We start from the raw sequence: 174,991 nt of genomic DNA, 5'->3' as shown, positions 1-174,991 counted from the left end.
GACATTGCTGCCCCTTCGCCTTGCATGTATTAAGCCTGCCGCTAGCGTTCATCCTGAGCCAGGATCAAACTCTCCATTGTAAATTTTGTTGCAGTCTGGTCTCCGAAGAAACCGACCAAATGTTTCTAACGAACCTATCTTCTTGCTCTCTTCATCATGTCAAAGAACTTTGCTCTGAATCTTCTCAGAACTAGTGGTACCGATCGTTTTCGTTACCGTTATTCCCGATTGGGAGTGCAAAAGTGCAGGGTTTATTTTTAACATGCAAGTGCCGATAGCGAAAAATTGTAAATAATCTTTTTCACTTTTCATCAACTGGTTGATAACCAGAAATTACCGATTCGTAATTTTTTCACAAATTTTTGAAGTACTCGATCACATGCATCTTCAAAAGCGCTTCCTGCTTCAAAACATCGCCCGGAGGCAGGGCGCGTTCCAGCTTGTAATGCGGCCAGCCATCCTGATCAATGTATTCAAGACTATAATAGGAAGACATGCTCAGCACGCTACATATACCTATATGCATAAGGTCTTGCTTCTGCTCCTTGGTGAACCGCTTCGCCCCCTGCCCCAATTCCTGCACACCTATCAGGAACAGGACGCCATTTAAATCGCCAGGGCGCTTGCCTAACAGTTCTTCCAGCTGCCCGAGCAGGTGTTCCCATTGTACTTCCAGCGGTTGATCTTCGATATTCATTGTACTCATTTGCTGTGTTCGCGTGCGGGCGGTGCCCTATATATATGATGAAATTCCAAATTGTTGCTATTTAACCAACAATGCACACCTTATGTTCTGATCGCGGAATAATATTTATAGGATCGCTCTGGCTTACAGCTCCAGAGATTCGGAATGCTTTTGACGGTTTTTCCTAACTTTGGCTTTTGCTATATATCATAAGTAATTGGAAAAGCATACAACTTTGAACCACAACGATTATCTCTCGACCTTGAATGAGCCCCAACGGGAGGCTGTGCTGCACGGAAATGGACCTTTGATGATCATTGCGGGTGCGGGTTCGGGAAAAACCAGGGTACTTACCTATCGGATTGCGCGGCTGATCGAGACCGGTGTTGATCCGTTCCGCATATTGTCCCTCACATTTACCAATAAGGCTTCGGGTGAAATGCGCAGCCGGATCGAAGGCGCAGTCGGTACAGAGGCGCGGAACATCTGGATGGGTACCTTCCACTCCGTTTTTGCCAAAATACTCCGCATCGAGGCCCGGTATCTGGGCTACACCAGCGATTTCTCTATATATGATACCGACGATTCGAAATCATTATTAAGAAGTATCATTAAAGAATATAACCTCGACGACAAGGTTTACAAGGCCAATGTGGTTTTCAACCGGATCTCCGGGGCGAAGAACCGGCTTATTTCGGCGGACGACTACATTAATAATGCGGTGATCCAGGCCGACGACGATGCGGCGAAAATGAAGGAGATCGGCAGGCTGTACAAAACATATGTGACGCGCTGCTTCCAGGCCAATGCGATGGATTTCGACGATCTGCTTTTCAATACCAACGTCCTTTTCCGCGATTTTCCCGACGTGTTATATAAGTATCAGCACAAGTTCCAGCACGTGATGGTCGATGAGTTTCAGGATACGAACGTTTCCCAGTACCTCATTACCAGAAAGTTGTCGGCGGTGCACCGCAATATCGTAGTTGTGGGTGACGATGCACAGAGTATTTACGCATTCCGTGGCGCGAACATCGAGAACATTCTCAATTTTGAAAAGGACTTCCCGGATGTGCGGGTGATCAAGCTGGAACAGAACTACCGTTCGACAAGTACGATCGTCAATGCGGCCAATTCGGTGATCGCACGGAACAAGTCGCAGCTCGAAAAGACGACATTTACTTCCAATGAAGAAGGTTCGCTGATCGACGTAATCAAGGCTGGCTCGGATAATGAAGAGGGCCGGTTGATAGCGACTGCGATTTTTGAAGAAAAAATGCAGAAGTCGCTGCGGAATGAAAACTTCGCGATCCTTTATCGTACCAATGCGCAATCCCGCTCATTTGAAGAAGCGCTCCGGAAGCTAGGCATTAAGTACCGCATTGTAGGCGGTCAGTCTTTTTATCAAAGGAAAGAAATCAAGGATTTGCTGGCTTACCTGCGGTTTACAGTGAACCAGCGGGACGAAGAAGCTTTCAAACGGATCATTAATTTACCCAAAAGAGGGATTGGCGACACCACGGTGGCCAAAATTGCTGTAACCGCGTCTGAAAATAATGTGGCGATCTGGGATGTGGTGGCTAATATCAACCAATTTGGTACAGGGCGTACCATCGCCCCTATCGAAGGATTTGGAACGCTGATCAAGAGTTTCAAGATTTTGGTAGAAGAAGGAAAGGACGCCTATGAAATTTCTTCACACATTGCCAAAGCATCCGGAATCCTGCGCGAATTATATGAAGACAAGACGGTGGAAGGCCTTTCGCGCTACGAAAACGTCCAGGAATTGCTGAATGGTATCAAGGAATTTGTTGATAGCGACGAGAGTGAGGACAAAACGCTGAGCGCGTTCCTTCAATCGGTTTCGCTATTGACGAATGCCGATGAACCGGACGATAACAATGATCACGACCGCGTGACGATGATGACCATTCACTCTGCTAAGGGGCTGGAATTCAGGAATGTATTTATTGTAGGGTTGGAAGAAGACCTTTTTCCGAGCCAGATGATGCTGGAAAGCCGGCAAGATTTGGAAGAAGAAAGAAGGCTTTTCTATGTGGCGATCACGCGTGCGGAAAAGAAGTTGTCATTCTCTTATGCCGAAAGCCGCTACCAATGGGGCCGCCTCAAAATGTGCGAACCGAGCCGGTTCCTGCTGGAAGTCGACCAGCGCTTTTTGAATGTGAACAGAATGGTGCAAAGCGCCCTGGAACGTGATACTACGCCTCCTGTGACGACGTTCGCGCGTAATCTGGTACAACGCAAAACCGAAGCCAGACCGGTTGCGACGGCTGCTACGAGCCATGTTCCGTCAACCGATTTCGTGCCGACAGACACATTCGACCTCGCGGAAGGCGACAAGGTGGAGCATTTGAAATTCGGTTTCGGGGTGGTGACCAAAATGGACGTCAATGGTACCGATAGGAAAGCAACCGTCAAGTTTGACCTGGTGGGTGAAAAAACACTGCTCCTCAGTTTCGCCAAGTTGCGTGTGCTGAAATAAATGCGGGACAAATTGATGAAGTTGTTAAAATTCCAAGCTTTTTTGTAATAAATCTTACCCTAAACTTCACTGATCAAAACCATACATTATGTTTATTGAAAACGATATTCAACAAATAAAGGAGAGAGGAAGCGATTTAAGCGTCGTGGAAGAGCAAGTCCGCTATTTTGAAAAGGGCTTTCCGTTTTTGCAATTGTCGAAGGCCGCCACGGTGGGCGACGGCATTATCAGGCTTACGGACGAAGAGATCGCACAGGTTGTCAGTGAGTTCGATAAAAGTGCCGCCGATGGTGAAATTGCACTTTTGAAATTTGTACCGGCTTCGGGCGCGGCTACGCGAATGTTCAAATCGCTTTTCAGCTATTTACAGGAAGATAAGAAGGATAAATCAGTAGACGAGTTCTTCGCAAAACTGAAAGATTTCGCATTTTATGAAGATCTGAATACTTCTCTGGCGGCGGATGGTCATGAAATAGAATCGGCCGACGAAAAGACGATAGCTTCTTATTTCCTGACAGCCAAAGGATTAGGTTACGGAGAGCTGCCCAAAGGACTTTTGAAATTCCACAATTATGCAGAACGCTCGCGTACGCCGTTGGAAGAGCACCTGGTAGAGGGTGCCAAATATGCGAATGCAGGCAGCAATGTGCAGATACATTTTACAGTATCACCGGAGCACCGCGATAAGTTTGAAAAACTGGTAGTGGAAGTGGTTCCAAGCTACCAAACGCAATATGGCGTTCGCTATATCGTCTCTTTCTCCGAGCAAAAGAGCTCGACTGACACCATTGCGGTGAATCTCGATAACACGCCTTTCCGCGAGAAGGACGATTCGTTATTGTTCCGCCCGGCCGGCCACGGCGCATTGCTCGAAAACCTCGGGCAGCTGGATGCAGACATCATTTTTATCAAAAACATCGATAATGTCGTCCCAGACCGAATTAAAGGGGACACGATCACCTACAAAAAGGCACTCGCAGGCATTGTATTGAGATATCAAAAGCGCGTTTTCGCTTACCTCGATAAACTCGCATCAAATTCCGACGCTGCATTGCTGGAAGAACTCGACGGGTTTTTCCGCAATGAGCTTTGTGTGATCCCGCCAGCCGGTTTTGAATCGTGGAGTGACGAAAAGAAGAAAGAATATTTTGTAGGAAAACTGGATCGCCCCTTGCGGGCATGCGGGATGGTGAAAAACCAGGGCGAGCCGGGCGGTGGACCTTTCTGGGCAGAGAATGCCGATGGGTCATCGTCGTTGCAAATCGTGGAATCGGCGCAGGTGGACGTCGACAATGCGGATCAGAATAGCATTTTCAAGAATTCGACCCACTTCAATCCGGTCGATCTGGTATGTGCGGTGAAGAACAAAAAAGGTGAATTATACGACCTGAAAAGATTCCGTGACCCGCTAACTGGTTTTATCACAGGTAAATCCAAAGACGGCAAGGAGCTGAAAGCGCAAGAGTTACCAGGGTTATGGAATGGCTCGATGGCCGACTGGAACACGCTTTTCGTGGAAGTACCGCTGATCACCTTCAATCCTGTGAAGACGGTAAATGACCTGCTCCGCGAGCAGCACCAATAGGTTGAAATACAAACCAAATAAAAAATGGTCGGAAGTAATTCCGACCATTTTTTATTTCAAATGACTTTATCAAATCAAGGTATCGGTAATACTTTGCTTTCTTTGAAAGTTGACAGGATTACCATTGTTTGCGTGCTGGCAACCTCTTCGATCTCGTTGATTTTTTCCAGCATCAGCTTCTGGTAAGTGCTGATATCTTTGGAAATAACCCGTAAAAGAAAATCTCCTGTTCCTGTAATATGGTGGCACTCAATGACTTCCGGTATTGCGTGAATTTTCTCAACAAATGATTCCGTAACAGCCTTGCGGTGCCCTACCAGCGAAATCTGAACAAAAGTGCTTACGCCCAATCCTACCTTTTCAGGTTCCAGCTGCGCGTGGTAGCTTTTAATAATACCCGATTGTTCGAGTTTCTTTACACGTTCCAACGTTGGTGCGGGAGAAAGCCCTATTTCTTTGGATAATTGAGCGTTGGTTATTTTCGCGTTCGTTTGTAAAATCTCCAGTACTTTGCGGTCTATCTGATCTAACTTAATAATGGCCGACATGTCTCTATGACTAAGGTTTATATGACGTGCCCATTTAATGGACGCCGCAAAACTAATTAGTTTCCCGAAGATTCTTGTAATATTATACTGAAATTTTGTCTAAAAGTAGAATTATCGTGGGTAAAATATGATTTTAGTATTGAAATATTAGGCCATACTAAATGTAACCCGTTGTGGCGGTCCGGGTTACACGGCGTAAGTTTCTATTTTTTCGAGGAAATCCTGGTAAGTCCGGGTAATACCCTCTTCAAGGTCGATAGTGTGCTTCCAGCCCAATGCGTGCAGCTTGCTGACATCCATCAGTTTTCGTGGTGTACCGTCTGGTTTATCGGTATTCCATTTGATTTCGCCTTCGAACCCCACCACTTTCCGGATCATCTCAGCCAGGTGTTTGATGGTCACGTCGGAGCCAACGCCGACATTCAGGAAGCCCGCTTCGTTGTAATTTTGCATTAAGAAATAGCAAGCGGCAGCGAGGTCGTCGGCATGCAGAAACTCTCGTAACGGCGATCCCGTACCCCAGAGCTCTACAAACGGCTTTCCCTCCTCTTTTGCCTCGTGAAACTTGCGGATCATCGCCGGGAGAACGTGCGAATTATTCAGGTCATAATTATCATTCGGTCCGTACAAGTTGGTGGGCATGACCGAAATGAAATTGCTGCCATATTGCGAGCGGTAAGCTTCGCACATCTTAATACCTGCGATTTTCGCGATTGCGTAAGGTTCGTTAGTCGGTTCGAGCAGGCCGGTGAGCAGCGAATCTTCCCGCAAGGGCTGCGGGGCAAGTTTGGGATAAATACAGCTCGACCCGAGGAACATTAGTTTCTTAGCGTCGGTACGGTAGGCACTGTCGATGACATTGTTCTGGATCAACAGGTTGTCGTTCAGGAACTCGGCGCGGTAAATATTGTTTGCCATAATGCCGCCGACTTTGGCAGCGGCAAGAAAAATATACTCGGGACGTTCTGCGTCAAAAAAAGCCCGAACTTCCGCCTGATTGCGAAGGTCGAGCTCAGAAGAGGTTCTGGTGACGATATTATTAAATCCCTCACTTTCCAATTTTCTGAGAATAGCAGATCCAACCATTCCCCTGTGCCCGGCAATATAAATTTTAGCGCTTTTTTCCACGGTGTTTTTTTAAATTTGTCTTGGAAATCAATATAGAAAAAACCAATTCGTTACAAAAGTAACAATCTTGCCCTGAAGAAAAATCCTACATACATGCAAAGAGTAGCACTGGCCTGTGGCTTTTTTTCGATCTGTTTATCGGTTTCCGTCTCTGCTCAGAGTGGTCAGAAAGGCGCGTCGACCCCCTCGTGGCTACCCAAAGAGCAGGTGAAAAAGGATACCGCAACGCGTTCCAACGATCTGAAATCATTCGTTTCGGGCCTGGATCCGGTGGTTGGCGCTTCGGTGCCCGGTGGCAAAGGTAAATCGACTAACCTATCCACATTATTCGGAGAAACAATTCCCGACCTTGGCCTTCGCGTAAAAGAGTACAAAAGCCAGAAGAAAGACCGGAAGGCACGGAAGGAAAAGGCACGACTTGCCAAAGTACAATATGAAGGCATTCCAATGCAGAGTATGTCGGTCAAATATGGCAGCGGCGACCGGGCAACGACGGAGAATTTCCACGTTTTGAAAGAATATAAGCCCATCGATCAGTATGCCCGTGCGACCGAAACGCGCTGGTACGATAAGAAATCGAGGAAATTAAGTTCCTCTGTCGTGAAGGACAAAGACCAGTCGTTGCCATTGCACGGCTCGTACAAAAAATATAGCGGAGAAAACCTCATCGAGGAAGGGTTCTATTATATGGGGGTGAAGGACGGCCGTTGGGTGAAGTATGACACCAAATACAACCTCATTGACAAGGCGATTTGGAACCGCGGATTCCCGGCGGAATCGCGTGTTACCTATTATGATTCCGCGCACACCCAAGTGAAGGAAGTAATACCTGTCGCATTTGGCGAAGTGGAGGGCGAATATCTGCAATTTTATAAAGAAGGCCAGCTGGCTGTCGGTGGTAAATACGATTCCGGCAAGAAAGTAGGCCGCTGGGTTGAGTATTACCAGTTCCGTCGTCAGCGCAAGAAAGAAATCCAATACCCGAAAACGGCCTGGGACGACGAATTCGAGCCATTTATTCTACGGGAATGGGATGATAAAGGCAAGCTCCTTTACGATTATACCAAAGATCCCCGAGCCTCCGCTGAAGAGGAGGAAACTGAAAATTAGGCGGTGTATGGTTGAAAATCACGCCTCACCTGCTTAATTAGCACGCATGTTTTCATCTTTACTCCGTTTCGTCAGAGAAAAAAGCTGGCTTGCATGGGTGCTGTGCCTGGTACCCGTTCTGATCTATATTTGGGTATTCAAAGTCATCGCATTGAATGTTAATTATGTAGCGTTTGACGATATCCTTATCCTTGGCATTATCCCCGAATTTTCAAAAGCCGATCTGGCGGGCAAATGGAAGCTCCTGACGACCCTTTTTCCTGAACACCGGCTGGTATTTTCCCGCTCGGTGATTCTGCTGCTCGAAAGCACATTCGGTACGGTCAATTTAGTATGGCCGATGATTATTGCAAACATTTGTTGGGCGCTTTGCGCGGTGGTTTTCTACCGCGCCTACCGGCATTTGCGACTTTCCGTCTGGTATTTTGTGCCGGTAATGTGGTTATGGTTTAATATCCAGTCATTTGAAAATATCTTCTGGGGCGTAAGTTCTCTTTGCAACTTTGGGGTGATCCTTTTTGTGCTTTGCGCGCTGTATTTTGCAGTTTATAAACCCGGAAAACCAGCTATTTCGTTGCTTTTTGCCGTCGCGGCAACATTTACCTACGGCAATGGACTGATGGTATTCCCGGTAATCGGGCTGTTGTTTCTGCTGGGAGGTTATCGGAAGCAGTTCTTCATTACGGTAGCGACAATGCTAGCCGTAGCGATCATCTACTTCATTGATTTTACGCCCATTACCCAAAATCTGGACATCACCAATCCGCAGCAGTTGAAAGAAGGCTTCTTCGGTTTCTTTGGTTTTATCGGCTCATGGGCGACGCTTACGGCTTATAGCACGCCGACGCCGGGGCTGTATGTGGCCGTAGCAATGGGAATGCTAATGATTGCCACGCTGCTCGTTTTATACTGGAAGCAATATATCCCGCTCTGGAATTCGATCTGGTTGAAGGGGCGCTATACCAACCAAACCGCCCTGTTTGCACTTGCAATAGGCATATTTACGGGCATCACCGCGCTCGCGCTCACATACAAGCGCATCCCGACCGATACTTTTGAAGGCATGTTCAAAGGGCGTTACCGGATGTACTCTACGCTTTGGTGTATCGCGCTGTATTTCGGTTTTCTGGCTATTGTCCAAGATGCTGCGCGTCGACGGTTGGCTCCCGGAATACTCCTTGCCACTATTACAATGAACCTTGTTCTCTTGCACGGCAACTTCGCCGAGGCCGTCAACAACAGGCGGGCGGCCATTGCGCAGGAGTTCAATGCCCGTTACAATTCCGACTGGCTTGGTATTCGCATGTTTTCAATGGATCAGCAGCATTACGAAAAGGTCCGCTCCTATTACCGTTCGGACGACCCATTGGCTGAGAGCTGGGATCCGCGGGCTGATTCGGTTTCTTGCGATAGCGTTTATCCGCCGGACAGAATCGGGTTGTTGGGAGACCATATTGTGATAAGCTTTCATCAGGAATTTTTCAAACCGGAAAAGGACTATTCCGACGGCGCTTATGTGATTTTGAAATCGACGGGGCATGTATACGCATCGCAGCCGAACCAGGCGGCTGTACCATTGAAAACGACTTTAAGACGCGGAATGTATTTCAGCAAAGGGCTGAATGCGAGTTTTCATTCCGCCAATGTCGAGCCTGGGACTTATGATATTTACCTTCTGGTTCGCAAAAACGGGCGCAATACCATTTACTGTACCGGCAAAACCTGGGAAGAAAAGAAGTAATCAGTATTTGTTTCGGACGCCCGTCAGAATGCGCTCCACTTCCTTTCGGACATCGGCCGTAGGTTTGGTGAAATTGTTATTCATAAAGCTGAACGCCAGTACTTTCCCTCTTTTTGTAATCAAATAGCCGCTCAAATTGTATACGTTGCTTAAACTGCCAGTTTTCGCAAAAATAAATGGCTGCTCACTCTTGAAAAGGTTTTTCAGGGTCCCGCTTTTCCCTCCTGCCGGCAATATCTTAAACAGCCTTTCCTGCGGCACTTTTGCATAAATTTTTTGTAACAATGCGACGATCGTTCTCGGGGTGAAGAGGTTGTAGCGGCTCAGGCCCGAGCCGTCTTTCCAAATTGGCTTATCAGGTAAATCGGCCAAATGATGCTCTATGGCGTGCGCAATGGCCTTTTCGGAGCTCAACGGAAGTTTGTTGGCCGTAGCATAGAGAAGCACCAGCTGTTCAGCCAGCATATTGTCGCTCACCTGCATCATGCGTGTGTAAAGCGAGTCGGACGGAATACTGTTCACGGTCTGCAAATCAATTTCGAGGGGGATATTGATTAGCTTGATCTCCTTTTTTAGGGTATCGCTCAGCAACTGCAATGTGAGCAGGTCGGTCATGTGAACCGGAATGTCCTTCGTAATACCTTGTGAATCTGCCAGTTTGGGATAATGAAAAACATTCTGTAATTCCTCTCTTTCAATCCCGGAAACTGTGGTATCCTGCACCATCGATTTTTGCCAGAAACGCGGATTAGCCTGGTATTGCCCCGCCGGCGAACCCTTGAAACGCGCAATATTGCCATAAATAGGCATGGCGGTCACTTCCGCCTGGTAGTAATCATTGTAATCGCTCCACGCCCAACCCGGACCGAAACGTTTGTTTTCGAAATGGTAAGGCGTGAAAAATATCTGGTCTTTACGGTTTTTCAGGAAGTCGAAAACCTTGCTGTGTGGCAAATCGGAATGCAATAACGAAGGGTCGCCCGTACCGCGGATGATCAGCAATTCGCCCCATTCGAGGTATTCGAGGCCGGGGATCGAATCGCCAAGAGCGGACAGGCCTGCATAAAAGCTGAATAGTTTGGTATTTGATGCCGGTATGAAGTACTTGTCGCCCTGGTAGGATGCCAGCACTTTCTTTTCATTGATTTTCGCGATGGAAACGCCTGTATGTTGTTGGCTAAGGACCGCCGAACGGTCAATTTCGCGTTTCAGATAATGGGAAGCCGAACAGCCGGATAATGCAATGATACTAATGAAGAAAAGCAGCGTGCGCATGGAAACGGTTTATAATGAACTTTAAACAAAGATAATATTTTCACTGTATTGGCAAACCGCACTGAAAGCTGTCGCCGTGAATTTTGTAATGTACAGTTTCTGAGGGCTAATGGTGACCCTGCGCTGCGCTTCGGATGACCAGGAAGTAGCCTCCGTTGAGTGCCACCAGACTATCGTGCGTCGAATCGAACTGTGGCAAGCACGTCGAATCTCCCAGGACGTAGTGCACGGAATCGATTTGTGTGGTTAGAGATAAACGGTGGTAGCGCTGTAAATTGGCATGAATATCGGCGCGCTGGAATAAATCATGACAAACCCCGATGGTGGATGCTGACGGTACCAGTGTACGTAGCTGTTTTGCATTGGCGGAGTAGATATCAGGCTGGATAGTGGTCAGTTTCTGGAAAGTTGCTCCCCAGCAAGCGAGCGTTGCAATGCTTAATCCAATGATCGTGAGCTGTTTTTTCCATGCCATTAGCAGAGCAAAGCGTTGTACCAGCAGGAAGGCAAAGAATAATGCGACAAATGGCAGCGCGGGTAGCAGATAATGGGGATATTGTTTGATACTCACCAGCATAGGAATGATGCCAGACGCTGCAACAAGCAATGTCAGCACCGTATTTTCGGAGATCATCTTTGACGGGGAGATTTTCCATTTTAAACCGAAGGATAATCCGTGCAGGGCAGCGCACGCGATAAAATGCGGATACAGGCTTCGCAGAAGTTCCGGCACGAGCGTGAGGTGGGCGATCCAACCTGTTCCCGCTTTTTCGCGTTTTTGCAATAATGCTTGCATGACCTGGCCATAAAAATAATTAGTCATGAATTTGCGTGCAGGTGTGTAAGCGAGGATGCCCGCAATGCTTAATATGATGATAACCAGCATGATGATCGTAGGCCTGAATGCATTTGAAAATCTGGCTGAATGCGCTGAAATGGCGTAAATCCCCGAAAAGGCCAGCGGGTAAAGCCCTACGGGACCTTTTGTTAAAAACGCCAGTACAAGGCAAACGCCTGCTAATAGCGGCCACACAACGGTGCTTTTGCGGTCAATTTCCTTCTTTAAATAAATCAATTGAAAATAGCAGGAGGCCAGGCAAAACAACCCCATGGTACTGTCGAGGAAGTTGTTCGGAATGCTGTAATAGACAATTGCGATGCCGTACCAGCACAAAACCGGCAACCAGCCGAACGTGCGAAATTCGCTGCCGGGGCCGACCAATTTTTGCCAGATCTTAGTGATGAGGATGATGTAGCCAATCAGGACCAGCAGATTATAGCCATTCTCAACCGCCGGCGTGTCGCCGAAAACGCTGAAAAGCAATGACTGCAACCCGAATTGCAATGGCGGGTGGCCGGAAAAATAATCGCCATTATCATAAGGCAGCCAGAATGAATGTGCAAAGAACGGCCGCCAGAACGAGCCAATTCCTTGTGCCATGTTGCGGGCAATGGCTGCATAGGTGACGCCATCCATAAACATCGTGTCGTCGATCGAACGCGGCAGAAATGTGATCAGAATGAAGCTAAGGGTAAAAAGCCAGGGCAGCCACCATGGGTGATATTCCCTTTTGCCAAAACTTGAAATCATGATGCGGAGTGAAATTTGACGGTTAAATAACGAGTTTTCTACTTTCGATAACGCCCCTAATGCAATTACTTTGTGAAAATCCGATCACCACACCGAGTTCTGATGACTGATATCCGGTCTGTTCTGAAACAATATTGGGGCTACGACGCTTTCAGGCCGTTCCAGGAAGATGCCATTAAGGCGGTCCTGAATGGAATGGATACGCTGGTACTGCTTCCGACAGGCGGAGGGAAGTCCATCTGTTTCCAGGTGCCCGTAATGGCTTCCGAGGGCGTTTGCATTGTGGTGACACCGCTCATCGCGTTGATGAAGGACCAGGTGGAGCAACTCAAACGCAGGCAAATTCCCGCAGCGGCGATCCACTCCGGGATGAGCAAGACGGAGATCGATATTACGTTGGATAACTGCATTCATGGTAATACGAAGTTTCTCTATGTCTCGCCCGAGCGCCTCCGGACAGACATTATGATCGTGCGCGCCAAGCTGATGAACGTGTGCCTGCTCGCCATCGACGAGGCGCATTGTATCTCGGCCTGGGGTTATGATTTCCGGCCTTCCTACCTGCTTATCGCGGAATTCAGAAAGCTTTTGCCCAAAGTGCCGGTCATGGCGCTCACCGCGACGGCTACCGAGGAAGTAAGGGCGGATATTCTCGACAAGCTCGAAATGCGCAATGCGAGGGTATTCAAACAGTCTTTCGCGCGGGCGAACCTCTCCTATTCGGCATTCGCGGAAGAAAGCAAAGAGCGAAAATTATTACAGATTTTGCGTAATGTGTCGGGAACGGCTATTGTATACGTTCGTACCAGAAAGCGCACAAAAGACCTGGCCGACTGGTTGAACCGACAAGGTATTTCTGCCACGAGCTACCATGCCGGCCTGCTTTTTAAAGACCGCTCCGACCGGCAAACTGCCTGGATCCAGAACCGCGTCCGGACGGTCGTGGCGACGAATGCATTCGGAATGGGAATCGACAAGCCGGATGTGCGCGCGGTGATCCATTTCGACCTCCCGGATAACCTCGAAGCCTATTATCAGGAGGCAGGACGCGCCGGAAGGGATGAGAAGAAGGCCTACGCAGTCGCGCTTTTCAATAAAATCGACCTGGAAGAGCTCACAGACAGTATCGAGCGGAAATATCCGCCCATAGAAATGCTTCGTCGGGTGTACCAGGCTTTGGCCAACTATTACAAAATAGCGGTCGGTGCGGGTGAATTATCGGGATATGATTTTGATATACAGGAATTCGCGGGAATATTCGGCTTGCCGGTCAATGAAACGCATTATGCATTAAAATTGCTTGAAGAAGAGGGTTTTGTTCAGCTGAGCGAGAATTTCAGCGATGCTTCGAAAATCCATTTTCTCGTCGACAACCGACAATTGTACGACTTCCAGATACGCTACCAGGAGCTGGATTCGTTTATCAAACTACTCCTGAGAATGTACGGCGGGGAGCTTTTTACGGAGTATGTACGCATTTCAGAAACAGAACTTGCACAGATCCATTTTGCTACCGTTCCCGAGATTCTGAGGAAGCTGAGATTCCTGGCCGAACGCGATGTTATCGACTACGAGCCCAGAAAAGACAAACCGCAGCTTACATTCCTGACACCGCGCTATGACTCCTCTTTACTGCCACTGAATGTTTTTGAAATACAAAAAAGAAAGGACCGCGACCTTGGAAAGGCCCAGGCGGTAATCCGTTACGCGTCGCATACCCGAATCTGCCGGACCTTGCTTTTGCTTGAATATTTTCATGAATTCGATGCGCAGGAATGTGGTGTATGCGACATATGTATTCAAAACAAAAAGAATGAAACGATCCCGGACGCCGGCCTGGCCCTGCAAATCACCGATTTTTTGACCCGTGAGGGTCCGATGTTGCCTGCGGACCTCAGTCGTGCATTCGAGTACCTGCCAGGCGACGAGTTTCTGAAAACATTACAAGAACTAATCCAGGAGGAATCAATCCATTACAACGAACAAGGAATGTTGACCCCGACTAACAAAACTCAACTTTGAAAACCTCATTACTTACCACAGCACTATTCGTCCTGACGACCCTTCAATGCGTTGTCGCCCAGCAGATTCCCGGTATGCAATTCAGTAACTACGGCGGCTTGTACCGGGCCAGCTACAATCCGTCGGTGCTCGGCGGGCCGCGTCATAAGTTTCAGATTAATGTCCTCACACTCGGCGGAAGTATCAAATACCGCTACTTCCGCTTTATCGGGGAAAATTCGTTTTTATACCCCGTCCTCGCGCCGCATTCCACGAAAGAGCTTTATGGCCGCTCGCGTACCATGGGCTCGCTGACTTACAAAGACCCCATATTTCTGACAGGCGAAATTCGCTGGCCATCGGCTTCTTTTGCCTTGGGGAAGTACCACGGCGTAGCGGTGCAGCTGCGTACGCGTGGGTTTGTGCTCGGACGAAACATTCCCGCCGCGATCGATAATTTGTATATGAAAAGGCTGGATACCGGCAGTACGCCACCACTTGCCAACGAGGCCTGGGGCGATTTCAGTCTTGTACAGCAGAGCTTTTCGGATCTGAGCTTTTCCTACGGAGCGCAATTACTCGATATCGAGGGCCATAAATTCCGTGTTGGCGTTACTGTAAAGCGGGTTTTCGGGGCGCGGGTAGCTTATTTAAAGGGGAATGCCGATCGTTACAGCATTAACCCGGTCAAAGCCAGCGATCCGGAAATCAGTCAGCTGGAAATCGATAACCTTACCTATGAAAGCGGTTATAGCACGCCGAATCGCAAAATGGGTCTTGGTAATTTATTCGATTCCGGTAAGTATGGTTCGGGTTGGGGTTATGACCTGGGCTTTTCTTACGAAATCGGCTCGGTTTGGAAAGGCCGCAAGGAAGTTTACAACGACAGTCCTGACTACCTGTTGCGTCTGGCGGGTTCATTGACCGACGTTGGTTCTGTCAAATACAATACATCGGATTCGAGGGTGGTGCGCGGAACGCATCATGACGTGGTGGTAGGTCAAAAAGAGCTTGAAACGATCAGCGACCGCGGGCCGGAGGGATTTATGAGTCTATTCCCCGGTGATTCCAGCGCTGCATTTGCCCAAAAAGCGAAATTACCTCAGGCTCTCAACCTGGAAGCTGACTTGCAGGTTTTCCACGGATTTTTTCTGAATCTTTCGCATACCAGCCGTTTGAAAAGCAGTGGTACTAACTCATTAGATATGTATGTGCCTAATACTTTTATCATTACGCCGCGCTTTGAGGATGAGGATTCGGGCCTATCGTTCCCGATCTCGTTCATTCAGGGAAATAACCGGCCGTCGATCGGCCTTGCAGGGCATTTTGGTCCGGTATTCCTCGGTTTCAGCAATGTAAACGGTCTCATGAAAAGCGGTGGCGCACGTGGAAGCATGATGTACATCGGTTTCACGGCGTGGAAAGCATCTCGAAAAAAAGACAAGGATTGATATGAAAACATCGTCTGCCCTACTCCTTTTTGCAGTTTTCTTCCCATTGATGCTGCAAGGGCAGCACGATCAACACGCCAATCAAGCCGTGGTGGGTGATGTGGAGCCACAGCCTTTGCTGGCGCAGGCCATGCGTTTGCAGGAAGCGCTTTCTTTTTCGGGCAATGCATTGCAGGCGGCCGACGCTGTGAAGCTGAAAGCGCTGGAACGCGGGCCACTGTCGAAGGAAACGGCTGTGCAAATTCAGTCGATTCTCGACCCTTATTGCCTGAATGTGGTGCATATCAACCCGGAAGGGAGGGTAAAAGTGGACCGTGGGGCGGCAAAAGCAGTACTGGTCCAGGGTGGTTGGACGGCGTTTCTGGTTAAAATCCACAATGAGGCAGGTATCACCGCCAAATTTGAAGCGACAAGCCCAAATGCGTTAAAACCCTATCACTCTCCTTCCTTCGAACACCGGGTCAAAAAAGAGCACGAGCTTACCGAAGGGCAGGTTGCAAACCGGTTTCTGGATATTCAGATTTATGCAGGAAGGCCATTACAGGCGAACTTGTCGGGTCTGAAACTCGAATATGCGGTGGTTCAGGTCTATTGCAAAGATGCGGGCAAGCGGGAAGCTGAGATCGCTTACAACGTTGGTCAGGGCTCGCAGGATATTGGTTTCAGGAATTCCACTTCTATTTTATTTGATGTAAAACCTGCGGTTAAGGTCAATTTTGACGTAAGAGACGACGATGGGACCGCCACTATGGCGTCTTTCCTCATTACCGACGGCCAGGAGCACGCTTCCGGCAAATTCAAAGGCATTTACCCGTTGCCATCGCGCCGCGTCGCGGCATTCGACGAATACCCCGATTTCTTTTTCCAGCCACAGATCTACCGCAAAAGCGGCGAACATGTGACATTGCCGCCGGGCAAATATAAGATCACTTACACCCGCGGACCCGAATACATTCCGCAAACGAAAGAAATCACTGTTCCCGAAGGAAAAGAATCGATAAACATCTCATTCCAGCTGAAAAGGTGGATACAACTTGCAAAGCTCGGCTGGTTCAGTGCCGATCACCACATTCACGCGGCGGGTTGCAGCCATTATGATAGTCCTACCGAAGGCGTTGATCCGAAAGAGATGTTCAGGCAGGTCCTGGGTGAGGATTTGAATATGGCGGCCAATTTGGCCTGGGGACCGAGCTGGTACCACCAGAAAACATTTTTTACCGCAAAAGATCACCCACTGTCAGGTAAGAAAACGGTCATGCGCAATGATGTCGAGGTTTCGGGCTTTCCGTCGTCGCATGCGGGGCACATTGTTTTGTTGAGGATTAAGGAAGACGATTACCCTGGTACCACCACCATTGAACAATGGCCCAGCTGGACGGCTCCCGTGCTTTCCTGGGCCAAATCTCAGGGCGGTGTGGTGGGTTATGCACATTCTGGCTGGGGTTTGGAGCCAATGGAGGCTACGAATAAGCTACCGAATTACATTACCCCGAAAATGGACGGTATCGGAGCCAACGAGTATGTGGTAACAGTCACCGACGGCCTGGTCGATTTTTTCAGCGCTGGCGACACGCCCGCGCCCTGGGAGCTCAATATGTATTACCACACGCTCAATTGCGGTTTCAAGACGAGGCTAAGCGGCGAAACGGACTTCCCTTGCATTACCGACGCGCGCGTGGGCCAGGCGCGGAGCTATTTTAAACCCCAGAACGCCATGGATTATGATGGCTACGTGGACGCTATCCGGCTCGGCCGAAGCTATGTATCCGACGGGAAATCGCACATTATGGATTTCAAGGTAAACGGTGTGGAGGCAGGAACGGGCGAAAGTGAAGTTGTTCTGAAATCAGCGGGTGATGTAAAAGTGACGGCAAAACTGGCCGCTTACCTGCCGGAAAAGCAGGATAGTGTCGGCGGGAAAATTGCAAAAGCACCTATTACTGACAAGCCTTATTGGGATATCGAACGGTCAAGGGTCAAACAATCCCGGACGGTGCGTGCGGAGCTGATTTTCAACGGCGTGCCGGTGGATACCGTAACGATACAGGCAGACGGGAAGTTGAATGACATAGATTTTTCAACCAAAATTACCAGATCGGGCTGGCTGGCGGTACGCATTTATCCCAGTTCGCATTCGAACCCGGTATTTGTAAAAATCAATAATCGGCCGATCGCCGAAAAGCAAAGTGCAGAATGGTGCCTTGCGGCTTTGGAACAATGCTGGAAAATGAAAGGGCCGAATATCCGTGCCGAGGAACGAAACGCGGCCGCTGCGGCTTATGAAAAAGCGCGGAAAGTATATCGTGAGCTGATAGCCGCGGCAGGTAGGTAGGCTTATTCAGGTGTGGTTTCGGCCTTTTTGGCGCGGAAGAGCCCTCCCATCCGGCTGAACATCCGTTTTTCAAACTCCCAGAAGAATGTGAATTTGCCCCAAATCCAACCCCAGGCAAGCAAAATAACCTGGTATAACGGCAGGATGATGAGGATATTGACGCCCCACCGGAGCCAGGCAGGTGAGTCGCCGGTCAGGCCGATTAATTCGAAAAGCCATCGTTTGACATAAAGGACCGAAAAACCGGTACAGGCAAAAACGACCAGAATAATGAGTACATCCCACCCATTCCGGACGTTCCAGCGCTGTTTCAGTTTTTCGATCATCGGATGTTATTCGTGGAAGAAATCCAGGTGTTCGGGTTTGATCACCTCTTTATCCAAAGTTAAGAATTCTTCCCAAAAAGGATCGTTCGGAACACCGGCCCGGCAGATAACCGGCTCTTTTTTAACCGGATGCTCGAAATACAGTCGGCGTGCGTGCAAATTGATGCTGCCATCCGGATTGCCTTTGGGGTAACCATATTTGACATCCCCGCGGATGGGGCAGTTCATCGATGCCAGCTGAACGCGGATTTGGTGCGGCCTGCCGGTTACGGGCATCACTTCCAGCAAATGAAACTTGTTGATCTCTCCTATCCAGCGGTATGAAAGCTCGGCACGTTGCGATCCCGGAACCTCCTCGTCGTGGGCGGTGGTCACGTTGCGGGCTTCATTTTTGGTAAGCCAATGCACGAGTTTTCCTTTCTTTTCGGCAGGTTTGTTTTTTACAACTGCCCAATAAGTTTTCTGTACGTCGCGCTTGCGGAAGATCTCGTTCATGCGTTCGAGCGCCTTCGACGTGCGCGCAAATACGACGAGCCCGCTCACGGGGCGGTCGAGACGGTGTACGGTGCCAAGGAAGACGGCACCGGGCTTGTTATATGCCTCTTTCACATAGTCCTTGACCATATCGAGCAGGCAAGTATCGCCGGTAACATCGGCCTGGACCAGGATGCCCGGTTCCTTATTGACGACGATCAGGTGATTATCTTCGTAAACAACCCGAAAAGGTTTTTTAGCCATACTATTAGTTTAATACTTTTTAAAAGGTCAGTATGATTCCGATTCGTTCGGGAATGATCTTCCTTTTACATCTGAAATATAATTGGTAATAGCGCTTGTCATGACGCCATTTAAATCGGCATAATGGCGCAAGAAGCGCGGTTTGAATTCCTTGTTAATGCCCAGTAAGTCGTGGATTACGAGCACCTGGCCATCTGCGTGAGGCCCGGCACCGATCCCGATTGTCGGGATTTGAATGCTTTCGGAAACCTGTTTCGTCAGCTTTGAAGGGATTTTTTCGAGTACTACTGAGAAGCAACCCACTTCTTCCAGTATTTTCGCGTCTTCGAGCAATTTCTGCGCCTCTGCTTCCTGTTTCGCACGGACAGTGTAAGTACCGAATTTGTAAATAGACTGCGGCGTAAGTCCCAAATGGCCCATTACAGGGACGCCTGCGCTCAAAATCCGCGTAATGGAGTCCTTTATTTCAAGCCCTCCTTCGAGCTTCACAGCATGCGCACCTGATTCTTTCATGATCCGGATCGCGGAGTTCAATGCCTCGCGGGAATTGCCCTGGTAGGAGCCGAACGGCAAATCCACGACAACCAGCGCCCGTTTCACCGCCCGCACCACCGAGGATGCGTGGTAGATCATCTGGTCAATCGTGATTGGCAGGGTCGTTTCGTGCCCGGCCATTACATTGGATGCTGAATCTCCCACCAGGATCAGCTCGACACCGGCAGCATCCACGATTCCCGCCATCGAATAGTCGTAGGCGGTAAGGCAGGTTATTTTTTCGCCACGGTTTTTCATTTCCTGAATCACGTGGGTTGTAATGCGCTTAATATCAGCAGTATGTACAGACATGGTGGTTATCGGTAATGGTAATCGAAATTCGTCAATTTGACCGGTTTGGTCGAGTATTGTCAAGTGTGGTCAGGTATTGCCAGGGGTCGTCATGTTTTGTCGCGCTTTGCTGGTAGGAGAACTTATGGGTATAATGCAAAACCCGCTGACTATAAATGACTATTTCTGACATTCCTGGTTTCTCTCCCCAGCGTTACCGGTGTATCAGCCAGTTTTCGGGGTTTAGCCTGGACGTATTTTTCCAGACCTGGAATTGCAGTTCGGAGGTGCCGTCGCTGTCGGTGGCAACCCGGCCGATATTTTCGCGTGCTTTAACCTTTTGCCCTGCGCGCACCGCCACGCCGGTCATTTTTGCGTAAATCGTCATATAATTACCGTGCTGGATCGCCACCACACTGCCCATTCCGGGCAATTCGGTCACGTCGAGCACCGTACCGTCATACACCGACCGAACCGGCTCCCCGGCGGTCGTCTGAATGTCAATCCCCAGGTTATCCACCATCACACCTTTCAAAACGGCGTGCGGACGCTGCCCGAAATGGCTGGAAACAAAGCCTTTTACAGGCCATGGGAGGCGGTTTTGCGATGCTGTGAACGATGAGGCCAATGTGGTCTCCTCCTCACTCATACCACTTGATACCGCCGGCTCTTCCTCTACTTCTTTCGGGGCTTCAACCGCAGCCTCTCCTTTTTTCTCACGCTCGGCATTTTCCCGTGCGAGTCGCTCGCGTTCGGCTTTCCGACGCGCTTCCCGTTCTTCACGCTCACGACGTTCCCTTTCGAGGCGTTCGCGGCGCTCGCGCTCGGCAATGCGGCGGATACTTGATTCCAAAAGATCGGTAGCGCGCTTGTTTTCAGCTATTTGCTGCCTCAATTCAACTTCCTTTTGAGAAAGCTCCTTAATGACCTCGTTCTGCTTTACTTTCAGGCCTTCCAGCTTGGTATTCTCTGAAAGGCGTGTGTCGAGAACGGTTTTTTGCTGATTCTTTTTGGAAGTAATCCGCTGGCGTTCAGCAACTACCTGCTTTTGTAAAACATCGATCTCCTTGGCTCTTCCCTGCCGCGCCTCGGTATATTGTTTCAAATATTTGTAGCGAAGCACAAACTGGTTGAATGTACCCGCCGAAAAAAGGAAAACAAGCTGATTGAAATAGGCGTTCCGCTTGGAAGCCTCGTAAATCATGTGGCCGTACTCTTCTTTCAATACGGCAAGACTGCTATCCAGCGCCTGGCGACGCTTTTCGAGCACTTTCAATTCACGATCCAGGATTTCGAGGTCGTCGGAAAGAAGGTCTATTTGCCTTTTATAGGTATTGATCTGCTGATTCAGTGCTTTCAGCTGGCCGAGGTTGACGTTCTTTTGGGAAGAAGTCTGCTTGAGAATGTTCTGGATCTCTTTGATCTTTCCCTGGTTCTCAGCCTTTTCACGTTCCAGCTGCTCGCGGGTCTTCTGCGCAAATGCACCTGCGCATGCGCAGAGCACGAAAGTAAGCACTAACCAAAAACGACGGCTACCAGGGGTACGAAAGGGCATAATATTGATTCTTGCGGCCAAAAATACATCTCACGGCGGGCAAAGTTAAGCAGACTTTCTGTATTTTACCTTTTACGCTTGTAGCTCGAAGGAACATTAAACGGAAAACCGGGACTTTGTTTTACCAATTCCACCTTGCTGTGTTTGAGGCGCATGGTTGTTTCGAGCTTTTGCTGCTCTTTTGAAAGCACGTTCAGGCTGATATGGCTCATAAACGGAAAGAGAAAGCCCCCTGTTTCCCTGAAATCCTCATAGTCCAGGGTAAAAGTGTTCTGCGTTGGTACTTCCGTCGCTTTCAGGCGTGAAAGTTTCTGGTTCTTTTCGGCGACGTAGTTATCGACTTCCAGTCTGTCGACGAGCTGTTTGAGCACATAAAAGTCGTTTTCCTTTATAAAATGGCCCTCTTCCTGCATTTCGAAAGGCATATTTCCAATGATCACCGATTGCAGAAGATCAAAATTCAGGTCGAAGTTGTATTGTTTGCTGAGCTGCTCGTAGTTGAAAACGAAGTAATCGCGATGGATTTTGTCCATAAAAACAATGGAATCCCGCGTGATAATGCCCCGCGCCACTTCCAGCCCTACACCCGTTACCGAAAGCCAGATAATGCTGTCCTTCTTCATCCGGATATTGACATTGGTATTATCAAAATCCTGCTTCGCGCTTTTGAAAGAAAACTTGGATTTGGCTGTCAGATAATCAAAATCTACTTCGTTGACCTTTACCTCGGGCATCGGTTCCCGCGTGTCGGGTGCGATTGCAACGGTGTCCACCGCGGCGGTATCTGTCTTAATGGAATCTCTTGATGCTGGTCCCCTGGTGATCAGGGTCGTATCTTTAGCCGGATTTTGGGAAGTACTTTTGGAAGAACGTGGTTTGTGACAAGCCGTGAACCATATCAGAGACATGGCTACCAGCCCGACCGTAATTTTACTGCTCATGTAATGCACCTGTTGCTATTTTTTTGTCAAGAAGTTCGGTGGTCTCTCCCATTCTTTTGGCTTTTTTCCATTGGGCCACCGCATTGTCCCGTTCCCCTAGTTTGAACAGGACATCCCCGTAATGCTCAACAATTGTGCCACTCACACCGCTGCTGTCGAGCATTGCCTTTTCGAGGAACTCCTTTGCTTTTTTGTAGTCTTTGCGAATGTATAATACCCAGGCATAGGTATCGAGGTAAGTCGGGTTGTTCTGATGCTGCTGCACCAGTTTTTCCGACATTTTGAGTGCGAGATCGAGTTTTTCCTTTCTCAGGGACAGAAAATAACTGTAATTATTGAGGACATGATCATTATCCGGGTCCGCCTTCAGTGCCAGATCATAGGCCGCATCGGATTTATCATGGTCTCCCACGCCATTGAACGCGTCGCCAAGCTGGGCGTGGATTAATGGGACCAGCTGGGGATTTTCTCCAATCATTTTCAGGCTCTCTTCCAGTGAGGAAGTGGCTTCCTTATAATTTTTCTTCATCAAATGCGCTGTTCCGTTGAAATACCAGAACATGCCCTGATTCGGGAACAATTCCAAAGCCTTCTCCGAATGTACCAGCATGCTGTCGGGCTGGTTGAGCTGGCCGTCGAGCTGCATAATAGCACCCCAAACCTGAAAAACATTGGGATCGGAAGTGACAGCTTTGACATACAGCTGCCGGGCCTCTGCAAATTTGCCCTGGCGCGTCAGCAGGTCGGCATAAATGACGGTAGCTTTTGCTTCGTTCGGATGCGTTTCCGAGAGCTGGCGGGCTAGTGAAACGGCCTCAGTAACCTCGTTTTCGGTTTTCAACATTGTCAAATAGCCCGAAAGCACGCGGATTTTAGGGTCGGCGTCGAGGTTAGGATTGGCGAAAACCTGTTTCAGCTCCTGGTTGCATTTCTGTACATCACCATTGCGGCGGTAAATATCAGCCAGCAAGACGTGCGCCTGCGCCTCGTCCGGATTGATTTTCAATGCTTCTTCCAACGGCGCCACCGCTTCTACGATACGGTCGTTGGCGATCAGCATTTCGGCCAACTCCACGCGGTAACTTACTTCACCCGGCTCGGCGTCGATCAGTTTTTTACCTTCTGCAAGGGCTTTGTCGAGATTGTTCTGGCGGAGATACAGCTGCTGTTTCTGGTGGGTGATCTCTTCGGTCACGCCCATCGATTTTTCCAGCTTATTGTAAGTCTCGATCGCCTTGTCGAACTGGTCGGCAAAGACGTAAACGGCAGCCAGTTCTATTCCATACTCGATATTTTCCGGGTTTTTGGCCACCAACTTTTCATAAATCTGGGCGGCCTCAGCGTATTTGCGGCGTTTCGCATACAGCTCCGCGAGCTGCTGGGAATAGAAAATATTTTCTTTATCCAGGTCATGCGCCTTTTTGGAAGCATTGATCGCATCGTCGTATTTTTCAAGCTTGATAAGCGCCGTAGCCACGAGGTAATGCGTGGTAGCATCCTGCGGACTGAGGAGCGCGAGCTTTTCGAATACCGGTAATGCGCGGTCAGGCTCGTCCTTCATCATGAATTTCATCCCCTCGGCCGCCATCGACTCGCCTTCGAGTCTTGTAAGGACGCCTTCTTCCTTTACTTCCTGTTTATCACGATCCTTACGACGCTGCGCGTGGACCGGTGTCATCAGCCAGGAAGCCGATACGAGGCAAATAAGAAGGGTTATTTTCAAATATTCGGTCCTCATATTTAAATCGTGCGCCATCAGATCGTGCGACATGACCGGCTATTTCTGTGTAAATAACAAAGTTACCAAATTTTGTCAGTATGCTCTGCCCAAAAGTCTTGGCAAATAAGTATACTAACGTGGAAATATATATAATCTTATGCCAGGATACCGGGCTATCGCATCGCTTACCGCACCGAGTAAGCCGATTTTCCAAAACCTGGCAGGCCGGTCGGGCTGAGGACCTCCGCGCGGATATCGGCCGGGCTTGCGGCATCGGAGTGATAATAGCTTACGCGGACCTTGCCGTCGCTACCGGTTTTGAGCATAGGTGCCCAGAAAACCGTGGAGCGGAAATCGGGGTTCGGGTTAATTGGGCCCGTCGGGCCGTATTGTGGCGAGTAAAACTCCCGTGGAGTATGAAAACCGGCGATTTTGGTTACCAATACACCCGGTACAATGTCCTGCGAATAGTCGTAATTCTCATTCCCGCGCTTGGTAAGTACGGCTATGACGCCATTTCCCCCCCTGCTGCCGTATATCGCCGCAGACGCCCCTTTCAGCACGTCGATCGACTCCACATCGAAAACGTTCAGCGAAGTGATCAGCGCTTTATCCACCGGCATGCCATCCAATACGAAAAGCGGCTCGCCTCTGTTGCCCCGTATCGATACGACCGCATTCATCCCCGATCCCATTACCGACACGCCCGCGACGCGCCCTTGGAGCATGTCGAGTATGCTCATATAGCCGGAAGCCATCTGAGGCGTCACTTTCAGGGTCGCATCTGCCGAATTATAAAGTTTACGCGAGTCGCGGGGTACTTCCTTTTTGGCTTTAATGGTGACTTCCCGCAGAAGCCGCTCGCGGCTTTCGCGAATTTTTCTGGAAATGTCCTGGTCTTGGGCGGCATTTTTGAGGAAATCGGCCATCCGTTGCCCATCGACGGTCACAGGCTTGAAAGGAATTTTGACAACCGAAGCACGCGGCGCGTCGAATGGATTAAGCGTGAACGACAAACTCTGGTTTCCCTTTTTGTTCATACCCTGAATGCGGAGTTGCAGAGAATCACTGAAAGCCAGGTTGTAGACGGTAAAATGGCCATATTCATCCGTTTCTGAGGTCATGAAGTTGCTAAGGCTGTCGTTGCTGAGGAAGAGCGACATGGCCGTTTTTTCGGTTAACTTTTTATTGTTCCGTTTTACGTCGCCTTCGAGCGTAATGCCTTGCTCGACATATCGTTTTGCCGGTGGAATGGTGTCGCGGAGTACATCTTCCCATTTAAAACGGGTCCAGCCGTGGGTCATCATCACGTAATCGAGATGAATTTTGCGTTCGGTTTTCTCAGGGTCAAAATAGTAGGCGGGTTGTTCTATAATGCCTTTTAAATCAGAAGATAATAGTAAATATGAAGCAATATTCTGCTCGTAAGGCTGCTGCAATATCTGGCCCGCATCGGTAACCGACAGTGAGAGATTAGCTTCCACCGGCTTGCCCGACGAGTCGGTAACGGTCACTTCCAAATCCACTTTCTCGCGTGGTTTGTATTCGGGTTTGGAAGGCTTAATATCCACCCGCAGACCTCTGGAATGATTGATAAATACCAGCCGCTCGCAAACAGGTTTGCCTGATTCGTCGAAAAGGGTCAGATGGGTAATGCCGTCGGGCAATTCGGTGGTCGGCAGCTGCATCATCAGTCCCCGGTTACCTATTTTCCCCTTCGCCACAAATGCCACGATGCCCCGGGCATGGCCTACGACATGAACGGGCATTTCAGTTTTTCCGGGCACCTTAGCATAGGCTATTACCCTCATTTTAAGTGGATTTGAAAGATTGTCGACCACCATGGTAAATCCGGTGTCATATACTTTTGGAAATGGAAACGGCGTCACTTTTCCGTCACTTTCCTTTACAAATGCACGATAGGTCTCACCTGTTTTCGGTGCAAATTGAAACCGCCCCATACCCAGGTGTTCACTCCTGAATGAGGCTACGGTATCACCGCCCTGTGCCAGTACAAAGCCGGTTACCTCCTGCGCCAGACCGGCCTCGTTCACGGCTTTGAACGCCACGCGCGTGTTGATATCGGCAACCAGTTGTCCGCCCTCTGGGAAAAATTGCAGGTCGATCTTACCCATCGCGGTGTTGGTAGCAGTATTCTCTTCATAATTAAATACATACACATTTTTTTGGAAGAAGAAATCTTCGGAAGCGTTGCGCATCCAGTTGGTGTACGCGCGGATGGTGTATGCGCCCGGGGCGAGCGAATCGGTGAGCACGAACTCCCCATGACCGGTTCCCCCGTTCAATTGTACGCGTTTTAGAGCGGCATTCCTGCCCGAACGCTGCTCGATCAGATCGACGTAGAGGAGATTGCTGGCGCTGTCGGCCAAGTGCAGCGATCCTTCGGTAAGGTATGCTTTAAACCATAGCGTGTCGCCCGTCACGTAGTAGGGTTTGTCGAGATGCAGGTAAGCTTTTTCGACCGGCAATGTGCCGCGATATTTATTTAATTTGTTGGAAATGAATTGGATAAAATCGTCTTCCGACCATTGAAATGCTGTAATAAGTAGTGTAATGGCGGCGAGCAGGGCATAGTTGATGAAGTTCTTCTTCCACGGCATAATTGTCAAGGAGATTTGTTATATATGCAATTTACCTAAAATAAACTTGCTAAATGATTCTACTGATTAAGCTTACGAACCAGTAAATAGACAGGGTAGCTTATCACAAGGAACAGCAATGCATACTGGCTGCTCGGTAAGTCCTGGACAATCGCACCTGCCAGGAAAGCGATGGATAAAATTAGCATTAGAACGGGCAGGAAAGGGTAGGCCGGCACCTTCCAGGGACGGGGTAAGTTCGGTTCTTTCTTCCGCAGTGCCAGTAAGGAAGCAAATCCGGACGTATAACCTAATACGAAAAAGAATGTCGCAATGTCCGACAGCTTTTCCGTGGCATCTTTTCCGATGAGGATCAATGTGATAGCGACGGCGGAAGTGACCAGCATCGCCACCGCCGGCGTGCCGCCCTGGTTGACTGTCACGCCGGATTTCAAAAATAACCCGTCGCGGCTCATCGAGTAAAGCACGCGCGGATTGAATAATAGCTGCGCGTTGACGATACCGAGAATCGATATCATCAGAAAAAGGGTCACGATTTTGCCGGAACCTTCGCCAAAAATCAATGTAATCGCATCAGCGGCGGCCAGTTTGGATTGCGCGAGGTCGTTCATCGGCAGGACGTGAAGAATCGCCATGTTACAAAGCAAGTAAATAGCGATGATGACCAAAACACCGCCGATCATCGATTTGGGCAGGTTTTTGGAAGGGTCGCGGTCTTCTTCGGAAAAATAGGCGGCGGTATGCCAGCCATCGTAGGTGTAAAATATCGCTTGCAAAGAGAAAATCACCGGCGCTATCCATGAGCCGGTTTTGATGATTTGGCTGGTAGTAACCTGCGCTTCTTCCAGAGTCACCTCATTGCCATAGATATAACAAACCGCGACAAATGCAAAAAGGCCGATGCCTTTCAGCAAGCTCATGATATTCTGAAAACTACTCGCCAAGGCGAGCCCGATCCAGTGAATGACCGTGAGCGAGAGCAGGATCGCGGCGGCCACATAAGGCTCGTTTCCGGCCAGTGAGGGGATAAGCAACGCCAGGTATTCGCTCATGGTGTACACGCCGAAGCCGAGCGCCGAGCAGGTGCCCAGCCAGCTATTGATCCCCACGACAAAACCGGCGTAATTCCCGAACGCACGCTGTGCATACACATACCATGCGCCCGCACGAGGGACAGAGGTGCCGAGCTCAATCGTGCACAGGGTCCCGAGAAACGCGTAGAGGCTCACCCCGACCCACAAAGCCATAATCAGGCCCGGATCGCCAAGTTGCGCGGCGATGGGTCCGGGTTTCCGCAGAATGCCGGTTCCGATGGTGCCGCCGACGGTCACCGCGACGCCAAACCCGACGCCCAGGATCTTGAAAAGTTCGTTTCGGGTACGAGGTTGCTGCATGGGTGGAGTGAAAATGTGCTTTTCGAAAATAGGAAACTTTTTCTGAATGTAACTCCTATCTTCGTCAGCAAATACCAGCGTGGCCACCAAATTCCGTCGTAACCGCTATGTTTCGGGCTAAGAACCTTTGGATCATTCACTTGCTGGGGTGGGTACTGTTCATGAGCCTGCCCCTGACGATCGTCTCTCGGGAGCCCGATGCGAATTTCCCGATGCTGGTACTCAAATCGGGCTGGTTCTGGTCATTTTTTCTCGTATACGCTGTATTGTTTTATGGCAATTTGCTGGTACTTACGCCAAAATTGTACTTAAAGCAGCATTATGCAGCCTATGCAGCAGTTTTTGTGGGTTTATTGATTCTGATTTACGTTTCGCAACCATTTGAAAAACTCATTTTCAGGAAGTTCCGGCAGGAGCAGGGCAGGGAAGCAAGGCCAGAAATGCCTCGTGGCGGATTTCGGAATGGTCCGCCGCCGGGCCCGCCTCCTGGTGAAGAACCGCGTCCGATGCCCGAGCGGGGCAGAGCCGTCGACTTTGTAAGTCTCACGCTGTTTATCGTCGCCTGGGCGGTGGCGATGGCAATACGCATTTCGCGTGAATGGCGGCAATCCGAGCGTAGAGCGATCCTTTCCGAGGCAGAGAAAGCGCATGCCGAGCTGTCGTTTTTCAAGGCTCAGATCAACCCGCATTTTCTGTTTAATACACTCAATAATATATATGCGCTGGCCGTCAGTAGCAGTGCACATACCGCACCGAGCATTCTCAAACTGTCGCAAATGATGCGCTACATTACGGAAGAGGCAACCGAGCATTACGTTCCGCTGGAAGACGAGCTGGCTTGTCTTGAAAACTATGTAGAACTGCAAAAATTGCGGTTGAATGCCAAAACAAAACTGGATTTCAACGTGCAGGGCCAGCCCGACGGCGTCAAAATCGCGCCGTTGATCCTGATGACGTTCGTGGAGAATGCATTTAAATACGGCGTTAGCAATCACCGCGAATCGGTCATACGCATTGCAGTGGAGGTGACAGGAAGCCATATTCAGTTTTTTTGTCAAAACCGTATTATTGAGCGGAGAGAGGATGTGGAGCGCACCGGCGTGGGGATTTTAAATACCCAAAAACGACTGGATTTGCTCTATGGCGGATCGTATGACCTTGATATCCGTAATGCAGAGGAGGTTTTTACAGTGAACCTAAAACTTTCGGGACGATGAAATGCGTGGTCATTGACGACGAGCCGCTTGCGTTGAGCATTATCGAAAAATACATGGTCGCGTTTCCGGTGCTTGAACTCGTCGGAACGTTCGACGATGCGATCGAAGGCGGGCGATTTTTGAAAACCAATCCGGTCGATCTGCTTTTTATCGATATCAATATGCCCGATTTGTCGGGCCTGGAACTGGTTGCGAGGCTGGAAATACGGCCAATGGTCATTTTTACGACGGCCTACAAGAAGTTCGCCTATGAAGGTTTTGAACTGGAAGCAGTGGACTACCTTTTGAAACCTATTACCATTGAACGTTTTGAAAAGGCAGTCCAGAAGGCGGCCGAGCGTTTCGAGCTTGGGAAATCGAGGCAAGGCGATGAGTCTATTGTGGTCCGTTCGGAATATAAGGCGATCAGAATTGCATTGAACGATATCGCTTACATCGAAGGAATGGAGGATTATATCAAAATCCATTTGCTGAGTTCGCGGCACCCGGTCACGACGCTCATGTCATTGAAGGGGATTCTCGGAAATTTGCCTGAAAGCGGGTTCAGCAGAATACATCGGAGCTATATTGTGACTAATCTGCAAGTAAAATCTATTCAGAATAAAAGAGTTAAGCTACTTTCCGGCATTGAATTACCTGTAAGCGACAGCTATACCGATTTTATTGAAAAGTGGAAAAATCGGTGAGCCGATTTTAGCCAATCGGCCGATTCACCGGTAAAATCGGGCCGTTGACCGACACATTGCACCTGTTCCGCAACAAAGCGTGAACTGAATACGATAATGTATTTAAACTCACAGAACTGCTGCAATTATGGAACGCAAAGAATTTTTGAAAAGAGGATTTTCAGCATTGGGCTTCGCCGCTATCATTCCGGTGATCAGCTGCTCGAACGATACCGTCGACCCCGTAGAAACCTCAACCGACACAACGGGTACCACATCGGGCTCCACTTCGGGAACCTGCACGCTGACCGTCACCGAAACGGAAGGGCCGTTCCCGACCAAAACGCCGACCAGCCTGGTTACCAACGACATTACCTCAGATCGCTCGGGGACAAAGTTGACGGTTAAAATCACCATCCAGAACAAGAATAGTAGCTGCGAAGGGCTCGAAGGTGCATTGGTGGATATCTGGCATTGTGACGCCGCCGGAAACTACTCGGAATATGGCGGGACTGGCATGCAGTCGACTAATTACACCAGCGTACACTTCCTTCGCGGCCGCCAAACGACCGATTCCGATGGCCTCGTGACTTTCACCAGCATTTACCCGGGCTGGTATTCGGGCCGCGCGGTTCACATTCACGTACACGTATATAATGCGAGCGGGAAATCGTTATTGGTGACGCAAATCGCATTTCCGGAAGAGATCAGCAAGGTTGTGTTCGCGCAAGGCGTATACGCGAGCCACGGGCAGGCGGATACGACGAATGCGAGGGATAATGTATTTGGCGACGGTGTAAGCACCGAAATGTCGACTGTCACCGGCAGTGTTTCCGCCGGATATGTGCTGACGCATGCGATTGTGGTGAGTGCTTGATGATGTTACCAACAACCGATGCTCAAATATACCTGGAAAGCCTTCGCGGGCGGTTTCAAGCGAACGGTTTCCAGAGTTTCAGGACTTTCAATTTTGAAGAATACCGGGCCGTCGACCGAGAGGCATTCGGCACGCTGGAAGTCCTGAACGACGAGATGCTGATGCCGGAATGCAGTCACGAGTTGAAGGTGGAGCGGTTTTGCCAGGTCATTCTGCTGCCGATTGTCGGAGCTATTGAAGTCGGGGAAAAAGGTAGGGAGCCGACATTCGTTAATTCCGGCGAAGCGCTGTTCCTGCCTGCGGCAGAGGATAAGCATTATACCATTACCAATCCATATCCCGACGAGGCGATCAACTATTTGCAGGCCAGGATCAATGACGGCCAGTTTTTAAGCACCCCGATGTCATTGTCAGGCATCACCACTCAGTTTGATTTACGTGAGACGAATGTCCTTCACTCGGTCCGAGGCTACAATGGAAGCTCCGCCCATTTGTTTATCGGCCAGTACGACGGCCGGGTGGAAGGTGTTTTTACCAGCGGGAACCCGAGGCACAACGCGTTCATTTTCGTGATCGAAGGCGCGTTTGAAGTGCAAAACCGGCTCCTCGAACGGCGGGACGGGCTGGCATTGGGCAATGCGGAGGAGATTGAGTTTGAGGCGTTGTCGAACGGGGCGATTATTCTTGTTATCGATGTTGGAGTTTAGGATTGATAGAATATAAAAATCAATTCTTTGACCCTTTCGAAATAATCGTTCGCGGACAACAGTGGAACTCCCAGGAAAATGGAAGTAGCAGCGATAATGGCGTCGGGAAGCTTTAAGTTGTATTGACGGCGAATGTAAGTCGTAATTTCCTTGATTCCCGAATTAATATCAATGATTGTACATTCGTCCAGGAAAATTTCAACAAAGGATTCTTCTTCAATGGTTATTTCTTGATATCCAAGTAATTCCAATTCCACTATAAAGGAAATGTATGCTTCCGTATCCTGCAAAAGGAGAGCCAGGTGATTATCTCCCTTAAAAAGGTTGATGGCAATGTTAGTGTCAATCAGGATCTTCGTTCCACTCATTACGCATACCTCTCTGGATTTCCAGAGCATTGTCGGTTAGTTTGATTATTCCCAAAAATTTTCGAGCGTCGAGTTTTTTGCTTTTTGAAGTTGATCCAACAGTCGGAAAAACTTTGGACCGGGCGGCAATTGGGAAAACGTCTTCTAGCATTTGCCCTTCTTTTAACACAAATTTCATGATTCGGTTGTGTTTGGTCAATATATTAAAGATAGGCAGAAAAAATTGAAGAAAATTATCCGATGAGTGAACAACCAGGCTCGATTATCAAGAGGAATTTATAAACAAAAAAGCGCGGATGCCGTTTTCACAGCACCCGCGCTTTCGCATTAAATGTATATTCCTTAAAGAACTGCCTCAGCGAGAACCAATACTTTGTTATTCAGCACTTCCACAACACCACCGTCGATGACGAAGTTTTGCTTTGCAGCGCCGGTATCGACTACCACATCACCTTTGCCCAGCGTGCTGACCAACGGCGCGTGACGGTTCAGAACCTGAAACTGCCCTTCGGTACCCGGTAATGTAACGGCAGTTGCCTCGCCGGCAAACACCTTTTTATCTGGGGTAATGATTTCTAAATGCATGATTCGAAAGTTTATCCTTATCTGCTTGCTTCCGCCAGCATTTTTTCTCCCTTGGCCTGAGCGTCTTCGATGGTTCCAACGAGGTTGAAAGCCATTTCAGGAAGGTGATCGTACGCACCGTCCATGATCAGGTTGAAGCCTTTGATGGTATCGTTGATATCAACCAAAGTTCCTTTCAAACCTGTGAACTGCTCAGCAACGAAGAATGGCTGTGAAAGGAAGCGCTCTACGCGGCGTGCACGTGATACAACCAGTTTGTCCTCTTCGGAAAGTTCTTCCATACCAAGGATCGCGATGATATCCTGCAATTCTTTGTAACGCTGAAGAATGTTTTTCACACGTTGCGCGCAGTCGTAGTGGGCTGCACCGAGTGTTTCGGCATTCAGGATACGTGAAGCGGAGTCAAGCGGATCCACCGCAGGGTAGATACCTTTCTCAGATACTTTACGGCTCAATACGGTCGTAGCATCCAAGTGGGCAAATGTGGTTGCCGGAGCCGGGTCAGTCAAGTCATCCGCAGGTACGTAAACCGCCTGTACGGAAGTGATTGAACCACGTTTTGTAGATGTGATACGTTCCTGCATCTGGCCCATTTCAGTAGCAAGCGTTGGCTGGTAACCTACCGCCGATGGCATACGTCCCAAAAGAGCGGATACCTCAGAACCTGCCTGGGTGAAACGGAAAATGTTATCGATAAAGAAAAGAATATCGCGGCCCTGACCTTCGCCTTCTCCGTCACGGAAATACTCAGCCATTGTAAGACCTGACAAAGCTACACGTGCACGTGCGCCAGGAGGCTCGTTCATCTGGCCGAACACGAATGTCGCCTGCGAATCTTTCAGTGTATTGTAATCAACTTTGGAGATATCCCAGCCGCCTTCTTCCATGCTGTGCTTGAATTCCTCGCCGTATTTGATGATACCCGCTTCGATCATCTCACGCATCAGGTCATTACCTTCACGTGTACGCTCACCCACACCGGCGAATACCGAAAGACCGGCATAAGCTTTCGCGATGTTGTTGATCAGCTCCTGGATCAATACGGTTTTACCTACACCCGCACCACCGAACAAACCGATCTTACCACCCTTTACGTAAGGAGCAAGAAGGTCGATTACCTTAATACCTGTGAAAAGTACCTCGGTAGCGGTTGCCAGTTCTTCGAATTTCGGAGCTGAGCGGTGAATGGAAATACCATTCGAAGTATCAAGGGGTTTAAGACCGTCGATCGCTTCACCGATTACGTTGAAGAGACGTCCTTTGATACCTTCGCCGATTGGCATTTTAATAGGTGCGCCAAGAGGCTTAACCTGCATGCCACGTTGCATACCTTCTGTACTATCCATCGCGATAGTACGGATACGGTCTTCACCAAGGTGCTGCTGGCACTCGAGAACTACTTTCTGACCATTTGGTTTGATGACTTCCAACGCATCAAGGATCGCAGGGATAAGTCCGCTGTCCTCAAATGATACGTCTACAACCGGGCCAATTACCTGCGTAATTTTTCCTACGTTTGCTGCGTTTGCCATTATATAATTTTGATTATCTCGGATGAGGTTTTTTTCAGACCGCAAAAGTAGGAGATAATTTGGTCAGTACCAATAGCAGACAAAGCGAAAATTTGGATATTTTTTAGAAAATCACCCGTTTTTCCCGAAAACTGTGTTTAATATTTCCGGAAAGTGGGTTTGAGAGGGGTGGAGCGGGAACTTTTTGGAGCATGTTCCCAACCGCTTCAAGGTTTGAGATAGTTATTAAAATCGCCTAAATTTGATTTGGACACCGCAAAATGCAGATGAACACGCAACTTCTGGAACGTATTACTTTCAATCCGAAACAATGTGGCGGTAAGCCTTGTAGGAGGAACATGCGTATCCGCGTGACCGATGTTATTGAGTTGCTGGCAGCCGGGCTTACTCCCGAACAGATTGTGACGGAAGAGTTACCTGACCTGGAACCGGAAGATATTACCGCATGTCTTCTCTACGCAGCTGCGAAGCTTAACCACCCCGTCCTGCAAGCGGCCTGATGATCATACTGGACGCCCAACTGCCTCCGGCACTAGCTGTCTGGATTACCGAAACTTTCGAAATCCCATGTTTTTCGGCCCAATTTCTGAACCTCCGTCACGCCGGAGATGAGGAGATATTTGTTTTTTCCAAAACAAAAAATGCTAATGTAATAACTAAGGACGACGACTTCGTTTCATTATTAAACCGCTTTGGCAGTTCACCGAAAGTCACTTGGCTTACTTGTTGCAATACATCCAAAAATAGATTGAAAGAGATTTTTGAGGCAATTTTGGCATCGGCCCCGGCTTTGCTTGAAACGAACGATTTGGTGGAGATAACCGGTCTTTAACTGATTGCCGGTTTAAATAATACAATATGAACGATTTACTTTTCTGGAAGGTATGGTCTCCATCCGAACGGCGGATGGCTGTTGCTGCTTTCCTGGTGCTGCTTTTAGGGCTTACTTTCCTGGTTTGGCAATGCATGGATCCGCTGGGGAATGTGGTGCGGTGGAATGTGGTGAGCGAATTGTCGGAAACGACGGCCGTAGTAGATGTGCTGCAACTCGGGCAATGGCGATATGGTATTTCGACGCCGACGCATCTGGTAACCGAGCGTTTTATGTCGTCGGTGATGGAGGTTAATGCGGTGACGGTCTATCTGTTCTGGATCGGCGCGCTGACCGGCCTTTCGCTCGTGCTGGCCGCGCTGACGACCATGTCGCGGTTCTGGTACCTGGCCGGAACGATCGTTTTCATTATGTTCCTGGCATTCGCCCGATTGGAAACACTGGGTGTTTTTGGAACGGAAAACCGGCTTTTGTTTCTCATAGCCACCATCTTATACGGAGGTGTTTCGTACTATTTTCACGCATTCCGGCCCGATTTGGGCATTAGCACGCGCATCGCCGGGATCGCGGGCGTATCGATCACCTTGGCTGCGTTGGTTGCATTCGGTTCGGCATCGCCGGTCCCGGCCTTGACAGCCGCAGTGTACTCGTTTCCGCTGTGGCTCGTAGCGACGATGCTTTTCCTGCTCGTTTCCGCTACCGAAATCATGGCAGGGCTCGTCTGGCTCAGTACGAGCGGACAAGCAGGAAAAGGGCGATCCGGACTGGTGCAGTTTATCGTCATCAGTGTGCTCTATTTGGTTCTTTTATTATTGATATACCTCCAAAATACCCGCCAGATAGATTGGAACGTTACTTTGATCAATCCATTCTACCTCGCATTGGCGTCGGGCATACTAGGGATCTGGGGGTTCAGAAGACGGGCGGATTCTACCCAGGGCGTGATACCGTTTCGAAGCACAGGTTTCTGGCTTTATATAGGACTATTTATTGTCGCCTCATCTTTTGCCGGCTTAATGGCCGGTATGGCAAACGACCCGGTGCTTGAAACGTTGGAAGATGCAACCGTTCAGGGCCAACTGGCAATGGGCGTGCTCTTCCTGTTTTATGTATTGGTCAATTTTTACGAGGTTTTTCAGCAGAGACTGGCCGTTTATAAAGTTTTGTACAAACCACTCCGCTTCGGACTGACGCAGACACGGCTTTTCGGTTTCGCAGGGGTAGTAGTATTGTTTTCAATACAAAGACTTCTTCCCGTTAATCAGGCAATTGCGGGTTATTTCAATGGATTGGGCGATTTGCATTCCACCACGGAGGAGTATACGCTGGCCGAACAGTATTACAAGCTAGCATTGCAGCAGGAATTTCAAAACCATAAATCCAATTACGCGCTGGCTTCCATAGCATTGAAACAGGGCGATCGCAATGCAGCCGCTTACTATTTCAGGCAGGCATTGTTGAAAAATCCCTCGCCGGAGGCCTACGCGGGCCTGAGTGGGATTCTTGTTCAGGAAAACCTGTTTTTTGACGCCGTATACAGCTTACAGGAAGGCCTCCGCCGTTTCCCGGCCAATGGCGAACTGTTGAATAACCTCGGAATGCTCTATTCCCAAACCAATGTAGCGGATTCGGCCTACTATTACCTGGACCTGGCCGAAACCCATGCGGCACGGCCCGAAATACCGGCCACCAACCTGCTGGCAATCCTTGCAAAAAATACCGGTTCCGGCTTGCTCGATTCACTAGCAACAAGCACGGACAAGTACGATTACCTTTCCTGGCAGGCCAACTGGCTGGCAGTGCAGAATATGAGGCAACAGTTTCATCAAGAGGGTTTTAATAAGAGGTCTGTTCCAAACGATTCGCTTTTGAGTGCTTCTTCGCTGGCATATTTACTTAACTATGCCCAAAACCAGGCTGCATTTGATTCTCTACCGGCCGCATTGCTGCCTAAACTGGCCGCGAAGAATCCGGTACTGTCGCAGGATCTGTCGCTTGCTGCATTGTACTCCGAATTTTACAGCGGAAGTAAGCTGAAAGCACTGGAAACGCTCTCTGGCTGGGCGGAAGAGGAGGGGGAAAAGAGCGATTTGTACCATAAAATACTAGGACACTGGCTGCTGCAACTCGGGTTGTATGACCAAGCAATTGAAGCGCTTTCGGGCGTGGAAGGTGTTGAGGGAACAATCGGGATGGCGGTGGCTAATGCGTTGTCGGGGAAAAAGGAGGTCGCCGTGATATTACTGGATAAGATGCAGGATACGGAACAAAATGCGGCGGTGGAGCAATTGAAGCAGAGCCTGTTCTCGGGTGTTAAGCCTAAATCGGTAACGGATTCTCTTTTTGCGGTTGTTGCCAAATCGCCTTCTGAGCAAAATATTCGGAAAGCTGTGCGGGCCAACCCTTTCGATGCACGCATTGTTTCGGCGGCATCAGAATTTTACAGGAGCAAAAAGCAGGTGAAACAAGCGTATCAGTTGGTACTGAATGCATTGCGATATAATGAATATGCCCCGGAACTTTGGGAGCAATATGCCCTCCTGAGCCTTGACCAGGGCTTGCTCGGACAGGCGGCGGAAGGCCAGCAAAAGGTTGAGCAATATGCACTGCCCGCCGGTTATCAGCGATTTTTGGCGCGCTATCAGCCGATGCGGGCACTTATCGAAAAACAAAGAGCGGAGTTTTGATGATTTAATATTTTAGCCATCTCAAAATTACACTTCACCAATGACAGCTTTGTCCTGGAAATCCAATTTCACTGAAACGGAATGCCGGATTTTCCGGGGCAAGGTCATAGCCGGGATACTGAAAACGACCCTTTGGAAATACGACGGCCGCGGCGAACTCGATGGCCATATGCTCACATTCAGGTCCAAAGGTTTTTTCCAATCTCACACCGAAATACTGGACATCGAAGGACAGCGGGTATTGGGCGGCATCGATTACAACTTGTTCGGAAGCAAGGCGTCAATCACCTTTGAGGGAATGCGTTACGAATGGCGGTTAGAATCGTGGCTGCGCGGGAAATGGGTCGTAGCAAATGGCGAATCCGAAGCACGTTTTGAGTCTGCCGGGTTCTGGAAGAGGGAGGGAAACGTAAGCAACGACAACATCCCGCCGCCGGTAATCCTGGCTTCTTTCTTTGTGCAATCTTTCTTTCATAAAATTTCGGCTGCATCGTGACTCATAACTGCTATATTCCAACTGAAAAATCGTCTTCATGAAAATCATAGAAACCAGCGAAATAGCGAAACGTTACATCATGGGTAGCGAGGTCATCCAGGCGCTCAAATCCGTTACAATTTCGGTTAATAAGGGTGAATATGTGGCGTTTATGGGGCCTTCGGGCTCGGGTAAGTCGACGTTGATGAACATTATCGGCTGCCTCGATACGCCTACAACCGGAAAATATATCCTGAACAACAAGGACGTGAGCGACATGACTGAAAACGAACTGGCCGAGATCCGGAACAAGGAAATTGGATTCGTGTTTCAGACCTTTAACCTGCTTCCCAGGATGTCGTCGCTCGATAATGTGGCTCTGCCGCTCATTTATGCGGGATTGAGCAAAGCCGACAGAACGGAAAAAGCAATGCTGTCCCTGAAAAACGTTGGCCTTGAAAACCGTGCGGGACACAAGCCGAATGAACTCTCGGGCGGTCAGCGCCAGCGTGTTGCCATTGCCCGCGCGCTCGTCAACGATCCGAGTATCCTGCTCGCGGATGAGCCTACCGGTAACCTCGACAGCAAAACTTCCTACGAGATCATGGACCTTTTCGACCAGCTTTACAGCAAAGGAAATACGATCGTGATGGTAACGCACGAAGAGGACATCGCGCACTACGCGCACCGCGTTGTTCGCCTGCGCGATGGGCTCGTCGAGTCGGATACCATCAATCCGAACCCTACGAAGGTGAGCGCGTTGGTTTGAAGTCCCAAAGAAGTTTACAGAAACAAATAGTATAAGTATCTTTGTATCGGATAAAGGCCAATGGCCGAGAGAATCCGGATGAATGGCCCGACTGAGGCGCATCATCCGGATTATTTTTATAACAATATCATGAAGATCAATTTCAAAGACATTATCATATTCGAGGACGAGGATTTTTTAGTGGTGAATAAACCGCCGCACCTGGCTACGCTCGATGAGCGTACGGCCGACCGCGGAGGCAGCGTACTTCGTCTTGCCAAAGAATATAACCCCGATTTGCAAGCCGCCCATCGCCTCGATAAGGAAACTTCCGGCGCATTGGCATTCGCTAAAAATCCCGCTGCTTATCGCCATTTGGCCATGCAATTCGAGCACCGGGAGGTGACAAAACGTTACCACGCAGTCGTTAACGGCATTCATGATCTGGAAGGTGTGTCAGTTTACCTGCCGATCCTGCCATTGAAAAACGGAACGGCGGTGAAAATCGACCGTGCGGAAGGGAAGGAGGCAGAGACCATATTCAACACTTTACAGGTTTACCGCGGCTACACTTTAGTGGAATGTATCCCCATTACAGGGCGTATGCACCAGATCCGCGTACATTTGTCATGCCTGAAAGCCCCGATCGTCAACGACCCGCAATACGGCGGCGAACCGATTTTCCTTTCAAGCCTGAAAAGGAAGTTCAATTTGAAAAAAGATACAGAGGAACAGTCTCTTATTCAGCGTGTTGCGTTGCATGCGCGGTCGCTTTCGTTTGCGGTTATGAACGGTGATCCTATACGTGTGGAGGCGCCTTACCCGAAAGATTTCGAAGTGCTTGTGAAACAGCTCAATAAATTCGGCGTGTAATAGCATGGTTTTTGTTGGATGTTAAAAGTTGCGTACGTTTAAATCATCTTTTTCCATTCAAAAACCTAAAACTATGCGGGCACACACGTTACGAAGTACTTCTTTCCTGCCACTGATGCTGTTGTTTGCATTGGTGAGCATGGCTGCCAGCGCGCAGACCGGCCGAAAAAACGACGTGATTATCAAGCGCGACAGTTCGCGTATCCATGCGCTCATTACACAAATGAGCTACGAAAAGATCAATTATCGCGACCTTGGCAAGGCCGATAGCGCCGCTACCTACATTTATCTGGATCAGGTAGCCCGGGTGTTGCTGAAAAACGGCAAGATCATCAACGTAAAGGACTCGATTCCGCCGGGGCGCATTCCGCCCGACAGCGTCGGCCAGTATGCGGATTTGAACAATCTACCGACTGATCCGTTCGAGAAAAGTGTAGTAATGGCTAATTCCGACCAGTTGCGCGATAAGTATGAATATCATCATAACCGCGCGATAGACGGCAAGCAGGGTGCCATCGTCTTCACATCAGTAGCTGTGGCGACACTGGTATCAGGCATTATTGTGGCAAGCACAGGCGATAGTCCCGATAACAAAACCATCGGAGCTTCCCTCGCGATCGCGGGACCGGCTGTGGGGGTTGTTTTTGGGTTAATCGGTTTTAAAAACTATAAAATTCATAGTAAGAAGGCCGAAAAGGTCAAGAATGAATTGCAGCGCAGGAACCAGCCGCTGACCACTTTCAGGATTACACCATACGTCGATCCGTTCAATAAATCGGCAAGGCTGGGGCTGAGGTTGTCTTTCTGATTGCGGTAAATTGATTACTTTCATAGGGTTAAAACAGTTACAAAAAGTCCTTCCCTCATGAAAGTAATTTTACCAAAGCTGAAAAATCAGCTTTTAGCCATGTTAATGCTATTATTTGTCGTTCAGGCAAATGCACAAACACCGCGTAAAGCGGATGTGATTAAGCTGCGCGACGAGTCCAAACTGGAAGTATTTATCCAGGAAGTGGATGACCAAGTAGTGAAATACAAAAAAATCAGCGACCCGGAAGGGCCGCTTTTTTCAGTTAAAAAGTCGGATATCGCTTCAATCCGCTACGGGAACGGTGAGGAGGAAACGTTTGAGGCGACGCTTGAAGTGCAGAACTACTATTCTCCCACGAAGCCTGCTCCCGCCGCCCGGCAGCACGAGCCTGGCCCTGCTGCGCGAAAGGTTGCCAACGGACCGGTAAAGCCCTCGGTTCAGTTCGCCGAGGATGTCAGAAGTGCTTCGCCCGACCATTTACGGAGCATGTACACCTATTATAAAACGCGCTCGAAAGGCGGGATGGTCATGGGGATTGCAGGGACTTCCGTGGGCGTGATTGTGGCGGCAATCGGCACGGGCATTGTGGCCAGCGCAATGGACGACAACGGCAATTACAAGAGTTATCAGGACGAGCTGCGGGCGCGTAAAGGTGCCTACATGATGCTGGGAGGATTTGCCGGCGCAATAACGTTCGGTACTGTGGGCTTTGTGAAAGGAGGCAAGAACGGTGCCAAGGCCAGCCGCATCCGTCGGGAGCTGATCCGTCGCGGAGAACCTCTGACGATTAGAATCAGGCCGTCGTTCAACCCGTCGCAACGGGCAGGAAGCCTGACATTGGCATTGAATTTCTGATCAATAGGTCACAAAAAAGCGGGCTCCGAAATGCTTCGGAGCCCGCTTTTTTGTGACTTAAATTTCTTAGAATTTGAATGCGATACCCGCTTTCAATGGAGATGCGTTGTAACCAACTTCCGCAAATACGCCCATGTTAGGCTTGAAGTAGTAACGTGCTCCTGCGAATACGCCGAAGAAAACACCGCTTCCGTAGCCGTCATCGTAAACGCCTGACCAGCCATCAGGATCGCTGAAAGAAGAAACACGGTAACCGAGTGAAGGTCCTGCGTACAAATCAAGGTTGTCCAGTTTCAGGAAGTGCTTTCCGTAGTGGTAAGAGCCCCTCGCCGCAATGGTGAAGAAGTTGTATCTCCACTTGTACCCAACGTAGCCGTAGTTCCAGGTCGTAAAGTCAGCCTGGCCACCAACGCTGATAAAGTCATGGATACCACCTTCGAATGAAGCACCTACACCGACGCCACCGCCGCCATATGTACCGCCGAGGTTAATACCAGCATTCAATAATTTATCTCCTTTTTCAAATTGGGCGAACGCCTTCTCGGAAGCTGCGCTGAAAAGGGCTGCAACTACCAGCATGAATAGAGTCTTTTTCATCGTAATAGATTAGTTATTGTTAAAGAATAATGGCACAAATTAAAGCCTTTATTTCAATGCTTCAAAACTTGTGCCATTTATAGTTATTAACCGGAGTTTCCTACTTTATAAGTGGTTTTGGTATCTTTCTTTAATCCAAAATCAGATGTGTTTGCGGAGCTTATCCTTAAAGACCTTTTTGAATTTGTCCAGTTTTGGTGCAATCACGAAGGCGCAGTAGCCCTGGTCGGGATTGTTGGCAAAATAATTCTGGTGGTAGTCTTCGGCAGGATAAAACTTCTGGAATTTAGTGATTTCGGTTACAATCGGATTCGCATAAGCGCCCGATTTGTCCAATTCCGCTTTGGCCGTTTCCGCCAGCTGTTTCTGCTCGTCGGTATGGTAAAAAACGACTGAACGGTATTGCGTACCCACATCATTTCCCTGGCGGTTCAGCGAAGTAGGGTCGTGGCTGCGGAAGAACGCTTCCAGCAGGTCGGCGTAACTGATCACCTTGGGATCGTACGTCACTTCCACGCACTCCGCGTGACCGGTATTACCTGTGCATACTGCCTTATAATTGGGATTGGGGTCGTGCCCGCCCGAGTAGCCCGAAACCACCTTCTTAACGCCTTCGAGTGATTCCATTACGGCCTCGGTACACCAGAAACATCCCGTACCAAATGTTGCGACTTGTGTGTTCGCGGTATCGACGTTGCTTTCGTCGAGTGCGGTTGAGGCTGCTTCTTTGTCCATTTTGCTCTTGTGTTTTTTGTCTGTCTGCGCACACGACACGAGGGCCATGCAACACAAAAATATAAACGTGAAAATCGGGATGGTGGTTCTCATCATAACAATACGGGTTATCACTGTTTCGGTAACGATTACGGGGCCAATAAAGTTTTATGACCGTAATCGTATAATATTTACGAAATTTGAACGCCAAAAGATCGGGATAGCATCCTATTCCGTCGACATCAAATCTCCGGTAGTTTATGACCTATCTTCATTTCAAAGCACTTCATATCATATTTGTAGTCAGCTGGTTTGCAGGACTTTTTTACATGCCCCGCCTGTTTGTGTACCACACCGAGGCCAACGACAAGCCGAGTCCCGAACGCGAAATCCTTTTGGCACAATTTACGAAAATGGAGAAGCTGTTGTTCAATGCAATCATGACACCCGCATGCTGGCTTGCATTGCTATGCGGAACAGCGATGCTCTACATTACCCCCGCCTGGCTTGACCAGGGTTGGATGAAGCTGAAACTGGTTTTTGTGCTGGGCCTATTGGCTTACCATTCCATTACCCGTAAAATATTACTGGAACTCCGGCAGGGAAAATTCCGGTATAGTTCCTTTCAATTGCGTCTTTTCAACGAAGTAGCGACGATATTCCTGTTTTCCATCGTCTTTTTGGTAGTATTAAAAAACACCGTCGACTGGCTGTGGGGCGTGCTAGGTCTGATCGCTTTCGCGATTGTGATCATGACCGCCGTGCGGGTCGTCAAGAGAATGCGGGAAAAGAAGGCAGGAGTTTAGCGTATTTCAAAAAATAGCAAAGCCCTTTGAACATGTCGTCCGAAGGGCTTTTTACTTGAATAATCCCACCTGGCATTACTTGTATTTCGTTTTATAACTAAAATTTAGTTATAAAGACTAAAAAATTTTAGAGTTTTTTGTATTCGTAAAATACGTGACCTGCTGAAAGCTTTTCGTCAGCGGAATAATGCTGCCAGGCGGCAATACTTCCGTCGCCGTCGCCTTCGAGCTCCAAGGCAATGACCGACGTTCCTGTTTTTTCATTGTCGCAGAAAAGCTGAACGGCATTGCCAGCACTATTGCTTTGCCAGGTGCCGGTGAGCTTGCTGGCATTGTCGGCATCGCGCATTTCGAAGCGACCGTCGGCCCGGAGTTCCAGTTTTGACAAACATACTTTTACATCACCCGATCGCTCAGGAAAATCGCGCGGCGTTTTGCCGTCGTTGTCGTTGATCGTAATGCGGTTCATATTTTCCCACATTCCTACGAGGTCTTTATTGAGATATTCTGAAATGTTGTTCGCTTCGCCGCCCGGTATTTCGCAGGAAAAGAAGAGCAGCATTAATGCCGCCAATGGCACGGCTGCCAGGAAGCGCAGTCGGCTCACGGCCCTGGATGGAGTTTGATGTAGCATGATAATTCGTGATTTGATTTGACCATAATATGAAAAGTAATGCAGGGGTGAGATTTGCGTAGATGACGACAGGTTCAGGAGCAGATGCGTGTAACGAAATCTCCCGGCCTGGCGTGCGGCCTGTGCGTCGGCGATGAATTCATGATTGACCGTGATCGCTTCCCGCCAGAAACGCATCAGCGGATTGAACCAGCAGCACGCGCTAAGCAGCCGGACAGCCAGCCAGTCGCCCGAATGCCCTTGCCTGCAATGCACGAGCTCGTGCGCGATGCATGTACGCAAGGACGCATTATCAGGCAGGTTTTGGTTGATAAAAATGTAGTTGAAAAAAGAGGAGGCAGGTATTTCACTGTCCACCAACACGAGCCGCACAGTTCCCAGTTTCCGGGAAGGGTATTTCCGGATCAGCCGGGCGACGGCGAAAATGTCTGCGAACAATTTATACAAATGCCAGGCTGCAATGCAACCATAAATTATCCAGAGGGTTTGTGAAAAACCGGACCCGTATGTTTGCGGGGAATCGCCGGCAATGCCTTCAACCAATGCATATTCCGGGATGAAACGCGCTGCCACTCCCGAAGGCTGCTCCCATTGGCCCGGCCAAAGCGGCAGTCTCAATGCAGGGGCTATGATACTGAACACCATCCCGAAAAGCAGGTATAGCCGGTTGGCTGCAAAGAAGGTAAGCCTTCGAAAAGCGGCCCTGTAAAGCAGGATCACAAGCGCCAGGCAAAGGTTCACTTCCAACAGATAGGTACCGGCCATGGCGTTTACGATTTGGGAGGATAGTACGAATCGATCAGTTGTTTCAATTCATTTACTTCATCCGGTTTCAAGGCGTTTTCCTGGACTATAAACGATACAATGTTCTTGGGAGAACCTTCAAAATAGTGCTTCATAAGGTCGGAAAACGATCTCCGGGCGTATTGATCCCGGGAAATGGCCGGGAAATAGACATGCGTTTTGCCATACGCCTTGTGATCGACAAAGGCCTTTTTTTCCAAGAGCCTTACGATAGACGAAACAGTCGTGTAAGGCGGCTTCGGCTCGGGTAATTTATCAAGAATGTCGTGAATCACGCCTTCTCCCAGCTCCCAGAGAATGCGCATGATGTTTTCTTCCGAATGACTAAGCGGTTCCATGATTCAAAGGTATAACTAAAATTTAGTTATCAAACTTATATTTAGTTGAAATCTTTAAAACAAGATATTTCTGATGTTCATGGAGAATGCTCAAAATGTAAATCCAAGCGCAAGCCTGGCAGAATAACGCCGGTGAAGGGCGTCATAAGGGTAGGGCACGTCTGCCGGCAACACATGATAACCGACATTCGTATCCACATAAATATGTTTAAACAGTCGTTGCTGAAAACCTATCGACGGTGAAATTGACCAGTACCTTTCATTTATATTAGGGAAGTAGCCGGTGGTTCCGTATTTGGTATGAAGCATCGCGATTTCGAAGGCTGTATAAAAACCGGAAAGATTATTGCCCGATTTGCCGCGACGGATCTGCATGCGCTGCAGAAAGTAATATCGCGGCTGCAGGCCCACTTTAATCGAAGATCCGCGCACAGAGTCCCATTTCCTATCGTAAAATTCAGCATTAGCACTCATGTCGAGCGAAAAGGGGCTTTTGCCGAATTTAGCTTCGCGCGCAATGCCTGTGCGCAACGACTGCTGGTCCAGACCTATGCTGAATTCCGGAAAGCGTAGTTTCCATTGATTGTGAATTTCCTCATCGCATAGCAGTACTTCGCATAACTGAGAAGGCAGGGAGCGCTTCCAGTCTCCCAGCGCAATTCCGACGGTCATTTGCGTTGAAAAAATAATATTTCGTTTGAAGTCGACGGGACTTTTGTTGGAATAAAGAGGATGCCACGATGCTTCCCTCGGCCTTGGCTCCGTGTAGTAGGCTCCGAATGAAATATCGACATGTCCCCAATTCAGGAAGCGGCTCTGAAAGCCGGACGCAACTCCTACGATCCGCTTGTATGGGCTGCTATTGTACCGGTCTATCGATTTTAATGGGAGCTCGTAAGACATTGCCAGGTAAGCCCCGCTGAAATTGTTTGCATTCAGCCCTTTTCGGATCCTCGCGGGCATGGCATAGTACCAACGCGCCTTCGCGCCCAGCCAAGTGTTACCGCGCCAGGGTTTGACAAATGTGCGGCTATAAATGGCATCGCTTGCTGCGTTTGTCTGGCCGCGCAAAGTTGCTTCTACCGACAGGAAGGGTAGCAACTTATACTCGTAGCTGATATCGACTCCAATACCGATCCCCCTGAGGTCGGAAGTCCGATATCCAGCCTTGACAATATGTTTCGTAGGCACACGCGTCATAAACACATTGTCGTACCGGTCGATAAACTTCTGCCGGACGCTCAGTGTATCGGGTTCTTCGCTGTAAGTCACGCGAATAGTGTCCTGCGCAGCGACAGTCAACGATTTCAAAAGGATCAATAGCAGCGGTAAGAAGTATTTCATGCAAACAGAAGTAAATGCGGCCCCGGCCTGATGAAAGAGGTGTGTTTTAATAGAAATGGTTGTATGGAAATGCCGATGATTTTAAAAATAGCTCGTTTGATAAGTTGTTAAAAATTCTTAAACCTGAATTAATTGGAAGGCTGGTTGCTATTTTAGCAAATATCAATAGTTAAGGTGTTCTGAATGAAGACAAAACTGCATCTGTCAGCCATCTTTTACCGTTCGTTCGGATTTTATTTGTGGGCCATTCCGATGGCGGCCTGGCGCGCATTGGGCTGCCCGACGGCCCGGAATCTTTATGTGCTGATACCCGCGCTGGTCCTTTTCAAATTCTTTTTGCAAGGCATCACCATTTACATTTTCCGGCGCAGGTATGCACATTTGTTTTTCTTTTATGCCAATGCGAACCTATCTCAGCGGCAGCTTTTCACCGCGGCATTCGTAGCGGATTTCGTACTCTTCTCTTTATCAATGAGTATTATCCAGTTAGCAAGTGAATGGATAAGATGAAAGGGCATGTGCTCGAAGCCGATAGCATGTGGCTGGAATATGAGGGATGCAAAATCCTGCAAAATATTTACCTTCAAATGCAGACAGGCCATGTGACAGGGCTGCTCGGGCGTAACGGGACGGGGAAGTCCAGCCTGATGCAAATGATTTTCGGAACGCTCCGGGGGCAAAACCAATCGGTAAGGTTCAATGGTGACTATGTATCACATCCCTATCAGCATCCGGGACTGATCAGCTACCTGCCACAGCACGCTTTTATCCCCTCAAACCTGCGCGTGAGCGAGGTATGCAGGTTGTATAAAGTCGATTTTACGGATCTGTGCCGCCATTTTCAAGATTTGGAGCAGTACAATCTTACCCGTGTTAAAGACCTGTCGACCGGTAACCGACGGCTGCTGGGAACGTTGCTCGTGCTGCTGATGCCCGTGGCATTTACCTTGCTCGATGAGCCATTTGCCGCGCTTTCGCCCGTTAGTATCGAGCAAATGAGAAGAGTGATTACTGAGCAAAAGGCCCGGAAAGGTATTCTGATTTCAGATCATGCGTATGAAGACGTCCTGGGCCTCGCGGATGCAACATACCTGATCGTGCCCGTAGGACGCAGTATCTTGCTTAAAGATGTTTATTCTGAACTGGAAGAGTTTGGATATTTATAAGACATTCATTAAAAAGCTACTTTTCAAAAATCAATGCTTCCGCGCTGGCGCCTAGCTCTTCCAATGTTTTCAAAATCGATTCCGTGAATGCATCCGGCCCGCAGACGTAAAAAGGCTGGTCGAAATTCGTGATGTGTTTTTGCAGAAAAGCCTTGTCGATACGGCCGTGATGGTAACCGCCTGCATTTTCGCCCGAAATGAGGTTGAAGAAATGCTCGCCGAGGATTTGTTCGAGCTCTTCTTTAAGGATAATGTCGGCCGTGGTGCGGTTGGAGAAGAACAGCTGGTTTGCCCCGACCTGACCTTTGGAATACAAATCCCTGAAAATGGCCAGAAATGGCGTAATACCGGCGCCTCCGGCCAGGAATACGCCCTCGCCTTTGTATTCGATGGCGCCCCAGGCGTCGCTGATCTCGAAACTGTCGCCCGGCTGCACGTGCGTCAGTGCATTGGTTACGCCCTCGTGGTCGGTGTAGGATTTGATCGTGAATTCGAGCGTATCCGACGTGGGCAGCGACGTGAATGTGAACGGCCGCTTTTCTGCAGCCCATTGATCTTTCAGGATCGAAAAATCGGTAGCCTGGCCGGGAGTGTACGTGAAACCCGCCGGTTTCTCTACGGTATAGGCATTTACGTTATGCGTAACAGGCTTTTTAGCGAGCAGTTTGACGGAATAGTCGGCCATGACGGTAGGTTTCGAATGCGTTGTGGATACAAACTTGATGCAAAATACGCACTCCCAGGGCCGCTGTCAAGAACGGTTTTTGTCGAATGGCATGGTTTAAGGCAACGACTGAAAGTAGCGGGTGTAGTGCCGAGGTAGGTGGCAATGTAATGATCGGGAATGCGACGGAAAAGCGACGATGGCTGACGGATATCGTATTTATGGAATTAGGCTATGGTTATAAAGGCGTTTTCAATGGTGGATTGAGCATGCGGTTTTGAGATCCTTGGCCCGGTGAGGTCACAGCGGCTGACATGAAGATTGATTCCGGATTCAAATGCTGTTTTTTAGCAGATCGGAAATCAGTTTTCCATTAATCGTCAATCCTTCAATATTGCATCCGGATATTTCGATACCGCTCAGATCGCAATGGACGAACCTGCTCTTATGCAAATCACAATGTTCGAAAAGGAGCGGCCGCTGTTCTGCCTCCGGGTCGTACATCGGGTGATCGGGCGGGCACATACCTATGTTCTGAAACACCGCCCCGCCCAGCTGTGCGCCTTCGATTTTGAGGTCGCTCAAATTCGCATCCGTAATCGATATATTACTCATGTTCACGTCGTTGAATGTCGAGTCGGACAGCATAACGCAGTGGGCAGTGATGACGGCACATTCGCTGTCGAGCGCAATTTGTTTGATGGTTTCCATGATGGTCGTTTGGTTTTGGCTAATGTAAAGTTAGCTTCCTAACAGCCAGTGTAAAAGGGCCAAATGCGACGAAATTGCGGTGCAATTGTGCCAAAAATCAGGCTTCTATCGTGTGTGATTTTTTTTGTCCCGCTATTTGTCCCGAAAAGCAAAAACGCCGTTCCTGATAACAGAAACAGCGTTTTGTGCCGAAGGCGGGACTCGAACCCGCACAGGATTGCTCCCTCACGCCCCTGAAACGTGCGTGTCTACCAGTTTCACCACTTCGGCTTGAATTGGGTGGGCAAAGATAGCAATCTTGTTTTGGACTTTACAAGCGTTTCGAGTTTCAGACGGTGAAAAAATCTTAAAAATTTAAATTTTGACCCCTTCATACAGCGCCGGAATGTGGATTTTGCGGTATCCGGCCTTTTCCAGCTTCAATTTGAATGCGATTTGCGTCTCGTATTCACCATGCACAAGGAATACCTCCTTTACGCGCTCGGGTTTCTGGCACGAGAGAAATTCCAGCATTTCGTTGTAATCGCCGTGACCGGAGAAGGAATCCATCGTTTCGACGCGGCATTTGACCTCGAACTTCTCGCCGAAGATGTTTACATGCGTGTCCCCACGCTTCAACGCACCTGCGAGGGTGTTCGCAGACGCATAGCCCACGAGCAGGATCGTCGAGTTCGGGTCTCCGATGTTATTTTTGATATGGTGCTTGATGCGCCCCGCTTCGGCCATCCCGGAGGCGGAAATGATGATGCAGGGTTCTTTGTGGTCGTTAAGGGCGATGGATTGCTGCACATCTGAAATATAATTGAGGTACGGAAATGCAAATGCGTCGCCGTCTTTCTCGATGTAATCCAGGATTTCGGGGTTGAAGCATTCGTCGTGTTCCTTCATAATGGCCGTGGCGCGGATCGCGAGCGGACTGTCGATGTAGACGGGGATTTGCGGTAGCTGGCCTGAACTCGAAAGCTGGTCAAGAGCATAAATGAGCTCCTGCGTGCGGTCGATCGCAAAGGCGGGAATAATGAGTTTGCCGCGGCGACGGACGCACGTTTCTTGTACAATGCGCAGCAAATGCGCATGCATATCAATCTCTTTTTCGTGCAGCCGGTCGCCGTAAGTAGATTCGCAGATAATGTAATCGGCTTGTGGGAATTCCTCGGGCTTGCGGAGAATGCGGTCTTCGGGGCGGCCGATGTCGCCGGTAAACGTTACCTGCTTAAAAGTCCCTCCATCTGGAATGCTCAAATGCACGGCGGCGCTGCCGAGCAAATGCGCGGCGTCGGTCAGGATTACCGATACTTCATTGTCTTCACCCAAAAAAAACGTCTGTCCGTAACGCACAGTTTTGAATAGGCTCAATGCATGGGCGGCGTCTTCGGCATTGTAAAGTTCTTCAAGGAGCGGGCGCCCTTGCTTTTTGCGGCGTTTATTGATGCGTTCGAGGTCTTTTTCCTGGATATGGGCGCTGTCGAGCAGCATTACGCGACAAAGATCGGCAGTGGCAGCGGTGCAATAGATTGGCCCTTTGAAACCCTTGCGTACGAGGCGTGGGAGCAGGCCTGAGTGGTCGATGTGCGCGTGGGAAAGGACTACGTAATCGACATCGGCAGGTTTGAAACCGAATTCCTGGTTGAACTCGTCGGTTTGAATGCCCTGAAAAAGCCCGCAGTCAAGTAATATTTTGGTTCCTTTTTCGGTGGTAATGAGGTGCTTGCTTCCGGTAACGGTGCGTGCGGCGCCAAAAAATTGGATCAGCATAAAGGTTTGGATTTAGAACGTTGGTGAAAAGAAGGAGGTCATGCCAGGACGTAGATCGCGTCGAGGTTGCGCCCAATGCCGTCGTAGTCGAGCCCGTAGCCGACTACGAATTTATTTTCGATCTCAAAGCCGACATAGCGCATATCCACGGGGGTTTTCAACGCTTCCGGCTTGTGCAGCAAAGTAGCGATTTCAACGGATTTTGGCGACATCGCCTTCACTTTTGTGATCAGCTGCGACATGGTAAGCCCGGTATCCACAATATCTTCAATAATGATCACATCTCGTCCGGCAATGTTGGCATCCATCCCGATAATCTCCCGCACCATGCCGGACGAGGTCGTTTGAGAATAGGAGGAAAGCCGAATAAAATTGATCTCGCACGCCAGCGAAATGCTCTTGACGAGCTCACTGGCAAAAAGAAATGCGCCGTTCAGTACGATGATGAATACCGGGCACGAATCCGCATAATCGGAATTGATGCCGGCAGCTAACTCAGAAATACGGTTTTCGATCGTTTCGCGCGAAATAAAAGGGACAAATGTTTTATCCAGAATGTTAATCATAATTTTGAAGTACGGATCAAGTTCCAAAAGACGACAAAGCGTTTTCTGGAAACTGGCTGCCGAATGCCGGCAGTCGGTTCGTGGCAAATACTCTGAGGATCAATATTAACTCTTTTTTTAAAAACCGGGCCGCTGACAAACGCAAAATATAAATCCGGCGTTAATAGGACAGATTTACCCTTGCTATGAAAAGCTTAGTTGCTAACACAATCATTTTCTGCTGCTTAACTGTAATTACAAGCCACATTGCAACCGCGCAATTGTATTCTTCGGCCGAACTGGACAAGAAGTATGCGATGGTTCTCCAAAATCCCGGAGTTCAGATCGAGTCGACCGAGGCGATCAATAAGTTGTATAATTACCAGTTTTACGAGGCAGACGCGGAGTTCCGGTGGCTCAAATACCGGTACCCGAAGCACCCTATGCCCCATTTTCTGATGGGTCTGGCCGAATGGTGGAAAATTGTACCGAACACGGAAAACGAAGCCTATGACAAAACCTTCCTTGCGCAAATGGATTCGACCATTACGCTGGCTGAGGAGCTGTATGACGACCAGGAAAATAAAATAGAACCGGCATTCTTTCTCGCTGCCGCATACGCATTCAAAGGCAGGCTCTACGCCGAGCGCGAAAGCTGGGCGAAAGCGGCATTTGCGGGGAAAAAGTCATTGAAGTATTTCGAACAATGCAAGGGTAATGGTGACCTCTCGCCTGAGTTGCTGTTTGGCGACGGGCTGTATAACTATTACGCCGAATGGGTCCCGAAAGAATATCCGATCCTGAAACCGGTCCTGGCACTCTTCCCAAAAGGAAACAAAAGGCTCGGCGAGCAGCAGCTGGAAAAGGTGGGGAACAATGCATTTTACACGCGTGTGGAGGCCCGCTATTTTCTCTTGCAGATTTACAGCATGGAAAACGAGTACAGCAAGGCTTACGAAATGGCTAAATATATGTGGCAAACCTATCCGAACAATCCGTATTTCGAGCGGTATTTTTGCCGGACGGCCTTTGTTACCGGAAAAATGGCGGAAGCGGAGCAAGCGGCACAGAATATTATTACAAAAATTAGTCAGGGAATGCCTGGTTATGAAGGAGTAAGCGGCCGTAATGCCGCTTATGTGCTGGCCTACTACAATATGAACTACCACCGCAATTATGACGCGGCGAGCGAGTATTATAAGAAAGCGATCGATTATTCAACGCAAACCAATTCGATGAATGCCGGCTATTATGTTTCCTCGCTGATCGGATTAGGAAAAATTGCGGAGCAAAAAAAGGATTATGACGAGGCGCTGCGCTACTACAAACTCGCCGATGACCGCGCGGATAAAAAATCCAGCCAGGACAAAGAGGCAAAGGCGGCGATCACGAATTTGAAGAAGATGAAGCGTGAGCAACGAAGAAGGCGGTAGGAGGCGCGTACTTGCTTGATGCTTCGACTTCGCTCAACATGACACTAGTGTCACCCTGAGCGAAGTCGAAGGGCTTTGTGAGATGTTCCTTATTTCTTCAATTCCGCATAATGTTTGAAAAACAACGGAATCGTTTCGATCCCTTTATAGTAATTGAACAACCCGTAGCTCTCGTTCGGCGAATGCAGGGCATCGATATCGAGGCCGAAACCCATCAGGATGCTCTTGCAGCCTAGTTCCTGCTCGAAAAGTGCTACGATCGGGATGCTTCCTCCGCCGCGGGTCGGAATCGGCTTTTTGCCAAATGATTCTTCCATTGCCAGCTCCGCCGCACGGTATTCCACCGAATCTGTTGGCGTCACGTAGGGCAAACCGCCGTGGTGGGGTACTACTTTCACTTTCACAGAAGCCGGTGCGATGGATTCGAAATGCTTTGTGAAGATTTCGCATATTTCGTCGTCGTTCTGGTCGGGTACGAGGCGCATGGAGATTTTGGCGCTTGCTTTGGACGGGAGTACTGTCTTGGCCCCTTCGCCTATGTAGCCGCCCCAGATTCCATTTACGTCCAATGTCGGGCGAACGGATGTTCTTTCGATGGTGGTATAGCCTCTTTCGCCGGCTACGTCGTCGATAGCGAGATCCTTTTTATATTCTTCCAGATCAAACGGCGCGGCATTCAGAGCAGCACGCTCGGAGGTGCTCAGGTCCTGAACTTTGTCGTAGAACCCTGGAATGGTAATGTGGCCGTTTTCGTCTTTTAGTGAGGCGATCATTTCGCATAGCACATTGATAGGGTTGGCGACGCCGCCGCCGTACACGCCGGAATGTAAATCGCGGTTGGCTCCGACTACTTCCACTTCAACATATGTCAGTCCGCGAAGGCCGGTTTCGATCGACGGAACGTCATTTGCAATAATACTCGTGTCGGAAATAAGGATCGTATCGCATCGCAGCATTTCCTTGTGTTTCCGGACAAATGTCCCAAGGTTGGAGGACCCTATTTCTTCTTCCCCTTCAATCATCACCTTCACATTACACGCGAGCGTGCCTGTTGCAAGCATGATTTCGAGGGCTTTAATATGCATATAAAACTGCCCCTTGTCGTCGCAGGCGCCGCGTGCGTAAATGCGGTCGTTTTTGATGATTGGTTCAAACGGGGGAGAGTTCCATAGTTCGTAAGGATCGGCCGGCTGGACATCGTAATGGCCATACACGAGCACGGTAGGCAGGGCAGGATCAACGATCTTTTCGCCGTAGACAACCGGATGGCCCTCGGTTTCATAGATTTCAGCACGGTCGGCACCGGCTTCGGCGATGCGGTCGCGCACATATTCCGCGGCTTTGAGCATGTCGGGCTTGAACTTCGAATCGGCGCTTACCGACGGAATGCGGAGCAGGTCGAGCAGTTCATTTAAAAACCGGTCGCGGTTTTTTTCAATATATTCTTGCATTGAATGGTTGTTTTTAGTCTTAACTGAATCGGCGGTCAAGTTAAAAAAATAACCCCTAAGGTTGTGCCTCAGGGGTTGGGATTAACAGGGTTAGATTACGAATATCAGCTCCGGGCTTTCGATTTAGCGAAGATGTTCACTCGGTTTTCGTTGCCTTTGAGCAATCGGCCAATGTTTTTCTGGTGTGTAAAAACAACGAGGATAAACATCGTAAAGCCAAAAACAACAAGTAGCGGCTCGGGATGCCCGAAGACGCCCATCCACGAAAGTACCGGGAATGCCAACGTCGCGAGGATCGAGCTCAGTGATACGTATTGAGATGCAATTAGTGTCAGAATAAATATAGTAATGCAGACGGACGCAAGCTCGGGGTGAATGGCCAATACCATTCCGAGCAGTGTGGCAATGCCTTTGCCGCCTTTGAAATTCACAAAAATGGGGAAGATGTGACCGATAATAGCGATAATCCCGAAGATGATCTTGTACATCAGGAGTTCGGTCTCACCGATTTCGTTCATGTAGAAAAGCATGGAAGCGAGACAAGTGGCCGTCCAGCCTTTCAGTACGTCGATGAGCATTACAACAGTCCCTGCGCGTTTGCCCAATACCCGAAACGTGTTGGTGGCACCCGCGTTACCGCTGCCGTGTTTCCTGACATCGATTCCAAAGTACCCAATACCGTACCAGACTGAACTTGGGATGGAACCCAGCAAATAAGCAGCAACAATCGCAACTATTAATAAGGCAATACTCATTTTGTACTATTCAATGATAAATTTAAACTACAAAAAGCTTTTCTCAAAAATACGATAGTTGGAGGATTATGCAAGCTATTGTAGTGCAAAACTAGCAGGATCGATACTATTTTTCAAAAATTAGCAGAAACTATTGCAAATACTGGCAATCACATCAGAATCCTTCTGTGGGTTCTGCTTTTTTCTTCTTTTCTTCTGCTTGGGAGGGAGCCGCCTTCTTCTTCGCAGTTTTCACGAGCTTCGCTTTTTTCAGGGCAGGCTGGTAGAAATCGTCGAAGCGGTTAACAAACATTTCCTTCTCTTCAGTTCCAATGCTTACCAGTGTCATGTCCTTGGATTTCACATTTTTAGACTTCGCAACGATCTCATCATTGAAATCGAGTTGTGATGAAACAACGCCCAGCTCACCCGCCTTGTAGTCGAAATAATACCACACATCGGGCGATGCTTCAACATACAGACTAAACTCATCGCCTTCCACACCGCGGCGGAGTTCCAGCACGCCGGTCATTTGTGCATTGATGTTGTTCCTCCCCAAATGCGACACGCCGATGGGCCCCTGCGAGTAGTACGCGTTATGCACGGGCGACCAGTGCAGGTTCACATTCGAAAGCACCATGGGCACATCCAGGGCAGGCGAGGCTTCGAAAATCGGTTTGTAGCCTGCAGCCGTCAGTTTAATGTATGCGTCCGTCGCTTTCGGGCCGATCAGGGCGGATAGCTTTCTGTTCAGTTGATCGGCATCATCGTCGGCGGCAGTGCTGTTTGATTCTGCAAGGTTCGTTTCTACGATTTTTGCCGCTAATGCCGGAGCAATCGGTTCCAATGCCGGCATTTTCATGAGTAGCATTGTGTTGAAACGGAATTTGGAACTATCGACCTGTACTTCCGCGCTGCCGACGGTTTGGAGCCAGTTGGCTTGTATGAGTTTAAATGGTCCTGCGAATGTGGCTAAGCCGGTTTTATCGTCGAAAGACAATGCACTGCCCTCGTCGATAAGGCCGTCGGCGCCTGGCGGCGGGTTCACGCGGAATGCCTTTTTGTCCTCATCGTAGCTGAGGTTGCCCTGGGCCTGGTAAATGTCCTCGTCGCCGTCCGAATCCTTGGGTGACAAGAAGCTCATGTACATGCCTTTGGCTTCATTGTAATGCAAGCCCACAGAAAGCGGGATCTCGTGTTCGTTTTTAAGGTCTTTATTAATCTTAATGGAAACCGATTCGCCCGGAGAATCCTGATACACGATCCACGAACTCTGGAAATCCTTCCGGAACTTGATCACCGGTTTCACGAAACCGTCCAATTTCAGTGACGGCTCGTAAGCTACGAGGTTAATGGCGCCCTTATATTGAATGCGGGGCGATAGGAACAGGTTCTCCGCTTCCTTAATGTCTGCACGGGCAGTCGTGTAATATTTGATGCCCGCCGCAGCCGGTTTATCCTTCGCCTTACGCTTGCCTTCCTCGCCCGCGCCCACTTCCACGAGCTCGAAATTCTGCATTTTAATATTAAATGTGTCCTTCCGCGCGGTAATGTACTGGTAGGTGGCCGAGCCTTCGAAATGGTTGCGGGAATCGATGCGGATGTCGGCGTCGCGCATGCGGTGCGACACGTTCAGGGTGTCGATTTCGATGCGTGCCTTTTTCAACGGAACGATTTTCCCCTTGCTGTCTACGGCTACCATCCCGCCGTCGGGGATGATTTTTACGTCGGCAGTCTGAATGAAAGGTACACCCTTGATGTTCAAAGTCACTTTTGCAATGTCATAAATTGCCTCGGAACCATTGAAAGTCAGTCCTTCCTGATCCGGATCTGTCGAAGTATAGGAAGATGTTTCACCTAAACCCTTCATCAGGATCGTCTTTTTGGCCATGTCCCATTTGGCGCTTCCAATAAGCGTCTGGTACGAAGCGGTAGGGATTTGCATACCAGAAGAATCACTGCCAAAGCCCGATTCGTCGGTCACGAAATTGGCAATGCCGGTTTTAAAGTTGAAATCAACATTGACATTATTACCCGTCAGCAGCTTTTTGGTAGACTTTATATCCCCACTATTGATTGCAAAAGCCGATTTATTGGCCAGGAATCCGTCTTTGTTGAACTTGATATCGGGTGAGGTAAGCTCCGAGTCAGCCCTTTTCAGCTTGCCATTGCCATACAAACCGGTCGAGCGCAACAGCAAACTTCCTTCTAGATTCGTCGTACCCTGGTGGAAGGCGAACGACTTGCCGGTGGTGCTGATAAACATACTATCCGCATTGGGATACCATTTCAACTCATAGTCTTTCAACGCAACGGCTGGAAAATAGCCTTTGCCTATGGTGGCCTCCTTGATGCTCGCCACATCGCCGGTGGCCATGAGTGAGTCGGATGTGAGCAAGATATTTTTGGCATTCATCGATGCCGACAGGTATTTCAATATCGCCTTGGAATGCAAGCCGGTATTGTCCATCGTCAGCGTGTCGGTGAACTTGGCCAATGCTTTTCCTTCATACAGTTTCATGTCGGTAACCGGCGGTTTGTAGTCGAAACCGAGCGAGTTATCGGGCATGCTTTTCAGGATCGTCTGAATGGGTGGGAGAATGCCGTTGGAATTAAATGTGCCATCAAAAATCACGTCTCGCTGATCCAAACCGTCCATATCGATCTTGGGAATCTTGAAAAACACTTCTCGCGGGTAAAGCACCGTTCCTCGTTCAGGCTGGTCGAAGTAGACGATCATACCATCCGGCACGACGAGCCTGGGCGATTTTTTAATGCCTTTCTGAATCCCCGATTTGTTTTTCGGGTCGCTGAGGTAGAAAGTCCCGCCTTTTTCGTACTTCACGTGCCCGCCGACTTCGCCTTTCTGTCCTTTGGCAAACTTATCGCGCGGCGTAAACGTGATCGAATCGGACGGTGCCACGTTCACGAAGAACTGGTTATAATCGAATTTGATGTTCTGGCCCCGGAACTGGTAGTTGGATGCCACCATCTGCCCGTTCAGGGTAAAATTGCGGTTTTTGCCGATAATCACCTTTTTGTCGGATGGAACGGCATATATTTTCAGCGAATCGCTGACGACGAACCTCGAAACGCCGAGTACCGTAAGCAAAGTATCAGGCATGTAAATCGTAGCATTTGCCACCTCATCGTTAGCCGCAAACTGGCCGCTTACCTGGAAATTGTCGTAATCGGCTTTATCCAGGTTGGCGAGCACGTACATGACGCCCTTTTTACTCAGCCCATATTCATCCGTTTCCTTGTTGTAGATGAAATAATCATCCAGGGCGAGCCTTCGTAACGCATTACGGATGATCGTCGGGTTTTGCTTGAACTTCGTAGCCAACTCTTCGGCCAGGAAAGAAGTCTTTTTGGTGGTCTGGACATAATTGGTGGCCATAATCAGCGGCTGGAAGCCAAACTCCTTGTTGATTTCCCTGAAACGTTCTTTTTTGAAATAATCGAACGATTCCAGTCGCACGGGGACTTCTGTTTTGCCGTTGATACGCAAAAACTCTACTTTATCGGTCGGGAAGCGCCAGCGCATGGCTTGCGACCAGATATTCATTTTGTGGTAGGAATCACGGTAAGGGAGCGGGCCGTAATCGGTTTTATCCATCCGGCCGAGCCTTACCAGCCCTTCGTCATCATTATATTTAAATGTAATACCCGGGTGGATCAACGAGTCGGCGCCCAGCGGCATCGAATACAGCGCAAAATTGGCCGTAAAAACAGAATCCTTCAACGCAAAACGCTTACTGCGCGCTGTAAATGCAGGTTTTTCCTGGTATTTAACCTTGATCGTCGAATACTTATCGTTCAAAGCCGAGCTATACCGGTCCAAACCGATGAGCGAATAGCCGCCATTGTAGTCGATATTTTTACGGGTTTCTTTCAGTTTGGCATCAATATCGTTCGAAACAAATCTGGGATACTGTGCAGGCTGGCCCTTAATGCGTTTGACACCCCGGTATTCCACCGTTCCTTTCACCGGCGCCGCCAGATAATTATCCGAATGCAGGGTACTGTTTTCAGCGACCAGTTTGGGATAGTTTATATTAAAAGAATAGGCGTCGAGATCCGCATAAATGCTTGAATCGCCAGCGGTTTGCCAGGTAAGCTTGCCGTTTTTACCCACAAACACACCGTCACGCAACGATACGCTGCCATTCGCGGGCCCAAAAACGACGGAATCACCCCCTGCTACCATAGCAAATGTGGCATTTTCAAGGTCCATCAGTGGCCCGGCTATCACGGGTAGGGGATTGGATTTTGGTGCGATCACGAAATTGGAATCCACTGGCGTATCCCAACCGTCGTTGGCAGCCTGGTTTTCTTTGGCTACGGAAGTGTCGGCCTTTGTATCGAACCTGTATTTGAAATTTCCGCCAAGCAAATAGAGCGTGTTGTAATTGCTCGCGTACAATTTGTTGCTTTCGGTGATCGGCAAGCTGGTTTGAAGGATCTTTTGGAAGGTCTTGGCGTCGTATTTATCACCGGCATCAGCCGCTACGTCCAGGAAACCGTCGAGCTTGTCCGGGGATTTCTTCGCTATTGCCTGCGTGTTCCGGATCAACAGCGCCAGCAATGGGCCTGCTTTCTGCCCTTTTGAAACCTGCGTTTTAACAATCCCGATAAATTTCGCCTGCTGCTGCGCATTAATCCCCGACATCCAGACGCTATCCAGCTGGGCCGTAGCACGGATGAATTGCGGGTTACGGCTGCCATCCATCATCTTGCGGAGCTGCGGCATGAACTGCGCGGGGTCGTCCGATAGTTTGACGCCCTGTGCCGCAGCATTTTTTCCGATAAAAGTCAGCAGGTAAAGCAGTATAACAAAGCGAAATATCTTCATGTTTGGTAGCTTTCAGCTTTCAGCAATAGCTAATGGACTATTTGATTTTTTCAAAAACAACGGTTGCCCACTGGTTGCGCGTATTAGACCTGAGCTTTTTCAGGCCGTTTTCCGCGGCGCATTTTTCAATATCGGCCTGGTCGGTCTCATAAAAGCCGCTGGTCACAAGCCAGCCACCCGGTTCCAGGTGTGCAACGTATGCGGGGATTTCAGCCAGCAGGATATTCCGGTTGATATTCGCCAGAACTCCTCCGAAAATTTTCCCCTCCGGCACATCCTGAATTGTTCCCTGAAACACTTCCGAACTGGCCGGTAGCTCATTCATCGCGAAATTTTCGCGGGTGTTCTCTACGGCCCATTCGTCGATATCGAAGCCCAGCAGATGCGATGCGCCCAATTTGTAGGCCAGAATTGCCAGAATTCCCGTCCCGCAACCCACATCCATGATCGAAAGACGTTCATGGGGCAGGTTAAGTTGCTCGTTCATTACCAACCATGTCGTTTCGTGATGGCCTGTGCCGAAAGACATTTTGGGCTGTATCAGCAAATCATATTTAAAAGAGGGATCGGGCTCATGAAACGTCGCCCGCACGCGCACCTGGCCATTCACCTCGATGGGCTCATAGCTTTTTTCCCATTCCTCGTTCCAGTTTCTTCTTTCTAACGATTTCCAGGTTGCCGCTATTGTCGTTAAATCCAGGTATTTGGCTGTAATTGCGGCGATGGCCTCCTCCTTAAATTCCTCTTCCTGAATGTAGGCGAGCAATCCTTCGTCTGTCTCTACAAACGATTCAAATCCCGCCTCTCCCAGTTCCGCCATCAATATCTCCGAAAATTCGGGATCCACTTTCAAGTCCAGTTCGATGTAATTCATTGTAATTGGTTATTAGTAAAAATTGGAAGTGAAGGTGTTGAAAATTTTCAGGAATGCAAGGACGATTAAGCCCGGTATTTTAAATTTGAATTTAAAATTACCGGTATTAATTGAAGTGAAGAGCAATAAAAATGCCCATTAACGTTGGTCAATGGGCCTGAACTATAAAAAAATGTCCTCTTACGGCTTCCTGCGCTTCGCAGCCAGGTCGTGCGCCGTATCATAATACGAGCGCAAATTCATCCAGTCAAAAACATCTGAGATATTCTCGACGCGGTTGCGCTGCATGATGCGGTCGCGGCGTTGCATGCGAACGAATTTGAAAAGGATATCGGCTAGTTGGTCGGCCGCTTGCGAGAAGGTCTGGGATTTGCGGTTGATGACGTAAATGCCCCTGTTTTCATAATCCCGCATGATTTGCATGATATAGTCGCCGAAGCCCGAAAGGTCGCTGGTGACGGTAGGAACGCCCCGTACTACGCATTCAAGCGGCGTGTAGCCCCAGGGTTCGTAATAGCTCGGGAAGACGCCCAAATGGCAGCCTCGTACGAACTGCCCGTAGTCCAGGCCGAACAGCGGGTTGGTCGATGCGATGAAATCGGGGTGGTAAACGATTTTGACACGGTCGCGCTCGTTGTTGACCAGGTTTGCGCGTTTGCAGAAGTCGGTAATGCCGTCTTCCTGTTTGAGATCGTGCGTTACAAATGCGGGAAGGTTATCGGTTTTCCAGCTCTGGATGGTCCTTCTGAGACGGAGCCGCCAGTACTCATCCACAAATTGGTTCAGGTCGGGCATTTTGTGATCGGCGCCGGATGCGGTGGCGAGGAAAAGCTTTTCGCCGACTTCTTTCTCAATGGCGGTACAAGTTTCCTGCAACTCATTTAGCACCGCACGCGATTGCAAAACATCCGGGTTTACCGATGTATATGGTTGTTTGGTGACGATAAACATCACCACGGTCATATCCATATTTGCCTGCACCATTTTCCAGTTCAGGCGGGCAAGGGCTTCCAGCGTGAGGTCGTAACCCTTGTTGCTGTATTCGTAACGACCCGATGTGAAGAAATAGAGTGTTTTATCCAGATCGAAGGAATAGCTGGGAAAGAAATGCCCCATTACAAACTCGTGGATACGTTCCTTATGCTTCAAATGCAGGTTCTGAAACTCATGCACTGCCTGGAAGCGCACTACATTGAGCCCGTTCGGCGTAACGAGGTCGGGCATGCGGCCGAGGAACACCTCGCATTCGCGGGCGGTCACATCACTCACGGTCGTGAGCACATGCGCGCTGAGCGCGGCCTGGCGCTCGATGGAGCACTGTGCCAGGATACCATAGTTCTTGGCCTCCTGTTCCCAGTCGAAGAATGGGAGTTTGTTATAAAAACCAGAGACATTCTGTGCCAGGTAACGACCGAGCATGGTGGCGTGGGTAGTAAACGTCGTCGCGATCTTGACGTTCTCGCGTTTCAGCTCCGGCAGCCCGCTGCTGGCCATCCATTCGTGGAACTGCGCGAAAATCTCTTCGCGTTTGGCATTCTCATCGGCATATTCTTTCAGGAACATACGTACCAGCTCGCCAAAACAAAGTGTTTGATTGACAAGATGTTCGACGTTGATCGTCGGAATGCGGTTCTTTTCCCAGAGGTTAAATTTGATGGCATCGAGCTGCCCCATAATGCTGTCGACATCGAACAGCACGACCCGGGGCTTGCCAGTTACAAGCCAATAGCCGTAATAAACCGTGAAGCCCATTTCCCGCATTCGTTTAACGATCCGGCCCGCGGGCGAATCGTCAAGGTCGTGAATCTGCTCAAATTCGGAAGACGCTTTCTTTTCGAAATAAGGTCCCAGCAAAAAGTAGTTCTCCTCCCATTTCTCGACCATGGCAGGCACTTTGGTCCTTATTACAGTATATATCCCTCCAACTTGATTACAAACCTCCCATGCAACTTCGAACAGGACGTTTTTCTTAGTGGTTTTGACAAATGGTTCCAATCAGGGTACAGTTTAAGCGTTACTAGGGTATTTAAAGGGATTATGCTTCCGGTTATGTCACAAAAATCCTTGTTATTACACAATAAATATGCAGAAAAATAATTCAGAATAACAATACTTGAATTTTTGTTTACTTAGCCGAAAAGCCGGTTTAAAACATCATTCCAGCGATAAAATATAACTAAGTCAAGAAAAGGCCCGTGCTGCCAATTTTCATATGCCGATCCAAATCAAAGCGTTATTGCTCGAAATTAAGACGGTTGTCGGCTAACTTTGTTCCAAAATACGTTACTTTGGTTGGATTAACATTTTGCATTGGTTAGATAGTGAAAAAAATTAAAATTGTTGCGCTTTCCTTTATTGTTATCATGTTTTTACTGGAAAGTTGCATGGCTCAGAGCGCGGAAACGGAGAATAATCTGCCCCCGAAGCGAGAATTTAGAGCGGTCTGGATTGCCACTGTCGACAATATTGATTGGCCAAGCAGCAAAAACCTCCTTCCGGAAGAGCAACAGGAGGAGTTCTCCAGTCTGCTCGATTTTCACAAACGTGTTGGGATGAATGCGGTGTTCGTGCAGGTGCGCGCGGCGGGAGATGCATTCTATGCCAAAAGCCCCGAACCGTGGTCGGAGTGGCTTACAGGCGTGCAGGGCCGGAAACCCGACCCGATGTGGGACCCGCTCGATTTCATGATTGCCGAGGCGCACAAGCGTGGACTCGAATTTCATGCGTGGCTGAACCTCAACCGCCTGGTGCATAAATCTTCCAAAAGCGTTTCCGCCGAGAATATAAGCAGGCTTCATCCGGAGTGGATTTTAACTTATGATGGTTATAAACTCTTCGATTTCGGTATTCCAGAAGTCCGGAAGTTTATTACCGATATGACGGTCAATGTCGCAAAGAACTATGATGTCGATGGTATCCATTTCGACGACTATTTTTACCCTTATGCTACGCCCGGCCAGGTGATCCAGGATGATGCGACATTCCGTAAGTATTCCGACGGCTACACGAATAAAGCCGACTGGCGCCGTCATAATGTGGATTTATTGGTAAAGCAGATCCACGAAGCACTCGAAGCACTGAATCCGCGGCTTAAATTCGGGATCAGCCCGTTCGGGGTATGGCGTAATAAGGATCGCGATGCGGAAGGTTCCAAGACATTCGGAGCGCTGGCATCCTACGACGATCTTTTTGCAGACAGCCGCCGCTGGGTGAAGGAAGGCTGGATCGATTACATTGCGCCGCAGGTTTATTTCTCCTCCGGTTTCAACAGGGTTCCTTACAAGAATCTGGTCGATTGGTGGACCGAGAATCGTTTTGACAGACATTTATATATAGGTATGGGCGCTTACCGCGTCGGGTATAAGGACAAGGACTCGCATTGGTCGAATCCTGCTGAAATACCTAACCAGGTCCGCTATTTCCGTGACAGCGAGGCAGATGGCTCTATTTTTTTTAGTTCAAGATCGTTAAGGGCCAATAGTCTGGGTTTTGTGGATTCGTTGAGAAGGGATCTTTTCAAGTATCCTGCATTGATCCCCACTATGCCGTGGAAGGACCGCGTTCCACCCTTGTCTCCCAAAAGCCTCAAGGCGACATTGCTTTCCCGCGGGATAGAGCTGACCTGGGAGCAGCCGGACGCTGCCGCCGACGGCGACAAAGCGTGGTATTACGTCATTTACCGCTTCCCTCCCGAGGAGAAGGCCACCGCCCACGACCCGCGCCGTATTCTGGGAATGTGCTACGAAGGCGAAAAATTCGTGGATATGACCGCTGAGTCGGGCAAAAGATATGTATATTATGTTACGGCTGTGGATCGCCTGCACAATGAGAGTCGTCCTATCGGGCCGTTGCGCGTGGAAGTACACGATCAGAAGCTAGTCAGGTTTTAGGTATGAGCAACGCTATTCAATACGAATATAAACCCGGGCATTTCATTGCCTCGGCGCCTACGAAATACAACTCCGAAGATCTTCGTACTGAGGAAATGGTGCTCAATATGGGCCCGCAACACCCGTCGACGCACGGCGTATTGCGCCTCGAAGTGGTGACCGATGGCGAGGTGGTGATCGATGTGGTGCCGCATCTGGGGTATCTGCACCGCTGTTTCGAGAAACATGCGGAATCGTTGCCATTCAACCAGATCATCCCTTATGTAGATCGCATGGATTACGTGGCGGCGATGAACTCGGAGCATGCCTATGTGATGGGTGTAGAAAGAATGCTGGGCATTGAAAACGAAATTCCCAAACGAATCGAATACATCCGTGTCGTGGTTGCGGAGCTTAACAGGCTCGCTTCCCACTTCGTCGCGCTGGGTACATACGCAATGGACATAGGTGCATATACGCCGTTCCTGTGGATGATGCGCGACCGCGAGCAAATCCTACGCCTGCTCGAATGGACCTGCGGCGCGCGGATGTTGTACAATTACATTTGGATCGGAGGTTTGTTCTACGACCTGCCGGTTGGTTTTGAAGAGCGGTGCGGCGAGTTTATGAAATACCTGAAACCAAAGCTCGTCGAATTGCAGCAATTGGTGGTGGATAACAAGATATTTATTCAAAGAACCGCGAATGTGGGCGTGCTGCCATTGGACGTTGCCATTAACTATGGCTGCACGGGACCAATGCTCCGTGGTTCGGGTTTGAGATATGATTTAAGAAAAGTGGATGGCTACTCGGTTTATCCTGAACTGGATTTTGAAGTACCTATCGGCGAAGGAAAACTTGGGAAAACAGGTGATTGCTGGGACCGTACCTGGGTACGCGTAGTGGAATGCTGGGAATCGGTGAAAATGATCGAGCAATGCCTGGTGCAGTTGCAGGGAGACCATAAAAGGACCCGCGATTTTGACCCGCAGGCCGTTGTTCCGAAGAAAATCCGGCCGAAAGCGATGGATTTCTATGTGCGTGCTGAAAACCCTAAAGGAGAACTGGGCTTCTATTTCCGTACCGACGGCCGCTCGGATATTCCTGTTCGCTGCAAGGCGCGTGCTTGTTCTTTTAATAACCTTTCGGTAATCGGGGAAATTTCAAAAGGGGCATTACTCGCTGATTTGGTTGCTGTTATTGGTTCCATCGATGTGGTAATGGGAGAGGTCGACAGATAACATAGAGTAGTATATAAATGAAAAGAGCCGCTCGAAGCGGCTCTTTTCATTTTATCAAACTTTTTAAGCTTCCGCAGCTACACCTACCAGGTCGTGTTTCGCCAAAAACTCAGCGATCTGAACTGCATTGGTGGCAGCGCCTTTACGCAAGTTGTCGGCTACGATCCACAGGTTCAGTGTTTTTGGCTGAGATTCATCGCGACGGATGCGGCCTACGAAAGTTTCGTCTTTGCCGTGCGCTGTCAAAGGCATTGGGTACAATGCATTTTTCGGATCGTCCTGCACGATTACGCCTTCGGTTTCAGCCAGGATCTGACGCACTTCGTCGAGGTCGTATTCATTTTCGAATTCGATGTTAACAGCCTCGGAGTGACCACCGATCGTCGGGATACGAACGGTGGTTGCGGTTACCGCAATGCTGTCGTCGCTCATGATCTTCTTCGTCTCGTTTGTCATCTTCATTTCCTCTTTGGTATAACCATTATCGAGGAATACGTCGATGTGCGGAAGCACGTTCAGGTCGATCTGGTGCGGGTACACTTTGCCTTTGCTGTGGTCGCCGGCGCGCTCCGAGAACAATTGGTCCACGGCAGCCTTACCGGTCCCTGTTACCGATTGGTAAGTGGAAACAACCACACGCTTAATTTTATATTTTTTGTGCAGGGGGTTCAGCACTACCACCATTTGAATGGTAGAGCAGTTCGGGTTTGCAATGATTTTGTCTTCTTTCGTCAATTCGACCGCATTGATTTCGGGAACAACCAGCTTTTTGGTGGGGTCCATACGCCAAGCAGAAGAGTTATCTACCACGGTAATGCCTGCTTCCGCAAATTTAGGTGCAAGGGCAAGAGAAGTGCTACCACCAGCCGAGAAGATCGCAATCTCAGGCTTGGCAGCAATCGCATCCTCGAAGCCGATCACCTTTATCTGTTTACCCTTGAATGTAACTTCCTTACCAACAGACCTTTCAGATGCGACGGCTAATAGCTCCGTCACCGGGAAATTACGCTCTTCGAGCACTTTAAGGATTTCGCCGCCCACCAGACCGGTAGCGCCTACTACTGCGATTTTCATTCTTGCATTAAGATTAAAAATGGATAGAATATGATTTACTCTTTGCAAATGGCGCACGCCGCCCCGCGAAAAGTGCCGCAAATTTACGCAGTTTTTTAGAATGATAGGAAAATTTGCCTGTTTAATGCATTAAAATTCAGGAAGGAACGTCCATAGCCCACATTTCAGACTAGTTTACTAGGCTTTTAAACTTTTGAAATCATACAGCCTTTCGGGAGTAATACACATGTCGAGCGGAATATCAAATTCATTGGTATCCTCTATTTCATACACTTCTTCGAATAGCGAAAGGCCCATTTTGATACAATCGGGCCGGGTTTGGGGCAAAAAACGGTCATAATAGCCTCCACCGTAGCCCACACGGTAACCTTTGCGGTCGAACGCAAGAAGCGGGACGAGCACGATGTCAATTTCTTCCGTTGAAATTTTCTCTGAGGTCAGTGGGTCAGGCTCGGGGATTCGCCATTGATTTATGACCAGATGGGTGAAGGGAGTTATCAGGAAATGCTCCATTTCGCGTGTACCGGGTACGATGTAAGGAGCGGCAATTCGCATTGTCGGGAATGAAATCCGGAATGACTCGATAATGTAGGACGTGTGGATTTCCCGTGACCCGAGTTGCGGAAGAAAGGTATGAAGGGTCTTAAAATGATTGATCAGAACAAATTTTTCAAGATTCTGCGCGATCAGGGCATTTTTTTCGATCAGCCAGCGCTCGTCAGCCTCTTTTCTTTTTTGTAAAAATTCCTTTCGCAACGCAGCCTTTTTCATCGGGTACTCTGGTCTTTTTGGGGATGTAATCGGAGGAAATTTCGCCTTTTTATTCTATTGTTCGTACTTTCACGGTCTGATTTCAAAATCTTTAACTATTGTATAGAATTTAAGACATGAGCAAAATTAAAGTTGACAATCCCGTTGTAGAACTGGATGGCGATGAAATGACCCGCATCATCTGGAAGTTTATCAAGGAAAAACTGATCCTCCCTTATATCGATGTAGATATCAAATACTACGATTTGGGCATCGAGTACCGCGACGAGACGAATGACCAGGTTACCATTGATGCAGCGAACGCTATCAAAGAATACGGCGTGGGTATCAAATGTGCAACGATCACTCCTGATGAAGATCGCGTAAAAGAATTCAACCTGAAACAAATGTGGAAATCGCCTAACGGAACGATCCGTAACATCCTCGATGGTACTGTGTTCCGTGAGCCGATCGTCATGCAGAACGTGCCTCGCCTGGTTACCAACTGGACGGCACCGATTATCGTAGGACGTCACGCATTTGGTGACCAATACCGTGCTACCGATTTCGTTGTGCCTGGAAAAGGTAAGCTGACGATCAAATTCGAAGGCGAGGACGGACAAGTGATCGAGCACGAAGTGTACCAATATAAAGGTGCTGGTGTAGCGATGGCTATGTACAACATCGACGAGTCGATCCGCGGCTTTGCGCGCTCTTGCTTCAACGTGGCTTTGGACAAAGGATGGCCTTTGTACCTTTCTACCAAAAACACCATCCTTAAAAAATACGACGGCCGCTTCAAGGATATCTTCCAGGAAGTGTACGAGACTGAATACAAAGGAAAAGTACATTACGAGCACCGTCTGATCGACGACATGGTGGCTTCCGCATTGAAATGGGAAGGTAACTTCGTATGGGCTTGTAAAAACTACGACGGTGACGTTCAGTCGGATACCGTTGCACAAGGTTTCGGTTCACTGGGCCTGATGACCTCAACGCTGGTTACGCCGGATGGCAAAATCATGGAAGCTGAGGCTGCACACGGAACGGTAACCCGCCACTACCGCGAGCACCAGAAAGGCAAACCCACTTCTACAAACCCGATCGCTTCCATCTTCGCATGGACCCGCGGTTTGGCATTCCGTGGTAAGCTGGACAACAACCAACCATTGATTGATTTCGCTAACGCTTTGGAAAAAGTATGTATCCAAACTGTTGAAGGTGGACAAATGACCAAGGATTTGGCAATCGGACTGCACGGAAACGATGTGAAACATGGTGAGCACTACCTGTACACAGAAGAGTTCCTGGAAGCTATCGACACCAACTTGAAGGCTGCATTAGCATAATACTTACATTTAGTGGTACAAAGCCATCGGTTTCGCAAGAAGCCGGTGGCTTTTTTTGTGGCAGGTATTATTTTATTATATATTACTTGGAACGCGCTTAACAAACCCGACCTGGTGATCAAGATTTTAACCATAGCAGCCTCACTTATCGTGCTGACCATGAGTGGTTTGCAGGCAGGGCGCTATGTAACCACGAGTCAGATTACAAGCCAGGACACCGTAGCCATCGCCGACTCCGCCCAAAAGGTGATGCAAAAAGACCTGATCGATGTTCTCAGAAAGTGGAAATCCAAGGACAAGTCGGACTCGGTACGTGTTCCGAAGATCAAATCGGGCAAGCCGATATTTTCTCTCGTACCCGCGGGTGGGTACACGCTCTCGTCCGGGCTTACGGGCTCGCTCAATGCGAATATTGCATTTTATACCAGCAGTCCCAAAACGACCAATATTTCGAGCATTACCACCAATTTCATTTACACTGAGTACAAGCAAATGACCATCCCCGTCCAGGCCAACATCTGGACGCGGCATAATAACTACAACTTTGTGGTAGACTGGCGGTTTTTCAAATATCCGCAGGATACGTACGGGTTGGGTATGGATTCCAAGATCCGAGATGCTACTGGATTGAAATATAAGCATTTAAGGTTGCACCAGACAGTGTTGAAAAGGATTGGTAAATCGTTTTTTGTAGGGCTGGGTTTTGCCTATGATAAGAGATGGCAGATCATGCAGTCGGACAAGGAAGAGAAGCTGAACCAGGATATCAAAGAGTATGGATTAGGGAATAAATCGTCGTCGACCGGGCCGCTTTTTACGCTTGCCTACGACAGTCGCACAAATTCGATCAATCCATTAAAAGGGTTTTATACCAATATGCAATTCCGGCCGAACATGAAAGCGTTGGGCAGCACGAACACCTGGCAGGCGGTCGTGATCGATGTCCGCCGCTATTTCAACCTGCCGCGCGGTAGTCAGAACACCCTCGCATTCTGGAATTACAACTGGCTCACCGTCGGCAAGCCGCCGTATCTGGATCTTCCCGCCACCGGCTGGGACCCAACCAATAATATCGGCCGTGGTTACATTCAGGGCCGCTTCCGCAGTACCAATCTGCTCTATTTTGAATCGGAATATCGCTTCGCATTCACTAAGAACGGCCTCTTTGGCGGCGTTATCTTTGCTAATGCACAGAGCGTGTCAGATTGGCCCTCCAAAAGCTTCCGCAAAATCGCTCCTGCGGGAGGGCTGGGTATTCGCATTAAGGTGAATAAGACTTCCGGCGCCAATATTGCGATTGATTATGGGTTCGGACTAGATGGGTCGCGGGGGTTGTTTGTGAATTTGGGGGAGGTGTTTTAGTCTTCTCGCCCTTCCTTCCTATTAGCATCCGCCATCCTGACAATCTTCGGAGAAAATTTCGCCAGTACCGTCACAAGCTCGGACTGCGCCGCAATCACATCCTCGATATTCTTGTAAACCATCGGTGATTCGTCGAGGTCTCCGCCAATGAGTTGAATACCATTGTCTTGTAAAATCTTATTCATCTGGCTGCGAGTCGTGGTAGTGAATGCTTTTGTACGCGACATGACGCGGCCGGCGCCGTGGGAGGCCGAGCTCAGCGATTCAGGATTGGCTTTGCCTCGGATGACGTATCCCGGCTGGCTCATCGAGCCGGGGATAATGCCGAGTTCGTCGGAGCCGGCGGGGGTGGCGCCTTTGCGGTGGACGATTACCCGACGTGCCGAGCTGCCGGTATGCCTTGTCTTTCAACGAGCGGATCACCTTGGTGGCTTCCCATTCGGGCTGGTCCATGACGCTTTCGTCGTATTTTCGCGCTGTTTCGCCGCCCATGCCGAATTTGGTATTTTCGGTCAGTATCTTTTTCAGGAAATGCGGCTCGCGTCTGAGGTAGTTGGTCGGAATGTCGAAGACCGACATGCACATGCGGCAGGCAATGTCGACGCCTACGGCGTAAGGGATCACCTTGTCGGGTTCGGTGGCGAGGACGCCGCCGATGGGTAATCCGTAACCCTGGTGCGCGTCTGGCATTAATGCGCCAGCGACTGAAATGGGTAAACTAACGGCAGTCTCCATTTGCGCCAATGCGCCTTCTTCAATATGCTCTTTCCCGAAAACTGCATAATCCAGCTTGTTTTCCCGAAGACTGAATGCAGCCCTGGCCTGTGCCGTTTTGTCTTCCGGCACGAGTACCGCTTCCTCGCTTTTCAATACTTCTTTCCCGGCTTCCGTCAGCGCAATTTCAGTACCGGCTTTTCGCAGATCATAGACCGTTTTGGCCAGGTTAGTGACCTTATTCTTCGAAAAAGCATACTTTTTAGGGTCGTTCAGCATTTTGACGAGCATCAGAAAGACCTTCTCTTTCGGATATTTCGCCCGCTCGTGCAGGCCGTTCACGACGCGCAGGAAGGCAGTATGCAGGTTGTCCGGCACATTGGCCAGCAAAATGATTTCTTCTATTGTAATGGGTGTGTCCATGAACAAATATCGTTGAATGTGCCGCTATCTCAAGCCGATCGGGTTTACCGCTTGCTCATTGGTATATCTCCATTAAATCTTTCTTGACATAATACAATACAACTTCTAAAAAAGCAGTACCTTTGCGGGCAATTTGTTGATACAGTTCGCAGTACCTTCTTTAACTTAATTAAAACGTTGCAATGTCCGCAGTAGCAGAGCAAACACGGTTGTTGGCCGACCGCATCAACGCCCTCGAAGAGTCTTCGACGCTGGCGATGACCAAAATGGCCCGTGAACTGGCCGCCCAAGGCCATAAAGTGATCAGTCTGAGCGTTGGTGAGCCAGACTTCAAGACGCCCGCACACATTTGCGAGGCCGCTAAAAAAGCCATCGACGATGGTTTTCACGGTTACTCACCCGTAGCAGGTTACCCTGATCTGCGAAAGGCCATTGCTGACAAGTTAAAGCGCGACAATAATATAGATTGGAAACCGGAAAATATCGTGGTTTCAACCGGTGCGAAACATTCACTGGCGAACGTGATTCAGGTTTTGGTGAACCCGGGTGATGAGGTGGTAATTTTTGCGCCTTATTGGGTGAGCTATTCCGAAATGGTGAAACTCGCGGAAGGCAAGTCGGTGATTGTCGACGGTGCTTTTGAGAACGATTTCAAAGTAACTGCCGCACAATTGGAGGCAGCCATCACGCCCCGCACGAAAGTGGTGATGTACGCTTCGCCGAACAACCCGACAGGCGCTGTTTATTCAGAAAAAGAATTGAGAGAAATCGCAGCGGTGCTCGAAAAACACGAAGGTGTGTACGTGCTGGCCGACGAGATCTACGAATACATCAACTTTACCGAGGAAGGCCATTTCAGCATCGGTTCTATCCCTGCACTGAAAGACCGTGTGATCACCGTGAATGGTGTGGCGAAAGGCTATGCTATGACAGGCTGGCGGATCGGTTTCATCGCGGCGGCGAAATGGATCGCCGACGGTGTTGAAAAACTGCAAGGTCAGGTTACATCAGGGACCAACTCTATCGCACAGAAAGCGGCTACGGCTGCATTCAATGGCCCGAAAGAGCCTTCTATCGAAATGGCGAAGGCATACCACCGTCGCCGCGACCTGGTGGTAGGTTTGCTGAAAGACATTCCAGGCTTCAAGGTGAACGTACCGCAAGGAGCGTTCTACGCATTCCCGGATGTGAGCTATTATTTCGGAAAATCGGATGGCGAGACGCTCATCAAAGATTCGGATGATTTTGCGAACTGGATTTTGAACAAATCTTTTGTTTCGACCGTAGCAGGTTCAGGTTTCGGGGCTCCTAATTGCATCCGCATCTCGACAGCAGCTGCCGACGAGGCGCTGGAAGAAGCAGTAAAACGTATCAAGGACGCCGTAGCAACTTTGAAATAGTATTAAAATGAAATCTTAAAAGCCTCATGGGTGTTACCTATGAGGCTTTTGTGTTGTTTTATTTCGCATTAGCACACCTTTTTTTGAACAAATAAGCATAGAGCCCACGGCTTAAAGCTTACAGCCAAACAATGAGCAAATATTATTTTCTGAAAGTTAAAGAAGTAGAAAAGGAAACGGACGAAGCTGCTACCATTCATTTCTGGCATCCGATCAGCGAAGTTGTTCAATATCGCCCGGGTCAGTTCCTGACGTTGTTGCTGCCTTTTGAGGATAAAAAAATCAGAAGATCGTACTCCATGTCGAGTTCTCCCTATACGGACGTCTCGCTGGCGATTACGATCAAGCGGGTGCCTGGCGGTTATGCTTCGAACCTGCTGCTCGACACACTGAAGGAAGGCGATGTACTGGAAACATTGGAGCCAATGGGCCATTTCTTTCCTAAACAGGCGGACGATCAGACGCGACAGGTGGTATTTATCGGTGCCGGAAGTGGCATTACCCCACTGTTTTCTATCTTGAAGTCCGTTCTGATGGTGGAGCCGGAAAGCGAAGTTTTTCTGATCTACGGAAGCCGGAAGGAGGAGAGCATTATTTTCAAAGACAAAATCGTGGCTTTGGAGGCTAAATACGGCAAACGCTTGACAGTTGTGCACACATTAAGTCAGCCAAATGAAGGCTGGGAGGGCGAAACCGGGCGATTGAATAAGAGCCACGTGCTGAAAATCATTGAAAAACTCCCTACGCTGAATAAAAAAGAAGCGGAATACTTTCTGTGCGGGCCCGAGGATATGATGGAAGAAGCGCATCGTGCACTTTCGATACTCGCCGTGCCGGAGAACAAAATCCGGAAAGAGAGTTTTGTCACAGCGACTTCTGCTAAACCAGGAGACGTAACAGTGGAACCTGAAGCGGAAGATGACGATTCGCCTAAAACGCGCGAAATCACATTGTTTTACGAGGGCACGGAATATAAGCTGCCCGTAAAACCACACGAAACGGTGCTCGAAGCAGCGCTGAATATGGATATCGACCTGCCGTATTCCTGCCAAGCCGGGATGTGTACTGCGTGTATGGGCCGGTGCACGTCCGGAAAAGTGCAAATGGACGAGGAGGATGCGCTTTCTGAGGCCGAGGTTAATGAAGGGTTTATCCTCACCTGCGTAACGCACCCGATGAGCGACGATGTGGTGATTGAGGTGGAATAACGCTTTGAATAAATAGACAAAAAAGGGCAGCGGATGAATCGCTGCCCTTTTCATTTATTTATCCTTGGGGTCTTTCTTCGGTGGAAGTGGCGGCTTGGGCGCTGGTGCGGGTTTCGCAGGGAGCGCGGGAACCACTTTTGCTGGCGCGGCCACCGGGGCTGGTGGTGGGGGAGGAGGGGTTCCTGCGCGTCGCATGCGTCCCGACCGGGCTACTCGCACCGGACGCGGAGGCTCATCGATACTCCGCATTTTCCGATAGCTCAGCGTTTCTAATCCGATGTCCTTCCCGAGCTCGCTGATCTTGTAATTTACCTCCTCGATTTCCCGCTGTATTTTTCTCTCCGGTTCTTCGGCTTTCATTGCCTCTTTTGTCGTATTGGAAATCTGATTGTTGAGTTCAGAAATAACCTGCTCCTGGGCTTTGATCTGTTGTTCAAAATCGACCAACTGCTTGTCCAGCTCTGTATCGCTGAGCTTGGATTCCTTGCCATCCTGGTTAAACAGGACAGACCTCTTTTCCATCAAATCGGATCTTAGTTCTTCTGCACGATGCTTTTTCCATTCAATTTTCTCGATTTCGCGTTCAAATCGTTCGGTTTCAAACCGGTATTTCTCGCGTTCTCGGTGCAATTCCTGCAATCGTATATGATATGGTTTTAATTCTTCATGCATCGCCCGGATTTTTTGGTTGATTTCCCACATCTTCCGATCCAGGGTATCATTGCTCGAATGTTCGAAATCCATTTCAGGCGCTTCCATATCGAGCTCTACATGGGCCATTTCAGCTTCGATATTTTCATGAATCTGCTCGTCAATAGCTATTTCGGCCATTTCCTCCATTTCATGTTCCTTGCGGGTTTCTATTTTCACCGGTTTCCGCTTTTTGATGGTCATGTGTTTGGCGGCTTTCTTTTCTTTGTCTTTTTCAACCTTTTGGGCAACGGCATAAGCGGAAATACCAATCACTAGGCCGATCGCGAAAATCATGGCGGGCAGGCTTGACAGTGTGCGGACAGGTTTAGGATTTAATCCCAAAACACGCTGCACACGGTGCATTAACAGCGGTTTTTTGGATGCGAAAGCCATTGCCAATCCGGGTGTAGCCTGCCATTCGGCTACTTTCACAAGCGCATGCGCCAGGGACATTTTATCGCCGCAAATGGCCAGTGCAATATCGTCGCAGCAATGCTCGCGTTCGGCCCGGACTTTTTCCGACAACCACCAGATGGCCGGATGGAAGAAAAAGATCACTTCCACGAACGATTGCAGCATATTGATCAGGTAGTCGTTCCTGCGAATGTGTGCCAGCTCATGCGCGAGAATAGCTTCGACCTGTGCAGTTGAAAATCCTGAAAGCAAGCCAATCGGGATCAATACGACCGGACTCAATGTGCCGATCACCATGGGTGTTAGTACTTTGGCCGTTTCACGGAACTCGACGGCCTTGGAAATATTCATTTTCGCAGTAATCACCCCGAATCTCGCCCGCCATTCTTTGTCCATCACGATTTTGGCATTAATGCGAAGCCTTTCCGTGAAAATCCAGCCCCCGGCGAAGCGAACGAGGAGAATGCCGGAGCCGATGAGCCAGCAGATAACGAGCTCGTGTAAATGCGCGGTAAGCCACATTTGTACTTTAAATGTAATGGGCAGGTCCCGCGAGACTTCCGCCCATGTGCGGGATGTGGACAATGCGGTATAGCGCGCCAAAGTCTTTACATCGGTAACCGCGCTGGTGGTTTTAGGATAATAGTAAATGAATGTTCCGACAGAGGCAATGACCTGTGTGAAAAGAAAGCCAACGCCTGTCAGGTAACGCGTGTTGGCTGATTTTTTTCTCAAATAATAGAATGCGGCAACAGCAATCAGCATCAGCAGCGTTCCCTGCCAGATGGAGTGGATGAGCGTCCAGCCAAATGCGGAAACGGCCGGATTAGGTAACAGATTTGAGAAGAATTCCATGGCTAATGATTGTTTTCCAGGTTATTTAATAACTCACGAATTTCATTCAGTTCTTCCTTGGAGGTGGTGTGATTCCCCAGTGCCTGCATCACCATCTGAGCCGCAGAGCCTTGAAAGAGGGTTTCAACCATTTTACCTACAAAATTTTGTTGCGTTTCTTCCTTGCCGAGAAGCGCTACGTAAATGTGCGATCGTCCTTGCTCGGTGCGGTATAGCAGCCCTTTGTCATGCATGATCTGCATAAGCTTCAAGGTGGTGGTGTAGCCAACGTCCTTGGTTTCGGAAAGGGCATCATGCACGGAACGGACGGTACTGGGACCTGCCTGCCAGAGGTAGTTCAGAATTTCCAGTTCAGAGTCGGTGGGCTTGATATACATGCGGTTATTTAATTACGATGATCTTCGTACCAAATGTCTACGAAAAAAATCGTACATGCAAGCGTTAACTACGATTTTTTTCGTAATTAACGCTTGGAGCTAGGTAACATATTGTATTTGAGTGGATTAAACACAAAAAAAGTCCGGCGGGTAGCCGGACTTTGCAATATTGGTCTTACTATTTTCTAAACGTAAGTGTTAAGCATTACCGGCATTACCAGCATGAGGATGTCTTCGTTTTCTTCCTGATCCACCGGAATGATGAGTCCGGCGCGGTTGGGAGCGGAAAGCTCGAACGTGATGGTTTTGCTCGAAAGGTTACCGAGCACTTCGATCAGGAATTTTGCATTGAAACCGATCTCCATATCGTCGCCATTATATTCGCACATCAGGCGCTCGTTGGCTTCGTTCGAATAATCGAGGTCTTCCGCAGAGATTACCAGGTCATTCAGCGCCATTTTCATGCGTACCTGGTGGGTGGTCCGGTTGGAGTAGATTGAAATACGTCGCAGCGAGCTGAGGATCTCCAATCTGCTAATGGTAAGTGTATTCGGATTGTTGGTAGGAATTGCGTTTTCGTAATCCGGGAAACGCTCGTCGATCAGCCGGCAGATCATGCGAATGTTACCAAAGCTGAAAAACGCGTTCGAAGAAGTGAACTCCGCTTTTACCGGAACATCGTCAGACGGCAGACAGCTTTTCAGCAGGTTTAGTGCTTTCCGCTGGATGATCATCGACGTATCGACGTCCGATTTGATGTCGGTACGGCGGTAGCGCACGAGGCGATGACCGTCGGTAGCCACGAAAGTTGCGCTTTCGGCACCCATTTGAACGAAAACCCCCGTCATGGCCGGGCGAAGATCGTCGGTGCTCGTAGCGAACAGTGTATTGGCAATGGCCGATCCCAAGGCAGTGGAAGAGAAATCTACGGACTGGCCGCGGTTCACAACCGGAGTTTTTGGGAAATCGATCGGGTTTTCGCCCGATAGCTTGTAGCGACCATTATCGGAAATAATCTCGGTTCCAAATGTTTCACCATTCACCTGCAAGGTGATCGGTTGCTCGGGTAGGCCGCGGAGGGTGTCGAGCAGCAACTTTGCTGGAATGGCAATGGCGCCTTTTTCGGACGACTCTACTTCAATTTCCGTGATCATTACGGTTTGAAGGTCGGATGCCGTCACGGTCAGGGAATTTCCTTCGAGTGTAAGCAGGAAATTTTCAAGGATTGGCACAATTGGGTTCGTTGAAACGACACCGTTTATAGCGGATAGCTGTTTGAGCAGAACTGATGACGAAACGACAAACTTCATAATTCGTGACGTAAGTGTTTAGTTGATAGATTTATATGCGGAAGATTCCGGAAAAACTTTTTTGTAGGGAACAAAAGTATAAAAAATTACGAAAGTGCCAGCCGCGTTGTCACCCAAATTTTCGGATTCTAAGATAATATCTGATTGCCCCGAAAAGACCGATTAGTATCACAGGTAGCAATAAGTTCAGCGCCTGCCAGAACTTCCTGTCCTCCTGTATCTGTATTTTGTCCAAAGCGCGGATTGCGATTTGTTTGCCGCGGGCATTGATCAAACCATTCGCGTCGGTCATGTAATCAAGTGCGTGAAGCACGAAATCCTTGTTGCCGAATGTCTGCTTGGTTACGCGGTCATAGCCGAGTGGCAACGGGGCATTCCTTTTATAGTCATAATCGTTGACAATCAGGTCGCCGTCTGAACAGATGATCACCTTCCCGGCACTACCGCTTGCTTTAAACTTTGCGGCTCGCGGATCACCGGACAGAATGCGGTTTTGAAAGAGCGAATTGAATGATCCTTCGAGCAATACGCCGGCTAGTTTGATGCCCGAGCGGTATTCCGATGGCTGCGGGTCCTTGCGAGCCTCGTTGTAGCCCACGAGCGCAGGCGCATTCACGAGCTGCGTGTAAGGCGAGGTCATCAGCAAAGGTGTTTTGGCAATGTCATTCGCGCCGCCGACAGTGTCGATCGAACTGAGAAATCTTGTGTATACGGCGTTCAGGTTGCGGGTAACAGTATGTTTTCCAAAATTATTCAACAGCGGAAAGAAGCGCCAAGGCACCGGACGGATCTCAGGGTTGTCGCCCACATTACCCACATTCAGCAGAATTTGCGCACAGTTCAGGTCTTTGACAAGATTGGTATTCAATCTGACTCCCCATTTAAAAAACAGATCGCCGAGGTTCAAATCCAAGGGCTGGGCATAATTGCCGTCGAGGCTCACACTGTCCACGCGCGTGCCGTCCACGAAAAACAATGCCTTACCACCTCCAACCACATATTGGTCCAGCTTGTATTTTTCGTCGTCCGAGAAAGCGCTATCGGGTTTCATAATGATCAATGCATCGAGGCCTTCGTAGGATTCCGGATTGTTCATGTCCAGAAATACATCGTAGCTCTGCTGAATTGTAGCAATAATATCGCTCAAACGGGCTGGGGAAATTTTCGTGTGGCTCACCACAAACCCAACTTTCTTGCGTTGCGGATTCGCCAGCACGCGTATCGCGGATGCCAATTCAAACTCGACGCCTTCATAGGACTGGTTCAATTGTTCCTCCGGCGTGCTTGCTTTATTCCCTTTTAATAATTGAACCGGCACGGAAAGCGTATCTGCCTGCACGATCACACCCGGGAAAATGATTTTCTCCGTCCGTTTACCGTCCTCGTTCGCGAACACATTGGTAGGGTTCAAGCCACGGTCGATCAGGTTCATGTATTGTTTCTGGCGTTGCTCTTCGCTGGTGGCGTTAGTGGGGTCGGAATAATTGACGATCAAATGGCCGTTGGCGTACGTTTTAAACTCCTCCAAGGTCTCCCGCGTGGCGCTTTCTAGTCGTTCGAAGCCCGCGGGAAAGTCACCATTAAGATACACATTCACGATTACATCCTTTTCCAGGCTTCCCAAAAGCTGCTTGGTAGCGTCGGAAATGCTGTACCGCTTATCCTCGGTAAGGTCCCACCTGAAAAAAAACGACGAAGCCAGCCAGTTGATCCCGGCCAGGACAACCACAAGCAGTACAAACCGGGTAAGAATTTTTTTCATTAGCACAAAGGCTGATTTCTAAACAAAAATGGACGATTCAGACGAACCGTCCATTCCTGCAAAAATATAAAAAACCGAAAATCAATCGGGTTTTATTGCCCGCACGATCCAGGTTATTTCTTTTTATAGGTACAAGTCGAATTCTCGGCCGCGACGTAATACGATTTATAATTCGTCGCCTTAGGGTCCATACAGCCTTTTAGATTGAGTAATTCGATATTCCGGAAATCGATCGGATGACTTTCCGCCTGCAATGCAATGTAGCCGCTGCCCAGCTTGGTATTATCTTTTTTGATCCATTCGGCCTCGTTGCCAACTTTTCCATCCTTAAAAGTATGGTTTTTGCCGACATAACCCCCTCCGATACGCGGATTGGTGTAAACGAGCACCGTATCGCCTCCTATCAAGTGGTAAACGATCGAATCGCCGAGTACAATCGCTTCGGCATCTACCCATTGATCTCCATTGTAGGTTTTGGAAGTAGAGTTAATGCAATGTGCTTCGGCAAGCTTTCCGTCGATATCCACGATGGTTCCGGGTGTGCAGAGGTTACCCGTATTACGCTCGCCTGCATTGAGGCCGCCAAGGTATTGCATTTCGAGTGAAATCGGGAAATCCTGGTCGAGCCCAAGGCTTGCCGCTGATTGCGAATGCAGCATAATGCCGCTATTCCGTACATTCCAGGACGCCCCGCCCGGAACCTGGTTGCCCGTGAAGCGGTATTGAAGCCTTATTTTATAGTGGGAATAGGGCTTGTTGTAATACATATGGCCATACTCTGTGGTGAACTTGTCATACTCCTTGTAGTTCACGCGGATCATATTGTCTTCGACCAGAAAGGTATTTTTGTAATTGTCATTCACCTTGTGGCCCGCAATTTTCACGTCCCAGCCGGTAAGGTCCTTGCCGTTGAAGAGGGATTGCCATTCTTCTTTGTCTTTATTGCTTTTCTGAGCGAATGAGGTGAGTGGTATCAATGAGACAAGAAGGCACAGTAAAGTTTTCGAGGTCATAGATTTTGCAGATAAAACCATTTAATCAGCCAAATGGGGTGTTTGTACATCAAATGGAAGGTAAGCGGAGCCGTTTTCTACCTTCGCGGCTAAGCTTTAATTGCTTTTTATTGGTTAAATTTATGTCTGATGCTGAGAGAAACGAACTAGAAGAAGAAGATCGACTATTAAAAATTCTAATCGACTTTCACAACACTCGGCAAAGAGAACTCAGCATGAGCGATGAAGAAAGAGAACAACACATTGACGCTATACTTGAACGAATATGGCAAATCAAACAACGTTTGAAAAACTGAACCCGGAATCCTTGGTACATCCGATATTTCTCCCTTATTTCAGAGAATATATGTCCTTGGAATCAGAGGAAGAACGCAAGAATTTCTGGAAGACCAGAAGAATTGACGCAGATTCGGAAACTTTAACAGCCGCTTGGCTTCATGGAGTAAACTTAATCGCCGAACGGGTCAAAAACCTCGAACGGCGAGTAAACGCATTGGTGGCAGAAGAGCAGTAACTACCTTCTCCGCCGCTTCACCTTAGCCGAGCTTCCACCCCCAGTTCCCCCGGCACCCCGCTTCACGCGTCCTGAACCTCTTGCCTCCTTAGGCTTCCGTTCCCGAGGCCCGCGATCACGTTCCCGGTCAAAGCCAGGGCGGCTGAATTCGCTTCTGCGGCCGGGTTTGGTTCCAGCAAGATACAAATCCATACTCCTGCGCGCGAGGTTGGTTTCTTTTACCTTCACCTTTACCGCATCACCAAACGCATATATTTTCTTGGTACGCTGGCCGATAATGCGGTAGTTATCCTTTTCGAGCTCGTAATAATCGTCGCCAAGGTCGGTCATGCGGATGAGGCCTTCGGAAGCAGTCTCCGTGATTTCCACGAAAATACCGAACTCGGTCACGCCGGTGATGATGCCGTCGAATTCCTTCTCGGGATCCATCATGCTCATGTACTCGACTTGCTTGTATTTGATCGATGCGCGCTCCGCCTCGGCAGCAAGCCGCTCGCGTTCGGAGGAATGCTTCGATGCAAGTTCATATTGCTCACTATCCACATTCGCACCGCCGTCGAGGTAATGCTGCAACAGCCTGTGAGCCATCACGTCGGGATAGCGGCGAATGGGTGATGTGAAGTGTGAATACCGAGTGAATGCCAGCCCGAAGTGACCAAGGTCCGCGGTGCTGTACCGGGCTTTGGCCATCGTGCGAACGGCCAGCGATTCGATCAGGTTTTGCTCGGGCTTACCTTCCACTTTCGCCAGCATAGCATTCATCGACTTAGCAATTTTGCCTTCCTCTTCGACTTCCAGTTTCAGGCCCAGTTTGGCCACAAAGTTCGCGAACGTCTGCAAACGATCCGGATCGGGGGCTTCGTGGATACGGTACACCATCGTATTCTTGTTTTCGCCTTTCGACAGCGAGTAAACGTATTCCGCCACACGCTTGTTGGCCAGCAGCATGAACTCCTCGATCAGCTTGTTCGAATCGTGGCGTTCTTTGGTGTAAATGCCCAATGGACGACCTTCCGGATCGAGTCGAAAGCGTACTTCCGGTGTTTCGAAATTGATAGCGCCTTTTTTGAAGCGTTCTTTCCGGAAAAGCTTCGCCAATTTGTTCAGCGTATCCAGCTCTTTTGGGAAATCGCCTTCGCCCGAATCGAGCACAGCTTGTGCCTCTTCGTAGCTGAAACGCCGGTCGGAATGGATTATCGTTCTTCCAAACCACTCTTTCAGCAACTTCCCTTTGGAGGTAATCTCAAAAATTGCCGAAAATGCCAGCCTGTCTTCATGTGGCCGGAGGGAGCAGAGGTTATTCGAAAGCTTTTCCGGAAGCATAGGCACCGTTCTGTCAACCAGGTAAACGGACGTTGCACGACGAAATGCCTCTTTTTCAAGCTCGGTTCCGGGCAGCACGTAATGCGAAACGTCGGCAATATGCACGCCCACTTCTACGACATCCTCATCAAGATACCTTACCGACAATGCGTCGTCAAAGTCTTTGGCGTCGACAGGGTCGATGGTGAAAGTCAGCACGTCGCGAATATCACGACGTTTGGCAATATCCTTTTTGGCAATTTTATCCGGAATTTTCTGTGCCTCCGCTTCCACGATTTCCGGGAAATGGTAGGGTAAGCCAAACTCGGCGAGGATCGCATGCATTTCCACATCGTTATTACCCGCCTTTCCGAGCACGGAAACAATTTCTCCCTCTGCCTGGCTTCGGCGTGTAGGCCATTCTTTGACCTTCACGATTACTTTATCGCCATGGCGCGCCTCTCCAACCTCGTCGGGTTCGAGGAAAATCGGGTCGTAAAGTTTTTTGCTATCGGGCTGTACGACTGCAAAACGTGGATTAATTTCAATAACACCGACAATTTCCGCATTGGACCGCTCTACAATTTCTGTAACGCGGCCTTCTGTACGGTTACGGCCGGAATCGCCACGCGACCTCAAATTGCGCGTATTCTTCGAAAGTGGTTGAATCTGCACAATATCGCCGTCCCAGGCGCCATTCAGCAATTCCAGGTCTACATAAATATCGTCTTCGCGGCCTTCGATGATTACAAAAGCAAACCCTTTGTTGACGCGATCTACGCGGCCGGTCAGCCCGTGCGGCTTAGCTTTCTCAGGCACAGAGGCATAAGTGCCGTTTTTGTTATAAATCAGCCTGCCATCCTGTTCCAGTTCATGCAGGATTTCGTTGAAAAGCACCCGCACTTTTTTGTCGTGCACCCCGAAATGGTCGTGCACGTCGAAAGGCCTGAAAGCATGCTCGGCGTTCAGATCAAAGAACGCGGCAATGTCCGCCTTTAAATTATCTATGTAAGAAACAATGTGATGAGGGGCCGAAGCCTCTCTTTTCTCCGGTTGGAGGTTCTTTACAATCTTTTTTTCTCTCATGTATTCAATATTATTCAACCCTCAGGATATTTCCTTCGGGGATTTGGTCAAAGCAATGTAGCCGAAGATACAATTGTGCCAGCACTACCACGTCCTCTCTGCAATATCGGGAAATTTTAGCCAGATCATTTTCCTCGTAGTAAACCTTTGTCACCTGGTCGCCGCTCATTTCGTTTTTGCTTCCGGGGATATCAAAAACAGCAGCCAGCAAATCGAGTGAGGTGTAGTTTTTGTAATCACCGAATTTCCACAGATCCATCGTATCCTGGTGGAGAAGCTCCCAGGGTTTTTTACCCGTGATATGCAATGCTTTTGGGATTTCGATGCGGTGGATCAGCATCCGTCGGCAAATGAACGGGAAGTCGAATTCTTTGCCGTTGTGGGCGCAGAGGATAAGCTGTTCGGCGGGGTATTTTTCAATCAGCGCCTTGAATTGCAGCAGCAACTGAACTTCGTCGTTTCCGGCGAAGCTACTCACCTTAAACGCAATCTCATCTTTTTCGTTCCAATAGTAAGCGCCGAACGCAATGCAAATGATTTTTCCAAACTCCGCATAAATGGCGCCGCGGTCGTAAAAGCAATCGGCATTGGAGATCGAATCGTCACCTTTTTTGAGCGTCAGGGCCTTTTTGTCCCAAAGCTTCTGCATCCGTTCGGGGAGTTCATCGTAGCTCGCGTGGGAACAGACTGTTTCAATGTCGAGGAGCAGGAAATTTTTGGCGCGGCGTTTGAAATCTTCTGTCATAGTGTGTAGGGTTTTAATGATGATTTTCAATATTATGCAAAATATCGAAATGATAATACATCCTGTTTAAAACCCTGCACGAAAGAACACTACTCGTGCAAAACACCTTCCAGCCCCAGCGGATCGATCGTCATCATGTTTTCCTCCACGATGCTATCCGGGACGAAAATGAATTTTTTGTCAAAAATCTGGCTCCCAATGAAATAGCTCACCCAAAACTCATTATTCAAATGAAAGACGTCCGGCATAATAGGTTCCACCACCACGTGTTCGCCAGAGGGTATTTCGGGGAAAAAATGCCTTAATGTCGATGTCCGCTGATCGGTATTCACCCCTGATTCGCTGTTGCTATACCCTTTCGAGGTCACAAAGACGCCGGTAACCGGCTCGTCGTTGCGGTTGATCACGATCACGTTCCATTCTTCCGCATTCAAGTCGTTGGTCCTCCGCACAATGGCGACTTGTATTCCCTTCACAGGGTGAAAAATAATATCCTTCTTCATTACGCTACTAGCAATTCCATGCTGAACAACTGTGCCAGATGGGTTTTTAATTTAACTGAAACTTCTTCCAAATCCACTTCCCTGCCCAGCTCCGCCGCCAGCGACGTAACGGCCTTGTCATCAATCCCACAGGGTACAATATTCCCGAAATAGGACAGATCGGTATTCACATTCAATGCAAAGCCGTGCATGGTCACCCAGCGGCTCGCCTTCACACCCAATGCGCAGATCTTCCTGGGATTTTTTTGCTCCTGAAAATCAATCCAGACGCCAGTTAGTCCGGCAATGCGGCCCGCTTGCACACCGTATTCGGCTAATGTAAGAATAATAGACTCTTCGAGCGTACGCATGTACACATGTATGTCCGTGAAGAAATTATCGAGGTCTAGGATTGGATAGCCCACAATTTGTCCCGGCCCATGGTAGGTAATATCCCCGCCGCGGTTGATCCGATAATACTTGGCCTGTTTAGCCGCTAAATCCTTCTCCGCCAGCAGCAAATGGTCGGGCTTTCCACTCTTACCAAGCGTATATACATGTGGGTGCTGGCAGAAAAGCACGAAATTTGGTGTCAGTTGCTGATTTTCTGCATCCAGACCCCGATTTTGCGTCTTAATTGCCAACGTCTCCGCAAAAATTTTCTCCTGGTAATCCCACGCCTCCTGGTAGTCGATCAGACCAAGGTTCTGGAACTGTACTTTTTTATTGATTATGGTATTCATTTCAATGTAAAAAAAATTTTGGGCCAGGGCGTTACCAATTTGTAGAAGTGACGTCTAAATGTCAGAGCCGGATGCTTCCGGTTCATGAAACAGATTGTACACACATGTCCCGGTTTTACAACGCTAATTTATTAGCTAAATGTTCGTTAAATTTGTTAGTGCAACTAAAATCTGTGACTATGAAGGTTTTACTCGATATCAAAGACGAAAAGGCCCAGTTCGTTTTAGGCTTACTGAGACGGCTTCCGTATGTCAAAGTAAAGCCTTTTACGCCCTTTCAGTTTGAGGTGATTGATAGCACGAGAACTGCATTGGAAGAATTGCAACTGATCAAAGAAGGCAAACTCGAAGCCCGGGACGCAGAAGAGTTGCTAAATGAGATACTTTGTAAAGACGACGCCGGAGTTTGATTCCAGACTTAAAAGACTTTTAAAGAAATATCCTTCATTATCTGGCGAATTCAGGGAACTGGTATTACTGCTTGCCGGGGATCCGGGAAATGGAATTTCATTAGGGCAAGGTTGTTACAAGAGAAGGCTTTCCATTGCCTCCAAAGGTAGGGGGAAGTCTGGCGGCGCCCGTGTGATCTATTATGTCCACGTTTCAGAGACCACCATTTATTTGCTTACAATCTTTGATAAAAGCGAGCGGAAATCTTTGTCGCCGATAGAGTTGAAGGAATTGTTATCTTCTCTTGGTCGTAGTTAGAATCTTTTAACCACACACATTATGGCACAACACAATGACCTCGGCCGCTGGGGCGAAACTACCGCGGCATCCTTCCTGCTCGAAAAGGGCTTCAAAATAATCGCTAAAAACTACCGCAACTGGCAGTCGGAAATCGATCTGATCGTCACGAAAGATGAAATGCTCGTCTTCGTGGAAGTAAAAACGCGCACCGGTACAGCATTTGGCATGCCGGAAGAATTCGTGAATGCAACCAAGGCGAAGCTCATCATGCGCGCCGCAGAGCAGTACATTTTCGACGCCGATTGGGATCAGGACGTCCGTTTCGACATTGTTTCGATTGTCATATTACCCGACGGAACCACCGATGTCCGGCATATTGAGGACGCATTCAGCCGGTAACGTTACCCATCGGCATAAGTAGAAACCAAATCACGGCATATTTTGAAGATATTCTTTAAGTATTCAAAATCTGACTGTAGTGAAAGATGGTTTGGTACTGAACCGGCGGGGAATGCTCAAAAGCAGCGCAATGCTGCTGGCCTCGACGGTATTTGACGGGGACGACGCATTAAATGCAGACAGTTTAGCTGCTCCCAAATACCAGATCGGCGCTTGTGACTGGTCGGTAGGACGGCAGCTGAACCCGGAGGCATTCGAACGGGCGAAACAGATCGGATTGCACGGCATTCAGGTGAGCTATAACACCGGAAAGGACGAAAAAGGCCTTTCGGCGCCCGAAACCTTACAGGTGATCCGCGACGCGTCCGCCCGCACGGGAGTGAAGGTATCAAGCCTGGCAATCGGCGAGCTGAACCGCGTGCCGTATAAATCTCAGCCGAAAACGGAAGAATGGGTCTGGAACAGCGTGGATGCGGCCAAAGCGTTGGGAGTGAAGGTGATTTTGCTTGCATTCTTTTCGGAGGGCGATTTGCGTAATGACGACGCCGGTAAAAAAGCGGTAATAGAACGTTTGAAAAAAGTAGCCCCGCACGCCGAGAAGCAGGGTATTACTTTGGGTATCGAATCATGGCTGAGTGGGCAGGAGCATTTGGACATTATCCATGCGGTTGGTTCGAAGGCGGTGAAGGTTTATTACGATTTCCGGAATTCAACTGATGCCGGCCATGATATTTTCAGGGAAATACCGATGCTCGGCAAAGACCTGATTTGCGAAATACATATGAAAGAAAACGGCCAACGTCTCGGCGAAGGCCCCCTGGACTGGCCGCGGGTGGCGAAAGCCGTGAAAGACATCGGTTACGAAGGCTGGATGCAGATCGAAGGCGCCACGCCGCAGGGTGCGGAGATTATCCCATGCTACCAACATAACCTCCATTATCTCAAAGGATTATTTGCAACGTGAGTGATTGGGAAGAGAGGAGGAAAGGGAGGAAGGGGAGAAGAAAAAATCCATCCTCCTTCCTCCTTTTCCTCCCTTTCCTCCATCCTCCCTTTTCTCCCTTTTTAACAACCCGCGATGAACATTACCAGCGCATTACCGCTCCGTAAAACCGGTATTTTAGCAGGAAGTATTTTACTGGCTTCCGCTTTCGGTATTATTTCAATTCAAAATCATCAGGAGCCACCAAAACAATCGTCTGCACCGGTCTCTGCCGCCGGCGACTCCTCACGCTTGTACGTGCCCGACGACCTCGAAGCCACATTATGGGCCGAAGCGCCCATGTTTTATAACCCGACCAACATGGATATCGATGCCAAAGGCCGGGTTTGGATCACAGAAGCGGTCAATTACCGCGATTTCAATACGAAACCTGCCGAGCGCCTCAGTCACAAGCAGAAGGGTGATCGGGTGATGATCCTGGAAGACAAAGATGGCGATGGCAGGGCCGAATCTTCGAAGGTATATGTGGAGGATTCGCTGCTGACAGCCCCGCTCGGCATTGCGGTAATCGGGAATAAAACGATCGTTTCCTGCGCACCTAACCTGCTTGTGTACACGGACACGAATGGCGACGATAAACCCGATCGACGTGAAGTTTTTCTGACCGGCTTCGGCGGTTTCGACCACGACCATTCGTTGCATTCGTTGATCGTCGGGCCGGATGGGAAATATTATTTCAATACCGGCAACGCAGGTCCGCATAACGTCACCGACAAAAGCGGCTGGACATTGCGGAGCGGCAGCCTTTACACCGGCGGCACGCCTTATAACAAGAAAAACGAAGGGAACCAGAAGTCCGACGACGGCCGGATTTGGGTCGGCGGGCTTGCATTGCGTATTAACCCCGACGGTACCGGGCTGAAAGTGCTTGGCCATAACTTTCGCAACAGCTACGAGGTTTGCCTCGACAGCTACGGCAATATGTGGCAGAACGACAACGACGATCAGGTAATCACGTGCCGCGTTTCGTTCTTGCAGGAAAATGGGAATGCAGGCTACTTCTCGGCCGACGGGACCCGCTACTGGCAAGCGGATCGCCGCCCTGGGCAGGACATTTTCACCACCCACTGGCATCAGGAAGACCCGGGCGTAATGCCGGCTGGCGACAATTCCGGCGCGGGGTCGCCGACGGGAATTGTGTTTTATGAAGGAGATGAATTAGGTAAAAGTTACCGCGGTACATTGCTAAGCTGCGAAGCGGGCCGGAATGTGGTCTTCGCCTACCAGCCTCAGCCGCAGGAAGCCGGTTTTGTATTGAACCGCCGCGATTTGATCAGCTCATTTCCCAAAGTTTCCGAGCGGTATGAATGGTACGAAACCGACCAGGATTACCGCAAATGGTTCCGGCCGTCGGACGTGGCCGTGGGGCCCGATGGAGCCATTTACGTGGCCGACTGGTACGATCCGGTCGTCGGCGGGCATGCGATGAAGGACAAAAAGGGCTACGGCCGCATTTACCGCATAACACCCAAAGATAGGAAACTAACGACGCCAAAGCTGGATTTCACGACCACTGCGGGACTTATCGATGCATTGAAAAACCCGGCTATTAATGTCCGTGCTTTGGCTTTTGAAGGGTTAAGGGCGAAAGGAGCGAGCGCGACAGAAGAAGTAAAACAATTACTTACAGCTGAAAATCCCTATCATCAGGCACGTGCTATCTGGCTTTTGGCACAATTGGGTGACAAGGGCAATGCGGAAGTGGTGAAATTACTGTCGTCGCCGAATGCAAAACACAGGCTCACGGCTTTTCGAGCACTCAAATCTACGGGTAAGGCTAATGCTTATTTCGAACAAATGTCCAAAGACGCCGAACCGTCTGTAAGGCGGGAAGTGGGCATTGCATTGCGGGATGTTCCTTACGATCAGGCATCTAGTAGCATTTCAAATCTTATTAAAAACTACGACGGCAAAGACCCATGGATGCTGGAAGCGATCGGGACGGCGGCTGACGGAAAGGAGGCCCAGGTGTACGCATTCGTACGCGAGGCATTCAAGGCTGATCCGCCTAACTGGAAACCCCAGCGTGCGGGTCTGGCATGGCGATTGCACCCGGTGATGGCGGTAGAGGAGTTGAAAGTGAGAGCCGGATCGGCCAAAGTTTCGGAGCCCGAGCGCCGTAAGGCATTGACAGCCATTGGTTTTATCAAAGATAAAAAAGCGGCCGAAGCGATGATCGTTTTGTCGAAATCCTCCTTGCCGGATGTGGCTTCGCAGGCTTCCTACTGGATCAACTTCCGCAAAAGTAACGATTGGGCCGACTTAATGAACTGGGAAGAAGCCACCGCCCAGGTAATGACGCCCGCCTTCAAACGCATGCTTGACCTTAAAAAGACCGTCGCCGACAAAGCGCAGCCGATGCCGCAGCGCATTGAAACCGCGCGGCGAATGGCGTCGGACATGAATGGCGGCAATATCCTCGTGGACATGCGCGTGCAAGGCCAGCTGCCGGACACGATTGCCAGAGCCGTCAGTGAAATCATTTTCAAAAATCCGGATCAGAATGTACGTGTGGTCGCGAGTCAGTTTTTTCCAAGAAACGGCAAAGTTTTGAAAACCGATTTTATCTCAAGAATGACTGCGGACCCGGCACACGGGAAGACAATCTTCTCGACAACCTGCGCCGCCTGCCATAAGCATGGCAAAACCGGTGCCGAAATCGGGCCGGATCTGACTACGATCCATAAGAAATTCGATAAAGCAGGGCTGCTCGACGCCATCGTGAACCCGTCGGCCAGCATGGTTTTCGGCTACGAAAGCTACACGATCGTGACCAAAAAGGGCGATACCTATTTCGGCTTCCTGATGAGCGACGGCGCGAATGTGGTCCTGAAAGACGCCGCCGGCCAGCAGCATACAATCAAAGCCGATCAGATCAAAACCCGCGAGAAAATGCCCTCGTCATTAATGCCTGAGCCGACAGCATTGGGCCTTAATGAGCAGGATCTGGCCGATTTGACGGGATATTTGTTGAATTTCAAGTGAAAGTGCAATACAGGATTAATAAAGTGAAAACGCATTTACTGGATAATAGAAACAAATAATTATAACTTTGCCAGAATCCTGTTTCCCATACGAAATATAACCAGCCAAAATGGTGGATAACGACAAAGCCGGCCACCTGCTTCTCGCATTGCAAAATGGGGATGCGGAAGCATTTACGACGGTTTACAAGGCCTATTGGTACGATATGTTCCTGGTTGCATATCGCAAGTTGCATAACAAGGAGGCGGCCGAGGAGATTGTGCAGGATATTTTTCTGCGTCTTTGGCGGGAACGGGATACCCTGCGTGTCGAAAATTTGAACTACTATCTTTTTTCCGCTGTCCGCTACGAGGTCATCGACTATATCCGCACCAAGGGCCGCACCTTCGAGTACGTTGATTACTACGGGTCATTCCACGATATTCAGGACTTAAATACTGAAAATCAGCTTGCACTGGACGATTTGCTGCGCGTGATCGACGAATGCCTGCACATCCTCCCCGAGAAAACGCGCGAAATTTTTCGCTTGCACAAGCTGGAATACTGGCCCATTTCCCGCATTGCTACCCGCTTCGGGCTGTCGGAGAAGGCGGTTGAATACCATCTTACCAAATCCGTGCGCCTGGTACGGACGCATTTGAAAGAGGTGATGGTCCTCCTCATGACTGCTGCCGGGTTGTTCTAGCCTGTTCCTCTCACCCTCCCCTTCCTCCATCCTCCCTTTCCTCCTTCCTCCCTTCTACCTGATTATCTTTTTCAAGGAACTTTCACCCCAAAAGGGCAGTTTAATTGCACTATTCAAATATTTTCTAAATCTATTTAGGGAATAGCGCTGTTTCTTCGGCTTATCATTCAAAGGCCTGATTTTATCCGATACACATCAATGAACAATAAGGAATGGCAGGCCCTGCTCCTGAAATACCGGGAAGGGCAATGTACCAAAGAGGAAATGCTGAAAATCCATTTGTGGTATGAAAGCCTCAATGCCGATGGGCTGGAAGTGCTCAACGACCAGGAAAAGCGCGAGATGGAGGAAAGAATGTTAGGCAGACTGGCCAATGAAACCCCCGTTGCAGAATTCGCTGAGCCGGGTATTGTCCGGACCTGGTGGAGCAGGGCGGCGGTGTACCTTTCAGCTGCTGCGGCCGTGCTGATCGTGGTTGGTTTCTGGGTATTCTTTGGAAATCGGGGAGCCAAGCAGGGAGTGATGCGGGAAAAAATGTTCGTACAGGCACCGGACGGCCGGCTGATTACCGAAGAGAACAACACGAATGTGCCGAAGCGGCTAACGCTCAGCGATCGAAGCACGGTTATCCTCGAACCGGGCGCCAGCATTGTTTTTCCGGCCACATTCTCGGGCGATAAGCGAACGGTACAGCTGTCGGGCAATGCATTCTTCGAAATAACCCGCAATCCCGACCAGCCTTTCCTCGTGTACAGCGGTAAAATTATTACCCGCGTACTCGGGACTAGTTTCAGAATTAAAACAAATACAAAGGATAAGGCGCTGGAAGTGGAAGTTGTGACCGGAAAAGTTTCCGTTTTTGAAAACCGGGAAGCATTCAGTGAAAGTGATTCGATCGATAATCAGGATAACGGCGTAGTGCTCACACCCAACCAGCGGGTCACCTATTTCTCCGAAAGCCGCCACCTCATGACCGGCCTGGTGCCGGAGCCGGTGAAAGCATCGCAGGCCGCACAGGAAATGAAAATGATTTTTAATGATGAAAAGCTGGAAAAAATAGCGGAAGCGTTGCAGGAAGCTTACGGGATCGAGATCGTTTTTGAGAACGACCGCATCGCGCATTGCAGCTTCACCGGCGACCTCAGTGACATGCAGCTTTACGACAAGCTGGCGCTCGTTTGCAAATCCAACGGTGCCGATTACGAAGTGAAAGGTACACGCATTCTGATCAACGGTCGCGGCTGCGACTGAGTTTTATCGAAACCTAAACCCTTAACTATGGCACTATAACTACCGTGTTACCCAAAAACAAAGAAACCGATAGTGTACCACCACTACCGGCTTCGAAAAATGCCCGCTTACAAGTCCTGGAAAGATGGTAAGCCGGCGGATGTCCTGTTTTTCACAAATAGAACCTTCAAAAATATGCAAAAAACCCAACAGTTAAAATGGTGTGCATCACTATGCATGGTCATGAAAATAACATTTGCCCAAATCCTTTTTGCAGTGGTTTTCACGACACTCACCCATGCAGCGAGCGAGGGGCGCGCGCAGGAAATCATGGAGAGAATGGTGACGATCCATGCACAAAATGCGGAACTGAGAAATGTCCTGCGTGACATCGAAGGGCAGGCCGACGTGAAGTTTGCGTACAGCCAGAAGAATATCCGCGCCGAGCGGACGATCGATGTTCATATCAACCGGCAGAAGCTGTCGACGGCGTTGAGTTCCCTGCTTGATCCGCTGCACATTGCCTATGAACTAACGGCAGGCCGTATTTTGCTGACGGCAGAAACGGGTGCTGTTACCGAGCCGCAACAGCCCGAAGCGACGGAAACTATTGTTAATCCAGCCGTCGCGCAAATCAAAGGGAAGGTGGTAGATGAAAACAATTCGGGCCTGCCCGGCGTGAGCGTGATCATCAAAGGGACTCAAAAAGGTACTACTACCGATCAGGAAGGTGCATTTGGCCTCGACGTGGCCGAACAGAATGCAGTGCTGGTTTTCAGTTTTGTAGGCTATAAACCCCAGGAGGTGACTATCGGCGGGCAGACGAATTTGTCGGTCGTAATGCAGCCGGATAACCAGGCGCTTGAAGAAGTGGTGGTGGTGGGTTACGGTTCGGTACGGAAGAGTGATCTGACGGGATCGGTGGCGAGTATTAAAGGCGACGCGATCCGCGAAATGCCGGTGACTTCGGTAGACCAGGCGATACAGTCGCGGGCGCCGGGCGTGCAGGTGACACAAACCTCGGGCGCGCCGGGTGGAGGGATTTCGATTCGTGTGCGTGGCGCCAACTCCATTAATAGCGGCAGCGAGCCGCTGTACGTGATCGACGGCTTTCCTATTTACCCCGACAATGGCGCATTGGGTACCAGCGGCAACCGCCAGCCTACCAATGCAATGGCGACCATTAATCCCAACGAAATCGAATCCATTGAAATACTGAAAGATGCTTCGGCGACCTCCATTTACGGTTCCCGCGGTGCGAATGGCGTGATCCTGATCACCACCAAACGCGGAAAAGAAGGCCAGAGCCGCGTGGACTACGACGGTTCGTACTCGTTCCAAACCATCGCACGCGAGGTGAAGGTCCTTAACGGCTCCGATTATGCCCGTTACATTAATATGCTGGAACGCAGCCAGGGAGGAAACCCGCGCTATACCGACGCGCAAATCTCGCAGATTGGAGCGGGTACCGACTGGTGGGACGTGATTTCACGCACTGGCGGGCTTTCCAATCACCAGCTATCGTTTACAGGCGGGAACAAGGGAATGCGCTATGCATTTGTAGGTAATTATCTGAATAACAAGGGGATTATCAAAAATACGGATTTCAACCGTTACGGTTTCCGGATGAACCTGGACAACGATTTCCTCAAAGGTAAGGCTACGCTCACAAATAGCTGGTCGTTCAACCGCTCGGGGAGCAGCAATGTGCCTACCGACCGCGGCGGACCGGGTGGCATTGTAATCTCCGCATTGGGCCTTGACCCGACCGGCCCGGTTTATGATCAGAACGGCGCGTACCAATATGCAAGTTACGATCAGCGCTTTCTCACCAACCCACTGGCAGAGGCCACCGAGGGCTATGACAAGGATTATACCAACCGCCTTTTCGGTACTTCGGCGCTGAGTGTGAACATCCTGGAAGGCCTGAAATTCCGCACCAGTCTAGGTCTCGACATTGTGAATGCACGCCGGACTACATTCTACAACAACTTCACTTACATCGGCCGCCAGAATGGCCGCGAGTTGCAGAAAGCGAACCGTAATTCGAATAATATCCTGAATGAGAACATTTTAACCTACAACAAAGAGGTTGCCAAAGGGCATTACCTCGACGTTACACTCGGCTATACCTATCAAAAGGAGATCAATTATTTCGAATCCAATGCTACCCGCGGACTTCCATCCGACGATATCGACGCGGTGAATATGCAAAATGGCAGCCGACCGTTGGTACCTAATTCCGGACGCATTGAATGGGAGCTGATGTCGATGCTGGGGCGGGTCAATTACAACTTCAAAGATCGCTACCTGCTTACTGTGACGCTTCGCCGTGACGGTTCTTCGAAATTCGGGCCGAATAACAAATGGGCGACTTTCCCTTCGGCCGCAATCGGCTGGCGCGTTGTGAATGAGGATTTTTTCAAAAATGCTGGTCTTGGCAAGGTGTTCGACGATTTCAAGATTCGTGCAAGCTATGGGCTTACCGGTAATTCGCAAATTCCGGTGTACCGCTCGGTTGCTGGCCTGGTACCTTATAATTATGTTTTCGGGGGAGTGCCGTCACTGGTTTCAGGCTATGCGCCTAACCGCATCCCGAACTCGGATTTGAAATGGGAAAGTACTTCGATGCTGAATGTCGGTCTCGATTTCGCATTGCTGAACAATCGTTTGAGCTTGACAATCGACGCATTTAAAAACAAAACCACGGACCTGCTGCTAGATGTTTCCATCCCGCAAAGCACCGGTTTCAGCACTATTATGCTTAACTCCGGCTCGCTGAGTAACAAGGGTCTCGAATTCTCGGCTAGTTATAAGTTGATCAGTACCAGTGCATTGGCCTGGGATGTGAGTGGCAATGTGTCCGTTTTGCGTAATAAAATCCTCGACCTCGGTATGAGTACGCCATTCTTTTCCAACAGTACCAGCGGTCACCTCGGCGTGCTGGGCAGCTGGGTACAGGGCGGCAATCCGATCGGCGTCTGGAGCGGGTATAACTACATTGGCTTGTTTCAATCCGACGAAGAAGGTAAAAGTTATTCAGCAAGAGCAGGTTACCCCAAATATGAGGACGTGAACGGCGACGGCAAATATACGACGGACGATTTCAAGATCATCGGCGACCCGAACCCGAAACTGACCTGGGGCTTCAACACCAGTTTGAAATACAAAGGCTTCGACCTTTCGGTGTTTTTCCGGGGCGTGCATGGCAACAAGATCCGCAACCTGCAACAATCCGAAATGGGTGACGGCGTGCAAAAGATCAATCAAATCGCCAATATCCTGACAGACTCGTGGACGCCGGAAAATCCGAATGCTCCCCGTCCGGTAATTGATGGCCGCCGCGATTTCATTTCGTTCCGCCGGTCGTCATTTTTCATCCAGGACGGCTCGTTCGTACGCCTTCAGAACCTCTCACTCGGGTACACACTCCCGATCAAGAGCGCCTACATCCGCAACGCGCGCGTGTATGTGAGCGGGCAGAACCTCTTTCTGATCACCAAATACAAAGGTTTCGACCCCGAAGTGAACAACCAGGGCCAGAACAACCTCAACCGCGGCGACGATTACGACGCTTACCCGCGGTCGCGCATGTTCACAGTGGGCGTTAATCTTGGTATTTAATATTTCAAATTGAAAATCAGTTTTTTATGAAAAAGTCATTTTTATATAAAATCAGATTGACGGGCCTTTCGGCATTGCTGTTTGCTGTTGCAGGCTGCTCGGATTTGAAGGAGAAACCCGATTTTATCAACCCTGACACCTTTTACAAAACGGCGACGGAACTCGCGCTGGGTGTGAATGCGGTTTACGACGATCTCAATTCGCAATACTCGGGCTACTTCTACGATCGTTATGTATTTGAATGTCTGATAGGTTACCAGGTAGGATGGGAGAAAGGGCCGCTGCAATACAACCTGGGCAATGTGAACCCGGCCGATGAATACATCGAGGCTTACTGGGGAATTTGCTACCGATCGATCAACCGGGCGAATGCGATCATCGAAACTGCCGAAGCTATGAAAGATCCTGCGAACGACGCTTTGATCAAACGGGTAAAAGGGGAAGCGCTGTTTTTGCGAGCGTTCTATTATTACAGCCTGATAAGCTATTTCGATAATGTGCCGCTGACGACCAAATCGACGCAGAATATTTCTGAGCTTCCGTCCAACAGCGGTGGAAAAGCGGCGGTGATCGGGCAAATTTATGCCGATACCAAAGCGGCGGCTGAATTGCTGCCGGCCAGCTATACCGGTGCGGATATTGGCCGTGCGACGAAATGGGCAGCGAAATCTATTTTGATGAAAACCCAGCTCTGGGATGAAAAATGGGCAGAAGCGAAGGCCACAGGAGAGGATATTATTAACAATAGTGGCATTACGCTGTTCGCCGATTTTTCCCACAATTTTGACCTTGCCCATGAAAACCAGGGCGAAAGGATCTTTGAAGCGCAGGTTTCGGCCACGGCCAACCCGAATGAGTTCAATGTGCATTCGATGCACTTCAATCCCGAGGATTTCCCAAGCGAACTGGGTGGATCGGGATGGAGCTGGCTGAGCGCCACCCAGGAATTCCGCGCGAGTTATGATCCCAAAGACAAGCGCATTGAGGGAACGTTCATCGAGAGCTATCCAACGGGCCGTTTTGGGAAGATCAACGGCACTTACCCGATCGTGCATTGGAGCGAAAAGGCGGATTATAACCTCTCGCGTTTCGGTGGCGTCGTGAAATCGGATGCGAACCCGAAGGACCCGGCGCAGATGATTTTCGGAAAAGCATGGGCGGCTAAGATCGTAGAGCTCGATAAAAGCAATGCGGCTACGGAGAAAAACACGATTTACATCCGCCTCGCCGACATTCTGCTGAGCCATTCCGAGGCCTGTAACGAAAGCGGGCAGGGCGATGCATTCGCGTCGATCAATAAGGTCCGCGCCCGCGCCGGTCTGGCGGCTTTAAAAGGCCTCAGTCAGGCGGCATTGCGTGATGCGATCATCCACGAGCGCATGCAGGAGTTTGTTTTTGAACAGGTAATGTACCCTGAGCTGCGCCGGAAAAGCAAGCTGGGCGGGCCGCAGGATTACCTCGGAAAGGAGATCAAACACTTTGCCGAAAAGTACAAGCTCGACCGCGCACCCAAGGAGCGTGATTATGTGCTGCCGCTGCCGCAAAAGGAGCTGCTGGGCAATCCGAATGTAAAGCAGAACGCCATTTGGCAGTAACGAAATGCCCCGTCGCTGACCGGATTTAGTGGGTAATTTTGTTTAAATTCAGTCTTTTAGTAATGAAAACAGCAGGATAAGCCAAGTGTGCTGCTTGTTCATTGGGTCGCGTCGCGACGGGGCGTTACGATTACATTTAGAGTTTTTCGCGGGATATTAATAGTTTTCGGAGTTTGTATAAACATTTTACTGCTTTGTATAAACAATTGTTTCGTATTGATAGACCTCTTGGTATTTTTGTAATTCTTAAAGAAATAATTATTTAAAATTAAATCAATGCAGACCAGATTTTTGATCGGTTTAGTGGTGGTGGCAGTACCGGTAATGTACTTTTCATGGGCTGGGTGGCAGAAGAAGGTGGATTACAATGCCGACGTCAAACCGATCCTCAACAAGCATTGCATGGGCTGCCATGGCGGCGTGAAAAAGGCCGGTGACGTGAGCTTCCTGTTCGAGCACGAAATGCTGGAACCAGGTAAATCGGGCAAAATACCCGTTGTGCGCGGCGATGCCCACGCCAGCGAGATGATCCGGCGTATTCTTTCTGATGATCCCGACGAGAAGATGCCCAAAAACGGCACGCCGCTCAACGATAAGGAAATCGGTATCCTGAAAGACTGGATCAACGAGGGCGCCGAATGGGAAACGCATTGGTCCTACAAAAAAATAGAAAGGCCGGATGTGCCTTCGCTGAACAGTTTCAGTAATCTGTTCGGCCTTCTAAATACCGGCGACAAAGCCTGGGCGAAAAATGAAATCGACCATTTCGTAGTAGCAAAGCTGAAAGAAAAGGGGCTGTCAACTTCCCCGGAGGCTGATCGCGCCACTTTGCTAAGGCGGGTGAGCCTGGATATTACCGGTTTGCCGCCAACCGAAAAGGAAGTGCTGGATTTCGAAAATGACAAATCGACCGATGCTTACGAAAAAGTGGTCGACAGACTGCTCAAATCTCCGGCCTACGGGGAAAGGTGGACCTCGATGTGGATGGACCTGGCGCGCTATGCCGATACCAAAGGTTATGAAAGCGATGGCGGCCGCACGATGTGGCGTTACCGCGATTATGTCGTAAAATCTTTCAACGAGGATAAGCCTTTCGACCGTTTTACGATCGAACAGCTGGCCGGCGATCTGCTGCCTGAAAAGAGAGACGGTTTTCCGCAGGAAGAAAACATGATAGCCACTGGTTTTCACCGGAATACGATGACTAACAATGAAGGCGGAACCGACGACGAAGAGTTTCGTAATGCCGCATTGATCGACCGTGTGAATACAACCTGGGAGGTTTGGCAGGGTACTACATTTGGTTGCATTCAATGTCACAGCCACCCGTACGATCCGATTCCGCATGAAGATTATTACAAATATGCCGCGTTTTTTAACAACTCCCGTGACGAAGATGTGTGGGATGAATGGCCAAAATTAAGGCTGTACAAGGGCGAAGACTCGGCCCGGGTGGAGCGTGTCAAAGGCTGGATTAATAAATACAAACCGGAGGAACTCGAAGCCAAAGTGAAGTTCATGAAGGTAATGGAGCCGAAGATCAATGCACATAACTTTGTGAAGGGCGACCAGTCTACCGTCCTGCAGATCTCCTACTATGGTGTAAAAGACAAAGGCAATGCACGAATTCCGCAGGTTAACCTAACCGGTGTGGATAATGTGTTGATGAATGTTTCGACCAAAGCTGAAAACGCGGTATTGACATTACATCTGGATAAACTCGATGGGCCCGTACTGTCGACGATCAAGGTCCCGACCCGCGATACTGTCATCATTGCTCCGGTAAATCAGGCAACCGGGAAGCATGACATTTACTTATCATTAAATAGTCCGAAAGCTCCCACCGAATGGCTTCGTATTACCTGGGTATCTTTTCAAAAAGGAATACCAGGTGCAGGTCAGCCTGGTTATGAGCAAATTGTCTCTGATTATGCCACAGTACTGACCCGGCCAGTAGAAGGGATGCCTGTAATCTGGGAGGGAAAAGATGATTTTGCGAGAAAAACCAATGTTTTCGTGCGCGGCAACTGGATGGTCAAAGGAGCGGAAGTAAAGCCGGATGTCCCCAAGCTGCTGGCTCCGATGCCGAAAGAATATTCCCGCGACCGTCTCGGCCTGGCCAAATGGATTGTGAGCCGTGACAATGCGCTGACTGGAAGAGTGATTGTAAACCGTTTCTGGGAACAGCTTTTTGGTAAGGGGATCGTGGAAACGGTGGAAGATTTCGGATCGCAGGGCGCGGAGCCGAGCCATCCGGAACTATTGGACTGGCTGGCAGCGGATTTTATCGAAACCGATCACTGGAGTGTCAAAAAACTGCTGAAAACCATTGTGATGTCGGCTACCTACCGGCAGAGTTCGAAAACGGATCATGATAAACTCGAAAAAGACCCTTACAATGTCTATATCTCACGTGGCCCTCGGGTAAGGCTGAGCGCAGAACAGGTGCGCGATCAGGCACTTGCATGCAGCGGATTGATTTCAAACAAAATGTACGGCCCGGGCGTAATGCCTCCTCAGCCCGATAAGATTTGGCAATCGCCGTATAGCGGTGAGAAATGGGTATTGAGCGAAGGTGAAGACCGGTACAGAAGAGGTGTTTACACGTATTGGAAACGCACCGCACCGTATCCGTCGATGGTCACATTTGACGCGCCCAGCCGTGAATTTTGTCAATCCAGAAGGATATTGACTAATACACCTTTGCAGGCGCTGGTGATTTTAAATGATCCGGTGTACCTGGAAGCGGCCGAAAAACTGGCTACTAAAATGCAGAAAAGAGGGAAAACGCCGGAGCAGCAATTGGCCGAGGGATACCGAATGCTGACATTTCAGACCATTGAAAAAAAGAACCTGAATGTACTGGTGAAGGTATACAAGGATGCGCTGGACGTTTATCGGAAAAAACCGGTCGACGCTGACAGCATTCTGGCATACGGCAAGGAAAGATCGCCCGAACTGGCCGCCCTCACCGTATCAGCCAACGTAATGCTAAACCTGGACAACGTAGTAACAAAAGAATAACCCCCAACCCCAGGCTTCAGCCTGGGGCTAGAGAGCAAAACAAATGGAAAAGCTACTGAAAGAACTTCAATATGCAGACCTGCACCGGCAAACCCGCAGGCACTTTCTGCAGTCGGCAGGATTTGGGTTGGGCGCGTTGGGGCTGGGTTCTTTGCTGGGTTCTTGCGGCGCTTCCAATGCCGGAACGAATGTGTCCGGAAATGCAGCCGCAGCCAAAATCCCGCAGTTTGCCCCGAAGGCCAAACGCGTAATTTACATTCATATGGCCGGTGCGCCTTCGCAACTGGAATTGTTCGACTATAAACCAGAACTGGTGAAATACCACGGTCAGGATTGTCCGGCCGAGTTTCTGGAAGGGAAAAAATTCGCATTCATCCAGGGAGTGCCCAAAATGTTGGGCCCGCAGGGAAAATTTGCGCAGTATGGCCAGTCGGGCGCGTGGATGTCTGACTATGTTCCTTATTTGCAGACAGTTGCCGATGAGATCACATTTCTGAAAGCAATGCATACGGACCAGTTTAATCACGCACCTGCGCAGCTGCTGATGCATACGGGAAGCGCGCGGCTGGGGCGGCCGAGTCTGGGAGCCTGGTCGGTATATGGGCTGGGATCTGAAAATCAGAATTTGCCGGGTTTCATTGTATTGGCGTCGGGAGGGCAACAGCCTGATGCCGGAAAGAGCGTCTACGGAAGCGGCTTTCTGCCTTCGGTATACCAGGGTGTGCAATGCCGTACAGGCGGCGATCCCGTTTTGTATGTGAGCGACCCAAGCGGCATGAACCGCGATATGCGCAAGCAGACCATTGAGGCGATCAATGAAATAAACCGCCAGACTTACGAAGATGTAAAAGACCCCGAGATATTGACCCGCATCAGCCAGTACGAAATGGCTTTCCGGATGCAAATGTCGGTTCCCGAGGTGATGGATGTTTCGAAAGAACCTCAGTTTATATTGGATATGTATGGTGTGAAACCAGGAGAGGGCACTTTTGCAATGAACTGTCTTCTGGCAAGAAAACTAGTCGAGAATGATGTGCGTTTTGTGCAGTTATTCGACTGGGGCTGGGATGGGCATGGGACATCGAAAGACCATAATGTGGAAGGTGGTTTGCGCCAGAAATGCCGGGAATCGGATCAGCCGATTGCCGCATTGATCAAGGATTTGAAAATGCGCGGGCTTTTAGAAGAAACGCTCATCATTTGGGGAGCGGAATTCGGAAGGACTCCCATGCAGGAAAACAGGAATGGATTGGTTATGCCATTCATGGGCCGCGATCATCATTTGGACGCATTCACGATGTGGATGGCCGGTGGCGGTGTGAAACAAGGTTACAGCCATGGCGAAACCGACGAACTGGGCTATTACGGCGCGAAAGACCGGGTACACGTTCATGATTTGCAGGCCACGATCCTGCATTTAATGGGTTTTGACCATGAGAAATTCACCTATCCTTTCCAGGGCAGGAATTTCAGGCTGACGGACACCGAAGGCAAAGTAGTAAAACAGGTGATCGCATAAATAGCAGCATTTAATCCAAATTATGGCGCAGGAAACAGTTAAGGCATTCCGGATGCAGCTCAAACCCGGATTTGAAGCGGAATACAAAAAGAGGCACGACGAAATATGGCCGGAACTGAGCCAGCTTTTAAAGGAAGCCGGAGTTACCGAGTACTATATTTTTCTCGATGAGGCAACGCTCGCGCTTTTCGCATTTCAAAAACTTGGCGAGAACGATACTACCGCCAGCCTTCCTGCTCTTCCCATTATGAAAAGATGGTGGGACTATATGGCCGACATTATGGACGTGAACTCTGACAATTCCCCGGTGGCCATTCCGTGCCCGGAGGTTTTCAGATTGTAACGCATTGAAATTTAAATACATCCTAATCCCTAAATATTGATTTCCGGTATGCTCATTCCTCTTCTTCAGGCATCACCCTGGGCGCTTTTTATCGGGCGTTTCCACCCGGTACTGGTGCATTTACCTATTGGTTTTCTGTTGATTGCAGCCCTTATTGAGATTGGTCGTAGAACCGGCAAGATTTCGGTGAGTGAATCAACTGTGGTTTTTGTGCTGTTTTGGTCTGCCGTGAGCGCCACTTTTGCCTGCATTGCAGGGTACCTGCTGTCGTTAGGAGGCGGTTATGACGAAGATTTGCTGGGCGCGCATATGTGGAAAGGCATCGGCGTGGCCGTATTTGCCTGGGTTGCATGGATTGTAAAATCGGAAAGACTTGCCGGGAAAATCACTTTTGGCAAAGCTGTTTATCTACCCGCATTCGCTGTGGCCGTCGTATTGACCATGACAGCAGGCCACGACGGGGGCTCGCTCACCCATGGCGACGGCTACCTCACCCAATACACGCCCGAGCCGTTCCGCAGCCTTGCCGGGATGGATCCTATTCAGGAAAAAGCCAAGGAAATCAAGCCTATTACCGATGTGCAGCAGGCTGTTGTTTATAAGGATATTGTACAGCCGATCCTCGAAGCACGTTGTACGCAATGCCATAACGCAAGCAAGAAAAAAGGAGATTTGCGTATGGACGAGCTGGCATTGCTCATGAAAGGAGGAGAAAACGGCCCGGTCCTGGTACCTGGGAAAGGTGCCGAAAGTGATATGATTAAACGCTGCCTGCTAGACGAGAGCGACGATAACCATATGCCTCCCAAAGGCAAACCGCAGCTAAGTACCGAGCAAATCGCGTTGCTCTCCTGGTGGATCGATCAGGGAGCTCCTGTTGATAAAAAGGTGGCAGAACTTACCGTGTCCGATCAGGTAAAACCGGCTCTGGCATCCTTGGGCGGCGGTTCGGCAACTGGCGGCGCGGGTAGCGCAAAGCAAAAAGAATCTGCGATAGCCACGTTGAAAGTTTCACCGGCGAAAGAAGCCGATATCCAGGCAATGCGCGAGGCGGGACTGATCGTCAATACATTATCGCAAGACCAGAACCTGATAGAAGTAAGTGCTGTAAATGCGCCGAAATTCAGCGACAAGGACATCGCGTTGCTTTTGCCCGTCGCTGAACAGATAACCTGGCTGAAACTGGGCGGTACCCAAATCACCGACAGCGGATTGAAAGAAATTGCTAAACTGAAAAACCTTACGAAACTTCACCTGGAACACACTGGTGTAACCGACCAGGGCATTGCGCAGATCAAAAGTTTGCCGCATCTGGAGTACCTGAATGTGATCGACACCAAAATTGGCGACGCAGGATTGAAAAATATCGCGACGATAAAAGGCTTGCGTTCGATTTACGTGTGGCAATCGGCTGTAACGGATAGCGCCGTGGCCCAAACCGCCCGCCAAAACAAAGGCTTGCAGATCGTGAACGGTTTTAGCGCGGCCGAAGTTGCGCAATTCCTGAAAGCGGGGGACAGTACGGTAACCAAGCCGGTAGCGACGACGAAAAAATAGCATAGGAAATGAACCGTAGAAATTTTATTGGCTCCGCTGCGGCTGCCGCGGGCGCTCTAACCACGTTCGAAACCATCGCGGATGCGAACAAAGCTGCTGTGCAGTTTGAAAATAAATTATCATTGAAGGTCCTCGGGACCAACTGGGGCTATCAGGGTACTACCGACCAATTTTGTGCGGCCGTCAAAAAAGAAGGTTACGACGGGATTGAAATGTGGTGGCAGGGCTCGAAAGACAAGCAGAAGGAGCTGTTTGACGCATTGACAAAGCACAACCTCGAAGTAGGCTTTCTTTGCGGATCGGGCGAGCGGGATTACAAAACGCATTTGAATGCATTCAAATCGCAGATCGATGCGGCTACGACACAATGGCCCGTGAAACCGCTTTATATCAATTGTCATAGCGGCCGCGACCATTTTACTTACGAGCAAAACAAGGCATTTATAGACCATACCACCGAGGCTTCGACCAAAAGCGGCATCCCTATTTACCATGAAACCCACCGCGGACGGATGCTCTTTGCGGCGCATATAGCTCGTAATTTCATAGAGAAAAATCCCGCTTTGCGGCTAACGCTCGATATTTCGCACTGGTGCAATGTGCATGAAAGCCTTTTGCAGGACCAAGAAGAAACCATTCAGCTGGCGCTCGCACGTGTGGGTCACATACACTCGCGTGTAGGCCATGAGGAGGGCCCGCAGGTGAACGACCCCCGTGCGCCGGAATGGGAGGCGGCTGTGAAAGCCCATTTAGCGTGGTGGGACAAAGTGGTGGAATACAAGGTTAAAAGCAAAGAAACACTGACCGTGCTGACCGAATTCGGACCGCCGAATTACCAGCCGACGGTGCCCTTTACTCACCAGCCACTCTCGGATCAGTGGGGTATTAATGTGCATATGATGCATTTGTTAAGAAAGCGTTATTTGAAATAAAACACTACTGAAAGGCTGGACTTGCACGTCCATTTTTCTCTAACTTGCAGTGTTTTAAATCAACGACTCTATGAAAAACACACACTTCCTGCTGGCCCGGGAAGAATCCGATGTCCGTAAAACGTTTCTGGGCGCATTTGTAGCCCATATTGATGGAGGCACAGCGACTTCCGTCAAAGATTTCCACGAGGCGATTTCTACCGCCATGCATTTCCCCGATTATTCAGGCAAAAACCTGGACGCGCTCGACGAAATGCTCAACGATCTCGAGTGGATCGATGAAAAGAAGGTAATCATTTACATCGACCGTTCCGCGGAATGGCTGTCGAAGGAAAAATCGGAAGATAAACTACTGACGATCATCGATATTTTCGACGCTACCGCCGAAGACTGGAAATGGCTCGACGAGGAAGAGGAAGGCGTTGCCAAGAAAGAATTGCAGATCGTTTTCCAGGATTCGCCACGCATCCGCACATTGCTCGAAGATCAGGAAATTCCGTTCGATACGCTCGACTGACGAACAACGTCTTTCCGCCACTGCACATACCCGATCACAGCGAGCACGAGAAACACTGCGTACAAAATCGCAGTCAGATGCAGGTCTTTGTAGAAATACACAACTACATATGCCGCATCGGCGACGATCCAGATAATCCAGTTTTCGAGGTATTTGCGGGCCATCATCCATTGGCCGATCAGGCTGGCGATCGTGAGAGCGGAATCGGCGTAAGTCAGGCTGGCGTTGGTGAACCGGCCTAGCAGAAAGCCCCAGGAGAGAGTTACCGCGATAAAAATCAATCCGAAAACCGGGTAGAGCTTCGCGGGCGTATGGGTAACGCGCACGCCGTCGTGGTTTTGTCCGCCGAATTTCCACATCCACCAGCCGTAGATGCTCGTCAGGAAGTAATAGCCCTGCAAACCCATATCGGCGTATAACCTTACCTGCCAGAAAACCACTCCGTAAAGTACCGCATTGATAATTCCGAAAAACCAGCCGAGCACATTCTGGCGGGTGTTGAGATAAACGCAGATAGCTCCGGTGATGAAGCCCAGGATTTCCAGCACTGTCGTGGGTAGGCCTGCCAGAGAAACGGGTTGATTGAGCCAGTCGATCATAAGGGAGTAATGGTGTGAAAGGTAAAAATAAAATGATATTCCGGATTTTCGAGCTGGGGCATTTCGGACTATTTTTGCAATTCGAACAGCGTAGCAACAAAACTGGTACGACTGTTGTTATAAATGCTGGCCGGTCGGGAAATTCCCCGAAACGGCTTTTTGCGTTTACATTTCACTGCGGCGAAGGCCGCTAAGCATTTGATATAATTGGAAGTTAAAGACTTATTAACACTATACGGAGGCGATAGCTACCTGGATGTGCTGAGCACGCAGATCACCTCCAAAGACGCTGAGGCGGCGCACGTGCAGATCAAGGGATTGGTAGGAAGCCTCGATGCAGTAGTTGCGGCTTCTTTGCAGCATAAAAAGAAATCGCCGGCAGTATACATCCTCAGTGACCGTGAGGAAGCAGCCTATTTTCAGAACGACCTGCAAAACCTGCTGGGCTCTACCGAGGTACTTTTTTATCCTACGTCCTATAAGAGGCCTTACCACTACGAAGAAGTAGACAATGCCAATGTGCTTATGCGCGGCGAGATCCTGAACAAGCTCAGCGCGGGGCGCAGCACTCCGGTACAGATCGTCACCTATCCCGAGGCATTGTTCGAGAAAGTGATCAACAAACGTTCGCTAAAGGCAAATACCTTTTCGGTTAAAGTAGGAGAAAAACTCGATCCTGCATTTCTGACTGAGTTTCTGAACAGCTATGGCTTCGAGATCACCGATTTTGTGTTTGAAGCTGGCCAGTTTTCGGTGCGCGGAGGTATTCTCGATGTATTTTCCTTCGCTAACGAGCACCCGTTCCGGATCGAGCTTTTCGGGGATGAAGTGGAGAGCATCCGCTCCTTCGACCCGGATACGCAGCTTTCGCTCGAAAGTGCGAAGCAGATCAATATCGTGCCGGACATCCAACAGAAGCTCTCGCACGAAACGCGTGAATCTTTCCTGAGTTTCTTCGCCGATGAAACCGCTATTTGGTTTAAAGATGCGGAACTGACATTGGAAATGATTGAAAAGTGCTTTGAAAAGGCTGAAAAGGCACTGGAAGAAGTAACCGGCGGCGGTGTGCAGATCGTTTCGAACCCCCAGGAGCTTTTCGAAACACGGCGGGGCTTCCTGAATCAGGTCAAAAAATTTAAAACGGTCGAGTTTGGGAAGAAATCCTATTTCAAAACTGAATTGAAGCTGCCTTATTCTTCGAAACCGCAGCCTTCATTTAATAAGGATTTCAAAAGGCTTTTGGATGATTTGTCTGACAATCAGAACAAAGGTTACGTCAATATCATCGTCGCCGAGCAGCCCAAGCAGCTCGACAGGTTGGAAAGAATCTTCGAAGACCTCGATCCGTTCGTGAAGTTCAGGCCGATGCATATTTCACTTCGGGAAGGTTTTGTGGACGATAACCTGAAAGTGGCTTGCTATACCGATCACCAGATTTTCGCCCGTTTTCATAAATACCGGTTAAAGGAGAAGTTCAGCAAATCCAAGGCTATGACCTTGAAAGAGCTGAAATCATTACAGGTAGGCGATTTTGTGACGCACGTCGATTATGGCATTGGCCGTTTTGCCGGAATGGAGCGCAAAGATGTGAATGGCAAGGAGCAGGAAGCGGTGCGGCTGATTTACCGTGACAATGATTTGCTGTATGTCAGCGTGCATAACCTGCACAAAATCGCCAAATATACCGGTAAGGAAGGAACTCCACCGGCTATGAGTAAGCTGGGTTCGGGTGAATGGGAGGCTAAAAAGTCGAAGGTTAAAAAGCAGCTGAAAGACATTGCGCACGAGTTGATCGCACTATATGCCAAACGCCGTCAGGCACCCGGATTTCCATTCTCAAAAGACAATTACCTGCAAGTGGAGCTGGAATCGTCCTTTCTATATGAAGATACGCCCGACCAGGCTACGGCTACGGCCAATGTGAAGGATGATATGGAGAAAGGCCACCCAATGGATAGGCTGGTGTGTGGTGATGTGGGTTTTGGTAAAACCGAAATCGCGATTCGTGCTGCGTTCAAGGCGGTTTGTGATAGCAAGCAAGTGGCGGTACTTGTGCCTACGACCATCCTGGCCATGCAGCACTTCAAGACATTCAGCGACCGCCTTGCCGATTTTCCTGCAAAAGTGGGTTATATCAACCGTTTCAAATCCGCGAAAGAGATCAAGGATACATTGAAGCAGGCCGAGGAGGGTAAGATCGATATTCTGATCGGTACGCACCGGATTTTGAATAAAGATGTGAAATTCAAGGACCTGGGCCTGCTGGTTGTCGATGAGGAGCAGAAGTTCGGGGTAAAAGCGAAAGACCGCTTGAAAGAAATGCGCGTGAATGTGGACGTGCTTACACTTACCGCAACGCCTATCCCGCGTACACTGCATTTCTCGCTGATGGGCGCCCGTGATCTTTCGGTGATCGCGACCCCGCCGCCGAACCGCCAGCCGGTTACGACGGAAGTGCATACATTCAGTGAGGAGTTTATCCGTGATGCGATCAGCTTCGAAGTGCAGCGGGGCGGTCAGGTTTTCTTTGTCCACAACCGCGTGAATGACATTGAATCGATCGCAAATATCATCCTGCGCCTCGTGCCCGACGTGCACATAGGCGTCGCGCATGGGCAAATGGAAGGCGACAAGCTGGAAAAGGTGATGTTGAACTTCATCGACGGCGAGTACGACGTCCTTGTTTCGACCAATATCATCGAATCGGGGATCGATATTGCCAATGCAAACACCATTATTATCAACTCCGCCCATATGTTCGGGCTCTCGGACCTGCACCAGATGCGTGGCCGCGTAGGGCGTTCGAACAGAAAGGCATTCTGCTACCTGCTCACGCCCTCGGTATCGACGCTGGCCAGCGATTCGCGCAAACGTTTACAGACCCTGGAAGAGTTTTCCGACCTTGGCGACGGGTTCAAGGTAGCCATGCGTGACCTCGACATCCGTGGCGCGGGTAATCTGCTGGGTGCCGAGCAAAGCGGTTTTGTGAATGACCTGGGATATGAATTGTACCACAAAATGCTCGACGAGGCTGTTCAGGAACTGAAAAGCAACGAGTTTAAGGACCTGTTCGACGGGGTATTCAGCCTGCCGAAAAAACTGGTGCCGGACACGCAGATTGAAACCGATTTTGCGACTTTGATACCGGATGATTACGTAAAGAATATTTCTGAGAGACTATCGTTATATACCCGCCTCGACAATATTGAAACTGAGGAAGAATTAGGAAAATTTGAAAAGGAAATTCTCGACCGTTTCGGGCCGGTGCCGCATGAAGTGCAGGATTTATTAAAAACGGTCCGTTTGCGCTGGGAAGCAGAGGCCTTGCAGTTGGAAAAACTGACCTTGAAAAGCAATACGATGAAAGGCTACTTCGTTACTTCGCAGAATGACGAATTCTTTCAGTCGGCGAAGTTCGGACAGGTGATCGATTACATTAAGAAACACCCCAAACAAATTTCGCTTAAAGATCAGAAAGGCAAGCTGATACTGATTTGCGACGACGTCAAAAGCATTGATCAGGCACGTCAGGTGCTCATGGAAATGACGCAGTAGCAAGCAGGCCTCCGTTACCTGATAATTGATTTTTAAAAATAATATCGATTGATTTCATACATTTGCGGTTTCGCATACTATAAAATACCAAACACTTAAGTCACTTTAAAGCAATGATTTGCATGCAAAAGATGGGTACCCGGTCGATCGCGCTGATTCTGATTGTGTTATTAGCGGCAACTGCGTGTAGTAAAAAGAAGCCAACCAGCTTGAAGCCTGGCAAGACCAGCTCCAAAACAGGCTTGGCTTACAACGGAAAAGACGGGTTTGAAGTAAAGCAATACAAAGCTTTGCCAGCCGGTCCTGACCTTGTGTACATTGAAGGTGGCCGTTTTACGATGGGTTCGCTGGAAGAGGATGTGATGGCGCGGCGGGACAACCCGAAGAGAACCGTTAGTATCCAGTCGTTCTACATGGACCAGACGGAAGTGGCGAACGTCCACTACCTCGAATACTTGAATGCGATTCAGAGAGATTCTTCGGAAGAGTTTTACGCAAAGGCGCTTCCCGATACAAACGTTTGGTATAACGAACTGTCATTCAACGACTCTTACGTAACCATGTACCTGCGTCACCCAGGCTTCCGCTTATACCCTGTGGTAGGCGTTTCATGGGTTCAGGCTAACGACTACTGCGCATGGCGTACCGCTGCTGTAAGCCAGGCCAACAATCAGAAAGGCGCCGCCGCCGCAAGTGGTGGTAAGAAGAAAAGAGGATTCTCTTTCGGCAAGAAGAAAAAAGCAGAAGGCGAAGCTGTTGCAGCTGCTGACGCTCCCGCGCCACAACTACGCATCGAAAGCGGTTACGTAATGCCTCCATACCGCCTTCCGACAGAAGCCGAGTTCGAATATGCGGCTATGGCAATGATCGGAACGCAATATTCGGACGAAAATCAGGCCAACTCGAGAATTTATCCATGGGATGGTTCTACTATGCGCCAGCCACGGGGTCGTAAGCAGGGAACAATGCTTGCGAACTTCAAACGCGGTCCTGGTGACTATGCGGGTATTGCAGGTAAATCTAATGACGGTGCGATCATCACACAAGAAATTCGTTCGTATCCGGCAAACGACAACGGTCTTTATGACATGGCCGGTAACGTGAGCGAATGGGTTTATGACGTGTACCGTCCGCTTTCCAATTCTGATGTAAACGACTTGAACTCGTTCCGTCGCGACGGTTATCAGGATGAAGCCAAAAACTACGATACCAAGAACAGCAACTCGATGGTTGACGATAAGCTGAGAGTTTATAAAGGTGGTTCATGGTCTGACGTTGCTTACTGGTTGTCGCCAGGAACACGCCGCTACATGGATCAGGACTCTGCTACTGCAATGGTAGGTTTTCGCTGCGCGATGATCGCAACCGGAACTCACAAAGAGTAATGCATTGAATAATATCAATCGAAAAGCCGCTGTTCTCCGAATGGCGGCTTTTTGATGTTAATGCTGTGCCAATGCGATGGTCAGAATGTAAAAACGCTTGCACCCGGTGGAAAGGAGTGTTCTGGCACATTCTTCGAGTGTAGCGCCGGTGGTAAGAACATCATCGATCAGGATTGCGCTTTGCGGGTAAAAACCTTGTTTGACGGCAAATACCCCTTGCACATTCTCCCGTCTTTCCAGTTTGCTTTTGCCGGTCTGCGTTGCCGTGTATTTAACCCGTTCCAGCATTGCCCCGGACCATGGGATATTTGTAGCGCTGGAAAAGCCTTCGGCGAGCAGATCGCTTTGATTATAGCCTCGTTGCTTCCGCTTTTTAGGATGAAGCGGAATGCTCAAGATGATTTCGGCTTCCGGTAAATGTCCTGATGCCTTCAACTCCTGACCAAACATCTGCCCTAGCAATATCCCTACGTCCTTGTTGCCTTTGTATTTCAATGCATGCAAGAGCTTTTGCACTTTACTTCTTTTTGTGAATAATAGAAATGAATGCGTAGCGTGCACTTCCGGAAGGTTCACAAACTTGAATTGGAGCGACTCGCTATTCAGACCGGCGGAACCGATGCGCGGCAGCGTAATGCGGCAAAGCGTACAAATAGTGGCTTCATTGCCTTGCAGTATCTGGTCGCAGCTCTCGCAGCAGCGCGGAAAAAGCAGATCGGCGAAATCTCTGAGAAGTTGTTTCAGGTTCATTTTTGTGTGATTCAATGAGTGAATTTCAACCTGTCTGAATACCTTTGCACGACATCAATCAATCGCCGCCGCCCATGACAACGCTGATCTTAAATGCCCAGGTAGTAAATGAAAACCAGGTTCAGTATTTAGACGTAATAATTGAAAATGGTCACATTAAAAAAATCGAACGGGACTTACAGCATGTGCAAGCGGACAGAATAATTGATGCAAAGGGGCTTTTTCTAATGCCGGGTGTGATCGACGACCAGGTACACTTCCGCGAGCCGGGACTTACGCATAAGGCGAATATTCATACAGAATCGAAAGCGGCTGTTGCCGGCGGGGTTACTTCATTCATGGAAATGCCTAACACCGTCCCCAATACACTGACTCAGCAGTTGCTGGAAGACAAATACCAGATCGGCGCCAACACGTCCCTTGCCAATTACTCTTTCTTCATGGGTGCGTCGAACGACAACTATGATGAAGTGATGCGTACCGACCCTACCCAAGTGTGCGGTATCAAGATATTCATGGGCTCCTCAACGGGAAATATGCTAGTAGATGCGCCCGAAGTGCTCGAAAGACTCTTTGCGAATGCACCTTGCATAATCGCGACGCATTGCGAAGACGAGCCGACCGTGAAGGCCAGAATGGCATTCTTCAAAGAGAAGTATGGCGATAATGTGCCTTACGATATTCATGCATTGATCCGGAACGAAGAGGCTTGCCTGAAATCTTCCACTTTTGCGAGCTCGCTTGCCCATAAGCATGGTACGCGCCTGCATATCCTGCATATTTCTACCGGCGACGAGGTGCATTTATTCGAACCAGGAACCCGCAAAAATGGCAAAATACTACTCGCGAACGGCCAACCGAAGCTCGTGACTGCCGAGGCCTGCGTTCACCATCTGTGGTTCGATGCGGAAGACTACCGGACATTAGGCAACGAAATCAAGTGTAATCCGGCCATTAAGGCGCCGCATCATAAAGAAGCGATCCTGCAAGCGGTGCTGGATAACCGTATTGATGTGATCGCAACGGATCATGCGCCGCACACGATCGAAGAAAAGGCGCAGCATTACTGGCAAGCGCCGTCAGGCTTGCCGCTGGTACAGCATACCTTGAACGTAATGCTCGAACTAAGCAAGGCAGGAAAAATTTCTATCGATCGTGTTGCCGAGAAAATGAGTCACGCCGTGGCCGATCTTTTCAATATCAAAGACCGCGGCTACATTCGCGAAGGATATTGGGCAGATCTGATCCTCGTCGATCCAAATGCGACGACACAGGTCGATCCTTCGACCATTTACGCTAAATGCGGCTGGTCGCCGTTTAACGGCACGGAGTTTCATTCACGCATTACCCATACATTCGTGTCGGGGCACCTGGCTTACGAGAACGGGAAGTTTGATGAAACGGTGAGAGGAAAGCGGTTAGCTTTTAGCCGTTAGGTAATCGTAATAATTCTGGATCACGTTCAGATCGGCCTCCGTCCAGTCGAGGCTGGGCAGGTCCTCAGGGTCGAGCCAGAGGATTTGCTCATGCTCCGTGAGGATAAAATCCGTTGTATTCACCTTGCAGATGAAGGGTACCAGCACGATTTCGCGCCAACCCTGGTCTTTGGAGGTTTCGGGAAGTTTATCGATAATCTGAACGGCCACATTGAGTTCTTCCATGATCTCACGGAAGAGAGCCTGCTCGTCTGTTTCGCCTTTTTCGAGTTTTCCGCCGGGAAATTCCCATTGAAGGGGGAAGGACAATGCCGCGCTACGCTGTCCGGCGAGTACTTTTCCATTATGTTCAATCACCGCACAAGGCACTCTCACCACTAACTTTTCGGAAACCAGTACTTCGATCATAGGAGGCGGTTACGCTAATTCACCGCAAAATTACTATTTCTAAACTTAACTTGTATGTGATTGTTAGAACTTCTTAAAAAGTTAACGCTCAGAACAATTCGCCGGAACGATGCCGTGGCAATATGCCAAGGTGCTTGAATGCCTTTTCAGTCACTTCCCGTCCGCGGGAAGTCCGCTTCATATAACCCTCCTGGATCAGGAATGGTTCGTAAACTTCCTCGATCGTTTCGGCCTCTTCCCCACAGGCAGTAGCAATGGTCGACAACCCTACCGGCCCGCCTTTGAATTTTTGAATAATCGTGCTAAGAATGCGGTTATCCATCTCATCGAGGCCGTTCTGATCTACATCCAATGCCTGCAAAGCCATTTCGGCAATGGCCACGGTAATGCGGCCATTGCCTTTCACCTGCGCAAAATCGCGTGTTCTGCGCAATAAATTGTTGGCAATACGGGGCGTACCGCGGCTGCGCCGCGCGATTTCATAGGCTGCATCATCTTCCAGCGGCGTTCCCAAAATGGCAGCCGAACGTTTGAGAATGGACGTCAGCAGCTGTGCATCGTAATATTCCAGCCGTGCATTGATCCCGAACCGCGCACGCAGGGGCGATGTAAGCATGCCGGCGCGCGTGGTGGCGCCTATGAGCGTGAAAGGGTTGAGGCCGATCTGGATGCTGCGGGCATTGGGGCCGCTGTCGAGCATGATGTCGATCTTGTAGTCCTCCATGGCGGAATAGAGATATTCTTCCACAACAGGATTCAAACGATGGATTTCGTCGATAAAAAGGACGTCGTGCTCCTGTAAGTTGGTAAGCAGGCCGGCAAGATCACTAGGCTTGTCAAGTACGGGACCCGAAGTTATTTTGATCCCCGAACCGAGCTCATTGGCAATGATATTCGATAAGGTGGTTTTACCCAAACCCGGAGGGCCGTGTAATAAGACGTGATCGAGGGCATCGCCACGCTGGCGGGCCGCCTGCACGAATATTTTCAGGTTTTCAAGAATCTTGTCCTGCCCGGTAAAATCCTCAAAAGACAGCGGCCGCAATGCGCGTTCGATGTCTTTATCGGTATTTGAAAGGTTTTCTTTATCTCCGGACAGATAATCCTGGCGCATAGTCGGTTGAATAGGCAGTGAAAACCAGCCGTCCGGTTCAGCGGCGGCTGGTTTGTTATTGGTTAACCAAAAATAACTGTTTTAATCTGCAAAAGGAAAGCCTAGCGGATCACCATCACCGAACCGCGCTTGACGATCGGGTTGCGTTCGGGATAATAGAGGGCTTCATAGGAAAGCACATAAGGATAGCTTCCCGGTTGGACTTTCAGGCCCTTATAAGTTCCATCCCAGCGCGCTTCGATATCCGTGGTGGCATAAATAACCTCACCCCAGCGGTTGTAGATGCGTATGGAGAAATTGGTGTAATAGGCCCCGAATATTTCAAGGATCTCGTTATGTCCTTCCCCATCGGGCGTGAATGCGTCGGGAATAAAAAATCGCGGCTCGCATTTATCGATCACTTCGGCGGTTTGCTCGGTTACGCAGCCTTCCTTGTTGGTGGCGCGTACAATGTATTTGCCTTCCTGATTCACCGTAATGGTTTGCGTTGTCGCGCCCGAATGCGGCCAGAGATATTCATATGGCTCTCGTCCGTTGGCGTCGAGTGTTACGGATTGGCCGTCGGGGATACAAATGTAGTTTTCAGGCGCCAGGCCGAGGATTGGGGAAGGCAGCTCGCCTACCTTGATCGTGTCGGAGTTGTAGCAGTCGTTTCTGTCTTTAACCACCACGATATATTGTCCTGGCTGACCGATCGTCACCTCCCGGGTACCTTCACCGGTACTCCATTTGTATTCGATCCAGCGGTCGCTTTGTACCCGGAGCACAATGGAACTGTCGCGGCATAATGTAGTGTCGGGGCCGATGGAGAACGCCGGTGGCTTGCGTAACGTAATCTCGATCGTATCGGCAGCGTAGCAATCGCCCTGCGGCCCGTTGAACGCGATAGCGATATAACGGCCGGTAGAAGTGGCATTATAAGTACGGCCACGGCCAACAACACGTCCGCGGTTGATCCACGCATAAACTTCCGCATTAACCTTCATATCCAGCGGAACGTAGGCGCCGCAGGTATCTTTGTCGGGCCCCAAATTGATGTTCGAAGGTGTTTCATAAATGGTAACCTCCTGGACGATCGTGGTGTCGGTGCATTTGTTGGTGGCGCGCATGGCTACCATGTAGGTGCCTGGCTTTGTGTAAGTGTAAGTCGCTTGCTGCTGCTTGGAAGGTGTTGTGAACGAGCCGTCTCCAAGGAAGTCCCACGAATACGTGTCCTCGATCGGGTCGCACATCGGGCTGGCTTGGAAAGTCGTAGGCTCGTTCGTACAGAATCCGTCCGCCTCAAATCCCGGCCCCTGCGATTCCTGCGTGAAATCCTGGACCATATTCGGCAGCCCCAGCTGGCTTTTTTTACCGCCGAGGTTCGCGCCATCACGTTCGTAGTCGACGCCCGTTAATGAATTTCCTTCCGGTTCGCCGATCACCGCGAGGTATTCGCTCCCCTGAATAGCCATGTAAATCCGCCCATCCGGGCCGAACTGCAGTGCGCCGTATTTCTGGGTAGCAGAACTGTCGATCGTGATAGCCGTCTCAATAACGAGGCTGTCGGGCAGCGAGAGGTCATATTGTTTCAACAGGGATTTCGTGCCGTTTTCGCCCTGGAACGAGACATACATTTTTTCACCGCTCGGCGAGAATTCGATACCATAGGCAATGGGCGGCGCGGGGCCGAGGTCCATGGTTTTTTTGTAGGTTAATGTCCCCGTTGAATCATTGAAACTATACAACTCGACATAGTTTCGCGCAGGTCCCGGGATTACCACTGCCAGCTGGCGTTCGCCGGTGGTACTGTCGGGCGATGAAAATTTCATATAACCTTCGGCCTTGTTGAGGCTGTCGTGCGCCATACCGAGCTCGGGTGCGCTTACTTCCACGAGCCCTCCCGTAGTCGCGTGGAAAATGCGGAACTTATTGGTGCCGTAATCGTGCGAAACGACCCAATAAGTGCTGTCCCGGTCGTTGCGGACGGAGGCAATGCGCTCGGTGGTGGGAGTTTGGAGTGTTGTATTTTGTTCAATAATCTGACCAAGACCATGGTTGCGGCGCATATCTACGACACTCACTGTCAGCAGCTTTTCACCATTGATATCCGATGTCGTGAATACATTATACAGGTACTCGCAGCCTCTGCAAGTTGGCTGGGGCACAATGAGGACCGATTGTGTGGAATTCGGGCTACCCTTCATCGGCGCGCATGCCCCGAACGTACAGGTCATTTCATCCCCGTTCTTATTCCATACCTTGATACCATCGGAGTAAAAGAGCAGCTGTCCTTTCGAGTTGGCGATCGAAGAGGTCCCTTCGGGCGTATTCAGCTTGCCGTCGGTTAATGGGGAAGGAGGGGTATTGGAAAAATCGAGACCTGCATTACCGCCGAAGTACCATTTGGAGCCTTCCTGCGCCTGCGGTTCCATACATATCTTGACATTGATACGGTTCTGAATTTTACAACCGTTGGGCATGATCACCTCTACCGAGTAACAGCCTGAACTATCGACTTTCAAGGTCTGCGTCGTATCGCCTTTGGGATACCATATATATTTGGCGCCAGCCGGTGCCCCGTTGGGATAAGGATCGAGGATCAGCGTATCGCCTTTACAGATGGTGGTATCGATTTTCCATTCCTGGAATTCGGGGGGCAACTCGCCGATTTGTACGACCTTGGAAACCGTTTCGGAAGCTCCGCTTTTCAATGTACGGACAAGGGTAACCGTATAAGAACCCGGTGCCATGTAGGAATGCTGCGGGTTGCGTCTGGTATCGGTTGCACCGCCTTCGCCGAAGCTCCATTGCCACTTTGTGGCCACGCTGACGGTGTCCCGGAATGAAGTCGAATCGGCTTCACAATCAGGATTTTGCATGCATTGTCCTTGTACCAGAAAGGGCGTCTGCGCCATGGCATTTGCGCCGACGAGGAGCATAAGCAGGCAGAAGGCATAAAAAAATCGGTGATATCTATTATAAAATCGCCCCATGTTTCGTTACTTGTTCAAACACCCCTAGCCGCCTCATAGAATATTCAGGTTACCCGACATTACTAACGAAAATAAAATGTTAAAATTTTGTGCGGTAATGTCGTAAAAACCACTCTATTTTGAATATTAATACGCAATTTGAGGATAATTTGTGAATTTAATCAGGTAATTTTTTTGAGCCCGGAACGGGGCCGTTTTTAGGTAAGCGGCAAGCCAACACATCTATGACCAAGCGTTTACTTCCTCTCTTTCTACTGACACTGCTTTGCCTGAAAGGTTGGAGCCAGGATCCGCAATTCTCGCAGTTCTATGCGAACCCGTTATACCTTAACCCCGCATTGGCCGGAGGGGCGCTGGCACCGCGCGCGACCATTAATTATCGTAACCAGTGGCCTTCATTGTCGGCCAACTTTGTGACGACGTCCATCGGTGCAGATATGTTCCTACCCAACCTTAACAGTGGCGTCGGCGTGCTTGTAACAATGGACAGCCAGGGGTTGGGGAATTTAAAATCGACCGAGGCGGCACTACAATATTCGTATCAGATCCAGTTCAATGAGCTTACTTCACTACGCCTGGGAATCCAGGGCGGTGTAGCTTCCCGTACCCTCGATTATTTCGGGCTGACGTTCGGCGATCAATACAACAATGGCGGATTAACGGGACAGCCTTCGGAGGATCCATTTGCGAAGGGCGGGCCCAATGTGTTCTACGCTGATTTTGGTGCCGGTGCGATGCTCTATTCCGACTGGTACTGGGCCGGTGTTTCGGCACATCACCTCAACCGTCCCGATCAGGCATTTTCCAGCCTGACCCAGGCGCGGCTGCCGGTAAAAGCCAGTTTGCAGGCCGGGTTGCGCATTCCGTTTGCAGGATATACATTTCTGGGAGATGAAATCGACAAAGAAAAAACGATTTCACCGGCGATCATGTACAAAAAACAGGGCAAGTACGACCAGTTTGATGCAGGGATGTACGTAACCATCGAGCCTCTGGTGATTGGGGCCTGGTATCGTGGCATTCCCTTCAAAAAATACGAGCAAAATATCAACAACCACGAGTCGCTGATATTCCTCGCCGGGTTCCGTCAGGATAAATTTTCTATCGGTTACAGCTACGATTTGACGATTTCGACATTGGGTGCGGGCAGCGGCGGTGCACATGAGATCTCGCTTTCTTATGTTTTTGCTCCGCTTGAATCAAAACCGAAGCGTCCCAAAGCCCGCAAGCGTCAGCTTTCTTGTCCAAAGTTCTGATTTGCTTCGAAAATAATTAGTGGTAAAGTAAATAGGGTAAACTCGGTTTGGCGAGGTCTTTTCAGGTGGTTATCCACTAACAAAAAGATGCTTAAATACCATGCATAACTACCGAAACTTCAATTTCCTTTTCACTCTTTTGCTGCTTGCCGTTACATTGAGCACCGTGGCGGCGCCTCCCAGGCGGGAATTTTACGAAATCAAAATCTACCATCTTAAAAATGCAGACCAGGAAGCGCGCGTTGAAGCATTCCTGAAAGACGCGTATGTTCCTGCTGCGCACCGTGCCGGGATTGAGAATGTGGGCGTGTTCAAGCCAGTGGCTACCGATACCATGGCGGGAAAGTTGATTTACGTGCTCACGCCGTTAAAATCCCTCGACCAGCTCTTGGCATTGCCTAAAACTTTGGATAAGGACGCTGCCTATGTCTCGTCGGGAAAAGATTACATCGACGCGAATTACAAAACGCCGCCTTACGCACGGTTTGAGTCGATTGTCTTGCAAGCCTTTACCAGTGCGCCGGTACTTACAAAACCGAACCTTACCGGGCCTAAAAGCGAGCGTGTCTATGAACTGCGCAGCTACGAAGGACATACCGAGAAGATTTACCAGAATAAGGTGAAGATGTTCAATGACGGAGGTGAAGTGCCATTATTCAAACGCCTCGGTTTTAATGGAGTATTCTATGGCGAGGTTATCGTTGGGAGCCACATGCCGAACCTGATGTACATGACTACCTTTGAGAACAAGGCTTCCCGCGACGCACACTGGAAATCGTTCACTGAAGATGCAGAGTGGAACAAGCTCAAAGTAAACCCCGAGTATCAGAACAACGTCTCAAAAAACACCAGCTTCTTCTTGTATCCCACCGAATATTCGGATATCTAGCATCTGAAAACGGTTCAAGTCATTTTGAAATGATGAACCAGGGCCGTTCCGTTTTCGGGAAGGCCGGTTCATCATTTTTTGTTTTAAAACCCAACAGTATGAAAGCCGCTATTTTAAAGAACCTTCACGAGCCGCTGGTTATTGAAACAACTCAAAAACCTAACCCGGGGCCGGGAGAAGTGCTCGTCGAAGTGAAAGCCGCATCGATCAACCACCGCGATGTATGGATACAAAAAGGCCTTTATCCACGGATCACAACCCCTATAATTCCAGGCTCCGACGGTGCGGGCATCGTAACTGAGGTGGGCGATGGCGTGGCCAAAAGCTGGATTGGAAAAGAAGTGATCATCAATCCATCTCAAAACTGGGGCGATAATCCTGATTTTTACGGCGAAGATCATAAAATCCTCGGCCTTCCGGATAATGGCACGCTTGCGGGATATGTGAAGACCGACGTTAAGTATCTGGAAGAAAAACCGGCGCATTTGTCATTTGAAGAAGCAGCCGCATTGCCGATGGGCGGACTCACTGCGTGGCGTTCGCTTATGACGCGTTGCCGGTTCAAAGAAGGGGATCGCGTATTGGTGACGGGCGCGGGCGGAGGTGTAGCACTATTTGCAGTTCAGTTTGCCATCGCTGCGGGTGCGGAAGTGTGGGTAACGTCCGGTTCCGACCAGAAAATACAGAAAGCCATCGAGATGGGTGCCAAAGGAGGGATTAACTATAAAAATCCGACCTGGTTCCGCGATCTGCTCGTGAAAGCGCGCGGACCAAAGACGGGGTATTTCGATGTGATCATCGATAGCGCCGGCGGTCCCGGTTTTGCAAAACTGATCGATATCGCCGCGCCCGGCGCCCGCATTTGCTTCTATGGAGGCGGAACAGGCAACATTACCGATATTGTCCCTGCGAAAGTGTTCTTTAAGCAGCTCAATATCTATGGCAGCACCATGGGTACGGAGCAGGAGTTTGCCGATATGGTACAGTTCGTAAACGAAAAGCAGATTGTGCCGGTTATCGACAAGATATTTTCGCTGGATGAGGCCGAACAGGCACTCCGTTACATGGATTCCGGTCAGCAGTTCGGTAAGATCGTCCTTTCAATATAGGATCATTTTCTAACGGCGTCAATCGCCGCGCGGACGCTTCCGTGCTCGTCGAGCAGCGATTGCGCCTCGTCGGGAGAGATATTCAGCTCGTCAATGATCATGTGCAACGCCCTGTTGACCAGTTTTTCGTTGGTGAGCTGCATATCGACCATTTTATTGCCTTTCACTTTGCCCAGGCGTATCATTACCGACGTTGAAATCATGTTCAGCGCCAATTTTTGGGCGGTACCGGATTTCATTCTCGTGCTTCCCGTCAAAAATTCGGGCCCAACCACTATTTCCACCGGGTATTCGCAGGCTTTGGCTACCGCGGAACCGTCATTACACACCACGCAGCCCGTCAGCAAACCTGCATTGCGGGCTTCATTTAAACCACCGATTACATAAGGTGTGCGGCCCGAAGCGGCTATTCCTATTAATGTATCATTTGCATTCGGCTCGTAAATCGCCATGTCTTTCCACGCCTGATTCCAGTCGTCTTCCGCATTTTCGACTGCTTTGCGAATCGCAGTGTCACCACCGGCGATGATTCCTACTACCAAATCGAAAGGCACACCGAATGTCGGCGGGCATTCCGACGCATCCACAACGCCCAATCGTCCGCTGGTTCCGGCGCCAATATAGAACAGCCGCCCCCCCTTTTGCATTCTCGGAACGATCTGTTCTACCAGGGCTTCGATCTGCGGGAGCGATTTCTGAACGGCATGCGGTACGGTCTGATCCTCGCGGTTGATGGAGGTGAGTATCTCGCGTACACTCATTTTTTCGAGATCATTATAGTTCGAAGACGATTCGGTAGTCATCATAGCGTTCGTGTTTTTTGAAATCCAAAATTAAATGTTTTCCGATAACGATGTTGCACCGGGAGGAAATTTGGTATTTATCATAGATTAATAACAAAAAAAGCTTTGAATGTTTGGAAAATAAAAAGATTGGCTCCTAATTTGTAACACCAAGTTAAAAACAGCGAAATTTCGCTAGACTTAAATGTTACGCTAATGAAATCAACAATTATCGTCCCGGTCCTACTTATTGTCACGCGTTAAGCGTGAGTGGGATGATAGCACATATCTGGCACCTCACTCACCCAATGAGTGAGGTGTTTTTATTTTAAATACAATCATTCACCAATGGCGACAGAATTAAACAGATTTTCGAAGACCCTAACCCAGGAAGTAACCAATCCGGCCGCACAGGCAATGCTTTATGGAATTGGTTTGAAAGAAGAAGACTTTGTTAAACCGCAGATCGGGATTGCCAGCACAGGTTATGAAGGTAACCCATGCAACATGCACCTCAACGGCTTGTCGGTGTATGTGAAGCAAGGCGTGACGGCCAATGATATGGTCGGCCTGATCTTCAATACCATTGGTGTTTCTGATGGTATGACCAACGGAAACGACGGTATGCGCTACTCGCTGCCTAGCCGTGACATCATCGCGGATTCGATCGAAACCGTGGTGGCTGCGCAATGGTACGATGGTGTGATCGCGGTGGTGGGTTGTGATAAAAACATGCCCGGCGCCATTATGGCGATGGCGCGCCTCGACCGCCCTGCTATTATGGTGTACGGCGGAACGATCCGTTCGGGACACTATAAAGGACAGAAACTGGACATCGTTTCGGCATTCGAAGCATTGGGCAAGAAGTTCGCCAACAATATTTCTGACGAAGATTATAAAGGAGTAATCCAGAATTCGATTCCTGGCCAAGGTGCTTGCGGCGGTATGTATACTGCCAATACGATGGCATCTTCGATCGAAGCAATGGGATTGAGCTTGCCGTTCAGCAGCTCGTATCCGGCTACGCACGAAGGCAAGCAGGAAGAATGCAAGAAGATCGGTGCGGCGATGAAGAAGCTGCTCGAGCTGAACATTACCCCGAAGGATATTATTACCAAAAAGTCACTTGAAAACGCATTGACAGTGGTAATGGCGCTGGGAGGTTCTACCAACGCGGCATTGCATTACCTGGCAATCGCTCGCGCTGCCGACATTCCTTTGACTTTGGATGACATTCAGGTGATTTCTGATCGCACGCCGTTTATCGCTGATTTGAAACCCAGTGGTAAATACTTCATGGAAGATATCCTGGCAATCGGTGGTGTTCCTGCGGTGACCAAGTATTTGTATTCCAAAGGCCTGATCCACGGAGATTGCATTACTGTAACTGGTAAAACAGTTGCTGAAAACCTTGCAGAAGCGCCTGACTTGAATTTTGAAACACAAAAAATGGTGTTCCCGATCGAAACACCGATCAAGCAGACAGGCCACATTCAGGTGCTTTACGGTAACCTTGCTCCCGAAGGTTCGGTTGCGAAGATTACAGGTAAGGAGGGTCTTACATTCGATGGCGAAGCGAAAGTCTGCGAGCACGAATCGGAGATTATTGAAATGCTTGCCAAAGGTGAAATTAAGGCCGGCCACGTGGTGGTGATCCGTAATGCAGGTCCGAAAGGTGGGCCGGGCATGTCGGAAATGCTGAAACCTACTTCTGCGGTAATGGGAGCAGGCCTTGGCGACAAGATCGCATTGATCACCGACGGTCGTTTCTCAGGCGGTACGCACGGTTTCGTAGTAGGCCACATTACACCGGAAGCATTCGACGGCGGCCCGATCGCATTGGTTAAAGACGGCGACCGCATTAGCATCGATGCCAACACCCGCGTACTGACTTTGCATATTTCCGATGAAGAAATGGCAGCCCGCAAAGCAGCCTGGGTACAACCAGCGCCACGCTTTACAAAGGGTATGCTGGGAAGATATATCAGAACCGTGAAATCAGCCAGCGAAGGTTGCGTGACTGACGAAGCGTAAAATTCACGACAGAAATTCATCCGACTAAACAATACAGAGGTCATGGGATTTAATGAAAATCAAACTGCAACAATTCAGGGCTCGGAACCGGTGGTTTCGGTGGCCAAGCCGGAGCTGATCAATGGCTCGCATGCGGTCATCCAGTCGCTGATCGCCGAAGGTGTTACAACCATTTTCGGGTATCCGGGCGGGGCGATTATGCCGGTGTATGATGCGATTTATGACTATCAGGATCAGATCCACCATATTCTCGTGCGCCACGAGCAGGGCGCTGCACACGCAGCTGAGGGCTATGCGCGTATTACGGGTGAAGTGGGGGTTTGTCTGGTAACTTCGGGACCAGGCGCTACCAACCTGGTAACGGGTATTGCCGACGCGATCATCGATTCAACACCCATGGTCTGCATTATCGGCCAGGTTGCGTCGCATTTGCTCGGTACCGACGCATTCCAGGAAACGGACGTAATGGGAATCACCATTCCGATCACGAAATGGAACTACCAGGTCACCAATGCGGATGAAATCCCTGAAATTATCGCCAAAGCATTTTATATAGCTAAATCAGGCCGTCCCGGACCGGTTTTGATCGATATTACCAAAGATGCGCAGCAAAAGTTGATGACGAAGCCTTTTGTTCACAAAAAGACGGAGGCTTTGCTAAGCTATCACCCGCGTATCGCTCCGAAAGACGAGCAATTGACTGCGGCTGCAAAGCTGATCAACCAGGCAAAACGTCCGTTCCTTTTCGTAGGTCATGGCGTACGGATTGCCGGTGCGGAACAGGAATTGATCCAATTCATTGAAAAAACAGATATTCCCGCTGCTTCGACGCTCCTTGGGCTTTCGTCTATGTCGGTTGACCACCCCAATTACATGGGCTGGCTCGGAATGCACGGAAACTACGGTACCAACGTCCTGACCAACCAATGCGACCTCATTATCGCTGTCGGAATGCGTTTCGACGACCGCGTAACCGGCGATTTGAGCCGCTATGCGAAACAGGCGAAAGTAGTTCATATTGAAATCGACCCGGCGGAGATCGACAAGATTGTGAAGGCAGATGCTCCGGTAGTAGGTGATGCTAAAGTCGCGCTGGAATTGCTGCTTCCTCTGGTAAATGAGAACAATCACGAAGTCTGGAAAGCGGAATTCAAAAAGTACGATGCGATTGAAGATCAGAAAATTACACAGCCGGAACTAGCACCGACTACAGAGAAGATCAAAATGGCGGAAGTGATCCGCACGCTTTCTGATAAAACCAAAGGCGAAGCGGTGATTGTGGCGGACGTGGGCCAGCACCAGATGATGACTGCGCGTTACTACCAGTTCAAAAAACCTAGCTCTTTCATCACATCGGGCGGTTTGGGAACGATGGGCTACGCATTACCGGCCTCATTCGGAGCGAAAGTAGGCGCCCCCGATCGCGAAGTAGTGGCGATCATCGGTGATGGTTGTTTCCAGATGACCATCCAGGAGCTGGGTACCATCGCACAAAGCGGGCTGCCCGTGAAGATTATCATTCTGAATAACAATTTCCTCGGAATGGTACGCCAGTGGCAGCAGCTTTTCCACCAGAAACGCTATTCGTTCGTGGAGCTGCAAAACCCTGATTTTATTACCATTGCAAGAGGTTTTGGCATCGATGGTCATACCTGCGGCGCACGGGAGGATTTGAATGCTTCTCTCGACAAGATGCTGGCATCCGACAAGCCTTACCTGCTGGAAGTTTTGGTGGAGAAAGAAGAGAACGTATTCCCGATGGTACCAACCGGAGCTTGCGTAGCGGATATTCGTTTGGAATAATATAAAAGCCGAAGAAATTATGACATCATACACCATTTGTGTTTTCACTGAAAACACGATAGGCATCCTTAACAAGATCACGACGATTTTTACCCGGAGACGGATCAATATCGATAGCCTGACCGTTTCTGAAACCGAACGTAAGGGTATTTCCCGCTTTACGATCGTCATCCGTCATGAGTCGCGTGACGCGGTGGAGAAACTCGTCCGCCAGATTCGCAAGATTATCGAGGTGCTGGCTGTTTTCGGATATCTCAATGAGGACATCGCTTATAACGAGATCGCATTGTTCAAGGTTTCGACGCCAATTGGTGCCAAACCGCTCGATATCGAGACGATCAACAAGACTTACAAAGCCTGGGTCGTGTATTGGCACCTCACCTATGTGATCATCCAGAAGACCGGTACGGAAGAAGAGATCTTTGAATTTTTCGACTATATCAAACCCCACGAGATCCTCGAATTCGTTCGTTCGGGCCGCGTGGCGGTGAGCAAATCGCCTCAGACACTGGTAGATTATCTGCCGGAAGCTGAGTGGGAATATTACCAATAGTCGGTCAACTTTTAGTAGTATTGCTTTTTAATTCGTAGTAAATCAATAATCCAATCAATAATCAATGGCAAAATTAAATTTCGGCGGGGTCGAAGAAGAAGTAGTAACCCGTGAAGAATTTCCACTCGAAAAAGCACGTGAAGTACTTTCTACTGAAACTATCGCTGTAATTGGTTACGGCGTACAAGGCCCAGGCCAAAGCTTGAACATGCGTGACAACGGATTCAATGTAATCGTTGGTCAGCGTAAAGGTGGTAAGTCTTGGGACAAAGCCGTTGCTGACGGATGGGTACCGGGCGAAACGCTTTTCGAATTGGAAGAAGCATTGGCGAAAGGAACCATCATTTGCTATTTGCTTTCAGATGCTGCTCAGATCGAGCTATGGCCAACTGTTAAGGCAAACCTTACTGCTGGAAAATCACTGTATTTCTCACACGGTTTCGGTGTAACTTATAAAGATCAGACTGGCATCGTTCCTCCTGCTGACGTGGATGTTTACCTGGTTGCTCCAAAAGGATCCGGAACATCGCTTCGCCGCTTGTTCGTAGAAGGAAAAGGCTTGAACTCTTCTTTCGCGGTATTCCAGGATGCTACCGGCAAAGCACGTGAAAAATGTATTGCAATGGGTATCGGAGTAGGTTCAGGTTACCTGTTCGAAACTGATTTTTACCGTGAAGTAACTTCCGACCTAACCGGCGAGCGTGGTACTTTGATGGGTGCTATCCAGGGTATTTTCGCTGCACAATATGAAGTGTTGCGTTCAAATGGCCACACGCCGTCAGAAGCATTCAACGAAACTGTTGAAGAATTGACTCAGTCGTTGATGCCATTGGTTGCTGAAAACGGTATGGACTGGATGTATGCTAACTGCTCTACAACTGCACAGCGTGGTGCTTTGGACTGGTGGAAACCTTTCCGTGACGCTACCAAGCCTGTTTTTGAGCAACTTTACAACTCTGTAAAAAGCGGCGAACAAGCTACGATCTCGATCACCCGCAACTCACAACCTGACTACCGTGTGAAACTGGAAGCTGAGCTTGCAGAATTGCGCGAATCAGAAATGTGGCAAGCAGGTACGACTGTACGCGGATTGCGTCCAGAGCGCAACTAATCCCGGACTTAAGTCCGGGGTTAGCCCGGGCTATCGGTCCACATAGACATAGACAGAGCTTTGCAAACTGCAAAGCTCTTTTCATTGATGATCATGAGCACTTCACATTCCGTTCCGACTCTCGATAACATATTCCTCGCTGCCGAACGCCTGCGCGGGGTTATTAACCACACACCGATATTCTATAATGCGCATCTTTCGGAGCAGTACGGGGCTAATATCTACCTCAAAAGGGAAGACCTTCAAACTGTCCGCTCCTACAAAATCCGCGGCGCATATAATAAAATGGCGAGCCTCACACCCGAAGCCCTCGCAGGCGGGGTAGTGTGCGCGAGCGCGGGCAACCACGCGCAAGGCGTAGCGTACGCGTGCCGGAAAATGGAGGTAAAAGGCGCCATTTTCATGCCTACTACCACACCGGCGCAGAAAGTGAAGCAAGTGCGGCTGTTTGGCCAGGAATGGATTGAAATACATTTGGTAGGCGACACTTACGACGATGCTTATCATGCCTCAATGGCCTACCGCGACAGTACCAATGCCGTTTTCGTGCATCCATTCGATGATTTGCAGGTAATTGAAGGCCAGGGAACGGTGGGCCTTGAAATTTTCAAAGATGCGGATTTCAAAATCGATTACCTGCTGATGGCGATCGGTGGTGGTGGTTTGGCGTCGGGTATTTCCACTGTTTTCAAACAGCTTTCTCCCAAAACACAGCTTATCGGCGTGGAACCGGAAGGCTCGCCTACCATGCATCGATCCATCCAGGAGGGGCATGTGGTGACGCTGGACAATATTGACAAGTTTGTGGATGGCGCGGCCGTGCGGCGTGCGGGCGACATTACATTTGATATTTGCAGCAAGAGTTTAAATCAAATCCTGCTCGTGCCTGAGGGCAAAGTTTGCTCTTCGATTTTGCAACTATATAATGAAGAAGCAATCGTAGCCGAACCTGCCGGCGCATTGACAGTGGCAGCATTGGACCTGATCCGGGAAGATATCAAAGGCAAAAACGTTGTCGTATTGATTAGCGGTGGTAACAACGACATTACCCGTACGGAGGAGATCAAGGAGCGCTCGTTGCTTTATGAGGGATTGAAGCATTATTTTATCATCCGCTTCCCACAGCGCTCCGGCGCATTCCGCGAGTTCTTGAATGTGTTGGGACCGAACGATGATATTGCCCGTTTCGAATACGTGAAAAAAACCAACCGCGAGCAGGGGCCTGCATTAGTCGGCATTGAATTAAAAAGCAGGGAGGACTTTGCACCGCTGATCGAGCGAATGGATGCGAACCGCGTGGTTTATGAGTATCTGAACGATCAACCGGATTTGTTTCAGTTTATGGTTTAAAATTTAAGGATATAGTTTATGGGTCTACGTTTGCGAGGAAACTTGTATAGTTTGATTATCGGTGTAATAGTTGTTGTAATGGCCTTTTCGGATGTATCCGGTCAGGGAAAGCCGTTAGATGGGTACATCGTTTCTGTGAAAGGCGATACCGCCAGGGGTTTTATCCGTTATGACGGCTGGGGTACCAGTCCGATGACTGTTGACTTTGCGAACGAAAGGAATGGGCAGTTTGAAAAGGTCGGCCCGGATGAAGCATCACAATTTTTCCTCGCACCGCTTAATGAGCGCTACGTCAGTAAGAGGATTGGAATACTGAATATCGATCTGAGCAAAACTTATCAGATTGCTCCGTCTTTTGAAGCAAAAGATTCGGTCACCGTGTATTTGCGTGAGATAACGACAGGCCCGAAAGTGACTTTACTGGAATATCTGGACCCGACCGAGAAGCCGCACTTCTTTCTTGAAAAGGACGGAAAACTGACAGAACTGCTCTACTATTCGTTTTACCGCGAAGTTCGGGGGAGAAAGTACCTAATCGAATATGAAGAATATGAGCGGCAACTTCCGGTATTGTTGGGTAATGGTACTGATAATAGCCATCTACCTGACTACTCAGCAAAGGCTCTCGGGCGGTATATCGATCGCTACAATGGATTAACTGATCAGGCAAAGCACACCAGGGCAGCTTCCATAGAATCAGAAATGCAGATCGATGCCTATGTAATGGGCGGTGTGGAAGGTTGGGAGGAGGAAGGAGTTAATCTGGGAACAAGGCCGACATTTGGTGCTGGTTTGAGGATTGATCTTCCGAGGAGGTTTCACAATCGTTATTTCAAGATTTTGTTTTCAACGATAAGAGGTGTTTCCGAAAATGAAGTGTACAATTATACGTCAAAGAAGAAAGTCAATTTGAATACCCTGGAGATAGGAATGGGAACCTACATCGGTTCCGGCAACATTCGCCCTAACCTGGGGCTGGAATATAGTTTTCCAATGGATAGCTGGCGGAGTTCTATTTTTGGTCCGCACATTGGTATTTCTTACAAAAGACTCCTGAGCCTGGAAGTCTCACATTTTGCTAACTTCTCATCGGTCTTGACGAATATCATGTTTTTCAACCGCCCACGCATCAGTTTGAACTACTACCTAAACCTGAACAAATTTTTCAAAAACCGGAATTAGCAATTTGCCCGACAATGCTCCGCGTACCATCCGACATCAGCTCCCAGGAATTTGAATCCCTGAAAATTCAGGATATGACCTTCGTGGCCTATCGGAATGAAGTGTATCCTTCTAAGTATGATGTGTTTTTTGAGGAACATGCGGTGATTGTGGTGTTGGAAGGAGAAAAAAAATTCACCAGCCCTACGCAGGAAGTACATGTTGAGAAGGGGGATATTCTCTTCATTCAGAGGGGCTTTTACCTGATGTCGGAATCCATTCATGAGGCTTACAAAAGCCTGGTTTTCTTTTTTGATGAAAAGCTTCTGAAAGAATTCGTAGGGCTGCATCCCGAGCTTTTCGACGCGCAGCAACCTTCCGAAACCGTTGAGTATCCGATTCTGCTTTTGAAATCCGATGATAACTTTGAGAAGTTCATCCAATCGGTATTCCCTTATTTCCGCTCACGTACGGAGTTGAAGAACCACTTTCTGAGGCTGAAATTCCAGGAACTGCTGCTGCATTTGATGGAGCTGGATAATTCAAACCAGCTTCGGGGTATTTTGTATAGTCTCTACAAAGGCGAAAAGGTCGATCTTTCTTTTTTGATGAACAGCTACTATTTGAAACCGCTTACATTGAATGAGCTGGCGCGGCTATCCGGGCGGAGCCTTTCGGCATTCAAACGTGACTTTCAGGATGAATTCAACACTTCCCCTGCATTGTGGCTGAAAAACAAGCGGCTGGATTATGCGGATTTCTTGCTGAGGAATAGTACGAAGAACGTTTCGGAGATTAGCACGGAGATCGGGTACGAGAGCGTTTCGCATTTTATCAAGACTTATAAAGAGAAGTACGGGACTACGCCGAAGCGGCAGGGGTAAATTAAAACAGTCCGTGAACAATATCCGGAAATCGAATGGATGAGAATTATCCGGTCGCGGCACATTCTGGTACATGATTACGCAGGGATTGATTATGAGATAGTTTGGCGAATTATCGAAGTGCATTTACCTCCATTAAGAAACGCACTGCGTGATATTTTGAACGACTCCAAATAAAGATTTCCGCTCAAACTGCTGCCCCAAACCAAAATCACTATTTTTTGAACCTTTACCGTTATACATATTCGTTTGAATTTGCGGTAATTTGTAATGTCGGTTCTCCTTTTGAGAAAGGCGTTGATTATCAGCTCTTTCTTTGAAGCCTGAACGACGAGGCGAAATTCTAATTTTAATCAAAATGAGTAATCAAGCGAGTACCCTTTTCGACAAAGTGTGGGATGCCCACGTTGTCCGTAAAATCGAGGACGGTCCCGATGTTTTCTTCATCGACCGCCATTTTATTCACGAAGTAACAAGCCCTGTTGCTTTCCTAGGACTCGAAACCAGAGGCATTGGCGTGATGTACCCAGAGCGCACGTTCGCAACGGCCGATCACAACACTCCGACCATTAACCAACACCTTCCGGTAGCCGATCCGCTTTCTGCGAACCAGCTGAAAGCCCTTGAATCAAATGCTGCGAAATATGGCATTTCACACTGGGGACTGGGTCACGCTCGTAATGGTATTGTGCACGTGGTAGGACCTGAAAACGGTATTACGCTTCCTGGTATGACCATCGTTTGCGGTGATTCCCACACTTCTACCCACGGTGCATTCGGCGCGATCGCGTTCGGTATCGGTACTTCGGAGGTGGAAATGGTGCTTTCTTCGCAATGCATTATGCAGCCTAAGCCTAAGAAGATGCGTGTAAACGTGAATGGCCAGCTGGGTAAAGGTGTAACTCCGAAAGACGTAACGCTTTATATCATCTCGAAACTGACTACTGCCGGTGCAACGGGTTATTTCGTTGAATATGCAGGTGATGTGTTCGAAAATATGTCGATGGAAGGTCGTATGACCGTCTGCAATATGAGCATCGAGATGGGTGCACGTGGCGGTATGATCGCTCCCGACGAAACAACATTCGCCTACATCAATGGCCGCGAGCAAGCTCCGAAAGGCGAGAAGTGGGACAAGGCACTGGCTTACTGGAAAACTTTGAAAACAGATGAAGATGCTGTTTTTGACAAAGAATACAATTTCGATGCTGCCGACATCGAACCGATGATCACTTACGGTACCAACCCGGGAATGGGCCAGGGTATCAGCAAAGCGATCCCTACTTCGGATCAGGTGGAAGGGGGTAAAGCTACTTATGACAAGTCGCTAAATTACATGGGCTTCCATGAGAATGAGAGTATGCTGGGCAAGAAAATCGACTACGTTTTCATCGGTAGCTGTACCAATGGCCGTATCGAGGACTTCCGTGCATTCGCTTCTATCGTGAAAGGCCGCAAAAAGGCGGATAATGTAACAGCGTGGATCGTTCCGGGCTCGCACATTGTGGAAGCGCAGATCAAGGAAGAGGGTATTTTGGATATTCTTACAGAGGCAGGTTTCGAATTGCGTCAGCCAGGCTGCTCGGCTTGTCTTGCGATGAACGACGACAAGATCCCGGCCGGCAAATATGCGGTAAGTACTTCCAACCGTAACTTCGAAGGTCGGCAGGGCCCAGGCGCGCGTACCTTGCTCGCGAGCCCGCTCGTGGCAGCTGCCGCAGCCGTAACCGGCGTAGTAACCGACCCAAGAACGCTTTTATAATCAGCACCAAAACAATGGCTTACGATAAATTCACCATACTGAAAAGCTCGGCAGTTCCTTTGCCGATTGAAAACGTAGATACCGACCAGATCATCCCGGCGCGCTTCCTGAAAGCGACCAAGCGGGAAGGTTTTGGCGACAACCTGTTCCGCGACTGGCGGTATAACGGCGACGATACGCCGAAGCAGGATTTCGTTTTGAACAACCCTATTTATTCCGGCAAAATTCTAGTAGGAGGCCACAACTTCGGTAGTGGTTCCAGCCGCGAGCACGCTGCCTGGGCAATCTACGATTACGGTTTCCGCTGCGTGGTTTCCAGCTTCTTTGCAGATATTTTTAAAGGGAACTCATTGAATATCGGTATTTTACCGGTACAAGTGAGCCCGGAGTTTCTGAACAAGATATTCGAAGCGATCGAAGCCGATCCTAATGCGGAACTGGAAGTAAACCTGCCCGAGCAGAAAATCACGATCCTCGCGACCGGCGAAAGTGAGTCTTTCGATATCAATGGTTATAAAAAACATAACCTGACGAACGGCTTCGACGATATCGATTATCTGCAAGCTATGAAGGGGGAGATCAAGGAATTTGAAGCAGAGAGAATATTTTAACGGGCTGTCGGCGATCGGCAGTCGGCTGTCGATTTTTCTGACCGCCGACTGCTCGTTGCCGACGGCTGACCGCCTATGAACAGCCGCTATATTGAAATAATGGATACGACACTTCGCGATGGTGAGCAAACCAGCGGGGTGTCGTTTTCCGCATCAGAAAAACTGACCATAGCCCAGATCCTCTTGCAGGAAGTGAAGGTCGACCGCATTGAAGTAGCCTCGGCACGTGTGTCGGAGGGCGAATTTCAGGCGGTTAAGAAAATCACGGATTGGGCCGGTGCGAATGGTTTTTTGGATAAAATAGAAGTACTCACATTCGTCGACGGCGACGCGTCCATCAACTGGATGGTGCAGTCCGGCGCGAAAGTGATGAACCTCCTCACGAAAGGGTCTCTTAACCATTTGACCCACCAGCTTAAAAAATCGCCGCAAGAACATTTCGAAGACATTCGTAATGTGATCGAGCTTGCGGAGACGAAGGGCATTCAATGCAATGTGTACCTGGAAGATTGGAGCAATGGCATGCGCAGTTCGCATGATTATGTATTTCAGTCGCTTGATTTCCTTACCACATTGCCGGTAAAGCGCATACTTCTTCCCGATACGTTGGGTATTCTGACGCCGTCGGAATCATATTCCTTTGTGAAGGAGATAGTAGACCGCTATCCGAACCACCATTTCGAATTCCACGCACACAATGATTACGATCTGAGCGTAGCGAACGTCATGGAAGCGCTTCGCGCGGGTGCGCACGGGCTGCACCTGACCGTGAACGGCATGGGTGAGCGTACGGGCAATGCGCCGCTCGCGAGCACGATTGCCGTCCTGAATGACTTGATGCCCGAATGCACGACGGCCGTGAATGAGAAGTCGCTGTACTCGATCAGCAAGCTCGTGGAGACTTTCTCGGGTATTCGCATTCCTGCCAACAAGCCCATTGTAGGGGAAAGTGTTTTTACGCAAACAGCTGGTATCCACGCCGATGGCGATAAGAAGCACAACCTCTATTTCAGTAAATTGATGCCCGAGCGCTTTGGTCGTCAGCGCTTGTATGCATTGGGTAAAACTTCTGGGAAGGCCAATATTGAAAATAACCTACGCGACCTGGGTATTACGCTTTCGGACGCCGACCTTAAAAAGGTAACGCAGCGGATTATCGAGCTCGGCGATCGCAAAGAAGCGGTTACACCCGAAGACCTTCCCTACATTATCTCCGACATTCTCGACAGCGATGCTATCGAGGAAAAGGTGGTAATTACCAATTACGTGCTCACGCATTCCAAAAACCTGAAACCTTCCGCCACATTGCAGATTTGTTTTGGCGAAGAGGTTTTTGAGGAAAATGCACAGGGCGACGGGCAGTACGATGCGTTTATGAATGCATTGAAAAAGATTTACATTAAAAAAGGGATCAGCCTGCCTATGCTGACCGACTATACCGTTCGCATTCCTCCGGGCGGTAAAACGGATGCATTGTGCGAAACCATCATTACCTGGGAAATTAATGGGAAAGACGTTAAAACGCGCGGCCTCGATTCGGACCAAACGTTCTCGGCGATCATGGCCACGCAGAAAATGCTGAACCTGATCGGTATTCCGGAAGAAAAGGTCACTCCCGAACCATTAGCTGATGTATTGCCGTAATGTGATGCGTCTATTTGTTTATAATTTATTGATTATCAATTAAATCACTTGATGAAAAAGCATATCCTTATCGTTCCGGGCGACGGAATCGGACAAGAAGTTACAGAGGTAGGAAAGGCAGTGTTGGTAAAAATCGCCGAGAAGTTCGGCCATGAATTCACTTACGACGAGGCATTAATGGGCCACGTAGCGATCGAAGCTACCGGTAACCCGCTTCCGGACGAGACATTGGAAAAGATGCGCAATTCCGACGCGATTCTTTTCGGTGCGGTAGGCCACCCGAAATATGACAATGATCCTACTGCCAAAGTTCGTCCCGAGCAAGGCTTGCTGAAAATGCGCAAGGAGCTGGGCTTGTACGCCAACCTTCGTCCTATCAAGTTGTTCGATGAATTGCTAGGGGCATCTTCTATCCGTCCTGAAATCCTGAAAGGCTCGGATATCCTTTTCTTCCGCGAACTTACCGGAGACATTTATTTTGGAGAAAAAGGCCGTAAAAACGATAATAACACTGCTTACGACATCGCTGAATACAGCCGTTACGAAGTAGAACGCATAGCCCGCAAGGCTTTCGAAGCTGCTCGTACGCGCGGAAAGCGCCTTTGCTCTGTGGATAAGGCAAACGTACTGGAAACCAGCCGTCTGTGGCGCGAGGTGATCCAGGCTTTGGCTCCTGAATATCCCGACATCACCGTTGAGCACCAGTTTGTAGATGCGGCAGCGATGATGCTCATTAAGGATCCTAAGCGTTTCGACGTAGTTGTGACCGCTAACCTCTTCGGAGATATTCTTACGGACGAGGCGAGCCAGATCGCCGGATCGATGGGAATGCTCGCTTCGGCGTCGGTCGGCGACAGCACAGGCGTTTATGAACCGATTCACGGCTCGGCGCACGACATCACCGGTAAAGGTGTTGCAAATCCGCTGGCATCAGTGCTTTCGGCGGCATTGCTTCTCGATATTTCATTTGGTTTGAAAGAAGAATCGGAAGCGATTATTTCGGCTGTCGACAAGTTGCTGAAAGATGGTTTCAGAACGCGCGACATTGCCGATGCCACCACGCCGGCCGACAAGGTTCTGAACACGCAACAGGCTGGTGAAGAGCTTTTGAAAAGAATATAAAAAATATCAAAGTTTTGCCAAACAATATTTGTTGCAATCAAAACTTATGCTTTCTTTGCAGAAGAAACTCGCGGCCAGCGAAATTTCGCAACAAAAGGATGAACCAGAAAAATAGCCTTAATCTTAATCTCCAACAACTACCGTGAGACCGGGAAAGGTTATGTTTTGATAAGTTTCAAACCCTTTCCCTCACACGGAAAGGGTTTTATATTGCCTGAAATATTGTTAAATTCGTGTCCCATAAAAAAATTAATACCCACCAATGAGTAATCGAGTTCAGATCTTCGACACTACTTTACGAGACGGCGAGCAGGTACCGGGCAGCCAATTGACCACTGAGGAAAAGATTGTTGTTGCCACACAACTCGAAAAACTGGGGGTAGATATTATCGAAGCCGGTTTTCCGGTGTCAAGTCCTGGGGATTTCCGTTCTGTGGTAGAGATTTCCAAAGCTGTTCGCGAACCCATCATCTGTGCGCTGTCACGTGCGGTGCAAGGCGATATCGACGCTGCGGCCGAAGCATTGCAGTACGCCCAGCGGGCACGGATTCACACGGGCATCGGTTCATCGGACATTCACATCCAGCATAAGTTCAACACAACACGCGAAAAGATTATCGAAAGGGCGATTGCGGCTACGAAATATGCCAAATCGAAGGTAGAGGACGTTGAGTTTTATTGCGAAGACGCGGGTCGTGCAGACCTCGTTTTCCTTTCACAGCTTGTAGAAGCGGTGATCGGCGCAGGTGCGACGGTGGTGAATATCCCGGATACAACAGGCTATTGCTTGCCCGACGAGTACGGAAACAAAATCAAATACATTTTCGAACACGTTTCGAATATCCACAAAGCGACTATCTCGATCCACTGCCACAACGATCTGGGCCTTGCTACGGCGAACTCCATCGCAGGTATTAACCAGGGTGCGCGCCAGGTAGAGGTAACAATCAATGGTATCGGCGAGCGCGCCGGTAACACTTCGCTGGAAGAGGTGGTAATGGCATTGAAAGTACACCAGGAGCTGGGTCTTGAAACAGGTATTAACACGCAGCACATTTACCCGACGAGCCAGCTTGTCTCGAAAATGATGCGTATGCCCGTGCAGGCGAACAAGGCGATCGTTGGTCGCAATGCATTCGCGCATTCATCGGGTATCCACCAGGACGGCTTCCTGAAAAACAACCTGAATTACGAAATTATGAACCCGCAGGATGTGGGTGTAGATAAATCCGATATCGTTCTGACTGCCCGCAGCGGACGCCACGCATTGAAACACCGCCTGGAATTGCTTGGGTTCTCCTTCGAAAAAGCTGCCCTGGACGAACTGTATACAAGGTTCCTTGAAGTAGCCGATATCAAGAAAGAAGTAAACGACGGAGATCTGGTTGAACTGGTGCGTACAGCCGAAGCAGTTTAATTAGAATATCCTTAGAATTAGTTAACAGCTTGAACCTGAATTTGATGTTTTAAAGAATTTTTTGTAAGATTACATATTCAATAACATCCATCAGATTGCAAAAAGCCCTCGGTGATTCTGACTAAGGGCTTTTTCTTTGTTTTACAGAATAATGGTGCGGTTGTGGTGGATGAAAACACGGTCGTTAAAAACCAATTTCAACGCCTTCGACAGAACTGCTTTTTCGGTATCTTTTCCCAAAGTTGCCATATCCGAAGCGGTCAGTTTGTGATCCACCTCCTTAACATCCTGCGCGATGATCGGGCCTTCATCCAGGTCATTATTCACAAAATGCGCGGTTGCCCCAATAATCTTCACACCGCGCTCGTAAGCTTGCCGGTAAGGGTTTGCCCCGATAAATGCGGGTAGGAATGAATGATGAATATTCACGATCCGGTTCGGGAAACGCTCCACAAATTGCGGCGTGATGATGCGCATATATTTCGCCAGCACAACGTAATCGGGCCTGTAAATATTCAGAGTTCTTAATATCGCCTCCTCATGCTCCTCGCGTGTTTTGTTTTCATGCGAAACAAAATGAAAAGGAATTCCAAACTTACTTACCAGCGGCTGCAACGAGTTATAATTGCTTACTACCGCCAGAATCGTAGCGTCCAACTCGTTGAATGCATACCGGATAAGCAACTCGCCCAGGCAATGATGTTCTTTGGTGACCATCAGCACAATATCCTTGTTCTTTTTAGGATTAATGCGAAGGTTCAGGCCTGCCGGCAATTCGGATTGAAGAGCCTTTAACAGCTCGGGAATATCGGTGTCGCCCTCGAATTCAGTACGCATAAAGAAATAGCGCGATGGGCTTACGTACTCGTCGTTACTGATAATGTTCTGATTGTGGGCAAAAAGAATGCGGGTAACATGGTAGATCAAACCCTTGTGATCGGGGCCGTCCATTAATAAGATATGTCGTTGACTCATGAAGGGGCTTGCTTGTAGCGCTTATCGAACTTCAAATATACAACAGAAGCGGTGGTAGTAGCGGCCCGGACCGGGCGCATTTGAATATTTTTGTAACTATTCAAAAGGCATCTGTGTTTACCAAAAATCTAGCAGTATTTAAAGTTATGGCAGAGACATTATTTATACCAACTGATACCAGCAGAGCTGAGATTTATAAAGCACTTTTTCCACAAATCGAAGCGCTTATCATTGACGAAAGTGACCTTACTGCCAACCTCGCGAATATAGCAGCAGTTTTAAAGGAAGCATTCGGCTTCTTTTGGGTAGGTTTTTATTTGGTAAAGGAAGGGCAGCTCGTACTTGGCCCGTTTCAGGGGCCGATCGCCTGCACGCGGATACCCTTCCACAAGGGCGTGTGCGGCGCGAGTTACACGCGCGCTGAAACGATTATCGTGCCGGATGTAGAGCAATTTCCGGGACACATTGCATGCAGCTCGGCATCGCGCTCTGAGATCGTAGTGCCTGTTTTCCATAGAAATGGAACAGTAGCAATGGTGCTGGACGTGGATAGCGATCAACTCGACGATTTCAGTGAAACCGACCGGTTCGAGTTAGAAAAGATTGCAGCCCTGATAACCAGAAAACTCTAACTATCAATAAAAAGCCTCGCACAAACATTGTGCGAGGCCGCTTGGGCGATGGTACTTTGCCCTGCCACGGAATGTTTTCAATTAGTGTCAGTTCAATGAGAACATGGGCAAGCGAAGGGCTACCACATTATTGAACATAAGCTTGGTTATTTTGGGATCCATATAATCGATCAGCGGAAATTCCGAGACGAGTGACATTACTTCAAATTCTGTTTCTGCTCTTACCACGCACCAGAGCCGGGAGTAATCGTCGGACAAAGCATAAGACATCAGCCTTCCTTGCTCCATCAGTTCATTTATCTTTTTTCTCTGAGCAGGTATTTTTGCTGTGAAATCTTCCGACATGACAGCCGGCAGCTGGATTTCAACCATATATTGGCTCATGGGCGATAGATTTTAGGTTGTACTTATTAAATGATATGCGCCACTGAATAGTTCCTTGGCGTAAAGTAGCCAACATTTGGCAATAGTTTTACGAAGTGTTCCAACCATTTTAATAATGAGGGTGTCAGACAATTTACGACGGGCTCGTGAAAGCAAGTCGGATCATAACGCAACAGTAATCGGCTATCTTATGGGTAGAGGTGCTGAATTTTTTTACAAACCGAACGAAGCACCCCTAACCTTCGGATGACGTTTAACGAACAGGAACTGGTGAAAGGCTGCAAGCAGCGCAACCGCATCGCCCAGAAACAGCTATACGATGTTTTTGGGGGTAAGTTGTTTGCTATTTGTATGCGCTACACGAAAAACCGCGCCGACGCGGAAGACGTGTTGCAGGATGCCTTCATCAAGATTTACGAGAATATAGATTCTTTCAGGGCCGACAGCCCGCTGGAATATTGGCTCAGATCGGTGGTAGTGAACACAGCGCTGAACCATTTGCGGCAACAGAAATACCTGAAAGAGCTGGATGACATAGATATACATCATAATGGTTTGTCCGACAGGGAGTTTACCCTCGGAAATTTTCAGATGCAGCAGTTGATGGAAATGATCCGGGAACTACCGCCCGGTTGTCAGACGATCTTCAATCTGTATGCGATTGAAGGTTACCAGCACAATGAGATCGCCCAGATGTTGGGTATCTCCGAAGGAACGTCCAAGTCGCAGTACTCGCGTGCAAGGATGTTGCTTCAACAAAAATTGAACAAAGAAAAAAGATTTGATGATGGATCCGTCCAACATAAACAATTTTGAGGAACAGTGGAGAAAGGCCTTGAAAGAGGCCTCCGAAGCTCCCCCGCCGTCGGTGTGGGAGGGTATCGAGGCGCGTCTTGACGGGGAACAGGAAAAAGTAACTCCTCTTTGGTGGCAGTCGCCGAAAATGTGGTATGCAGCCGCGTCCATTGCGGCATTGCTGCTGGTAGGCGGCGGGCTCTGGTATTCAGGCGGCCAGAAAGACAAGGTAGAAGTGGCAGTGAGCACAAAACCGGTTCAAAAAGCTGAAATGGAGCCTGCTAGATCCGTGGAAGAGCAGCCAAATGCGGTTCAAGGCCAGGATAAGGAAGAGCTCGCAGCAACTGTTGAACAAGGCCCAATTGCCGCAACAGGCAGTGAGCCAACCCGGAGTAATCTGAAAGGTGGTATCGCCGGAAACTTAAATACTGGTATCGCAGCAGCAGCCCGGACAAATGCGCGTGGCAAACAGAATGAGCAGCATGCGGATAACATTTCTTCCGCGGCAAGCATCATCCAGGAAAGGCCGGCAAGCAACAATCAGGATGTTATTGCGAGTAAAACAGAGCCTGCTAATGGAACCGTTGAGGTTTCTGTTGAGAATAGCAACGCCGCAGTGGCTGCGGTGCAAAACCAGGCGACCTCTGCGGAAATGCTGGCGTCTTTGCCCTATAACGACCTGGATGTTTATGTTCAGAAGCGTCATGTTTTTTTTCGGCCCGAGGTCAGAATAGAAGAGGCGGTTAAAACCACAAAACCTAAGGAGTATTATGCAGGAATAGGCATTATGCCCGCCTCGTTTAATCCTAATGTGAAATTGAGAGAAGCCCCGCAGGCTTTCATGGCGCAGTCGGTAAGCCAGAAGCGGTCGGTTTCCGGAACCAGCGAGGCGCGTGCTTCGTATGCCGTGCAGACGCAGGGTGGGGTGCGCTTGTCGAAACACTGGTCTGTGGAGACGGGTGTAAGCTATCTCCGGGGGAATTCGGCCTACGAGGGTGGCGGATATGTACTGAATGCATATAACAGTGCGGCGTCCAACGTGCTGGAAAATGCATTGGCAGCCAATAATCCTGCTTTGAGCGATAAGGCGGCCGGCTTTAACAATGGTGCATTGTATATTGATGTGGCCAAGAAGGTCAGCAATAATTACCAGTATTTGCAATTGCCGGTTCAGGCGGGCTTTACTTTAAACCCCGATAAGAAATTCAGCTATTCGGTATTGGGCGGGATGATGGCGAACTTCTTTTTAGTCAACGAACTGGAATCTGCGTCGGGAGATATTATTAGAACAACCGCCAGTGATGAAATATACCGTGGCACAAACTGGGCCGCAACAACAGGATTGCGGTTGAATTACAAGCTTTCTGCCAACTGGGGCGCTAACCTGACGGGCTCGTACCAGAAAGCGGTTTCATCGAGCTTTAAATCCAATCAAAGCCTCGATTCCAGACCGTATTTGTATGGCGTTTCGTGGTCGCTCCGCTATTCTTTTTGAGATAATTTTAAATAGTTTCCAACCAATGCCGGTTGATTTGAATCTATTGATTTGTGGGTTGATTGTGGAGAAAGAAGATATTCTTGCATCTGTTAGCCATGAAAATTTTAAAGAAGTCGATCACCGTTCCGATGCTGGCAGCCGTAATGCTGTTTGGCTGTACAAACGATAATGTTGGTCCGGATAACGAGGTGAATCCGGTTGAAATACCGGCCTCGGTTTCGAACGGGACCACTTCTTTCGCATTTGATTTTATTCACGCGTTACAAAAAACGCAACCGGCGGACGATAATTTCTTCGTATCGCCGCTCAGCCTGCACATGGCTTTGGGAATGCTTTTAAATGGAGCCGAAGAAGAAACTGCCGGCGAAATTCAAAAAGCACTAAATATGGATGCCGTCGCATTGGCTGATTTGAATGCGGCATATAAAACATTGATCAACGATTTGCCCGTCGCCGATTCGAAAGTGAGTTTAGGATTAGCGAATTCGGTTTGGTATAGAAATGACTTTTCCGTTGAAAATGATTTTCAATCTGTTCTGAAAGACTCGTTTGAATCGGAGGTAACAGGTTTGCCATTTGATGATGCCGCAAAAGATCGCATTAACAAATGGGCAAGCGACAAGACCAACGGTAAGATCAAGAATGTTCTTGACAAGATTCAGCCACAACACGTAATGTTCCTTTTGAATGCATTGTATTTCAAAGGCGATTGGCAAACCAGGTTTGATCCCAAGAAAACGCAGGACGCACCGTTCAAGCTGGAAAACGGACAAAGCAAGAACGTCAAAATGATGTATGCCGAATCCGATTTCAAAGTAGGCTCAGGAAGCAATTACAACGCTGTTCGCCTTCCATACGCCAATGGGCAATTCAATATGACCTTGCTCATTCCGAAAGGTCAAAGTACAGTCGATGAAGTGCTGAAAGGAATCACCGGCGAAGGATGGTCGGGTCTGAATAGCGGGATGGCAGAGCGGGGTATTACAGTAGGTTTACCCAAGTTTACAGTCGACTATTCAGCTCAATTGAAGGAGACATTGCAGGGAATGGGTATCAAACGCGCATTTGAAGATAGCGCACAGCTGGGCAAGATCAATAAAGCTGCCGAACTCTATGTCGATTTTGTGAAGCAGGATGCCTACCTGGGTATCGACGAGCAGGGAACAGAGGCAGCAGCAGTGACGACAATCGGTGTCGGCCTTACTTCCGCCGGGCCCGAGTCACCAAGGTTCATTTGTGACCGCCCATTTGGATTGGTGATCAGTGAAAATACTTCCAATACCATTCTTTTCGTAGGCAGGATCAAAAATCCGGAATCGAAATAACAGTGCTGAAAAGCATTTAAAAATATCAAAGATAAAAAATACCGGTTCGCCGGTATTTTCGGGGTGCGTTATCGTCCGAAGGCCTTGCTTTCGGACGATTTTGTTTTGTATTCCAACTAATTACAAAAAAACAGTGTCCTGCATTTGTCGAAGTCATAATATAATTTTTACAAGCCTCTAATATCTAACCGTATGAAACCTAAACTTTTACTGTTATGCGCCGTGGCATGGCTTTGCTGGTCATGCAACGATCAATGCAAGGAGACACGCGTAGTGCGTCGGTTTAGTAACGTGACACATTCTTTGATGGAGCTCAGGACGCAGGTAAAGGCCGAATCGCCGCGTACCTTAGAGCAGCCTGGAAAGATGTATGTGAAAGGCAAGTATTTATTTGTCAATGAAATAAAAAAAGGGATTCATATTATTGACAACGGCAACCCTGCCAACCCCAAATTTGTGACATTCATTAATATTCCGGGGAATGGCGATATCGCCGTTCGCGATAATATTCTCTATGCCGATAGCTTTTCAGACCTCGTTTCAATCGATATTACCGATCCCGCTGCCCCGAAAGAAGTAGGTAGGGTTAAAAATGTATTCAAGACAGGCCTTTTCGACGGAGGCGGCTGGTCGCTGAACGAATCAGTCGGCTCTATTACCGATCAGAATGTTGAATGGGTCACCGAAACGGTAACCGTTAATTGCGAAGACAATGTTCCGCCCATGACGTGGTGGGGCGGCATCTGGATGCTGGCCGATAGGGTGTCTTTCAATAGCTCATCGTCGGCTTCGCCGCAATCCTCTGGTGGTACCAGTGGTCAGGCAGGCTCGATGGCGCGTTTTGCATTGGACCGCAATTTTCTCTACGCGGTCAGCCAAAGTGACTTGCATCTTTTTAAGATCGACAAACCCGCGCAGCCGGCCGACTTCGCCACGGTGAATCTGGGCTGGGGCATTGAAACCATTTTTCCCTACGACAATAAACTCTTTATAGGGTCTTCCACCGGGATGTTTATTTATGACAATACCAATCCGGCAGAGCCGAAACAGCTCTCGAACTTTCAGCACGGCCGCGCATGCGACCCCGTGGTAGTGCACGAAAACATTGCGTATGTGACGCTGCGTACAGGTACCGCATGCGGAGGTGGGCAGAACCAGCTGGATCTCGTCGATGTAAGCAATCCGGCGGCTCCACAGCTTATTAAAAGCTATCAAATGGAGAGTCCACACGGCCTGAGTATCGATTTCCCGACGCTTTTCCTTTGTGAAGGCGAACATGGTTTGAAGGTCTTCGACGTGACCGACAAGTTTTCAGTGGACCGCAACCAGCTGGCACATTTCAAGGATATGCATGCCTATGATGTGATTTCACTAGGCAAAACATTGATGCTCATCGGCGAAGACGGATTTTACCAATATGATTCGTCAAATCCGAAAGAGTTGAAAATGCTGAGTAAAATTCCGGTTGGAAAAGCGATTTGATATGAAAAAGATCGCATACTTTCTGCTATTGCTGGTCAGTTCGGTGTCTTACGGGCAGACGGCCAGGGGCGTGAGATTTGTCAACCACACCGAGTTCGGTGGATTGTTCGGGAGGGTCAAATACCAGAATCCTTATGCCGGAAATGGCGATCAGGTCGATAGCAAAACCAGCCTCACGGTTCAGACCTTTAATGGAGTCCAAATCAACAGGAAGTTGTCGGCTGGGGTAACGCTTGGGATGGATTGGTACAAGACGGCCTTGCTGAGCCCGATCGCCGGCGGTGTTCGATACGATCTCCTCGGTCGTAAAAACGTGCAACTGTTTGGAACAGTCGATGCCGGTTATGCATTCGCTTGGTTTCACGACGATCCCGACGGCGCCGATACGAAAGGCGGACTGATGGTAAACCCAGGCGTAGGGATGAAGGTAGGAAAACCGGGAGTCGCTGCATTTACGATTGCATTAACCTACAAAAGACAAGAGGCGCACGTTACCAAAGTGCCTTTGTGGGACCAAAAAGAGCGGTTTGAAGACCGGGTTTACAACAGGCTGGCATTGCGGTTAGGGATCAGTTTTTAAAATAGATGAGCCATGAAAAGGATCGCGTTTTTATTTCTCTGCGTCTGTTTTCTTGCATTATCTGCATTCGAATGCGGGGGTGGCAAGGATTGTTGTGCATTTCCGCCATGTTCGGAAATCGCTTCATTGAAAGGAGCCTGGCGCCTGGATTACTTCCAGAATACCGCGACGGGTGCAGTGGACAAAGACCCGGAGATCAGTGGCAAAAGTGTCGTTTTCAGCTTTTCCGATGATCAAAGGAGCGGAACGATTGAGGGCCACACTTTTGTAAATACGATCAGCGGGGCTTATACGCTGGGAGCGAATTGTACCTTCAGAATAACCAGCTTTGGCGGAAGCAAAGTAGGTGAGCCGGAATGGAGCCGGAAGGCCTGGCTTCCATCTGATTCAACAGGCGGTAAGGGGAATTATCACGTATCGGGCGATAAGTTGATCCTCAAATTCGATCAAAACCCCGAACAGCTTGTTTTCAAGAAAGATAAGTAAGGTATCCGGCGGAAAGTATCAGATCTCCGATTGTATTTTCCGCCTGATATCAATTGATTTTTCAAATTCCGCGATTTCCCGTACAAACATTTGATGCCCGCGATGGTACCAGTCCCTGAATTTCTCCGACTGGTCAATATGCTTCGGCAGGTAATCAAAAATCACTGAGAGATCGAACGATCTGGACATTACTCCTGCGCCCGATATAACCCCATCTATCGCATTGCATTCCTGCTCGAAGTGGTTAGGGACAGGCACCATCATCACAGGTTTCCCGAGATACATGGCCTCGCAAACAGATTCGAAACCGGCCGTGGTAACCAATGCGCGGCAATTTGCGAGCATTCGCAGGTATTTTTCGCTGTTGATCTGGTGAAAAGTAAGTGTACTGTCAAAAACAAATTCCTCCGATGCATCCGGGTTGTCCCAAAAGCAGTACAACTGCACATCCTTATGCTTCCGATGCCAGTCGATGACCTGCGTGCTCAGGCTGTGATGCGTCATGTACACGAGTATAAATGAGCCCTTTTGCGGAATGAGGCGTGTAACTTCCTTGCGGAGCAATGGAGGTACGACCGTGATTTTAAGATTGGGGGCCGAGGGCATTTCCCGAAAAGATAATGCAAGCCGGTTCGCCGAAAGCCACGACGTCGACTTGGAGTTGAGGTTAATCAGGAACTGGTTGACCCGGCTGTGTTCCGGAAATATAAACTTCGGATGAAGCAAAAGGTATTGATGCGCAATGCAGACCATCGGTATGCCGGAGCGGTAGATCATGTTATAGAGCCCGCCGTAGGTATCGTAGAAGCTCACGATCAGGTCGGGGTTGATCCGCCGAACCGTTTCGTGGATGCGGTGAAGGCTTTTGAGGTATTTGGGCAAATGTGCCAGGTGTGTGGCAATCGTGCGGCCTACATTCATGCCGCCGCCCTGGGCTTTGTAAATGATATTGGGCGCAGCGAAATGATGTACCGGCGCAAAGATCTGCTCCTGGAAGAATGAAGGGATATTCCGACCCGGAGACGTCCCTACCATCGCGCCCACAACCTTGTGTCCCGCACTACGTAATACCTGGCCGAGCGAAATGGCTTGCGTCAAATGCCCCCGGCCCTCTCCCTGAACCAGAAAAAGGATTCTCATAATTATAGATAGCGCTGATTCCGCCCCGTTAGAAAACCGGTGAACGCCACCTGCTTTTCCATGCCGGGGAAGTTTTCAACGACTTTTTTGGTACTCGTTTTTTTTACAGGCTTCTCGACGATCTCTTGCTGGTCGTAATAGAGCAGGCTCCAGTTACCGTCGAAATCCTCTACCAGCGCGCTCAGGGTTTCGACCCAGTCGCCGGAGTTCATGTACTTGATACCGTCGATTTCTCGGATCGCCGGATGGTGAATATGCCCGCAGATCACGCCGTCACAGCTGCGAGAGCGGGCCAGCTCGGTTAGTTTCTCTTCAAAGTCGGTCATGTAGTTCACAGCCATTTTTACCGATTGCTTCACACGTTGCGACAAAGAGTAATAGGAGAGGCCGCGCCATGCGCGGTATTTGTTGTAAAATTTATTGACCCACAGGAGGAACGTATAACCGATATCGCCCAGGTAGGCCAGCCATTTCAAATGCGTGGTAATGGAGTCGAAAACATCGCCATGGGTAACATAGAACCGCTGTGTACCGGAAGTGAGTATGTAGTCTTTCCGGATCTGGAAATGCTTGCCAAGGCGCAGGGGGATAATCTGGTCGAGGAAATCATCGTGGTTTCCGCGGATGTAAATCACTTTCGTTTTGTTGTCTTCTATCATTTTCAGCACGCGCTTGAAGAAAAGCGTGTGCTTCCGTTTCCAGACACCATATTTTTTCAGCTGCCAGGCATCGATAATATCACCATTCAGGATAAGCTTTTTGCAAGAATAGTTTTTCAGAAAATTGGTGACTTCTTCTGCCTTCGAGCCTCCGGCGCCGAGGTGAATGTCGGAAATGATGATCGTGCGAAAGTGAGTTGTATCTCCCATGATACAAATTTTCTCATTTTATATTAACTGCATATTACTGGCAGGTTATCAGTTGGTTAAGTTTATATTCAAAACTAGTTCTACGAATCAATTTTGAAATATTTGCAGAGTAACTATAAGTTTCTTTAAAAGAAAAACATCATTTTTACTATTGGTATAACTCATCAACCCTAATGAAAAAACTGTTTACGTTTCTATTGTTTTTAGGCACGCCCGCGTTCGCGCAGCAAGTTTATTTGCCGCATGAGGTAGAAAACAAGGCCGAGCCGGCGGGGGGCCTTGCTGCACTCAATCAGTTTGTCAATTCCAACCTTCAGGTACCTTTTTCTTCATCTGTGAAGGGCGTGAATGGCCGGGTTTATCTCAAAGGTGTTGTACAGCCAGACGGGAGTATGAGCGACATCGAGGTAACGCGCGGGATCGACACGCTGTGCAATGCGGCGGCTGTGAATGTGCTCCGCATGTATCGTGCCTGGCGACCCGCAACGCTGGGAGGGCAGAAAGTGCGGCAGACGGTATTTTTCCCCGTGACATTCAAAGCGGACGCCAAACCGACCTACGACACGGCAAGGCGGGCATTTGTGGACTATTTCAGCGAGAACTTCGCGCCAATCGATTCCGCACGGGCCAAATACCGCCGGACAATGCCTGTCGATGAACGGGGATTTGTATCCGGGGATGTGGCTTACGAAGAAGCCATGAGGAGAAAATGGAAGCGGCTCGGCGAGGCGAAATTTGCCCAAACGCCAATCCGCTACAAATCGCGTTTTGTAAACCCGGAAAGGGACTCAATACCTGCTTACCGCATTTCGGCCCGAGATTACAATGAGGCCAGCCATGCTACCGAGGTCACATTCGATTCCGACGGGCATATGCTTTCTTACGTAGAATATGGTGTGGATGGAAAAGCATCGCTTATCAAGGATTATGACCTAACCGGCATGGTAAGGCATCAGCAACTCCTGACCGATTCGCTAGCTACGGAGGTCTACTGGGACTCCAACGGGCAAATAAGGGCTCACAGAGATTTTCCCATCAACAAAATGGGCGTAAAGGACGAACCGTTTCTGATGAATTCGTGGGGGTCGGATGGCACACAGTATGTAAAAAACGGCGAAGGATATTGGCGGGCGGTTGGTGAAACGCCACACGGGAAATGGCTTTTTGAGCAAGGAAAAGTTGTGAATGGGATCAAGGACGGCAAGTGGAGCGGAAAATTGGCCGATAGCACCCAATACTACGAGGAGATTTACGATCTCGGACAATTTAAAAGCGGTATTTCCTGGGTGAATGGCGAAAAGACAGAATATACCAAACCGCAGGTGCAACCTGAATTCAAAGGTGGGATCAAAGAATTCTATAAGTTTCTGGGCATGAATATTCGCTATCCTTCCGCAGCGGCAAGGAGCGGTGTTGCAGGGCGTGTGATGCTTTCATTTGTGGTATGCGAAGACGGGTCTATGTGCGAGTATAAAGTGGAGAACCGGGTCGGCTACGGCCTCGATGAGGAGGCATTGAGGGTTGTGAAGCTCATGAACGGGAAGTGGAACCCAGGGGAGCTGAGGGGCCAAAAGGTAAGGGTTAAATACAATGTCCCGATCAATTTCCAGATAGAAACCAGTCACCAGATGATCATCAATAGGTAGAAGCATATATTTAGCCATTCATCCCTTCCCGGAGCCGGTCACAGGCCCCGGGAATTTTTTGTACCAAATAGCTTAGGAAATTATAGGGAGTTTGATAATATTGTGATATCAATTTAATATCAATTTAAACCAGCTATGATCGAAAAGGAATTACGCTCAATCTCTGGCTATCTGCTGTTTGTGATAGGCCTGGCGCTGCTTTTTGGTGGCTTTGTGTATTTTATAACCACCGGTAGTCCGGTTACGGGGATCGTTGTTGCGGTAACCGGATTTATCATCCTGATCGGACTCACGGTCATTAACCCGAACGAGGCAGTGGTAACCACTTTTTTTGGCGACTACATGGGTACTATGAAGAAAAATGGGTTGCGCTGGGTAAACCCGCTGTTCCGCAGAAAAAAGATCAGCCTCCGTGCCCGCAACCTGAACGGCCAAAAGTTGAAAGTGAACGATAAGCTGGGTAACCCGATCGAAATCGCGGCGGTGGTCGTGTGGCGCGTGGGAGATACGGCCAAATCCTCGTTTGAAGTGGACGACTATGTGAAATACGTCGAAATCCAGTCGGAAGCGGCCGTGCGGCATTTGGCGGGGATATATGCTTATGATTCGATGGAAGACGAAGAGGCGAGCACCCAGGAGGTGACGCTGCGCGATGGCAGCGGGAAGATCAACGAAATGCTCGAAGCCGAGCTGACCGAACGTTTGAGTCGTGCGGGGATCGATGTCCTCGAATCGCGGATAAGTCACCTGGCGTATGCGCCCGAGATCGCGGGTGCGATGCTGCAACGCCAGCAAGCGTCGGCAGTAGTGGCGGCACGGCGCCAGATCGTGAATGGGGCAGTTGGGATGGTGGATATGGCTTTGGCCATGCTTTCGGAGAAGGGTATTGTCCAGCTCGACGAGGAGCGTAAGGCGGCGATGGTGAGTAATTTGCTGGTAGTTTTGTGCGGTGAGAAAGCGGCGACACCGATTCTGAACGCCGGAACTTTGTATCCATGATATGGCGGAGAAAAAAGCATTTGTTTTGCGGATCAATCCTGATGTGCTACGGGAACTCGAGACCTGGGCACAGCAGGATTTCCGCAGTTTGAACGGCCAGATCGAGTTTTTGCTGAGTGAGGCATTGAAAAAACAAAGGCGCTCAAAATCAAAGGGACACGATGAGGACGGTGCAAAAGATTAATTAAAATGTTAAAATTGCACTTATATAGTTGTCGTACTAATTTTTTTAAGCTCACATGAAGCAAATAATCAGGACACTTTCATTAACAATCCTCTCCTTTCAGCTTTTTGCGCAGATTCCCGACACATTTCAATGGCTGCCCGACGGTAGCGGCTACCGCGATGCCGGCGATGGCCAGATCGTGGAGGTAACATTGCCCGCCAATCAGGAAAAAGTCATTGTTTCATCAGCGGAGCTCACGCCGCAAGGGGGCGCGCCGTTGACTATCCGCAGCTATTCCATCAGCAAAGCCGGGGATAAGGTTTTGGTTTATACCAATACCAAACGGGTGTGGCGCTATGACACCCGCGGCGATTACTGGGTGTACGATATGACAGCCAAGACCCTGAAACAACTCGGGAAAGGCTTGCCGGAGTCGTCGCTGATGTTTGCTAAATTTTCGCCCGATGGCAAAAAGGTCGCGTATGTGAGCAAGCATAATGTATATGCTGAAGACCTGACAAGCAATTCGATCAAGCAATTGACGACCGACGGTACCGACCGCGTGATCAATGGTACATTCGATTGGGTATATGAAGAGGAATTCGACTGCCGCGATGGTTTCCGTTGGAGCGACGACAGTAAATCCATCGCCTACTGGCAGCTCGATGCCCGCAAGATCCGTAACTTTTTGATGATCAATACCACGGATTCCATTTATTCATTCAATGTGCCTGTGGAATATCCGAAAGTAGGTGAAACACCTTCTCCGTATAAAATCGGTGTGGTGGACATCGCTTCGGCCCAGACCAAATGGATGAACATCCCCGGTGACCCACAGAATACCTACGTTCCACGCATGGAATGGTCGGGAATGCCGAACGAGCTCGTGATCCAGCAATTGAACCGCAAGCAGAACGAGAGCACATTGATGTACATCAATACCACCGACGGGAGTGCCAAACCATTTTATAGTGAAAAGGACGAAGCCTGGATTGATATCAAAAGCCGTTGGGAAAGTGATCCGATGGGCTGGGACTGGATCAATGGCGGTAAGGAGTTTTTGTGGGTAAGCGAGAAGGACGGCTGGCGCCATACTTACCGCGTGAGCCGAGACGGAAAGAAGGAAACGCTCATTACTGCGGGCAATTTTGACATGATCAACCCCGTCCGCATCGACGAGAAGAACAATACTTATTATTTCATGGCCTCGCCTGACAATGCGACGCAGAGCTATTTGTACAAAACCACGCTGGACGGCAAAGGAACGCCTGTACGCATAACCCCGGCCGATCAGGCAGGAACGCATGCTTACGACATCTCGCCACTTGCCAAATTTGGTCGCCACCAGTTCTCAAATGCCAAAACATCACCTTTGGTAGAATGGATTTCGTTCCCTAAGCACGTTTCGATAGACCCAAACAGTTCCATTGCGCAATCAAAAGACAAAATCAATTCCTCAAAAGCGAATATTGAGTTTTTCAAAGTAAAGACCGACGAAGGCGTGGAAATCGACGCATGGATGGTGAAACCTACGAATTTCGATGCCGGCAAAAAATACCCGATCGTGTTCATGGTGTATGGCGAAGCAGCCGGAAGTACTGTGAAGGACGTTTGGGGGACCGGCCGCAACCGCTTGTACGCGGGCAGTATGGCCGATGACGGGTACATCTACGCTTCCATCGACAACCGGGGCACGCCGTCGCCCAAAGGTGCCAAATGGCGCAAGGCCATTTACCGTAACATCGGCCGCATCAATATCAAAGACATGGACGGTGCTGCTACTGCCATGTTCAAACAATTTGCATTCATTGATACCAGCCGCGTGGCAGTACACGGATGGAGCGGTGGCGGTTCGTCGACTTTGAACCTGCTATTTCAATATCCGCAGCATTTCAAGACCGGGATTGCGGTAGCTGCTGTGGCTAATCAGCTCACTTACGATAACATTTACCAGGAGCGCTACATGGGCATTCCGCAGGAGAACCGCGAGGATTTTGTAAAGGGATCACCGATTACCTACGCTAAAAATCTGCGTGGCAACCTGCTGTATATTCACGGGACCGGCGATGATAATGTGCATTACCAGAATGCAGAAATGCTTGTTAACGAGTTGATCCGGGCTAACAAGGTCTTCCAGTTTATGCCTTATCCCAACCGGACGCACAGCATTTCGGAAGGTGAAGGTACCTCGCGGCATTTACAGTCATTGTTTACAGATTATTTGAGAAAGAACTGCCCTCCGGGAGCGAGATAATGCTGGGAAAGATATTCTGCGTAGTAGGCCTGGCGGGAATACTCCCGCTTGGCTGCCTCGCGCAGCTGAGCGAAGGTACGAAGGTCGGGATTAATACAGGCACCGGGCTGGATGCTCCGAGGTCGGGCGTTTTTTGGACGTCGCCGGCGGGACAGCCTGGGGTGGTCGGCGATTTTTATATTGATTCACTTTGGCATGATGGAGATGTAAAACTGATGAAGCCGGTCGGGCAAATTGGCGGGCATGAATCGGACTCGATTGCGGGGATCAGCATTCGTTACAATGTTCTCAACGAGGAACTGGAAGTACTGGCCGATAAAGCGAAGAAGGACATTCGTGTGATCCGCGGGAGCCAGATCAAAAGTTTCACGATTCGTCATGAGCTCGGAGATGTCAGGTATCTAAACCTGGCAAGTAATGATCCGAAAGGAGAATCAAAGGGCTTTGGAGCAGTGCTTGCCTCAGGCAGGGTTACGCTTGTGAAAGTGTATAAGCCAAAAATCACCCGACCGAACTATAACCCCAGTTTTGGCACAGGTGAAAAGAACACGGTTGTTCGGCTTTCGACAGCTTATTACCTGCTTTCAGGTTCAGGAGTGCAAAAGGTTAATTTGAATAAAAAGAGCCTTCTGCCGCTGTTGGCAGACAGGAAGCCGGAAATGGACCGGTATTTGAAAGAACACGATCCGGACCTCAAAGATGAAACGCAGGCAGCAAGCCTTATTCAATATTACAATTCCAAATAGAAAAAGCCTTCCGGAACTACTCCGGAAGGCTTTTTACTTCTGTTAAACTTATTACTTTCCGTATAACTTTTTAGCCGCCGGTTCATATTTGTCGCCCGCGCTCCATTGCGGAGCCGTTTTGCGGTCGGCGATCAGGCGTGTAGCATAAGTGTATGCCTGGCTGAATTTCAGGAGGTAGTTGAAATCCACGGTTTCGGGATGGTCGCTCACCTGGTGGTAGTTCTTCATAATATCGCCATTGAACTCTTTGAAACCAGGCGTGAAAGTCGGTGCGGGAACACCTTCTTTGGCGAAACTCACATTATCCGACCGGTCGAAAAGACCTTGTTCCGGCGAAGGGTCAGCATAAACGCCCAGTCCGAATGCCTTGCAAGCGGTTTCGATCTCCGCACGTGCGCCGGTACGGTCGAGGCCCATAACCGAAACGATGGTGGTATCGTTATACCCTGCCCCGTCGGAATTCATATTGAAAATGCATTTGTTCAAAGGCATGATCGGATGTGACGCGTAATATTTGCTGCCTAGCAAGCCTACCTCTTCGCCAGTCAGCGCCACAATCACAATCGATCGTTTCGGTGGGTTTTTGGCCAATGCTTCTGCCGCGGTGAGCAATGCTGTTACGCCAAACGCATTGTCGCGTGCGCCGTTGAAAATGCTGTCCTCGGGCGTGTATGTCTGCCCGCCTTGCTTGCCCACGCCCACGTGGTCATAGTGCGCGGAGAGCAGGATGTATTCTTCTTTCAATTTAGCGTCGGTACCGGGAATGTAGCCGGCCACATTATAGCTGTAAACAGGCTTGGCGACTCTTCCGGAAGTTTTAAAAGTAACCTCTTTTACGGCGCGCAATGCACGAGCGAATTTGGCTTCCTTGCCGTTCACCCAGGCATGGGGGATCGATTTGGCAGCTGAACCCTCCGCCAGGGATATTTTTTCTCCTGCAAAAAACTTGCTTACGGTATTCCAGGGAATAGGCGCGTTGAAAAGCTCTATAACGGCAATAGCGCCCTTGTCCTGGGCGATTTTGCGCTTTTCGGTCGAAGTAGCGATGATTTCGGAGGGCGTCTGCGTTTCCGGTGTTCCGCTTTCTACCAATACAATTTTTCCTTTTACATCCAGCCCCTTATAATCGTCCCAGCTTTTGGCCGCGTTTTCCAGCCCAAAACTGGCATAAACGAGCGGCGCTTTCAAATCCACAGCGTCACCCGCCATCAATATCCAGTCCGTGCCGCTTTTCATAATTTCCGCATCCGCGGCGATCTCACCGGCGCCATTAGCACCCATTTTTTCGAATGGTACCCGCTGGAAATAGCTGGAAGTACCGGTTTCTGCATTGCCCGGAACAGGTACAACTCCCAGTTTGCGAAATTGCTCGGCAATGTAGCGGGCCGCTACGAAGTTGCCTTGCTCTCCCGTACGCCTGCCCATGAGCTCGTCTCCCGCGAGGAAACGGATATGCGCTTCGGTTTCGGATTTTTTGATTTGAAATTCAGGTAATGAAGAAGTCTTTTTCTGCGCATCGGCGGGGAGCGTGAGGGCCAGTCCGAGCGGTAGCAGGAGGAAAGGTAGTTTCATGACTGTTTTGTGATGATTTTAAAAAGAAAATGTGAAGATGTAAGATAATCAGACATCTTCACATTGTATGTTACAGCAATCGGAATTCGCTACCGTTTGTTCAATAGCACGGCCGCTTCTTTCGCGAAATAGGTAAGGATGCATTTGGCGCCTGCGCGGCGGATGCTCGTGAGCACTTCCATCATCGCGCGCTCGCCATCGAGCCAGCCGTTTTGCGCGGCGGCTTTCACCATCGCATATTCACCGGAAACGTTATAGGCAGCGATCGGAATATCGAAGTTCTCGTCGAGCAGGCGGATAATATCCAGGTACGACAATGCAGGCTTCACCATCAGCATATCGGCACCTTCTTCAAAATCCAGCTGCGCTTCGAGCAATGCCTCCCGCTTGTTGGCAGGGTTCATTTGGTAAGTCTTTTTATCCCCAAACTTAGGTGCCGATTCCAATGCATCGCGGAACGGGCCGTAAAATGCGCTGGCATATTTGGCAGAATACGACATGATGCTCACATCCGTAAAGCCATGCGCATCGAGATGCCGGCGGATGTAACCCACGCGGCCGTCCATCATATCGCTCGGGCCAAGGATGTCGGCGCCGGCTTTGGCCTGTGCGAGCGACATATTGGCGAGGATTTCCAGTGTGGCGTCGTTCAATATCCTGCCGTTTTCTACAAGGCCGTCGTGGCCGTCGGAGCTGTACGGGTCCATGGCCACGTCGGTCATGATCACGAGTTCGGGAAACTGCTCCTTAACTGCTGTAATGGCTTTCAGGTAAAAAGTATCTTCTTGATGGCTTTCCGTTGCGAAACGGTCCTTTTTGCTTTCAGGATAATTGGGGAAAAGGTCTATGGCTCTGATACCCAGGTCGGTCACTTCTTTGAGCTCTTCGAGCAGGTTGTCCAGTGAATAGCGATAAATACCGGGCATCGACTTCACCTCCGACTTCTGCCGTGTTCCATCCACGACAAACATGGGAAAAATAAAATCGGACACCTGCAGATTGGTTTCCTGCACAAGGTCACGCACACCTGCGGATTTTCTATTGCGTCGGGGACGACGGGATAATTGGATCATGATATTGGGCAGTCGGCGATCGGCTTTCGGCCGTCGGCTTTTTATAGAAGCTTATTGAAACACTTTAAGAAAAACCACGCAAAGAAACGCAGAGTTTCCCAAACTGCCCCTTTTTCATCGCCTTTTAACCCGCTCCCATTCCTCCCTCCTCCCTTTCGTCCCTTTTACCCAACCATCAACTTAAAACCCTCGCCGTGCAAATTCATGATCTGGATCGAAGGGTCTTCACGGAGGTATTTGCGCAGTTTGGTAATGTAAACATCCATGCTTCTCGCATTGAAATAGGAGTCGTCTCCCCAAATGGTTTTCAATGCGAAGCTGCGGCTGATAGGCTGATTGAGATTTTGGCAAAACAACCGGAGCAACTCCGACTCTTTGCTCGTGAGGCGGGCGGAATGGTCGCCGATTGCTAATTGCTGGTGATTATAGTCAAAGGTGTATTGGCCAATCCGAAATACTTTTACCTCTTCCTGCTGATCGGATTGCCGTGTGTAGCGCCTTAAAATAGCCTGTATACGCATGAGCAATTCTTCGCGGTCGAAAGGCTTGGTAACGTAATCGTCCGCCCCGACACGAAATCCCTGCATTGTGTCCTCCTTCATCGACTTCGCCGTTAGAAAAATAATAGGCACATCCCGCCCGCTCATCCGCACCTCTTTCGCCAGCGAAAAGCCATCTTTTTTGGGCATCATCACGTCGAAAATGCACAAATCGTATTCTTTATCCACAAAATGCTGCCATCCCTTTTGTCCATCAGTAGCAAGGTCGGTAGGGAAGCCTTTATCGGTCAGATATTCCTGAAGAAGCATTCCCAGGTTGGCGTCATCTTCAACGAGTAAGAGATTGGGCATTTAGAAAAAGGTAAATCGGTTAGGTGTGCAAGATACAATATCTGACCAAGGTGTGAATTGGCCAATGAATAACAGAATTCAGGAAAAATTGCTGAATGGTTACATCCTGCGTAAATTAACCCGATAAAACTAGCGATCTTTCGTATCTGTGAAACCTTCATAACTCATAAAAAATGTTAAAATTCATCCTATGGGTCGCTGCGATCCTCGTGATCCTCGGTGTGGTTTACCTATCCGGGCCAAAAGTGCCGGAAGCACGCCTTACGCCGGTTTTGCCCACCGTTACCAGCGACCTTGTGAAGCTGGAAGAAGAGGTGAACCGCACCGAAAAAGCTACGCCGCTCCTGAAACCGGACAATGAGGCACGCATTGTATGGGCTAATGATAGTTTGAAGCAGAAAACAACTTACAGCATCGTATACATTCACGGTTTCGGCGCAAGCTGGGCCGAGGGGGATCCGGTACACAAAGACCTCGCAAAAAAATATGGGGCCAACCTTTACCTTTCGCGTATGCACGATGCCGGTATAGCCGACACCAATGCATTCGACGATCTGACGCCTCAGAACTTCCTGGCCGGAGCCAAGAGGGCATTGGCGATCGGTAAGGTGCTGGGCGACAGTGTGATCGTGATCGGAACTTCCGCGGGAGGGCTAATGTCGGTGTACCTGGCGGCTACCCATCCGGAAATAAAGGGGCTGATCCTTTATTCGCCTTGCATGGCCATTGCAAACCCTGCGATGAAACTCGTAACCGGTCCGTGGGGCCAGCAGATTTTGCATAAGGCAATGGGTACCCATAATATGGGCAGGGATTCCATTCCGGCGCAGGCGCAGTTCTGGTTACAGGGGTATCATACCAATGGGCTCACGACATTGCAGCAGATGATCGACGCCATTGCACGGCCGGAGGTTTATGCGGAGGTGAAAATGCCGGTTTTTGTGGGGTATTATTATAAAAATGAAGAGGAGCAGGATAAGGTGGTGTCCGTGAAGGCAATCCGGAAAATGTTTGAAGGGCTGGGAACGTCTGCGGAGCTGAAAGAGGAAAAGGCATTTCCCGAGACTGGCGACCACGTGATCGGCTCTCGCCTGCGATCGAAAGACGTAAAGAGCGTGTACGAGGCCACAGATCGGTTTTTTCAGGAAAAGCTGCATCTGAAACCAGTAGAAAAGCCTGTCGCTCAGCCTTGAACGAGTATCCAAAAGGCATCCTGGCACGGCATATTGTGGTTTAAGCCGCTAAAAATGCTTTACTTTGCCGCTTTGAACGGACATCCGAATTAATTAACAATAAAAGGAAACATGGCTTACGGTTTATTAAAAGGAAAAAGAGGAATCATATCGGGAGCATTGGACGAAAACTCCATTGCCTGGAAAGTAGCGCTGAAAGCGAAGGAAGAAGGTGCCACGTTTGTCCTTACCAACGCGCCTATCGCGATGCGTATGGGTGCTATCAATGATCTGGCGAAGCAATGCGACGCCGAGATTATCCCTGCCGATGCTACCTCCCTGGAAGATATCGAAAACCTTTTTACCAAATCGACCGAGATCCTCGGCGGCAAGATCGACTTCGTATTGCACTCGATCGGCATGTCGCTGAACGTGCGCAAGGGTAAGTCCTACGGCGATCTGAATTACGACTGGTTCCAGAAAGGCGTGGATATTTCGGCACTTTCGCTGCACAAATTTTTGCAGGTGGCGGAAAAACTCGACGCGATCAACGATTGGGGATCGGTTGTGGCATTATCCTACATTGCGGCGCAACGTACCTACTCGTTCTATAATGATATGGCCGAAGCGAAAGCCATGCTCGAAAGCATTGCGCGCAGCTATGGTTATCGTTACGGAAAGGCCAAAAATGTGCGGGTGAACACAATCTCGCAGTCGCCTACTAAAACAAAGGCCGGCTCGGGAATCGAAGGATTCGACGCATTCTATGATTTCGCAGAAAAAATGAGCCCGCTGGGCAATGCTTCGGCAGATGATTGCGCCAATTACGCGATCACACTCTTCTCCGACCTGACCCGTTTCGTGACCATGCAGAACCTGTACCACGACGGCGGTTATTCTTCTACCGGTATTTCCGAAGAGCTCGTAACGATGATCCAGCAGCAGGCACAGGCGCAGCAATAAACATTGGTTAAGCATTTAAGGAAACCCTTCAAGGCACGCGTTTTGAAGGGTTTCCTTTTTGTATTAAAATAAATGCGTATACACACCGTTTGGCGTTGTGTAATGTTTGAAGAACCAATTAGTTTAGCCAAATAAATTCCATTTATGAATCAGCAGACTCATCACCCCTTTTTCAGCAAACTCGGGGAGCAGGCAAGTCGCCTGTTGTTCGCAGCCATGTTCCTCACTTTACTTTCATGCGGAGGCGAAAAAGAAGCAACCCAGCAACAAGCCGTACCCGACGCGCCGGTCTACACACTGGTGTTTCTGGATAAAACACAAAGCGTGCATGTCGATAAGCGCTATGTGAACGACAAGTACCGGCAGGCGCTGACGGACATTGTAGAACAGAATATGAAGAATAAGGGCGATAAACTGGAAGTGTATTTCATCCATGAAAACACCTCGAAAGCCCGTGCATTATCCCTCACTGTTCGCAGCGAACGCGATAACCTCGAAGGCGCGAATGCAACCGACCGCGAAGGCATCGAAACGGCATTCCAGCTGACATTACAAAAGGAAAAGAGCATTTACCTGCGCCAGCTGCTCGCCAAGCTCAATCAGCAAAATACAGGCGCATCCAACCTCTCGACCGATATTTGGGCAAGCTTGCCTGTAATCGCGAAAGCCGGCGAGAGCGGCTCCGAAGTAAAAGTGTATTATTTCAGTGATATGGTCGAAAGCGTCAAAGGCGCCGACCGCCGCGATTTCCACACCAATCCACCGAAAAGCGACGCGGAAGCCGAAACGGATGCCAAAGCAGATACGAAAAAGCTGGACCGTTACGCAATCGGCTCACCGCAGGTTACGATCGTGTCGCCATTTGAACCAACTGCTTCAAGCAAAGAGAATAACCCGCACGTGACGCATTACTGGCAGACGCTGTTTCAGGAACTGGGCGGGGTGAGTGTAGAGGAACTTTGAGTAGGATATTATAGATTTTGAATGGCTTTCAGGTTCTCGGTATCGTCGAAGATGGCACGGATGGGGATCTGGAAGCCTGCTACTGTGAAACTTGATACGTCAATGTTTGGAGCCTTAAGAATCAACTTATACTCTTCATCGATGAGGTGATACTGTTCAAGTGTTTCGTTCTCCGGATCAATGATCCAATATTCCTCAATTCCGTGTGCCTGGTAATCATCAAACTTTACGCCACGGTCGCGGGCTTCAGTTGATGTTGAGAGCACTTCCACAACCAGATCAGGTGTGGGGAAAAGAGTCTGGTCAGCTGTGAACATCATGGACTTCTCTTTGCGAAAAAAGCAAATGTCAGGTTCATAATCATTTCTGGTCAGTGTGATCATAATCTTTTCTATTCCGACAAAACCCAGATTATGTTTGCAAACGTAAATGTTAATAAGCTGGGCAAGACGTAGCGAAGCTTTGTTATGTTTCATCTTCACCGGGGAGTGGATCACAATCGTGCCATTGATAAACTCGGTTTTCTCCTGTTCCGTAATGTCGTTGTAAAATTTTAACCGACGTTCACGTTCTTGATCGAGCGCCTTGTGCACCGCATCCAGGACCAGATATGCATCCGGCACATTCATAATCTCCGAAAAAATGCGGCTACTCATCTCTTTTGTCAATTGTAGTGTTTCTAAATTTAACAAAGTTTAGGGTGAAAAGATAGATTTTGGGCACTTCATCCGGCCCAATTCTCCCGGTCCAGGCTCCGGTATTGAATCGCTTCCGCCAGATGTTCGACCTTAATATCATCGCTATCGGCCAGGTCGGCGATGGTGCGGGATACTTTGAGGATGCGGTCGTATGCGCGGGCGGAGAGGCCCAGGCGTTCCATCGCTTTGCGGAGGAGTATTTTGCCGGAATCTTCGATAATGCAGATCTGCTTTACCATTTCGGGTGTCATCATCGCATTAGAGTATATTTCCTTGTGGTTTTTAAAGCGCTCGGTCTGGCGCTCGCGGGCGAGTATTACGCGCTCGCGGATTTGCCCGCTACTTTCTGACTTGCGGGTGGAGGAGATTTGGTCGAAGGAAACAGGTGTCACTTCTACGTGCAGGTCGAGGCGGTCGAGGAGCGGGCCGCTGATTTTGTTGAGGTATTTCTGAACCACGCCCGGGCCACAAACACAATCTTTGTCGGGATGGTTATAATAGCCGCATGGGCAAGGGTTCATGCTGGCAATCAGCATAAAGTTGGCGGGGAACTCAACTGCCATTTTCGCCCTTGAAATACCCACTTTCCGATCTTCCAATGGCTGCCGCATTACTTCCAGCACCGATCTTTTGAACTCCGGCAGCTCGTCCAGGAACAGCACGCCATTATGCGCCAGAGATATTTCACCGGGCTGTGGATAGCTTCCGCCACCAACCAATGCGACGTCGCTGATAGAATGGTGCGGCGAGCGGAACGGACGGCGTGATACCAATGTAGCCTCCTTTCCCAATTTGCCTGCTACTGAATGGATTTTGGTCGTTTCCAATGCTTCCGGAAGGGTCAGCGGCGGCAATATGCCTGGAATGCGCTTGGCGAGCATGGTTTTGCCTGACCCCGGCGGGCCGATCATGATGGCGTTGTGCCCTCCCGCAGCACTGATTTCCAGCGCACGTTTGATGTTTTCCTGTCCCTGCACATGCTCGAAATCGGCTTCGTAGTCGTTCTGGGACGTGAAAAAGAGGTCACGGGTATCTACGATAAGCGGCTCAATATCTTTGGTACCTTTGAAAAATCCGATCGCATCCGCTAATGTTTCGACGGCGATCACGTCGAGGTTATTGACAATGGCAGCTTCGGACGCATTTTCGGCAGGCAATACAATTCCCTTGAAGCCCTGTTTGCGCGCTTCAATCGCAATCGGAAGGACGCCTTTGATCGGTCGGAGGATACCGTCGAGGGAAAGTTCGCCCAGAATGATATAGTCTTCGGTATTGCGCACGCAGGCCAGCTGATCGGAGCATTGCAATGTGCAAATGGCAATGGGCAGGTCATAAGCCGAGCCTTCCTTACGAATATCAGCAGGTGCAAGGTTGACGACCAGTTTCTGGCGCGGCATTTTGTAGCCGAAGTGTTTCAACGAGGCTTCTACCCGCTGCTGGCTTTCTTTGACAGCGCTGTCCGCCAAGCCGACCATGTAGAATCCCAGGCCCTGGCCCACATTGACTTCAATGGTAATGATCGTTGCATCGACACCGAAAACGGCGCTTCCGAAGGTTTTAGCAAGCATAAGTGTGTGCTTTGAGTAAGTAGAAAGATTTTTGTAAAAATAGCAGGAAAAAGGGTAAAGCAGGGAAACCGTCGGGAAGGCTTGCGTAACCGCCTGATCATTCCTAATTTATGAATCCATTATATAAAACCCCATGAACCGCATTCTCCTGACCCTGTTTTTTTTCGTAGGTATCGTTTCAATTACCGTAGCGCAGTCCAGGCGCAAGCCGTTGAAAAGGAAGATTATTTGCATCGATCCCGGTCACGGAGGTACGGCTGCTACGGATAGTTATCGTGTCGGCCCCGGAGGTGAGCGGGAGGAATGGATCAACCTCCGTGTTGGGTTGTTGTTGCAAAAAATGCTGGAAAAAAAAGGGGCGAGGGTGATAATGACACGGGTCGAAGATGTCGAGGTACCATTGATCGACCGCTCGAAACTTGCCAAAGACCGTAAGGCGGACCTTTTTGTATCGATCCATCATAATGCGACTGCTGATTCGTCAGTTAATTTTCCAATCATTTATTTTCACGGTAATATGTCGGAGAATGTTGCGAGCGTGGATTTTGGAAAGGAGCTGGCAGCCAGTTTACTTAAACATCTACATAAACCGAATACCCCTGTTTCACTGGTTTCGGACTTTACAATTTTCGCGGACGCCGGGGCATCGGTGCTCAGAAATACCTACGGAATACCGGCACTTTTGGCAGAAGCATCATTCTTCACAAATCCCTCCGAAGAGCAACGTCTGAAACAACCTGGAAATAACGAGAAAGAAGCCCTTGCCTATGCCGAGGCGATAGTCGCATTCTTCGCAAAGCCCCTCGCTCCGATTGCCGCGAAAAATTCAAAAGTACCCGTCATTCCTGCATTCAAGGTTTTTCAGGAAGCCGAGCGCATGACGCCTATCGCGAAGCGCTGGCGGCAGGATTTCGAAGAAGGCAAAGTATTTATGACTAAAAAAGATACCGCGTTGCTCAGGGAATCATATGAACTTTTCACACGGTCGGCCCGGTCGTTTCCTGACTCGTATGTGGCTGGCCAATGCCATCAGAACCGTGCAGTGTTGTTAAGAAAGCTCGGCAAGGCTGTCGAAGCGGGGCAGGAAGACCAGCGTTTTCGGGAGTATTATGTGCCTGTTTTGGCCGTAACGGCTGTTCGTTAACGGATTACGGTCGTCCGGTTGCGGACAAAAAAATTGTTTTATATTATATGTAATTAATTGATATATAAGTATCTTTCAAATTGGCATGATTATTTTATCTACAAAAGTGAAATATATAAGTAATGAAACGGACTTACCTGGGAGAATTTGAAGAACTGGTGCTGCTCACGGTGGCTGTGCTTAAAGAGAAAGCCTACGGTGTAGCCATTGCCGACGAGCTGCAAAACCAGACGGGCCGCTCGGCCAACATCAGCGCTGTGCATGCCGCATTGCACCGGTTGGAAGAAAAAGGAATGCTTGCATCGCACCTGGGAGAAGCCACGGCTGAGCGTGGCGGCAGGCGCAAGCGGCTGTTTGTCGTGACCGCGCTGGGTAGCGCGACATTATCGGAGATCAAGGAAATGCGTAACCGGCTTTGGAATGCAATCGGACCAGACACTTTAATACCCACCACGATATGAATCCTCCTCGTCCTCCCCGCTGGGCCGATGCCCTGCTTAGGTTACTATGCACACCTCATTTGCTGGAAGAAGTACAGGGCGACCTCTATGAGCGGTTTCTAGCCGATTACCTGGCTTTTGGCCGGAAAGAGGCGAGCAGGCGCTATTCCCTGAATGTAATAGGCTTCCTCCGCCTGCGGTTCGGGTTCGAGCGGGCAGGCTGGTCGAAAGCTTTAAGAACCCGGACTAATTCGAACCATCAGACCCCATACCCGGCCATGTTCAACAACTACTTCAAAATCGCCCTGCGGAACCTTTGGCGCAATCGTACGACCAGCATTGTCAGCATTCTGGGCCTTTCGGTAGGGCTTGCGAGTGGACTGGTGATCTTTTTGCTGGTCGGTTATCTGTTTAGTTTTAACCGGTATCACGCCAAATCGGAGCGTACCTACTGGGTCGTAACCGACATTGTGAACGATAAGCCGCAGCCGACGGATGTGACACCGAGGCCGCTCGGGCAGGTTCTTCGCGATGAATATCCGTTTGTTGAAAGTGCCGTGCGACTGAACAATGTATTCGGGGCGTTGGTGAGTGTCCCGGATGGGAAGGGTGGCATGTCAAAGAAATTTGAGGAATCCCGGAATATATGTTTTACCGAACCGGAGTATTTCAAAGTCTTCGATTCTGAATGGGCAGCGGGTGACCAGCGTGCGGCATTAAGCGCTCCAAACACCGTGGTGCTATCGAGGGAATATGCGGAAAAGTATTTCGCCACCGATCAGGCCATTGGCAAAATATTGCGGCTGGATAACAAAACGGACCTTACGGTAACTGGTATTATCGAAAATCCGCCTTCGAATACTCAGCTGCGGTACGATGTGCTCATTTCCTACTCCACGCTGCCAGGCTTGTGGAACGAACCGGGCATGATGCAAACCTGGGGTGAGCCCATTACCATGTGCTGGGTGGCGTTGAAAGAAGGTGCCGGAGTTGCCCAGCTGGATCAGACTCTGGCGGAAATCACACGGAAGCGATACAATGCAAAAGACGCAGGAACATACAAAATGCGGACAATTCCGCTGCACGAAATGTTCCATATGCCCGGCTTTGGCCCGGCGCCACGCCCTATTTTATATGCATTGATCGTCGTCGGCTTATTTCTGGTGATTGCGGCCTGTGTGAATTTCATCAACCTCGCCACTGCCCAGGCGATCAGGCGGTCGAAAGAAGTGGGGGTGCGTAAAACAATGGGCAGTTCGCGGGCGCAGCTGATCGGGCAGTTTATGCTGGAAACGGCGATACTGTGCGGGGCGGCGTTTGTTATAGCATTGCTGCTTACCCAGCTGAACTTACCGATGCTGAATGGTGCATTGTGGATGCTGCGAGCAGATATTTCCGTGCTGAATTTATTGAATTACAATGCATTGTGGTGGTTTGGGAGCCTGGTAGTGCTGGTGATCGTGCTGGCGGGGCTTTATCCATCGGCCGTGCTGGCCCGCTTCAATCCGGTCGCCGCTTTGAAAGGCAAGCCGGGAGCTCAGCGTGGTGGAAGGTTTTCGGTAAGGAGGAGCCTGGTGGTCGTGCAGTTTTTCATCACGCAGCTTTTCATCATAGGTGTGATCGTGATGTCGGCGCAGGTAAAGCATTTGAAAACGGCGGATCCCGGGTTTGATCGGGAAGCCATTCTGATGGTGGGCATTCCGGGAGGTAATGCGGCGAGAAACGATGCCTGGGCCAATCAGCTCGGTACAATACCGGGTGTGCGGGCTGTGGCGCGGGGTGCGGAGCCGCCTATGTCACAAATGGATGCCGACGAGCCGTTCACATTCGATCACCGCACGGAAAAAGAGAAATTCCAGGTGCGCGTGCGGATCGGGGACGACCATTATGTGCCTGTTTTTGGATTAAAAATGCTGGCAGGGCGGAACCTGGAATCCGGGGATACTTCACGGCGGGAGGCATTGGTAAACCAGGCGATGTTGAAACAGCTGGGCGTTGGCAAGCCGACGGATATTTTGAATAAGGACATCCGGCTTTGGGACCGTGGACGCACGGTTGTCGGAGTCATCAAGGACTTTAACCTGGACCCGCTGAGAAATTCCGTACAGCCTGCGGTCGTGATCAACGAGCCTGCGGCTTATACCATGACAGCCATTAAGCTTCAAACCGGTACGATGGATGCGACTTTACCCCGCATTGAAAAGGCCTGGAATGCATTGTTTCCCGAGAACGTTTACCATTCCGGTTTCCTGGAAGACAAAATCAACGATTTTTATTCTACCGAACAAATACTGTTGGATCTAATCCGCGTATTTTCCGCCATAGCGATCCTGATCGGCTGCCTCGGACTGTACGGTCTCGTCACTTTCATGGCTGAATCCCGGTCGAAAGAGATCGGTGTGCGAAAAGTGCTCGGCGCGACCGAAAACCAGGTTCTCTGGACGTTCGGAAGGGATTTTGGGCGGTTACTGGTAATAGGTTTTGTACCCGCGGCGGCATTAGGCTGGTTTCTGATGTCCAACTGGCTCCAAAGATATACCTACCGCATCGATGTCGGCTGGTGGATCTTCGCATTGACCATCGGGGTAACAGCCCTGATCACGATCCTGACCATTTCCGTTCAATCCATGCGGGCGGCGAGGACCAACCCGGTTTTAAGTTTGCGGAGCGAATAACGCTATTCAACTACTGCTGATACGCAAATGTAAGTCGGAATGATACCGGTAGCGCGGATACGTACCTCTGCATCTTCCGCTTGCGTGTTACCTGTGAGCACCAGCGCGGTGTCGAGACCGAATTTGTTGCCGCCGAGAATGTCGGTATTCAAAGTATCGCCAACCATGAGAATGTCCGTTTTGCTCACATTCGGGTGATTTTTGATGTGTTGGTAGGCAAAAATAAACATTTGCGGGTCGGGCTTACCGAAGCGGATGAACTGCCGGCCGATCGTATCCTCTATCATCTTGGCTAATGCCCCGATGGCGAACGAAACGCGACTTTTGGAAGCCGGGTAAGTCCTATCCGTATTGGCGACGATTACGGGTATGTTGCGTTTACGGAGGAGGTTGAGCGTTTTAGTCAAATCTGTATTCCAGTCGAAACCTTCGTCGTCCAGGAACACCAATGCATTGATATCACTCACATTTCCCAGGTCCAGTTCCCGGATGGAGAGCGTTTTCAGATCCGAAGTTTCGATATAATGTGCCGAGTTCTCAGTGCCGAGGTAAGCGACCGTCCCTTTTCTCACTTTCAGGTCCAGGTACTCGCGTGCGAGCATGCCCGACGAAATGATCCGGTCCGGCGTCACGTCGTTGATACCCAGGTTTACATAGCTCTGAGCAAGTTGCTCCGGACTCCGTGAGGCGTCGTTGGTAACTACATAAAAATCCTTTTCGTGTTCGCGCAGGTAGGCAAACGTGTTCTCGATGCCCGGTATCAGTCCGTTATAGGTTTTTAACACGCCAAATGCATCGAAGAAAATTACATCGTATTTCGAAATGACGGATTTGAAGTTATCGAGGATCATACAGTCGCGGTGTCTTGGAGTGAAGTTGAATAAAGGAGGAGTACTAGATTTTCAGGGCACGCAAAATTTTGTCGGCGTCGAAGCCGTCGATGGACGGGAAATACAACTCGTAAGCTTCACGCTGCAACTTGGTGCAATAGGAGCGGTGGAAGAAGTATTTGCCGTATTTAATCACATAATTCAATATAAAAAACCGGTAGGCCTCTTTCATAAAGCGCACCTCATTTTCTGTAAGCGGATATACTTTGTGATATTCCTGAAGAAACATGATAAACCGGTCTTCCATCAATGGTCCGATAAGATAGCTGAAAACCGTGCGGTCGCCAACATTGGAGCATACCCGGCTGAAAAAATAGAAATCCATCACGCGAGACGAGACACGGAACCAGTCGTAATCCCATCTTGAAAAGAACTTCAAATCGTCGGTTACAGAGAAGTTCCCGATGTTCCAATCCACAAAAACGGGCATAAGGTCGAACGAGCTGACATTCAGGCGCTGGATATTTTTCATGAAAATATCGCATTGCTTTTTGAGAATATTGATATATCCCCGGTGCTCGTACTGACCCGTGTCGGTTTCCAGTATTTCCAGCAAATGGTGGATGTCCGTTCTGAGGTTTTTGGAAGATTTTGGAATAGACCTGCTCGCCCGGAAACATGCCTGATGGAATTTCGCCGTCTCGGTGCCCAATTTGCGAATGTGCTCTTCTTCCAGGCGCCGTGGCAGACGGTTCATGGCGCGGATAGGATTGTAAAAAACGACCCACGTATCGACAAAATCCTCCTGATAGCGATAAGTATAAACCTGGTTGTTCTTTACGAGCGACTTTGCAAGGACATTCTCGAACGGATAAAGCAAATTGTTGGAAAGAGCCTGGATGATCCGGTGGTCCTCTTTAAAATGTTCATATTTCCCAAAATAGGAAAGTTTCGCAACCACGATATCGTCATTGTCGAGCGTGACCCGGAAAACGTGGTTGGTCGAAACTTTGGCACTGATATCCTCTACAAACTTGACCCCGATGGAATTATCAAACCCTGCCCAGGCTTTTCGGATAATTTCGGGATAATCTTTTAAACGCATTCCTGATCTCGCAATTAGCTTTATAGATGTCGATACAACGCTCCGGAGCGTTCATAAGTGGCACCAAAGGTAGCAAACTAGCCGGAGCAGAATACCCTGGCTGTAAGGATTGAATAAAAAAATAATCGCATAATTTTGCAAAAACTTACTACTGATACCTTGTTTTACTATTTCTCTCGCTTTCTGGTTCGTCTGGCATTGCCTATTTATCTCAGAAAACTTTGCGTCTCCAATTTCGATAAATTGCCCAAGGGTGCGCCGTTGCTGCTCGCGTCCAATCATCCCGATTCTTTTTTTGACGCTGTTGTGATCGGTTCGGTACTCGAACAGCCGATCCATACGCTCACGCGCGGGGACGTTTTCCGGAAGAAGGCGGCCGCTTTCTGGCTGAGGCAAATCAACCTGATACCGGTTTTCCGTGGCTCGGAAGGTCGTCAATATGTTAAAAACCATGATGTTACGGCCCAGGAAAGTCACGATGCCCTGAAACAGGGTGATGCGGTGGTCGTATTTTCAGAGGGGATTTGTGTAAATGAATGGCGGTTGCGCCCGCTCGGCAAAGGCACTGCGCGGATGGCCTATAAAATCTGGTACGGCGACGACGCACTCCAAAGCATGAAAGTAATCCCCACCGGCCTGAACTACGAAAACTTCCACGGCCCCGGGAAACGCGTTTTGCTCAATTTCGGCGAAGCCATTGCCGCGGACGACATTGAAACCAGCCCGCTGGAATACGAAAAATGGCTCCGGGAATTTAACGATATTCTCGACCGTAAAATGAACGCGGAAATCCTCACGATCCCGGCCGACTTACCTAAAGCCGAGCAGCAGCGACAACTGAACGCGTTTTTCGACAAATGCGCAACACCAAAAGCGAAAAGTAACCCGTTACTTGGAGCATTAGGCTGGATCGGTCGCGTGATTCACCTGCCGCTATATTCCTTCTTCGAAAAAAAGGCCGCGAAACTGACCGCCAGATCTGTTTTCTATGATTCGGTACTATTTGGAATGTTGCTGTATTTGTATCCGGTGATTGTTGCGCTGCTTTCGATTATTGTTGCTGTGTTTGCTGGTTGGCAGGTTGGACTGGGGCTGTTTGTAGGGTTGCCGTTACTGGCCTGGGTGGGGAGCAAGTGCTAGATTTTGAGTCGACCTAAAAGGAATTAACCATGCAAATTTGCAAGTCAAGTGCAAAATTGCATGGTTAATTCCTTTAAAATAGCATTTAATAAGGAAGCAAATGGTACTATTTGTCTTTTACCTTCCCTAGTCCCATTGCCTTCAACATCCAGTTCGGCAAAGGTTTCCTCAGCCCGCGTTTCTGTAAATCCATAAACCAGCCAAGCTTTTTCAGAATAGGCACTTTATGGGTTTCCACGAGTTCGATCAATGTTCCGTCAGGATCCTCGAGGTAGGCGAAACGGCCGGCAGCATTTTCCATACCGAACGAGCTCTCGCTATCGATCGTGAATGGGTAACCTTGCGCTTGCAGCTTGGTTTTTAATGTGTCCATATCCAGCGTGTCGAAGCACAGGTGAATGTAGCCGCAATCACCCCAGTAACGGTTTTCGAATATTTTTTTAGGCGTGCGGTCGAGCGCTTGCACGAGCTCGATTTGCACGTCGCCAAGCAGGCGGCTGAATGCGCCGTCGGGGGTGAAATTTTTGCGAAGCAGCATTCTGCGGAAGCGCTGGCCGGGAATGGAGGTCGGCAGGTCCTCGAAAACACCGGTTTTATCGTAAACCACATTCAGGGGTTGGAGCAGCTTTTGGTAGAAAGCTACTGCCCTATCGATGTCCGACACGCCGATCACGACGCCGGCAACGCCGCCTACATTTTTGCCCTTGGTCTGAAACCAGGTGGCATCGCTGGTGATTTGGAAGGTATTGCCGTAAGGATCGGTTCCCCAGAAACCTTCACCTTCGGGTAGCTTCACGAGCGGGCCGGTGGCTTCTTTGGAATGGCTTTTCACCCAATCGTGCGCCTTTTGTACATCCGGAGCTTTAAAACGGATCGCATTAATGCCGAGGTCACCGATTTCGACTTTGAAATTAGCCGGTTGTGATTGGCGGCTGGTGAATGACCATATTTCCAGCCCACCGCCGCCAGCCATATTGATCGCCAGGGCAGCCTGCCGGGAATGGACTTTGCCGCCGGTATAGGGCGTCATGAGCGGAGCTTCCGCTTTTTCATCGAAAACAGGTACGTCGAAACCCAGCACCTGCCGGTACCATTTCCAGGTGTCGGGTACGTTCTGGCAACCAATTCCTACCTGTTGAATTCCAGAGATCAGCGGAGCACTCATTTGTTGAGATTATATGAGGATAAGGTGGATAATCTTTAAGAAGCGGCAATTTTACAAAATAAAAAGCAAACGAACCGTGACACAAACATTTGAACTGGGAATGCGACCTGTGGAAAAATTTCTCGGGATACAAAAACTAAATGATTATTTGATAAGCATAATAATTGCTATCTTTAAAATGGTTTTCCAAAATTTTATTTTAAAATACTGGAAATCAACGCATCCATTTGGTTGCACTCATCGTATCTGTGATGAGCCCGTCTCAATGATAGTCTAGAATGAACCAGTCAGTAATAATTGCACCGATAGGCGAGAGCTTACCGGACTTTTTGAGTTTAAAACAGTATTCAAAAATCGTAGTAATAGCCGATAACAACACCAAAAGGCATTGTTACCCCATATTGAAGGCATTTCTGCCGAAGCATAGTGTTATAACCGTTCCCAGCGGCGAGGCGCATAAGACGTTGGCGACTTGCGGAATAATCTGGGAAGCCATGACAAAGGAGGAGCTCGACAGGCATGCATTGGTGATCAATGTAGGCGGCGGGGTGATCGGCGACATGGGTGGTTTTTGCGCTGCGGTGTACAAGCGTGGAATAGATTTTATTCAGGTGCCTACGACTTTGCTTTCACAGGTGGATGCAAGTGTGGGTGGGAAGTTGGGAATTGATTTTCAGGGTTTCAAAAACCATTTGGGCGTTTTCAACATCCCGAAAAGCGTGCTGATCGACCCGGTGTTTTTGAAAACATTGCCGGAACGGGAAATACGGTCGGGGTTTGCGGAAATCATCAAGCATTGCCTGATCGCCGACGGTGCCAAATGGAATGAAATCCGGGAAAGGGACTTTGAACAGCAGAACTGGCCGGATCTGATCGCGCATTCGGTGAAGATTAAGCAGCAGGTCGTGGATCAGGATCCGACGGAAAAGGGTTTGCGGAAGATATTGAATTTCGGGCATACACTTGGACACGCGGTCGAGACATGCTTTTTAAATAAGCCGGCCAATCAGCGCCTCTTCCACGGAGAGGCGATAGCGGTGGGCATGATCATGGAAGCGTATCTGTCGTTCAAGCGGAAGATGATCGACCAGCAGACGCTGACGGACATTGAAGAGTTCCTGTTTGCAACCTATGGGAAAGTGAGGATCAAACCGGACGATATTGAAGAAATTATCGCGCTCACGCGCCAGGACAAGAAGAATAAGGGAAAGGAAATCAGGTTTTCATTGCTGAGTGGAGCCGGGCAATGCGCCTTCGATATTGTAGTAACGGCGGCAGAAATGCGCAGATCAATAGCTTATTATTTGGGATAGATTTACAGGTCGGCATAAGCTATTGGTAGTGTAAAAGGAGTATTTGAAATACATTCTTGATATATCTTAATTCACAACCTGACAAATTTAAATGCTTATGCTGAGGTCTATTTTTACTTATGCCGCTTTACTGCTAGTAGTCGTGATTGCAGGGTGTTCCAGTGGCCGGAAAGTGTTTGTGGAGCATGATTACAGCTACGAAACCAATTTTAAAGATTACTCTTCCTATACGTTTCTGGAATGTGAGAGGGATACCAACAATCTTTGCACCGAAATTTACGAGGCGATCCGTCGCCAGATGCAGGTAAGGGGCTACAAGCTCACCGCCGAGAAACCCACGCTGCTGGTGAACTACGGTATTTTCTATGATAACCTGCGTTACCAGGGCTATATGCAGCCGGTAATCAAAAACTGGGTGGATACGGAGAATGAAGGGTTCCGCTACGAGCCGATCAAATACGCGCTCGATAAGGGCACATTGATCGTTTCATTGATTGATGCGGAAAGTGACCAGGTGGTTTGGAGGGGCTATGCTTCCGGGATATTCAAAGGAACGGAAAGTTCCAACAACCATTACCGGAGCGTTGTAAGGCGTATTTTTGACCAATATCCGCTGTTTGCGAAAGGTTACGACCCCCGGCGATACAGCGAGCAGGTTGGTCGATAACGATATTGTAAGGCCGATCAAGAGATCGGCGACATAGGTTTTGCCAGCCCGGAGGTTGGCAAGATCGTACGAAACCTAGCCGATCTCGCGTGCTCTTTGTCAGGGACACGCGGGATCGGCATTTTTAATGCTACCTGGTCAAACCGGCATCGTCGGAAGCTCCCAGCGCCAAAGCGCCCCAGTCGAGGTTTTCGCGGCCTTTGGCGAGGCCCGAAATGAAGCGGTTTTTGATGATATCGGCAAAAGGCATGGGCGCATTTACGTCCGAAGCGGTTTGGAGTGTCAGGTTAATGTCTTTCAAACCAAGCGGAAAGCGGAATGCGACGGGCTCATACGCGTGCTGTGCGACGATCTTTCCGTAATTCTGAAAAATAGGTGCCGCGAACAAGGTCGATGTCAGCATCTCGTAAATGCTTTGGCGGGAAATGCCATTCTTTTCGGCCATTGTGAATGCTTCGCCCATCATTTCAAGGCTGCACGCGATCATGAAGTTACCTGCGAGCTTGATCACGTTGGCGGCTCCCGGATCATCTCCGAAATCGAACACGCCTTTTACGAAACTCTGCACAATAGGCTTAATGCGCTCTTTTGCAGCTGCATTGCCGGAAAGACAGATGTTTCCCACTTTCGCACGTACGGCTTCCGGGCGGGCGAATATGGGCGCGGCCACATAATGTGCGCCGTACCAGTCGTGCACCTGCGCAAGCTGGCGGGAGGTTTCCGGTGAAATGGTGCTCATGGAAATGTGTACACCGTCTTTCCCTAGCTTTTCGACGAGCTCCATCGAAAACAGTTCTTCGACAGCCGCATCGTCGGCGAGTACCGAGAATACCAGCCCGCCTGTTGTAATGGCCTCTATCGGATCTTCCACAACTGTGGCGCCCAGTTTGATCAAAGGTTCTGCTTTGGAGGCCGTGCGGTTCCAAACAACCAGTTCATAACCGGCCTCGAGCAGGCTTTCAGCGATAGGAGTACCAAGGTTCCCGAGACCGAGAAACGCTATTTTTTCAGACATAATAATGGTTTGGATAGTGAAAATCAAACTTGAATGACACCCACATTGAATGGTTTCTCAATGGGTGCCTGGTCGGCGGCCCTAATGCCGGCCGAGATAATGCCCCGCGTTTCCACGGGATCGATAATACCATCGACCCAAAGGCGCGCAGCGGCGTAGTAGGGGGATAATTCTTCGTTGTAGCGGTCTGTGATTTGTTTTAATAAGTCTTTTTCTGCCTCGGGCGTGATCGTTTGGCCTTTGGCTTTCAGTGTTGCAGTTTGCACTTGCAGCAAAGTTCGTGCCGCGGTAGCACCGCTCATCACTGCCATTTGCGCCGTCGGCCATGCAAATATCAATCTCGGATCATAAGCTTTGCCGCACATGGCATAGTTGCCGGCACCGTAAGAATTTCCGACAATGAACGTAAACTTTGGTACCACCGAATTGGCAACTGCATTCACCATTTTGGCGCCATCTTTGATGATTCCGCCCTGTTCGGCCCGGCTGCCTACCATGAAACCGGTGACATCGTGAAAAAATACGAGCGGGATTTTCTTTTGGTTGCAGTTCATAATAAACCGGGCTGCCTTGTCGGCTGATTCGGCGTAGATAACGCCGCCCATTTGCATTTCCCCCTTGCCCGACTTGACCATTTTGCGCTGGTTGGCGACAATGCCTACCGCCCAGCCGTCCACACGCGCGTACGCGCATATGAGGGTTTTACCATAGTCGGGTTTGTATTCATCCAGCTCCGAGTTATCCACAATGCATTCCAGAATAGGCAGTACGTCGTAGGGTTTCAGTCTGTCGGTTGGGAGGAGGTTGTAGATTTCCTCCGGCTGCCTGGCGGGTTTTTGCGCGGGTTTCCGGTCGAAACCGGCGGATAGTGGTCTGCCAATTTTATCAATATGCCTTTTAATCGCATCGAGGCAGGACTTGTCGTCAGGAAATTTGTTGTCGGTCACACCGGAGATTTCGCAATGCATTGAGGCTCCGCCAAGCGATTCGGCATCGATATCTTCTCCGATGGACGATTTGACGAGGTAAGGCCCGGCCAGAAACACCGAACCGGTGCCTTCCACAATGAATGCTTCATCCGACATGATTGGTAAATATGCCCCACCTGCCACGCAAGCGCCCATAATGGCCGAAATCTGCACAATCCCCATCGCGGACATCTGGGCATTGTTCCTGAAAATGCGGCCGAAATGCTCCTTATCTGCAAATACTTCCGCCTGCATGGGAAGGAACACGCCCGCACTGTCGACCAGATATATCACCGGCAACCGGTTTTCCATAGCGATTTCCTGGGCACGAAGGTTTTTCTTGGCCGCGATCGGGAACCAGGCACCGGCTTTCACGGTGGCATCGTTCGCGACGATCACGCATTGCTTCCCGGAAACGTAGCCGATACCTGCTACCACGCCGCCCGACGGACAGCCGCCTTCTTCT

148 protein-coding genes, 1 tRNA gene, 1 rRNA gene and 1 pseudogene (1 of these 151 only partly in view) are annotated in these 174,991 nt (G+C 49.3%); 86 read left to right on the top strand and 65 right to left on the bottom strand.

Annotation, left to right across the window (positions count from 1 at the left end; all coding sequences use genetic code 11):
• Together ACTJJJ_RS28265 and ACTJJJ_RS28260 are read right to left on the bottom strand one after the other, a co-directional pair.
• Nucleotides 1-80 (bottom strand): 16S ribosomal RNA (locus tag ACTJJJ_RS28265); the annotation flags it as partial.
• A 272-nt stretch (nucleotides 81-352) separates the two neighbouring features.
• Nucleotides 353-697: a hypothetical protein gene (locus tag ACTJJJ_RS28260; protein WP_188938803.1), complete on the bottom strand. Its 345-nt coding sequence runs from the start codon at nucleotides 695-697 to the stop codon at nucleotides 353-355.
• A 205-nt stretch (nucleotides 698-902) separates the two neighbouring features.
• On the opposite strand from ACTJJJ_RS28260, the gene ACTJJJ_RS28255 reads away from it, so the two are divergent.
• Complete coding sequence (locus ACTJJJ_RS28255) at nucleotides 903-3,188, top strand: ATP-dependent helicase (protein WP_229223326.1); 2,286 nt, start codon at nucleotides 903-905, stop codon at nucleotides 3,186-3,188.
• Between the two features lie 88 nt (nucleotides 3,189-3,276).
• Entirely contained in the window at nucleotides 3,277-4,773 is a 1,497-nt protein-coding gene (locus ACTJJJ_RS28250; RefSeq protein ID WP_188938802.1) for a DUF4301 family protein, read from the top strand.
• Between the two features lie 74 nt (nucleotides 4,774-4,847).
• Here the strand turns inward: ACTJJJ_RS28250 and ACTJJJ_RS28245 are convergent, their stop codons facing one another.
• Nucleotides 4,848-5,321: an Lrp/AsnC family transcriptional regulator gene (locus ACTJJJ_RS28245; RefSeq protein ID WP_015813234.1), complete on the bottom strand. Its 474-nt coding sequence runs from the start codon at nucleotides 5,319-5,321 to the stop codon at nucleotides 4,848-4,850.
• A gap of 186 nt (nucleotides 5,322-5,507) precedes the next feature.
• Nucleotides 5,508-6,449, bottom strand: coding sequence for a GDP-L-fucose synthase (fcl, locus tag ACTJJJ_RS28240; protein ID WP_188938801.1), 942 nt, complete (start codon nucleotides 6,447-6,449; stop codon nucleotides 5,508-5,510).
• A gap of 93 nt (nucleotides 6,450-6,542) precedes the next feature.
• Between fcl and ACTJJJ_RS28235 the strand changes: the two genes are divergently transcribed.
• Both ACTJJJ_RS28235 and ACTJJJ_RS28230 read left to right on the top strand, forming a co-directional pair.
• Nucleotides 6,543-7,559 carry a toxin-antitoxin system YwqK family antitoxin gene (locus ACTJJJ_RS28235; RefSeq protein ID WP_440703707.1) on the top strand — a complete coding sequence of 339 codons (1,017 nt, stop codon included), beginning with the start codon at nucleotides 6,543-6,545 and terminating at the stop codon, nucleotides 7,557-7,559.
• Between the two features lie 46 nt (nucleotides 7,560-7,605).
• Nucleotides 7,606-9,300, top strand: coding sequence for a hypothetical protein (locus ACTJJJ_RS28230; protein WP_440703706.1), 1,695 nt, complete (start codon nucleotides 7,606-7,608; stop codon nucleotides 9,298-9,300).
• On the opposite strand, the gene dacB is transcribed toward ACTJJJ_RS28230, so the two are convergent.
• On the bottom strand, nucleotides 9,301-10,575 hold the full coding sequence (gene dacB / locus ACTJJJ_RS28225; protein WP_440703705.1) for a D-alanyl-D-alanine carboxypeptidase/D-alanyl-D-alanine endopeptidase: 1,275 nt from the start codon (nucleotides 10,573-10,575) through the stop codon (nucleotides 9,301-9,303).
• A gap of 106 nt (nucleotides 10,576-10,681) precedes the next feature.
• A complete protein-coding gene (locus ACTJJJ_RS28220) occupies nucleotides 10,682-12,166 on the bottom strand; it encodes an ArnT family glycosyltransferase (protein WP_440703704.1) in 1,485 nt (494 codons plus the stop codon).
• 102 nt (nucleotides 12,167-12,268) lie between these two features.
• On the opposite strand from ACTJJJ_RS28220, the gene ACTJJJ_RS28215 reads away from it, so the two are divergent.
• The 3 genes and pseudogenes from ACTJJJ_RS28215 to ACTJJJ_RS28205 all read left to right on the top strand — a co-directional run.
• Nucleotides 12,269-14,188, top strand: a complete 1,920-nt coding sequence (locus tag ACTJJJ_RS28215; RefSeq protein ID WP_440703703.1) for a RecQ family ATP-dependent DNA helicase — start codon at nucleotides 12,269-12,271, stop codon at nucleotides 14,186-14,188.
• Nucleotides 14,185-15,618, top strand: coding sequence for a DUF5723 family protein (locus tag ACTJJJ_RS28210; RefSeq protein WP_426292415.1), 1,434 nt, complete (start codon nucleotides 14,185-14,187; stop codon nucleotides 15,616-15,618). Before ACTJJJ_RS28215 ends, ACTJJJ_RS28210 begins: the two co-directional genes overlap by 4 nt.
• Nucleotide 15,619: 1 nt before the next feature.
• Nucleotides 15,620-17,713: pseudogene (locus ACTJJJ_RS28205) on the top strand (CehA/McbA family metallohydrolase); the annotation flags it as partial.
• A gap of 239 nt (nucleotides 17,714-17,952) precedes the next feature.
• On the opposite strand, the gene ACTJJJ_RS28200 reads toward ACTJJJ_RS28205, so the two are convergent.
• The 8 genes from ACTJJJ_RS28200 to ACTJJJ_RS28165 form a co-directional block, all read right to left on the bottom strand.
• Entirely contained in the window at nucleotides 17,953-18,276 is a 324-nt protein-coding gene (locus ACTJJJ_RS28200; protein WP_440703702.1) for a DUF6787 family protein, read from the bottom strand.
• 6 nt (nucleotides 18,277-18,282) lie between these two features.
• Nucleotides 18,283-19,014, bottom strand: coding sequence for an RluA family pseudouridine synthase (locus ACTJJJ_RS28195; RefSeq protein ID WP_188938793.1), 732 nt, complete (start codon nucleotides 19,012-19,014; stop codon nucleotides 18,283-18,285).
• 27 nt (nucleotides 19,015-19,041) lie between these two features.
• Nucleotides 19,042-19,860, bottom strand: a complete 819-nt coding sequence (panB, locus tag ACTJJJ_RS28190; RefSeq protein WP_188938792.1) for a 3-methyl-2-oxobutanoate hydroxymethyltransferase — start codon at nucleotides 19,858-19,860, stop codon at nucleotides 19,042-19,044.
• 193 nt (nucleotides 19,861-20,053) lie between these two features.
• On the bottom strand, nucleotides 20,054-21,394 hold the full coding sequence (locus ACTJJJ_RS28185) for a murein hydrolase activator EnvC family protein (protein WP_188938791.1): 1,341 nt from the start codon (nucleotides 21,392-21,394) through the stop codon (nucleotides 20,054-20,056).
• A 65-nt stretch (nucleotides 21,395-21,459) separates the two neighbouring features.
• Nucleotides 21,460-22,335, bottom strand: a complete 876-nt coding sequence (locus tag ACTJJJ_RS28180) for a DUF4292 domain-containing protein (protein WP_440703701.1) — start codon at nucleotides 22,333-22,335, stop codon at nucleotides 21,460-21,462.
• Nucleotides 22,325-24,073 carry a tetratricopeptide repeat protein gene (locus tag ACTJJJ_RS28175; protein WP_440703700.1) on the bottom strand — a complete coding sequence of 583 codons (1,749 nt, stop codon included), beginning with the start codon at nucleotides 24,071-24,073 and terminating at the stop codon, nucleotides 22,325-22,327. The genes ACTJJJ_RS28180 and ACTJJJ_RS28175 overlap by 11 nt, the downstream gene beginning before the upstream one ends.
• A 167-nt stretch (nucleotides 24,074-24,240) precedes the next feature.
• A complete protein-coding gene (locus ACTJJJ_RS28170) occupies nucleotides 24,241-26,676 on the bottom strand; it encodes a TonB-dependent receptor plug domain-containing protein (protein ID WP_440703699.1) in 2,436 nt (811 codons plus the stop codon).
• A 59-nt stretch (nucleotides 26,677-26,735) separates the two neighbouring features.
• The gene (locus ACTJJJ_RS28165) at nucleotides 26,736-28,070 is read right to left on the bottom strand and encodes an APC family permease (RefSeq protein WP_440703698.1); all 1,335 of its coding nucleotides are present in this window, start codon (nucleotides 28,068-28,070) and stop codon (nucleotides 26,736-26,738) included.
• Between the two features lie 107 nt (nucleotides 28,071-28,177).
• On the opposite strand from ACTJJJ_RS28165, the gene ACTJJJ_RS28160 reads away from it, so the two are divergent.
• From ACTJJJ_RS28160 to ACTJJJ_RS28145, 4 genes are all read left to right on the top strand, one after another.
• Nucleotides 28,178-29,287 (top strand): sensor histidine kinase, encoded by a 1,110-nt coding sequence (locus ACTJJJ_RS28160; RefSeq protein WP_440703697.1) that lies wholly within the window; start codon nucleotides 28,178-28,180, stop codon nucleotides 29,285-29,287.
• Nucleotides 29,284-29,973, top strand: a complete 690-nt coding sequence (locus ACTJJJ_RS28155) for a LytR/AlgR family response regulator transcription factor (RefSeq protein WP_440703696.1) — start codon at nucleotides 29,284-29,286, stop codon at nucleotides 29,971-29,973. Before ACTJJJ_RS28160 ends, ACTJJJ_RS28155 begins: the two co-directional genes overlap by 4 nt.
• A gap of 127 nt (nucleotides 29,974-30,100) precedes the next feature.
• Nucleotides 30,101-30,829 (top strand): dioxygenase family protein, encoded by a 729-nt coding sequence (locus ACTJJJ_RS28150; protein WP_440703695.1) that lies wholly within the window; start codon nucleotides 30,101-30,103, stop codon nucleotides 30,827-30,829.
• Entirely contained in the window at nucleotides 30,829-31,536 is a 708-nt protein-coding gene (locus tag ACTJJJ_RS28145; RefSeq protein ID WP_440703694.1) for a hypothetical protein, read from the top strand. Before ACTJJJ_RS28150 ends, ACTJJJ_RS28145 begins: the two co-directional genes overlap by 1 nt.
• On the opposite strand, the gene ACTJJJ_RS28140 is transcribed toward ACTJJJ_RS28145, so the two are convergent.
• From ACTJJJ_RS28140 to atpD, 3 genes are all read right to left on the bottom strand, one after another.
• Complete coding sequence (locus ACTJJJ_RS28140; RefSeq protein ID WP_440703693.1) at nucleotides 31,533-31,934, bottom strand: type II toxin-antitoxin system VapC family toxin; 402 nt, start codon at nucleotides 31,932-31,934, stop codon at nucleotides 31,533-31,535. The two genes, ACTJJJ_RS28145 and ACTJJJ_RS28140, sit on opposite strands and share 4 nt — an antisense overlap.
• Nucleotides 31,935-32,246: 312 nt before the next feature.
• Entirely contained in the window at nucleotides 32,247-32,489 is a 243-nt protein-coding gene (atpC, locus tag ACTJJJ_RS28135; protein WP_090387034.1) for an ATP synthase F1 subunit epsilon, read from the bottom strand.
• A 17-nt stretch (nucleotides 32,490-32,506) separates the two neighbouring features.
• Complete coding sequence (atpD, locus tag ACTJJJ_RS28130; protein ID WP_440703692.1) at nucleotides 32,507-34,021, bottom strand: F0F1 ATP synthase subunit beta; 1,515 nt, start codon at nucleotides 34,019-34,021, stop codon at nucleotides 32,507-32,509.
• Between the two features lie 266 nt (nucleotides 34,022-34,287).
• On the opposite strand from atpD, the gene ACTJJJ_RS28125 reads away from it, so the two are divergent.
• From ACTJJJ_RS28125 to ACTJJJ_RS28090, 8 genes are all read left to right on the top strand, one after another.
• Nucleotides 34,288-34,521, top strand: a complete 234-nt coding sequence (locus ACTJJJ_RS28125; protein WP_440703691.1) for a DUF433 domain-containing protein — start codon at nucleotides 34,288-34,290, stop codon at nucleotides 34,519-34,521.
• On the top strand, nucleotides 34,521-34,853 hold the full coding sequence (locus tag ACTJJJ_RS28120; protein ID WP_440703690.1) for a DUF5615 family PIN-like protein: 333 nt from the start codon (nucleotides 34,521-34,523) through the stop codon (nucleotides 34,851-34,853). Before ACTJJJ_RS28125 ends, ACTJJJ_RS28120 begins: the two co-directional genes overlap by 1 nt.
• A 26-nt stretch (nucleotides 34,854-34,879) precedes the next feature.
• Nucleotides 34,880-37,540 carry a hypothetical protein gene (locus tag ACTJJJ_RS28115; protein ID WP_440703689.1) on the top strand — a complete coding sequence of 887 codons (2,661 nt, stop codon included), beginning with the start codon at nucleotides 34,880-34,882 and terminating at the stop codon, nucleotides 37,538-37,540.
• Nucleotides 37,541-37,580: 40 nt separating this feature from the next.
• Nucleotides 37,581-38,036 (top strand): hypothetical protein, encoded by a 456-nt coding sequence (locus ACTJJJ_RS28110; RefSeq protein WP_188938778.1) that lies wholly within the window; start codon nucleotides 37,581-37,583, stop codon nucleotides 38,034-38,036.
• A gap of 37 nt (nucleotides 38,037-38,073) precedes the next feature.
• Nucleotides 38,074-38,784, top strand: coding sequence for an ABC transporter ATP-binding protein (locus tag ACTJJJ_RS28105; protein ID WP_188938777.1), 711 nt, complete (start codon nucleotides 38,074-38,076; stop codon nucleotides 38,782-38,784).
• A 129-nt stretch (nucleotides 38,785-38,913) separates the two neighbouring features.
• On the top strand, nucleotides 38,914-39,636 hold the full coding sequence (locus tag ACTJJJ_RS28100; RefSeq protein ID WP_188938838.1) for an RluA family pseudouridine synthase: 723 nt from the start codon (nucleotides 38,914-38,916) through the stop codon (nucleotides 39,634-39,636).
• Between the two features lie 73 nt (nucleotides 39,637-39,709).
• Nucleotides 39,710-40,444 (top strand): hypothetical protein, encoded by a 735-nt coding sequence (locus ACTJJJ_RS28095; RefSeq protein ID WP_440703688.1) that lies wholly within the window; start codon nucleotides 39,710-39,712, stop codon nucleotides 40,442-40,444.
• A 57-nt stretch (nucleotides 40,445-40,501) separates the two neighbouring features.
• Nucleotides 40,502-41,302, top strand: coding sequence for a hypothetical protein (locus ACTJJJ_RS28090; protein ID WP_440703687.1), 801 nt, complete (start codon nucleotides 40,502-40,504; stop codon nucleotides 41,300-41,302).
• A gap of 66 nt (nucleotides 41,303-41,368) precedes the next feature.
• On the opposite strand, the gene ACTJJJ_RS28085 is transcribed toward ACTJJJ_RS28090, so the two are convergent.
• Together ACTJJJ_RS28085 and msrA are read right to left on the bottom strand one after the other, a co-directional pair.
• Nucleotides 41,369-41,899, bottom strand: coding sequence for a hypothetical protein (locus ACTJJJ_RS28085; protein WP_106599476.1), 531 nt, complete (start codon nucleotides 41,897-41,899; stop codon nucleotides 41,369-41,371).
• A gap of 141 nt (nucleotides 41,900-42,040) precedes the next feature.
• Nucleotides 42,041-42,727 (bottom strand): peptide-methionine (S)-S-oxide reductase MsrA, encoded by a 687-nt coding sequence (msrA, locus tag ACTJJJ_RS28080; RefSeq protein WP_188938837.1) that lies wholly within the window; start codon nucleotides 42,725-42,727, stop codon nucleotides 42,041-42,043.
• A gap of 146 nt (nucleotides 42,728-42,873) precedes the next feature.
• Between msrA and ACTJJJ_RS28075 the strand changes: the two genes are divergently transcribed.
• Complete coding sequence (locus ACTJJJ_RS28075; protein WP_188938774.1) at nucleotides 42,874-43,419, top strand: CopD family protein; 546 nt, start codon at nucleotides 42,874-42,876, stop codon at nucleotides 43,417-43,419.
• Between the two features lie 127 nt (nucleotides 43,420-43,546).
• Here ACTJJJ_RS28075 and ACTJJJ_RS28070 read toward each other — a convergent pair whose 3' ends face one another.
• The 3 genes from ACTJJJ_RS28070 to ACTJJJ_RS28060 form a co-directional block, all read right to left on the bottom strand.
• Nucleotides 43,547-44,818: a M56 family metallopeptidase gene (locus tag ACTJJJ_RS28070; RefSeq protein WP_440703686.1), complete on the bottom strand. Its 1,272-nt coding sequence runs from the start codon at nucleotides 44,816-44,818 to the stop codon at nucleotides 43,547-43,549.
• 5 nt (nucleotides 44,819-44,823) lie between these two features.
• On the bottom strand, nucleotides 44,824-45,195 hold the full coding sequence (locus ACTJJJ_RS28065; RefSeq protein WP_426292399.1) for a BlaI/MecI/CopY family transcriptional regulator: 372 nt from the start codon (nucleotides 45,193-45,195) through the stop codon (nucleotides 44,824-44,826).
• 90 nt (nucleotides 45,196-45,285) lie between these two features.
• Nucleotides 45,286-46,539: a hypothetical protein gene (locus ACTJJJ_RS28060; RefSeq protein ID WP_440703685.1), complete on the bottom strand. Its 1,254-nt coding sequence runs from the start codon at nucleotides 46,537-46,539 to the stop codon at nucleotides 45,286-45,288.
• 183 nt (nucleotides 46,540-46,722) lie between these two features.
• Between ACTJJJ_RS28060 and ACTJJJ_RS28055 the strand changes: the two genes are divergently transcribed.
• Nucleotides 46,723-47,049: a hypothetical protein gene (locus ACTJJJ_RS28055; RefSeq protein ID WP_440703684.1), complete on the top strand. Its 327-nt coding sequence runs from the start codon at nucleotides 46,723-46,725 to the stop codon at nucleotides 47,047-47,049.
• Entirely contained in the window at nucleotides 47,037-47,705 is a 669-nt protein-coding gene (locus ACTJJJ_RS28050) for an ATP-binding cassette domain-containing protein (RefSeq protein ID WP_440703683.1), read from the top strand. The genes ACTJJJ_RS28055 and ACTJJJ_RS28050 overlap by 13 nt, the downstream gene beginning before the upstream one ends.
• Before the next feature lie 16 nt (nucleotides 47,706-47,721).
• Here ACTJJJ_RS28050 and ACTJJJ_RS28045 read toward each other — a convergent pair whose 3' ends face one another.
• Entirely contained in the window at nucleotides 47,722-48,390 is a 669-nt protein-coding gene (locus ACTJJJ_RS28045) for a flavodoxin reductase (protein ID WP_440703682.1), read from the bottom strand.
• Nucleotides 48,391-48,476: 86 nt separating this feature from the next.
• Between ACTJJJ_RS28045 and ACTJJJ_RS28040 the strand changes: the two genes are divergently transcribed.
• Nucleotides 48,477-48,650 carry a hypothetical protein gene (locus ACTJJJ_RS28040; RefSeq protein WP_188938768.1) on the top strand — a complete coding sequence of 58 codons (174 nt, stop codon included), beginning with the start codon at nucleotides 48,477-48,479 and terminating at the stop codon, nucleotides 48,648-48,650.
• Between the two features lie 52 nt (nucleotides 48,651-48,702).
• Here ACTJJJ_RS28040 and ACTJJJ_RS28035 read toward each other — a convergent pair whose 3' ends face one another.
• The 4 genes from ACTJJJ_RS28035 to hpt form a co-directional block, all read right to left on the bottom strand.
• A complete protein-coding gene (locus tag ACTJJJ_RS28035) occupies nucleotides 48,703-49,080 on the bottom strand; it encodes a pentapeptide repeat-containing protein (protein WP_188938767.1) in 378 nt (125 codons plus the stop codon).
• Between the two features lie 186 nt (nucleotides 49,081-49,266).
• Nucleotides 49,267-49,350, bottom strand: a tRNA-Leu gene (locus ACTJJJ_RS28030).
• An 84-nt stretch (nucleotides 49,351-49,434) separates the two neighbouring features.
• Nucleotides 49,435-50,835, bottom strand: a complete 1,401-nt coding sequence (locus ACTJJJ_RS28025; RefSeq protein ID WP_188938766.1) for an MBL fold metallo-hydrolase RNA specificity domain-containing protein — start codon at nucleotides 50,833-50,835, stop codon at nucleotides 49,435-49,437.
• Nucleotides 50,836-50,873: 38 nt separating this feature from the next.
• Nucleotides 50,874-51,401, bottom strand: coding sequence for a hypoxanthine phosphoribosyltransferase (gene hpt, locus ACTJJJ_RS28020; RefSeq protein ID WP_188938765.1), 528 nt, complete (start codon nucleotides 51,399-51,401; stop codon nucleotides 50,874-50,876).
• 185 nt (nucleotides 51,402-51,586) lie between these two features.
• Between hpt and ACTJJJ_RS28015 the strand changes: the two genes are divergently transcribed.
• A complete protein-coding gene (locus ACTJJJ_RS28015; protein WP_440703681.1) occupies nucleotides 51,587-52,813 on the top strand; it encodes a tetratricopeptide repeat protein in 1,227 nt (408 codons plus the stop codon).
• An 89-nt stretch (nucleotides 52,814-52,902) separates the two neighbouring features.
• Here the strand turns inward: ACTJJJ_RS28015 and ACTJJJ_RS28010 are convergent, their stop codons facing one another.
• The 5 genes from ACTJJJ_RS28010 to ACTJJJ_RS27990 form a co-directional block, all read right to left on the bottom strand.
• Nucleotides 52,903-54,303: a dipeptidase gene (locus ACTJJJ_RS28010; RefSeq protein WP_440703680.1), complete on the bottom strand. Its 1,401-nt coding sequence runs from the start codon at nucleotides 54,301-54,303 to the stop codon at nucleotides 52,903-52,905.
• Nucleotides 54,304-54,368: 65 nt separating this feature from the next.
• The gene (gene plsY, locus ACTJJJ_RS28005; protein ID WP_188938762.1) at nucleotides 54,369-55,019 is read right to left on the bottom strand and encodes a glycerol-3-phosphate 1-O-acyltransferase PlsY; all 651 of its coding nucleotides are present in this window, start codon (nucleotides 55,017-55,019) and stop codon (nucleotides 54,369-54,371) included.
• 154 nt (nucleotides 55,020-55,173) lie between these two features.
• On the bottom strand, nucleotides 55,174-59,853 hold the full coding sequence (locus tag ACTJJJ_RS28000; RefSeq protein WP_440703679.1) for a hypothetical protein: 4,680 nt from the start codon (nucleotides 59,851-59,853) through the stop codon (nucleotides 55,174-55,176).
• Between the two features lie 37 nt (nucleotides 59,854-59,890).
• Nucleotides 59,891-60,727: a 50S ribosomal protein L11 methyltransferase gene (gene prmA / locus ACTJJJ_RS27995; RefSeq protein ID WP_188938760.1), complete on the bottom strand. Its 837-nt coding sequence runs from the start codon at nucleotides 60,725-60,727 to the stop codon at nucleotides 59,891-59,893.
• 180 nt (nucleotides 60,728-60,907) lie between these two features.
• Nucleotides 60,908-62,722 carry a glycosyltransferase gene (locus ACTJJJ_RS27990; protein WP_188938759.1) on the bottom strand — a complete coding sequence of 605 codons (1,815 nt, stop codon included), beginning with the start codon at nucleotides 62,720-62,722 and terminating at the stop codon, nucleotides 60,908-60,910.
• A 389-nt stretch (nucleotides 62,723-63,111) separates the two neighbouring features.
• Between ACTJJJ_RS27990 and ACTJJJ_RS27985 the strand changes: the two genes are divergently transcribed.
• Together ACTJJJ_RS27985 and ACTJJJ_RS27980 are read left to right on the top strand one after the other, a co-directional pair.
• The gene (locus tag ACTJJJ_RS27985) at nucleotides 63,112-64,617 is read left to right on the top strand and encodes a glycoside hydrolase family 10 protein (protein ID WP_229223320.1); all 1,506 of its coding nucleotides are present in this window, start codon (nucleotides 63,112-63,114) and stop codon (nucleotides 64,615-64,617) included.
• 2 nt (nucleotides 64,618-64,619) lie between these two features.
• Entirely contained in the window at nucleotides 64,620-65,837 is a 1,218-nt protein-coding gene (locus ACTJJJ_RS27980; RefSeq protein ID WP_440703678.1) for an NADH-quinone oxidoreductase subunit D, read from the top strand.
• A 63-nt stretch (nucleotides 65,838-65,900) separates the two neighbouring features.
• Here ACTJJJ_RS27980 and ACTJJJ_RS27975 read toward each other — a convergent pair whose 3' ends face one another.
• Together ACTJJJ_RS27975 and ACTJJJ_RS27970 are read right to left on the bottom strand one after the other, a co-directional pair.
• Nucleotides 65,901-66,911 (bottom strand): aspartate-semialdehyde dehydrogenase, encoded by a 1,011-nt coding sequence (locus ACTJJJ_RS27975; protein WP_188938756.1) that lies wholly within the window; start codon nucleotides 66,909-66,911, stop codon nucleotides 65,901-65,903.
• 177 nt (nucleotides 66,912-67,088) lie between these two features.
• Nucleotides 67,089-67,682, bottom strand: a complete 594-nt coding sequence (locus ACTJJJ_RS27970; protein WP_440703677.1) for a 5-formyltetrahydrofolate cyclo-ligase — start codon at nucleotides 67,680-67,682, stop codon at nucleotides 67,089-67,091.
• A 116-nt stretch (nucleotides 67,683-67,798) separates the two neighbouring features.
• On the opposite strand from ACTJJJ_RS27970, the gene ACTJJJ_RS27965 reads away from it, so the two are divergent.
• A complete protein-coding gene (locus ACTJJJ_RS27965; RefSeq protein ID WP_188938754.1) occupies nucleotides 67,799-69,010 on the top strand; it encodes an NADP-dependent isocitrate dehydrogenase in 1,212 nt (403 codons plus the stop codon).
• 114 nt (nucleotides 69,011-69,124) lie between these two features.
• Nucleotides 69,125-70,372, top strand: coding sequence for a BamA/TamA family outer membrane protein (locus ACTJJJ_RS27960; protein ID WP_229223319.1), 1,248 nt, complete (start codon nucleotides 69,125-69,127; stop codon nucleotides 70,370-70,372).
• Here the strand turns inward: ACTJJJ_RS27960 and ACTJJJ_RS27955 are convergent.
• Nucleotides 70,369-70,743: an RtcB family protein gene (locus tag ACTJJJ_RS27955; protein WP_438821080.1), complete on the bottom strand. Its 375-nt coding sequence runs from the start codon at nucleotides 70,741-70,743 to the stop codon at nucleotides 70,369-70,371. The two genes, ACTJJJ_RS27960 and ACTJJJ_RS27955, sit on opposite strands and share 4 nt — an antisense overlap.
• Complete coding sequence (locus ACTJJJ_RS27950) at nucleotides 70,637-71,509, bottom strand: RtcB family protein (protein WP_440703676.1); 873 nt, start codon at nucleotides 71,507-71,509, stop codon at nucleotides 70,637-70,639. Before ACTJJJ_RS27950 ends, ACTJJJ_RS27955 begins: the two co-directional genes overlap by 107 nt.
• Before the next feature lie 182 nt (nucleotides 71,510-71,691).
• Here ACTJJJ_RS27950 and ACTJJJ_RS27945 point away from each other — a divergent pair, with 182 nt between their 5' ends.
• Nucleotides 71,692-72,909, top strand: coding sequence for a pyridoxal phosphate-dependent aminotransferase (locus tag ACTJJJ_RS27945; protein ID WP_188938753.1), 1,218 nt, complete (start codon nucleotides 71,692-71,694; stop codon nucleotides 72,907-72,909).
• Nucleotides 72,910-73,040: 131 nt separating this feature from the next.
• The gene (locus ACTJJJ_RS27940) at nucleotides 73,041-74,117 is read left to right on the top strand and encodes a 2Fe-2S iron-sulfur cluster-binding protein (protein ID WP_440703675.1); all 1,077 of its coding nucleotides are present in this window, start codon (nucleotides 73,041-73,043) and stop codon (nucleotides 74,115-74,117) included.
• A gap of 54 nt (nucleotides 74,118-74,171) precedes the next feature.
• Here ACTJJJ_RS27940 and ACTJJJ_RS27935 read toward each other — a convergent pair whose 3' ends face one another.
• The 5 genes from ACTJJJ_RS27935 to ACTJJJ_RS27915 all read right to left on the bottom strand — a co-directional run bounded on the left by ACTJJJ_RS27935 (nucleotide 74,172) and on the right by ACTJJJ_RS27915 (nucleotide 80,541).
• Nucleotides 74,172-76,079, bottom strand: coding sequence for a M56 family metallopeptidase (locus ACTJJJ_RS27935; RefSeq protein ID WP_440703674.1), 1,908 nt, complete (start codon nucleotides 76,077-76,079; stop codon nucleotides 74,172-74,174).
• Nucleotides 76,080-76,081: 2 nt separating this feature from the next.
• Nucleotides 76,082-76,456: a BlaI/MecI/CopY family transcriptional regulator gene (locus ACTJJJ_RS27930; RefSeq protein WP_188938750.1), complete on the bottom strand. Its 375-nt coding sequence runs from the start codon at nucleotides 76,454-76,456 to the stop codon at nucleotides 76,082-76,084.
• A gap of 185 nt (nucleotides 76,457-76,641) precedes the next feature.
• Nucleotides 76,642-77,766: a DNA polymerase III subunit beta gene (gene dnaN, locus ACTJJJ_RS27925; protein ID WP_188938749.1), complete on the bottom strand. Its 1,125-nt coding sequence runs from the start codon at nucleotides 77,764-77,766 to the stop codon at nucleotides 76,642-76,644.
• A gap of 109 nt (nucleotides 77,767-77,875) precedes the next feature.
• Complete coding sequence (gene gldG, locus ACTJJJ_RS27920) at nucleotides 77,876-79,528, bottom strand: gliding motility-associated ABC transporter substrate-binding protein GldG (RefSeq protein WP_440703673.1); 1,653 nt, start codon at nucleotides 79,526-79,528, stop codon at nucleotides 77,876-77,878.
• A gap of 113 nt (nucleotides 79,529-79,641) precedes the next feature.
• Nucleotides 79,642-80,541, bottom strand: a complete 900-nt coding sequence (locus ACTJJJ_RS27915; RefSeq protein WP_229223318.1) for a 3-keto-disaccharide hydrolase — start codon at nucleotides 80,539-80,541, stop codon at nucleotides 79,642-79,644.
• Nucleotides 80,542-80,806: 265 nt separating this feature from the next.
• On the opposite strand from ACTJJJ_RS27915, the gene ACTJJJ_RS27910 reads away from it, so the two are divergent.
• Nucleotides 80,807-81,055 (top strand): hypothetical protein, encoded by a 249-nt coding sequence (locus ACTJJJ_RS27910; RefSeq protein WP_188938746.1) that lies wholly within the window; start codon nucleotides 80,807-80,809, stop codon nucleotides 81,053-81,055.
• On the opposite strand, the gene rnr is transcribed toward ACTJJJ_RS27910, so the two are convergent.
• The 4 genes from rnr to lipB form a co-directional block, all read right to left on the bottom strand.
• On the bottom strand, nucleotides 81,056-83,443 hold the full coding sequence (gene rnr / locus ACTJJJ_RS27905) for a ribonuclease R (protein ID WP_440703672.1): 2,388 nt from the start codon (nucleotides 83,441-83,443) through the stop codon (nucleotides 81,056-81,058). It abuts the gene before it with no gap.
• Between the two features lie 10 nt (nucleotides 83,444-83,453).
• On the bottom strand, nucleotides 83,454-84,188 hold the full coding sequence (locus tag ACTJJJ_RS27900) for a 3'-5' exonuclease (RefSeq protein ID WP_188938744.1): 735 nt from the start codon (nucleotides 84,186-84,188) through the stop codon (nucleotides 83,454-83,456).
• Nucleotides 84,189-84,277: 89 nt separating this feature from the next.
• Nucleotides 84,278-84,691 (bottom strand): hypothetical protein, encoded by a 414-nt coding sequence (locus ACTJJJ_RS27895; RefSeq protein ID WP_440703671.1) that lies wholly within the window; start codon nucleotides 84,689-84,691, stop codon nucleotides 84,278-84,280.
• Entirely contained in the window at nucleotides 84,691-85,413 is a 723-nt protein-coding gene (lipB, locus tag ACTJJJ_RS27890; RefSeq protein WP_440703670.1) for a lipoyl(octanoyl) transferase LipB, read from the bottom strand. The genes ACTJJJ_RS27895 and lipB overlap by 1 nt, the downstream gene beginning before the upstream one ends.
• Before the next feature lie 179 nt (nucleotides 85,414-85,592).
• Here lipB and ACTJJJ_RS27885 point away from each other — a divergent pair, with 179 nt between their 5' ends.
• From ACTJJJ_RS27885 to ACTJJJ_RS27815, 15 genes are all read left to right on the top strand, one after another.
• Entirely contained in the window at nucleotides 85,593-85,823 is a 231-nt protein-coding gene (locus tag ACTJJJ_RS27885; RefSeq protein ID WP_188938741.1) for a hypothetical protein, read from the top strand.
• Nucleotides 85,789-86,121 (top strand): type II toxin-antitoxin system RelE/ParE family toxin, encoded by a 333-nt coding sequence (locus ACTJJJ_RS27880; RefSeq protein WP_440703669.1) that lies wholly within the window; start codon nucleotides 85,789-85,791, stop codon nucleotides 86,119-86,121. The genes ACTJJJ_RS27885 and ACTJJJ_RS27880 overlap by 35 nt, the downstream gene beginning before the upstream one ends.
• A gap of 21 nt (nucleotides 86,122-86,142) precedes the next feature.
• On the top strand, nucleotides 86,143-86,502 hold the full coding sequence (locus tag ACTJJJ_RS27875; protein WP_440703668.1) for a YraN family protein: 360 nt from the start codon (nucleotides 86,143-86,145) through the stop codon (nucleotides 86,500-86,502).
• Between the two features lie 112 nt (nucleotides 86,503-86,614).
• The gene (locus tag ACTJJJ_RS27870) at nucleotides 86,615-87,466 is read left to right on the top strand and encodes a sugar phosphate isomerase/epimerase family protein (RefSeq protein WP_440703667.1); all 852 of its coding nucleotides are present in this window, start codon (nucleotides 86,615-86,617) and stop codon (nucleotides 87,464-87,466) included.
• Nucleotides 87,467-87,580: 114 nt separating this feature from the next.
• Complete coding sequence (locus ACTJJJ_RS27865; RefSeq protein WP_440703666.1) at nucleotides 87,581-90,490, top strand: PVC-type heme-binding CxxCH protein; 2,910 nt, start codon at nucleotides 87,581-87,583, stop codon at nucleotides 90,488-90,490.
• A 109-nt stretch (nucleotides 90,491-90,599) separates the two neighbouring features.
• Nucleotides 90,600-91,175 (top strand): RNA polymerase sigma factor, encoded by a 576-nt coding sequence (locus tag ACTJJJ_RS27860; protein ID WP_440703665.1) that lies wholly within the window; start codon nucleotides 90,600-90,602, stop codon nucleotides 91,173-91,175.
• A 198-nt stretch (nucleotides 91,176-91,373) separates the two neighbouring features.
• Nucleotides 91,374-92,426: a FecR family protein gene (locus ACTJJJ_RS27855; RefSeq protein ID WP_440703664.1), complete on the top strand. Its 1,053-nt coding sequence runs from the start codon at nucleotides 91,374-91,376 to the stop codon at nucleotides 92,424-92,426.
• Between the two features lie 222 nt (nucleotides 92,427-92,648).
• On the top strand, nucleotides 92,649-96,029 hold the full coding sequence (locus tag ACTJJJ_RS27850) for a SusC/RagA family TonB-linked outer membrane protein (protein WP_440703663.1): 3,381 nt from the start codon (nucleotides 92,649-92,651) through the stop codon (nucleotides 96,027-96,029).
• A 26-nt stretch (nucleotides 96,030-96,055) separates the two neighbouring features.
• A complete protein-coding gene (locus ACTJJJ_RS27845) occupies nucleotides 96,056-97,624 on the top strand; it encodes a RagB/SusD family nutrient uptake outer membrane protein (protein ID WP_440703662.1) in 1,569 nt (522 codons plus the stop codon).
• Nucleotides 97,625-97,900: 276 nt separating this feature from the next.
• On the top strand, nucleotides 97,901-100,648 hold the full coding sequence (locus ACTJJJ_RS27840) for a DUF1553 domain-containing protein (protein WP_440703661.1): 2,748 nt from the start codon (nucleotides 97,901-97,903) through the stop codon (nucleotides 100,646-100,648).
• Between the two features lie 43 nt (nucleotides 100,649-100,691).
• Nucleotides 100,692-102,167, top strand: a complete 1,476-nt coding sequence (locus tag ACTJJJ_RS27835; RefSeq protein ID WP_188938732.1) for a DUF1501 domain-containing protein — start codon at nucleotides 100,692-100,694, stop codon at nucleotides 102,165-102,167.
• Nucleotides 102,168-102,189: 22 nt separating this feature from the next.
• Nucleotides 102,190-102,510 carry an L-rhamnose mutarotase gene (gene rhaM, locus ACTJJJ_RS27830; RefSeq protein WP_426292377.1) on the top strand — a complete coding sequence of 107 codons (321 nt, stop codon included), beginning with the start codon at nucleotides 102,190-102,192 and terminating at the stop codon, nucleotides 102,508-102,510.
• Between the two features lie 48 nt (nucleotides 102,511-102,558).
• Nucleotides 102,559-104,067, top strand: coding sequence for a c-type cytochrome domain-containing protein (locus ACTJJJ_RS27825; RefSeq protein WP_440703660.1), 1,509 nt, complete (start codon nucleotides 102,559-102,561; stop codon nucleotides 104,065-104,067).
• An 8-nt stretch (nucleotides 104,068-104,075) separates the two neighbouring features.
• Nucleotides 104,076-104,999 (top strand): sugar phosphate isomerase/epimerase family protein, encoded by a 924-nt coding sequence (locus tag ACTJJJ_RS27820; RefSeq protein WP_440703659.1) that lies wholly within the window; start codon nucleotides 104,076-104,078, stop codon nucleotides 104,997-104,999.
• A 70-nt stretch (nucleotides 105,000-105,069) separates the two neighbouring features.
• Complete coding sequence (locus ACTJJJ_RS27815) at nucleotides 105,070-105,516, top strand: barstar family protein (protein WP_188938728.1); 447 nt, start codon at nucleotides 105,070-105,072, stop codon at nucleotides 105,514-105,516.
• On the opposite strand, the gene pnuC is transcribed toward ACTJJJ_RS27815, so the two are convergent.
• On the bottom strand, nucleotides 105,486-106,115 hold the full coding sequence (pnuC, locus tag ACTJJJ_RS27810; protein WP_440703658.1) for a nicotinamide riboside transporter PnuC: 630 nt from the start codon (nucleotides 106,113-106,115) through the stop codon (nucleotides 105,486-105,488). The genes ACTJJJ_RS27815 and pnuC overlap by 31 nt on opposite strands.
• A gap of 207 nt (nucleotides 106,116-106,322) precedes the next feature.
• On the opposite strand from pnuC, the gene mfd reads away from it, so the two are divergent.
• Nucleotides 106,323-109,670: a transcription-repair coupling factor gene (gene mfd / locus ACTJJJ_RS27805; protein WP_440703657.1), complete on the top strand. Its 3,348-nt coding sequence runs from the start codon at nucleotides 106,323-106,325 to the stop codon at nucleotides 109,668-109,670.
• 131 nt (nucleotides 109,671-109,801) lie between these two features.
• Nucleotides 109,802-111,055 (top strand): SUMF1/EgtB/PvdO family nonheme iron enzyme, encoded by a 1,254-nt coding sequence (locus ACTJJJ_RS27800; protein ID WP_426295885.1) that lies wholly within the window; start codon nucleotides 109,802-109,804, stop codon nucleotides 111,053-111,055.
• 57 nt (nucleotides 111,056-111,112) lie between these two features.
• On the opposite strand, the gene ACTJJJ_RS27795 is transcribed toward ACTJJJ_RS27800, so the two are convergent.
• Complete coding sequence (locus ACTJJJ_RS27795) at nucleotides 111,113-111,805, bottom strand: ComF family protein (protein ID WP_440703656.1); 693 nt, start codon at nucleotides 111,803-111,805, stop codon at nucleotides 111,113-111,115.
• Nucleotides 111,806-111,879: 74 nt separating this feature from the next.
• On the opposite strand from ACTJJJ_RS27795, the gene ACTJJJ_RS27790 reads away from it, so the two are divergent.
• A complete protein-coding gene (locus ACTJJJ_RS27790) occupies nucleotides 111,880-113,241 on the top strand; it encodes a dihydroorotase (RefSeq protein ID WP_440703655.1) in 1,362 nt (453 codons plus the stop codon).
• Here the strand turns inward: ACTJJJ_RS27790 and ACTJJJ_RS27785 are convergent.
• From ACTJJJ_RS27785 to ACTJJJ_RS27775, 3 genes are all read right to left on the bottom strand, one after another.
• Nucleotides 113,224-113,649, bottom strand: a complete 426-nt coding sequence (locus tag ACTJJJ_RS27785) for a (deoxy)nucleoside triphosphate pyrophosphohydrolase (protein ID WP_188938722.1) — start codon at nucleotides 113,647-113,649, stop codon at nucleotides 113,224-113,226. The genes ACTJJJ_RS27790 and ACTJJJ_RS27785 overlap by 18 nt on opposite strands.
• An 88-nt stretch (nucleotides 113,650-113,737) precedes the next feature.
• Nucleotides 113,738-114,763 (bottom strand): Holliday junction branch migration DNA helicase RuvB, encoded by a 1,026-nt coding sequence (ruvB, locus tag ACTJJJ_RS27780; protein ID WP_188938721.1) that lies wholly within the window; start codon nucleotides 114,761-114,763, stop codon nucleotides 113,738-113,740.
• A 101-nt stretch (nucleotides 114,764-114,864) separates the two neighbouring features.
• Nucleotides 114,865-117,684 (bottom strand): PKD domain-containing protein, encoded by a 2,820-nt coding sequence (locus ACTJJJ_RS27775; RefSeq protein WP_440703654.1) that lies wholly within the window; start codon nucleotides 117,682-117,684, stop codon nucleotides 114,865-114,867.
• A 278-nt stretch (nucleotides 117,685-117,962) separates the two neighbouring features.
• Between ACTJJJ_RS27775 and ACTJJJ_RS27770 the strand changes: the two genes are divergently transcribed.
• The 3 genes from ACTJJJ_RS27770 (at nucleotide 117,963) to ACTJJJ_RS27760 (ending at nucleotide 120,992) form a co-directional block, all read left to right on the top strand.
• The gene (locus ACTJJJ_RS27770; RefSeq protein ID WP_188938719.1) at nucleotides 117,963-118,994 is read left to right on the top strand and encodes a PorP/SprF family type IX secretion system membrane protein; all 1,032 of its coding nucleotides are present in this window, start codon (nucleotides 117,963-117,965) and stop codon (nucleotides 118,992-118,994) included.
• A gap of 100 nt (nucleotides 118,995-119,094) precedes the next feature.
• Nucleotides 119,095-119,883 carry an NIPSNAP family protein gene (locus ACTJJJ_RS27765; protein ID WP_440703653.1) on the top strand — a complete coding sequence of 263 codons (789 nt, stop codon included), beginning with the start codon at nucleotides 119,095-119,097 and terminating at the stop codon, nucleotides 119,881-119,883.
• Between the two features lie 98 nt (nucleotides 119,884-119,981).
• On the top strand, nucleotides 119,982-120,992 hold the full coding sequence (locus ACTJJJ_RS27760) for a quinone oxidoreductase family protein (RefSeq protein ID WP_440703652.1): 1,011 nt from the start codon (nucleotides 119,982-119,984) through the stop codon (nucleotides 120,990-120,992).
• Between the two features lie 2 nt (nucleotides 120,993-120,994).
• On the opposite strand, the gene murQ is transcribed toward ACTJJJ_RS27760, so the two are convergent.
• Nucleotides 120,995-121,798: an N-acetylmuramic acid 6-phosphate etherase gene (murQ, locus tag ACTJJJ_RS27755; protein WP_440703651.1), complete on the bottom strand. Its 804-nt coding sequence runs from the start codon at nucleotides 121,796-121,798 to the stop codon at nucleotides 120,995-120,997.
• Nucleotides 121,799-122,122: 324 nt separating this feature from the next.
• Here murQ and ilvD point away from each other — a divergent pair, with 324 nt between their 5' ends.
• The 13 genes from ilvD to ACTJJJ_RS27690 all read left to right on the top strand — a co-directional run bounded on the left by ilvD (nucleotide 122,123) and on the right by ACTJJJ_RS27690 (nucleotide 137,226).
• Nucleotides 122,123-123,808, top strand: coding sequence for a dihydroxy-acid dehydratase (gene ilvD, locus ACTJJJ_RS27750; protein WP_188938715.1), 1,686 nt, complete (start codon nucleotides 122,123-122,125; stop codon nucleotides 123,806-123,808).
• Nucleotides 123,809-123,850: 42 nt separating this feature from the next.
• Nucleotides 123,851-125,611 carry a biosynthetic-type acetolactate synthase large subunit gene (gene ilvB, locus ACTJJJ_RS27745; RefSeq protein ID WP_440703650.1) on the top strand — a complete coding sequence of 587 codons (1,761 nt, stop codon included), beginning with the start codon at nucleotides 123,851-123,853 and terminating at the stop codon, nucleotides 125,609-125,611.
• A gap of 19 nt (nucleotides 125,612-125,630) precedes the next feature.
• Complete coding sequence (ilvN, locus tag ACTJJJ_RS27740; RefSeq protein ID WP_106595787.1) at nucleotides 125,631-126,164, top strand: acetolactate synthase small subunit; 534 nt, start codon at nucleotides 125,631-125,633, stop codon at nucleotides 126,162-126,164.
• A 64-nt stretch (nucleotides 126,165-126,228) separates the two neighbouring features.
• Complete coding sequence (ilvC, locus tag ACTJJJ_RS27735) at nucleotides 126,229-127,275, top strand: ketol-acid reductoisomerase (protein WP_188938713.1); 1,047 nt, start codon at nucleotides 126,229-126,231, stop codon at nucleotides 127,273-127,275.
• Nucleotides 127,276-127,368: 93 nt separating this feature from the next.
• On the top strand, nucleotides 127,369-128,625 hold the full coding sequence (ilvA, locus tag ACTJJJ_RS27730; protein WP_188938712.1) for a threonine ammonia-lyase IlvA: 1,257 nt from the start codon (nucleotides 127,369-127,371) through the stop codon (nucleotides 128,623-128,625).
• 78 nt (nucleotides 128,626-128,703) lie between these two features.
• Nucleotides 128,704-129,807, top strand: a complete 1,104-nt coding sequence (locus tag ACTJJJ_RS27725) for a hypothetical protein (protein WP_440703649.1) — start codon at nucleotides 128,704-128,706, stop codon at nucleotides 129,805-129,807.
• Nucleotides 129,808-129,821: 14 nt separating this feature from the next.
• On the top strand, nucleotides 129,822-130,670 hold the full coding sequence (locus ACTJJJ_RS27720) for an AraC family transcriptional regulator (protein ID WP_440703648.1): 849 nt from the start codon (nucleotides 129,822-129,824) through the stop codon (nucleotides 130,668-130,670).
• Nucleotides 130,671-130,847: a HepT-like ribonuclease domain-containing protein gene (locus ACTJJJ_RS27715; protein ID WP_369009299.1), complete on the top strand. Its 177-nt coding sequence runs from the start codon at nucleotides 130,671-130,673 to the stop codon at nucleotides 130,845-130,847.
• A gap of 181 nt (nucleotides 130,848-131,028) precedes the next feature.
• Nucleotides 131,029-132,432 carry a 3-isopropylmalate dehydratase large subunit gene (gene leuC / locus ACTJJJ_RS27710; protein WP_188938708.1) on the top strand — a complete coding sequence of 468 codons (1,404 nt, stop codon included), beginning with the start codon at nucleotides 131,029-131,031 and terminating at the stop codon, nucleotides 132,430-132,432.
• Nucleotides 132,433-132,446: 14 nt separating this feature from the next.
• Nucleotides 132,447-133,043, top strand: coding sequence for a 3-isopropylmalate dehydratase small subunit (leuD, locus tag ACTJJJ_RS27705; protein WP_188938707.1), 597 nt, complete (start codon nucleotides 132,447-132,449; stop codon nucleotides 133,041-133,043).
• Between the two features lie 75 nt (nucleotides 133,044-133,118).
• Complete coding sequence (locus ACTJJJ_RS27700; RefSeq protein WP_426292363.1) at nucleotides 133,119-134,687, top strand: alpha-isopropylmalate synthase regulatory domain-containing protein; 1,569 nt, start codon at nucleotides 133,119-133,121, stop codon at nucleotides 134,685-134,687.
• 51 nt (nucleotides 134,688-134,738) lie between these two features.
• On the top strand, nucleotides 134,739-135,809 hold the full coding sequence (gene leuB / locus ACTJJJ_RS27695; RefSeq protein ID WP_188938705.1) for a 3-isopropylmalate dehydrogenase: 1,071 nt from the start codon (nucleotides 134,739-134,741) through the stop codon (nucleotides 135,807-135,809).
• 262 nt (nucleotides 135,810-136,071) lie between these two features.
• Nucleotides 136,072-137,226 (top strand): 2-isopropylmalate synthase, encoded by a 1,155-nt coding sequence (locus ACTJJJ_RS27690; RefSeq protein ID WP_426292362.1) that lies wholly within the window; start codon nucleotides 136,072-136,074, stop codon nucleotides 137,224-137,226.
• Between the two features lie 141 nt (nucleotides 137,227-137,367).
• Here the strand turns inward: ACTJJJ_RS27690 and purU are convergent, their stop codons facing one another.
• Entirely contained in the window at nucleotides 137,368-138,201 is an 834-nt protein-coding gene (gene purU / locus ACTJJJ_RS27685) for a formyltetrahydrofolate deformylase (protein WP_426292361.1), read from the bottom strand.
• A 146-nt stretch (nucleotides 138,202-138,347) separates the two neighbouring features.
• Here purU and ACTJJJ_RS27680 point away from each other — a divergent pair, with 146 nt between their 5' ends.
• On the top strand, nucleotides 138,348-138,833 hold the full coding sequence (locus ACTJJJ_RS27680; RefSeq protein ID WP_440703647.1) for a GAF domain-containing protein: 486 nt from the start codon (nucleotides 138,348-138,350) through the stop codon (nucleotides 138,831-138,833).
• Nucleotides 138,834-138,920: 87 nt separating this feature from the next.
• On the opposite strand, the gene ACTJJJ_RS27675 is transcribed toward ACTJJJ_RS27680, so the two are convergent.
• Entirely contained in the window at nucleotides 138,921-139,217 is a 297-nt protein-coding gene (locus ACTJJJ_RS27675) for a muconolactone Delta-isomerase family protein (RefSeq protein ID WP_090149248.1), read from the bottom strand.
• A gap of 246 nt (nucleotides 139,218-139,463) precedes the next feature.
• On the opposite strand from ACTJJJ_RS27675, the gene ACTJJJ_RS27670 reads away from it, so the two are divergent.
• The 6 genes from ACTJJJ_RS27670 (at nucleotide 139,464) to ACTJJJ_RS27645 (ending at nucleotide 145,383) form a co-directional block, all read left to right on the top strand.
• Complete coding sequence (locus tag ACTJJJ_RS27670; protein WP_188938701.1) at nucleotides 139,464-140,033, top strand: RNA polymerase sigma factor; 570 nt, start codon at nucleotides 139,464-139,466, stop codon at nucleotides 140,031-140,033.
• A complete protein-coding gene (locus ACTJJJ_RS27665) occupies nucleotides 140,002-141,507 on the top strand; it encodes an outer membrane beta-barrel protein (protein WP_440703646.1) in 1,506 nt (501 codons plus the stop codon). Before ACTJJJ_RS27670 ends, ACTJJJ_RS27665 begins: the two co-directional genes overlap by 32 nt.
• 98 nt (nucleotides 141,508-141,605) lie before the next feature.
• Nucleotides 141,606-142,835, top strand: a complete 1,230-nt coding sequence (locus tag ACTJJJ_RS27660; protein ID WP_440703645.1) for a serpin family protein — start codon at nucleotides 141,606-141,608, stop codon at nucleotides 142,833-142,835.
• A 192-nt stretch (nucleotides 142,836-143,027) separates the two neighbouring features.
• Nucleotides 143,028-144,317, top strand: a complete 1,290-nt coding sequence (locus ACTJJJ_RS27655; RefSeq protein ID WP_440703644.1) for an LVIVD repeat-containing protein — start codon at nucleotides 143,028-143,030, stop codon at nucleotides 144,315-144,317.
• A gap of 1 nt (nucleotide 144,318) precedes the next feature.
• Nucleotides 144,319-144,897 carry a hypothetical protein gene (locus tag ACTJJJ_RS27650; protein ID WP_440703643.1) on the top strand — a complete coding sequence of 193 codons (579 nt, stop codon included), beginning with the start codon at nucleotides 144,319-144,321 and terminating at the stop codon, nucleotides 144,895-144,897.
• 12 nt (nucleotides 144,898-144,909) lie between these two features.
• Entirely contained in the window at nucleotides 144,910-145,383 is a 474-nt protein-coding gene (locus tag ACTJJJ_RS27645) for a hypothetical protein (protein WP_440703642.1), read from the top strand.
• Between the two features lie 18 nt (nucleotides 145,384-145,401).
• Here ACTJJJ_RS27645 and ACTJJJ_RS27640 read toward each other — a convergent pair whose 3' ends face one another.
• Nucleotides 145,402-146,523, bottom strand: coding sequence for a glycosyltransferase family protein (locus tag ACTJJJ_RS27640; RefSeq protein ID WP_440703641.1), 1,122 nt, complete (start codon nucleotides 146,521-146,523; stop codon nucleotides 145,402-145,404).
• Nucleotides 146,524-146,525: 2 nt separating this feature from the next.
• Complete coding sequence (locus tag ACTJJJ_RS27635) at nucleotides 146,526-147,392, bottom strand: UDP-2,3-diacylglucosamine diphosphatase (RefSeq protein WP_188938697.1); 867 nt, start codon at nucleotides 147,390-147,392, stop codon at nucleotides 146,526-146,528.
• Between the two features lie 173 nt (nucleotides 147,393-147,565).
• Between ACTJJJ_RS27635 and ACTJJJ_RS27630 the strand changes: the two genes are divergently transcribed.
• The 5 genes from ACTJJJ_RS27630 (at nucleotide 147,566) to ACTJJJ_RS27610 (ending at nucleotide 153,203) form a co-directional block, all read left to right on the top strand.
• Nucleotides 147,566-149,038: an energy transducer TonB gene (locus ACTJJJ_RS27630; RefSeq protein WP_440703640.1), complete on the top strand. Its 1,473-nt coding sequence runs from the start codon at nucleotides 147,566-147,568 to the stop codon at nucleotides 149,036-149,038.
• A 135-nt stretch (nucleotides 149,039-149,173) separates the two neighbouring features.
• Nucleotides 149,174-150,037 carry an SPFH domain-containing protein gene (locus tag ACTJJJ_RS27625; RefSeq protein ID WP_440703639.1) on the top strand — a complete coding sequence of 288 codons (864 nt, stop codon included), beginning with the start codon at nucleotides 149,174-149,176 and terminating at the stop codon, nucleotides 150,035-150,037.
• A 1-nt stretch (nucleotide 150,038) separates the two neighbouring features.
• Nucleotides 150,039-150,221, top strand: coding sequence for an Arc family DNA-binding protein (locus tag ACTJJJ_RS27620; protein WP_188938694.1), 183 nt, complete (start codon nucleotides 150,039-150,041; stop codon nucleotides 150,219-150,221).
• Nucleotides 150,222-150,276: 55 nt separating this feature from the next.
• Entirely contained in the window at nucleotides 150,277-152,457 is a 2,181-nt protein-coding gene (locus ACTJJJ_RS27615) for a S9 family peptidase (RefSeq protein WP_188938693.1), read from the top strand.
• The gene (locus tag ACTJJJ_RS27610) at nucleotides 152,457-153,203 is read left to right on the top strand and encodes a hypothetical protein (RefSeq protein WP_440703638.1); all 747 of its coding nucleotides are present in this window, start codon (nucleotides 152,457-152,459) and stop codon (nucleotides 153,201-153,203) included. Before ACTJJJ_RS27615 ends, ACTJJJ_RS27610 begins: the two co-directional genes overlap by 1 nt.
• A 51-nt stretch (nucleotides 153,204-153,254) precedes the next feature.
• On the opposite strand, the gene ACTJJJ_RS27605 is transcribed toward ACTJJJ_RS27610, so the two are convergent.
• The 3 genes from ACTJJJ_RS27605 to ACTJJJ_RS27595 form a co-directional block, all read right to left on the bottom strand.
• On the bottom strand, nucleotides 153,255-154,775 hold the full coding sequence (locus tag ACTJJJ_RS27605) for a M28 family peptidase (protein ID WP_440703637.1): 1,521 nt from the start codon (nucleotides 154,773-154,775) through the stop codon (nucleotides 153,255-153,257).
• An 89-nt stretch (nucleotides 154,776-154,864) separates the two neighbouring features.
• Complete coding sequence (hemB, locus tag ACTJJJ_RS27600; protein WP_440703636.1) at nucleotides 154,865-155,848, bottom strand: porphobilinogen synthase; 984 nt, start codon at nucleotides 155,846-155,848, stop codon at nucleotides 154,865-154,867.
• A gap of 164 nt (nucleotides 155,849-156,012) precedes the next feature.
• Nucleotides 156,013-156,699 (bottom strand): response regulator transcription factor, encoded by a 687-nt coding sequence (locus tag ACTJJJ_RS27595; RefSeq protein WP_426292348.1) that lies wholly within the window; start codon nucleotides 156,697-156,699, stop codon nucleotides 156,013-156,015.
• A 173-nt stretch (nucleotides 156,700-156,872) separates the two neighbouring features.
• Here ACTJJJ_RS27595 and ACTJJJ_RS27590 point away from each other — a divergent pair, with 173 nt between their 5' ends.
• The 3 genes from ACTJJJ_RS27590 to ACTJJJ_RS27580 all read left to right on the top strand — a co-directional run bounded on the left by ACTJJJ_RS27590 (nucleotide 156,873) and on the right by ACTJJJ_RS27580 (nucleotide 159,797).
• The gene (locus ACTJJJ_RS27590) at nucleotides 156,873-157,892 is read left to right on the top strand and encodes an alpha/beta hydrolase (RefSeq protein ID WP_440703635.1); all 1,020 of its coding nucleotides are present in this window, start codon (nucleotides 156,873-156,875) and stop codon (nucleotides 157,890-157,892) included.
• 111 nt (nucleotides 157,893-158,003) lie between these two features.
• Nucleotides 158,004-158,834, top strand: coding sequence for an enoyl-ACP reductase FabI (locus tag ACTJJJ_RS27585; protein WP_090385140.1), 831 nt, complete (start codon nucleotides 158,004-158,006; stop codon nucleotides 158,832-158,834).
• 144 nt (nucleotides 158,835-158,978) lie between these two features.
• Nucleotides 158,979-159,797, top strand: a complete 819-nt coding sequence (locus tag ACTJJJ_RS27580; RefSeq protein WP_188938687.1) for a hypothetical protein — start codon at nucleotides 158,979-158,981, stop codon at nucleotides 159,795-159,797.
• An 8-nt stretch (nucleotides 159,798-159,805) separates the two neighbouring features.
• Here the strand turns inward: ACTJJJ_RS27580 and ACTJJJ_RS27575 are convergent, their stop codons facing one another.
• A complete protein-coding gene (locus ACTJJJ_RS27575) occupies nucleotides 159,806-160,489 on the bottom strand; it encodes a Uma2 family endonuclease (protein WP_440703634.1) in 684 nt (227 codons plus the stop codon).
• Nucleotides 160,490-160,521: 32 nt separating this feature from the next.
• Nucleotides 160,522-162,063 carry a YifB family Mg chelatase-like AAA ATPase gene (locus ACTJJJ_RS27570; RefSeq protein WP_440703633.1) on the bottom strand — a complete coding sequence of 514 codons (1,542 nt, stop codon included), beginning with the start codon at nucleotides 162,061-162,063 and terminating at the stop codon, nucleotides 160,522-160,524.
• Nucleotides 162,064-162,196: 133 nt separating this feature from the next.
• Here ACTJJJ_RS27570 and ACTJJJ_RS27565 point away from each other — a divergent pair, with 133 nt between their 5' ends.
• The 3 genes from ACTJJJ_RS27565 to ACTJJJ_RS27555 all read left to right on the top strand — a co-directional run bounded on the left by ACTJJJ_RS27565 (nucleotide 162,197) and on the right by ACTJJJ_RS27555 (nucleotide 166,322).
• A complete protein-coding gene (locus ACTJJJ_RS27565) occupies nucleotides 162,197-163,207 on the top strand; it encodes an N-acetylmuramoyl-L-alanine amidase family protein (protein ID WP_188938684.1) in 1,011 nt (336 codons plus the stop codon).
• A gap of 122 nt (nucleotides 163,208-163,329) precedes the next feature.
• Complete coding sequence (locus ACTJJJ_RS27560; protein WP_188938683.1) at nucleotides 163,330-163,668, top strand: PadR family transcriptional regulator; 339 nt, start codon at nucleotides 163,330-163,332, stop codon at nucleotides 163,666-163,668.
• Nucleotides 163,665-166,322, top strand: a complete 2,658-nt coding sequence (locus ACTJJJ_RS27555) for an ABC transporter permease (RefSeq protein ID WP_440703632.1) — start codon at nucleotides 163,665-163,667, stop codon at nucleotides 166,320-166,322. The genes ACTJJJ_RS27560 and ACTJJJ_RS27555 overlap by 4 nt, the downstream gene beginning before the upstream one ends.
• 2 nt (nucleotides 166,323-166,324) lie before the next feature.
• Here the strand turns inward: ACTJJJ_RS27555 and ACTJJJ_RS27550 are convergent, their stop codons facing one another.
• Both ACTJJJ_RS27550 and ACTJJJ_RS27545 read right to left on the bottom strand, forming a co-directional pair.
• Entirely contained in the window at nucleotides 166,325-167,173 is an 849-nt protein-coding gene (locus ACTJJJ_RS27550) for a TIGR01459 family HAD-type hydrolase (RefSeq protein ID WP_188938681.1), read from the bottom strand.
• 43 nt (nucleotides 167,174-167,216) lie between these two features.
• Nucleotides 167,217-168,257: a hypothetical protein gene (locus ACTJJJ_RS27545; protein ID WP_188938680.1), complete on the bottom strand. Its 1,041-nt coding sequence runs from the start codon at nucleotides 168,255-168,257 to the stop codon at nucleotides 167,217-167,219.
• A gap of 135 nt (nucleotides 168,258-168,392) precedes the next feature.
• Here ACTJJJ_RS27545 and ACTJJJ_RS27540 point away from each other — a divergent pair, with 135 nt between their 5' ends.
• Nucleotides 168,393-169,397, top strand: coding sequence for a 1-acyl-sn-glycerol-3-phosphate acyltransferase (locus ACTJJJ_RS27540; protein ID WP_440703631.1), 1,005 nt, complete (start codon nucleotides 168,393-168,395; stop codon nucleotides 169,395-169,397).
• A 106-nt stretch (nucleotides 169,398-169,503) separates the two neighbouring features.
• On the opposite strand, the gene ACTJJJ_RS27535 is transcribed toward ACTJJJ_RS27540, so the two are convergent.
• Entirely contained in the window at nucleotides 169,504-170,562 is a 1,059-nt protein-coding gene (locus ACTJJJ_RS27535) for a VOC family protein (protein WP_188938678.1), read from the bottom strand.
• A gap of 278 nt (nucleotides 170,563-170,840) precedes the next feature.
• Between ACTJJJ_RS27535 and aroB the strand changes: the two genes are divergently transcribed.
• Both aroB and ACTJJJ_RS27525 read left to right on the top strand, forming a co-directional pair.
• Nucleotides 170,841-171,875 carry a 3-dehydroquinate synthase gene (gene aroB / locus ACTJJJ_RS27530; protein ID WP_440703630.1) on the top strand — a complete coding sequence of 345 codons (1,035 nt, stop codon included), beginning with the start codon at nucleotides 170,841-170,843 and terminating at the stop codon, nucleotides 171,873-171,875.
• Between the two features lie 91 nt (nucleotides 171,876-171,966).
• Nucleotides 171,967-172,542: a DUF4136 domain-containing protein gene (locus ACTJJJ_RS27525; protein WP_188938676.1), complete on the top strand. Its 576-nt coding sequence runs from the start codon at nucleotides 171,967-171,969 to the stop codon at nucleotides 172,540-172,542.
• Between the two features lie 130 nt (nucleotides 172,543-172,672).
• On the opposite strand, the gene ACTJJJ_RS27520 is transcribed toward ACTJJJ_RS27525, so the two are convergent.
• Nucleotides 172,673-173,557 (bottom strand): NAD(P)-dependent oxidoreductase, encoded by an 885-nt coding sequence (locus ACTJJJ_RS27520; RefSeq protein WP_440703629.1) that lies wholly within the window; start codon nucleotides 173,555-173,557, stop codon nucleotides 172,673-172,675.
• Between the two features lie 23 nt (nucleotides 173,558-173,580).
• On the bottom strand, nucleotides 173,581-174,991 hold the 3' portion of the coding sequence (locus ACTJJJ_RS27515; protein WP_440703628.1) for an acyl-CoA carboxylase subunit beta. The gene runs 203 nt beyond the window's last position; only the last 1,411 of its 1,614 coding nucleotides appear in the window; the start codon falls outside the window, past its right edge — the gene reads right to left on this strand; it ends in the stop codon at nucleotides 173,581-173,583.

The organism is Dyadobacter sp. 22481, assembly GCF_052044875.1.
In the GTDB taxonomy this organism is placed as follows: domain Bacteria; phylum Bacteroidota; class Bacteroidia; order Cytophagales; family Spirosomataceae; genus Dyadobacter; species Dyadobacter endophyticus.
Note: the sequence above shows the minus strand (reverse complement) of the source record. Positions and strands in the feature narration are given on the sequence as shown.

Coding starts and splice junctions, on each gene's coding strand:
- ACTJJJ_RS27630 (WP_440703640.1), top strand. CDS start 147,566: ATGAAAAAACTGTTTACGTTTCTATTGTTTTTAGGCACGCCCGCGTTC.
- ACTJJJ_RS27865 (WP_440703666.1), top strand. CDS start 87,581: ATGAACATTACCAGCGCATTACCGCTCCGTAAAACCGGTATTTTAGCA.
- ACTJJJ_RS27765 (WP_440703653.1), top strand. CDS start 119,095: ATGCATAACTACCGAAACTTCAATTTCCTTTTCACTCTTTTGCTGCTT.
- ACTJJJ_RS28115 (WP_440703689.1), top strand. CDS start 34,880: ATGAACGATTTACTTTTCTGGAAGGTATGGTCTCCATCCGAACGGCGG.
- ACTJJJ_RS28040 (WP_188938768.1), top strand. CDS start 48,477: ATGGCATGGTTTAAGGCAACGACTGAAAGTAGCGGGTGTAGTGCCGAG.
- ACTJJJ_RS28075 (WP_188938774.1), top strand. CDS start 42,874: ATGACCTATCTTCATTTCAAAGCACTTCATATCATATTTGTAGTCAGC.
- ACTJJJ_RS28000 (WP_440703679.1), bottom strand. CDS start 59,853: ATGAAGATATTTCGCTTTGTTATACTGCTTTACCTGCTGACTTTTATC.
- ACTJJJ_RS28125 (WP_440703691.1), top strand. CDS start 34,288: ATGAACACGCAACTTCTGGAACGTATTACTTTCAATCCGAAACAATGT.
- prmA (WP_188938760.1), bottom strand. CDS start 60,727: ATGAATTACATCGAACTGGACTTGAAAGTGGATCCCGAATTTTCGGAG.
- ACTJJJ_RS27880 (WP_440703669.1), top strand. CDS start 85,789: ATGAGATACTTTGTAAAGACGACGCCGGAGTTTGATTCCAGACTTAAA.
- ilvC (WP_188938713.1), top strand. CDS start 126,229: ATGGCAAAATTAAATTTCGGCGGGGTCGAAGAAGAAGTAGTAACCCGT.
- ACTJJJ_RS27845 (WP_440703662.1), top strand. CDS start 96,056: ATGAAAAAGTCATTTTTATATAAAATCAGATTGACGGGCCTTTCGGCA.
- ACTJJJ_RS28215 (WP_440703703.1), top strand. CDS start 12,269: ATGACTGATATCCGGTCTGTTCTGAAACAATATTGGGGCTACGACGCT.
- ACTJJJ_RS27850 (WP_440703663.1), top strand. CDS start 92,649: ATGAAAATAACATTTGCCCAAATCCTTTTTGCAGTGGTTTTCACGACA.
- ACTJJJ_RS27525 (WP_188938676.1), top strand. CDS start 171,967: ATGCTTATGCTGAGGTCTATTTTTACTTATGCCGCTTTACTGCTAGTA.
- ACTJJJ_RS27690 (WP_426292362.1), top strand. CDS start 136,072: ATGAGTAATCGAGTTCAGATCTTCGACACTACTTTACGAGACGGCGAG.
- ACTJJJ_RS27680 (WP_440703647.1), top strand. CDS start 138,348: ATGGCAGAGACATTATTTATACCAACTGATACCAGCAGAGCTGAGATT.
- msrA (WP_188938837.1), bottom strand. CDS start 42,727: ATGAGAACCACCATCCCGATTTTCACGTTTATATTTTTGTGTTGCATG.
- lipB (WP_440703670.1), bottom strand. CDS start 85,413: ATGAATACCATAATCAATAAAAAAGTACAGTTCCAGAACCTTGGTCTG.
- ACTJJJ_RS28220 (WP_440703704.1), bottom strand. CDS start 12,166: ATGATTTCAAGTTTTGGCAAAAGGGAATATCACCCATGGTGGCTGCCC.
- ACTJJJ_RS28160 (WP_440703697.1), top strand. CDS start 28,178: ATGTTTCGGGCTAAGAACCTTTGGATCATTCACTTGCTGGGGTGGGTA.
- ACTJJJ_RS28165 (WP_440703698.1), bottom strand. CDS start 28,070: ATGCAGCAACCTCGTACCCGAAACGAACTTTTCAAGATCCTGGGCGTC.
- plsY (WP_188938762.1), bottom strand. CDS start 55,019: ATGAGTATTGCCTTATTAATAGTTGCGATTGTTGCTGCTTATTTGCTG.
- ACTJJJ_RS27560 (WP_188938683.1), top strand. CDS start 163,330: ATGAAACGGACTTACCTGGGAGAATTTGAAGAACTGGTGCTGCTCACG.
- ACTJJJ_RS28245 (WP_015813234.1), bottom strand. CDS start 5,321: ATGTCGGCCATTATTAAGTTAGATCAGATAGACCGCAAAGTACTGGAG.
- ACTJJJ_RS27945 (WP_188938753.1), top strand. CDS start 71,692: ATGTCCGCAGTAGCAGAGCAAACACGGTTGTTGGCCGACCGCATCAAC.
- ACTJJJ_RS28035 (WP_188938767.1), bottom strand. CDS start 49,080: ATGGAAACCATCAAACAAATTGCGCTCGACAGCGAATGTGCCGTCATC.
- ACTJJJ_RS27910 (WP_188938746.1), top strand. CDS start 80,807: ATGGCAAATCAAACAACGTTTGAAAAACTGAACCCGGAATCCTTGGTA.
- ACTJJJ_RS28105 (WP_188938777.1), top strand. CDS start 38,074: ATGAAAATCATAGAAACCAGCGAAATAGCGAAACGTTACATCATGGGT.
- ACTJJJ_RS27615 (WP_188938693.1), top strand. CDS start 150,277: ATGAAGCAAATAATCAGGACACTTTCATTAACAATCCTCTCCTTTCAG.
- ACTJJJ_RS27660 (WP_440703645.1), top strand. CDS start 141,606: ATGAAAATTTTAAAGAAGTCGATCACCGTTCCGATGCTGGCAGCCGTA.
- ACTJJJ_RS27855 (WP_440703664.1), top strand. CDS start 91,374: ATGAACAATAAGGAATGGCAGGCCCTGCTCCTGAAATACCGGGAAGGG.
- dacB (WP_440703705.1), bottom strand. CDS start 10,575: ATGCGCACGCTGCTTTTCTTCATTAGTATCATTGCATTATCCGGCTGT.
- ACTJJJ_RS27580 (WP_188938687.1), top strand. CDS start 158,979: ATGAATCAGCAGACTCATCACCCCTTTTTCAGCAAACTCGGGGAGCAG.
- ACTJJJ_RS27950 (WP_440703676.1), bottom strand. CDS start 71,509: ATGGACACACCCATTACAATAGAAGAAATCATTTTGCTGGCCAATGTG.
- ACTJJJ_RS28090 (WP_440703687.1), top strand. CDS start 40,502: ATGAAAGTAATTTTACCAAAGCTGAAAAATCAGCTTTTAGCCATGTTA.
- ACTJJJ_RS27545 (WP_188938680.1), bottom strand. CDS start 168,257: ATGCGTTTAAAAGATTATCCCGAAATTATCCGAAAAGCCTGGGCAGGG.
- leuC (WP_188938708.1), top strand. CDS start 131,029: ATGAGTAATCAAGCGAGTACCCTTTTCGACAAAGTGTGGGATGCCCAC.
- ACTJJJ_RS28200 (WP_440703702.1), bottom strand. CDS start 18,276: ATGATCGAAAAACTGAAACAGCGCTGGAACGTCCGGAATGGGTGGGAT.
- ACTJJJ_RS27650 (WP_440703643.1), top strand. CDS start 144,319: ATGAAAAAGATCGCATACTTTCTGCTATTGCTGGTCAGTTCGGTGTCT.
- ACTJJJ_RS28260 (WP_188938803.1), bottom strand. CDS start 697: ATGAATATCGAAGATCAACCGCTGGAAGTACAATGGGAACACCTGCTC.
- ACTJJJ_RS28050 (WP_440703683.1), top strand. CDS start 47,037: ATGGATAAGATGAAAGGGCATGTGCTCGAAGCCGATAGCATGTGGCTG.
- ACTJJJ_RS28170 (WP_440703699.1), bottom strand. CDS start 26,676: ATGCCGTGGAAGAAGAACTTCATCAACTATGCCCTGCTCGCCGCCATT.
- ACTJJJ_RS28025 (WP_188938766.1), bottom strand. CDS start 50,835: ATGCTGATCCAATTTTTTGGCGCCGCACGCACCGTTACCGGAAGCAAG.
- ACTJJJ_RS27860 (WP_440703665.1), top strand. CDS start 90,600: ATGGTGGATAACGACAAAGCCGGCCACCTGCTTCTCGCATTGCAAAAT.
- ACTJJJ_RS28070 (WP_440703686.1), bottom strand. CDS start 44,818: ATGGCCGGTACCTATCTGTTGGAAGTGAACCTTTGCCTGGCGCTTGTG.
- ACTJJJ_RS27975 (WP_188938756.1), bottom strand. CDS start 66,911: ATGAAAATCGCAGTAGTAGGCGCTACCGGTCTGGTGGGCGGCGAAATC.
- ACTJJJ_RS28180 (WP_440703701.1), bottom strand. CDS start 22,335: ATGAGCAGTAAAATTACGGTCGGGCTGGTAGCCATGTCTCTGATATGG.
- ilvD (WP_188938715.1), top strand. CDS start 122,123: ATGGCGACAGAATTAAACAGATTTTCGAAGACCCTAACCCAGGAAGTA.
- ACTJJJ_RS27935 (WP_440703674.1), bottom strand. CDS start 76,079: ATGGAATTCTTCTCAAATCTGTTACCTAATCCGGCCGTTTCCGCATTT.
- ACTJJJ_RS28195 (WP_188938793.1), bottom strand. CDS start 19,014: ATGGCTAAAAAACCTTTTCGGGTTGTTTACGAAGATAATCACCTGATC.
- ACTJJJ_RS27635 (WP_188938697.1), bottom strand. CDS start 147,392: ATGGGAGATACAACTCACTTTCGCACGATCATCATTTCCGACATTCAC.
- ACTJJJ_RS27585 (WP_090385140.1), top strand. CDS start 158,004: ATGGCTTACGGTTTATTAAAAGGAAAAAGAGGAATCATATCGGGAGCA.
- ilvN (WP_106595787.1), top strand. CDS start 125,631: ATGACATCATACACCATTTGTGTTTTCACTGAAAACACGATAGGCATC.
- ACTJJJ_RS28145 (WP_440703694.1), top strand. CDS start 30,829: ATGATGTTACCAACAACCGATGCTCAAATATACCTGGAAAGCCTTCGC.
- ilvA (WP_188938712.1), top strand. CDS start 127,369: ATGAGCACTTCACATTCCGTTCCGACTCTCGATAACATATTCCTCGCT.
- ACTJJJ_RS27550 (WP_188938681.1), bottom strand. CDS start 167,173: ATGATCCTCGATAACTTCAAATCCGTCATTTCGAAATACGATGTAATT.
- ACTJJJ_RS28015 (WP_440703681.1), top strand. CDS start 51,587: ATGAAAAGCTTAGTTGCTAACACAATCATTTTCTGCTGCTTAACTGTA.
- ACTJJJ_RS28155 (WP_440703696.1), top strand. CDS start 29,284: ATGAAATGCGTGGTCATTGACGACGAGCCGCTTGCGTTGAGCATTATC.
- panB (WP_188938792.1), bottom strand. CDS start 19,860: ATGTCTGTACATACTGCTGATATTAAGCGCATTACAACCCACGTGATT.
- ACTJJJ_RS27645 (WP_440703642.1), top strand. CDS start 144,910: ATGAAAAGGATCGCGTTTTTATTTCTCTGCGTCTGTTTTCTTGCATTA.
- ACTJJJ_RS27605 (WP_440703637.1), bottom strand. CDS start 154,775: ATGAAACTACCTTTCCTCCTGCTACCGCTCGGACTGGCCCTCACGCTC.
- ACTJJJ_RS27700 (WP_426292363.1), top strand. CDS start 133,119: ATGAACAGCCGCTATATTGAAATAATGGATACGACACTTCGCGATGGT.
- ACTJJJ_RS28140 (WP_440703693.1), bottom strand. CDS start 31,934: ATGCTCTGGAAATCCAGAGAGGTATGCGTAATGAGTGGAACGAAGATC.
- ACTJJJ_RS27675 (WP_090149248.1), bottom strand. CDS start 139,217: ATGAGCCAATATATGGTTGAAATCCAGCTGCCGGCTGTCATGTCGGAA.
- ACTJJJ_RS28055 (WP_440703684.1), top strand. CDS start 46,723: ATGAAGACAAAACTGCATCTGTCAGCCATCTTTTACCGTTCGTTCGGA.
- ACTJJJ_RS27570 (WP_440703633.1), bottom strand. CDS start 162,063: ATGCTTGCTAAAACCTTCGGAAGCGCCGTTTTCGGTGTCGATGCAACG.
- ACTJJJ_RS28120 (WP_440703690.1), top strand. CDS start 34,521: ATGATCATACTGGACGCCCAACTGCCTCCGGCACTAGCTGTCTGGATT.
- ACTJJJ_RS27875 (WP_440703668.1), top strand. CDS start 86,143: ATGGCACAACACAATGACCTCGGCCGCTGGGGCGAAACTACCGCGGCA.
- ACTJJJ_RS27900 (WP_188938744.1), bottom strand. CDS start 84,188: ATGACAGAAGATTTCAAACGCCGCGCCAAAAATTTCCTGCTCCTCGAC.
- ACTJJJ_RS28085 (WP_106599476.1), bottom strand. CDS start 41,899: ATGAAAAAGACTCTATTCATGCTGGTAGTTGCAGCCCTTTTCAGCGCA.
- ruvB (WP_188938721.1), bottom strand. CDS start 114,763: ATGCGCCAGGATTATCTGTCCGGAGATAAAGAAAACCTTTCAAATACC.
- ACTJJJ_RS27840 (WP_440703661.1), top strand. CDS start 97,901: ATGCAGACCAGATTTTTGATCGGTTTAGTGGTGGTGGCAGTACCGGTA.
- ACTJJJ_RS27625 (WP_440703639.1), top strand. CDS start 149,174: ATGATCGAAAAGGAATTACGCTCAATCTCTGGCTATCTGCTGTTTGTG.
- ACTJJJ_RS27665 (WP_440703646.1), top strand. CDS start 140,002: ATGATGGATCCGTCCAACATAAACAATTTTGAGGAACAGTGGAGAAAG.
- ACTJJJ_RS27655 (WP_440703644.1), top strand. CDS start 143,028: ATGAAACCTAAACTTTTACTGTTATGCGCCGTGGCATGGCTTTGCTGG.
- ACTJJJ_RS27610 (WP_440703638.1), top strand. CDS start 152,457: ATGCTGGGAAAGATATTCTGCGTAGTAGGCCTGGCGGGAATACTCCCG.
- ACTJJJ_RS27770 (WP_188938719.1), top strand. CDS start 117,963: ATGACCAAGCGTTTACTTCCTCTCTTTCTACTGACACTGCTTTGCCTG.
- ACTJJJ_RS28060 (WP_440703685.1), bottom strand. CDS start 46,539: ATGAAATACTTCTTACCGCTGCTATTGATCCTTTTGAAATCGTTGACT.
- ilvB (WP_440703650.1), top strand. CDS start 123,851: ATGGGATTTAATGAAAATCAAACTGCAACAATTCAGGGCTCGGAACCG.
- ACTJJJ_RS27590 (WP_440703635.1), top strand. CDS start 156,873: ATGTTAAAATTCATCCTATGGGTCGCTGCGATCCTCGTGATCCTCGGT.
- ACTJJJ_RS27825 (WP_440703660.1), top strand. CDS start 102,559: ATGCTCATTCCTCTTCTTCAGGCATCACCCTGGGCGCTTTTTATCGGG.
- ACTJJJ_RS27885 (WP_188938741.1), top strand. CDS start 85,593: ATGAAGGTTTTACTCGATATCAAAGACGAAAAGGCCCAGTTCGTTTTA.
- ACTJJJ_RS27565 (WP_188938684.1), top strand. CDS start 162,197: ATGAACCGCATTCTCCTGACCCTGTTTTTTTTCGTAGGTATCGTTTCA.
- ACTJJJ_RS27870 (WP_440703667.1), top strand. CDS start 86,615: ATGCTCAAAAGCAGCGCAATGCTGCTGGCCTCGACGGTATTTGACGGG.
- ACTJJJ_RS28110 (WP_188938778.1), top strand. CDS start 37,581: ATGACAGCTTTGTCCTGGAAATCCAATTTCACTGAAACGGAATGCCGG.
- dnaN (WP_188938749.1), bottom strand. CDS start 77,766: ATGAAGTTTGTCGTTTCGTCATCAGTTCTGCTCAAACAGCTATCCGCT.
- purU (WP_426292361.1), bottom strand. CDS start 138,201: ATGAGTCAACGACATATCTTATTAATGGACGGCCCCGATCACAAGGGT.
- ACTJJJ_RS28235 (WP_440703707.1), top strand. CDS start 6,543: ATGCAAAGAGTAGCACTGGCCTGTGGCTTTTTTTCGATCTGTTTATCG.
- rnr (WP_440703672.1), bottom strand. CDS start 83,443: ATGAGAGAAAAAAAGATTGTAAAGAACCTCCAACCGGAGAAAAGAGAG.
- ACTJJJ_RS27800 (WP_426295885.1), top strand. CDS start 109,802: ATGGGTACCCGGTCGATCGCGCTGATTCTGATTGTGTTATTAGCGGCA.
- ACTJJJ_RS28065 (WP_426292399.1), bottom strand. CDS start 45,195: ATGGAACCGCTTAGTCATTCGGAAGAAAACATCATGCGCATTCTCTGG.
- ACTJJJ_RS28185 (WP_188938791.1), bottom strand. CDS start 21,394: ATGCCCTTTCGTACCCCTGGTAGCCGTCGTTTTTGGTTAGTGCTTACT.
- ACTJJJ_RS28045 (WP_440703682.1), bottom strand. CDS start 48,390: ATGGCCGACTATTCCGTCAAACTGCTCGCTAAAAAGCCTGTTACGCAT.
- ACTJJJ_RS27640 (WP_440703641.1), bottom strand. CDS start 146,523: ATGAGAATCCTTTTTCTGGTTCAGGGAGAGGGCCGGGGGCATTTGACG.
- aroB (WP_440703630.1), top strand. CDS start 170,841: ATGAACCAGTCAGTAATAATTGCACCGATAGGCGAGAGCTTACCGGAC.
- ACTJJJ_RS27535 (WP_188938678.1), bottom strand. CDS start 170,562: ATGAGTGCTCCGCTGATCTCTGGAATTCAACAGGTAGGAATTGGTTGC.
- ACTJJJ_RS27820 (WP_440703659.1), top strand. CDS start 104,076: ATGAACCGTAGAAATTTTATTGGCTCCGCTGCGGCTGCCGCGGGCGCT.
- ACTJJJ_RS27815 (WP_188938728.1), top strand. CDS start 105,070: ATGAAAAACACACACTTCCTGCTGGCCCGGGAAGAATCCGATGTCCGT.
- ACTJJJ_RS27725 (WP_440703649.1), top strand. CDS start 128,704: ATGGCCTTTTCGGATGTATCCGGTCAGGGAAAGCCGTTAGATGGGTAC.
- ACTJJJ_RS27915 (WP_229223318.1), bottom strand. CDS start 80,541: ATGACCTCGAAAACTTTACTGTGCCTTCTTGTCTCATTGATACCACTC.
- rhaM (WP_426292377.1), top strand. CDS start 102,190: ATGGCGCAGGAAACAGTTAAGGCATTCCGGATGCAGCTCAAACCCGGA.
- ACTJJJ_RS27720 (WP_440703648.1), top strand. CDS start 129,822: ATGCTCCGCGTACCATCCGACATCAGCTCCCAGGAATTTGAATCCCTG.
- ACTJJJ_RS27835 (WP_188938732.1), top strand. CDS start 100,692: ATGGAAAAGCTACTGAAAGAACTTCAATATGCAGACCTGCACCGGCAA.
- ACTJJJ_RS27520 (WP_440703629.1), bottom strand. CDS start 173,557: ATGTCTGAAAAAATAGCGTTTCTCGGTCTCGGGAACCTTGGTACTCCT.
- ACTJJJ_RS27785 (WP_188938722.1), bottom strand. CDS start 113,649: ATGATCGAAGTACTGGTTTCCGAAAAGTTAGTGGTGAGAGTGCCTTGT.
- ACTJJJ_RS27790 (WP_440703655.1), top strand. CDS start 111,880: ATGACAACGCTGATCTTAAATGCCCAGGTAGTAAATGAAAACCAGGTT.
- hemB (WP_440703636.1), bottom strand. CDS start 155,848: ATGATCCAATTATCCCGTCGTCCCCGACGCAATAGAAAATCCGCAGGT.
- ACTJJJ_RS28250 (WP_188938802.1), top strand. CDS start 3,277: ATGTTTATTGAAAACGATATTCAACAAATAAAGGAGAGAGGAAGCGAT.
- murQ (WP_440703651.1), bottom strand. CDS start 121,798: ATGATGACTACCGAATCGTCTTCGAACTATAATGATCTCGAAAAAATG.
- ACTJJJ_RS28095 (WP_440703688.1), top strand. CDS start 39,710: ATGCGGGCACACACGTTACGAAGTACTTCTTTCCTGCCACTGATGCTG.
- pnuC (WP_440703658.1), bottom strand. CDS start 106,115: ATGATCGACTGGCTCAATCAACCCGTTTCTCTGGCAGGCCTACCCACG.
- ACTJJJ_RS28175 (WP_440703700.1), bottom strand. CDS start 24,073: ATGAGGACCGAATATTTGAAAATAACCCTTCTTATTTGCCTCGTATCG.
- ACTJJJ_RS28230 (WP_440703706.1), top strand. CDS start 7,606: ATGTTTTCATCTTTACTCCGTTTCGTCAGAGAAAAAAGCTGGCTTGCA.
- ACTJJJ_RS27985 (WP_229223320.1), top strand. CDS start 63,112: ATGGCTCAGAGCGCGGAAACGGAGAATAATCTGCCCCCGAAGCGAGAA.
- ACTJJJ_RS27970 (WP_440703677.1), bottom strand. CDS start 67,682: ATGAAAAAGGCTGCGTTGCGAAAGGAATTTTTACAAAAAAGAAAAGAG.
- ACTJJJ_RS28150 (WP_440703695.1), top strand. CDS start 30,101: ATGGAACGCAAAGAATTTTTGAAAAGAGGATTTTCAGCATTGGGCTTC.
- leuD (WP_188938707.1), top strand. CDS start 132,447: ATGGCTTACGATAAATTCACCATACTGAAAAGCTCGGCAGTTCCTTTG.
- ACTJJJ_RS27940 (WP_440703675.1), top strand. CDS start 73,041: ATGAGCAAATATTATTTTCTGAAAGTTAAAGAAGTAGAAAAGGAAACG.
- ACTJJJ_RS27760 (WP_440703652.1), top strand. CDS start 119,982: ATGAAAGCCGCTATTTTAAAGAACCTTCACGAGCCGCTGGTTATTGAA.
- ACTJJJ_RS27795 (WP_440703656.1), bottom strand. CDS start 111,805: ATGAACCTGAAACAACTTCTCAGAGATTTCGCCGATCTGCTTTTTCCG.
- ACTJJJ_RS27895 (WP_440703671.1), bottom strand. CDS start 84,691: ATGAAGAAGGATATTATTTTTCACCCTGTGAAGGGAATACAAGTCGCC.
- gldG (WP_440703673.1), bottom strand. CDS start 79,528: ATGAAAAAAATTCTTACCCGGTTTGTACTGCTTGTGGTTGTCCTGGCC.
- ACTJJJ_RS27620 (WP_188938694.1), top strand. CDS start 150,039: ATGGCGGAGAAAAAAGCATTTGTTTTGCGGATCAATCCTGATGTGCTA.
- atpD (WP_440703692.1), bottom strand. CDS start 34,021: ATGGCAAACGCAGCAAACGTAGGAAAAATTACGCAGGTAATTGGCCCG.
- hpt (WP_188938765.1), bottom strand. CDS start 51,401: ATGATTAACATTCTGGATAAAACATTTGTCCCTTTTATTTCGCGCGAA.
- ACTJJJ_RS27595 (WP_426292348.1), bottom strand. CDS start 156,699: ATGCCCAATCTCTTACTCGTTGAAGATGACGCCAACCTGGGAATGCTT.
- atpC (WP_090387034.1), bottom strand. CDS start 32,489: ATGCATTTAGAAATCATTACCCCAGATAAAAAGGTGTTTGCCGGCGAG.
- ACTJJJ_RS27980 (WP_440703678.1), top strand. CDS start 64,620: ATGAGCAACGCTATTCAATACGAATATAAACCCGGGCATTTCATTGCC.
- ACTJJJ_RS27670 (WP_188938701.1), top strand. CDS start 139,464: ATGACGTTTAACGAACAGGAACTGGTGAAAGGCTGCAAGCAGCGCAAC.
- ACTJJJ_RS27930 (WP_188938750.1), bottom strand. CDS start 76,456: ATGTATATCAAGCCCACCGACTCTGAACTGGAAATTCTGAACTACCTC.
- ACTJJJ_RS27555 (WP_440703632.1), top strand. CDS start 163,665: ATGAATCCTCCTCGTCCTCCCCGCTGGGCCGATGCCCTGCTTAGGTTA.
- leuB (WP_188938705.1), top strand. CDS start 134,739: ATGAAAAAGCATATCCTTATCGTTCCGGGCGACGGAATCGGACAAGAA.
- ACTJJJ_RS27775 (WP_440703654.1), bottom strand. CDS start 117,684: ATGCTCCTCGTCGGCGCAAATGCCATGGCGCAGACGCCCTTTCTGGTA.
- ACTJJJ_RS28100 (WP_188938838.1), top strand. CDS start 38,914: ATGAAGATCAATTTCAAAGACATTATCATATTCGAGGACGAGGATTTT.
- ACTJJJ_RS27965 (WP_188938754.1), top strand. CDS start 67,799: ATGAGCAAAATTAAAGTTGACAATCCCGTTGTAGAACTGGATGGCGAT.